General features: G+C 60.2%; 194 protein-coding genes, 10 tRNA genes, 1 other RNA gene, 2 pseudogenes and 1 riboswitch. Of the genes and pseudogenes, 57 read left to right on the forward strand and 150 right to left on the reverse strand.

Annotation, left to right across the window (positions count from 1 at the left end):
- Positions 1–178 precede the first annotated feature (178 nt).
- From BLP65_RS00295 to BLP65_RS00355, 14 genes are all read right to left on the reverse strand, one after another.
- Positions 179–255: transfer RNA gene (locus tag BLP65_RS00295), tRNA-Pro, on the reverse strand.
- A gap of 70 nt (positions 256–325) precedes the next feature.
- Positions 326–682 carry a MerR family transcriptional regulator gene (locus BLP65_RS00300; RefSeq protein ID WP_092991465.1) on the reverse strand — a complete coding sequence of 119 codons (357 nt, stop codon included), beginning with the start codon at positions 680–682 and terminating at the stop codon, positions 326–328.
- Positions 660–962: an integration host factor subunit alpha gene (ihfA, locus tag BLP65_RS00305; protein WP_092991467.1), complete on the reverse strand. Its 303-nt coding sequence runs from the start codon at positions 960–962 to the stop codon at positions 660–662. The genes BLP65_RS00300 and ihfA overlap by 23 nt, the downstream gene beginning before the upstream one ends.
- A 1-nt stretch (position 963) precedes the next feature.
- Positions 964–3,342 carry a phenylalanine--tRNA ligase subunit beta gene (pheT, locus tag BLP65_RS00310; protein WP_092991469.1) on the reverse strand — a complete coding sequence of 793 codons (2,379 nt, stop codon included), beginning with the start codon at positions 3,340–3,342 and terminating at the stop codon, positions 964–966.
- Positions 3,343–3,380: 38 nt separating this feature from the next.
- Entirely contained in the window at positions 3,381–4,400 is a 1,020-nt protein-coding gene (pheS, locus tag BLP65_RS00315; RefSeq protein WP_092991471.1) for a phenylalanine--tRNA ligase subunit alpha, read from the reverse strand.
- 119 nt (positions 4,401–4,519) lie between these two features.
- Positions 4,520–4,879, reverse strand: a complete 360-nt coding sequence (gene rplT / locus BLP65_RS00320) for a 50S ribosomal protein L20 (RefSeq protein ID WP_092991473.1) — start codon at positions 4,877–4,879, stop codon at positions 4,520–4,522.
- A gap of 17 nt (positions 4,880–4,896) precedes the next feature.
- Positions 4,897–5,094, reverse strand: a complete 198-nt coding sequence (gene rpmI, locus BLP65_RS00325; protein WP_092991475.1) for a 50S ribosomal protein L35 — start codon at positions 5,092–5,094, stop codon at positions 4,897–4,899.
- Between the two features lie 98 nt (positions 5,095–5,192).
- Positions 5,193–5,717 carry a translation initiation factor IF-3 gene (gene infC, locus BLP65_RS00330; RefSeq protein WP_217631872.1) on the reverse strand — a complete coding sequence of 175 codons (525 nt, stop codon included), beginning with the start codon at positions 5,715–5,717 and terminating at the stop codon, positions 5,193–5,195.
- A 3-nt stretch (positions 5,718–5,720) separates the two neighbouring features.
- Complete coding sequence (thrS, locus tag BLP65_RS00335) at positions 5,721–7,646, reverse strand: threonine--tRNA ligase (protein WP_092991479.1); 1,926 nt, start codon at positions 7,644–7,646, stop codon at positions 5,721–5,723.
- A 304-nt stretch (positions 7,647–7,950) separates the two neighbouring features.
- Positions 7,951–9,396 (reverse strand): exosortase A, encoded by a 1,446-nt coding sequence (gene xrtA, locus BLP65_RS00340; RefSeq protein WP_175452384.1) that lies wholly within the window; start codon positions 9,394–9,396, stop codon positions 7,951–7,953.
- Positions 9,380–9,685: a hypothetical protein gene (locus BLP65_RS16835; RefSeq protein ID WP_175452385.1), complete on the reverse strand. Its 306-nt coding sequence runs from the start codon at positions 9,683–9,685 to the stop codon at positions 9,380–9,382. Before BLP65_RS16835 ends, xrtA begins: the two co-directional genes overlap by 17 nt.
- Positions 9,686–9,721: 36 nt before the next feature.
- A complete protein-coding gene (locus BLP65_RS00345) occupies positions 9,722–11,863 on the reverse strand; it encodes a tetratricopeptide repeat protein (protein ID WP_092991483.1) in 2,142 nt (713 codons plus the stop codon).
- 280 nt (positions 11,864–12,143) lie between these two features.
- Positions 12,144–12,220 (reverse strand) — tRNA-Val (locus tag BLP65_RS00350).
- A gap of 88 nt (positions 12,221–12,308) precedes the next feature.
- A complete protein-coding gene (locus BLP65_RS00355; protein ID WP_092991485.1) occupies positions 12,309–12,575 on the reverse strand; it encodes a ComEA family DNA-binding protein in 267 nt (88 codons plus the stop codon).
- Positions 12,576–12,816: 241 nt separating this feature from the next.
- On the opposite strand from BLP65_RS00355, the gene galU reads away from it, so the two are divergent.
- Positions 12,817–13,698 carry a UTP--glucose-1-phosphate uridylyltransferase GalU gene (gene galU / locus BLP65_RS00360; RefSeq protein WP_092991487.1) on the forward strand — a complete coding sequence of 294 codons (882 nt, stop codon included), beginning with the start codon at positions 12,817–12,819 and terminating at the stop codon, positions 13,696–13,698.
- Positions 13,699–14,140: 442 nt separating this feature from the next.
- Here the strand turns inward: galU and BLP65_RS00365 are convergent.
- Positions 14,141–14,216: transfer RNA gene (locus tag BLP65_RS00365), tRNA-Asn, on the reverse strand.
- A 213-nt stretch (positions 14,217–14,429) separates the two neighbouring features.
- A complete protein-coding gene (locus BLP65_RS00370) occupies positions 14,430–15,617 on the reverse strand; it encodes a pyridoxal phosphate-dependent aminotransferase (RefSeq protein ID WP_092991489.1) in 1,188 nt (395 codons plus the stop codon).
- Positions 15,618–15,696: 79 nt separating this feature from the next.
- On the opposite strand from BLP65_RS00370, the gene uvrB reads away from it, so the two are divergent.
- Positions 15,697–17,721, forward strand: a complete 2,025-nt coding sequence (uvrB, locus tag BLP65_RS00375) for an excinuclease ABC subunit UvrB (RefSeq protein WP_092991491.1) — start codon at positions 15,697–15,699, stop codon at positions 17,719–17,721.
- Between the two features lie 163 nt (positions 17,722–17,884).
- Here the strand turns inward: uvrB and pyrF are convergent, their stop codons facing one another.
- The 15 genes from pyrF to mtnA form a co-directional block, all read right to left on the reverse strand.
- Positions 17,885–18,586 carry an orotidine-5'-phosphate decarboxylase gene (gene pyrF, locus BLP65_RS00380; RefSeq protein WP_092991493.1) on the reverse strand — a complete coding sequence of 234 codons (702 nt, stop codon included), beginning with the start codon at positions 18,584–18,586 and terminating at the stop codon, positions 17,885–17,887.
- Positions 18,587–18,594: 8 nt separating this feature from the next.
- Positions 18,595–19,764, reverse strand: coding sequence for a lipopolysaccharide assembly protein LapB (lapB, locus tag BLP65_RS00385; protein ID WP_092991495.1), 1,170 nt, complete (start codon positions 19,762–19,764; stop codon positions 18,595–18,597).
- A 1-nt stretch (position 19,765) separates the two neighbouring features.
- Complete coding sequence (locus tag BLP65_RS00390; RefSeq protein ID WP_092991497.1) at positions 19,766–20,059, reverse strand: lipopolysaccharide assembly protein LapA domain-containing protein; 294 nt, start codon at positions 20,057–20,059, stop codon at positions 19,766–19,768.
- 182 nt (positions 20,060–20,241) lie between these two features.
- Positions 20,242–20,562 (reverse strand): integration host factor subunit beta, encoded by a 321-nt coding sequence (ihfB, locus tag BLP65_RS00395; RefSeq protein ID WP_092991499.1) that lies wholly within the window; start codon positions 20,560–20,562, stop codon positions 20,242–20,244.
- 117 nt (positions 20,563–20,679) lie between these two features.
- Positions 20,680–22,356, reverse strand: a complete 1,677-nt coding sequence (gene rpsA, locus BLP65_RS00400; RefSeq protein ID WP_092991501.1) for a 30S ribosomal protein S1 — start codon at positions 22,354–22,356, stop codon at positions 20,680–20,682.
- 117 nt (positions 22,357–22,473) lie between these two features.
- Positions 22,474–23,166: a (d)CMP kinase gene (gene cmk, locus BLP65_RS00405; protein ID WP_092991503.1), complete on the reverse strand. Its 693-nt coding sequence runs from the start codon at positions 23,164–23,166 to the stop codon at positions 22,474–22,476.
- Positions 23,167–23,457: 291 nt separating this feature from the next.
- A complete protein-coding gene (aroA, locus tag BLP65_RS00410) occupies positions 23,458–24,777 on the reverse strand; it encodes a 3-phosphoshikimate 1-carboxyvinyltransferase (protein WP_092991505.1) in 1,320 nt (439 codons plus the stop codon).
- 89 nt (positions 24,778–24,866) lie between these two features.
- Positions 24,867–25,739, reverse strand: coding sequence for a prephenate dehydrogenase (locus BLP65_RS00415; protein ID WP_092992268.1), 873 nt, complete (start codon positions 25,737–25,739; stop codon positions 24,867–24,869).
- A gap of 4 nt (positions 25,740–25,743) precedes the next feature.
- Complete coding sequence (gene aroF / locus BLP65_RS00420; protein WP_092991507.1) at positions 25,744–26,760, reverse strand: 3-deoxy-7-phosphoheptulonate synthase; 1,017 nt, start codon at positions 26,758–26,760, stop codon at positions 25,744–25,746.
- Positions 26,761–26,787: 27 nt separating this feature from the next.
- A complete protein-coding gene (gene hisC / locus BLP65_RS00425; RefSeq protein WP_092991509.1) occupies positions 26,788–27,894 on the reverse strand; it encodes a histidinol-phosphate transaminase in 1,107 nt (368 codons plus the stop codon).
- A gap of 215 nt (positions 27,895–28,109) precedes the next feature.
- Positions 28,110–29,192, reverse strand: a complete 1,083-nt coding sequence (gene pheA / locus BLP65_RS00430) for a prephenate dehydratase (RefSeq protein WP_092991511.1) — start codon at positions 29,190–29,192, stop codon at positions 28,110–28,112.
- Positions 29,193–29,274: 82 nt separating this feature from the next.
- On the reverse strand, positions 29,275–30,444 hold the full coding sequence (locus tag BLP65_RS00435) for a phosphoglycerate dehydrogenase (RefSeq protein ID WP_092991513.1): 1,170 nt from the start codon (positions 30,442–30,444) through the stop codon (positions 29,275–29,277).
- A 370-nt stretch (positions 30,445–30,814) separates the two neighbouring features.
- Positions 30,815–31,888: a 3-phosphoserine/phosphohydroxythreonine transaminase gene (serC, locus tag BLP65_RS00440; RefSeq protein WP_092991515.1), complete on the reverse strand. Its 1,074-nt coding sequence runs from the start codon at positions 31,886–31,888 to the stop codon at positions 30,815–30,817.
- A 118-nt stretch (positions 31,889–32,006) separates the two neighbouring features.
- Positions 32,007–34,589 (reverse strand): DNA gyrase subunit A, encoded by a 2,583-nt coding sequence (gene gyrA, locus BLP65_RS00445; protein WP_092991517.1) that lies wholly within the window; start codon positions 34,587–34,589, stop codon positions 32,007–32,009.
- A 190-nt stretch (positions 34,590–34,779) separates the two neighbouring features.
- Entirely contained in the window at positions 34,780–35,829 is a 1,050-nt protein-coding gene (gene mtnA / locus BLP65_RS00450) for an S-methyl-5-thioribose-1-phosphate isomerase (protein WP_217631859.1), read from the reverse strand.
- Between the two features lie 218 nt (positions 35,830–36,047).
- Here mtnA and BLP65_RS00455 point away from each other — a divergent pair, with 218 nt between their 5' ends.
- The 4 genes from BLP65_RS00455 to hpnC all read left to right on the forward strand — a co-directional run bounded on the left by BLP65_RS00455 (position 36,048) and on the right by hpnC (position 39,831).
- The gene (locus BLP65_RS00455) at positions 36,048–37,361 is read left to right on the forward strand and encodes a TRZ/ATZ family hydrolase (RefSeq protein ID WP_092992270.1); all 1,314 of its coding nucleotides are present in this window, start codon (positions 36,048–36,050) and stop codon (positions 37,359–37,361) included.
- A gap of 118 nt (positions 37,362–37,479) precedes the next feature.
- On the forward strand, positions 37,480–38,190 hold the full coding sequence (gene ubiG, locus BLP65_RS00460) for a bifunctional 2-polyprenyl-6-hydroxyphenol methylase/3-demethylubiquinol 3-O-methyltransferase UbiG (RefSeq protein WP_092991521.1): 711 nt from the start codon (positions 37,480–37,482) through the stop codon (positions 38,188–38,190).
- A complete protein-coding gene (locus BLP65_RS00465) occupies positions 38,187–38,867 on the forward strand; it encodes an HAD family hydrolase (protein ID WP_092991523.1) in 681 nt (226 codons plus the stop codon). Before ubiG ends, BLP65_RS00465 begins: the two co-directional genes overlap by 4 nt.
- Before the next feature lie 43 nt (positions 38,868–38,910).
- Complete coding sequence (gene hpnC, locus BLP65_RS00470) at positions 38,911–39,831, forward strand: squalene synthase HpnC (protein ID WP_092991525.1); 921 nt, start codon at positions 38,911–38,913, stop codon at positions 39,829–39,831.
- Here hpnC and cysC read toward each other — a convergent pair.
- Positions 39,767–40,399, reverse strand: coding sequence for an adenylyl-sulfate kinase (cysC, locus tag BLP65_RS00475; RefSeq protein WP_092991527.1), 633 nt, complete (start codon positions 40,397–40,399; stop codon positions 39,767–39,769). The genes hpnC and cysC overlap by 65 nt on opposite strands.
- A 111-nt stretch (positions 40,400–40,510) precedes the next feature.
- Here cysC and hpnD point away from each other — a divergent pair, with 111 nt between their 5' ends.
- Genes hpnD through BLP65_RS00490 form a run of 3 tightly spaced genes read left to right on the forward strand, consistent with a single transcriptional unit; the run spans position 40,511 to position 43,499 of the window.
- Positions 40,511–41,383: a presqualene diphosphate synthase HpnD gene (gene hpnD / locus BLP65_RS00480; protein ID WP_092991529.1), complete on the forward strand. Its 873-nt coding sequence runs from the start codon at positions 40,511–40,513 to the stop codon at positions 41,381–41,383.
- A 19-nt stretch (positions 41,384–41,402) separates the two neighbouring features.
- Positions 41,403–42,731, forward strand: a complete 1,329-nt coding sequence (gene hpnE / locus BLP65_RS00485) for a hydroxysqualene dehydroxylase HpnE (RefSeq protein WP_092991531.1) — start codon at positions 41,403–41,405, stop codon at positions 42,729–42,731.
- Between the two features lie 30 nt (positions 42,732–42,761).
- Entirely contained in the window at positions 42,762–43,499 is a 738-nt protein-coding gene (locus BLP65_RS00490) for a YciK family oxidoreductase (RefSeq protein ID WP_399350779.1), read from the forward strand.
- A gap of 139 nt (positions 43,500–43,638) precedes the next feature.
- Here the strand turns inward: BLP65_RS00490 and BLP65_RS00495 are convergent, their stop codons facing one another.
- The 10 genes from BLP65_RS00495 to BLP65_RS00540 form a co-directional block, all read right to left on the reverse strand.
- Positions 43,639–44,676, reverse strand: a complete 1,038-nt coding sequence (locus BLP65_RS00495; protein WP_092992272.1) for a thioredoxin family protein — start codon at positions 44,674–44,676, stop codon at positions 43,639–43,641.
- A gap of 223 nt (positions 44,677–44,899) precedes the next feature.
- Complete coding sequence (locus tag BLP65_RS00500) at positions 44,900–45,370, reverse strand: nucleoside deaminase (RefSeq protein WP_092991534.1); 471 nt, start codon at positions 45,368–45,370, stop codon at positions 44,900–44,902.
- Between the two features lie 54 nt (positions 45,371–45,424).
- Positions 45,425–46,078, reverse strand: coding sequence for an endonuclease III domain-containing protein (locus BLP65_RS00505; RefSeq protein WP_092992274.1), 654 nt, complete (start codon positions 46,076–46,078; stop codon positions 45,425–45,427).
- A gap of 205 nt (positions 46,079–46,283) precedes the next feature.
- Entirely contained in the window at positions 46,284–47,108 is an 825-nt protein-coding gene (gene rluB / locus BLP65_RS00510) for a 23S rRNA pseudouridine(2605) synthase RluB (protein ID WP_092991536.1), read from the reverse strand.
- 105 nt (positions 47,109–47,213) lie between these two features.
- Positions 47,214–47,855 carry an SMC-Scp complex subunit ScpB gene (scpB, locus tag BLP65_RS00515; protein WP_092991538.1) on the reverse strand — a complete coding sequence of 214 codons (642 nt, stop codon included), beginning with the start codon at positions 47,853–47,855 and terminating at the stop codon, positions 47,214–47,216.
- An 11-nt stretch (positions 47,856–47,866) separates the two neighbouring features.
- Positions 47,867–48,715: a segregation and condensation protein A gene (locus tag BLP65_RS00520; RefSeq protein ID WP_175452386.1), complete on the reverse strand. Its 849-nt coding sequence runs from the start codon at positions 48,713–48,715 to the stop codon at positions 47,867–47,869.
- Positions 48,716–48,720: 5 nt separating this feature from the next.
- The gene (locus BLP65_RS00525) at positions 48,721–49,938 is read right to left on the reverse strand and encodes a tryptophan--tRNA ligase (RefSeq protein WP_175452387.1); all 1,218 of its coding nucleotides are present in this window, start codon (positions 49,936–49,938) and stop codon (positions 48,721–48,723) included.
- Positions 49,939–49,956: 18 nt separating this feature from the next.
- Entirely contained in the window at positions 49,957–50,640 is a 684-nt protein-coding gene (locus BLP65_RS00530; protein WP_092991540.1) for a site-2 protease family protein, read from the reverse strand.
- Between the two features lie 166 nt (positions 50,641–50,806).
- On the reverse strand, positions 50,807–51,430 hold the full coding sequence (locus BLP65_RS00535; RefSeq protein ID WP_092991542.1) for an L-threonylcarbamoyladenylate synthase: 624 nt from the start codon (positions 51,428–51,430) through the stop codon (positions 50,807–50,809).
- Between the two features lie 146 nt (positions 51,431–51,576).
- Entirely contained in the window at positions 51,577–52,428 is an 852-nt protein-coding gene (locus BLP65_RS00540) for a PHP domain-containing protein (RefSeq protein ID WP_092991544.1), read from the reverse strand.
- A 121-nt stretch (positions 52,429–52,549) separates the two neighbouring features.
- Between BLP65_RS00540 and BLP65_RS00545 the strand changes: the two genes are divergently transcribed.
- The 4 genes from BLP65_RS00545 to BLP65_RS00560 are packed head-to-tail and all read left to right on the forward strand — an operon-like array spanning position 52,550 to position 54,473.
- Positions 52,550–53,095, forward strand: a complete 546-nt coding sequence (locus tag BLP65_RS00545) for a septation protein A (protein ID WP_092991546.1) — start codon at positions 52,550–52,552, stop codon at positions 53,093–53,095.
- On the forward strand, positions 53,095–53,394 hold the full coding sequence (locus BLP65_RS00550) for a YciI family protein (RefSeq protein WP_092991548.1): 300 nt from the start codon (positions 53,095–53,097) through the stop codon (positions 53,392–53,394). The genes BLP65_RS00545 and BLP65_RS00550 overlap by 1 nt, the downstream gene beginning before the upstream one ends.
- Positions 53,391–53,663, forward strand: coding sequence for a BolA family protein (locus BLP65_RS00555; RefSeq protein WP_092991550.1), 273 nt, complete (start codon positions 53,391–53,393; stop codon positions 53,661–53,663). The genes BLP65_RS00550 and BLP65_RS00555 overlap by 4 nt, the downstream gene beginning before the upstream one ends.
- A gap of 12 nt (positions 53,664–53,675) precedes the next feature.
- Positions 53,676–54,473 (forward strand): peptidylprolyl isomerase, encoded by a 798-nt coding sequence (locus BLP65_RS00560; RefSeq protein ID WP_092991552.1) that lies wholly within the window; start codon positions 53,676–53,678, stop codon positions 54,471–54,473.
- Positions 54,474–54,550: 77 nt separating this feature from the next.
- On the opposite strand, the gene ligA is transcribed toward BLP65_RS00560, so the two are convergent.
- From ligA to smc, 3 genes are all read right to left on the reverse strand, one after another.
- Positions 54,551–56,572 (reverse strand): NAD-dependent DNA ligase LigA, encoded by a 2,022-nt coding sequence (gene ligA, locus BLP65_RS00565; RefSeq protein WP_092991554.1) that lies wholly within the window; start codon positions 56,570–56,572, stop codon positions 54,551–54,553.
- 141 nt (positions 56,573–56,713) lie between these two features.
- On the reverse strand, positions 56,714–57,406 hold the full coding sequence (locus BLP65_RS00570; protein ID WP_175452388.1) for a cell division protein ZipA: 693 nt from the start codon (positions 57,404–57,406) through the stop codon (positions 56,714–56,716).
- Positions 57,407–57,419: 13 nt separating this feature from the next.
- Positions 57,420–60,929, reverse strand: coding sequence for a chromosome segregation protein SMC (gene smc, locus BLP65_RS00575; RefSeq protein WP_092991558.1), 3,510 nt, complete (start codon positions 60,927–60,929; stop codon positions 57,420–57,422).
- Between the two features lie 180 nt (positions 60,930–61,109).
- Between smc and queF the strand changes: the two genes are divergently transcribed.
- Positions 61,110–61,499 (forward strand): preQ(1) synthase, encoded by a 390-nt coding sequence (gene queF, locus BLP65_RS00580; protein WP_092991560.1) that lies wholly within the window; start codon positions 61,110–61,112, stop codon positions 61,497–61,499.
- Between the two features lie 45 nt (positions 61,500–61,544).
- On the forward strand, positions 61,545–62,831 hold the full coding sequence (locus tag BLP65_RS00585; RefSeq protein ID WP_092992279.1) for an FGGY-family carbohydrate kinase: 1,287 nt from the start codon (positions 61,545–61,547) through the stop codon (positions 62,829–62,831).
- Between the two features lie 150 nt (positions 62,832–62,981).
- Here the strand turns inward: BLP65_RS00585 and BLP65_RS00590 are convergent, their stop codons facing one another.
- A complete protein-coding gene (locus tag BLP65_RS00590; protein WP_092991562.1) occupies positions 62,982–64,181 on the reverse strand; it encodes a pyridoxal phosphate-dependent aminotransferase in 1,200 nt (399 codons plus the stop codon).
- A 212-nt stretch (positions 64,182–64,393) separates the two neighbouring features.
- On the opposite strand from BLP65_RS00590, the gene cysZ reads away from it, so the two are divergent.
- Entirely contained in the window at positions 64,394–65,155 is a 762-nt protein-coding gene (gene cysZ, locus BLP65_RS00595) for a sulfate transporter CysZ (protein WP_092991564.1), read from the forward strand.
- Between the two features lie 196 nt (positions 65,156–65,351).
- Here cysZ and BLP65_RS00600 read toward each other — a convergent pair whose 3' ends face one another.
- Complete coding sequence (locus tag BLP65_RS00600) at positions 65,352–66,533, reverse strand: pyridoxal phosphate-dependent aminotransferase (RefSeq protein ID WP_092991566.1); 1,182 nt, start codon at positions 66,531–66,533, stop codon at positions 65,352–65,354.
- On the reverse strand, positions 66,523–67,284 hold the full coding sequence (locus tag BLP65_RS00605) for an HAD family hydrolase (protein WP_092991568.1): 762 nt from the start codon (positions 67,282–67,284) through the stop codon (positions 66,523–66,525). The genes BLP65_RS00600 and BLP65_RS00605 overlap by 11 nt, the downstream gene beginning before the upstream one ends.
- 286 nt (positions 67,285–67,570) lie before the next feature.
- On the opposite strand from BLP65_RS00605, the gene dksA reads away from it, so the two are divergent.
- The 15 genes from dksA (at position 67,571) to BLP65_RS00680 (ending at position 86,842) form a co-directional block, all read left to right on the forward strand.
- Entirely contained in the window at positions 67,571–68,014 is a 444-nt protein-coding gene (dksA, locus tag BLP65_RS00610; protein WP_245688209.1) for an RNA polymerase-binding protein DksA, read from the forward strand.
- Between the two features lie 214 nt (positions 68,015–68,228).
- Positions 68,229–69,122 carry a tRNA glutamyl-Q(34) synthetase GluQRS gene (gluQRS, locus tag BLP65_RS00615; protein ID WP_092991570.1) on the forward strand — a complete coding sequence of 298 codons (894 nt, stop codon included), beginning with the start codon at positions 68,229–68,231 and terminating at the stop codon, positions 69,120–69,122.
- Between the two features lie 69 nt (positions 69,123–69,191).
- A complete protein-coding gene (locus BLP65_RS00620) occupies positions 69,192–69,392 on the forward strand; it encodes a hypothetical protein (protein WP_092991572.1) in 201 nt (66 codons plus the stop codon).
- Positions 69,379–72,354: a sensor histidine kinase gene (locus BLP65_RS00625; RefSeq protein WP_317623041.1), complete on the forward strand. Its 2,976-nt coding sequence runs from the start codon at positions 69,379–69,381 to the stop codon at positions 72,352–72,354. The genes BLP65_RS00620 and BLP65_RS00625 overlap by 14 nt, the downstream gene beginning before the upstream one ends.
- The gene (locus BLP65_RS00630; protein WP_092991576.1) at positions 72,351–73,697 is read left to right on the forward strand and encodes a sigma-54-dependent transcriptional regulator; all 1,347 of its coding nucleotides are present in this window, start codon (positions 72,351–72,353) and stop codon (positions 73,695–73,697) included. The genes BLP65_RS00625 and BLP65_RS00630 overlap by 4 nt, the downstream gene beginning before the upstream one ends.
- Positions 73,698–73,762: 65 nt before the next feature.
- Positions 73,763–74,200: a hypothetical protein gene (locus tag BLP65_RS00635; RefSeq protein ID WP_092991578.1), complete on the forward strand. Its 438-nt coding sequence runs from the start codon at positions 73,763–73,765 to the stop codon at positions 74,198–74,200.
- Positions 74,201–74,429: 229 nt separating this feature from the next.
- A complete protein-coding gene (locus BLP65_RS00640; protein WP_092991580.1) occupies positions 74,430–76,319 on the forward strand; it encodes a putative nucleotidyltransferase substrate binding domain-containing protein in 1,890 nt (629 codons plus the stop codon).
- A gap of 201 nt (positions 76,320–76,520) precedes the next feature.
- A complete protein-coding gene (locus BLP65_RS00645; protein ID WP_092991582.1) occupies positions 76,521–76,787 on the forward strand; it encodes a DUF4212 domain-containing protein in 267 nt (88 codons plus the stop codon).
- Between the two features lie 24 nt (positions 76,788–76,811).
- Positions 76,812–78,596, forward strand: coding sequence for a sodium:solute symporter family protein (locus BLP65_RS00650; protein WP_092991584.1), 1,785 nt, complete (start codon positions 76,812–76,814; stop codon positions 78,594–78,596).
- Between the two features lie 165 nt (positions 78,597–78,761).
- Positions 78,762–80,627 carry a putative nucleotidyltransferase substrate binding domain-containing protein gene (locus BLP65_RS00655; RefSeq protein ID WP_092991586.1) on the forward strand — a complete coding sequence of 622 codons (1,866 nt, stop codon included), beginning with the start codon at positions 78,762–78,764 and terminating at the stop codon, positions 80,625–80,627.
- Positions 80,628–80,630: 3 nt separating this feature from the next.
- Positions 80,631–81,323 (forward strand): exonuclease domain-containing protein, encoded by a 693-nt coding sequence (locus BLP65_RS00660; RefSeq protein ID WP_092991588.1) that lies wholly within the window; start codon positions 80,631–80,633, stop codon positions 81,321–81,323.
- Between the two features lie 163 nt (positions 81,324–81,486).
- Positions 81,487–83,433 (forward strand): acetate--CoA ligase, encoded by a 1,947-nt coding sequence (gene acs, locus BLP65_RS00665; RefSeq protein WP_092991590.1) that lies wholly within the window; start codon positions 81,487–81,489, stop codon positions 83,431–83,433.
- 240 nt (positions 83,434–83,673) lie between these two features.
- Complete coding sequence (locus BLP65_RS00670) at positions 83,674–85,359, forward strand: hypothetical protein (protein ID WP_092991593.1); 1,686 nt, start codon at positions 83,674–83,676, stop codon at positions 85,357–85,359.
- A gap of 109 nt (positions 85,360–85,468) precedes the next feature.
- The gene (locus BLP65_RS00675; protein ID WP_092991595.1) at positions 85,469–85,939 is read left to right on the forward strand and encodes a YbhB/YbcL family Raf kinase inhibitor-like protein; all 471 of its coding nucleotides are present in this window, start codon (positions 85,469–85,471) and stop codon (positions 85,937–85,939) included.
- Positions 85,940–85,954: 15 nt separating this feature from the next.
- Positions 85,955–86,842, forward strand: coding sequence for a GGDEF domain-containing protein (locus tag BLP65_RS00680; protein WP_092991597.1), 888 nt, complete (start codon positions 85,955–85,957; stop codon positions 86,840–86,842).
- Positions 86,843–86,868: 26 nt separating this feature from the next.
- On the opposite strand, the gene BLP65_RS00685 is transcribed toward BLP65_RS00680, so the two are convergent.
- The 32 genes from BLP65_RS00685 to rlmE all read right to left on the reverse strand — a co-directional run bounded on the left by BLP65_RS00685 (position 86,869) and on the right by rlmE (position 120,183).
- Positions 86,869–87,447, reverse strand: coding sequence for a thioredoxin family protein (locus tag BLP65_RS00685; protein ID WP_092991599.1), 579 nt, complete (start codon positions 87,445–87,447; stop codon positions 86,869–86,871).
- Between the two features lie 460 nt (positions 87,448–87,907).
- The gene (locus tag BLP65_RS00690) at positions 87,908–88,471 is read right to left on the reverse strand and encodes a hypothetical protein (protein WP_139181390.1); all 564 of its coding nucleotides are present in this window, start codon (positions 88,469–88,471) and stop codon (positions 87,908–87,910) included.
- A gap of 398 nt (positions 88,472–88,869) precedes the next feature.
- Complete coding sequence (pnp, locus tag BLP65_RS00695) at positions 88,870–90,963, reverse strand: polyribonucleotide nucleotidyltransferase (RefSeq protein WP_092991603.1); 2,094 nt, start codon at positions 90,961–90,963, stop codon at positions 88,870–88,872.
- Positions 90,964–90,995: 32 nt separating this feature from the next.
- Positions 90,996–91,265: a 30S ribosomal protein S15 gene (rpsO, locus tag BLP65_RS00700; RefSeq protein WP_092991605.1), complete on the reverse strand. Its 270-nt coding sequence runs from the start codon at positions 91,263–91,265 to the stop codon at positions 90,996–90,998.
- A 269-nt stretch (positions 91,266–91,534) separates the two neighbouring features.
- Positions 91,535–92,455: a tRNA pseudouridine(55) synthase TruB gene (gene truB, locus BLP65_RS00705; protein ID WP_092991607.1), complete on the reverse strand. Its 921-nt coding sequence runs from the start codon at positions 92,453–92,455 to the stop codon at positions 91,535–91,537.
- Between the two features lie 66 nt (positions 92,456–92,521).
- The gene (gene rbfA, locus BLP65_RS00710) at positions 92,522–92,899 is read right to left on the reverse strand and encodes a 30S ribosome-binding factor RbfA (RefSeq protein ID WP_092991609.1); all 378 of its coding nucleotides are present in this window, start codon (positions 92,897–92,899) and stop codon (positions 92,522–92,524) included.
- A 187-nt stretch (positions 92,900–93,086) separates the two neighbouring features.
- Positions 93,087–95,636, reverse strand: coding sequence for a translation initiation factor IF-2 (gene infB, locus BLP65_RS00715; protein ID WP_092992283.1), 2,550 nt, complete (start codon positions 95,634–95,636; stop codon positions 93,087–93,089).
- A gap of 5 nt (positions 95,637–95,641) precedes the next feature.
- Complete coding sequence (gene nusA / locus BLP65_RS00720) at positions 95,642–97,156, reverse strand: transcription termination factor NusA (RefSeq protein WP_092991611.1); 1,515 nt, start codon at positions 97,154–97,156, stop codon at positions 95,642–95,644.
- Positions 97,157–97,220: 64 nt separating this feature from the next.
- Positions 97,221–97,676: a ribosome maturation factor RimP gene (gene rimP / locus BLP65_RS00725; RefSeq protein WP_092991613.1), complete on the reverse strand. Its 456-nt coding sequence runs from the start codon at positions 97,674–97,676 to the stop codon at positions 97,221–97,223.
- Positions 97,677–97,859: 183 nt separating this feature from the next.
- Positions 97,860–97,936 (reverse strand) — tRNA-Met (locus BLP65_RS00730).
- Between the two features lie 66 nt (positions 97,937–98,002).
- Complete coding sequence (locus BLP65_RS00735; protein ID WP_092991615.1) at positions 98,003–98,326, reverse strand: DUF2818 family protein; 324 nt, start codon at positions 98,324–98,326, stop codon at positions 98,003–98,005.
- A 170-nt stretch (positions 98,327–98,496) separates the two neighbouring features.
- The gene (gene nuoN, locus BLP65_RS00740; protein WP_092991617.1) at positions 98,497–99,933 is read right to left on the reverse strand and encodes an NADH-quinone oxidoreductase subunit NuoN; all 1,437 of its coding nucleotides are present in this window, start codon (positions 99,931–99,933) and stop codon (positions 98,497–98,499) included.
- A 207-nt stretch (positions 99,934–100,140) separates the two neighbouring features.
- The gene (locus BLP65_RS00745; RefSeq protein ID WP_092991619.1) at positions 100,141–101,658 is read right to left on the reverse strand and encodes an NADH-quinone oxidoreductase subunit M; all 1,518 of its coding nucleotides are present in this window, start codon (positions 101,656–101,658) and stop codon (positions 100,141–100,143) included.
- A gap of 145 nt (positions 101,659–101,803) precedes the next feature.
- Positions 101,804–103,798: an NADH-quinone oxidoreductase subunit L gene (gene nuoL / locus BLP65_RS00750; RefSeq protein WP_092991621.1), complete on the reverse strand. Its 1,995-nt coding sequence runs from the start codon at positions 103,796–103,798 to the stop codon at positions 101,804–101,806.
- Positions 103,799–103,801: 3 nt separating this feature from the next.
- Positions 103,802–104,107, reverse strand: coding sequence for an NADH-quinone oxidoreductase subunit NuoK (gene nuoK, locus BLP65_RS00755; RefSeq protein WP_092991623.1), 306 nt, complete (start codon positions 104,105–104,107; stop codon positions 103,802–103,804).
- A 139-nt stretch (positions 104,108–104,246) separates the two neighbouring features.
- Positions 104,247–104,849, reverse strand: a complete 603-nt coding sequence (locus BLP65_RS00760) for an NADH-quinone oxidoreductase subunit J (RefSeq protein ID WP_092991625.1) — start codon at positions 104,847–104,849, stop codon at positions 104,247–104,249.
- A 55-nt stretch (positions 104,850–104,904) separates the two neighbouring features.
- Complete coding sequence (nuoI, locus tag BLP65_RS00765) at positions 104,905–105,390, reverse strand: NADH-quinone oxidoreductase subunit NuoI (protein WP_092991627.1); 486 nt, start codon at positions 105,388–105,390, stop codon at positions 104,905–104,907.
- A gap of 19 nt (positions 105,391–105,409) precedes the next feature.
- A complete protein-coding gene (gene nuoH, locus BLP65_RS00770; protein ID WP_092991629.1) occupies positions 105,410–106,477 on the reverse strand; it encodes an NADH-quinone oxidoreductase subunit NuoH in 1,068 nt (355 codons plus the stop codon).
- Between the two features lie 32 nt (positions 106,478–106,509).
- Positions 106,510–108,861 carry an NADH-quinone oxidoreductase subunit NuoG gene (nuoG, locus tag BLP65_RS00775; RefSeq protein ID WP_092991631.1) on the reverse strand — a complete coding sequence of 784 codons (2,352 nt, stop codon included), beginning with the start codon at positions 108,859–108,861 and terminating at the stop codon, positions 106,510–106,512.
- Between the two features lie 62 nt (positions 108,862–108,923).
- Positions 108,924–110,192, reverse strand: a complete 1,269-nt coding sequence (gene nuoF / locus BLP65_RS00780; protein WP_399350580.1) for an NADH-quinone oxidoreductase subunit NuoF — start codon at positions 110,190–110,192, stop codon at positions 108,924–108,926.
- 120 nt (positions 110,193–110,312) lie between these two features.
- Positions 110,313–110,810, reverse strand: coding sequence for an NADH-quinone oxidoreductase subunit NuoE (nuoE, locus tag BLP65_RS00785; protein ID WP_092991632.1), 498 nt, complete (start codon positions 110,808–110,810; stop codon positions 110,313–110,315).
- A complete protein-coding gene (locus tag BLP65_RS00790) occupies positions 110,810–112,063 on the reverse strand; it encodes an NADH-quinone oxidoreductase subunit D (RefSeq protein ID WP_092991634.1) in 1,254 nt (417 codons plus the stop codon). Before BLP65_RS00790 ends, nuoE begins: the two co-directional genes overlap by 1 nt.
- Entirely contained in the window at positions 112,056–112,739 is a 684-nt protein-coding gene (locus BLP65_RS00795) for an NADH-quinone oxidoreductase subunit C (RefSeq protein WP_092991636.1), read from the reverse strand. The genes BLP65_RS00790 and BLP65_RS00795 overlap by 8 nt, the downstream gene beginning before the upstream one ends.
- Before the next feature lie 15 nt (positions 112,740–112,754).
- Positions 112,755–113,231 (reverse strand): NuoB/complex I 20 kDa subunit family protein, encoded by a 477-nt coding sequence (locus BLP65_RS00800; RefSeq protein WP_092991637.1) that lies wholly within the window; start codon positions 113,229–113,231, stop codon positions 112,755–112,757.
- Complete coding sequence (locus BLP65_RS00805; RefSeq protein WP_092991639.1) at positions 113,222–113,578, reverse strand: NADH-quinone oxidoreductase subunit A; 357 nt, start codon at positions 113,576–113,578, stop codon at positions 113,222–113,224. The genes BLP65_RS00800 and BLP65_RS00805 overlap by 10 nt, the downstream gene beginning before the upstream one ends.
- A gap of 318 nt (positions 113,579–113,896) precedes the next feature.
- Positions 113,897–113,981: transfer RNA gene (locus BLP65_RS00810), tRNA-Leu, on the reverse strand.
- A gap of 9 nt (positions 113,982–113,990) precedes the next feature.
- On the reverse strand, positions 113,991–114,365 hold the full coding sequence (gene secG, locus BLP65_RS00815; RefSeq protein WP_092991640.1) for a preprotein translocase subunit SecG: 375 nt from the start codon (positions 114,363–114,365) through the stop codon (positions 113,991–113,993).
- Between the two features lie 23 nt (positions 114,366–114,388).
- The gene (tpiA, locus tag BLP65_RS00820) at positions 114,389–115,141 is read right to left on the reverse strand and encodes a triose-phosphate isomerase (RefSeq protein ID WP_092991642.1); all 753 of its coding nucleotides are present in this window, start codon (positions 115,139–115,141) and stop codon (positions 114,389–114,391) included.
- Positions 115,142–115,177: 36 nt separating this feature from the next.
- Positions 115,178–116,563, reverse strand: a complete 1,386-nt coding sequence (glmM, locus tag BLP65_RS00825; protein ID WP_092991644.1) for a phosphoglucosamine mutase — start codon at positions 116,561–116,563, stop codon at positions 115,178–115,180.
- Positions 116,564–116,640: 77 nt separating this feature from the next.
- Positions 116,641–117,498 (reverse strand): dihydropteroate synthase, encoded by an 858-nt coding sequence (gene folP / locus BLP65_RS00830; RefSeq protein ID WP_217631861.1) that lies wholly within the window; start codon positions 117,496–117,498, stop codon positions 116,641–116,643.
- 69 nt (positions 117,499–117,567) lie between these two features.
- On the reverse strand, positions 117,568–119,490 hold the full coding sequence (ftsH, locus tag BLP65_RS00835; RefSeq protein ID WP_092991648.1) for an ATP-dependent zinc metalloprotease FtsH: 1,923 nt from the start codon (positions 119,488–119,490) through the stop codon (positions 117,568–117,570).
- 75 nt (positions 119,491–119,565) lie between these two features.
- Positions 119,566–120,183, reverse strand: a complete 618-nt coding sequence (rlmE, locus tag BLP65_RS00840; RefSeq protein WP_092991649.1) for a 23S rRNA (uridine(2552)-2'-O)-methyltransferase RlmE — start codon at positions 120,181–120,183, stop codon at positions 119,566–119,568.
- A gap of 264 nt (positions 120,184–120,447) precedes the next feature.
- Between rlmE and yhbY the strand changes: the two genes are divergently transcribed.
- Positions 120,448–120,741, forward strand: a complete 294-nt coding sequence (gene yhbY / locus BLP65_RS00845; protein ID WP_092991651.1) for a ribosome assembly RNA-binding protein YhbY — start codon at positions 120,448–120,450, stop codon at positions 120,739–120,741.
- An 85-nt stretch (positions 120,742–120,826) separates the two neighbouring features.
- Here yhbY and BLP65_RS00850 read toward each other — a convergent pair whose 3' ends face one another.
- The 10 genes from BLP65_RS00850 to hrcA form a co-directional block, all read right to left on the reverse strand.
- The gene (locus tag BLP65_RS00850; RefSeq protein WP_092991653.1) at positions 120,827–121,294 is read right to left on the reverse strand and encodes a DUF4149 domain-containing protein; all 468 of its coding nucleotides are present in this window, start codon (positions 121,292–121,294) and stop codon (positions 120,827–120,829) included.
- Positions 121,295–121,321: 27 nt separating this feature from the next.
- Positions 121,322–121,798 (reverse strand): transcription elongation factor GreA, encoded by a 477-nt coding sequence (gene greA / locus BLP65_RS00855; RefSeq protein ID WP_092991655.1) that lies wholly within the window; start codon positions 121,796–121,798, stop codon positions 121,322–121,324.
- Positions 121,799–125,017, reverse strand: coding sequence for a carbamoyl-phosphate synthase large subunit (gene carB, locus BLP65_RS00860; protein WP_092991657.1), 3,219 nt, complete (start codon positions 125,015–125,017; stop codon positions 121,799–121,801).
- Between the two features lie 94 nt (positions 125,018–125,111).
- A complete protein-coding gene (carA, locus tag BLP65_RS00865) occupies positions 125,112–126,257 on the reverse strand; it encodes a glutamine-hydrolyzing carbamoyl-phosphate synthase small subunit (protein ID WP_092992287.1) in 1,146 nt (381 codons plus the stop codon).
- Positions 126,258–126,535: 278 nt separating this feature from the next.
- The gene (gene dapB / locus BLP65_RS00870) at positions 126,536–127,342 is read right to left on the reverse strand and encodes a 4-hydroxy-tetrahydrodipicolinate reductase (RefSeq protein WP_092991659.1); all 807 of its coding nucleotides are present in this window, start codon (positions 127,340–127,342) and stop codon (positions 126,536–126,538) included.
- Positions 127,343–127,433: 91 nt separating this feature from the next.
- Positions 127,434–127,934, reverse strand: a complete 501-nt coding sequence (locus BLP65_RS00875) for a DsrE family protein (protein ID WP_092991661.1) — start codon at positions 127,932–127,934, stop codon at positions 127,434–127,436.
- Positions 127,935–128,672: 738 nt separating this feature from the next.
- Positions 128,673–129,815, reverse strand: a complete 1,143-nt coding sequence (gene dnaJ / locus BLP65_RS00880; RefSeq protein ID WP_092991663.1) for a molecular chaperone DnaJ — start codon at positions 129,813–129,815, stop codon at positions 128,673–128,675.
- Positions 129,816–129,919: 104 nt separating this feature from the next.
- Positions 129,920–131,854, reverse strand: a complete 1,935-nt coding sequence (gene dnaK, locus BLP65_RS00885) for a molecular chaperone DnaK (RefSeq protein WP_092991665.1) — start codon at positions 131,852–131,854, stop codon at positions 129,920–129,922.
- An 86-nt stretch (positions 131,855–131,940) separates the two neighbouring features.
- Positions 131,941–132,510, reverse strand: a complete 570-nt coding sequence (gene grpE / locus BLP65_RS00890; protein WP_092991667.1) for a nucleotide exchange factor GrpE — start codon at positions 132,508–132,510, stop codon at positions 131,941–131,943.
- Between the two features lie 83 nt (positions 132,511–132,593).
- Positions 132,594–133,661: a heat-inducible transcriptional repressor HrcA gene (gene hrcA / locus BLP65_RS00895; RefSeq protein WP_245688190.1), complete on the reverse strand. Its 1,068-nt coding sequence runs from the start codon at positions 133,659–133,661 to the stop codon at positions 132,594–132,596.
- 504 nt (positions 133,662–134,165) lie between these two features.
- On the opposite strand from hrcA, the gene BLP65_RS00905 reads away from it, so the two are divergent.
- The gene (locus tag BLP65_RS00905) at positions 134,166–135,035 is read left to right on the forward strand and encodes an NAD(+) kinase (protein WP_092991673.1); all 870 of its coding nucleotides are present in this window, start codon (positions 134,166–134,168) and stop codon (positions 135,033–135,035) included.
- Positions 135,036–135,259: 224 nt separating this feature from the next.
- Complete coding sequence (gene recN / locus BLP65_RS00910; RefSeq protein WP_092991675.1) at positions 135,260–136,966, forward strand: DNA repair protein RecN; 1,707 nt, start codon at positions 135,260–135,262, stop codon at positions 136,964–136,966.
- A 6-nt stretch (positions 136,967–136,972) separates the two neighbouring features.
- Here recN and fur read toward each other — a convergent pair whose 3' ends face one another.
- Positions 136,973–137,398: a ferric iron uptake transcriptional regulator gene (gene fur / locus BLP65_RS00915; RefSeq protein WP_092992289.1), complete on the reverse strand. Its 426-nt coding sequence runs from the start codon at positions 137,396–137,398 to the stop codon at positions 136,973–136,975.
- Between the two features lie 57 nt (positions 137,399–137,455).
- Between fur and BLP65_RS00920 the strand changes: the two genes are divergently transcribed.
- Positions 137,456–137,800 carry an outer membrane protein assembly factor BamE gene (locus BLP65_RS00920; RefSeq protein WP_092991676.1) on the forward strand — a complete coding sequence of 115 codons (345 nt, stop codon included), beginning with the start codon at positions 137,456–137,458 and terminating at the stop codon, positions 137,798–137,800.
- 176 nt (positions 137,801–137,976) lie between these two features.
- Here BLP65_RS00920 and BLP65_RS00925 read toward each other — a convergent pair whose 3' ends face one another.
- Genes BLP65_RS00925 through BLP65_RS00935 form a run of 3 tightly spaced genes read right to left on the reverse strand, consistent with a single transcriptional unit; the run spans position 137,977 to position 140,114 of the window.
- Positions 137,977–138,303 carry an RnfH family protein gene (locus BLP65_RS00925; protein WP_092991678.1) on the reverse strand — a complete coding sequence of 109 codons (327 nt, stop codon included), beginning with the start codon at positions 138,301–138,303 and terminating at the stop codon, positions 137,977–137,979.
- Complete coding sequence (locus BLP65_RS00930) at positions 138,290–138,727, reverse strand: type II toxin-antitoxin system RatA family toxin (RefSeq protein WP_092991680.1); 438 nt, start codon at positions 138,725–138,727, stop codon at positions 138,290–138,292. The genes BLP65_RS00925 and BLP65_RS00930 overlap by 14 nt, the downstream gene beginning before the upstream one ends.
- A 28-nt stretch (positions 138,728–138,755) precedes the next feature.
- On the reverse strand, positions 138,756–140,114 hold the full coding sequence (locus BLP65_RS00935; RefSeq protein WP_092991682.1) for a sodium-dependent transporter: 1,359 nt from the start codon (positions 140,112–140,114) through the stop codon (positions 138,756–138,758).
- Positions 140,115–140,259: 145 nt separating this feature from the next.
- Here BLP65_RS00935 and smpB point away from each other — a divergent pair, with 145 nt between their 5' ends.
- Both smpB and ssrA read left to right on the forward strand, forming a co-directional pair.
- On the forward strand, positions 140,260–140,748 hold the full coding sequence (gene smpB / locus BLP65_RS00940) for an SsrA-binding protein SmpB (protein WP_092991684.1): 489 nt from the start codon (positions 140,260–140,262) through the stop codon (positions 140,746–140,748).
- 147 nt (positions 140,749–140,895) lie between these two features.
- Positions 140,896–141,255: a transfer-messenger RNA gene (gene ssrA / locus BLP65_RS00945) on the forward strand.
- 403 nt (positions 141,256–141,658) lie between these two features.
- Here the strand turns inward: ssrA and ybgF are convergent.
- From ybgF to BLP65_RS00970, 3 genes are all read right to left on the reverse strand, one after another.
- Positions 141,659–142,405, reverse strand: a complete 747-nt coding sequence (gene ybgF, locus BLP65_RS00950; protein WP_092991686.1) for a tol-pal system protein YbgF — start codon at positions 142,403–142,405, stop codon at positions 141,659–141,661.
- 1,007 nt (positions 142,406–143,412) lie between these two features.
- Entirely contained in the window at positions 143,413–143,772 is a 360-nt protein-coding gene (locus tag BLP65_RS00965) for a hypothetical protein (protein ID WP_092991692.1), read from the reverse strand.
- Positions 143,773–144,026: 254 nt separating this feature from the next.
- Positions 144,027–144,115: riboswitch (cyclic di-GMP riboswitch) on the reverse strand.
- A gap of 225 nt (positions 144,116–144,340) precedes the next feature.
- Positions 144,341–145,117, reverse strand: coding sequence for a hypothetical protein (locus tag BLP65_RS00970; RefSeq protein ID WP_092991694.1), 777 nt, complete (start codon positions 145,115–145,117; stop codon positions 144,341–144,343).
- A gap of 282 nt (positions 145,118–145,399) precedes the next feature.
- On the opposite strand from BLP65_RS00970, the gene BLP65_RS00975 reads away from it, so the two are divergent.
- The 7 genes from BLP65_RS00975 to BLP65_RS01005 all read left to right on the forward strand — a co-directional run bounded on the left by BLP65_RS00975 (position 145,400) and on the right by BLP65_RS01005 (position 151,166).
- The gene (locus tag BLP65_RS00975; protein ID WP_139181392.1) at positions 145,400–146,041 is read left to right on the forward strand and encodes an ATP-dependent DNA ligase; all 642 of its coding nucleotides are present in this window, start codon (positions 145,400–145,402) and stop codon (positions 146,039–146,041) included.
- Positions 146,041–146,718, forward strand: coding sequence for an SOS response-associated peptidase (locus BLP65_RS00980; protein ID WP_092991698.1), 678 nt, complete (start codon positions 146,041–146,043; stop codon positions 146,716–146,718). The genes BLP65_RS00975 and BLP65_RS00980 overlap by 1 nt, the downstream gene beginning before the upstream one ends.
- 108 nt (positions 146,719–146,826) lie before the next feature.
- Positions 146,827–148,026 carry an MBL fold metallo-hydrolase gene (locus BLP65_RS00985; RefSeq protein WP_092991700.1) on the forward strand — a complete coding sequence of 400 codons (1,200 nt, stop codon included), beginning with the start codon at positions 146,827–146,829 and terminating at the stop codon, positions 148,024–148,026.
- 56 nt (positions 148,027–148,082) lie between these two features.
- The gene (locus tag BLP65_RS00990; protein WP_092991702.1) at positions 148,083–148,349 is read left to right on the forward strand and encodes a DUF389 domain-containing protein; all 267 of its coding nucleotides are present in this window, start codon (positions 148,083–148,085) and stop codon (positions 148,347–148,349) included.
- 258 nt (positions 148,350–148,607) lie between these two features.
- Positions 148,608–149,333: an MlaE family ABC transporter permease gene (locus BLP65_RS00995; protein ID WP_092991704.1), complete on the forward strand. Its 726-nt coding sequence runs from the start codon at positions 148,608–148,610 to the stop codon at positions 149,331–149,333.
- Positions 149,334–149,389: 56 nt separating this feature from the next.
- Positions 149,390–150,361, forward strand: coding sequence for an MlaD family protein (locus BLP65_RS01000; RefSeq protein ID WP_092991706.1), 972 nt, complete (start codon positions 149,390–149,392; stop codon positions 150,359–150,361).
- A gap of 4 nt (positions 150,362–150,365) precedes the next feature.
- Positions 150,366–151,166, forward strand: coding sequence for an ABC-type transport auxiliary lipoprotein family protein (locus BLP65_RS01005; RefSeq protein ID WP_092991708.1), 801 nt, complete (start codon positions 150,366–150,368; stop codon positions 151,164–151,166).
- Between the two features lie 130 nt (positions 151,167–151,296).
- On the opposite strand, the gene BLP65_RS01010 is transcribed toward BLP65_RS01005, so the two are convergent.
- The 3 genes and pseudogenes from BLP65_RS01010 to BLP65_RS17375 all read right to left on the reverse strand — a co-directional run.
- The gene (locus tag BLP65_RS01010; protein ID WP_092991710.1) at positions 151,297–155,922 is read right to left on the reverse strand and encodes a PAS domain S-box protein; all 4,626 of its coding nucleotides are present in this window, start codon (positions 155,920–155,922) and stop codon (positions 151,297–151,299) included.
- Positions 155,919–157,046, reverse strand: coding sequence for a response regulator (locus BLP65_RS01015; protein WP_092991712.1), 1,128 nt, complete (start codon positions 157,044–157,046; stop codon positions 155,919–155,921). Before BLP65_RS01015 ends, BLP65_RS01010 begins: the two co-directional genes overlap by 4 nt.
- A gap of 181 nt (positions 157,047–157,227) precedes the next feature.
- Positions 157,228–157,500, reverse strand: a pseudogene (locus tag BLP65_RS17375) (hypothetical protein); the annotation flags it as partial.
- Positions 157,501–157,706: 206 nt separating this feature from the next.
- Between BLP65_RS17375 and BLP65_RS01020 the strand changes: the two are divergent.
- A complete protein-coding gene (locus BLP65_RS01020) occupies positions 157,707–158,027 on the forward strand; it encodes a hypothetical protein (protein WP_092991714.1) in 321 nt (106 codons plus the stop codon).
- 97 nt (positions 158,028–158,124) lie between these two features.
- On the opposite strand, the gene BLP65_RS01025 is transcribed toward BLP65_RS01020, so the two are convergent.
- The 3 genes from BLP65_RS01025 to BLP65_RS01035 form a co-directional block, all read right to left on the reverse strand.
- Positions 158,125–158,574: a DUF1249 domain-containing protein gene (locus tag BLP65_RS01025; RefSeq protein WP_092991716.1), complete on the reverse strand. Its 450-nt coding sequence runs from the start codon at positions 158,572–158,574 to the stop codon at positions 158,125–158,127.
- A 309-nt stretch (positions 158,575–158,883) separates the two neighbouring features.
- Positions 158,884–158,960: transfer RNA gene (locus tag BLP65_RS01030), tRNA-Arg, on the reverse strand.
- Positions 158,961–158,984: 24 nt separating this feature from the next.
- A tRNA-Ala gene (locus tag BLP65_RS01035) sits at positions 158,985–159,060 on the reverse strand.
- A 319-nt stretch (positions 159,061–159,379) separates the two neighbouring features.
- Here BLP65_RS01035 and BLP65_RS01045 point away from each other — a divergent pair.
- Genes BLP65_RS01045 through BLP65_RS01060 form a run of 4 tightly spaced genes read left to right on the forward strand, consistent with a single transcriptional unit; the run spans position 159,380 to position 166,257 of the window.
- On the forward strand, positions 159,380–160,765 hold the full coding sequence (locus BLP65_RS01045; protein WP_245688192.1) for a KamA family radical SAM protein: 1,386 nt from the start codon (positions 159,380–159,382) through the stop codon (positions 160,763–160,765).
- 13 nt (positions 160,766–160,778) lie between these two features.
- Positions 160,779–161,693, forward strand: coding sequence for a PfkB family carbohydrate kinase (locus BLP65_RS01050; RefSeq protein ID WP_092991720.1), 915 nt, complete (start codon positions 160,779–160,781; stop codon positions 161,691–161,693).
- Positions 161,693–163,843 (forward strand): HAD-IIB family hydrolase, encoded by a 2,151-nt coding sequence (locus tag BLP65_RS01055; protein WP_092991722.1) that lies wholly within the window; start codon positions 161,693–161,695, stop codon positions 163,841–163,843. Before BLP65_RS01050 ends, BLP65_RS01055 begins: the two co-directional genes overlap by 1 nt.
- Positions 163,840–166,257: a sucrose synthase gene (locus BLP65_RS01060; RefSeq protein WP_245688193.1), complete on the forward strand. Its 2,418-nt coding sequence runs from the start codon at positions 163,840–163,842 to the stop codon at positions 166,255–166,257. Before BLP65_RS01055 ends, BLP65_RS01060 begins: the two co-directional genes overlap by 4 nt.
- Here the strand turns inward: BLP65_RS01060 and BLP65_RS01065 are convergent.
- The 15 genes from BLP65_RS01065 to pncC all read right to left on the reverse strand — a co-directional run bounded on the left by BLP65_RS01065 (position 166,254) and on the right by pncC (position 181,370).
- Positions 166,254–167,534 carry a diguanylate cyclase gene (locus BLP65_RS01065; protein WP_175452389.1) on the reverse strand — a complete coding sequence of 427 codons (1,281 nt, stop codon included), beginning with the start codon at positions 167,532–167,534 and terminating at the stop codon, positions 166,254–166,256. The genes BLP65_RS01060 and BLP65_RS01065 overlap by 4 nt on opposite strands.
- A gap of 432 nt (positions 167,535–167,966) precedes the next feature.
- Complete coding sequence (locus BLP65_RS01070) at positions 167,967–168,311, reverse strand: PilZ domain-containing protein (RefSeq protein ID WP_092991726.1); 345 nt, start codon at positions 168,309–168,311, stop codon at positions 167,967–167,969.
- A 65-nt stretch (positions 168,312–168,376) separates the two neighbouring features.
- On the reverse strand, positions 168,377–168,997 hold the full coding sequence (locus BLP65_RS01075; RefSeq protein WP_092991728.1) for a response regulator transcription factor: 621 nt from the start codon (positions 168,995–168,997) through the stop codon (positions 168,377–168,379).
- Positions 168,998–169,309: 312 nt separating this feature from the next.
- Positions 169,310–169,723, reverse strand: coding sequence for a response regulator (locus BLP65_RS01080; protein ID WP_092991730.1), 414 nt, complete (start codon positions 169,721–169,723; stop codon positions 169,310–169,312).
- A gap of 25 nt (positions 169,724–169,748) precedes the next feature.
- Positions 169,749–170,177, reverse strand: coding sequence for a response regulator (locus BLP65_RS01085; protein ID WP_092991732.1), 429 nt, complete (start codon positions 170,175–170,177; stop codon positions 169,749–169,751).
- Between the two features lie 92 nt (positions 170,178–170,269).
- Positions 170,270–172,573: an MASE3 domain-containing protein gene (locus BLP65_RS01090; RefSeq protein WP_092991734.1), complete on the reverse strand. Its 2,304-nt coding sequence runs from the start codon at positions 172,571–172,573 to the stop codon at positions 170,270–170,272.
- 617 nt (positions 172,574–173,190) lie between these two features.
- Positions 173,191–173,267, reverse strand: a tRNA-Arg gene (locus BLP65_RS01100).
- A gap of 403 nt (positions 173,268–173,670) precedes the next feature.
- Positions 173,671–173,762, reverse strand: a tRNA-Ser gene (locus tag BLP65_RS01105).
- Between the two features lie 52 nt (positions 173,763–173,814).
- Positions 173,815–174,006 (reverse strand): carbon storage regulator CsrA, encoded by a 192-nt coding sequence (gene csrA / locus BLP65_RS01110; protein ID WP_092991738.1) that lies wholly within the window; start codon positions 174,004–174,006, stop codon positions 173,815–173,817.
- 128 nt (positions 174,007–174,134) lie between these two features.
- On the reverse strand, positions 174,135–175,376 hold the full coding sequence (locus BLP65_RS01115; RefSeq protein WP_092991740.1) for an aspartate kinase: 1,242 nt from the start codon (positions 175,374–175,376) through the stop codon (positions 174,135–174,137).
- Between the two features lie 299 nt (positions 175,377–175,675).
- Positions 175,676–178,279 carry an alanine--tRNA ligase gene (gene alaS / locus BLP65_RS01120; protein ID WP_092991742.1) on the reverse strand — a complete coding sequence of 868 codons (2,604 nt, stop codon included), beginning with the start codon at positions 178,277–178,279 and terminating at the stop codon, positions 175,676–175,678.
- A gap of 309 nt (positions 178,280–178,588) precedes the next feature.
- Positions 178,589–179,047, reverse strand: coding sequence for a regulatory protein RecX (locus BLP65_RS01130; protein WP_217631862.1), 459 nt, complete (start codon positions 179,045–179,047; stop codon positions 178,589–178,591).
- An 83-nt stretch (positions 179,048–179,130) separates the two neighbouring features.
- Positions 179,131–180,177 carry a recombinase RecA gene (gene recA, locus BLP65_RS01135; RefSeq protein WP_092991746.1) on the reverse strand — a complete coding sequence of 349 codons (1,047 nt, stop codon included), beginning with the start codon at positions 180,175–180,177 and terminating at the stop codon, positions 179,131–179,133.
- Between the two features lie 169 nt (positions 180,178–180,346).
- Positions 180,347–180,895: an RNA 2',3'-cyclic phosphodiesterase gene (gene thpR, locus BLP65_RS01140; RefSeq protein WP_175452391.1), complete on the reverse strand. Its 549-nt coding sequence runs from the start codon at positions 180,893–180,895 to the stop codon at positions 180,347–180,349.
- Positions 180,882–181,370, reverse strand: a complete 489-nt coding sequence (gene pncC / locus BLP65_RS01145; protein WP_092991750.1) for a nicotinamide-nucleotide amidase — start codon at positions 181,368–181,370, stop codon at positions 180,882–180,884. Before pncC ends, thpR begins: the two co-directional genes overlap by 14 nt.
- Positions 181,371–181,692: 322 nt before the next feature.
- On the opposite strand from pncC, the gene mutS reads away from it, so the two are divergent.
- Positions 181,693–184,266, forward strand: a complete 2,574-nt coding sequence (gene mutS / locus BLP65_RS01150; protein ID WP_092991752.1) for a DNA mismatch repair protein MutS — start codon at positions 181,693–181,695, stop codon at positions 184,264–184,266.
- A 197-nt stretch (positions 184,267–184,463) separates the two neighbouring features.
- Here mutS and BLP65_RS01155 read toward each other — a convergent pair whose 3' ends face one another.
- Positions 184,464–188,180, reverse strand: coding sequence for an EAL domain-containing protein (locus BLP65_RS01155; protein WP_092991754.1), 3,717 nt, complete (start codon positions 188,178–188,180; stop codon positions 184,464–184,466).
- Between the two features lie 165 nt (positions 188,181–188,345).
- Entirely contained in the window at positions 188,346–189,209 is an 864-nt protein-coding gene (locus BLP65_RS01160; RefSeq protein WP_175452392.1) for a substrate-binding domain-containing protein, read from the reverse strand.
- A 541-nt stretch (positions 189,210–189,750) separates the two neighbouring features.
- Here BLP65_RS01160 and fdxA point away from each other — a divergent pair.
- The 3 genes from fdxA (at position 189,751) to BLP65_RS01175 (ending at position 196,978) form a co-directional block, all read left to right on the forward strand.
- Positions 189,751–190,074, forward strand: a complete 324-nt coding sequence (gene fdxA / locus BLP65_RS01165) for a ferredoxin FdxA (RefSeq protein WP_092991758.1) — start codon at positions 189,751–189,753, stop codon at positions 190,072–190,074.
- A 3-nt stretch (positions 190,075–190,077) separates the two neighbouring features.
- Positions 190,078–193,026 carry a PD-(D/E)XK nuclease family protein gene (locus BLP65_RS01170; protein ID WP_092991760.1) on the forward strand — a complete coding sequence of 983 codons (2,949 nt, stop codon included), beginning with the start codon at positions 190,078–190,080 and terminating at the stop codon, positions 193,024–193,026.
- Positions 193,027–193,585: 559 nt separating this feature from the next.
- Positions 193,586–196,978 (forward strand): UvrD-helicase domain-containing protein, encoded by a 3,393-nt coding sequence (locus tag BLP65_RS01175; protein WP_092991762.1) that lies wholly within the window; start codon positions 193,586–193,588, stop codon positions 196,976–196,978.
- A gap of 96 nt (positions 196,979–197,074) precedes the next feature.
- Here the strand turns inward: BLP65_RS01175 and BLP65_RS01180 are convergent, their stop codons facing one another.
- The 11 genes from BLP65_RS01180 to BLP65_RS01230 form a co-directional block, all read right to left on the reverse strand.
- Positions 197,075–197,809 carry a DsbC family protein gene (locus BLP65_RS01180; protein ID WP_092991764.1) on the reverse strand — a complete coding sequence of 245 codons (735 nt, stop codon included), beginning with the start codon at positions 197,807–197,809 and terminating at the stop codon, positions 197,075–197,077.
- 140 nt (positions 197,810–197,949) lie between these two features.
- The gene (locus tag BLP65_RS01185) at positions 197,950–198,432 is read right to left on the reverse strand and encodes a YajQ family cyclic di-GMP-binding protein (protein WP_092991766.1); all 483 of its coding nucleotides are present in this window, start codon (positions 198,430–198,432) and stop codon (positions 197,950–197,952) included.
- A 133-nt stretch (positions 198,433–198,565) separates the two neighbouring features.
- Positions 198,566–199,468 carry a site-specific tyrosine recombinase XerD gene (gene xerD / locus BLP65_RS01190; RefSeq protein ID WP_092991768.1) on the reverse strand — a complete coding sequence of 301 codons (903 nt, stop codon included), beginning with the start codon at positions 199,466–199,468 and terminating at the stop codon, positions 198,566–198,568.
- Complete coding sequence (locus tag BLP65_RS01195; protein WP_092991770.1) at positions 199,455–199,937, reverse strand: methylated-DNA--[protein]-cysteine S-methyltransferase; 483 nt, start codon at positions 199,935–199,937, stop codon at positions 199,455–199,457. Before BLP65_RS01195 ends, xerD begins: the two co-directional genes overlap by 14 nt.
- Positions 199,924–201,684 carry a tetratricopeptide repeat protein gene (locus BLP65_RS01200; protein WP_139181394.1) on the reverse strand — a complete coding sequence of 587 codons (1,761 nt, stop codon included), beginning with the start codon at positions 201,682–201,684 and terminating at the stop codon, positions 199,924–199,926. The genes BLP65_RS01195 and BLP65_RS01200 overlap by 14 nt, the downstream gene beginning before the upstream one ends.
- 85 nt (positions 201,685–201,769) lie before the next feature.
- Positions 201,770–202,114, reverse strand: coding sequence for a 50S ribosomal protein L19 (rplS, locus tag BLP65_RS01205; protein WP_092991774.1), 345 nt, complete (start codon positions 202,112–202,114; stop codon positions 201,770–201,772).
- A 37-nt stretch (positions 202,115–202,151) separates the two neighbouring features.
- Positions 202,152–202,910 carry a tRNA (guanosine(37)-N1)-methyltransferase TrmD gene (gene trmD / locus BLP65_RS01210; RefSeq protein WP_317623042.1) on the reverse strand — a complete coding sequence of 253 codons (759 nt, stop codon included), beginning with the start codon at positions 202,908–202,910 and terminating at the stop codon, positions 202,152–202,154.
- 30 nt (positions 202,911–202,940) lie between these two features.
- Positions 202,941–203,453: a ribosome maturation factor RimM gene (gene rimM / locus BLP65_RS01215; protein WP_092991778.1), complete on the reverse strand. Its 513-nt coding sequence runs from the start codon at positions 203,451–203,453 to the stop codon at positions 202,941–202,943.
- A 17-nt stretch (positions 203,454–203,470) separates the two neighbouring features.
- The gene (gene rpsP, locus BLP65_RS01220; RefSeq protein ID WP_092991780.1) at positions 203,471–203,722 is read right to left on the reverse strand and encodes a 30S ribosomal protein S16; all 252 of its coding nucleotides are present in this window, start codon (positions 203,720–203,722) and stop codon (positions 203,471–203,473) included.
- 164 nt (positions 203,723–203,886) lie between these two features.
- Positions 203,887–205,257: a signal recognition particle protein gene (gene ffh, locus BLP65_RS01225; protein ID WP_092992297.1), complete on the reverse strand. Its 1,371-nt coding sequence runs from the start codon at positions 205,255–205,257 to the stop codon at positions 203,887–203,889.
- A 237-nt stretch (positions 205,258–205,494) separates the two neighbouring features.
- Entirely contained in the window at positions 205,495–206,262 is a 768-nt protein-coding gene (locus tag BLP65_RS01230) for an MBL fold metallo-hydrolase (RefSeq protein WP_092991782.1), read from the reverse strand.
- Between the two features lie 559 nt (positions 206,263–206,821).
- Between BLP65_RS01230 and BLP65_RS01235 the strand changes: the two genes are divergently transcribed.
- The 3 genes from BLP65_RS01235 (at position 206,822) to BLP65_RS01245 (ending at position 209,756) form a co-directional block, all read left to right on the forward strand.
- Positions 206,822–207,625: a cytochrome C assembly family protein gene (locus BLP65_RS01235; RefSeq protein WP_092991784.1), complete on the forward strand. Its 804-nt coding sequence runs from the start codon at positions 206,822–206,824 to the stop codon at positions 207,623–207,625.
- 117 nt (positions 207,626–207,742) lie between these two features.
- Positions 207,743–209,029 (forward strand): HlyC/CorC family transporter, encoded by a 1,287-nt coding sequence (locus tag BLP65_RS01240; protein WP_092991786.1) that lies wholly within the window; start codon positions 207,743–207,745, stop codon positions 209,027–209,029.
- A 121-nt stretch (positions 209,030–209,150) separates the two neighbouring features.
- Entirely contained in the window at positions 209,151–209,756 is a 606-nt protein-coding gene (locus BLP65_RS01245; protein ID WP_092991788.1) for an FHA domain-containing protein, read from the forward strand.
- 33 nt (positions 209,757–209,789) lie between these two features.
- Here BLP65_RS01245 and radA read toward each other — a convergent pair whose 3' ends face one another.
- From radA to rnr, 10 genes and pseudogenes are all read right to left on the reverse strand, one after another.
- Positions 209,790–211,145 carry a DNA repair protein RadA gene (gene radA, locus BLP65_RS01250; RefSeq protein WP_092991790.1) on the reverse strand — a complete coding sequence of 452 codons (1,356 nt, stop codon included), beginning with the start codon at positions 211,143–211,145 and terminating at the stop codon, positions 209,790–209,792.
- 74 nt (positions 211,146–211,219) lie between these two features.
- Positions 211,220–211,663, reverse strand: coding sequence for an NUDIX hydrolase (locus BLP65_RS01255; RefSeq protein WP_092991792.1), 444 nt, complete (start codon positions 211,661–211,663; stop codon positions 211,220–211,222).
- Positions 211,660–212,799, reverse strand: a complete 1,140-nt coding sequence (gene alr, locus BLP65_RS01260; RefSeq protein ID WP_317623043.1) for an alanine racemase — start codon at positions 212,797–212,799, stop codon at positions 211,660–211,662. Before alr ends, BLP65_RS01255 begins: the two co-directional genes overlap by 4 nt.
- A 1-nt stretch (position 212,800) precedes the next feature.
- Positions 212,801–214,195: a replicative DNA helicase gene (gene dnaB / locus BLP65_RS01265; RefSeq protein ID WP_092991796.1), complete on the reverse strand. Its 1,395-nt coding sequence runs from the start codon at positions 214,193–214,195 to the stop codon at positions 212,801–212,803.
- Between the two features lie 176 nt (positions 214,196–214,371).
- Positions 214,372–214,821 (reverse strand): 50S ribosomal protein L9, encoded by a 450-nt coding sequence (gene rplI / locus BLP65_RS01270; protein WP_092991798.1) that lies wholly within the window; start codon positions 214,819–214,821, stop codon positions 214,372–214,374.
- Between the two features lie 65 nt (positions 214,822–214,886).
- Complete coding sequence (locus tag BLP65_RS01275) at positions 214,887–215,795, reverse strand: DUF2232 domain-containing protein (RefSeq protein WP_092991800.1); 909 nt, start codon at positions 215,793–215,795, stop codon at positions 214,887–214,889.
- Between the two features lie 49 nt (positions 215,796–215,844).
- Positions 215,845–216,069: a 30S ribosomal protein S18 gene (gene rpsR, locus BLP65_RS01280; RefSeq protein WP_092991802.1), complete on the reverse strand. Its 225-nt coding sequence runs from the start codon at positions 216,067–216,069 to the stop codon at positions 215,845–215,847.
- Positions 216,070–216,139: 70 nt separating this feature from the next.
- Entirely contained in the window at positions 216,140–216,604 is a 465-nt protein-coding gene (gene rpsF / locus BLP65_RS01285; protein ID WP_092991804.1) for a 30S ribosomal protein S6, read from the reverse strand.
- A gap of 196 nt (positions 216,605–216,800) precedes the next feature.
- Positions 216,801–217,601, reverse strand: coding sequence for a 23S rRNA (guanosine(2251)-2'-O)-methyltransferase RlmB (gene rlmB / locus BLP65_RS01290; protein ID WP_092991806.1), 801 nt, complete (start codon positions 217,599–217,601; stop codon positions 216,801–216,803).
- A pseudogene (gene rnr, locus BLP65_RS01295) lies at positions 217,601–219,775 on the reverse strand (ribonuclease R); the annotation flags it as partial. The gene rlmB and the pseudogene rnr, both read right to left, overlap by 1 nt.
- Positions 219,776–219,924: 149 nt before the next feature.
- On the opposite strand from rnr, the gene BLP65_RS01300 reads away from it, so the two are divergent.
- Positions 219,925–220,011, forward strand: a tRNA-Leu gene (locus BLP65_RS01300).
- A 639-nt stretch (positions 220,012–220,650) separates the two neighbouring features.
- Here the strand turns inward: BLP65_RS01300 and BLP65_RS01305 are convergent.
- The 9 genes from BLP65_RS01305 to mutL form a co-directional block, all read right to left on the reverse strand.
- Entirely contained in the window at positions 220,651–221,961 is a 1,311-nt protein-coding gene (locus tag BLP65_RS01305) for an adenylosuccinate synthase (protein WP_092991810.1), read from the reverse strand.
- A gap of 216 nt (positions 221,962–222,177) precedes the next feature.
- Complete coding sequence (locus tag BLP65_RS01310; RefSeq protein WP_092991812.1) at positions 222,178–223,356, reverse strand: ATP phosphoribosyltransferase regulatory subunit; 1,179 nt, start codon at positions 223,354–223,356, stop codon at positions 222,178–222,180.
- Between the two features lie 2 nt (positions 223,357–223,358).
- Positions 223,359–223,547, reverse strand: a complete 189-nt coding sequence (locus BLP65_RS01315; protein WP_092991813.1) for a DUF2065 domain-containing protein — start codon at positions 223,545–223,547, stop codon at positions 223,359–223,361.
- A gap of 70 nt (positions 223,548–223,617) precedes the next feature.
- The gene (gene hflC / locus BLP65_RS01320; RefSeq protein WP_245688194.1) at positions 223,618–224,499 is read right to left on the reverse strand and encodes a protease modulator HflC; all 882 of its coding nucleotides are present in this window, start codon (positions 224,497–224,499) and stop codon (positions 223,618–223,620) included.
- A complete protein-coding gene (hflK, locus tag BLP65_RS01325) occupies positions 224,496–225,683 on the reverse strand; it encodes an FtsH protease activity modulator HflK (RefSeq protein WP_092991815.1) in 1,188 nt (395 codons plus the stop codon). The genes hflC and hflK overlap by 4 nt, the downstream gene beginning before the upstream one ends.
- Positions 225,684–225,872: 189 nt before the next feature.
- Complete coding sequence (gene hflX / locus BLP65_RS01330; RefSeq protein ID WP_092991817.1) at positions 225,873–227,159, reverse strand: ribosome rescue GTPase HflX; 1,287 nt, start codon at positions 227,157–227,159, stop codon at positions 225,873–225,875.
- Between the two features lie 38 nt (positions 227,160–227,197).
- Entirely contained in the window at positions 227,198–227,467 is a 270-nt protein-coding gene (gene hfq / locus BLP65_RS01335) for an RNA chaperone Hfq (RefSeq protein WP_092991819.1), read from the reverse strand.
- A 315-nt stretch (positions 227,468–227,782) separates the two neighbouring features.
- Entirely contained in the window at positions 227,783–228,730 is a 948-nt protein-coding gene (gene miaA, locus BLP65_RS01340; protein WP_092991821.1) for a tRNA (adenosine(37)-N6)-dimethylallyltransferase MiaA, read from the reverse strand.
- A gap of 125 nt (positions 228,731–228,855) precedes the next feature.
- Positions 228,856–230,574: a DNA mismatch repair endonuclease MutL gene (gene mutL / locus BLP65_RS01345; protein ID WP_092991823.1), complete on the reverse strand. Its 1,719-nt coding sequence runs from the start codon at positions 230,572–230,574 to the stop codon at positions 228,856–228,858.
- Positions 230,575–230,686 lie beyond the last annotated feature (112 nt).

The following is a 230,686-nucleotide window of genomic DNA, read 5'->3' on the forward strand; positions in this document are numbered from 1 at the left end:
TTCCCCGTGTTCCCCGTGTTCCCCGTGTTCCCCGTGTTCCCCGTGCGCCCCGTGCGCCCCGTGGTCAACCGCGATTCTCCAACTTTCCCGCAGACACAAAAAAAGCCCGCAAGCGGGCTTTTTTGACAGGGAGCAAACTGACCTAACAGGCTAGATTGGGGTAATTCCCTGATTGAAATGGTCGGAGCGGGGAGATTCGAACTCCCGACCCCCACAACCCCATTGTGGTGCGCTACCAGGCTGCGCTACGCTCCGAAAACCGGTTTTCCCATCGGGAAGCGCGGTATCATACACAACTCCAGAACAAACCGAAACAGTGCATCGGTCAGTGTTTCAGGATATCCAGTACCCCTTCAAGCTCCACGCGGATCTGGCGAATGATTTGTTGACTCTGCTGCGAATCGGCCTTGGCCGGCTCACTATCGAGTTGCTGCCGCGCCCCGCCTATCGTGAATCCCTGTTCATAGAGCAGGCTCCGGATCTGGCGGATCATCATGACATCCTGCCGCTGGTAGTAACGGCGATTGCCACGCCGCTTCACCGGCTTTAGCTGCGGGAACTCCTGCTCCCAATAGCGCAGCACGTGCGGTTTTACGGCACAGAGTTCACTGACTTCGCCGATGGCGAAGTAACGTTTCCCCGGGATGGGCGGAAGCTCGTTATTGTTGCTGGGTTCCAGCATAAGCCTCTACCCGCTGCTTGAGTTTCTGACCCGGACGGAAGGTCACCACCCGCCGGGCTGTGATGGGGATCTCTTCGCCGGTTTTGGGGTTTCGACCCGGCCGCTGTTTCTTGTCACGGAGATCGAAATTGCCAAAGCCTGACAGTTTGACTTGCTGTCCCTCTTCCAGTGCCCTCCGAATCTCCTCGAAGAACATTTCCACGAGCTCCTTTGCCTCGCGTTTATTGAGGCCCAGCTCTTCGAATAATTGTTCCGCAATCGCTGCCTTGGTAAGCGCCATATCACTCTCTCAATGAAGCGCCCAGCTGGTTGCCAAGCGTCGTCACTATTCCGTCAATAACGGCGTCGACTTCTTCATCGGTTAGAGTGCGTGATCGCGACTGCAAGGTCAAGCGCAAAGCGAGACTTTTTCTACTGGAATCAATATGTTCGCCTTCATACACATCGAAAAACTTTAACTCGCGCAGGATCTCGGGAGCGGCTGCGCGGGCGCACTCCACCACCTTTGCAGCCGGCATGTCCCGCTCCACAACCACGGCGATATCACGGCGGATAGCCGGAAAACGCGACAATTCGTGGAATTGAGGCAGCCGTCCTTTGGTAACGGCATCAAGCCGTACCTCAAAGACAAAGGCCCGTGCCGACAGGTCGAGGCTGGTTTCAACAGAGGGATGCAGCGCACCGATCCAGCCAATCGGCTCACCGTCGAGCCGGATGAGGGCCGACTGACCCGGATGCAGTGCCGGATGTTCAGCCGCTTCGAAAACCACATCTGCTGCGCGACCAGCCATCTGCAAGAGCTCCTCGACATCGCCTTTGATATCGAAGAAATCCACCGCACGATTTACAGTGCCCCACTGCTCAGGGAAGACGCTGCCGGCGACGATCCCGGCAAGCATGGGCTCCTGGCAGGTCTCTTCCTCCGACCGTCGGAACCGCAGTCCGGTCTCAAACAGACGAACACGCCCTTGCTGGCGATTCAGGTTGCGGACCAGGGCCGGGACCAGTCCTGACCAGAGCGTGGTGCGCATGACGGACAGATCTGCGGAAATGGGGTTGGCCAGCGGTATACCCTCGGCCTCCGGGTCCAGTGCCTGCTGAACACGGGGCTCGACAAAACTGTAGGTAATCGCTTCCTGATAACCACGATCCACCAGCAGACGACGCAGATGCGTAAGCGGCACTTCAGCTTCAGGCTCGGTGCGCATGACCAGTGGCGCGTTCGGTACGCAACCCGCCAAGTTATTGTAGCCGACCACCCGCGCCACCTCTTCGATCAAATCCTCCTCGATACCGATGTCGAAGCGGAAGCTGGGGGGCGTGACCATCCAGCCGTCGTCTATCGAGGTCGCTTCCATCGCCAGACGCTCGAGCACGTCCTGGACCTGCTCGACCGGGATTTCGCTACCAAGTACCCGGGTTATCCGCTGGTGACGTAGCGCAACCGGCGTCCGCGCCGGCAGATACTCCTCGGAGACCACCTCAACGATAGGCCCCGGTTTACCGCCGGTAATCCCGAGCAGCAACTCTGTGGCGCGCTCTATCGCACGCTGCTGCAAATACGCGTCCACCCCGCGCTCGAATCGGTGAGACGAATCGGTGTGCAGACCGTATCCCCGCGCCCGTCCGGCGATCCGGGTGGGTTCGAAGAAGGCACTCTCCAGGAAGATATCCCGGGTCTGCTCCGAAACACCCGAAGCCTCTCCGCCCATGATGCCGGCCAGTGCCAGCGGCCCGCTACGGTCGGCAATGACCAGATCGACGCTGTCCAGTGTGATCTGTTCGCCCGTCAGCAACGCGAGGGTCTCCCCCTCCTTTGCCTTGCGCACCCAAATCCCGTCCTGGAGCCGATTCAGGTCGAAACCGTGCATCGGCTGGCCCAGTTCCAGCAACACGTAGTTGGTAACATCCACCACCGGCCCGAGCGACCGGATACCGCTGCGGCGCAATCGCTCACGCATCCAGACCGGGGTTTCAGTAGCGGCGTTGATCCCGCGGATGACCCTTCCCACATAGCGGGGGCAATCCACCGGCGCATCGACTTCAACCGGGAAGGCATCTTCGATGACCGAGCCGACACCTTCGGTGCGAGTCTCGTTGACGTCCAGCTGATTGAGGGCTCCCACCTCCCGAGCAATGCCGATAATGCTCAGGCAATCGGCGCGATTGGGGGTCAGACCCAGCTCGATGCAGACATCATCCAGGTCGAGATATTCACGGAAGTTGGTGCCGACGGGTGCGTCGGCCGGCAGCTCCATCAACCCTTCAGCGGCCTCGGCCAACCCCAGCTCTTTGGCGGAGCAGAGCATCCCCCGGGAGGGGACTCCACGGAGCTTGGCCTTTTTGATCTTGAAGTCGCCGGGCAGGCGCGCGCCGACCACGGCAGTCGGGGCGTGCATGCCCTTGTAGACGTTGGAGGCGCCACAGACGATGTCCAGAGGCTCACCCTCGCCCACGTCCACTTTACACACCCGTAGCTTGTCGGCGTCGGGATGCGTCTCCACTTCGATGACATGCCCCACCACTACGCCCTCGAATGCCGGCGCGACCGGGTCGATCGCATCCACCTCCAGGCCTGCCATCGTCAACTGGTCGGCCAGTTCCCGGGTCGATACCCGGGGGTCAACCCACTCCCGCAACCACTTCTCGCTGAATCGCATAGGTTCGAATCTTGTATCGTTTAATCAGGGGTCCGGGTTTACCGGAACTGTTCCAGAAAGCGCAGGTCGTTCTCGAAGAAGAGCCGCAGATCATTGACGCCGTAGCGCAACATGGCCAGGCGCTCGACCCCCATGCCGAAGGCGAAACCGGTATAACGCTCACTGTCGATGCCTGCGTGGCGAAATACTTCGGGGTGCACCATGCCGCAGCCGAGCACTTCCAGCCAGCCGGTGTGGCCACAAACCCGGCATCCCGAACCGCCGCACTCGACGCACTGCACATCGACTTCCGCAGAGGGCTCGGTGAAGGGAAAATAGGAGGGACGAAAGCGCACCGAGAGTTCCTGCTCGAAGAAGTGGCGCAGGAATTCATCGATAATCCCCTTCAGATCGGCAAAGGTGGCGTATTCGTCCACCATGAGCCCTTCGATCTGGTGAAACATGGGCGTGTGGGTCAGGTCCGAATCACAGCGATAGACCCGCCCGGGCGCAATCACCCGCAAAGGCGGCTGGCGCCCCTCCATCACCCGAATCTGCACCGGTGAGGTGTGGGTACGCAGCACCGTGTGCTCATCGAAATAGAAGGTGTCATGCATGGCCCGTGCCGGATGGGATTCCGGGATATTGAGGGCCTCGAAATTGTGATAGTCGTCCTCAATCTCCGGACCCTCGGCCACTTCGAATCCGAGTTGCCCGAACAACGCCTCGATTCGCTCCAGCGTCCGGGTCACCGGATGCAGACCTCCCGTGGCCTGACCCCGACCAGGCAGGGTCACGTCAACGGATTCGGCGCCCAGGCGCGCCTGCATTTCAGCCGCCTGCAGGGTCTCCTTGCGCGCCTGAATCGCCTGCTGAACGGTTTGCTTGGCCCTGTTGATGGCCTGACCGGCCGCAGGCCGCTCTTCCGGTGAGAGTTTGCCGAGCTGCTTCATCTGTTCCGTCAGCAGCCCCTTCTTGCCCAGGAAGCGGACCCGCACCTCGTCGATGGCTGCGAGATCCCCTGCGGCTTCAATAGCACTTTCGGCTTCGGTTACCAGCTTGTCGAGATCGGTTTGCACGTTCTTACCCTGGTGTTAAATGACGCGGACATAACCGGCACCCAAACAGAAAAGGGGAAGGCACGGCAGCCTTCCCCTTTTCTCGATCCGGTGCGGGACCGTCCCGGCAAAGATGCGGTTTACGCTGCCAGCGCCGCCTTCGCCTTCTCCGCCAAGGCGCCAAAAGCAGCCTTGTCGAAAACTGCGATATCGGCGAGCACCTTGCGATCGACTTCCACGTTGGCTTTCTTCAGGCCGTTGATGAAGCGACTGTAGGAGAGTCCGCACTCGCGCGAAGCCGCATTGATACGCACGATCCACAGGTTGCGGAACTGGCGTTTACGCTGGCGGCGATCGCGATAAGCGTACTGACCGGCCTTGATGACCGCCTGTTTGGCAACACGGAAAACGTTCTTGCGACGACCGTAGTAACCCTTCGCCTGGGCAAGAATCTTTTTGTGCTTGGCGCGTGCGTTAACGCCACGTTTAACTCTGGGCATTGCTCGTCATCTCCCCTTTAGCTGTACGGAAGCATTTTCGCCACGAGACGAACATCCGCCTCATGAACCGTGCTGGGTGAACGCAGTTGGCGTTTCCGCTTCGTGCTCTTCTTGGTGAGGATATGACGGCGGTGCGACTGGTTACGCTTGAACCCGCCCGAGGCGGTGCGCTTGAAGCGCTTGGCCGCGCCGCGGTTGGTCTTGATTTTCGGCATGTCTTTTCCTAACTCCGCATTTTCATTCTAGTACGCGTACGTTTTCGACCGGACACCTTGCAGCGGACGGTAGCACGCAGTGGATAGGCAACGGCTGCCTATTGCTTCTTCTTGGGGACGATAATCATGATCATTTGCCGCCCCTCCATCTTCGGGAACTGCTCGACGACCCCGAGACCCTCGAGATCCGCTTCAACCCGTTTCAGGAGTTTGCGACCCAGATCCTGATGGGCCATTTCACGACCACGGAACCGTAGCGTGACCTTGACCCTGTCCCCTGCTTCAAGGAAACGCACCAGGTTGCGCAGTTTTACCTGGTAGTCTCCAATGTCCGTTCCCGGACGGAATTTCACTTCCTTTAACTGGACCTGCTTCTGCTTCTTTTTGGCCGCCTGTTTCTTCTTGTTCTCTTCGAAGATGAATTTGCCGTGATCCATGATACGGCAAACCGGCGGTTTAGCCTCGGGGGCCACTTCCACCAAATCCATGTCCACTTCGGCGGCGGCGCTTAACGCCTCCTCGATGGGCACAACTCCGACCTGATTGGAATCCTGATCTATGAGGCGGACTTCAGGTACTCTGATCTGATCGTTCAGACGCACCTGTTTATCTTTGGCAGCGATCCTTTAACCCTCCAAAACATTACGACCGCGGCTTGCGATCTCGGCGGCCAGACCTTCGGCAAAGTCGTCAACCGACATGGAGCCCAGGTCCTTACCACCACGCGTGCGCACGGCCACAGTTCTATTTTCGACTTCTCGATCCCCGATCACGAGCAAATAGGGGACCCGTTGCAGCGTGTGCTCCCGAATTTTAAAGCCGATTTTCTCGTTTCTCAAGTCGGTTTTCACCCGAAGGCCACTATTTTCAAGAACTTTGGCAATTTCGGCGACAAAATCGGCCTGTTTATCGGTAATATTGGCCGCCACCACCTGCACGGGAGCGAGCCAGGTGGGGAATTGACCGGCATAGTGCTCAATGAGAATGCCGATAAATCGCTCCAGAGACCCCAGGATGGCCCGGTGCAACATTACGGGCACCTGTTTATCGCCATCCTCATCGATGTAGTGTGCCCCCAGGCGGCCCGGCATGGAGAAATCGACCTGGATGGTACCGCACTGCCAGACCCGCTCCAGGCAGTCCTTGAGCGAAAACTCGATTTTTGGGCCATAGAATGCCCCCTCGCCCGGCTGCAGGTCCCATTCCAGGTTCTTGTCATTCAGGGCGCGCTCCAGGGCATGCTCCGCCTTGTCCCAGACCTCATCGGAACCGACCCGCTGCTCGGGGCGGGTCGAGAGCTTGATGATGACATCCGTGAAGCCGAAGTCTGCATAGACCTGATGCAGGAGGTCGATAAACGCCGACACCTCCTCCTGAATTTGCTTTTCGGTACAGAAGATATGGGCATCGTCCTGCGTGAAGCCGCGCACCCGCATCAGACCGTGCAGAGTACCGGAAGGCTCATTTCGATGACAGGAGCCGAACTCCGCCATGCGCAGGGGCAAATCCCGGTAGCTCTTGAGCCCCTGATTGAAGATCTGCAGATGGCAGGGACAGTTCATCGGTTTGATAGCGAAAGTCCGCTTCTCCGATTCGGTGGTGAACATGTCCTCGCGGAACTTCTCCCAGTGCCCCGACTTTTCCCACAGGGAGCGATCGGCGAGCAACGGGGTACGCACTTCCTGATAGCTGTGCCGGCGCAGCACCTGGCGGATGTACTGCTCCACCTGCTGATAGAGTATCCAGCCACGGTCATGCCAGAACACCATGCCCGGGGCCTCTTCCTGGGTGTGGAAGAGCTCCTGCTGGCGGCCGATCTTGCGATGATCGCGCTTCTCCGCCTCTTCCAGACGGTGCAGGTACTGCTTCAACTCCTTTTTATTGCGCCACGCCGTCCCGTAGATGCGCTGCAGCATCTCGTTACTGGAGTCGCCGCGCCAGTAAGCACCGGCCAGCTTCATCAGCTTGAAGGCCTTCAGTTTGCCGGTAGAGGGCACATGCGGACCACGACACAGGTCGACGAAGTCACCCTGCCGGTAGAGCGAGATGTCTTCGCCTTTGGGGATCTCTTCAATGATTTCGGCCTTGTACTGCTCTCCGACGCTGCGGAAAAACTCCACGGCCTCATCCCTCGGCATCACGTCGCGCTGGACGGGGAGGTCCTCCTGAGCCAGCTCCGACATCCGCTTCTCGATGGCCTGCAGGTCTTCCGGCGTGAAGCTCTTCTCCCGGGCGAAATCATAATAGAAGCCGTCCTCGACCACCGGACCGATGGTCACCTGGGTTTCGGGGAAGAGCTCCTTGACGGCCTGGGCCAGGAGGTGTGCGGTGGAGTGCCGGATAACATCCAGCCCTGCCTCATCCTTTTCGGTGACGATCGCCAGTTCGGCATCATGATCGATCGTAAAATCCGTATCCACCAACCGACCATCCACCTTGCCCGCCAACGCCGCCTTGGCAAGGCCGGGGCCTATGCCGGCGGCAACATCATGGACCGAGACGGGGTGGTCGAATTCGCGCTGTGAGCCGTCGGGGAGGGTAATCGTGGGCATGGAATCTTCCTGTCAGTTTCAGTGGTGGTCCATACGAGAGACCACGTGAGGGCGAAATAAAAAGCACCGGGCCTGAGCACAGTGCTTTTTTAGCCGATTCGGAGGCTCGCGGCTTTTCCGCCTGAAGCCTTCCCGGCGGATATTCGGCCGACGAGTTTATCGTCCCGGCTGATTGACTGTCAAAGCGGAAGGAGGAAACGGGTACAACTTTGATGCCAGTCGTTGATCAGGTGGTCGGCCGCACGACGGCAGGGGGGCAGGCAGAGCAGCATCCATGTCGCAGTTACCGATGGACCCGGGCCGATCAATGTCCCAGTCCAAGTTCGAGGGATTCCCAGACCGTGCGCAGATCCGTCCGCGCCCTATCGGCCTGCAGACCGATCGGCGTAGAGAGTGCCACGACACCGACGTAGGGCGAGCCATTCAGCAGCGCCCCCGCTTCGAGCAGCTTGGCTTTGACACGGCTTCCCGAGCAACCGCCAGGAACACAGTACCCGTACCAGACCATCCGCTGCAGACCGGATTTTCGGATAATCAGCTCCTGTAGCGGAATGTCCGGCCCGACCGGGTGTTCGGCAACGGGGTGCCAGGAGTCGCTGAACATCTGCTGCGACGCACTGGTGTAATCACCACCACTACCCACCAGAAAGGCCGCCGCATAGACTTCGACGGCGCTGCCTTCAATCGCCAGCCGAAGCTCGATGTCCTCGGCGACGCCGGTCAGGGCCGGACTCCAGTTCACGTCCGGCGCGCTGTTCAGTTCCTCATAGGAAGTGGAGAGAGTCAGCTCGCCACCGGTGCCACGGTCGGCGACCGGATAGGGGATTACGGATGCAGCGGCCATCGCGATGGCGGCCAGCCCGATGATCCGATACCCGGTTCCCCCATCGCCCCCTGCCTGCTCGATCCCGAACTCCGGCTCCCAGGCTTCGCCCCAGCGCCGACCAGCCGCAAACAGCAGGAACATCGCGAAAAAATAGATGAACCAGCCCCAGCTGTAATGGTCCTGTACGATTTGCGCCTCGATGCCGAACCACTGCCCGAGCCCCACCACGCCAGCGGCCCGAAACGCATTGGCCAGCACCGCGACCACCAGGGCGGCCACCATAAAGAGCACCCGTCGCCGAAGGCTGGTGTAGGTGAAGTAGGCATAAAGAAGGGCCAGCGGAAAGGTCGCCTTGAGGAAACGCCAGCCGGCACAGGTCTCGGCGACTTTGAAATCGCCGGCCGGGGTAGACAGCATATAGCCCTCCCAGACCACCGGTACGCCGATTGCATGCAGCAGGAAGACCGAAATACCGGCGGTAATGTCCTGCAGCCAGGTCACGGGAGGCTCATGCAGCGGCAGCGCCAGGAACAGGAACGCGAGGGGAAATGCCAGCGCCTTGACAAAACTCGTGCCGTACAGCGTCCACACACCCGCGACAACCGTAAGAAACAGCAGGTAGTTCTCGGCAGTTTCAAGGGCCAACAGGTGGGCCAGCTTCCAGGCCAGCCCGAGTGCAAGCAGAACCACCGTCAGCAGGGGCACCGGTTTGATGGCGACCCGGGCCAAGCGTTGCCGATCCCGCCACACAAGACCCGCCGCGATCAGTGTGATGAGAAACCCCTGGCTATAGTGCCCCTGCCACTGCGCGACCAGTGACGCCAGCGAAGAGAAGTGCAGTGCAGCAATCAACGCAAGCAGGACCACTCCAGGAATGGCCCGATGGCTGGAATTCAACACTCTGCGGCTAGTGTACTGTTGCATGCTTGGCGGTGCTTTCAGCGAGCCGCTGGCCGGCCAGATGCAAGGCGCGTTTCGCAGGGAATGGTGTGCCCTTTGAAGTGCAGGGACGCACAAATGCCGCGGGCGCATGGATGCGCAAGAGCGGCCCAAGAAACGCAACGCCGCAGATGGCCGGCCAGCGGCTCGCCCGGAGGGAGCCCCCCAAAAACGCCATGACGGCGTTGCAGCGCTTGACAAGGGAATAACCATTGCCTGCGCGCTGCGCCTTGTCCTGACGTTTTTGGGTGACTCTGAAAGTATCGCCAAGCATGCAACAGTACACTAGTCTCAATAGCCGCCTCGGCGTTCATAACCCGGCCCTGAGCGCTTCGGCTTCCTTGCGGGACGGGAAGGGTTTTCCCGACGACAGCAGTTCACCCAGAATCACCCTCGCCTTCTCCGGCTTCCCCGCCTCGATATAGGCCAGGCTGGCGGAATATCCGATCTCGGGATTCTCCGGCCGGGCACTCCAGGCCTTTTCCAATAGCGGGAGCGCCCTTTCGATATGGCCCGCCGCCATCCATATCCGACCGAGGGTATCGGCCACTTCCGGGCTATCAGGCGCCAGCTTGAGGGCCTTTTCCGCCAGCGCCTGCGCCCGCTGGTCGCCGCTTTGATGATAGAGCCAGGCGAGGTTGTTGAGGACCAGCGGCTGGTCCGGATGGCGGGCGCGGACCTGTTCATATTCGTCGATGCTACGCTCCACCCATCCAGCAGCCTGGTAAACCTGAGCGAGCAATGTACGCACGCGGTCATCCTTCGGATGCTGCTGCAGATGACGCTCGAGGGTTCGGGAGGCCGACTCATCGCCTGCGGCTTGTTGAACCTGATACCGCTTCACGGCAATCTCACCCGTCGGGTTTTTGGCATAGGCCTCGTCATACACGGCAAGCGCAGAGTCGAGCTTGCCCTGCTGTCTGAGGACATCTCCGAGCAGGACCCGTAACCCAACGTCCTCTGAACGCTCCCGCAGAAGCACCCGCAGATGCTCCTCCACATCCGTATGGCGTCCCTCTTGCAGATACGCCGAGACAAGTCCCCTCCTCGCCTGGAGATGGTCGGGGGTATCCAGCAGGAGGCGCTCCCATGCCAAAATCGCAGCATCGGTATCCTCCCGGGCAAACAGCGCCTTGCCGAGCAGAAAGACCAGACGATCCGACCCTGGATTCTCTTCGAGTGCAGCCTCGAGAAGTTCCTGGGCCTTTTTGAAATCAGCCCGTTCCAGAGCCAGTTCGGCCACTACTGCAGTCGCACCGGCGTGTTCCGGGGTGAACGACTCCAGTTCTGCGGCAACGGCGGCCGCGGCGTCCGTTTCTCCCGCTTTCCTATACGCCAGTGCCAGCAGAAGCCTGGGTGCGATCGCTTCAGCGTCGACGGGCAGGGGCTCGAGCAGCTCGATAATCCCCTCCACTTCACCGACCCGCTCCCTGACCCGCGCCAGCTGCAACCTCACGTGCAGGTTGTCGGGATCAATTTGATAAGCCTGTTCCAGGTACTGCCCGGCGACAGAGGTGTAGCCCTGCTCAAGGTGAGCCTCCCCCATGATCAACAGACCCGGCACAAAGTCGGGCTGCGATTGGTAGACCTGACTGGCGTGCTTTATTGCGCTTTCGTAGTCCCCGGCAGCCTTTGCGATGACGGCACGGAAGAACGAGCTCTGGACGGTCTGCGGGAAACGCTCTGCGAGGCGATCCACCTCGGTGCTGGCTGCCTCGATGTCGCCTTCGGCGAGCATCGCCTGGATCAGGCCGGTCGCTGCACGCTCCTCATATTCGGTCGTCAAAATGGAGGAGAATGCCTGTCTGGCCATTTTCGGGTGATCTTCCGCCAACGCCAGATCTCCGGCAAGGAGCTGGACTCTCCTGTCTTCGGGCGCCTTCCCGGCGGCCTTTCTCAAGTAGTCTTGAGCGCCCTCCAGGTCGTTCCTGGAAAGGTGCATTCGACCCAGTGCAAGCCAGGCCTCCACGGCCAGCTGCTCGAAGCCGGCAGCAGCGCTGTAGCTACTCGTCGCGGACTCCCACAATTGCAACCGGGCCTGGGCATGACCCAGCAACAGTAACGCTTCACCCTGGTCGGTCCTCTCCAGTTCAGCCGCCGTCGGAAGGAATTCGACAACCGCATCCGGCTGGCCGACGGCGAGCAGTGCACGCGCACGGGTCATGCGCGCTGTTTCCGGGGAGAAGCCCAACCCCACCGCCGTGGTGACGGCCTCCAGTGCCGAGCCGGGTTTTCCTGTGGCTAAATAGGATTTCGCCAGAAGATAGTGGGCATCTGCCCGTCGGGGCGCCTGCTCCAGAAGTGCTTGCAACCGAACCCGGGCCTCCCGGTAATTCGCATCGGCGTAGGCCTGCTGCGCTTGCGCAAACAACTTTTCGGGATCGGCAAACCAACTGCATGCCGACAGGACGAAAACGAGCGAGGCCACACCCCCCAAGCGAACGATATCCATGTCCTGATCTTCTCCCTGAACTGCAAATGGACGCCGGTACACGATATGGCCCTTGACCAGCTATCCAAAATCTAGACGCCAGTAAGACCTTCTTCCAGCGATGTTCCACGTATTAGAAGTCAGTATCGGTCTTGTATCGAGTCGCAGGGGATTGTACCTGCACCACCACAGTGGCCGGAACGGCTTCTGTTCAAGGCGCTGTGCGCCATGGCGGACGCACAAACGAAAAAAGCCCGGCCAATGGCCGGGCTCCTCCGATCGCTGACTCGACAGCGTTGTTTGGTAGGCGCGAGTGGACTCGAACCACCGACCCCCACCATGTCAAGGTGGTGCTCTAACCAGCTGAGCTACGCGCCTGTCGAGAGCGCGATAAGATACCTATGGCAAGTGGATAATGCAAGAGGCTGGCGGCCTTTTTAAAGAGGCGGTTTGGTGAATATCCGTTCTAGTCGGATGTAACCAGCAGCTTGTCGCGATTGCTTTCAAGCAACACAGGACCGATGCCTTTTATCTCCCGCAGGTCCTCCACACTCTTGAAGGGTCCATGCTGCTCCCGGTACGCCACGATGGCTTCCGCCCGCGCCGGACCGACGCCGTTGATGGCCTCGGCCAGCACCTCCGGACCGGCAGTATTGATGTTGACCGGCTGGGCCGAGACGGCAGCCGAAAACAGAATCGAGATGGCTACTATTATGAAACTGAAATTTCTCATCGGTGACTCCTTGTCATAATTGCTGGGCCGCCATACCCCTTGCACTACCTAGACATCCCTTTCGTGGAACATCCCTGACGTCCATTAACCTACCCCGAACCGCCTAACAAAGTCTGTAGGGTATTTTCGGTAAATTTTGTAGGGTTATTCCCACAACCTCCACAAGGGCTCCAATTATGGAGCTTTCACATGCTACATTGGTTATTGAATTAGTCTTGCGAAACAGAAAAGCCAAAAAGCGATGAAAAAAATTACCAAAGCGGTTTTTCCGGTAGCGGGCCTGGGGACTCGATTTTTACCTGCCACCAAGGCCAACCCGAAAGAGATGCTGCCCGTAGTGGACAAACCGCTCATCCAGTATGCCGTAGAGGAAGCAGTGGCTGCCGGAATGACCGAGATGATCTTCGTAACCGGCCGCAACAAACGTTCCATTCCGGATCATTTCGACAAGGCCTACGAACTCGAACACGAGCTCGAGTTTCGGGGCAAGAGCAAGCTGCTGGAAATCGTCCGCGGCATCGTCCCGGACAACGTCACCTGTATCTACATCCGACAGAATGAAGCCCTTGGGCTGGGACATGCCGTGCTGAAGGCTCGCGCTGCCGTCGGCGATCAACCCTTCGCCGTTATCCTCGCTGATGACTTGATCGAGGATGGCTCGACAGGATGTCTCGCTCAGATGAGCAAGCAGTTCGAGTATTACAACTGCAGTCTCATCGGCGTCGAAGATATCGACCCCGAACAAAGCGACCAATACGGCATCGTCAAGTCCATGCCAATGGAGGGTGCCATTTCAAAAGTCGAAGGCATCATCGAGAAGCCGAAACCCGAAGTCGCCCCATCCACACTCGGTGTAGTCGGCCGCTATATCCTGACACCGCGCATTTTTGATTTTCTCGAACAGACGGGAACCGGTTCGGGCGACGAGATTCAATTGACTGATGCCATCGCCGATCTCATCGAAGATGAGCAGGTCCTGGCCTATCGATTCGAAGGCAAGCGCTACGACTGCGGCAGCAAGCTGGGATATCTCCAGGCTACCGTGGAATATGCTCTTCGCCACCCGGAACTGCGAGACGACTTCCGGGAATATCTGAGAACCTTTTGCTTGCCGGAAGAATAGCCTTGCCGATTCTTCGCCATAGCAGGCAGGTATTTTGATAAATATCCGTCCACCCACACGCCCGCCTGCCAGACCTCTCCGGCGGGCACAGCCACCCTATTTCCGGATCTTGGGGGATTCGGTTACGGCGATCCCCCACCCGACCGCCGGTCTGCTACAGGTAATCGCATGACGAAACGAAGCCTGCGGCACCTGTAACTGTGTGTTGGAGCCCCGGACAAAAAAAAACCCGATCCTGAAGGAATCGGGCTTTTTCAATTTGGCTCCCCGGGACGGGCTCGACCATTTCGTTGGGAACGAAATGGGCCGCACGCCGTGCGCCCGAAGGGGCCGCGCCAGGGATGGCGTGGAGCCACCGCCGAGGCGGTGAGAACCGGCCCGCGTTCCGCAAGCCCAACACAAAAAAGCCCGAGACCTTGAAAGGAATCGGGCTTCCTGAAAATGGCTCCCCGGGACGGGCTCGAACCGCCGACCCAGTGATTAACAGTCACTTGCTCTACCGACTGAGCTACCGGGGACTTGCTTGAGGCCGCGTATACTACCGGCCGATCTCGATGTGGTCAAGACCCTTGAAAAAAGCGAGGCCGCGCCGGTTTCCCGGTGCGGCCCCTTGGCTTGCCGACATCCTTGTCGTGCCCACTTCCTTGTGACACTGATAACTCTAGGCCACCGGTGACCGGGAAGAAAGTTTTATTCTGTAGGAATTGTCTTAAAAGTATGTCGGTATCGGACTACTCTTCCCCAAGTAGGCGGGCAAGACGGTCGAGAGCCTCGCGCAGGTTATCGAGACTGGTGGCGAACGAAAGTCGCATATAGCCGGGCTTGCCAAAGGCAGAGCCCGGAACCAGGGCGACTTCCGCTTCGTTCAGCAAATATTCGGCGAATTGCACATCGTTTTCGGTGCCGGTGGCATCGATCGCCGAGCTCATGTCCGGAAAGCTGTAAAATGCCCCCTGCGAAGCGAGACAATGCACACCCTTGATTCGATTCAGACGCTGAACGACGAAGTCGTGGCGCTCCTTGAAAGCCTTCAGCATTTCCTGAATGCAGGATTGGTCACCCCTCAGCGCCGCCTCCGCCGCCGCCTGTGAAATGGAGGCCGGGTTGGAGGTACTCTGGGACTGGATCTTCTTCATCGACTGAATCAATTTCTCCGGCCCTCCCGCATAGCCGATGCGCCAGCCGGTCATCGAGTATGCCTTGGAGACACCGTTCATCACTACCGTCCGCTCATAAAGCTCCGGGCAGGCGTTGACGATGTTGCAGAATGGTTCATCGGCCCACAGGATATGTTCATACATATCATCGGAAGCAATCACGATTTTCGGGTGCTGCCTGAGTACTTCACCGAGCGCGGCCAGTTCCGCCCTGGTGTAGGCCACGCCGGTCGGATTGGAGGGGCTGTTCAGGACCACGAGCCGGGTTTGCGGGGTAATGGCGGCCTGAAGCTGCTCGGGGGTAATCTTGAATCCCTGCTCAATGCCGGCTTCAATAACCACCGGTTTGCCGTCGGCCAACAACACCATATCCGGATAGGAAACCCAATAGGGTGCTGCGATAATGGCCTCGTCACCGGAATTGAGCAGCGCCTGGGCCATGTTGTAGAAACTTTGTTTGCCGCCACTGGAGACCAGGATCTGAGCTGGCTGGTATTCGAGCGCATTGTCCCTGCGGAACTTTTCAATCACCGCGTCTTTTAGACCCGGTGTACCATCGACGGCCGTGTATTTGGTGAAGCCGTCCCGGATAGCCGCAATCGCCGCTTCCTTGATGTGTTCGGGGGTGTCAAAGTCGGGTTCACCGGCCCCGAGGCCGATAATGTCCTTCCCCTGGGCCTTGAGTTCCTTGGCGCGCGCGGTCACGGCAAGGGTGGGAGACGGCTTGACCTTTTGAACACGGTGGGACAGCTGGATATCCAAGAAATGCTCCTTGACACTTAGGCTTCGAATCAGATTACCCCCTAATATACTTGAACGCTTCGCGCACCTAAATCCCCTTATGAGCAAGTCATTTGTTTTAAAATCGGGTTACTCCCCTGCCGGAGACCAGCAAGAGGCGATTCACCGCCTCATCGACGGCCTCGAGGCCGGAGAGGCCGGGCTGACCCTGCTGGGTGTGACCGGGTCGGGCAAGACCTTCACCGTCGCCAACGTGATACAGCAACTGCAGCGTCCGACGCTGATCATGGCCCACAACAAGACCCTGGCGGCCCAACTCTACGGCGAAATGAAAGAGTTTTTCCCGGAAAACGCCGTCGAGTATTTTGTCTCCTATTATGATTACTACCAGCCGGAGGCCTATGTTCCCGCCTCCGATACCTACATCGAGAAGGACGCCTCCATCAATGACCACATCGAACAGATGCGGTTATCCGCCACCAAGGCCCTGCTCGAACGGCCCGACACCATCCTGGTCGCAACCGTCTCCGCCATTTACGGGCTCGGTGATCCCCAGTCCTATCTGGGGATGGTGCTGCACCTGTCACGCGGCGAGACGGTCGACCAGCGTCAGATCCTGCGCAGACTGGCGGAGCTGCAATACACCCGCAATGACACCGAATTGCAGCGGGGCAACTACCGGGTGCGAGGCGAAGTCATCGACATCTTCCCGGCCGAATCCGAACGCGAGGCCGTCCGGGTTGAGCTGTTTGACGACGAAATCGAGTCCCTGGCCTATTTCGACCCCCTCACCGGCGAGGTTCTCTCCCGGGTACCGCGACTGACGGTCTATCCCAAGACCCACTACGTGACACCACGCCAGACGATCCTGGAGGCGATCGATCAGATCAAGGAGGAGCTCAAGACGCGCCTCAACGAACTCTACGAGGCCAACAAGCTGGTCGAGGCGCAGCGCCTGGAGCAGCGGACCCGCTTTGATATCGAGATGATGATCGAGTTGGGCTACTGTTCGGGAATCGAGAACTACTCGCGCTATCTCTCCGGGCGAGCGCCGGGTGAGCCGCCGCCGACACTGTTCGACTATCTGCCGGACGACGCACTGCTGGTGGTCGACGAGAGCCACGTCACGGTTTCGCAGATCGGCGCCATGTACCGGGGGGATCGCTCGCGAAAGGAGAACCTGGTCACCTACGGTTTCCGCCTCCCCTCGGCGCTGGATAACCGCCCCCTGAAGTTCGAGGAGTTCGAGCAAAAGGCGCCGCAGACCATCTTCGTCTCCGCGACGCCCGGAAAATACGAAGCGGCGCACTCCGGCGAGGTAGTAGAGCAGGTGGTGCGCCCCACCGGTCTGGTGGACCCGGAACTGGAGGTCCGCCCCGCCACCACCCAGGTGGACGACCTGCTTTCGGAAATCCGCAAACGAACCGCCAACAAGGAGCGGATCCTGGTCACTACCCTCACCAAGAAAATGGCCGAGGACCTGACGGACTACCTGGAGGAGCATGGTGCCAGGGTCCGCTACATGCACTCCGATATCGATACCGTGGAACGGATGGAGATCATCCGTGACCTGCGCCTGGGCGAATTCGACGTGCTGGTGGGCATCAACCTGCTACGCGAAGGTCTGGATATGCCCGAGGTCTCCCTGGTGGCCATTCTGGATGCCGATAAAGAGGGCTTTCTGCGTTCCGAGACGGCACTCATCCAGACAATCGGGCGTGCGGCCCGTAATGTGCATGGCAAGGCTATTCTCTACGCCGACAGGATTACCGGTTCCATGCGCCGCGCGATTGACGAGACGGACCGTCGCCGGGAGAAGCAAGTGGCCTACAACGAGGCCCACGGGATTACGCCGAAGGGCATCCAGAAGGCCGTGCGCGATATCCTCGAAACGGGTTATCCGGGAGCACCCGGCACGGCGAAGCGCTACGCCAAAGTCGCCGAAGAGGTCATCAAGTACGCCAGCCTGAGCCCGGCCGAATTCCGGCAAACGCTCAAGGAGCTGGAAGAGAAAATGTACCAGCATGCCCGCAACCTGGAGTTCGAGGAGGCAGCGAAGGTGCGCGATGAGATACACAAGTTAAAGGAGCAGAACATGGGTCTGGGCGAGCCCGCGCCGGATTAAGGGGTGTTAACCGCGAAGGACGCAAAGAGCGAGCGCTAAGAAGGAATGATTCACCGCAGCTTCAAGAATCCTTTTCGGTTTTCGCTGCGAACCTCTGCGCCCTCTGCGTCTCTGCGATGCATTTTTAATTCTTTGCGCTCTTTGCGTCCTTTGCGGTTAGCTCTTAGACGCCGAGTTCCTCTTCGATCTTGCGAAGGGCTTCCAAGGGATCGGAAGCGGCTGTGATCGGCCTGCCAATCACCAGGTAGTCGCTTCCCAAACGGATGGCGTCACTCGGCGTGGTAATCCGTTTCTGATCGTCGGTCGCTGCCCAGGCCGGGCGAATCCCCGGAGTCACCCGGCGAAACTCACCGGCAATCTCCCGCCGCAGACCGGCGACCTCTTTCGGCGAGCAAACGACACCATCCAGGCCGGCACGCTGGGCCAGGCGCGCCAAGTGCAGAACATTGGCCTCCGGATCCTCGGGCAGCTGGATCTCCTTCAGGTCTTCGCTCCCCATGCTGGTGAGGATCGTCACCCCGATGAGCAGGGGGCGGCGCTGTCGCTTGTCGAGGGCCTCGCGCGCCGCTTCCATCATTCGGCGCCCACCCAGTGCATGGAGGTTGACCATCCATACCCCCAGATCGGCGGCGGCTTCACAGGCCCGCGCCACCGTGTTGGGAATATCGTGAAACTTCAAATCGAGGAAAACATCATAGCCATCGGCTGCAAGCTGCTCCACCAGCCGAGGTCCGCCCCGAACAAACAACTCCTTTCCCACCTTCAGCCGGCACCTTTCCGGGCTCAGCCGTTCCACGAGCCTGAAAGCCTGCTCCGAGTCGGGAAAGTCCAGTGCCGCGATGATTTTCGGACCATTGTCAGCCATGTTCGGGGTTATTCTCCTTCGACGCCATGGATGGGTTTGATAGTGCTCCAGTGCTTGCAACCGGGACACTGCCAGTGGAGCGTTCTGCCATTAAAGCCGCAGTGACCGCATTTGTAGACCGGCTTACCGGTGAGAATATTGTCCACGAGAGTATGTAGAATTTTGAAATCCTGCTTTTGAACTTCGCCGGAACCGGCCACTTTCAGTTCGATCAGCCGCGACATACCGCGCACCGATGGATGCTGCTCCAAGTAATCGGTCAAAAAGTCGACGGCCCGCTCTTCGCCCTCCAACTTCTGCAACTGCTCCACCAAAGCCAGAGCGATACTCGCCGAGCCGTGGCGCTGCAAGACATCCTTCAGGAAGACGGTGGCCTCCGATGGACGCTGCAATGCGCTGTAGCAAATCTGCACCGGCTCGCTCACTTCCGGCAAATAGTCGGGGTCCTGCTGCTCCACACGTTTGTACGCCTTCAGCGCCGCCTTCGGGCTACCCGCGTTCAGCAACAATCGTCCTTCAATGAGACTGGCTCGCACACAGTTCTTGTCCTCGGAAAGGGCCTTTTTAACCATCTTCTGAGCCTGTACGGAACTCCCCTTGCCCAGTTCCGCCTCGGCCAACTCACAGTAAAAGTGAGCGATGGTCGGCCGCATCTGTTTACCGGACCGACCGTCGAGCCGCCGTGCCGTATGGATGGCCCTCTCCCACTCCTTCTCCTGCTGGTAGATATCAATCAATTGCTGCAGCGAAGGGGAGCCGTAGTTCCCGTCTTCCATCAGTTCAAGGAACAGACTTTCGGCACGGTCCAGCAGTCCCGCGCGCATGTAGTCCCGCCCCAGCTCAAACAGGGCCTGGTTCCTTTGCTCTCGGGTCAGGGTTGGGCGGGCGATGAGGTTCTGGTGAATACGAATAGCCCGATCCACTTCGCCACGTCGCAGAAAAAGATTGCCGAGTGCGAAGTGTGTCTCGACGGTTTCACTGTCCACCTCCAGCATGTGGACAAAGACTTCAATCGCCTTATCCGGCTGTTCATTCAAAAGGAAATTCAGTCCCTTGAAATAGGCCGCCGAAAAACGTGTATCCCCCGCTTCAAGCTTCTTTCCACGCGAACGGCTTCCGGTCCACCAACCGGAGTAAGCCGCCACCGGCAGCAACAGAAAGAGCAGCTCCAGCATCATCTCAGTGGCTGTCCCGAACCGGCAGTTCCCTTATATTGCGGATTTCCTGTTCAGCCAGACGCAACCGCCGGCGCAAACGGTTGCTTTCATGTTTCCTGGCCAGCAGCATGCCGGCCGCGGACAGGAGTCCCAGCAACGCCCCGACCGCAAGTGCCCCTACAACCACCAGTGCCAGAGGAAGCACGGCTTCGCCAAAGTAATAGTTAAGCTGAACATCACCCGCGTTCAGCACGGCAAAACCGAGCCCTGCGGCGGCGAAGCACAACAGAATGATGAAAGCCAGAATACGTTTCACTCTCTACCCCGTGAGGCCGACAACATATTGGCAAGATACTACAAAGGGGGGCTGATACTCCAACCAACATGATCGGATCGGGCATCCGGGCAAACCCGTTCAGGTTTCCCGTAAGCGTCTGGTTCGCGACTAAAGGCTGGTTAGGTGATTGGAAGAAAAACGAGAAGAATGGAGTGTGCGGCTCAACCGGTACCGTTATCCCGGATTTCCATTCCGCGTTCCATGCCGTCATTGACACGGTCCCGCAATTCCTTGCCCGGCTTGAAATGAGGCACAAACTTCGAGCCCAAAGAGACCGCTTCACCGGTTTTCGGATTACGACCCATGCGGGGAGGCCGATAGTGCAGCGAAAAGCTACCGAAGCCACGGATCTCGATTCGATCGCCACTGGCCAGTGTCTGGGCCATGTGCTCCAGCATCGTTTTCACGGCCAGCTCAACGTCTTTTTGAGCAAGCTGCGACTGTTTACTGGCAAGTATCTCGATCAGTTCGGATTTTGTCATCATGATATCCGCGAGAGAATGGAGGTCCGGCTTCGACCCGGACCTCCCAATCGTACTGCTGGCAACTTAGAGCGGCTTTCCCTCACTTACGACTGGTAAAGCCGTCACATCTGCCAGTTAATCGCTTTTCTTTTCCATCTGTTCCTTGAGCAGGTCGCCCAGGGTCGGATTGACTACCGCCGACTGCCGGTTGTAATCCTGCATGGCGTCGGCCTCTTCTTTCATGTCCTTCGCCTTGATGGAAAGATTGATGGTGCGGTTCTTCCGATCGACACCGATAAATCGGGCTTCGATCTCCTCACCCTCGTTCAGCACGGTGCGGGCATCCTCGACACGATCGCGGGACAGCTCCGAGGCACGCAGGAAGCCTTCCATCTGGTCGGCCAGCTGTACAACGGCTCCCTTCGCATCCACTTCCTTGACCACGCCCTTGACGATACTGCCCTTCGGATTCTCAGCAACAAACGAGGAGAACGGATCCTGCTCGAGCTGTTTGATCCCCAGAGAGATACGTTCGCGCTCGGCGTCGATCGCCAGAATGGCTGCCTCGACTTCTTCGCCCTTCTTATAGTTGCGAACCGCCTCTTCGCCGGTCTCACTCCAGGAGATATCGGAGAGGTGTACGAGACCGTCGATGCCACCGTCCAGGCCGATGAAGATACCGAAATCGGTGATGGACTTGATGTTGCCCGAGACCTTTTCACCCTTGTTATGGGTGGCAGCGAACTCTTCCCATGGATTGGTGGCACACTGCTTCATGCCCAGGGAGATTCGACGACGTTCCTCGTCGATGTCGAGGATCATCACTTCGACCTCGTCACCCAGCTGAACCACCTTGGAGGGATGGATATTCTTGTTGGTCCAGTCCATTTCGGAAACGTGGACCAGCCCTTCGACACCCTCTTCGATCTCCACGAATGCACCGTAATCGGTGAGGTTGGTGACCTTCCCGTACAGCCGTGTGCTTTCCGGGTAACGACGGGTGATATCTTCCCACGGATCCTCGCCCAGCTGCTTGAGACCAAGGGATACACGATTGCGTTCGCGGTCGAACTTGAGGACCTTGACATCGATCTCGTCGCCGACATTGACGATTTCGGAGGGGTGCTTGACCCGTTTCCACGCCATGTCGGTGATGTGCAACAGGCCATCGATACCACCCAGGTCCACGAAGGCACCATAGTCGGTAAGATTCTTGACGATGCCCTTGACGACCTGGCCTTCCTGCAGGTTTTCCAGCAGGGCCTCGCGCTCTTCGGAGGTCTCTGCCTCGACGACGGCGCGACGGGAAACCACGACATTGTTGCGGCGACGGTCCAGCTTGATGACCTTGAACTCGAGCTCTTTGCCTTCCAGGTACGTGGTATCGCGTACCGGACGGACATCCACCAGGGAGCCCGGCAGGAAAGCACGGATGTCTTTGAGTTCGACGGTAAAGCCGCCTTTGACCTTGTCGACAATCCGGCCGTTGACGGTCTCGCCAGCCTCGGAAGCCTCTTCCAGGCGGTTCCAGGTCTCGGCACGCTTCGCTTTCTCACGAGACAGGCGAGTGGCACCGAAACCGTCTTCCACGGCCTCCAATGCGACTTCCACCTGATCGCCGACCTGCACTTCCAGCTCGCCGCTCTCGTTGAGGAACTGCTCGGTCGGAATCATGCCTTCCGATTTCAGTCCGGCGTTCACGACCACCACTTCCTGGCCTACATCCACAATGGTGCCGGTCACGATGGAGCCGGGGCGCATCTGGGTGTTGGTCAGACTCTGTTCAAAAAGTTCTGCAAAGCTTTCGCTCATTACTCCGTAACCTGAAAATATGAAACCGCGTCGCCAGGGCGAGGCAGTTGGGCTGATGGTTATATCCGATTCGCGGCGTCGGCGAATCCCCGTATTGCACTCTATTTACTAACTGATTCAATCTACTTCAATCTTTTCGGCGATGGCCGACATCACTTGTTCGAACACGTCCTGCACGCCGAGTTCGGAAGTGTCGATCACGATCGCGTCTTCTGCAGGCCGGAGCGGCGAAGCGCTACGATTGCTATCCCGCTCGTCCCGTTCGGCAATCTCTCGCAGAAGACTGGGCAGGTTAACATCCAAACCCTTTTGCTTCAACTGGTTATAACGCCTTTCCGCCCTGACCTCCGGGCTCGCTGTCAGAAAGATCTTGGCAGGCGCATCCGGGAATACCGCTGTGCCCATATCACGACCATCAGCGACCAGACCCGGAGACCGCCGGAAGGCGCGCTGGCGCTGCAGCAAGGCCTCGCGAACAGGCAACAGCGCCGCTACCACAGAGGCGTCGCTGCCGCATTCCTCCTTCCGAATATCGTCTGTAACGTCTCGATTTTCCAGGAAAACCAGCGCAGTACCACCATGCTCCCCGGCCTCGAACCGCACATCGAGACTACCGGCAAGCCCACTCAAGGCTTCCTCGTCATCCAGTGCCACGCCATGCCGCCGGGCAGCAAGTGCGGTGAGACGGTAGAGGGCCCCGCTATCCAGGAAATGCCACCCCAGGCGCTTGGCCAGAAGCTGGCTGATCGTGCCCTTTCCGACCCCACTGGGCCCATCGACCGTAACCACCGGGACGTTATTCCGATCCATTGTAGCTCTCACCGTACTATAAGAAAGAAAAAACCGCTCGCTGGTCTTTGGTCGCCGGTAACTGCTCGCCCGAGTGAGCATGCAGGGTTTAGGAGCCTGCCATCCCCGCGCAGGCGAACCGTCATCCCCGCGCAGGCGGGGATCCATTTTGAGCCATGCCACTGCTCTCTGGATTCCCGCCTACGCAGGAATGACGGGGAGTGAGCAGCTGGTCGCTGGTCGTTGCCCCTCGCCCCTCGCCCCTCGCCCCTCGCTACTAGCCACTAGCCACTAGCCACTAGCCACTAACCACTAGCCCTCGGTCACTGACAATCCCGCCTCGGCAGCCAAACCGACGAACCCGGGGAAGGAGGTGTTGACATTGGCGCAGTCGAGGATACGAATGTTGTCATTCGCTCGCAGTGCCGCCATCGCGAAGGCCATGGCAATACGGTGGTCGCCATGGCTCTCCACCATTCCGCCACCCAGCGTACCGCCCTGGATCACCATACCGTCTTCCGTGGGACACGCATCGATGCCCAGGATATTGAGCCCATCCGCCATCACCTGAATACGGTCACTCTCCTTGACCCTCAGTTCCCGGGCGCCGGTCAGTCGCGTTTCACCTTCGGCACAGGCGGCAGCCACGAAAAGTGCGGGGAATTCGTCAATAGCCAGGGGTACCTGTTCCTCGGGAATACAAATCCCCTTCAATCGACTGCCCCGGACTCTAATGTCCGCCACCGGTTCACCGCCAACCTCGCGTTCGTTGCCAAGCTCGAGCTCCGCTCCCATCAGGCGCAGGATATTAATGACGCCGATACGGGTGGGATTGATACCCACATGCTCCAAAAGCACATCGGAACCCTCGGCGATGGCGGCGCCAACCATAAAGAAGGTCGCCGAAGAGATATCGGCCGGTACCTCGATCGAACTGGCGGTCAGATGCCCGCCACCTTCGACACAAACCGTCGAACCGGTCCGACCTACGGGGTAGCCGAAACCCGCGAGCATCCGTTCGGTATGGTCCCGGGTCGGCGCCGGTTCAGTGATGCAGGTACGACCGTCCGCATACAGGCCGGCCAGCAGCAGACAGGATTTGACCTGAGCGCTGGCCACCGGAAGGTCGTAGTGAATCGCCTTCAACGCAGCACCACCGCGGATACGAATCGGCGGTGTACCCCCCGGCGCGGTTTCCAACTGCGCCCCCATGGTCTTCAACGGGTCGGTGACGCGGCGCATCGGCCGCTTCGAGAGGGAGACATCTCCACCCATCTCCACGTCGAAGCTCTGCCCCGCCAGCAGGCCGGTCAGCAGACGCATGGAGGTCCCCGAATTGCCCAGATAGAGCGGTTTCCCCGGTGGTTTCAGGCCGTGCAGACCCACACCTTCGATCCGCAGCCGGCCTTTTTCAGGCCCTTCAATATGGACTCCCATCTGCCGAAAGGCATCGAGAGTGGCGAGATTGTCCTCCCCTTCCAGAAAGCCGCTGACCTCCGTTATCCCTTCAGCCAGCGAGCCGAGCATCACCGAGCGGTGGGAGATCGACTTGTCGCCTGGCACACGGATACGTCCTGAGAGACACCCGCCCGGTTTGACCAGAAATTCCACTTTGTTGTTAGTCGTTGGCATCTTCTATTAACCACGGGGTTCACGGGGAACACGGGGGAGAATTGAATCAAAGGGGTTTCCCCCGTGAACCCCGTGTTCCCCGTGGTTATCTATTCTTCCGCCTTATCCACGAAACAGTCACGCGCCTCTTTGGCGCGGGTGAAGACCTCCAGCAGATAGTCGCCGTCGCCGGCCTCTATGGCCTGCCGCATCTGGTGAAGATCACCTTCGAAACGGTCCATCACCTTCAGGAGGGCATCACGATTGGCCAGAGAGATGTCGTGCCACATGCGCGGGTTGCTCGAGGCAATGCGGGTAAAGTCGCGGAAGCCACCGGCGGCGTAGCGGAAGATCTCCACCTTTTCGTCCAGGGTGGCGAGGGTGTTGACCAGACTGTAGGCCAGCAGGTGAGGCAGGTGGCTGGTGGCGGCGAACACCTCATCATGGTGCTGAGGTGTCATGGTCTCGACCACTGCGCCGGTCTTCTCCCACATCGCCCGTACCGCCGCCGTGGCACCCGCATCGCTTTCCGGCAACGGCGTGAGGATCACGCGCCGCCGCTGGAACAGTTCAGCAAACGAGGCTTCCACTCCGTTGCGTTCGGTTCCCGCAATCGGGTGACCGGGAACGAACCCGGGCGGACAGCGCGACCCGAATACCCGGTGAGCCGCCGCCACTACTGAACCTTTGGTGCTGCCCACATCCGTGATGATTGCACCATCGGCCAAATGGGGACGAATGGCTTCCAGAATGGACTCCATAGCCCCTACCGGGGTGCCGATAACCACGCCGTCAGCCCCGCCCACGGCTTCCGCCGGATCGGTGCTATACCGGTCGATAATGCCCAATTCGACCGCCCGCACCAACTGGCCCTCATCGCGCCCGCAGCCGACAATCTCTCCGACGCCGCCGGCCACCCGCAAGGCGCGAGCCAGCGAACCGCCGATCAGGCCGACGCCGATGATTGCCAAACGTCGCACCAGCGGCTCAGACATCCCGACCGATGGCTTTGGCGATCCCCCGGAGCTCACCCATCAGTGCGTTGAGTTCATCGGGTGTAATAGCCTGATCGGCATCGCACCAGGCCTCGCACGGACTCGGATGCATCTCCACCAGCAGACCGTCGGCACCGGCGGCCACGGCCGCGCGAGCCAGGGCCGGGACCATCCACGCCTTGCCGCCGGCGTGGCTCGGATCGACGATGACCGGCAGGTGGGTCTCCTTCTTCAGGACCGGTATGGCAGTGACGTCCAGGACGTTGCGATAGTAGGTTTCGAATGTACGAATGCCACGCTCGCAGAAGATGATGTTGTGGTTACCGCCGGCGGCAATGTACTCGGCCGACATCAGCCACTCCTTGATGGTCGCCGACATGCCGCGCTTGAGGATCACCGGCTTCTGGATCCGACCTACCTCTTTCAGCAGATCAAAGTTCTGCATATTGCGGGTGCCGATCTGGATGGCGTCCACGTTGTACTCGTCAAAGGCATCGAGACTGCGCACATCCATCAACTCAGTGACGATCGGCAGCTTCTGCTTGTCCGCCGCGGCGCGAAAGATCTCCAGTCCTTCCACGCCGTGGCCCTGGAAGGAGTAGGGGCTGGTGCGCGGCTTGAAGGCCCCGCCCCGCATCAGCCGGCACCCCGCAGCGACGACCATTTCCGCCGCCCTGTCCATCTGCTCCTGGGTCTCCACGGAACAGGGACCGGCAATCACCTGCACGGTATTCCCACCCAGCTTGACGCCGCCGATGTCCACCACGGTGTCCTCCTTGTGGTAGGAGCGGGCGACGATCTTGTAGGGCTTCATGACGCGAATCACATCCTCGACGCCGGGCAGCGCCTGCAGTGCTTCCTTGTCCGCCTTGGTCTCGTCACCGATCGCGCCAATTACCGTGCGTTCGATACCCCGGGAGACATTGCTCCCCAGCCCCATGGACTCCAACCGTTTTTCAACACCGGCGATGTGCTCTTCGCTGACACCGGTGCTCATGATGATGATCATTTTTGCAACTACCTCTTGATCTGTTTTTCAGCGCCCCAGAACCGTGTTCAGGGCAGTCAGGACTCTCTCATTCTGTTCGGCGGCACCGATGGTGATGCGAAGGTGGTCCGGCATGCCATATCCGGCAATGGGTCGGACAATAACACCCTCGCGCAGCAGGGCCTCGTAGACCGGACCGGCCTCGCGGCCCACATTCACCGAGATGAAGTTGCCGACCGACCCGATATAGGAGAGGCCGAGCGTATCGAAACCAGCGGCCAGCTGTTTCATACCCTCGGCGTTCACCTCCAGAGTCCTGGAAAGATGGGCGTCATCATCCAACGCCGCCTCGGCAGCCGCGAGGGCGACGCTATTGACGTTGAATGGGGGGCGCACCCGGTTCAGCAGATCCGCCACGCCCGGATGCGATATCCCGTAACCGACGCGCAGTCCGGCAAGGCCGTGACACTTCGAGAAGGTTCGGCTGACGACCAGATTGGGATACTTTTCCACCCAGGCCACGGCATCGGGGTAGTCCGATTCCAGACGGCGACCGTACTCGAAGTAGGCCTCATCCACCACCACCACCGTCTCTGCGGGCATTTTGGCGATGAAGGCTTCCAATTCATCACCACGAAGCCAGGTGCCGGTCGGGTTGTTGGGATTAGCCACGAACACCACTTTGGTTTCCGGAGTGATCGCCGCCGCCATGGCCGCCAGGTCGTGTCCCCATTCCCTGGCCGGCACGGAAACCGGCTTGGCCGAGACGGTCATCGCCAGGATCGGGTAGATGGCAAAGGCGTGCTCCGAAAACAGCACCGTATCTCCCGGCTGCACAAAGGCGCGTACCACGAATTCCAGAATATCGCTGGAGCCATTGCCGAGGGTAATGCGCTCCATCGCCACCCCGATCCGTTCCGCGAGCTTTTGCTTCAGGCGAAAACCGTTGCCGTCCGGATAGAGCCCGACATCCGTCATCGCCTTGCGACCCGCCTCGACGGCGAGCGGGCTCGGCCCGAGCGGATTCTCGTTGGAAGCCAGCTTCACCGCGTTGGTGATGCCCAGCTCCCGCTCCAGCTCCTCAATCGGCTTGCCGGGTTGATAAGGCTGCAGCCCGCGCACACCGGGCGCCGCGCGTTCGGTAAAATCAGTCATAACCTGTATTAACTAAATAAAACCACAGAGGGCACAGAGAACACAGAGATTAAACCACGGGGAGCACGGGGGACTCGGGGGAAAACCCTTTTGTATTTGCTCGGCCCGGGGCGATAACCCGGCAAGGCGTCACCCAATTCAACAACCCCGTGCGCCCCGTGTCCCCCGCGGTTAATCCGCAGCTCTCCGTGTTCTCTGTGGCTAAACCAAATTCATTACAACGCCGCCTTGGGAAACGAACCGAGCACCTTGAACAGGGAGGCGTTTCGCTCCAGTTCGACGAGTGCGCTGGCCACCGCCGGCATCTCCCGATGGCCTTCAAGGTCCACGAAGAAGACGTACTCCCACATGCCTTGCCGGGATGGCCGGGACTCGATACGGGTCATCGATACGCCGTTATCGGCCAGCGGCTTCAGTAACTGAAACAGCGCTCCTGACTCATTCCGGCTGGACACCAGCAGCGAGGTCTTGTCCTCGCCGCTTGGTGGCGTGTCCTCCCGGCCGAGTATTAGAAACCGGGTCGTATTGTCGGGGATATCCTCGATGTTCTCAGCCAGTCGATTCAACCCGAACAATTCAGCGGCAGTAGCACCGGCCACGGCAGCCGCTCCATTCTCCGCTGCGGCCATGCGGGCAGCTTCGGAGTTACTGCTGACGGCGACCCGCCTGACATTGGGCAGATGGCTGTCCAGCCACTCCCGGCACTGGGCAAACGACTGCGCATGAGAGTAGATGGTTCGGATCCCCTCGAGCGAACGCTCCCGCGACATCAGATGATCATGGATCCGCAACTCGACTTCGCCGCAGATTTTCAAGGACGTGCGCAGCAGCAGATCCAGCGTGATATTCACCGCACCTTCCGTCGAATTCTCAACGGGCACCACGCCATAATCGGCACTGCCGGCCTCCACCTCGCGAAAGACCTCGTCGATAGCGGCCTGCGGAGCACCCTTGATGGCATGGCCGAAATGCTTCAGCACCGCTTCCTGGGAGAACGTTCCCTCGGGCCCCAGAAAGGCGATGGTCATCGGCTGCTCCAGAGCCAGACAGGCCGACATGACCTCCCGGAACAGCCGGGCCATGGTTTCGTCGGACAAGGGTCCGTTGTTGCGCTCCTTTACCCGCCGCAGGATCTGCGCCTCACGTTCGGCGCGATAGAACAAAGCCTCCTCGCCCGCATCCAGCTTCACGCGCGCCACTTCCTGGGCGAGCGCCGCCCGCTCTGCAATCAGATCCTGGATCTGCCCGTCCAGCGCATCGATGCGCTCGCGGATCGCCTGAAGTCGCTCTTCACTCATTGACGTCGTCTACACAAATAGCCACAGAAAACAAAGAGACAATAACGTAAAACTCTGTGCCCTCTGTCGCGAAATTTTCAGTTCAGTCGATTACTCGCACCGCAAGCACGCCGTCGATGGCCTCGATATCGGCCACACAGGACTCGGGAATTGCCTGATCGACATCCACCAGCGTGTAGGCGAGTTCACCCTTCGACTTGTTGAGCATGTCGTGGATATTGACGCCCGTGTCCGCGAGCTTGGTGGAGATTTGTCCCAGCATGTTCGGCACGTTGCTGTTCACCACCACCAACCGATAACAGTTCTCGGCGCGCGGCATGATGACTTCGGGGAAATTCACGGAATTGACGATGTTGCCCGTCTCGAGGTAGTCCCGTACCTGCTCGGCCACCATCACCGCACAGTTTTCTTCCGCCTCCCGGGTCGATGCGCCCAGATGCGGCAGGCTAACGACCTTGGGGGTGTCCTTCAGCAGATTGCTGGGGAAGTCACAGACATAGCCATAGACCTTGCCTGAAGCGATGGCCTCGACCACCGCCTTGTCGTCAACGATGCCGTCACGGGCAAAGTTCAGGATCACCACGCCGTCCCGCATGCGTTTCAGACGGTCGGCATTGATGAGGTCACGGGTAGCATCCACCAGCGGCACATGAAAGGTCACGAAGTCCGAATGGGTGAGGACTTCATCGATACTGGCGGCCTTACGCACCCCCGCATCGAGGGCCCAGGCCCCCTCTACGGTGATGCCGGGATCGAAACCGATGACGTTCATGCCCAGGGAAATCGCGGCGTTTGCGACGCGACCGCCGATGGCCCCGAGACCGATCACCCCCAGGGTGCGCCCCGGCAGCTCATAGCCGCCAAAGTTTTTCTTGCCGGCCTCGACCTGCTTGCTGATTTCGGCATCGGTTCCCTCCAGCCCGCGAGCGAAATCCCAGGCCGGCCCGATATTGCGGCAAGCGATGAGCATGCCGGCGATCACCAGCTCCTTGACCGCATTGGAGTTGGCGCCCGGCGCATTGAATACGGGTATGCCCCGTTTGCTCATATCCTCGACGGGAATGTTGTTCACCCCGGCCCCGGCTCGCCCCACCGCCTTCAGCGACTTGGGGATCTCCATACCGTGCATCTTGAAGGAACGCAGCAGGATGGCATCCGGATGCTGGATCTCCGAAGCAACCTCGTACCGCTCCCGCGGCAGTTTCTCCAACCCTGCCACTGAGATATTGTTCAACGTCAAAATTTTGTACATCCCCAACCTCCGGATCGTTTGTTTACCGCAAAGGACGCGAAGATTCGCTAAGGGTTTTGGAGCGCCACGCTCAAACTCTAAGAGTCCAGCGATGCTACCCGCTCAATCACCGCCCCCTTCAGAAGCGGCCGAGCTTAATCCGGTAACGGACCGGTTTACCTTAGCGCCTCTTCGCGTCCTTAGCGGTTAATACTTTTCACTCATGGCGACACGAAGGTTCGCTAAAGAGTTTTGGAGAGCCACGCTCAAACTCTTAAAGTCGAGCGATGCTACCCGCTCAATCACCGCCCCTTCAGAAGCGGCCGAGCTTAACCCAGTGACGGACCGGTTTACCTTAGCGCCTCTTCGCGTCCTTAGCGGTCAATATTTTTTACCCATGGCGCTTTTCGAAGTCGGCCATGAAAGCCACCAGCGCGTCTACACCCTCTTCGGGCATGGCGTTGTAGATGGAGGCACGCATGCCGCCGACCGAGCGATGCCCTTTGAGAGTGGTCAGACGCTGCTTCCCGGCTTCTTCCAGGAACGTGGCATCCAGATCAGCATTGGCAAGGGTGAAGGGTACGTTCATCCAGGAGCGGCAGGAGGGCTCGACCGGATTAGCATAGAAGCCGGAGCCATCCACGGCGTCATACAGTTTCTTCGCCTTGCGCTCGTTGATCTCGGCCATTTTGTCCAGGCCGCCGATATCGTTTTTCAGCCAGTCGAACACCAGCCCCGACAGATACCAGGCGTAGGTGGGCGGCGTGTTGTACATGGAATCGGCATCGACATGGGTCTTGTACTGGAACATGCTCGGGGTGCCTTCGAGACACTCGCCGATCAGGTCTTCGCGGACGATGACCACCGTCAGCCCTGCCGGGCCGATGTTCTTCTGGGCGCCGGCATAGATGACACCGAATCGCGAGACATCAATCGGCCGGGACAGGATAGTAGAGGACATGTCCGCCACCAGCGGAATATCGCCGGTCTCCGGGACGTAGGGGAACTCGACGCCCTGGATGGTTTCATTCGGGGTGTAGTGGACGTAGGCGGCATCCGCGCTCAGTTGCAATGCATCCTGTGCAGGACAGGTCATGGAGGTTTCAGCCGCGAGATTCACTTGGCCATAGCGCTTGGCTTCGGCAATCGCCTTCTTCGACCAAGAGCCGGTGTTGATGTAGTCCGCCCTGCCCTTGCCCGGCAGCAGGTTCATGGGAACCATGGCGAACTGACTGGAGGCGCCGCCCTGCAGGAACAGGACCTTGTAGTTGGAGGGAATCCCCATCAGCTCACGCAGATCGGCCTCCGCCTTTGCCGCGATCGACATGAATTCCTTGCCGCGATGGCTCATCTCCATCACCGACATACCACTGCCCTGCCAGTCCAGCATCTCCTCGCGGGCCCGCTCGATCACCACCTGCGGCAACATCGCCGGCCCCGCACTGAAGTTAAACACCCGTGCCATTTGAGTCTCCTGATTACGAAAAGCGAATGAACCACGGGGTACACGGGGAGCACGGGGGATTATCCAATGAATTCTCCCCGTGTACCCCGTGCGCCCCGTGGTTCATGCTGTTTTCAACTTATTCTGCGGACTCGCCGTCGGACTCGTCGCCCTCAGCGCCCTCGGCATCCTCTTCGTCGGTTTCGGCCACTGGTTCGATACCGACCAGCTTCTCCCCTTCATCGAGGTTGATCAGCTTCACGCCCTGGGTATTACGGCCCATGACGGAGATCTCGTCGACCCGCATGCGTACCAGGGTGCCACCGTTGGTGATCAGCATAATCTGATGCTCCTCCTCCACCAGCACGGCACCGACTACCGGACCGTTGCGTCCGGCAGTCTGGATGGAGATCACGCCCTGACCACCGCGACCGTAGGTCGGATACTCTTCAGTGCGGGTGCGCTTGCCGTACCCGTTTTCGGTAGCGGTCAGCACGCACCCCTCACCCTCGGCAACGATCAGCGACACCACCTGCTGATTCTCCTTCAGCCGGATGCCGCGCACGCCGCGCGAAACCCGACCGAGCGGGCGTACATCACGTTCGTTGAAGCGTATCGCCTTGCCGCTGGTGGAGAAGAGCATCACCTCCCGTTCACCATCGGTGATATCCACGCCCACCAGGCGATCCTTCTCGACCAGATCGATGGCAATGATGCCGGTGGAACGCCGACGTGAGAAATCAACCAACGGCGTCTTCTTGACCGTACCGTTGGCGGTGGCCATGAAGACGTACTTGCCCTCCTCGAACTCGCGGATGGGCAGGACCGCATTGATGCGTTCTTCCGCTTCCAGTGGCAGCAGATTGATAATGGGTTTGCCACGGGCATTGCGCCCAGCCTGCGGCAACTCGTAAACCTTCAGCCAGTAAACGCGACCACGGCTGGAGAAGCAGAGGATGGTATCGTGGGTGTTCGCCACGAACAGCTTGTCGATGAAATCCGCATCTTTCATGGAGGTTGCCGAGCGCCCCCGGCCACCACGGCGCTGGGCCCGATAATCGGCCAGCGGCTGGGCCTTGGCATAGCCCTCGTGCGAGAGGGTAACCACCACATCCTCCTCGCTGATCAAATCCTCCAAGGTCAGATCCAGATGAGTGGCAAGGATCTCGGTGCGCCGCTCATCACCATACTGTTCACGCACAGCCTCGAGCTCACCCCGAATCACCTCCATCAGCCGTTCGTAGCTCTCCAAAATCTCGATGAGCCCCTCGATGGTGTTGAGCAGTTCCTTGTACTCGCTGAGGATCTTGTCCTGCTCCAGACCGGTAAGGCGGTGCAGTCGCAAGTCGAGGATCGCCTGGGCCTGAGCTTCGGATAGCCGATAGCCACCCTCGACCAGGCCATACTCCCTGCTGAGCCCTTCGGGACGGGAGGCGTCTGCGCCGGCGCCCTCCAGCATCGCATTCACCATACCGGACTCCCACACAGTGGAGAGCAGCCCCGCCTTGGCCTCGGCAGGACTGGCGGCTTCCCGGATCAGCTTGATGATGGGGTCGATATTGGCCAGCGCGATAGCCAGTCCTTCCAGGACATGGGCCCGTTCGCGCGCCTTGCGCAGTTCATAAACGGTACGGCGGGTGACCACCTCGCGGCGATGACGGATGAAGGACTCCAGCACTGCCTTGAGGTTGAGCAGCCGCGGCTGCCCCTCCACCAGCGCCACCATGTTGATGCCGAACACGTTCTGCATCTGCGTCTGCTGGTAGAGATTATTCAGGACCACTTCGGGGACTTCGCCGCGCTTGAGTTCGATCACCATGCGCATGCCGTCCTTGTCGGACTCATCGCGCAGTTCGCTGATCCCCTCCATCTTCTTTTCCTTCACCAGGTCGGCAATCTTCTCCAGAAGACGCGCCTTGTTGACCTGGTACGGCAACTCATGGACGACAATACGCTGGCGACCATTGTCCTGCGTCTCAATCTCGGTGACAGCACGCACATAGATGCGGCCGCGCCCGGTGTGATACGCCTCATGGATGCCGCGGGCGCCATTGATAATGCCGCCGGTGGGAAAGTCGGGTCCGGGGATATAACGCATCAGCCCGGCGATATCGAGATCCGGGTCGTCGATGAGCGCCAGACAGCCGGTCACTACTTCCCTGATATTGTGAGGCGGGATATTGGTGGCCATGCCCACGGCAATACCGGCCGAACCGTTGATCAACAGATTCGGCAGCCGGGCGGGCAGGACCTCCGGCTCGCTTTCCGATTCATCATAGTTGGCGATGAAGTCGACGGTTTCCTTGTCGATGTCCGCCAGCATTTCATGGGCGATGCGCGCCATGCGCACTTCGGTGTATCGCATGGCCGCCGGCGAATCACCGTCGACGGAACCGAAGTTACCCTGCCCGTCCACCAGCATGTAGCGCAGGGAAAACGGCTGTGCCATACGGACGATGGTGTCGTACACCGCCGAGTCGCCGTGGGGGTGGTACTTACCAATCACATCACCGACAACGCGGGCCGACTTCTTGTAAGGTTTGTTCCACTCGTTGCCCAGCTCCCGCATGGCGTAGAGCACGCGCCGGTGGACCGGTTTGAGGCCGTCACGGACATCAGGAAGGGCGCGGCCCACGATCACGCTCATGGCGTAATCGAGGTACGACTGCTTCATCTCCTCCTCGATATTGATCGGGAGGACTTCTTTGGCGAATTCCGTCATCTAGCAGGAGGTCCGTTTCTTCGAAATCGGGTGAAACCGGCGCTGGATGCCTGTATTTCCTGCTGCTGGGGCAAAATACAGGTCTGGAGCCGATAAATAGGCACAATCATACCATATCCGCCTCAGCCCCCGCATCCGGCATAAAACGGCTCAGAAAGGCCGAGGGAGCCTCTCGCACCCGTTTGCGCTTTCAAAGCACCGGCTTTTTCATCATGTCCGCCATCTTCGCCCTGGTCGGCTGCTCCACCACGCCCTTTTCGGTAACAATGGCATCGATCAGCTCCGCCGGCGTCACGTCAAAGGCGGGATTCCAGGCCTTCGCCCCCGGAGCGGCAACCGGTCGGCCGCCACAGCCCAGAACCTCATCCGCAGAGCGGCTCTCGATCGGGATCCGATCACCGCCGGGAAGACTCATGTCCACCGTGGAGGTCGGCGCCACCACCATCACCTTCACTCCGTGGTACCGCGCGGCGATAGCGGCGTGGTAGGTGCCGATCTTGTTGGCGACGTCGCCGTTGGCGGCAATCCGATCGGAACCGACAATCAGCCAGCTCACCCGCCCTTCCCGCATCAGCGCCGCGCCGGCACCATCGGCCAGCAGCGTCACGGGTATACCGTCCTTGACCAGCTCCCAGGCAGTGAGCCGGGCTCCCTGCAGCCAGGGCCGGGTTTCATCGGCATACACCTGCGCGATGCGCTGCTGTTCGAAGGCGCTGCGAATCACTCCCAGCGCGGTGCCGTAGCCCCCGGTGGCGAGCGAACCGGTATTGCAGTGAGTCAGAACCCCCCGGCCCTCGGCAGCAATCAGCGCGGCGCCCAACTCGCCCATACGACGATTGGCCGCCACGTCTTCCTCATGAATGCGCTGCGCCTCGGCGAGCAGCGGAGCGACCGGTTCTCCGGAGACCGTGTCCATGACCCGTCCCATGCGCTCCAGCGCCCAAAACAGATTCACCGCGGTCGGACGCGATGCCGCCAGTGTCTCGAAATCGGCACGGATGGCCTCCCGCCAGCCCTCGGGCTGTGCCGCATAGCGGCGCCGCGCGGCCAGCACTACGCCATAGGCAGCGGTTACCCCGATGGCCGGCGCGCCACGAACCACCATATCGCGAATGGCCCCGGCAACGGCGAGCGGCTCGTCGTATTCTATATACGTCTCCTCGGCGGGCAGTCGGCGCTGATCCAGCAGCTTCAGGTGTTCGTCCTCCCAGAGGACGGCACGTATGGTGTCGTATTTCATAAAAACGGGTCTCGCGTCCGATATCGGCGCACATTCTACCATTCACCGGGTTTCCCGGATCCCTCATCGGGGCAGGAGCGGTGGAAGCCACAATTGCTAACGAATCGGGACGCGGCCCCTTTTCGCGGCATCCGCCGCTCCTACATGGACGGAAATTTCCGGTGCTGGGGCGGTTCCACTCGCATCCCGCGCCTGAAATCCTGTATCTTTCTGCCCCCATGAACGTGGAAACCCTGATTCACGCCGGCTGGGTGATTCCGGTCGAACCGGAGGGCGTGCTCGAGCGCCACAGCATCGCAGTGGATGCCGGGCGTATCGTGGCGATTCGTCCCACCGATTCGGCCAGGGCCGAATACCGGGCCGAAAACGAAATCGACCTGCCCGGCCATGTCCTGATTCCGGGTCTGATCAACGCCCATACCCATGCGGCCATGTCGCTGATGCGCGGTCTGGCCGACGACCTGCCGCTGATGGAGTGGCTGAAGAGCCACATCTGGCCGGCCGAGGCACGCTGGGTGAGTCCGGAGTTCGTCCGCGACGGCTCGCAGCTGGCGATGGCGGAGATGCTGCGCAGCGGTACCACCTGCTTCAATGACATGTACTTCTTCCCGGACGAGGTGGCACGACAGGCCAAGCAAGCCGGGATTCGAGCCGTGGTGGGACTTATCATCATCGACTTTCCGACTGCCTGGGCGGAGAATGCCGATGAGTACCTGCACAAGGCCCTGGAGGTCCACGACGGGCTGCGCAACGACACCCTGGTGACCACCGCATTTGCCCCCCACGCGCCCTACACCGTATCGGACGGCCCCCTGGAAAGGGTTGCCACCTACGCGGAGGAGCTGGACATCCCGGTCCATATCCACCTCCATGAGACCGCGGATGAGATCAACGATTCGGTCCAGCAGTTCGGAGTGCGTCCGATTGAGAGACTGGAACGAATCGGGCTGGTGTCACCCCGCCTGCTGGCGGTTCACATGACGCAGTTGGAACAGGACGAGATCGAGCGGATTGCCGCAGGAGGTGCCCATGTGGCGCACTGCCCGGAATCCAACCTCAAGCTGGCAAGCGGATTCTGCCCAACAGCAAAACTGCTCGGAGCGGGCATCAATACCGCCCTGGGCACCGACGGCCCCGCCAGCAACAATGACCTGGACCTGTTCAGCGAGATGCGCACCGCCGCCCTGCTGGCCAAAGGCGTGGCGGGGGATGCCAGCGCCCTCCCCGCCGCCGCGGCGCTGCGGATGGCAACCCTGAACGGGGCTCGTGCTCTGGGCCTGGACGGCGTCACGGGTTCCCTGGAACCCGGCAAGGCCGCCGATATGGTTGCCGTGCGGCTCGACGACATCGAAACCAGTCCGGTCTATCATCCCCTTTCACAGCTGGTTTACGCCGCCGGCCGCGATCAGGTAACCGATGTCTGGGTAGCGGGCCGTCACGTGCTCCGGGACGGTGAACTGACCACCATCGACGTCGAGGCGCTTCGCGCCCGCACGGCGGAGTGGCGAAAGAAGTTGGGCGAATTTGATTGAGTAGCTAAACCACGGGGGGCACGGGGATAAAAATTCGACAAGGCCGCGAGAACCCATATACGCAGTCCCTGAATCCCCCGTGATCCCCGTGTGCCCCGTGGTTAACACGAGAGAGAAGATGAACGAACAGGTACACAACGTCGATCCGAGCGAGCTGCGCAAGTTCGAGGAGCTGGCTTCGCGCTGGTGGGACCCGGAAAGCGAGTTCAAGCCGCTGCACGAAATCAATCCGTTGCGCCTGGATTATGTCGACGAGCGGGTCGGGCTTTCGGGGAAGAGGGTTTTGGACGTGGGCTGTGGCGGCGGCATTCTCTCCGAGAGCATGGCCGCACGCGGCGCCGAGGTCACCGGCATCGATATGGGCGAGGCACCGCTGTCGGTGGCACGTCTGCACCAACTCGAATCGGGTGTGAAGGTCGAATACCGACAGATCACGGTAGAGGCCCTGGCGGAGGAGATGCCGGGAGCGTTCGATGCGGTGACCTGCATGGAGATGCTGGAGCATGTCCCCGACCCGGCGTCGGCCATCGCTGCCTGTGCACGGCTGGTCAAACCGGACGGCAGGGTGTTTTTCTCCACCCTGAACCGAAATCCCAAATCGTACCTGTTCGCCATCGTCGGCGCCGAATACCTGCTACGGCTGCTGCCCAAAGGCACCCACGATTACGCCAAGTTTATTCGTCCCTCGGAGATGGAGAGCTGGGCCCGCCAAGGCGGTCTGCGGGTCAGGGAGCTGACGGGCCTGAGTTACAACCCGCTGACCCGCCAGTACAGCCTCGGCAGAAATGTCGATGTGAATTACCTGGCCCACTGCGTACGGGAAGAATGAGCATCATCAAGACGGTGCTGTTCGATCTGGACGGTACCTTGGCCGACACCGCCCCGGATCTGGCGGATGCATTAAACGCAGTTCTGATAGAGGAGGACCGCGCGCCCCTGGGGTACGAGGCAATCCGCCCCGTGGTGTCGCATGGAGGAATCGCCCTCATCCGGCTCGGCTTCGGCCTGGAGCCGGGCGCCCCCGACTTCGACCGGCTGCGCAGTTCACTGCTGGAGCACTACAGGGCCGAAATTGCCACACGCACGCAACTGTTTCCCGGCATGGATGAACTCCTTTCGGAACTCGAGCGGCGCCAAATGGCCTGGGGCGTCGTTACCAACAAACCCGCCTGGCTGACCCAACCGCTGATGGCTGCGCTGGGGCTCAGTCAGCGGGCGGCGACCATTGTCAGTGGCGATACCGTCCCGGAGAACAAACCGCATCCCGCCCCCATGCATCGGGCCTGCCACGATACAGGCACGGCTCCGCAAAGCTGCCTCTACATCGGCGATGCCGAGCGGGATATCGTCGCCGGCCGCAACGCCGGTATGGCAACCCTGGTGGCGCTTTGGGGGTACTTGGGAGAAACCGACCACCCCGGTGACTGGGGCGCCAACGGCATGATCGAAGAGCCGCAGCTGGTGCTCGACTGGCTCACCGCAACCGCCCCCGCCAGTAACCTGTAGGAGCGGCGGAAGCCGCGAAAAGACCGGTGTAAACGAGGTGCGGATGACGAACAGACCGCCAGTACCGCTAGCGCCAGATACAGTGGAGACCGCCTATCGGCACTGCCAATCCCTGGCGCAATCCCATTACGAAAACTTTCCGGTCGCCTCCTGGATACTCCCCCGCCCCATGCGCCGTCCGGTCGCGGTAGTGTACGCATTCGCCCGTACCGCCGACGATCTCGCCGACGAGGGGGCAGACGATATCGAGACCCGGCTGCAGGCGCTGGATGACTACCAGGGACGGCTTGGGCAGACCGCAGCGGGGCAACCGCCGACTGATCCGGTATTTATTGCCCTGGCCGATGTCCTCAAGCACAAGCCACTGCCGGTATCGCTCTTTTTCGATCTCCTGTCGGCCTTCCGCCAGGATGTCACCCGAAAACGCTACCGGGACTTCGAAGACCTGCTCGACTATTGCCGACGCTCGGCAAATCCGGTTGGTCGCCTGCTTCTGCATCTGCACGGCAGTGCCAGTACGGAAAACCTCGCGCTGTCGGACCGCATTTGCACCTCCCTGCAACTCATCAACTTCTACCAGGACCTGGCGCAGGACTTCGATGAAAACGGGCGCATCTACATCCCGGTTGATGAGATGGAGGCACTGGGGGTGTCGGAGGTGCACTTCGAGCAGCGCCGGAGCGACCCGGCCATGCGCCGACTGTTTAACGCCCAGGTGGCGCGGGCGCGCGCGATGATGCTGGAGGGAGCGCCCCTGGGCTCGCGGCTGAGGGGCCGATTCGGGCTCGAAATCCGGATGATCGTGGAGGGCGGGCTGGCGGTTCTGGAACGATTGGCCGCAGCCGAGGACGTATTCGCCCGTCCCCGGCTGCGGCGACGCGATCTGCTACGGATGCTATTCAGGAGCCTGCGGCCGTGGAGACCTTCTCCTCCCTCAGCACTCCCCGATCGTGCAGGAGATTGATAACCTGCTCCACGCTCTCCTCGAGCGAAAGCTCATGGGTATCGATAGTCAACTCCGGCTTTTCCGGCTCTTCATACGGTGAAGAGATGCCGGTAAACTCCTTGATATCCCCCACCCGGGCCCTTCGGTAGAGCCCCTTCACATCCCGCTCCTCACAGACTTCGATGGGACACTTGCAGTAGATCTCGAGGAATTCACCATCCGGAATCAGCTCGCGGACCCGATTGCGGTCACTGCACATGGGCGAGATGAAGGCGGTCAGGGAGATCACGCCGGCATCGAGAAACAGCTTGGCCATTTCGCCAATGCGGCGGATGTTTTCGTGCCGATCATCGATGGAAAACCCCAAGTCGCCACACAGACCGTGTCGAACGTTGTCGCCGTCCAGGACGATCGTACGGCAGCGGTAGCCGTGTAACCGCTCTTCGACCGCATGGGCCACGGTCGATTTACCGGAACCGGAGAGCCCGGTGAACCACAATACCACACTGCCGTGACCATTCAGGCGCTCCCTGTCCTGCCGATTCACCTTCTGCTCCTGCCACACCACGTTACTGCTCTTCTGCATTTCGGGGCTCCATATCGTTCACTTTCCACCCTTACAACCGCCAGGATGAGCCATTATACTCAAGATGGCGTGGCTGCGCGGATCCTTGTTTCCTAACATCAAAAAATCTTCATGACGCCCGATGAGTACTGCCAGGACCGTACTTCCCGTAGCGGTTCCAGTTTCTACTACAGCTTTCTGTTTCTCCCCTCGGAGCAGCGTCGGGCCATCACCGCCCTCTATGCATTTTGCCGGGAGGTGGATGATATTGTCGACGAAAGCGCAAGTCCGGCACTTGCCCGCACCCAACTCCAGGCGTGGCGGGAGGAAATCGGCCGTCTTTTCCACGGCACCCCCCAGCATCCGGTAACCCGCGCCCTGGCGCCGATGCTGGAGCGCTATGAACTGGCCGAAGAGCATTTCCTTGAAATCATAGATGGCATGGAGATGGACCTCGATCAGAACCGCTACGCGGATTTCAAGGAGCTCTCGCTCTACTGCTACCGCGTTGCCAGCGTGGTGGGAATGCTCTCGACCGAAATCTTCGGTTACCAGGAGCGCCACACGCTGCGGTATGCCCATGACCTCGGCATGGCCTTTCAGCTCACGAACATCCTCCGAGACGTCGGTGAAGATGCTCGTCGGGGACGAATCTACATCCCGGAAGATGAGATGACGCGTTTCGGCATCACCCCCGAAGATCTGATTCGAGGTAGGGACTCCGAGGCGCTGCGGGAGCTGTTCAAATGTCAGGCGGATCGTGCCCGCACCTTTTATCGCGCCGCCTTCTCCAGGCTACCGGAAGAGGACCGATATCGCCAACGCGCAGCCCTGATGATGGCGGCCATTTACCTGCGCCTGCTGGATGAGATAGAGAGGCAGGGCTTTCCCGTACTGAATCGACGCATTTCGCTGCCATCCTGGCATAAACTTTGGCTTGCCTGGCGCACGGCACGCCGTGAAGCCGCCCGTCACCGTCGCTGGCTCAGGGAGCAACGCCGGTGATACCCAACCCTGCGCGGTCATGAAACCAAAACCGATACTGGTGCTGGGCGCCGGTTGGGCCGGACTGGCGGCCGGCGTCGAACTGGCGGCCAGAGGCTATTCTGTTCAGATCCTGGAATCGGCCCGTCAGCCTGGCGGACGGGCACGCTGCGTGCGCTTCGGGGAACTGAACATCGACAACGGTCAGCACCTGCTGATCGGCGCCTACCGGGAAACCCTGCGTCTCATGGAGAGCATCGGTCTCAGGGAGTCCGACCTCTTCGCCCGAACACCGCTCCGCCTGGCCATCAGAGGTGATGGCCAGGACCTGGACCTCGCGTCGCTGCCGCTTCCGAGCCCAATGCATATCGGCGGCGGGCTACTGCGAGCCAGGGGCCTGTCACTCCGGCAACGAAGTGCCGCTGTAAAGATGGCCTACCGCCTGTGGCGACGGAAATTCGCCCTGGCGGAGGATTGCACGGTCGCCCTGCTACTGGAGCGCGAGGGACAGAACACCGACCTGACCAGGCGTCTCTGGGAGCCTCTGTGCCTTGCCACCCTCAACACGCCGATTGCGCGGGCTTCGGCGCGGGCGTTTCTTGCCGTACTGCGGGATGCCTTCACCGGGAATCGAGGCAATGCCGACCTGCTGATTCCCCGTACCGGGCTCGGGCGTATCTTTCCAGTGCCTGCTGTCGACTTCATCGAGCAGAGAGGCGGCCATGTGCAGCTCGGGCGGCGGGCCAACCGACTGCTGGTCGAGGACAACCGCATCATCGGCATCGAGACCGGCGACCAAACGATTTTGGCCGACCAGGTAGTACTGGCCGTGCCGCCGATCACGGCTGCCCGCCTGCTGCAACCGCATGCGGCGCTCGCAGATACCGCCGAACGGCTGTTCCGACTCTCCTACGAATCCATCACCACGATCTACCTCCATTACCCGCAAGAGACCCGGCTCCCCGCCCCCATGCTGGGAATGGTCGGCACCTATACACAGTGGGTATTTGACCGCAGCATTTGTGGACAACCCGGCCTGATAGCCGCGGTCATCAGTGCAGACGGTCCCCATCTCTCGATGGAAAACCGGCAACTGATTACCGCCGTCTCTGACGAGCTATCCCGTCTGCTACCGGGCAGTCCTCCACCCCTCAACAGTACCGTTATCCGGGAAAAGCGGGCGACGTTTGCCTGCGAGGCAGGAGTCGATAGCCTGCGCCCCCGGGCAACGACTCCGGTGAGGGGGCTCTGGCTGGCCGGAGACTACACTGCGACCGGCTATCCCGCCACCCTGGAGGGGGCGGTTCGCAGCGGGGTTCAATGTGCACGCCACATCATGGATAATGCCGGTCCTTTACCAACATCCTGAATTCCGATGGCATCCGTTCCTCCCGACGATTTGAAACAGTATCAGCCCCCCGCAGATCTCCTGAAAGAGCGGATCATCCTGGTCACCGGTGCCGGCGGCGGTCTCGGGGCCGCAGCGGCAAAGGGCTTTGCAGCCCATGGTGCAACCGTAATCCTCCTCGGGCGCACCATCCGCAAGCTGGAGGATACCTACGACGCGATCGAGCAGGCCGGGCACCCCCTCCCGGCAATCTACCCGATGAATCTGGAAGGCGCAGCGCCAAAGGATTACGCGGAGCTCGCCGCCACCGTCGAAAAGGAGTTCGGACGACTGGACGGGCTGCTGCATAACGCCGCCACCCAGGGCCAGCTTACGCCCCTGTCGCAGTACAGCATCGAATTGTGGTCACGGGTGATGCAGACCAACCTGAATGCCCCCTTCATGATGACAGCCGCCCTGCTCGACCTGCTAAAGGCGTCCGATGACGCCTCGGTCGTGTTCACCACCTCGGAAGTCGGCCGCAAGGGTCGCGCCTACTGGGGTGCTTACGGGATCTCCAACGCCGCCTGCGAAAACATGATGCAGATCTGGGCCGATGAGCTCGAGGTCAACACCCGCGTACGGGTCAACAGCCTGGATCCCGGTCCGGCACGCACCAACATGCGTGCCCACGCCTACCCCGGCGAAGATCCCAACACGGTCCCGTTACCCGAAGAACTCATGGGTCCCTACCTCTACCTGATGGGTCCGGAGAGTCGCGGCATTACGGGTCAGCAGCTGAACGCATAGGGTGCACTCTTCAAGTGCACCGTCGAAAGCTCGCACCTGCATCGGAAACGGCGCATTCAGAGAATGCCCGTCACCGCTGCTTCCACATAATTCTGTTCTCTGTGTCCTCTGTGGTGATCCGTATAGTTAAGCGGTCATCTCAATCCCAGATATCCACATGCCCCCCCTCGGCCTCGAGTCGTTCGGCGCGGGCCTGCACGAAGCGCTGGAATTCCGGAACGTCACGGTAGGCCCCGGAGGCCACGTATTCCAGAGCCGACTGTACATGAAAGCTCTTCAGGTAGGCCTCGGTCCGGAAGACCTCGCGTCCCGTCTCGTCGAAAAACAGCATGCCGGGCGTGTACTTGACCTCCATGGAGTCGGCCCATTGCCGGGCGGTGGTGCGTTCACCATCAGGCGTCAGCACCGGGGTATCGGCCCAGCGATCGAGTTGCACCACATCAAAGGCACGGAAAAAACCGGGCATCTCCTCCCGTGTCAGCACATCCTGGTGAAATTCGTCACAGGCAGCACACCGGGGCTGCTCGAAGAGCACCACAAGCGGGCGCTCGGCGGGAAGGCTTTCCGACCGTGCCAGGGCAAAGGGCGGCTCCTGGAAAAACGGTGCCTCATTGAGGGTTTCCGAGGCCCCTTGCTGCTGTTGCTTCGCCAGAAAAACCGAAAAGTCGGCCTCCCGATCCGTCGATGCGTACTCCAGCGCCGAGATGAATTTCGCGGGATGATAGTAGCCATTGACCCGTAGCGCCGTTCCACCCTGCTCATCCAGGAAGAGCAGCGTCGGGGTGAACATTACCTTCAGATCCGCGGCAAACTGCTTTTCGGTGACCACCTCTCCTTCCAGATTGGTGACCTCCCGGTCGCCCCACAGGTTGATTGCCACGACCTCATAGGAGTCCTGAGTCTTTTGGGCGATCACCCGCTGACCAAAGTTGTCCTGCAACAGCTTGGCACAGTAGGGGCAACCATCCTGATAGAAGTAGAGAAGCAGCCGTTTTCCCTCCTCGACCGCGTCCTCCACATCCTCGTTCAGATCCAGGAAGGATTGCTTGAACCAATCGGGCTGGGGGTGATAACCCGGATTGACGCCACCCTCTTCCAGTTTTTCGTCGACACCGAAGGCAGCAGCAGTCATTCCGACCAGTCCCACCAGCATCAACAGCTGTAATGGTTTTATCATCTCCTCCATCCTCATGTTCTTTTTTATAATAAGACTGACTATATCTCCGTAAATGGAGGTACGCCACTCGCGGGGTTCTCCGAAAAGCTGGGGGCAGTCGCTCCTGCCCAGAGGGGATAGGGATAACTTCGCTGTGGCCTAACGACTGTTGAAAGAGGCTTTTGTCCCTTGTCCGCGAGGGAGAAGATTCGGATGAGGGGTTGTAGCAGGCGGTCCTCCGGACCTAATACTCGGCGCGGTCCGGTTTTGCGGACCAGAGGGCAAAGGGACGTTCGGCCCCGGGGATATCGACCTGTTGCGAAGGCAGCTGCCGCTCCTCGGGAGTCCGTGCCAGTTCGTCGGCGATGAACAGGTCATCGAATCCCGCCTCGGCAGCGGCCTCGCGCGGTGCAGCAAAAAAGATGGCATCCAACCGTGCCCAATAGGCCGCACTGAGACACATGGGGCAGGGGGCACAACTGACATAGAGCGTACAGCCCGCCAGGGAATAATCTCCCAGGTTACGGCAGGCATCGCGAATCGCGCGTACTTCGGCATGAGCCGTAGGGTCATTATCGAGTGTCACGCAGTTGGTGCCATTGCCGATAATCTGTCCATCGCGGACCACCAGCGCCCCGAACGGTCCACCGCCCTCCTCCACCGATCGCTCAGCCAGTCGCACTGCGGTTTCCAGAAAGGAACGGTCCGGTTCCATTCAAAACCCCTTGAGTGAACACCCATCTGATTGTCGGAACTCTTCCATCGATGGTCAAACACCATCGCACCCGCGGCATTGCGATCGCAAGCAACAGCCGGCGCAGCAGGCCTTTTTGCGACAGTACTCTTTGGCGTGGGCCACAATCAATGCATGGTATTGGTTGAACAACCCGACCCGATCGGGCTCGTTAGCGAGTCCCGCCTCCACAAGGGCGCGTAATTCCTCGTAACCCTCGTCACCCCGGATCACTCCCAGCCGGGAAAAGAGTCGCCGGGTATAGGTGTCGATAACAAAAACCGGACGACCGAACGCATACAGAACGATGTCATCAGCCGTCTCCGGACCCACCCCGTTTACAGACAATACCCGCTGCCGTAGCTCCCCCGTCTCCAGCCGCTCCAGGGTTTCCAGGCCGCCCGCCTCCAGATACCAGCGGCAGTAATTGCGAAGCCTTTCCGCCTTCACGTTGAAATAGCCCGACGGACGAATCCATTCCGCCAATTCGGTTTGCGGCACCCCGAGCATTGTCTCGGGGCTCAGGGCATCCTGTGTCTTGAGGTTGCAAATCGCCTTTTCGACGTTGGACCACGCCGTATTTTGCGTCAGAATCGCACCAACCATGACCTCGAAAGGCGTCTCTGCGGGCCACCAGTGCTGCAGCCCGTGCTCGGCAAACAGCCGATCATGAATGGTTTTAAACGGCATGATGCCCGCCTGAATCGCCTGAATCGCCTGAAAGATGAAATGGGTAAACGGATCGGCCTGCCGCGAAGACGCGGATCGCCCCTGCTGGCCCGGTGCAGTTCCGTCCCGGTCCCCGTGTGCACCGTCCACCCGTGGTTACCTTATCGGGACCGAAACCATTCACCAGGGTTCCGGGCGAGGCGAACAATTCGGCTAGTCGTACCCGTTACCGACGCCGCTTGCCGGGGCGCGCCGTTCTCCCCTGGGGCTTGTGGCGTGCCCTGCGGCTGGCCGGCCGCTCCTTTTCCGGCTCATCGGGCAGACCCGCGGCCTCGAGCAGCGCCTTGAGTGCCGGTGGGGGCAGGTCCTGAAAGCGCCCCTGGCGAAGTGCCCGGTTGAGAATGACGGGTCCGTAGCGTACACGGATCAGCCGGCTCACTACGCCCCCCTGAGATTCCCAGAGACGGCGCACTTCCCGATTGCGTCCTTCGCGGATGACGACGTGGAACCAGTGATTGGTCCCCTCCCCGCCGGCATCCACCACCGAGTCAAAACGGGCAAAACCGTCCTCCAGTTCAACGCCCTCGGTCAACTGCTTGATCACCTCGGGCGAGGGCTCGCCGTAAATACGCACCGCGTACTCGCGCTCGACTTCCGAGGAGGGATGCATCAGGCGATTGGCAAGTTCTCCATCATTGGTGAGCAGCAGCAGCCCCGACGTATTGACGTCCAGCCGCCCGACCGGTATCCAGCGCCCTCCTCCGGCACGGGGCAAGTTTTCGAACACGGTGGGACGGCCCTCCGGGTCACTCCGGGTGACGAGTTCGCCCTCGGGCTTGTTGTACACCAGAACCCGGCGTCGTGGACCGGCCTTTCGATGGCGCGATAGTACCCGGCCATCAACGCGGATGAGATCACTTTCCTCCACGCGATCGCCCAGTGTGGCCACCCTGCCGTTGACGGAGACCCGCCCGGCCGTAATCCACGCCTCGAGTTCACGGCGCGAGCCGAAACCGGCCCGGGCCAACAGTTTTTGCAGCTTTTCGCTCATTGGATTGGAATTGAACCACAGCGATCACGGAGTGATCTGAGAAAAAAAGTTTCACGGCCACCAGTGGTCAGCCGCACAAGTAGGTGCCACATCCGGCGCTGTCTGTCATACGTACTCAACCGGTTCCAGATCCACTGGCGGCAGCGACACGCCCTCCTCCGGCTCACGCCCGCCGGTCTCCTCGCCCGGGAGGCGCAGATCCAGCTCGGCATTGAGCTTGTCGATATCCCTGAGTTCAGCCAACGGCGGGAGGTCATCCAGCGTCTTGAGGTCGAAATAATCGAGGAACTGCCGTGTGGTGGCATACATGGCCGGCTTCCCGGGTACATCCCGGTGGCCGACCACCCGCACCCACTCACGCTCCTGCAGGGTTCGCATGATGTTGGTGCTCACCGAGACGCCGCGGATATCCTCGATTTCGGCCCGGGTGATCGGCTGTCGGTAGACGACCAGCGCCAGGGTCTCGAGAAGCGCCCGGGAATATCGGGCCGGTTTTTCCTCCCACAGGCGAGAGACCCAGCGGGCGGTCTCGGCCCGCCCCTGAAAGCGATACCCGCTGGCCACCTCTCTGAGCTCAACGCCGCGACCCTGGCAGTCGGCCTGCAGGGCCTCGATGGTCTCCCGGAGCACAGCCTTTTCCGGCCGCTCCTCCTCCTCGAACAGGCCCTGCAACCGATCCAGACTGAGCGGCTCACCTGCCGCAAACAGGGCCGACTCGACGATCTTCTTCAGCTCTTCGGTTTCCATGATGATTCGGATTACTCGCTGGTGCCGATGGCCTTGACGTGAATACGTCCGAAGGTTTCGGTCTGAATCAATTCGATGAGTGACTGCTTGACGAGCTCAAGCACGGCCATAAAGGTTACCACCACGCCCCGGCGCCCCTCTTCGAGCGGAAACAGCGTTGTGAACTCGGTAAAGTGCTCGGCGCTGAGGGTCTCCAGCACCTGCGACATGCGTTCGCGCACCGACAGCGTTTCACGCTGGACATGATGATGGGCAAACATCTCGGCGCGGCGAACCACTTCCGAGAGCGCCGCCAGCAGTTCCCGAAGATCGAGATCGGGCCTCGGCTTCTCCACCGCCCGATCGGGACCCTCGATGTGCGCCGGGAAGACCTCCCTTCCCACGCGCGGGAGTTCATCAATTTCTTCCGCCGCCTGCTTGAAACGCTCATACTCCTGGAGACGCCGAACCAGTTCCGCACGCGGGTCGTCATCCTCTTCTTCCGATGCCACCGGACGCGGTAGCAGCATGCGCGATTTGATCTCCGCCAGCATGGCTGCCATGACCAGGTACTCCGCGGCGAGCTCCAGTTGAAGTTCTTTCATCAACTCCACGTACTTCATGTACTGGGTCGTGATCTGCGCAATGGGCACATCCAGAACATCCAGATTCTGCCGCTTGATGAGATAAAGCAACAGATCCAGCGGCCCTTCGAACGCCTCCAGAAAGACCTCCAGCGCCTGCGGGGGAATATAGAGGTCCTTGGGCATCTCCGTCAGAGGTGAGCCCAGGACGATGGCAAAGGGCATCTCCTCCTGCAGCGGCTGCCGGGCGACCTCCTTCTCTTCCATGGCGCTGGCTTCAACGCAAACGTCATTCATGTCCGTTACCGATAATCCAGTCCCATGGAGCGGCGAACCTCTTCCAAAGTGAGCTTGGCCTCATCACGGGCCTGTTCGCGCCCCTCTGCCAGGATCTTGCGAACCAGCGAGGGGTTATCGATGAATTCCTTGGCGCGCTCCCGGATGGGCGCTAACTCCGAGGTTACGGCATCAATCACAGGCTGTTTGCAATCGAGACAGCCGATACCGGCGGTAGTGCAGCCCTCCTGTACCCACTGGCGGGTCTCTGCACCGGAATAGACCTTGTGCAGATCCCATACCGGACACTTTTCCGGATCACCCGGGTCGGTACGACGCACCCGGGCCGGATCGGTCGGCATGGTACGCAGCTTCTTTTCGACTTCCTTGGGCTCTTCCCGCAGGCCGATGGTGTTGCCATAGGACTTGGACATTTTCTGTCCGTCCAGGCCGGGCATCTTCGAAGCCGGGGTGAGCAGCGCCTGGGGCTCGGGCAGGATAATCTTGCCGGCGCCTTCCAGGTAACCGAACAGGCGTTCCCGATCACCCAGGGTGATATTCTGTTGATTCTCCAACAGCGCCTGTGCCGTGGCCAGCGCCTCGTGATCACCCTGTTCCTGATAGCGCTTGCGCAGGTCGTGATAGAGACGGGCGTTCTTCTTGCCCATCTTTTTCACTGCCTGCTCGGCCCGGTCGGCAAAATCCGGCTCGCGGCCATACAGATGGTTAAAGCGGCGCGCCACCTCACGGGTCAACTCCACATGGGCCACCTGGTCTTCACCGACCGGGACCTGGGTTGCGCGGTAGATCAGGATATCCGCGCTCTGCAGCAGCGGATAGCCCAGAAAACCGTAGGTAGAGAGGTCCTTTTCCCTAAGTTTTTCCTGCTGGTCCTTGTAGGTAGGCACGCGCTCCAGCCAGCCCAGCGGCGTCATCATCGACAGCAGCACGTGCAGCTCGGCATGTTCCGGTACCTGGGACTGGATAAACAGCCGCGCCGAACCGGGATTGATACCCGCCGCCAACCAGTCGATCACCATCTCCATCGCGCTCTCGACGATTGGGCCGGTGTTGTCGTACTCGGTGGTCAGTGCGTGCCAGTCGGCAACGAAGAAGAAGCACTCGTACTCATGCTGGAGCTTCAGCCAGTTCTTCAGGACGCCGTGATAATGGCCGAGGTGCAGGCGGCCGGTAGGCCGCATACCCGACAACACGCGTTGATTTTGCGACGACAGGGAATTCAAAACGACTCCAATTCGTGATCAGACCAGTGAATACAGAACCGCCAGGAAGGCCTCGGGCGCTAACCCGGTCATCCCCCCCAGCAGCGACAGAAACCATGTCACCATCGGCCACAGTATCTGTCCCAATATGCCAGTAACCAGCAGCAATACCAAGATGGGAAATCCATAGGGCTCGATACGACTAAGCTGCCAGGATGCCGGTCCGGGCAGCAGCCCGACCGCCACCCGCCCGCCGTCCAGCGGCGGCAGTGGCAGGAGATTGAGCACCATCAGGATGATATTGATGAATATACCTGCCACCGCCATGTAGATAAGGAAAAACCCCGGGTTCCCCCCCAACCAGGCGCCGAGCTGGGCAATCGCCACCCAGAACGCCGCCATAATCAGGTTCGACAGCGGCCCCCCAAGCGCCACCAGCGCCATATCACGCTTCGGGTTCCGCAGATTCTCATAGGTAATGGGCACCGGCTTGGCCCAACCGAAAATGATCCCGCCCAACATCAGCAGAATACCCGGCACAAGGATTGTCCCGATGGGATCGATATGCTTGATCGGGTTCAGTGTCAGTCGTCCCAGCATGCGCGCAGTGGGGTCGCCGAAGCGAAGGGCCACCCAGCCATGGGCCGTCTCATGCACGGTAATGGCAAAGATCACCGGAAGCGCCCAGACCGCGATGCGCTGCATGACATTGAGTTCATCCATTGGGGGATTATACCTGCTGGTTCACTCGGACCCGAAGGACCGATTGGATTTGAATAACCCGCAAAGCCGCAAAGAGTGCGGAGGTGTGATTTCGTTAGTCCGCGACCGCAAGCGCAGCGAGGCTTGCATTGCTTGCCAGCGAGAAGCGTGAGAGCGGTCGCCCGATTCAGATTTCAAACGGTGCGGGATCGCCAAGCCCGTGGCGCAGAATCTCCGGCGTATCGTCCTCAAAGGCCACCACCGTGGTGGGTTCCAGGCCACCATAGCCGCCATCGATGATGAGGTCGACGGCATGCTCCAGTCGATCACGGATATCCTCGGGATCCGATTCCGGTATCTCCTGGCCCGGCAGGATGAGGGTGGTACTCACCATCGGCTCGCCCAACTCTCCAAGCAAGGCCCGCGCAATGGGGTTGGCGGGCACCCGCAGGCCGATGGTTTTACGCTTGGGCTGCTGCAGCCGACGCGGCACTTCGCGGGTGGCGGGCAGCACGAAGGTATAAGGGCCGGGCGTTACCGACTTGAGCAGCCGATACGCCGTATTGCCCACCTTGGCATAAGTACCCAGTTCCGACAGGTCGCGGCAGACCAGCGTGAAATGGTGTTTTTCACTCAACTGGCGAATACTGCGAATCCGATCGAAAGCCTTTTTGTCATCCAGATGGCAGCCCAGCGCGTAGCCGGAGTCGGTCGGATAGACGATCACGGCCCCGCTGCGAATCATGTCCACCGCCTGCTTGACCAGGCGCGGCTGGGGATTATCGGGATGAATCTGGAAGAATTGGCTCATGAAATCCGTCGTTGTTTTTGTTTACCTAGAGGAGAACCACTGAGGACACTGAGGGAATACCGAATCAACCGTGCCACCACGGCAACCGCTCACTTTGAAGCGAGTATGCGTTTACCTGTTATCCCTCCGCGACCTGTAGTCAATCGTCACACCGCGGCACGCTTCAACTCCGTGTCCCAGCTGCTCCAGATGGGGCTACAGCCATCGGGCAGCGGCGCCAGTCGCCCCAGCTCCAGCCACGGATGTTCCGGTCCGTGATAATCCGAGCCCGCCGATGCGAGCAGCCCGTTGTGGCGCGCGAGCTGGGCGATTTTGAAGCAGTCGTCGCGGCTGTGACTGCCCGAGACCACCTCGATACCGACGCCCCCCACCTCCATGAACTCTCCGACCAGCTTGCGCAAACGGGTCATGGTCATGTCGTAGCGGGCCGGATGGGCAATCACGGCCTGACCGCCGGCGGCACGGATCCAACCGACCGCATCTTCAAACGTGGCCCACTCTCCCGGGACATGGCCCGGCCTGTTACGTTTCAGGAAGTGCTTGAAGACATCGCGCACGCTCCTGGCATGCCCCTCCGCCGCCAGGAACTGGGCGAAGTGGGTACGACTGACGATCCGGCCCTTGGCGCGCTCCGCAGCCGCCTCGTAGGCGCCCTCAATCCCCGCTTTGGCGAGGCGCCGGCCGATTTCGCGGGCCCGCCAATCCCGAAACTCCCGCAGGCGCCCGAGTCCCGCCTGTAGCGCGGAATTGTTCGGGTCGACGTGGAGTCCCACGATATGAATCGTCATCCGATTCCAGGTGGCCGAGACCTCCACACCGGGAACCAGGGTTAGTCCAAGCGCCGTAGCGGCTTCCGTGGCCTCGGCGATACCGGCCAACTCGTCGTGATCCGTAAGCGCCAGAACGTCCACCCCGGCGGCACGTGCCCTGCGAACCAGCTCCCCGGGTGCGAGGGTCCCGTCCGAAGCGAGTGAGTGGCTGTGCAAGTCATAAAACATAACTTTCTATTCTACCCTATCCCACGCCTTGGCTTCACGCCGCACGGCGTGCTGTAATGTGCTACTTGTTAATAGTCGAATAGTCGCTGTCAGGCCAGATCGTCCAACTCAATTCAATTTCATGAAACTTCTTTTCGATTTTTTCCCTATTCTGCTGTTCTTCATCGCCTACAAGATTTACGGCATCTATGCCGCAACGGCAGTGGCTATCGGGGCCTCTTTTATTCAGGTGGCCCTCTTCTGGATGCGCCACCGCCGATTCGAGAACATGCACCTGATCACCCTCGGGCTCATCGGGGTCCTTGGGGGTGCAACGCTCTGGCTGCAGAACGAGACCTTCATCCAGTGGAAGCCGACCGTGGTCAACTGGCTGTTCGGGTTGGCCTTTTTTGCCAGCCGCTTCATCGGTCGCAAGCCGCTGGTCCAGCGCATGATGGGTGCGGCCCTCGAGCTCCCCGACGTCATTTGGCAGCGACTCAATAGCGCCTGGGCGCTGTTCTTTATCGGTTCGGGATTTCTCAATCTCTATGTCGTTTACAACTTCGACACCGATTTCTGGGTAAATTTCAAACTGTTCGGGCTGATGGGGCTAACCATTGCCTTCGTGATCGGACAGGCCTTCTTCCTGGTTCGCCATATGAAACCGCAAACGGAAGGGGAAAGCTGATGCTCTACGCGATCATCGCCGAAGATGTGGAGAACAGCCTCGAAAAGCGCCTTCAGGCGCGTCCGGCACACCTTGAGCGACTGAAAGCCCTGCAGGACGAAGGACGACTACTGCTCGCAGGCCCCCACCCGGTCATCGATGCCGAGGACCCCGGTCCGGCCGGATTTTCCGGCAGCCTGGTCGTCGCGGAATTCGAATCACTGGAGACGGCGCGCCGCTGGGCGGACGCGGATCCTTACCTTGCAGCCGGCGTTTACGACCGGGTGCTCGTCAAACCCTTCCGGAAGGTGTTGCCATGAATCGTGTCGAAGCCATTCGCTCCGTGCTCAACAGCACTCTCGAGCCAGAACAGCTGGAGATCATCGACGACAGTCACAAACATGCCGGCCATGCCAGTGCCGGAGGCGCAGGCCACTTTACCGTGCGCGTGGTTTCACCCGTGTTTGCCGGTAAAAGCCTGATCGAGCGGCACCGTCTCGTCTATGCTGCCCTTGATGATCTGATGCACTCCGAGATCCATGCCTTGTCCATCAAGGCTGAAACCCCGGAAGAGAGCAAAAACCAATAAGGAGCACGTTTCATGAGCAGACCTTTCCGTTTTCTACGCCGTGCCGGTGCCTCGCTGTTGCTGGTGGCCCTGCCTCTGTCCTGCATCCAGGCGGCCGAAGAGGTCGCGACGGTAAACGGCGAACCCATTTATCGCGAGGACATCGAGCAGTACCAACAGCAGCAGGGTATGGGTGCCGCGCAGGCGCAGGATCAAATGCAGGTGATCAACGAACTGATATCCCGTGAGCTGATACACCAGGACGCCCTTGCCAAGGACCTCGACGAAGATCCCGAGGTCCAGGCCGCACTGGAAGAGGCGCGCCGCAACGTCCTGTTGAATGCCGCGGTTCAGGAGGCCCTCGAGGGGAACCCGGTGACTGAAAAGGAGATGAAGAGCTTCTATGACGAGCAGATCTCGCAAATCGACGGCACCGAGTACAAAGCGCGGCATATCCTGGTCGAGGAGCAGGACACGGCTGAAGAGGTGGTCGAAAAACTGGAGAGCGGCGCCGAGTTCGCTGCCTTGGCCGAGGAGTTCTCGACCGATCCGTCCGGTGAACAGGGCGGCGACCTGGGCTGGGTCAACCCGCAACAGACGGTGCCGGCTTTCTCCGAGGCGCTTCAGAACCTGGACAAGGGCGAATACACCAAAGATCCGGTACAGAGCCGCTTCGGCTGGCACGTCATCGAGCTACAGGATACCCGTTCCCAGCAGCCGCCGAGCTTCGAGGAAGTGAAGCCGCAGATTGAACAGGCCCTGCAGCAAAGACGTGTGGCCGAATACCTGGAGAGTCTCACCGAGAACGCCGAGATCGAAATCAAGGAGTAACAGCGGTATAACCACAGAGGGCACAGAGGACACAGGGATCAAACCTGTCTTTTCTCTGTGTCCTCTGTGGCTGGAATCTAGCCTTTTAGCAGCTTGAGCATTGCTTGCTCGTCGAGGACCTCGATCCCGAGCTGCTCCGCCTTTTCGAGTTTCGAGCCGGCATTCTCGCCGGCGACCACATAGTCGCTGTTCCTGGAGACACTTCCGGTGACCTTGGCGCCCTGCGCCTGCAGACGCTCTTTGGCCTCCTCCCGGGTCAAGGAAGGTAGCGTTCCCGTCAGCACAAAGGTCTTTCCCTCCAGCGGCCGCTCACCAACCGGCACCACTGCGCTCTTCTCCCAGCGCACACCAAAGCGGAGGAGCTTGTCGATGACCTCGCGGTTGTGTGCCTGCCGAAAGAAGCTGTGGATGTGGCCGGCGACCACCGGGCCCACATCGGGAACCTCGAGGAGCCGCTCCTCACCGGCCTCTTCAATGGGTTTCAGATCACCGAAATGGGCGGCCAGCGCCTGTGCGGTGGCCTCCCCGACTTCCCGAATACCGAGCGCATAAAGAAAGCGGGCCAAAGTGGTTTGCTTGCTATTTTCCAGTGACGCCAGCAGGTTGTCGGCGGATTTGGCGCCCATTCGCTCCAGACCCAGCAGCTGCTCTCTGGAAAGGGTATAGAGATCGGCCGGGTCGTGGATCAGCTCCCGCTCCACCAGCTGTTCGATGATCTTGTCGCCCATCCCGTCGATATCCATGGCCCGGCGGGAGGCGAAGTGCTTGATGCGCTCCTTGCGCTGGGCGGCACAGACCAGCCCTCCGCTGCAGCGGGCGACCGCCTCACCGGCCGGGCGCACCACGTCGGAGCCACAGACCGGACAATGGCCGGGTAGCCTTGGAGGCTCGGCACCTTCGGGCCTCCGGCTCTCCACCACCGAAACCACCTCGGGGATGACATCACCGGCACGGCGCACCACCACCGTATCGCCGATGCGCACGTCCTTGCGCTCAATCTCGTCCACGTTGTGAAGGGTGGCATTGCTCACCGTCACCCCCGCCACCTGCACCGGTTCGAGTCGGGCCACAGGCGTCAGGGCACCGGTGCGGCCCACCTGCCACTCCACGTCCCTGACGACGGTCATCTCCTCCTGGGCCGGGAACTTGTGGGCAATGGCCCAGCGCGGTGCGCGGGCGACGAAGCCCAGCTCGCGCTGCCAGTCGAGGCGGTCCACCTTGTAGACCACGCCGTCGATCTCGTAAGGCAGGGAATCGCGACGCTTTCCGATGCTGCGGTAGTATTCAAGACACTCCTCCAGCCCCTCAACGACCTTCAGTTCGGGACAGACGCGCAGCCCCCATTCCTTGAGTCGCTCCATGATCGCGCTGTGGGTGGCCGGCAGTCCACCGCCGTCGCTATAGCCTGTTCCATAGCAGAACAGGTTCAGCGACCGTTCCGCAGTGATGCGGGGATCGAGCTGCCGCAGGCTGCCGGCGGCGGCATTCCGCGGATTGGCGAAGGTCTTGCCCTCCCGTTCCGCCTGGCGACGATTGAGGGCTGCAAAGGCCGACTTGGGCATGTAGACCTCGCCGCGGACTTCCAGCCGCCCGGGCCAGCCTTGTCCCAGCAGACGCAGGGGAACGGCGGCAATGGTGCGCACGTTCCGGGTGACATCCTCACCGGTTGTGCCATTGCCCCGGGTGGCAGCGCGCACCAGTCGGCCCTCTTCATAGAGAAGGCTGATCGCCAGGCCGTCGAGCTTGGGCTCGGCAGTAAAGGTCACTGTTCCGGCGTTCAGGCGTTCACGCACCCGGCGGTCGAAATCTGCCAATTCCTCGTCACTGAAGGCATTGGCCAGCGAAAGCATGGGGAGAAGGTGCTGAACCTCGCCAAGTTCCCTGGCGGGTTTGGCCCCCACCCGTTGGGTGGGCGAATCCGGGATGACCAGTTCGGGGTGCTGTCCCTCCAGGCGCTGAAGCTCCCGGAACAGCCGATCGTATTCGGCATCCGGAATCTCCGGGTTGTCGAGCACGTAGTAGCGGTAGTTGTGGTACTCAAGCTGCCGGCGCAATTCCGCAACGCGTCGTGGCACCTCTTCCGGAACCGCTTCACTCATTCTCGAACTCGCTCCTTACCGGACGGCTAGCCGAAGTACTTGCAAGTAACCACAGAGAACACAAAGAATGGTAGTTGGGTCTGATGCAGCGCATTTGTCGATTTCCGAGGCATTCAATGTCTCTGCGCTCTCCGGTTGCTACTACTTGCCGTCCTCCTCGACGGCAAGGGAGACGGCATCGAAGCCCCGGACCCGCTCCTGCAACTTCGCCAGCTGCGCCACATCCAGGGGCTTTCGGCGCTCGTTGCAGAGCTGGCCTCCGAGTTCACTGTTGAATATTCGGGCCGTTTCCAACATCCGCTGGAACGCCGTGACGCCATCCACCGGTCCGGGCAGCTGCAGGAAAAAGATGAGCCCCGGGGTCTCCAGGTAGGATGGTTGCTCCAGGTCGAAAGTGCCCGGTTCCAGGGCATTGGCCATGCCGAACCAGGGTTGGTCATCCACCTCTTCCGTGTCGGCGCAGAAGTGAAAGATGCCCATCTGCCCGATGGAAAGCCCGGTTGCCTTCGCCGTCGCCAAAATATCCGGCCCCTCGAAGGGGGTGTCCGACGCCATGAGCGAAAGCACCACCACCACCTCCTCCGGCGCCTCATCGGCACCACTGCTCTCCCATATCTCCTCGACCGCGGGATCATCGCTGCGGGCGCTGAACCCCACCCCGTCATCGGGCTCGGGGTAGGGCTGGTCGGCGGCCGAAAAGCCCTCCATGTCGAACGGGTCATCGGCGCTTTCGGACTCCTCGCGATGACGGCTCTGCAGGCGAGTCTCCCTGAAATAGATGCCGGCAATGAGTGCCAGTCCGACAATGATGAGGATAAGTCTCAGGGTATCCATGAAAAGATTCGCTTCAGACGGCGGCCAGCTCGATGGCTTTATCCACGTCCACGGCCACCATTCGGGAGACGCCGGGCTCATGCATGGTAACGCCGGCGAGATGACTCGACAGCTCCATGGTCACTTTGTTGTGTGTGATGAAGATAAACTGCACCCGCTCGCTCATCTCCTTGACGAGGCTGCAGAAACGGCCCACGTTCGCCTCATCCAGAGGGGCGTCCACCTCGTCGAGCATGCAGAACGGCGAGGGATTCAGCTCGAAGATGGCAAATACCAGCGCCACCGCAGTAAGGGCCTTTTCGCCCCCCGAGAGCAGATGGATACTGCTGTTGCGCTTGCCGGGCGGGCGCGCCATCACGGCGACGCCGGTGTCCAGCAGATCATCACCCATCAGCTCCAGGTAGGCGTGACCGCCGCCGAACAGGCGGGGAAACTTTTCCTGGAGGCCCTTGTTGACCCGTTCAAAGGTCTCTTTGAAACGGGTGCGGGTCTCGCGATCGATCTTTTTGATCGCATTCTCGAGTGTCTCCAGCGCCTCGGTCAGATCGGCGTGCTGTGCGTCGAGATAATCGCGCCGCTCCGACTGCTGTTCGAATTCATCAATGGCCGCCAGGTTGATGGGGCCCAATCGGGCAATGCGCTGGGCGATATCATCCACCTGCTTCTCCCAGGCTGTAATCTCCGCGTGATCCGCCAGTGACTCCATCAGTTCATTCAGCTCCAGCCCGCTCTCGGTCACCTGCTCCTCGAGCGTCTGACGGCGAACCTTCAGCTCCTGCCAGCCCATGCGTTTCTGTTCCAGCTTCGCGCGGATCTCCTGCACCACCCGCTCCGCCTGGATACGTTCGCCCTCTCTCTCGCGCAACACGTGGTCGATATCTTCCACCCTGAGGCGAGCCTCCTTGAGACGCGCCTCCACCTCCATGCGGCGGGCAAGCTGCTGCTCCAGCTCCTCACTCATGCCCTCGATCGGACTGCCGCCTTCGGCACGCGCCATGTTCAGCTCTTCGCGCCGTTCGGCCAGTTGGGTGAGCTGCTGTTCGGCTCGCTCCAGGGCATGGCGGGTGGTCTCCAGCTCGGTACGCATGGTCTGGATTCGGATGGCCGTCTCCTGGGCGGCCTCACGATCCGTGCGAGCCTGTTCGCGGTTCTGTTCCAGGGTCTCGCGCAACTCATCGCGAAGCCGGGTCAACTCCTCACGGCGTTGCGCCAACTCCTCCATCTCTTCAAGGGCACGATGGAGCGTATAATGGGCACTCTGTATCCCCTGTTCGGCCTCACTCTGATGGCGCTTCAGCTCTTCGGTCTCGGCCTGGAGCCGATCGCGGCGCTGCTCAATCTGTTCCAGGCGCGCCTGCTTCCCGGAGAGTTGTGACTGCAACTCACTCACGATCCGGTTGGCTTCATTCAGCTCCCCCTGGAGCTGCTCCCGCTCCTCTTCCAGCTCCCGTTGGCGGCCCCGACCCTCTTCGGTCCGCCGCGTCAGCTCTTCTGCCTCACCCTCCAGCGTCTCGATGTCTTTTTCAAGATCCTTGAGTTCCTGTTCGCGATGCAGGACGCCGGCGTGCTCATCGGACTCGCGCACCACCCTCAACCAATTGGAACCAATCCAGATGCCATCGCGGGTAATCACCGATTCGTGACCGGCCAGCCGGCTCCGCAGTTCAAGGGCCGCATCGAGCGTATCAACACTGTAAACGCCCCCCAGCAGGCCATCGAGGGCACGCTCACCACTCACCCTGGCAGCCAACGGAGTGCCTTTGGCCGCATCGCCGGCCGCTACCGTAGCTCGAGTATCGAACAGTGTCAGTGCGCCATGTTCGAGACTTCCGAGCGCCCCCACCACCGGGTCCAGACCCTCCACGCACACCGCCTCCAGGTTGGCACCGAGCACGCATTCAAGCGCCCTCTCCCATCCTTCGTCTACCGACAGCCCTTCGGCGAGGCGCGGCGCATCCTGCATTCCCCGGGCATCCAGCCAATCGGTTACGGCGCCCTTGCCCTTGCCAAGTGCCGCCTGCTGCAGTGCCTCCAGGGAGGCATGCCGGCCCCGGCCGGCCTGGAGCCGGGAGCGGGTCTCGTCGAGGCGCTTGCCATCTTCGCTGTTCTGCTCGCGGACCCGGGCGATCTGGTCCAGGCAGGCGGAGCGGCGCTCCTGAATGGCCGCCAGGCCCATCTCCTGTTCGGCAATCTGCTCCCTGGCCATGGCAATCTCTTCCGCCAGGCGCTCGGTGGAGAGATTGGCCTGCTCCTCGTCGATGCGTCCCAGGCGCTGCCCCAATTGGGTAACCTGCTGCTCAAGCTGCTGGATGCGAGCACGTTCGACCTGTGCGGTCTGGGAGGGTTCGGCGGCCTTTCGATTGAACTCCTCCCACTCGGCCTGCCAGCGTTGCATCGCCTCTTCGGCCTCCAGGAGGGCCGCCGATGAGAGTTCCGCAGCGGCCTGCAGCTCCCGGTGAGCCGGCCCCTGTTGGTCGAGCCCCCGGGTCAGTTCCTCGATCTTGTTACGGTCCATCTCCTGATGAACCTGTGCCTCGTTCCAGGCGCGCTCCACCTGTCCCAGATCGCGCTCCAACTGCTGGTGGCGCTCCCGGGCATGCTGGATGGACTGTTCAAGGCGGGCGATGTCGGCACCCACGCCATAGAATTCACTCTGGATCCTGTTGAAGCCTTCAGTGGCCTCGACATGCTCATCACGCTTGCGCTCGATCTCCGCCTCGGCACTTCGCTGGCGCGCCACCTGCGCCTCCAGCCCCGTCTCCTGCTCACGGATATCGCCTTCCCGGTGCTCCACTTCCTGGTTCAGCTTCTTCCATCGCAGGGCCTGCAGCTGCCCCTTGAGCTGGCGCTCTTCGGCTTTGTACTCCTTGTACCGTTCAGCGGTGCGCGCCTGGCGCTGCAGGTGGGCCAACTGCTTGCCTAGCTCATCACGCAGGTCATTGAGGCGCTCGAGATTGTCGCGGGTGTGGCGAATGCGATTTTCCGTCTCCCGGCGCCGCTCCTTGTACTTGGAGATGCCGGCCGCCTCTTCCAGGAAGTTGCGCATCTCGTCGGGCTTGGCCTCAATCAGGCGCGAAATGGTGCCCTGCTCGATGATGGCATAACTGCGGGGTCCCAGGCCGGTACCCAGAAAGATGTCGGTGATGTCGCGTCGGCGGCAGCGAGAGCCGTTCAGATAGTAGGAGGATTGCGCGTCACGGGTGACTACACGCCGGATGGAAATCTCGTTGAAGCTGGCATATTGCCCCCCGACGCTGCCGTCGGAGTTGTCAAACACCAGCTCGATGGAGGCCTGACCGACCGGCTTGCGCGAACTCGATCCGTTGAAGATCACATCGGTCATGGAGTCGCCGCGCAGGTGCTTGGCCGAACTCTCCCCCATCACCCAGCGCACGGCATCGATAATGTTGGATTTGCCGCAGCCGTTGGGACCCACCACACCGGTCAGATTGGCCGGCAATGAAATACTTGTCGGGTCCACGAACGACTTGAAACCGGCCAGTTTGATCTTGCTAAGGCGCATATGCGGTCAAACCACCAAAAAACGATCAGAAAGAAAGGAGAGCAGGTGCTGAGGGGCAGGGCAGCCGGGATAGCGACCTTCGCTGGGCCGTTTTAATGCTCCGGTTCCCTCGTGCCCTTCGTGTGCCCGCCGTTTTCCGCTAGAATTCGGGGTCGATAAAGCTACCATGAAAGACGGAACATGCCTACCCAGCCCAGCAAGACCCTGGAAACCTTCGATAACCCTGCACCAGCAATGGATTATACCATCCGCATCGAGATCCCGGAGTTCACCTGTCTCTGCCCCAAGACCGGCCAGCCGGATTTCGCCACCATCTATATCGATTATGTCCCGGACGAGCGCTGCCTCGAGCTCAAGGCGCTGAAGCTGTATATCTGGTCCTTCCGCGAAGAGGGTGCCTTTCACGAGAAGGTGACCAACGACATGCTCGCGGACTTCATCGCGGCCTGCCAACCCCGTTTCATGCGCGTGACCGGTCGTTTCAATGTCCGCGGCGGCATTTACACCAGCATCACCGCCGAACACCGCAAGGAAGGCTGGCAACCGCCGCAACCGGTCACGCTGCCCTGAAAACCACAGAGAACACAGAGACAGTGATCTCACTCGGTGTTCTCCGTGGTTGATCCGAACTACTACATTGGTATCGATCTCGGCACCTCAGGCTGCCGGGCGGTCGCTATCGATCAACGGGGTACGGTTGCCGGCGAGGCGCGGGTCGATCTGCCGGAACCGCTCCGCCGGGGGGCGGCAGTCGAGCAGGACCCGATGTGCTGGTGGCAAGCCGTCGACGAGGTAGTACATGCCCTGTTGAAAACCATCTCTTCAGAGGCCGTCAGGGCCATAGCGGTGGACGGCACCTCCGGTACGGTACTGCTCACCGACCCCGAAGGCCGTCCCTGCGGCGCCGCCCTGATGTACAACGATAATCGTGCCGTCGAGGAGGCCAACCGAATCGCTCACACGGCACCGGCGGAGTCCGCCGCCCACGGTACCGGGTCGGGGCTGGCCAAGCTCCTCTGGCTTGTAGCCCACACCGGGGAAAAGGCGACTCGGGTGGCGACCCAGGGTGACTGGATCGCAGCCCGGCTGACCGGCACTCCGGGCGTCTCGGATGAGAACAACGTCCTCAAACTCGGTTGGGATCCCGTCCGGGACCGCTGGCCGAAATGGCTTCAGGCCCTGGGTATCTCCGAACAGCAACTACCCGAAGTGGTCGCACCGGGAGCACCTCTGGGCCGCCTGAAAGGGAGCCTGGCGACTCACTGGCACCTGCCTGAAGCGACCTGGGTCATGGCGGGAACCACGGACAGTACCGCCGCCATCTTCGCCACCGGTGCCAAGCGGCTCGGGGACGGCATCAGCTCTCTCGGTTCCACCCTGGTCACCAAGGTGATCGCCGACCGGCCCATCTTCGCCCCCGAATATGGTGTCTACAGTCAGCCGCTGGGGGATCAATGGCTGGTGGGCGGCGGTTCCAATTCTGGCGGGGCGGTCCTCAAACACTTTTTCACACCATCCCGAATGGCCGAACTCAGCGAGCGCATCGATCCGGAACATACCTCCGGGCTCGATTACTACCCGCTGCTGCAGCCGGGAGAGCGTTTCCCGGTCAATGATCCCGATTTCGCCCCTCGTCTCGCACCGCGGCCCGCCAACGATGCCCTGTTCCTTCAGGGGCTACTGGAAGGAATCGCCGCCATCGAGGCCGCCGCCTATCAGAAACTGCAGCAACTCGGCGCCCCTTACCCCGAACGCATTTTCAGTGTCGGCGGCGGCGCCTCCAATCCGGTTTGGGAAAAGATTCGGGGCCGACTGACAGGCGTTCCCATGGTCAAACCCATCCATTCGGAAGCGGCCTACGGCACCGCCCTGCTCGCCCGCCGATTGCTCGCACAGGCCTGACATCCCAGGCGTTTGGCACCGCCGACCGGAGGTCAGTCAACCCGGTTCGGTTTGCCTGGAGCCTGTCGGAGAACATCGTTTTTTGTAGGTTGGGGTGAGTTGTGCGAACCCCAACGCTGATTTGGTTGGGCTTCGTTCCTCAGCGCCAACCTACATTTTGGAGTCCATTGCTTTCTCGGACACGCTCCTGGCGGGAAGGGCAAGGCGGGCGATGCGATCGCAGGCCTCCTCCAGTACCTCGCTCTTCTTGGCGAAACAGAAACGGGCCAGATTGCGGCCCGCATCGTCATGATAGAAGGCCCGACCCGGAACACACGCCACCCCGGTTCTTTCGAGGATCCACAAGGCCCGCTCCCGATCGTCGGCACCCGGCACGCCGGAAATGTCCGCCATTACGTAGTAGGCCCCCTCCGGGCGGTGGGGCGTCAGTCCCGCCTGCCGGAGCGCTGCGCAGAAACGATCCCGTTTTACCCGGTGCTCCCGCGCCACTTCCCGGTAGAACTCCACCCCGAGTTCCAGGACTCCCCGGGCGGCGCCGAGCTGTAACGGGGCCGGTGGGCAGACATAAACCAGGTCGTTGTACTGTGTCGCTGCCTGGATCACTTCGGGTGGGGCAATGGCATAGCCCAGGCGCCAACCGGTAATACTGAAGATCTTGGAGAAACCGGAAATGGTCACCGTGCGCTCCCGAAGCGCATCAATGGAGGCCGGAGGAATATGGGTGAGACCGTCATAGACAAAGTGCTCGTAGATCTCGTCCGAGAACACGACCAGGTCGTGTTGCCGCGCAAACCGGGCCAGCCGCTCCAGCTCATCGCGGCGAAACACCTTTCCGGTCGGATTGGAGGGGTTGCTGAGTACCACGGCCCGGGTACGGGAGTTGATGGTGCGCCCCAGTGCCTCCCAGTTCACACGCCAGCCGGGCGGTTCGAGCCGCACGTAACGAACCCGGCATCCCATGGCTTTCAGGGATGCGGCGTGGTAGCCGTAGTAGGGCTCGAACAGGATCACCTCATCGCCCGGATCGAGCAGCGCATGGGCTGTGGAATGGAACGCGCCGGTCGCTCCCGAACTGATCATGATCTCTGCATCCGGGTCCACGCTCAGGCCATACCGAGCTTGCGTTGCTGCCGCAATCGCATCGCGCAGCTCAACGAAGCCCTCCGCCGGCGTGTAGATGTTGCGGCCGGCATCCATGGCGGCCTTGGCGCCTTCGATCACCGAAGAGGGGATCGCCAGGTCGCACACTCCCTGCGCCATATTGATGCCCTCCACCCGCGCACACTCGTAGGTCATCGCGCGGATTTCGGACTGCAAGACGTTTTCTGCGCGCCGACTGAGTCGAACCATACCACCCCTCTTCCGCTACTGTTCCTGGAATCTCACACAGCCAAAGCAACCGCGTACTCTGCGCTCTCGGTACGAAAAAGGGACTACGCGTTCGCCCGGACCCGGAGTCGCACCATATCGAACCGTTACCGAAGCTGTCCATGGGACGTTTCACTTGATGGCCGTAACGGGCTGACGTAGGGTCTTCCTGCCCATTCAGGAGACTACCGGCAATGATTCAAAAGCCTTTCATCGGGGCCTCGTCGTTTTTTCGGGGCGTCCGACTGCTGACCGAACCCGGCCTGAAGCGATTCGTGGCCATTCCGTTGGCGATCAATGTGGCGGTGTTCAGTCTCTTGCTCTGGGTTGCGCTCGATCAGTTCGGGGCACTGATCGACTACCTCCTGCCCCAGCTGCCCGAATGGCTCGCCTGGCTCGCCTGGCTCGCCTGGCTCTCCTGGCTGCTGTGGGCGGTTTTCGGCATCGCAGCCCTGGTGCTGATCTTCTTCAGCTTCTCGATCATCGCCAACCTGATTGCGGCCCCCTTCAACGGTTTTCTCGCCGAAGCGGTCGAACGCCATCTGACCGGTCGACCCGCGAATTCGGGAGGTGGCCTGACGGCGGCTTTAAAAGCGGCCCCGGGGGCGGTGATCGATGAGCTCGGCAAGCTGCTGTACTTCGCCAAGTGGGCGGTTCCGATGCTGTTGCTGTTCCTCATCCCGGGCATCAACCTGATTGCACCATTTGCCTGGATGGCCTTCAGTGCCTGGATGCTGGCGGTCGAATACAGTGACTACCCGCTGGGAAATCACGGGCTCAAGGCACGTGAACAGCGCCAGCGGCTGGGTGCCCATCGCCCGATGGCACTCGGATTCGGCGGCGTGGTGCTGGTGACGACCATGATCCCCATTGTCAACTTCCTGGTGATGCCGGCCGCGGTGGCCGGCGCCACAGTCATGTGGGTGCAGGAAAGGCAAAAGATTCAACACCACTGAGAACACAAAGGTCAGCAAACACGGTTCACCACGGGGTGCACGGGGACCACGGGGTAAAACAAGTTCTCGGGTTTTTTTCTCCCCGTGCGCCCCGTGTTCCCCGTGGTTCAAAATTCAAGGGGGGAATCGTTCAGGCTGGGAGCAGAGATTACTTTGTCGCTGGAGTTCCTCCAATAACAGGAAGGTCTCTGTGGCCTCAGTGGTTATCAACACGCAGAAATCCGGCGATGCGCCGTACGCCCTCTTCCAGCCGCTCCATCGAGGTGGTGTAGGCGAAGCGGAGGTGCTGTTCGGGCCGGTAGTTACCGAAGTCGAGGCCCGGCGTTACTGCCACGCCCGCCTTTTCCAGCAGGTCGGAGGCCAGCTGCTTTGAGTCGCCGAAACGGCTGCAGTCCGCGTACAGGTAGAAGGCACCGCGGGGCTCGACAGGGATCTCGAAACCCAGCTCCCGCAGTGCGGGGAGCAGGAAGTCGCGACGACGCTCGAATTCTGCCCGACGGCTTTCCAGTATTTTCCGGGTCTCCGGTTCAAATGCCGCCAGGGCCGCATGCTGGGCAAGCGTCGGGGCGGCAATGAAGAGGTTCTGCATCAGCTTCTCGACCTCACGCTGATACTCCTCGGGGGCAACCAGCCACCCCAGGCGCCAACCGGTCATGCAAAAGTATTTCGAAAAGCTGTTCACCACGAAGGCGCCGTGGTCCACGGCCAGAACGGTCTCCGCCTCAATCCCGTAGGTAAGGCCGTGATAGATCTCGTCCACGATCAATCGGCCACTCCGCACCCGCACCGATTCGGCGAGTGCTGCCAGTTCGGAACGTTCGAGCAGCGTACCGGTCGGGTTTGATGGCGATGCCACCAGCGCCGCAACGCAGCGCTCATTCCAGTGGGCGCTGAGCCGTTCTGCATCGAGCTGATAGCGTGTGGTGGCATCCACCGGCACCCCCCGGGCCTGGCCCTCCACGAACCGCGCAAAGTGCCGGTTGCAGGGATACCCGGGATCGGCGAGCAGCAACTCATCATCACGGTCGAGCAGTACCCCCAGCGCCAATAGCAGGGCACCGGAGGCTCCGGGAGTGATCACGACCCGTCCGGGGTCGATCTCCACCCCGTAGCGATCCCGATAATGGCCGGCGATAGCCTCCCGCAGCGCGGGCAGGCCAAGCGCCGGAGTGTAGTGGGTATGACCATCGGTAAGGGCCTGCCGGGCTCGCTCGATGATCGGTTCCGGCGTGCCGAAGTCGGGCTCGCCGATCTCCATATGCACGATATCGTGCCCTGCGGCCTCCAGCTCCCGTGCCCGCCCGAGCAGTTCCATCACATGAAAGGGCTCGATATCCGCCATGCGGCGGGCGGTGTGCGTGGGCCTCTCAGGACTCATGGAGCCGGCGAACCAAAGCAAGATCCAGGAAGGTGGCTTCGCCCACCTCCCCCGCCATCACCTCAAAGGGCGAATCGGGCTCGCCCCAATGATCCAGCACCACGACAGCGGCATCGAAGGCCTCATCACGGGTGTAGCCGTTGACCGCCACAATGGTCTTCAACCCGGCCGAGGACGAAGAAATGACGCCGTTATGGGAGTCTTCGAAGGCGATGCACTGCTCGGGGGCAAGACCGAGTCTCTCCATGGCATGGAGATAGATGTCCGGCGCCGGTTTCTTCTTCGGCACCACATCACCCGCGGCGATGACGTCGAACCACTCTGTCGCACCCGGTTCCAGGGCGTTTTCCAGCAGCGCAGTGACGTTCTCAGGCGTGGTGGTGGTGGCCACCGCCAGCTTCAGGCCTGCGGCCCGGGCTTCGCTGATCAGACGCCGTACACCGGGTCGTAACGGTATGCGTCCTTCGGAAAGCATCCGCGTGAAGTGAGCCGTTTTCGCCTTGTGCAAACCGGCGATAAAGGCCTTCAGGTCCCCTGGAGCTTCGAACGAGGTGTTGTACTGTTCCAGATAACGACCGATCCGCTCCTTCCCGCCGGTAACCGCCAGGAGTTTGCCGTAGAGCTCCTCGGACCAGTGCCAGTCCAGGCCGGCATCAGCGAACGCGCGGTTGAAGGCCACCCGGTGGCCATCCCGTTCCGTATCCGCCAGCGTTCCGTCCACATCAAATAGAAGTGCGTCAAGTTTTGCCATTGCAGTGTCGTATTACTATCGCCGTGTTGAAAATGTTGAAAACGACATAGGTTACCGGAGCCCTGCAGGACGCGCACCCTGCGCCAATATTGCGCGAATCCGACAGTTCTGGTATAGATGCCGGCTGATTTTGTACGGCCTTGATTGGCTGGGGCATACAGGCAGGAGATAAACGCATATGCCAGCAAAGAAAACGGCGGCCGAGGTGGCCACCGAAACCACTGAAAACGCAAGCGTTTCTTCCAATACATCGGCCAAAAAACCGGCTGTGAAGAGCGCTGCCAGTGTGGAAAATACGGCTCCTCAGAAAAGCGCCGCCGAGGGTTTCGGCAAATTTACGCCCTATGAACCCAAGAAAGGGGAAGAGTATATGAGCGAAAAGATGCGCGAGCATTTTCGCCATATCCTCACCGGATGGCGCAAGGAACTCATGGAAGAGGTGGACCGCACGGTGCACCACATGAAGGATGAGGCAGCCAATTTTCCTGATCCGAACGATCGCGCCACGCAGGAATCTGAATTTACGATGGAATTGCGCACCCGCGACCGGGAGCGCAAGTTGATCAAGAAGATCACCGAGTCGCTGGATAATCTGGACGAAGGCGAGTACGGCTACTGCGAGTCATGTGGCATCGAAATCGGCATTCGTCGACTGGAAGCCCGCCCTACGGCGACCTTGTGCATCGATTGCAAGACCCTGGATGAAATCCGGGAAAAGCAGCGCGGCTGAGGTGTCCGAGCCGGTATGCGGAAAGGGGGCCTCGTGCTCTTTTTTTCGTTGAGAGCCATACCCCCGCTGCGCAGCCCAAATCAATGAAGAACCGGTAACCACGGGGGGTAGGGGGTAAAACAGGTTGTCCGATCTTTTTCTCCCCGTGCGCCCCGTGTTCCCCGTGGTTTGAGGTTCAAGAGGGGTCTGAATCGCAGACGCTGAGAGAGGGATTATGAATCACATAGGCCGTTTTGCCCCCTCGCCTAGCGGACCACTGCACTTCGGGTCGCTCGTGGCCGCCGTTGGCAGTTTTCTGCAGGCGCGCAGTCAAGACGGGCTGTGGCTGGTACGGATGGAGGACGTCGACCGGCCGCGGGAAGTCCCTGGCGCCGCGGATGCCATCCTGCGCTCGCTCGAGGCCTTCGGGCTGTACTGGGACGGCGAAGTGGTCTACCAAAGCCGACGTGACGAGGCTTACCGGGCCGCCCTGAGAGAGCTGGAACGGCTGGGAGTCGCCTACGGGTGCGTCTGTTCCCGCAAGGAAGTGGCCGCTGCCATCGCCGCCAGCGGGGGCACACCCGGCGTCTATCCCGGTAGTTGTCGAACCGCTGCCCCGGCCGGCCGGCGGGCCCGAACGATACGAGTCAACGTGGCCGGACAACACATCCGCTTCGAAGATCGGCTCCAGGGCGTGTTTTCACAGGAGCTCGAACGGGACGTGGGTGACTTCGTCGTCCGGCGCGCGGACGGGCTGTTTGCCTACCAACTCGCCGTCGTGGTGGACGATGCCGAGCAGGGAGTCACCGAGGTGGTACGCGGCAGCGACCTGCTCGATTCGACGCCGCGCCAGATCTATCTGCAGCAAATGCTCGGTGTGCCGACGCCCCGCTACCTGCACCTGCCAGTGGTGGTCAATGCAGCAGGAGAGAAACTCAGCAAGCAGACCTTTGCGGGCCCGCTCGATCCTGCCACACCGCTGCCCGCCCTGGTGCGGGCATTGAGCTTTTTGGGTCAGCATCCACCCGCTGAACTATTGCGCGTCAGTCTGGAGGAGTTCTGGCACTGGGCCATCGAACAGTGGGAACCGAATCACATTCCTGCCGTCAAGGCGCGGACCAGCCCCTGAGCGGGAGCCGTTTACGCGGTAGAATCATCGGGTGTTACGTTTTGTAACGTCCATTGATATGCTGCTCCCATGGCCAAGCGTTCTGAAACCGGCGGTTCCATCGACCGCGTCATCCTGCTGTTTCTGTTTGCGATTCTGCTGCTCGTCTCGCCACTGAAAACGATCTGGGCTGCGGATGATGCGCCGTGGTATCTCCCGTACCTGCTCTGGGGCGCTCTCATCATCCTCGCCGCCCGGCTGCAACGCCGCTTTCTGAATGATGAAATTTGAGCTCTGGCAGCTGTTTCTGGCGGGAGTCGCCTATCTGGGCGTACTCTTTATCGTCGCCTACGCCGCCGATCGTGGCTGGCTCCCGGCCCGACTGGCGCGACATCCCGCAACCTACGTCCTGTCGCTCGGTGTCTACGCCACCTCCTGGACCTATTATGGCAGCGTCGGATTCGCCCAGGAGCAGGGCTACAACTTTCTGACCATCTATCTCGGGGTAACGCTGGCCTTCCTGCTGACCCCCGTCCTGTTGCAGCCCATCCTGCGGCTTACCCGCGATTACCAGCTGGCCTCGCTGGCCGATGTCTTCGCCTTCCGCTATCAGAGCCAGCTGGCGGGAGTGCTGGTGACCCTGTTCATGCTGGCGGGGGTGCTCCCCTATATCGCCCTGCAGATACGGGCCGTCACCGAATCGCTTCAGGTGCTGACCAACGAGTCGGCCCCCCACCTCATCGCACTGGCGTTTTGCGTCACGATCACGCTGTTCGCCATCCTCTTCGGCGCGCGGCATATCTCGGCCCGGGAGAAACACGAAGGGCTGGTGGTGGCCATCGCCTTTGAATCGCTGGTGAAACTGGCGGCGCTGATCATCGTCGGCCTGTTTGCGATATACGGGGTCTTCGGCGGACTGGGAGGGATGGAAGAGTGGCTCCAGCGGCATCCCGAGGCCCTGGAGAACCTTTATCGACCGGTGCGGGAAGGACCCTGGGCCACCCTGCTGCTACTCTCCTTCGCAGCGGCCTTTCTGCTGCCCCGCCAGTTCCACATGACCTTCACCGAGAATCTGGAGAGTCGCTCACTGTCGGTGGCCAGCTGGGGATTCCCTTTGTTTTTACTGGTGCTCAACCTCGCCATCCCGCCCATTCTCTGGGCGGGCATGCATCTCTCCCCGGACACGGCTGCCGATTTCTATGTGCTCGGCATCACTCTGGAAAGCGGCTCGACACTCCTTCCGGTCCTCACCTTCATCGGAGGGGTATCGGCCGCTTCGGCAATGATCATCGTCACCACCCTCGCACTGGCGGCCATGTGCATGAATCATCTGGTGCTGCCGGCCAGTTTCCCGCCGCAGCTCAAGCCGGAGACCGATCTGTATCGCTGGCTGCTCTGGGGCCGTCGCCTGCTGATCGCTATTATCATCCTGGCGGGATACGTATTTTTCCTGCTTCTGGAGCGCAACCAAGGACTCGCCCGACTGGGGCTGATCTCCTTTGTGGCCGTGGCCCAGTTCCTGCCCGGCATCGTCGGGCTGCTCTATTGGCGCCGTGCCACCCGCACCGGCTTCATCCTCGGCCTCCTTGGCGGCGCCGGCGTCTGGACGCTCACTCTCCTGTTGCCCCTGTTCGAGGAGTCCGGCCTGATCCGCAGCGCCTTCGATCCACTCCAGGTATTGGGCTCCGAAGCCCCATGGGGCCCGGCCACCTTCTGGTCGCTGACGGTGAACGCACTGCTTTTCGTGACCGGTTCGCTGCTGTGGCGAGCCCGGGACTCAGAAATCGAAGCCGCGCAGGCCTGCTGCCGGGAGAGTCTGGGACCGCCGCGGGGCACGCTGGTGGCAGGCTCGCTCAGGCAGATTCGCGAACAGCTGGCGCTGATCACCGGCCGGGAAATGGCCGAACATGAAGTAGAACGCGCCCTCAGGGACCTGGGCATCGCATCCGAGCCCACCTCGCCAACCGAGTTGCGGCGGGTGCGCGAGCGCATCGAGCGGAACCTCTCGGGCCTGGTGGGGCCGGTGCTGGCGCGAATGATCGTCGATGAACGCCTGCAGATCGAGTCCGGTGCCCGCACCGCGCTTTCCGCCAGCGTCCGTTATATGGAGCAGCGACTGGAGGATTCACGGACCCGCCTCAAGGGCCTGGCGGCCGAGCTCGATGACTTGCGCCGCTACCATCGCCAGGTGCTGCACGACTTGCCCCTCGGCGTCTGCTCGCTGGGTCCGGATCGGGAGGTGATGAGCTGGAACGTGGCGATGCAGGCCATCTCCGGCATCCCGCACCGCCAGGCCGTCGGACTTCCCCTCAAGGAACTGGCCGAACCGTGGTCGGGGCTGCTATGCGGTTTTCTGCGCGCCCAGGACAATCACCTGCACAAGATCAAGATGCGGGACGGCAGGGAGACGCGGGTGTTCAACCTCCACAAGGCCGCCATTGAGGGCCCGGGCACCGGGCACAGTGAGATCCAGCCGGGCGGCACCGTCATCCTGGTGGAAGACCTGACCGATCTCTACCGGCTCGAATCCGAATTGGCCCATAGTGAACGTCTGGCCTCTGTGGGACGGCTCGCGGCCGGTGTGGCGCATGAAGTGGGCAACCCGGTCACCGGCATCGCCTGTCTGGCGCAAAACCTGCTCAGCGAGCGCGATGAGGAACTGACTGAAGAGGGGCTGGAACAGATACTGGTTCAGACCCGCCGCATCTCGGCCATCGTGCAGTCACTGGTCAGCTTCAGCCACAGCGGTACGGTGGCCGACCACACCCCCGTATCAGTCGGTCTGGCCGAGATCATCGACGAATCGGTGCGACTGGTACGACTCAGCCATTCGGGCAAGCAGTTGCAGTTCGACGTGGACTGTTCAGCATCGCTCTCGGCCATTGGTGATCGCCAGCGGCTGGTCCAGGTCTTCGTAAACCTGCTCAGTAATGCCTGCGACGCTTCCGCACCCGGCGAGCGCATCCGGGTGTCGGCCTTCGAACAGGCCGATTACGTCATGATCGAGATCGTGGATCACGGCAGCGGCATCGACCCGGACGAGCTCGATCAGGTCTTCGAGCCCTTTTTCACCACCAAGGAGCCCGGTGAAGGCACAGGCCTCGGGCTGCCAATGGTCTACAACATCGTCCAGGAACACTCCGGCAGCGTCACCATCGACAGCATTCCGGGTGGTGGCATTCGGGTACAAGTGCAACTCCCCGCAGCCGGTGAACGCTCCCTGCCCGCCCCTCAAACGCAGGAAACCGCATGAAACAGATATTGATTGTCGAAGACGAGGCGATCATCCGCACCGCTCTGCGCCGACTGCTGGAGCGGCACGGCCACAGCGTATCCGAGGCGGGTTCCGTCGGTGAAGCCGTGGCCAACTTCACGCTGGGTGATTTTCAGCTGATCATCGCCGATCTACGCCTTCCCGGCGCCCCCGGAACCGATATCATCGACCGGTGCGGCGAGGTACCGGTACTGATCATGACCAGTTACGCCAGCGTGCGCTCGGCGGTCGATTCGATGAAAATGGGAGCGGTGGACTACATCGCCAAGCCCTTCGATCACGATGACATGGTGATGACCGTCCAGCGCATCCTCAAGCAGCGCAATCTGGCCCTTCACAATGAAGTGCTGAAGTCGGAGCTCTCCCGCGCCTATCCCATCGAAGGGATCATCGGCACCTGTCCCGCCATGCAGGAGGTTTTTGCCCGGATTCAAAAGGTGGCCCCGGCCGATACGACCGTGCTCATCCTGGGGGAATCGGGCACCGGCAAGGAGCTGGTCGCCCGAGCGGTCCACGAACACAGCGCGCGCCGCAATGCACCCATCATCACCGTGAACTGCGCAGCCATTCCCGAAGGGCTGATCGAGTCCGAGCTGTTCGGACACGAAAAAGGTGCGTTCACCGGCGCCGTGGAGAGCCACCGCGGTCTGGTCGAGGCCGCCGATGGCGGGACGCTTTTTCTCGACGAGATTGGCGAGTTGCCCCTCGAGGCGCAGGCACGTCTGTTGCGGGTGCTTCAGGAGGGCGAGATCCGCCGGGTCGGTTCCACCCAGTCACGCAAAGCCAATATCCGCCTGGTTGCGGCCACTCACCGCAATCTTCAGAAGCGGGTCAACGACGGGCGCTTCCGCAACGATCTCTATTTTCGTTTACATGTGATGGAAATCGCCCTGCCACCACTGCGCGACCGGGGGGATGATATCGAAGAGCTGGCGCGAGTGCTGCTGGACAAGACTTGCCACCGTCTGAACCGGCCCCCGATGCAGATCTCCGCCGAGGCCGTAGAACGCATCCGGCGTTATCCGTGGCCGGGAAATGTTCGTGAACTGGAAAATGTGCTGGAGCGGGCGGTCATCTTGAGTGAGGGAGATACCGTGTCCGCGGATCTGCTACCACTCGAATGTGCCGCCACGACGGTGCCGACCGAAGCCGCCCCACCCGACAATCTCTCCCTCGACGAATATTTCGTCCGCTTCGTGCGGGAACACGAAATGCAGATGACCGAGACCGAGCTGGCCAAACAGTTGGGCGTCAGCCGCAAAACCCTCTGGGAGCGCCGCCAGAAACTGGGGATCCCGCGCAAACGCAGCCCTGTTTCCTGATTTCACACACGGGCTTTCAAGCCTCGGGGCTACCCATAAATCCGAATATTCTGTAGTTTTGTCTCATGAATCCGAAAGAGCCCTTCCTCATCCACTATCAGGGATACTTCCGCAATCTCCTGAAGTGGGAAGACCTGGATCGCTTCTGGGAACGTCTGCGCGCCAGCGAAGCCGACTGGTTCGTCTACGCCATCGGCGAAGCACCACCGGACCGTCCTGCCACAAAAAGCGAGTTGGAGACCTTTGTTGTGGAAGTCGACGCCCTGCTGCGTCGTGAACACAAGGAGGACTATTGCGGGATCGTCTATATTGATGATCCTGAGGCCCCCTCAATGGCAAAGATCTATGATCCCAACAACCTGGGCAGTGTCTGTGGCCCGGGTTTCGGGTCACCGACACTGCCCGGCTGGGTGTTGTCCACGCTACCGCCCACGGATTTGCCCGCCGCGTTCCCGCCTCCCGGAAACCGGCGTCGCTGGTGGCGGAAACTGTTTGGCGGCTAATGGGTCAATCAGCGGAATCCGAGGCGGCGCTTTGACGAGGATCCTCACGTCGCCAGCACACCACCGGCAACCGATCATTGTTACCATTCGTAACACCCTCTGTTACCAGAAGTAACAAAATAAACACCCGCATTCCCCTAACGGCTCTCAAGTCTCTGATTCGCATACCAAGTGTTTGTGGCATGCGCATTGCGTAGTTTTTTTTATTACCCGACTGCGATTCGGCTTGATGACTCAAACCCCCCTCACATCCGTCGTCAACTTCCTGAAGCGTCACGCGCCATTCGACCAGATGACGCCGGTGCACCTGGAGTATATGGCGAAACGGTTGAAGCTGGTTTTCTACCGTCGCGGCGAAACGATTCTCCGCCCGGAAGATGGACCGGCCAGCCGATTCTTTATTATCAAACAGGGACGGGTGCGGGGCGAAGTCGAGGGCGACGAAACTCACGAAGGCGCGTGGGAACTGGTCTCCGGGGAGTGCTTCCCCATCGGGGCCCTGCTGTCCCGACGAGCAACCCACGTCACCACCACGGCCATCGAGGATACCTTCTGCTACGAACTGGCCCGTGACGAGTTCGACCGTCTGCTGGTAAAAAGCCCGGTTTTCCACGACTTCTGTACGCGTCGCCTGGCCAGTCTGCTCGACAGCGCCCTGCGCACGGTCCAGGCCAACTCAGCAGCGCGTATGTCGGAAGACACCTCTTTAAGCACCGCTCTGCGAGGCTTGATCCGCCGCCAGCCGGTGACGTGCGGACCCGAGATGCCGCTCCAGGAGGCATTGCAGCGCATGCAGGAGGAACGGGTCGGAAGCATCGTTGTCATCGATTCCAACCGTGCACTACTCGGGGTGTTCACACTTCATGATCTTTTGGCCCGGGTAGTACTACAGGAAACCGATCTCCGTCTCCCCGTTGGCAAGGTAATGACGCCGGACCCCATTACCCTGCCTCCCACGGCACCGGCCTACGAAGCGGCACTGATGATGGCTCAGGCCGGATTCGGCCACCTCTGTGTGGTCGAAGACCTTCAGCTTATCGGTGTACTTTCGGAGCGGGACCTTTTCTCACTGCAGCGGGTGGGATTGGTCAGTCTCAGCCGTTCGATTGCCGACGCGCGCGATGTAGCCACGCTGGCACGGCTGGGTCAGGACGTCCACCGATTGGTGGACCAGATGCTGGCGCAAGGGGCGTCGGTCGATCAGCTCACCCAGATCATCACGGCGCTGAATGACAGCCTCACCCGCCGCGTCATCAAATTGGTCGAGCGTGATGCGGGTTTGCCCACGGTAGGCTTTACCTGGCTGTCGTTCGGCAGCGAGGGCCGCCACGAACAGACGCTGAAGACGGATCAGGACAACGGAATCCTTTTTGCGCTTCCCGAAGGACGTACGGCCGATTCGGTTCGTGCGGAACTCCTGCCGCTTGCCACACAAATCAACAATGCCCTCGCGGAGTGCGGGTTCCCGCTCTGCCCCGGCAATATCATGGCCAGCAACCCCGAGTGTTGCCTGAGCCTCGATGAATGGAAGCTCAGATTCGGGCGCTGGATCGATCAGGGAACCCCGGAACACCTGTTGAACGCCAGCATATTCTTCGATTTCCGGCCCCTCCGGGGCGATCCGGAAACGACCCGCGAACTGCGCCAATGGGTGCTGGACCGCGTGGAGAAGAACAGCCGGTTTCGTCGTCAGATGGCGGCCAATGCGCTGCGCAATCGCCCGCCCCTTGGCCTGTTTCGCGACTTCGTGGTTACCAGTGGCGGCGAACATCCGCATACCGTCAACCTGAAGGTGCAAGGCATTACACCGTTCGTGGACGCAGCGCGGATCTACGCGCTTGCCCACCATGTGGAAGCCACCAGCACCGGCGGACGGCTCGAAGGCGGCGTAAAGAAAGGCATCTTCAAACGATCGGATGTGGATGCCTGGATGGAGGCGTATCACTTCATTCAGCTGCTGCGCATGCGCAGCCACCGGCAACAGGCGGAACAGGGGGAGCCACTCTCCAACCATATCGACCCGGACACACTCAACGAACTGGACCGACGCATCCTCAAAGAGGCGTTCCGCCAGGCGCGCAAGCTGCAGTCCAAGCTGGCACTGGAGTATCAGTTGTAAGTAGCGAGTGGCTAGGAACTGCCTAGTGGCTAGTAGCGAGTGGCTAGGAACTGCAACTGCAGGGCGAGGGAACTGCCTGGCAACTAGCAACTAGCAACTAGCAACTGTTCTACACGACTCCGCCGGGAATAACGGAGCCGAAAACAAGGCCAGGGATGACAGCAGCACAATACTTCAAGCGAAGAGTACGGAGGAAAGAAAATGTCGACAAACGGCAACAGCAAGGCCGCCGAGTACTGGAAGGCAAATGTTCGCCTTCTTATCGGCTGTCTGGTCGTGTGGTTCATCGTCGCCTATCCGCTCGCCATCTGGCTGGCCGGGCCGCTGAACAACATTTCCCTGGGCGGCTATCCGCTCGGCTTTTGGTTCGCCCAGCAGGGCTCGATCTATACCTTCGTCGGGTTGATCTTCTTCTACGCCTGGCGGATGAACAAGCTCGACCGCAAATTCGATGTCCACGAAGACTAATCAAATCCCGGGGGAAAAAAGTTCATGGATCTTACAACCATTACCTACCTCGTCGTAGGTGCGACATTTGCCCTCTATATCGGCATTGCGATTTGGGCACGCGCCGGCACCACTGGCGAGTTCTACGTGGCGGGCAAGGGCATCCACCCGGTCGCCAACGGCATGGCAACCGGTGCCGACTGGATGTCCGCTGCCTCCTTCATCTCCATGGCCGGCCTCATCGCCTTCAGTGGCTATGACGCCTCGGCGTACCTGATGGGCTGGACCGGTGGCTACGTGCTGCTTGCCATGCTGCTCGCGCCCTACCTGCGCAAGTTCGGCAAGTTCACTGTCCCCGAGTTCATCGGTGATCGCTATTATTCACAGACTGCGCGTATCGTCGCCGTCATCTGCCTCATCGTGGCCTCGATTACCTATGTTATCGGGCAGATGAAGGGTATTGGCGTGGCGTTCTCCCGCTTCCTGGAAGTGGATTTCTCCACCGGGCTGTTCACCGGTATGGCGATCGTCTTCTTCTACGCCGTCCTCGGCGGCATGAAGGGCATCACCTACACCCAGATCGCCCAATACTGCGTAATGATTTTCGCCTACACCGTACCGGCGATCTTCATCTCCCTGAAGCTGACCGATACCGTCCTGCCCCAGTTCGGCCTGGGTGCCGCCATGGCAGACGGTAGTGGTCAGCCCATCCTGGATCGGCTGAACCAGGTGGTAACAGACCTCGGCTTCGCCTCCTATACGGAGCACAAGGGCTCAGCACTGAACATGACCCTGCTGACCCTGTCGCTGATGATCGGTACCGCGGGTCTGCCGCACGTCATCGTGCGCTTCTTCACCGTGCCGACCGTACGGGACGCCCGCGCATCCGCCGGCTGGGCGCTGGTCTTCATCGCCATCCTCTACACCACCGCCCCGGCTGTTGGCGCCATGGCTCGTCTGAACCTGATGGATACCATCATGCAGCCGACCGCAGCCACCGCCACCTCCGGTCCCGAGCAATTCACTCCGCTCACCTATAGCGAGCGCCCGGAGTGGTTCAAGAACTGGGAAAAGACCGGCTTGTTGCAGTTCGAGGACAAGAACGGCGATGGCAAGATCCAGTATTACAACGACGGCAATGAGCAGTTTGCCCAGAAGGCGGAACAGTGGGGCTGGGAAGGCAACGAAATGGTCACGGTCGACCGTGACATCATGGTACTGGCCAACCCCGAAATCGCCAATCTGCCCAACTGGGTAATTGCACTGGTGGCCGCTGGTGGCCTTGCCGCTGCACTCTCCACCGCTGCAGGTCTGTTGCTAGCCATCTCTTCGGCGATCTCTCACGACCTCCTCAAGGGCGTATTCATGCCCCGGATTTCGGAGAAGAACGAGCTGATGGCGGGCCGTATTTCGATGGGCGGTGCCATCCTGGTGGCAGGCTATCTCGGCCTTAATCCCCCGGGCTTTGCAGCCCAGGTGGTGGCACTGGCCTTCGGGCTGGCCGCAGCGTCGATCTTCCCGGCTCTGATGATGGGTATCTTCAACAAGAGCATCAACCGTCAGGGTGCCGTCGCCGGTATGCTGGTAGGCCTGGGTACCACCCTTGTGTACATCTTTGTGTACAAGGGCTGGTTCTTCATCCCGGGTACCGCCAATCTGGCCGACACCCCCGACAACTGGGTGTTCGGCATCTCTCCGGGATCGTTCGGTGCCGTCGGTGCACTGTTCAACTTCATCACCGCCATTGCGGTGTCGAAGGTGACTGCACCGCCGCCCGCTCACATCCAGGAGCTGGTGGAAGACATCCGCGTTCCGCGTGTGTCCGGCTGATAAGCCACTCGCCAAACCGGAGTCCCGCCTCGTGCGGGACTCCATTTTTTCATGGTGAACGCAGATGAAACCCCAGAGCGCACCGGGCAGGCGGCTTTGGGTGCATACTCAGTGTACTCTGGGGTTTCATTTCCGTTTTTAGATCGATCGCCACGAGAGTCTACGTTGAACGTCGAGCTGATTGAAATCCGGGATTTTCTCGCTGGCCATCCCCCTTTCGACCACCTGCCCGGGGAAGTGCTCGAGCGACTGCCGCGATACCTGTCGGTGCGCTATCTTCGACGCGGTACTCCCCTTCCCCCTCCTGATGCCGATGGCGATTATCTCTATATCATCCGTAAGGGGGCAGTAGAACTGCGCGACCAGAGCGATGAGCTCATCGGCAAGATTGGAGAGGGTGAGATTCACGCCAGCGCCTGCAGAGCAGGAAGCTCGGTCCGGTTTACCGCCCTCACGGTTGAGGACAGCCTGTTTTATCTGCTGCCTTGCGAACGGCTCGAGACGCTCAGGGAACAGCACCCGGAATTCGCAGAACATTTCAACCAATCGGTTCGTGACCGGCTTCGGCGCGCGCTGGAATCGATACAGGCGATTCGCGGCTCCCATACGGGACTGCTCAACGTTCCGGTTGGCGGCCTCATCGTCCGCGAACCGGTGGTGGCCCGGCCCGAAACCCCTATCGGGAAGGCTGCACGGCTGATGACCGAGGCCCGTGTCTCTTCCCTGTTGATCATGGAGGACGAGCGGCTGGTCGGCATCATGACCGACCGCGATCTGCGCTCACGCTGTCTGGCCAAAGACCGTGATCCGGGACAACCGGTAAGCGAAATCATGACCCGCCGACTGCACAAGGTAGAACCGGAGACCCGCGGATTCGAGGCCCTGATCACCATGACCCGGCTGTCGGTCCACCACCTGCCGGTCATCGATCACGGGCGTGTCATCGGTGTGGTCTCCAGTAACGACCTTATCCGCTACCAAAGTGCCAATGCGGTCTACCTGGCAGGCGATATCCGCCGCTGCACCTCCGTCGAGGCACTGACCCGCATCTGTGCCGATATTCCGGAACTGCAGGTGCAGATGATCGCCTCGGGCGCAACCGGTTATCATGTCGGTCAGACCATCTCCTCCATCACGGAGGCCATAACCCGGCGCCTAATCGAGTTGTGTCAGGAGCAGCTGGGGCCGCCCCCGGTGAGTTTCGCCTGGCTTGCTGTGGGTTCGCTGGCGCGCCGCGAACAGACCGTGCACTCGGATCAGGATCATGCACTGCTGCTCGCTGATGATTTTGACCCCGCCAGGCACGATGGCTACTTCGAATCCTTGGCGAGATTCGTGGCTGATGGCCTTAATGCCTGCGGCTTCACTTACTGTCCGGGTGAAGTGATGGCCACGAACCCGGAATGGCGTCAACCCTGTCGCGTCTGGCGGCGTTATTTCGACCTGTGGATAACGCGACCGGAAAAAAAGGCACTGATGCTGGCCTCCAATTTTTTCGACATGCGGACGATCTGCGGCGACCCCGCTCTCTATGAGCAACTCCATGCCGAAGTCCTGCAACAGACGCACAGCAACCGGATTTTTCTCGCCCACCTGGCAGCAAATGCCTTGAAAAACCGCCCACCGCTGGGGTTCTTCCGTCATTTCGTGCTGATCGGGGAGGGTGACCATGCACAAAGTCTGGATCTCAAACGACGGGCGATCATACCGGCTGTGGACCTCGCACGGGTGTATGCCCTTTCCGCCGGACTCCCGGAAGTAAACACCCGCGAACGCCTTAAAATCGCCGCGGAGACATCGGCACTCAGCCATGAAAGCGCCGAGAATCTGGAAGATGCATTCGAATTCATCGTCACCCTGCGTGCCAGACACCAGGCCGAACAGATCAAGCGAGGTGAGAAACCGGACAACTATATGGCCCCCTCGGAGCTCTCCTCTCTGGAGCGGGGCCATTTGAAGGATGCGTTTTCGGTAATCAGCGGCCTGCAAAATGCGCTTGGTCAACGGCACCAGGCGGGACGGTTCTTTTGAGCGATGTTCGGCAACCTGCTCAGTCTTGAGTTTCGCCGCGAGCGCCTGCTGAAAAAGTCACCGCCGGGGCCGCTCCGCGACTTTCTTTCGGTGCCGTTTCCGTCGCCGAAAAGCGACTGCCGTGACGTGTCCTTCCTGGCCCTGGACCTGGAGACAACCGGACTCGAGGCGAATCGGGGCGAGATTGTCAGCATCGGCTATGTCGAAATGAACGGTTTTCGCATCGACTTGGGGAGCGCCACTCACCGGCTTGTCGTGCCCGAAGGGGCGATTCCCGAACAGAGCGCGGTAATTCACCAAATTACCGACGACGCAGCCGCCGAAGGGGAGTCCCTGGAACAGGCAGTAACGGAACTGCTGAAGGTCCTGGCGGGCAAGGTACTGATTGCCCACCATGCCCCGGTGGAATTTTCGTTTCTCGGCGCAGCCTGCGAAACTATATGGGGTGGCCGATTCCTGATTCCCATGGTCGACACGGAATGGATCGAACGCAGAACCCTGGAACGGCGCGGCCAGACCTATGCCGCCAGAGAACTGCGGCTCTCCAGGCTCAGGGAGCGCTACGGTCTGCCCCGCTACCGGGCACACGATGCATTGGTCGATGCACTGGCGGCGGCAGAGTTGTTCTCAGCCCAGATTGCGGCACGGGACAGCGGCGGCCGACTGCCGCTCAAGGAGTTTCTGACGAGGCTCTAGCGATTTTTTTGGTAACAACCAGTGAGAGTGCCGGACGGACTATGATGTGGGTCATAGAACGAAGGGAGAGACGCACTCATTCACCTCGAAGAACATAAGAACAAAATAGTAGGGAAGGCAACGTCCTTAAGTGAATAAACAGTAAATGACCGAGGAGTGACCTATGTCCGATAGCAAAATATATCCGGTGCCGGCGGATGTGGCGGCCAAGGCCCACATTGACGCGGCCAAATATGAAGAAATGTACCAACGCTCGGTCGAGGACCCGGAGGGGTTCTGGGGGGAGCAGGCGGAAAAGTTCCTCACCTGGTTCAAAAAGTGGGATACGGTACTGGACTACAGCTATGACATTGATAACGTCTACACCAAGTGGTTTGATGGTGGAAAACTGAATGTCGCCTACAACTGCCTGGACCGTCACCTGGAGTCCCGGGGGGATCAGGCCGCCATCATCTGGGAAGGCGATGATCCATCCGTCGACAAGACCCTGACCTACCGCGAATTGCACGAGCAGGTCAGCCGTTTCGGCAACGCCCTGAAGGAGCGCGGGGTCAAAAAGGGCGACCGCGTCTGCATCTATATGCCGATGATCCCGGAAGCGGCCGTTGCCATGCTGGCCTGCGCCCGAATCGGCGCAGTACATTCGGTAGTCTTTGGCGGTTTTTCACCGGAATCCCTGAAAGACCGGATCCTCGATTCCGACTGTCGCGTGGTAGTCACTGCAGACGAGGGTTTGCGCGGGGGGAAAAGCGTACCGCTCAAGGCCAATGCCGACAAGGCACTGCAAAGCTGCCCCAACGTCCACACGACATTTGTCATCCGGCACACTGGCGGCGACATTGCCTGGGCGGACACCAGGGACGTCTGGTATCACGAGGCAACCGAAAAAGTCTCCGCCGACTGCCCTGCAGAAGAGATGGATGCTGAAGATCCCCTCTTCATCCTCTACACCTCCGGCTCCACCGGCAAACCCAAGGGCGTACTGCATACCACCGGCGGCTATCTGCTCTTCTCGGCCATCACTCACATGTACACCTTCGACTACCAGGATGGCGAGGTCTACTGGTGTACCGCCGATGTGGGCTGGGTGACCGGACACACATACATCGTTTATGGCCCGCTGGCGAACGGTGCCAAGACACTGATGTTCGAGGGTGTACCGAGCTATCCGGACGCCTCGCGATTCTGGCAGGTCTGCGACAAGCACAATGTGGCGACCTTCTATACCGCCCCGACCGCCATCCGCGCACTGATGCGCGAAGGTGAAGAGCCGGTAAAGAAGACCTCGCGCAAGTCTTTGCGCCTGCTCGGAACGGTGGGTGAGCCGATCAACCCGGAGGCCTGGGAGTGGTATTACAAAGTCGTCGGAGAGAGTCGCTGTCCTGTCGTCGACACCTGGTGGCAGACCGAGACCGGCGGCCATCTGATTACGCCGCTGCCGGGCGCCACCGACCTCAAGCCCGGCTCCGCCAGCAAGCCGTTTTTCGGTGTGGTGCCGGCGATTGTCGATCCCAGTGACGGCACTCCGCTAGAGGGCGCTGCCCAGGGGGCGCTGGTGATCACGCGCCCCTGGCCCGGACAGATGCGTACGGTGTATGGCGATCATCAGCGCTTTATCGACACCTATTTCAAGACCTACCGGGGCTACTACTTCTCGGGTGATGGTGCCCGCCGAGACGAAGACGGCTACTACTGGATCACCGGCCGCATGGATGATGTCCTGAACGTTTCAGGGCATCGCATGGGGACCGCCGAAGTCGAAAGCGCACTCGTACTGCACAAGAAAGTGGCCGAGGCTGCAGTAGTCGGCTACCCGCACGACCTCAAGGGACAGGGGATTTACTGCTACGTCACGCTGGTGAAGGGCGAGGAGCCCTCCGACGCCTTGAAGAAAGAGCTGGTCGCCATGGTTCGCGAGGAGATTGGGCCTATCGCCACACCGGATGTCATCCAGTGGGCCCCGGGCTTGCCCAAGACCCGTTCCGGTAAAATCATGCGTCGGATTCTGCGCAAGATTGCCAGCAACGAGATCGATACACTGGGTGATACCAGTACTTTGGCCGATCCAAGCGTAGTTGAGGATCTAATCGCCAACCGCGCCATTCAGTAATTGCGGACCGTCCCGATCGAAAGCCGCGAGGTGCTGTCTCGCGGCTTTTTTGTGCCCGTATCACTCGTATGACGATACATACCGGTCGTCAGGCTGAAACAGAGGGCGTCTGACATGGAATCGGCAGACTTGCCAAACCGCCTCGGTAGTGACGTATGATAGGCAGGAAAACAGGGGGCGAGCGAAGCACATGACCCAGCTTTTGCCCGTATTCAGCTAAGGAAGAGACTGGAGCATAGGATGCAACAAGCGGCAGTGGAGCTGTGCCGGTCGGCGGGGGTGAAGAGTGCCAGGCAGTGGCTTGAGCAGCTACCCCTGGCAGAACCGGATAACTGCATCGAACGGATGACCGAGGTCTTCACCTGCCTGAATACCGTTGCACTCACCCCCAAACGCCGCCTCCAGATCCTGGAGGTCTTGCGCGACCCGGTCGATGTCCTGCTACCACAGTGGGTAGCCCGATGTGGCACCCCGGAATTCCCCCTCGCCCCCCATGCGCGGCAAAGGTTCGAACAGATCAGCTCGCTGCTGCAAAATTTCAATGCCGGCTATCTCAAAGCTGCGCAGGAAAAACGGAGCCTGTTCGACTTTGGGACGCGGCGGCTAAACGCCCTGGCTTTGCAGCACTATTTCCATTACAGCAACTGGCTGCTGTTTTTTCACCGGGTCACAGGCCGTCCCGCACCCGAGGGGCTGTGGCGTCAACTGCACATAATGTATCGGTGGGCACAAAACCAGCGACTGGCGGATCGGATCGTGGACGATCCACAACCCGGTTACCGAAAGGGTTCGGTGACGCACGCCTATTATCGTCTGCTACTAACGGCATTGGCGCCGGTTAACGAATTCGACACCCGCTGGTGGGAGCCCTTGCTGAACAGTATCGGACTCTGGAGTCGCACACTTCGCCTGACCGAAAGCACCGGCGGCGAACAGGGTCGCTATTTTGTCGAATGGGATGCCGACGAACCGCCGAGGCCGACCAGGCCCGACATGCAAAGCGGCTGGTATTTGAATACCGATGACTTGGCGCGAGACCTGCACGACCGCCTTGGACACAGCAAACGTGAGATCACTGTCCGATTGCCGAAAGGCGCGTTCACCCTCCCCCGCCATGTCGTGCAACGCTTCCATGATCAGTGGTGCCAAATTCCCGCTCGCCATTCACTGCGACATCAAGCCAGGCAGATTGTACCGATGGTGTTCGGTCTGGGAGCTCTTCACAACCTCTTGTCGTATGACGCCGATCCCGAGGCCGGCAGCGACTGTGAAAAGGATTCGGCCCCCTCGGACACCCTGCAGCTGGAAGCGATACAGCAACGCCATGCGCTCAAACCGGGCGAGCTGGGTACCTCACGGGAAGAGCGCCACGACGTATGGGACGCCATTTACGCCCCGGCGGCTCCGGAAACCGACAGTCATACCCTGCCTTCTGGACACTGGGCCGAAACCCATGCCAACAAAGCTTCCTACCGCATCCTCGACGGTCGCACAGAAAATATAAGCAGTGGAGGTGTCTGTCTGTCACTGCCCATCGAATCGACCCAAGGGCTACGTGTGGGTACTCTCATCGGATTACAGAGTCCCAGCGGGCGTTGGCGCGCCGGACTGATCTGCTGGTTGACCGAATCGGGGCAACGCCTCCGCTTTGGAATTCGAAATCTCGCCTTCCGATGTCTTCCCGTGACCATCGTCGTACTTCGCGACGGTAAACCGGTCACTCGCCTGGGCGCCCTCGCAGGCCGTAACCGCAACCACTCTCCAATCGTCATCCTGCCCTCTCTGCATTCGCTCGACGAGAACACGCTATTGGTTGAATTCGGTGGGAAGCCGAAACGGGTCGCTATCAAGGCCGTTGTGTTTGAATCCGAGCGCTACCTGGCGGTCGATGTCCCTGGTCTGGAGGCCGATTTGCCACCGGCGTGACAAGGTATTCGTCGCGCACCGGGAAACAGTGCGGGATGATTCCCGTGCACTTGCCGATGCTCTCCGGGATTTCTAGTCTTTGCAGAGAAACCCGGCCTCCGGAGGCGATATGAGCCTGACACTGCAATCGACACAGTTTACGAACGGCGGGGCAATTCCGTCGCAATACACCTGTGACGGGAAGGACGTACCACCCCCTTTATCCTGGTCCAATCTGCCATCTGATACGAGCAGTCTGGCCCTCATCATGGACGACCCGGATGCCCCTGATCCGGACGCGCCCCAACGCACCTGGGTGCACTGGGTGGTTTTCAACATTCCGACGAGCAGCGACGGTTTTCCCGAAGCCGCGAAGCAACTTCCAGGCAATACAAAGGTCGGAATCAATGACTGGCAGCGAACCGGGTATGGCGGTCCCTGCCCGCCGATCGGGCGTCACCGCTATTTTTTCAAGCTCTACGCCCTGGATATCGAACTGGAAGGATTGAACGAGCCGACCAAATCCGACCTTGAAAAGGCGATGCAAGGCCATATTCTCGATCACGCCGAGCTGATTGGACTCTATCAGCGAGGGGATTGAAGGCGGGTATCCCGTGTGAAAGTACTACTGGCATTCATGGACCGGCGCTCCAAGGCCTTTATCGTCCTTTTCTGCGGCACACTCGGGATCGTTATTGCACTGGTCGACGTAGCAACCGGTCCCGAAATCTCCTCCGCTATCTTCTATGCCCTTCCGATCAGCCTCTGCGCCTGGTATGTGGGCCGTTGGCCGGGGGTCTTCATGGCGGTGGCGAGTGCGGTGCTTTGGTACAGCGCCGACATTAGCGCCGGCGCCCCCTACAGCCACGGTGCCATTCCGGTCTGGAATGCGCTGACCCGCCTGGGTTTCTTTCTGATCCTGGTTTTCCTTCTCAGTGCTTTTCAAAATCGACTGAAAGATGAGCAGAAGCGGGCCGTGACCGACCCCCTGACAGCAGTCGCCAACAGCCGGGCTTTCTATGAAGCCGCCGAGCAGGAATTCGTTCGCTCCCGCCGCTACCACCACCCCTTCAGCATTGCATTCATCGATCTGGACAATTTCAAGCACATCAACGACGCCTTCGGCCACGCCGCCGGCGATGTGCTGCTCCAGCGGGCGGCCTGGATCATGCGTGATCAGACCCGCGGAACCGACGTAGTCGCACGACTGGGAGGGGATGAATTCGTTATCTTATTCATCGAAACCGGGGCGGAAGCTGCCAGGCAAGCGGTCAGCGATCTGCGCGAAAAGTTGCTGGCAGCCATGAAAGAGGCGGGCTGGCCGGTCACGTTCAGTATCGGCGTACTAACTTACCAGTCTCCCCCCACGGATGTCCGGGAAATGGTAAATCAGGCCGATCAACTGATGTATACCGTAAAAAAGAGCGGCAAGGACGGCTGCGCTCATGCGCTTGGCACGCCTGTGGAGACCCACGCCGTCACAAACTCCCATACACCGGCCTGAACCCGATGCCGCCTTCCGAGCAACCGCTAGGAGTAAGCCGGCTCGTTTCCGGGTTTCCATTTGATATTGCAGCCGATGGAGGGAACCTGCTCGACCGGCAGCGGCTTGCCTCCGAGTAACGCATCCACCGCCTCTCGCATATCCTTGCCCGTCACCGGTTTGTCGTTACCCGGTCGGCTATCATCAAACTGGCCGCGGTAGACAAGCCTGCGCTCCCCATCGAAGAGGAAGAAGTCAGGGGTACAGGCGGCCTTGTAGGCCTTCGCCACCTCCTGCGATTCATCAAAAAGGTAGGGAAAGACATAACGACGATACTCCACCTCCTTGGCCATGTGCTCCGGTCCGTCCTCCTCCCGGTGACCAATATCGTTGCTGCTGATCGCCACCACCGCCAGTCCCTTGTCGCGGTATTCGCGTGCAAACTCCGAAAAGGCATCGGCAATATGTTTCACATAGGGGCAATGATTGCAGATAAAAGCCACCAGGAGCGCGGGATGCTCATGGAAGTCGTCCAGCGAAACCAAAGTTCCCGAGGCGGTGTCCGGCAGGGTAAATTCTGGCGCCGACGTTCCGAGTTCCAGCATCGTCGAGGGGGTCAGGGACATGGGATCTCCTTTTTTCTGACTACAATCTTAGCCCAGAATTATCACCGCAAAGCCGCAACGCCTGCAAAGACGTCGTAAGGTGCTGGTGCATTCTTCAAATGCACCGTTTCGGCGAGGGTCGGAGCCGGCGCATTTGAAGGTGCCCCGTGCAATGGCCGGTGCGCTCCGCGGATGTTTTCGTTTCCGGAAACGAAGGGGTACGTCAAGAATGCGCCCTACGCGGGTCTTCTTTCCGTTTTCCTCGTAGGGTGCATTCTTCAAATGCACCGTTTCGGCGAGGGTCGGAGCCGGCGCATTTAAAGGTGCCCCGTGCAATGGCCGGTGCGCTTCGCGGATGTTTTCGTTTCTGGAAACGAAGGGGGTACGTCAAGAATGCGCCCTACGCGGCTCATCTTTCCGTTTTCCTCGTAGTAGGGTTGCAACAGTGCACTAGGACCACAAGCGCACGTGTTCGGGCTTGTCAGCGACTGTCAGCGATCCGCCGGGACAGCTCACCGACAAGTCTGCTGATTTGCGAATGTGTCGAAAGCGAAACGGCCATCTTTCCGTGCGCAGCAGCTTCATCGGGCTGCCCATCCTGAAACGCAGTCTCGGCCAGAAGACACTGGACCAGTGCCCGATCATTCTCCGTTTTAAGGCGGCCGGCAGCCGCCACCAGCAAATGCACCCGGGCGGCTGCATAGCGACCGTCGGCTGCATCCACTGCACCTCGCAGCCAATGGTAGTAACTGCGACTTACCGGCGACAAGAGGTTGGACCAGCGGATCTGATTCACCTCTTGCCGAACAGCTTCGATTCGCCCCTCCCGAAACGCACGAAAGGCGCTCCAGACACTCGCATTGCGAAAAAAATCCCAAACAAAATAAATTGCCAACAGTGCCAGTGGCCATATCCAGATGGTCCCTCGAGCCATCATGTAGATCGCCACAACCAAACCGGCGAGACCCATGGTCAGCCGCAGGTACGGATCCAATCGGTCGGGAAGCCGCAAGAAGACGTGAACAGGGTGTCGGATTCCTGGCATTTCGCACCGCCCGGTTATCACACCAGCGAGATCCCTGCCGCCTGGTGCGGTGAAATTGGAAGTATCTAGTGTACTGTGCATGCTTGTCGGTGCTTTCAGCGAGTCGCTGGCCGGCCAGCGGCTCGCCCGAAGGGAGCCCCCCAAAAACGCCATGACGGCGTTGCGGACTCCATCCCTGGAGTCCGCCCTTCGGGCCAGCCTTCGGCTGTCCGAATCCGCTCCCGGCAGATTCGTGCAGCGCTTGACAAGGGAATAACCATTGCCTGCGCGCTGCGCCTTGTCCTGACGTTTTTGGGGGGCTCTGAAAGTATCGCCAAGCATGCACAGTACACTAGCCAAATGGCACTCCAATAAAAAAGGGACCGAAACGGTCCCTTTTTTACTGCAAATGCTACACCCTACTCTTCGGGGCCAATCGCTTTCATGCTGAGGCGGATTCGGCCCTGTTTGTCGATTTCCAGCACCTTCACCTTCACCAGATCGCCCTCGTTGAGCTTGTCGGAGACCTTCTCCACCCGCTCATCGGAAATCTGGGAGATGTGAACCAGCCCGTCCTTGCCGGGGAGAATGGTCACGAAGGCGCCAAAGTCCATAAGTTTGGCCACACGACCCTCATAGATCGTCCCCACTTCGACGTCAGCCGTCAGCTGGTCAATGCGGGAACGTGCCTCCTGTCCGGCAGCGTTGTCGATGGACGCGATCTTGATTGTGCCATCATCGCTGATATCGATGCTGGTACCGGTCTCTTCGGTAATCTGGCGAATCGTGGCGCCGCCCTTCCCAATCACATCGCGGATCCGCTCCGGGTTGATCTTGAAGGTAATGTATCGCGGCGCATACTCCGACATCTCTTCACGCGGGGTGGAGATGGCGGCACTCATCTTTTCCAGGATGTGAAGCCGGGCACCCTTGGCCTGCTCCAGCGCAATCTCCATGATCTCGCGCGTGATGCCCTCGATCTTGATATCCATCTGCAGTGCGGTAATACCGTCGGCAGAACCGGCCACCTTGAAGTCCATGTCGCCGAGGTGATCCTCGTCACCCATGATATCGGTCAGAACCGCAAACTGCTCTTTCTCTTTGATGAGGCCCATGGCCACACCGGCCACCGGGGCTTTCATCGGCACGCCGGCATCCATCAGAGCGAGTGAGGAACCGCAGACGCTGGCCATGGAACTGGAGCCGTTGGATTCGGTAATCTCCGACACCACCCGTACGGAGTACGGGAAACCGTCAAAGTCGGGCATCATCGCCTGAACACCGCGCTTGGCGAGGCGACCGTGACCAATCTCGCGCCGTTTCGGGCTACCGACAAAACCGGTCTCGCCCACGCAGTACGGCGGGAAATTGTAATGGAACATGAACGGCTCTTTGTGCTCACCCTCGATGGCATCGATGACCTGCGCATCGCGGGCGGTACCCAGCGTAGTGACAACCAGCGCCTGGGTTTCGCCGCGGGTAAACAGGGCAGAGCCGTGGGTACGCGGAAGCACGCCGACCTCGACATCGATAGCCCGGACCGTCTTGGTGTCCCGACCGTCGATACGCGGCTCACCCGTCAGGATACGACTGCGAACGACCTGTTTTTCCAATTTGGAGACGGCCTTGGCGACTTCACCGGCATCCCAGCTGTTTTCAGCTTCCGGATTGGCCAGCTTCTCGATGATATCGCTGCGGATCGCACTCAGGCGATCATAGCGATCGAGCTTTTCCTTGATCTGGTAGGCGTCATTGATAGCGGATTTGCCGGCTTCTTCAACCGCTGCCTTGAGCGCACTGTCTTCACTCGCTGCCTGCCAATCCCATTTCGGACTTCCCGCCTCGGCAACCAGCTCATTGATGGCCTTGATCACCGCCTGCATCTGCTCGTGGCCATAGAGTACCGCGCCCAGCATCTGCTCTTCAGTCAGACCATTGGCCTCAGACTCCACCATCAGCACGGCAGACTCGGTGCCGGCCACCACCAGGTTCAGTTCCAATTCAGGAAGGGTGGACAGATTCGGATTGAGCAGGTATTCACCGTCCTTGAAGCCCACGCGGGCGCCACCGATTGGACCGTTGAACGGTGCAGGGGACAAAGCCAATGCAGCCGAGGCGCCGATCATGGCGGGAATATCCGGGTCGATTTCCGGATCAAGGGACATGACGGTAGCGACAACCTGAACTTCGTTCTTGAACCCATCGGGGAACAGCGGGCGAAGGGGACGATCGATGAGGCGGGAGGTGAGCGTCTCTTTCTCGGTCGGGCGGCCTTCACGGCGGAAGAAACCACCGGGGATTTTACCCGCAGCGTAGGTCCGTTCCTGATAATTGACCGTCAGCGGAAAGAAGTCCCGACCTTCGACTGCTTCCTTGATCGCAACCGCGGTGACCAGCACCACGGTATCCCCCATACTGCACTTGACAGCCCCGGAAGCCTGGCGGGCAATGGCTCCGGTCTCAAGCGTTACTGTATGGTCGCCGTATTGAAACTGTTTCTTGATGGGCGTCACTGTTACTTCCTTTATGGGCCTTGAGCGGGTTCTTACTTGCGCAGTCCGAGACGGCTAAGGACCGTGCGGTAGCGCTCGAGATCTTTACGCTTGAGATAATCCAGCAGCTTGCGGCGCTGACTCACCATCCGCAGCAGACCACGACGGGAGTGATGGTCATGGATATGCTCTTTAAAGTGGCCCGACAGCTGCTCGATATTTGCAGACAGGAGGGCGATCTGCACCTCGGGTGAACCGGTGTCACTGCCGGCCTTACCGTACTCACTGACGATCGCGGCTTTCTGCTCGTTGTTCAGGGACATCGCTGTAAACTGCTCCTAGCTGGTTGTCAAACGTATATTGTAACCGCCAATCCGCTCATTGAACAAGGAATTCGGGTCCCGACCGGGGGGCCGGATTTCGAGTGGCGGCAGGGCTGGCAGGCAACCGAGAGACCGACTGCACTAACAACGGGGTACTGCTCGCGGATACCGGGCAGGGCAATCCGTGTTTGCCCCTGCTTCGGCCGGGTCACTTTTGGCCTGCCAAATAGCCGAAAGTGCCAGAAAGTGCCAATACCCGAAAATACCGGTCAACTCGCCCTGACAAGGCGTTTCGGGGCGATCCGACCGTCATCCAGCACGTGGCCGACCCCCAGAAACTCCTGTTCCGGACCAAACAACCGCACCCATCCAACGGTCGGCGCCTGCGGCACGAGAACAGGCTGTCCCTGTCGCACATAAAAGGCGCTGGTATCGGTCAACGCTACCGCGGGCCACCCCGAGAGCGCCTCCTCCATCGGCAACAAAAGATCATCCAGGGCATCGAATCCCTGCCGTCCCTTTTCCTCAAGTGCTTCCATAGTGACCATCCCCCCTTCGGTAAAGGGACCGACGGCGGTACGGCGCAGTTGCGAAAGATGGGCGCCGCAACCGAGTGCCTCACCGATATCCTCGGCCAGCGTGCGGATGTAGGTGCCTTTCGAACAGTGAACGTAGATCTCCAGCTCATCCCCTTCGAGACGTAGCATGCGCAGTTCGTGGATATGAACCGAGCGCGGCTCCCGCTCCACTTCGATTCCCTGGTGGGCGAGCTTGTAGAGCGGCTGCCCCTGACGCTTGATGGCCGAATGCATGGGCGGGATCTGCTGAATGGCCCCACGAAAACCTTCCAGGACTTCCTCTACCCGGGCCGAGGTCACCCCGTCGGTAGGACGGCGCTCGAACACCTCGGCCTCGGCATCACCACTGGCCGTACGTTCGCCGAGCTTGCAAACGCCTATATAGACCTTGTCGGAATCCAGCAGGAAAGCGGATAGCTTGGTCGCCTCCCCGAAGCAGACGGGCAGCAGCCCGCTGGCGAGGGGATCCAGATTTCCGGTATGGCCGGCCTTGTCGGCCTTGTACAGGCGTTTCACCTCCTGAAGCGCGGCGTTGGATGTCAACCCGACCGGCTTATCGAGGAGGAGGATACCGCTGATTTTGCGGCCCCTGCGTTTTTGTCGACGTGCCACTTTCTGCCCTTATAAAAAACAATGGCGCTGCCAGTCGAACCGGCAGCGCCATGCGTTGGATGGTGATTATTCGTCCTGGTCCCGCCTTTCCCGGTCCCGGCGTACCGCTTCGTCAATCAACGAACTGAGTCGGCTGCCTTCCTGAATCGAGGTATCGAGCACGAATCGCAGGCGCGGCACCGTGCGGGTACTCATCCGCCGACCAAGCTCGCGGCGGAGAAAACCCGCCGCATGGGTCAGTGCCTGCAGGCTCTGCTCCGCATCGCCCTGTTGGTCCAGCAGAGAGACGAACACCTTGGCATGCTCCAGATCGCGCGATACTTCGACACCCGAGATGGTGACGAAACCGATCCGCGGATCGTTGACCTCACGCTGGATCAGCTCCGCCAGATCCCGCTGCATCTGCTCGCCGACCCGGCGTGTACGACTGTATTCCTTCGCCACGCTGTTTACCTGTGCTCGGGAGCGGTACCGCTAGGAGCCTGTCCGAAAATGGACTGACCTACTGCGGCCAAGCCTGACTGGCCCGATTTCCCGCTCATTTTCGTTAAATAGAACCACTATTAGCCTCAAATGACCGAAAAATCTCCCTCAATCAGTCTCGTCACGGTCGCTATTCTCGGACAGGCTCCTAGAGCTTACGCTCAACCTGGACCCGTTCGTAGACTTCGATCTGGTCGCCCGCCTTGACGTCATTGTAATTCTTTACGCCGATGCCGCACTCCAGACCCGATTTCACTTCGTTCACGTCGTCTTTATAACGACGCAGCGATTCCAGCTCGCCTTCGTAGATGACCACATTTTCGCGCAGCACGCGGATCGGGCTGTGACGCTTGACCACGCCATCTACCACCATGCAGCCTGCCACCTGGCCCAGCTTCGGCGAACGGAACACATCGCGGACCTCGGCCAGGCCGATGATCTGCTCCTTGAACTCCGGTGCCAACATGCCCGTCATCGCCCGTTTTACCTCGTCGATGAGGTCGTAGATGACGCTGTAGTAATGCAGATCAACGTCCTGCTCTTCGATCAGGCGCTTGGCCGCCGTATCGGCGCGTACATTGAAGCCGATGACAATGGCGTTGGAGGCAACCGCCAGATTCACATCCGACTCGTTGATACCACCGACGCCGCTGGCGACGATCTTGACCCGTACCTCGTCCGTGGAAAGTTTCTCCAGTGCATCGCTGATCGCGCCTACCGAGCCCTGAACATCTGCCTTCAAGAGGATATTGAGGGTACTGACCTTCCCCTCTTTCATATCGGCAAACATGTTGTCCAGTTTTGCCTGCTGCTGGCGAGCGAGCTTCACATCCCGGTATCTGCCCTGGCGGAAATTCGCCACTTCCCGCGCCTTGCGCTCATCCGGTACCACCAGCGCTTCATCACCGGCCACCGGCGTCCCGGAAAGCCCCAGGATCTCAACCGGAATCGAGGGTCCCGCTTCGGTGACCGGCATGCCGGCCTCGTTCAACATCGCCCGAACACGGCCATACTCATGGCCGGCGAGAACGATATCGCCTTTGCGCAGGGTCCCGCCTTGAACAAGGATGGTAGCCACCGGACCGCGGCCCTTATCGAGACGTGACTCGACCACAATGCCCTTGGCCGGCCCCTCGGCTACCGCTTTCAACTCCAGCAATTCCGCCTGCAGAAGAACGGCGTCGAGCAGGTTATCGATCCCCTGCCCGGTCTTGGCCGAGACCGGCACGAACATCACATCGCCGCCCCACTCTTCCGGGATGACCTCCAGCTGCACGAGTTCCTGTTTGACGCGCTCCGGGTCGGCCGCCTCCTTGTCGATCTTGTTGACCGCAACGACGATGGGCACGCCGGCTGCCCGGGCATGCTGCACCGCCTCCTTGGTCTGGGGCATGACGCCATCGTCGGCCGCCACCACCAGGATCACGATGTCGGTGACCTGGGCACCACGTGCGCGCATCGATGTAAACGCAGCGTGTCCCGGTGTATCGAGGAAGGAGACCATTCCGCGGTCGGTTTCCACGTGGTATGCCCCGATGTGCTGGGTAATGCCACCCGCCTCGCCGGCAGCAACACGAGTGCGACGGATGTGGTCGAGCAGCGATGTTTTACCGTGATCGACATGGCCCATGATGGTGACCACCGGCGCACGGTCAATCGCTTCGCCTGACACTTCAGCCTGGGCGAGCACCTCTTCTTCGAGGGCATTCTCCTTGAGTATGACAGGCTTGTGGCCCATCTCCTCGACGACGATAGAAGCCGTTTCCTGATCAATCACCTGATTAATGGTGACCATCGTGCCCATCTTCATCATGGTCTTGATGACTTCGGCCGCTTTCACCGCCATACGGTCCGCCAGTTCACCCACGGTGATGGTTTCGGGGATACTGACCTCGCGAACCACCGGCGCGGTCGGCTTCTCGAAGCCGTGCCGGGTGCTGGTGACGATCGGCTTTTTGCCTTTTTTCCTGCGACGGCCCGACTTGTCCGCAGAGACGTGCAGTTTTCCGCCCTCCGCTTCATCGCGACGCGCTGGCCCCTTGCGTTTCTTGGGTTTGCCCCGTTCGGGCTTCGCCTCTTTTCCGGCCTCACGACGCGGTGCCTGAGCGACCTGCTCTTCCGCCTTGCGGCGGGCCTCGGCCTCGGCCTTTTCCTTCTCAGCCGATTCACGCTGCTTGCGGAGGGCCTCTTCCTCGGCCTGTTTTTTCTCCTCTTCCTTGCGACGTGCTTCCTCTTCGGCGCGTTGTTTCTCTTCCTCGGCCTTCCGGATCGCCTCCTGTTCTGCGCGGCGCACCGCGTCTTCGGCAATCTCTTTCTCGAGGCGCTCGGCCACTTCCTGGTCGAGTTTCTTGTTCTCTTCGGCGGCAACCACGCTACGCTTGACATAGGTGCGCTTCTTGCGCACCTCCACGGTCACCGTCTTGCCTTTGGTGCCGGCCGAATTCTGTCGGAGTTCGCTGGTGGAGCGCCGTTTGAGCGTCACCTTCCGTGGTGTCGCATCCTCTTCTTCATTTGCCTTTGCCGGCGCGGTCGCCCCGTGCCTGCCGCGCAGGTAGTCCAGCAGCCGGACCTTGTCATCATCACCGATGAGCGCATCGCCGCCTTCGACGGGAACCCCCGCATCAGCCAACTGACTCAGCAGGCGCTCGAACGGGATCCCGATCGTTTCGGCGAACTGTTTGACGGTAACCTCTGCCATGTACACTACTCTCCTGCTTCGTCTGACTGGTCGCTTTCGAACCAGGGCTTACGCGCTTCCATAATGAGTTTGGCGGCACGCTCTTCATCCATTCCTTCGATATCCATCAAATCGTCAACGGCGAGTTCTGCCAGGTCATCCATCGATTTGATATCGCGGCCAGCCAGGATTTCCAAAAGTTCCGCGTCCATGCCCTCCATGCTTGCCAGAGGCTGAACCGTGCCACCTTCACCGCGCTCCTCGTTGCTGATCTCTCGGGTCAGCAGGACATCCTTGGCGCGGGAGCGAAGTTCATTGACGATGTCCTCGTCAAACTCTTCGATTTCCAGCATTTCCACCACCGGCACATAGGCGACCTCTTCGATACTCGAAAAGCCTTCCTGAGCCAGTATGGTGGCGACTTCTTCGTCAACATTGAGTTCGTCGGTGAATAACCGGACAAGGGATTCGGCTTCGGCTTCGCTTTTTTCCTCGGCCTGCTCCTCGGTCATGACATTGAGCTCCCAGCCCGTCAGTTCCGATGCAAGCCGTACATTCTGACCATTGCGTCCGATTGCCTGCGACAGCTGATCCTCGCTTACCGCCAGGTCCATACTGTGCGAGTCTTCATCCACTACAATGGAGATCACCTCGGCCGGTGACATGGCATTTATGACAAACTGTGCCGCATTTTCGTTCCATAGAACGATGTCAACCCGCTCACCGTTGATCTCGTTAGTCACGGATTGTACACGCGACCCCCGCATTCCCACGCAGGCCCCCACCGGGTCGATACGCGGGTCGTTGGAGTGAACGGCTATCTTTGCCCGCAATCCCGGATCGCGGGCCGCGGCCTTGATATCAATCAAACCTTCGCCCACTTCGGGGACTTCGAGCTTGAACAGCTCGATGAGGAACTCGGGTATCGTACGGCTTACAAACAGCTGCGGGCCACGCGGCTCGGCGCGGACATCATAGAGATAACCGCGAATCCGATCGCCGGGCCGAACCGGTTCACGGGGAATGACGTGTTCGCGGGGAACCACCGCTTCGACATTATTGCCGAGGTCCAGAATGATGCTTCCGCGCTCCAGTCGCTTGACGATGCCGTTGATCAGTTCGCCCTTGCGATCGGCGTACTGCTCAACCACACGGGCACGCTCTGCCTCCCGGACCTTCTGAACGATGACCTGCTTGGCGGTCTGGGCCGCGATGCGGCCAAAGGAGACGGACTCGATTTCCTCTTCGACGAAATCCTCCGGCTGGACGCCCTCTTCATATTCGCGCGCAGCCCCCAGCGTGATCTCCCGTTCAGGATGCTCCAGCTGCTGGACCTCGGAGTCGTCCATCACTTCCCAGCGACGGAACGTTTCATAGTCACCGGTTTCACGGTCGATAGCGACACGGATGTCCACATCACCGCCATGGCGCTTTTTGGTCGCGGTGGCAAGTGCAGCCTCAATGGCTTCAAAAATAATTTCCTTGTCGACGCCCTTTTCGTTGGAAACCGCGTCTACAACCAGAAGGATTTCTTTGTTCATATCCAGCCTTTACTTGCCTAAAACCGGATCCCGTGGAGACCGCATAGCGACTGGCGCAATGCGCTTACCACTCGGGGACCAATTGCGCTTTTTCAACATCCTGCAGGGCAAACACCCACTCCCGGTCATCGCTTTCAAGGATGACATCGGTGCCCCTGATACCGACCAGACGTCCCTTGAAGTTACGCCGCCCCTCCACGGGAATCCCGAGCTTTACCTTGACCCGACTTCCGGCAAAGCGCTCGAAATCTTTCGCCTTGAAAAGCGGTCGGTCTGCGCCTGGAGAGGAGACTTCCAGGGTGTACTGGCCCCGAATCGGATCCTCCACGTCCAGAACCGCACTAATCTGGCGACTCACCCTTGCACAATCGTCGACAGTGATCCCGTCTTCGCTGTCGATGTATATTCGCAATAGTGAATGCAGGCCTTGTGCCCGATACTCGACGCCGACCAATTCATACCCTAATGCCGCCACCGACGGCTCAAGGAGCTCGTCGAGACGTTGACTCATCTGGTCCATTGTGACCCCGGAAACAAAAAATGGGCACGGGCCTGACCCTTACCCTTGAAAAGGCCTTCAGGGACCCTCGGGTAAAGACCAGGCCTTGGCCCATAATCCAAGCGGCGGGTACTCCTCCCCCACCGACCGACCCCATGAGCCGGTTACGAAAAAGCCCCGTGAACGGGGCTTTTTCGCGAAAGATGGTAGCGGGGGTAGGATTTGAACCTACGACCTTCGGGTTATGAGCCCGACGAGCTACCGTACTGCTCCACCCCGCAACTGATTAAGGCATTCTACTCACCACGTATGCGTATTTCAAGGCCGAAAGCCGGGAATTCCCTGCTTCAGGCCTGGCGGCGGCGCAAATGTTGCTTCAAATCGTACCGATAGATGAACCCGGGCAACGCGAACACCAGGAACAGACAGGCGGTCACGGCGAAGAACTCCCAGTCTTGCGGATAAAGGGTGCCGTTCAGCTTGTTTTCCACCCCAAGGGCGACGGCACCGACTACGAAATAGAGCGCCAGCCATTCAGCCCAACGCCACCACGCGCCTTTGCCCCGCTCCCCGCCCGAAAACAGGAAAAAAATCCGCTCGCTCAGCCAGGGCAGGTTGGCGGCCACAAAGGCCAGCCCGATGACCATCCAGACGGCTACCGTCGTATTCATTTCAGAGTCTCATTCCGTGGGCCGCTTCATCCTGTGTGACCGAATGCAGGCTATTAGACGGGCAGTCGTATTCAAAGTTCCGGTGGGCCAAAGATGCCGCAATGGCCTCGCCTTGTCACGCTGCTTTGCGGCCGCCGCTCCTGCGGGTTCACTTCACCGGGACAATTCGGCTATCCGATGGCACTGACGCAGAGGGCCAGCAGGCTTCCGGGGAAAATCCCCAGCCCAAGGACCGCCAGACCGTTGGCCGAGAGGAGGAGCCGAAGGTCCGAGCCGGCTTCCAGCGGGTGTTCATCTTCGGCCTTGTCGAAATACATGTACTTCACGACGCGCAAATAATAGAAGGCACCAACGACCGAAAAGACTACCGCGACCACGGCTACCCATATCAGGTCGATGGAAACCAGGGCCTCGAGTACGGCCAGTTTGGCCCAGAAGCCTAGGAACGGCGGCACGCCCGCCATGGAAAACATCAGGATGAGCATCATCAGGGCGAACCACGGGCTGCGTTCATTGAGTCCCTTGTAATCCTCCAGACGATCGGCCTCGAAGCCGGCCCGGCTCATCAGAACCACCATTCCGAAACCCCCGAGGGTCATGATCACGTAGGCAATCGCATAATACATGCCTGCCGCGTAACCTCCCGGGGTGCCCGCCAGTACACCCATCAGCAGAAAACCGATGTGGGAAATGCCCGAGTAGGCAAGCAGCCGCTTGATATTGCCCTGCGCGATGGCCAGTACGTTACCGAGCGCCACCGACAGCACTGCCAAAAGGATGAGCATGTCCTGCCACTGGGTTTGCAACCCCGGCAATCCATCGACCAGAAGGCGCATCAACATGGCAAAGGCCGCCAGCTTGGGTGCCGAACTGACGAACAGCGTCACGGCAGTGGGGGCACCATGGTAAACATCGGGGACCCACATATGGAACGGCACCGCGCCCAATTTGAAGGCAATGCCCACGATCAGAAACACCAGGCCGAACACGAGCACCAGACTGGAGGGGCCTGCGCCCTGCACTCGAGCGCCCAACTCACCCAGATCAAGCGTGCCGGTAGCCCCATAGAGCATCGACATTCCATAGAGGAGCATCGCAGAGGCCATCGCACCCAGGATGAAATACTTCATGGCGGCTTCGGATGCGGTCACGGAATTCCGATGCAGAGCCACCATCGCGTAGAGGGAGAGTGACATCAACTCCAGCCCCAGGTAGACCGTCAGCAGACTGTGAGCCGAGATCAACACCATCATGCCGAGCACCGCGAACAGGCCCAGCAGGAAGAACTCTCCCTTGAAGAGACCGCGGACGCGCAGATAATCCTTCGCATAGAGAAACACGACAAAAGAGGCGATATACACCATCGACTTGAGCAGCGTCGCCATGGGATCAAGCACGAAAGTGCCGTTCATCGTCACCTGTGCGATCGGACTGGAAAGCCCCAGAGTCAGCACCAGGGCTCCGGCCAGGGTCGCCTGTGACATGAGGTACGTCACCACCCGGCTGCGGTCGCTGAGAAACAGGTCCACGACCAGGATAAGACAGGCCATCCCCAGCACAAACAGTTCGGGCACAACCGGCAGAAAGTCAGGCGTTTCGAAATTCATAGTCTAGTCACTGGTTAATGGTCGCTGGCCGGACGCAGTGCCCAACCACAATCGTTCTTGCTGGCGTTAATCTTCTTCGTGCTGGCTTTCGGTGCCTTCGGTCTAACCTTTTTTGCATAAAGCCACGGAGGCCACCAACCACACAGAAAAACAGCTACGCAATATTCTCGGTGTCCCTCTGTGTCCTCTGTGATTTAAACCTCTCGGCTACAGCTTGGAAACCGCTATATGCTCAACAAGGTTTGCCACCGTCGGCCCCATGACTTCCAGCAGCGGCGCCGGCCACAGGCCAAGAGCGAGGACGGCTATCGCCAAAACGCCGAGAAAGAGGAATTCCCGCGCGTTGATGTCCTTTAACGTGGCCACTCCTTCATGCACCACCTTTCCGTAGATAACGCGCTTGACCATCCACAGGGTGTAGGCCGCCCCGAGAATCAGCGTGGTGGCCGCCAGGAAGGCATACCAGAAGTTGGCCTTGAAGGCGCTCAGAATCACCATGAACTCCCCGACAAACCCTGCGGTACCGGGTAGGCCGGCATTGGCCATGGCGAACAGCACCATGAACCCGGCGAACAGCGGCATCGTGTTCACGACACCGCCGTAGTCGGCGATCTGACGGCTGTGCAGGCGGTCATAGAGAACACCGACACAGAGGAACATGGCCCCCGAGACGAAGCCATGGGAGATCATCTGGACCATCCCCCCCTCGATCCCCATGGCAACACCGCGCCAGCTGCCGGTATTCTCGAAGATGCTGAAGGCAATGAAAAAGCCCAGGGTGACAAAGCCCATATGGGAAATCGACGAGTAGGCTATGAGCTTTTTCATATCCTGCTGGATGAGCGCAACAAAACCGATGTAGACCACCGCCACCAGCGACAGCAGGATCATCAGCCAATCCAGGGAGTGGCTGGCATCCGGCGTAATCGGCAACGAAAAACGCAGAAAGCCATAGGCGCCCAGCTTCAGCATGATGGCGGCCAGGATCACCGAACCGCCGGTGGGAGCCTCCACGTGGGCGTCGGGCAGCCAGGTGTGCACCGGCCACATGGGCACCTTCACCGCGAAGGCAACCAGGAACGCCAGGAACAGCCAAATCTGGGCGGTCAGCCCAATCTGGACCGCGTGAAAATCACCAATCTCGAAGGTTCCGGTCTGAAAATAGAGATAAATGAGCGCGACCAGCATGAAGACCGAACCCAGAAAGGTATACAGGAAGAACTTGACGGTCGCATAAACCCGGTTCGGGCCGCCCCAGACACCGATAATGATGAACATGGGAATCAGCAAAGCTTCCCAGAACACGTAAAAGAGCATGGCGTCCAGCGACGCGAAGGCGCCGTTCATGAGGCCCTCGAGAATCAGGAAAGCCGCCATGTACTGCGCCGGTTTGGTCTTGATGACTTCCCAGCCGGCAATCACCACCAACGCGGTAGTGAACGTGGTGAGGACGATAAGCGGCATTGAAATGCCATCCACGCCCAGGTGGTAATAGACATTGAATGTCGCGATCCAGGGTTGTAGCTCAGTGAACTGCATCCCGGCGGTCGTGGTGTCGAAGCCGGTGAAAAGCAGCACAGAGAGTGCAAAGGTCACCAGCGCAACCAGCAGCGCCAGGACTTTTGCCTCCAGACCGCCGTGACGGCTGCCCGTGGCCAGCACCAGCAGGCCGCCCACGATGGGGATCCAGATCACCAGACTCAGAAGCGGCAGTTCGGAAAACATGCACGTAACCCTGTTTAATTTTTGATTATCCGCAAACGGCCGAATGCCGTGTGAAGCTCAAGCTCAAGCTCAAATGGCAGATATGCCCCGCTATTCCAACCTGATGTCCTGGCGCCCCTTTGCCCTTTGCGGCGAACTCTTTTTCTTAAATGATGAACAGGCCGAACAGTGCCAGCAGACCCAGGATCATCGCGAAGGCGTAGTGGTACAGGTAGCCGGATTGCACATGGCGCATCACCGATGCAAACCAGCCCACCGCAAGGGCTGAACCGTTGACTACCAACCCGTCGATCAGTTTTACATCGCCGAACCGCCACAAGACTCTGCCGATGCCCCGGCTACCGCCGGCAAAGAACCAGTCGTTAAAGTCATCGAAGCCGTACTTGCGATCCAGAATGGCGTACAACCAGCCAAGCTTCTCCCGCAGCATCGCCGGCACGTGGGTGAACTTCATGTACAGCAGATAAGCGGTTGCCACACCCGCCGCGGCCAGCCAGAAAGGCGCGGTCACGAAACCATGCAGGCCGAAGGAGAACCAGCCATGGAAGTCGCCCGCCAGGGCCCCGAGCGTGTCATGAGCGGGAGCCACGACAATGGCCTCCCGGAAGAAGTCACCGAATGCCATGCTGTCCACGAACAGCGCACCCGCAAGAATCGAGGGAATCGCGAGCAGGATCAGCGGCCAGGTCACTACCCGGGGAGTCTCGTGCAGGTGTTTGCGAGTGTGCTCATCCATACGCTCCTTGCCGTGAAACACCAGGAAGTACATACGGAAGGAATACAGCGCGGTCACAAACACGCCGAGCAGAACCGCGATATAGGCGACATCGGAACCCGGCAGTTGCGACTGACCGACCGCCTCGATAATGGAGTCCTTGGAGTAGAAACCGGAAAAGAAGGGAGCGCCAATCAGGGCGAGCGAGCCGATCAGGGTCGTAAGCCAGGTAATCGGCATGTACTTGCGCAGGCCACCCATGTTGCGCATGTCCTGGTCATGGTGCATGGCAATAATTACCGAACCCGCTCCGAGGAACAGCAGTGCCTTGAAAAAGGCATGGGTCATCAGATGGAACATGCCCGCTGCGTAGGCCGACGCGCCCAAGGCAACGGTCATGTAACCGAGCTGGGAGAGCGTGGAGTAGGCAACCACCCGCTTGATGTCGTTCTGCACCAGACCGAGCAAGCCCATGAAAAAGGCTGTAATCGCACCGATGATAAGGATCATCGACAGCGCGGTTTCGGACAGTTCGTAAAGCGGTGACATCCTCGCCACCATGAAGATACCGGCGGTCACCATGGTGGCAGCATGAATGAGCGCCGAAATGGGGGTCGGGCCCTCCATGGAATCGGGTAGCCACACATGCAGCGGTACCTGGGCCGACTTACCCATCGCCCCGATGAAGAGCAGGATGCAGATAACGGTTATCAGGCTCCACTCGGTATCCCCCCAAATGGAGACGGTAACATCCTGGTGCATCTCCACCGTATTGAATACCGCCTGGTAATCCAGGGTATTGAAATACATCAGGACGGCCCCGATACCGAGGATAAAGCCGAAATCGCCAACGCGATTGACCAGGAAGGCCTTGAGGTTGGCGTAAACGGCGCTCTCGCGGGTGGCCCAGAACCCGATCAACAGGTAGGAGACCAGCCCCACTGCCTCCCAGCCGAAAAACAGCTGCATGAAGTTGTTGCTCATGACGAGCATCAGCATCGAGAAGGTGAACAGCGATATATAACTGAAGAAGCGCTGATAGCTGTTTTTCCCGGCCAGACTGTCATTTGGCCAGTTGTGCTCATCGTCTGCCATGTAGCCCACGGTATAGATATGCACCATCAGCGAGACGAAGGTCACCACCACCATCATCATGGTCGATAGCCGGTCGATCAGGAAGCCGATTTCGAAGCGAATGCCATCAGAGATCATCCACGTGTAGACGCTCTGATTGATGGAGCCGATGTCGCCGTTCAAGGCCTTCAGGAACAGCGTGACGGACAGCACGAAGGCGATGCCGACGCCAAGGATGGTCACGCTATGAGCACCCACTCGACCGATCGTGCCGCCGAACAGTCCGGCTATGGCGGAGCCGAAGAGAGGCGCCAGGACGATGGCCAGGGTGATGGCTTCGAGATTCTCCATGGTTTACCCCTTCAGCGTCCCCAGGTCATCAACATTAATGGTGCCCCGATTCCGGAACAGCACCACCAGAATCGCCAGACCGATGGCCGCTTCCGCGGCTGCCACGGTCAGAATGAAAAAGACGAAGATCTGACCGGCGGTATCGTTCAGGTAATAAGAGAACGCAATAAAATTGATATTGACCGCCAGCAGCATCAACTCGATGCACATCAGTAGGATGATGACATTCTTACGGTTGATAAAGATTCCGGCCATGCTCAGGCCAAACAGAATCGCACCGACTGTCAGATAATCGGACAAGGCAACCATTCGCCTCTCCCTCTGTAAGTTCCGTTGTAACGGTCCATGGACCGCTGGATTTTCTTGTTCGAACCGCAGAGACGCAAGAGCGTAAAGAAACGGTTCATAACCTGCTCTGCACTGTTTGTACCTTTGCGGTGAAAACGCTCTACCGCCGTTCCTCGGATTTCATGGAGACCAGCCGTACCCGGTCGCCGCGACGCGCCACCACCTGCCGGCCCGGTTCCTGATAACGGCTATCGGGCCGCCGACGCAATGTCAGTGCGATCGCCGCAATGATGGCCACCAGCAGAATCACCGATGCGATTTCGAAGGGATAGACATAATTGGTATAGAGCTGGAGGCCCAGAACTCGTGTATTGCCCACCTCACCGATCTGCTCCGGGACCGGAGTGCGCTCGAGACCGAAATAGTCGCCCCCGACGACCATTGCCATAACCGCTATCAAGACTATCGCCACCAGCCCGCCAACGGCCAGATAGCGAGCAAAGCCTTCTCGAACTACCGCTATATTGATGTCCAGCATCATTACTACGAACAGAAACAGCACCATGACCGCGCCCACGTAGACCAACACCAGCGCGATGGCGAGGAATTCGGCGCGAAGCAGCAGCCATAAACCGGCAGTACTGAAAAAGCACAGCACCAGAAAGAGTGCTGCGTGCACCGGATTGCGCACGGTAATCACCATGCCGGCGGAAAACACCAGAATGGCGGAAAATGCGTAGAAGACGATCTGTTCAAAAGCCATATGGAGCCGTCATCCCGTTGTTTATGATTAGCGGTACCGGATTAACGATACTGGATTAGCGATACCGGGCCTGGGCTTCGCGATCAGCCTCTATCTGCTTCTCCAGTCGGTCCCCCGCCGCCAGCAGCTGCTCTTTTGTCATCAGCAGGTCACTGCGAACCTCGCCGTGATATTCGTACTCGCGGGTTTCCACGATGGCGTCGACCGGGCAGGCCTCCTCGCAGAACCCGCAAAAGATACATTTACTGAGATCGATATCGTATCGCGTCGTCCGGCGTGAGCCGTCGTCGCGCTGCTCCGACTCGATAGTAATCGCCAGCGCCGGGCAGACCACCTCACACAGCTTGCAGGCAATGCAGCGCTCTTCACCATTGGGGTAACGACGCTGCGCGTGCCGTCCCCGGAACCGTGGAGAGAGTGGCGCACGTTCGTCCGGGTACATCACAGTAAACTTCTTGCCGAAAAAGTAGCGGCCGGTAACCCCCAGGCCAGCGAAGAGTTCCTTGAGGAACAGGCTCTTCAGAAAATTCGGTGCACTCATTCGTTTTATCTCTCCCGCTTCAGGCAACCGCGAACCATGGGCCTACCTCGCCCATGACGAGGCCACCGACCACCACGATCCAGACGATGGTTATGGGGATAAACACCTTCCAGCCCAGACGCATGATCTGGTCATACCGATAGCGCGGAAAGGTGGCGCGGAACCACAGGTACAAAAACAGAAAGAAGCTGGTTTTCAGCAGCATCCAGATGATGCTCGACTGGCCGAGCCAGGTGTCGGTCCAGCCCTGGAAAGGCGACAGCCAACCACCCAGGAACAGCAGTGCGGCAAGGGCCGAAATCAGGATCATATTGGCGTATTCGCCAAGGAAAAATACGGCAAAAGCCATGCCGGAATACTCCACATGGAAGCCGGCGACAATCTCCGACTCGCCTTCGGCCACATCAAACGGAGCACGGTTGGTCTCCGCGACACCGGAGACGAAATAGATGACGAACAGTGGCAGCAACGGCAACCAGAACCAGCTGAACAGGCCGTATTCACCCTGTTGGCTCGTCACTATCTGGCCGAGATTCAGGCTACCGGCGGCCATCAGAACCCCGACCAGAGCAAATCCCATGGCAATCTCGTAGGAAACGATCTGGGCCGCCGAACGCATGGCGCCAAGGAACGCATACTTGGAGTTGGAGGCCCAGCCGGCGATGATCACCCCGTAAACTCCCATCGAGGTGATCGCCAGGACGTACAACAGACCGGCATTGATATCCGCCAGCACCCAACCGTCGGCAACAGGAAGGGCCGCCCAGGCTGCCAGTGAAGGGGCCATCGCCAGCACCGGTGCGATCAGGAACAGTTTTTTATCCGCGCCGGTCGGGATGATGATCTCCTTGAACATCAGCTTCAGCGCATCTGCAATCGGCTGCAGCAGACCGCGCGGCCCGACCCGGTTGGGTCCGATTCGCACCTGCATATACCCGATCACCTTGCGCTCGGCGAGCGTAAGGTAAGCCACGGCAGCAAACAGCGGCCCGAGTATCAGGGCGATCTGGAGCAGAATGGTCAGGCCGATAGCCAGCCATTCAGGCAGGCCCCATTCCATAAATGTGGTTTGCAGAAATTCGGTCATCGGGGTATCCCGTCCACTTCTTGTTCTTTTTCCTACGCCCGCGTGAGCTCAATGCTCGCGAAGGCACCACCCAGGGGTTCGTAACCCCCCGAGGCGATGTAGATGCTCCCCCGCGGAACCCGTTCATCCGCCACCACCGGCAGTTCGATATCGCTGTCACCGCAGCGAACCCGGAGCCGTCCGGCACCACTCAGATCCGCATCGGCCAGAGTGTCGGCACAAGCGTGCACCGCCACCGGAGCAGCAAGTGCCGTATCCTGCAGCGGTGCGGATCGCCGCACCATCGGATCCACAGCATAGATTGGGAAATCCGTGATTCGCACAATGCCGGTGGGAGCCGGCCCGGGGGTAGGCGCCTGCCAGGCACGACCGTTATCCGGCCGGAGATCACTGCATGCGCCCTGCACTTCGGCGAACACTTCGTCGGAGCCCATATAGCCGAAGCCTTCGATATCCAGCAGATTGCCGAACACCCGCAGTAGCTTCCAGGCCGGCCGTGCTTCTCCCGGCGGGTTGGCACAGCCAGTAAAACTCTGCCAGCGACCTTCGCCATTCACATAGGTACCGGAGGTTTCCGGGTAGAGCGCGATGGGCAGAATGGCATCAGCATACTGGCGCATGGCGGGGCTGTCGTAAGCGGATAGCGCAACCACGAACTCGGTCGCTTCCAGCGCGCGTGTGGCCAGCACCGGATCGATACAGTCGCGTTCCGGCTCCAGTCCCAGTAACACGTAACCTGCCAGGCCGGATTCGAACATCGCCTTCCAGTCCTTGCCCGCACCGACCTCGGACCCGGCCACCCCGCGATGCGGCAACGTCCCGGCCAGCCAGGCGCCGGCACTGTTGCCGCCCTCGGCCAGATACCCGAAGCGCACGTCCGCCAGCTCGGCCAATTGCGCCCCCAGTTGCCGCAACGCACCGGCCGCGGGGTGGTACGCACTGATGTTGCCCATCAATACCGTGCCGTTTTTGGCTTCGATCAAGGAGCGGGCGATGGCCTGATGTCGATCATCGATGTCCACGGAGACCAGGGGATCGAGCCCCTCGACGGTAACACCCTGCTGTTCGGCGGCTGCGCTCACCACAGCGGCCAGCTGACCAAGCATGGCCGCCGGGGCATCCACCAGTGTCTCTTCCACGGGGAAGTGGAAGTCATAATCCATGGGGTTGATAAACGATATCCTGGCTCCCTTCAGGGCGGCCTGACGCAAACGCTGGCCAAGCAGCGGCTGCTCGTGGCGCACATTGGAACCCACCAGCAGCGCTGCATCCAGGCTGCTGAGTGAGGCGATCGATTGCCCGAGCCAGGGAAAGCTCGGCATCGCGTCCTGATCCGAAAAGTCCTGCTGCCGTACCCGATGGTCAATATTCGATGAGCCGAGCTTCCTCATGAGTTTCTGAAGCAGATAGAGCTCTTCGGTAGTGGACCAGTCGGCGGCCAGTGCTCCCAGATTCGTTGCCCCGTCCCGGGCGATGATTCGCTTGAGGCCATCGGCTGCGAACGTCAATGCGGTATCCCAATCAGCCTCCTGCCATTGACCATCTTTCTTGATCAGTGGCGTCTTGAGCCGGTCATTGTCATACAAAGCGGTGTAACTGAAACGGTCCCGGTCGGCCAGCCAGGTCTCATTGACCTCTTCATTCTCCCGGGGACCAACACGCATGACGCGAGAGGCGCGCGTATCCACCCGCAGATTGGCGCCGACACAATCGTGGGGGGACACGCTGTTGTGCACGTCCAACTCCCAGGGGCGCGCCGTATAGCGATAGGGCTTTGAGGTCAGGGCACCCACCGGGCAAAGATCAATGACATTGCCCGACAGCTCGGATTCGACCGCATCCTCCAGATAGGTGGTGATCCGCATGTGCTCGCCACGACCAGGTGCTCCCAACTCCATCATGCCCGCAATCTCCTGTCCAAAGCGGACGCAACGCGTGCAGTGGATGCATCGGGTCATGTCGGTGGAGATGAGCGGCCCGATGTTTCTGTCCCGGATAACACGCTTGCCCTCGTTGTAGCGCGAGATATCGTTACCGAAACCCATCGCCATTTCCTGCAGGTCACACTCCCCGCCCTGATCACAGATGGGGCAGTCCAGAGGGTGATTGATGAGCAGGAATTCCATCACCGATCGCTGCGCAGCGATCGCTTTGGGCGAACGGGTATAGACCTTCATCCCACCGGTGACCGGCGTAGCGCAGGCGGGAACGGGCTTGCCGACCTTTTCCACTTCAACCAGGCACATACGGCAATTGGCGGCAATGGAAAGCTTCTTGTGATAGCAGAAGCGTGGAATGGTGATCCCGGCCGCATCGGCGGCTTCGATTACCATCGCACCCTCTTCGGCTTCAATCATTTCGCCGTTGATTTCGATGTCAACCATGTTCTTTCCAGCGTTCTCTCGCCAACGTGAGCGGAATCTTGCGGAGACTTGCCGTTACCGGCCTAAACCATGCACTTGCCGTGTTCGATATGACTCTCGAACTCTTCACGGAAGTGTTTCAGGAAACTGCGCACCGGCATCGCGGCCGCATCGCCCAGGGCGCAAATGGTATGCCCCATGATGTTGCCGGCCACCCGGTCCAGTTTTTCCAGGTCCTCGGGGCTACCCTCGCCATGCTCGATGCGGTGCACCATGCGGGTAAGCCAGCCTGTACCTTCGCGGCATGGCGTACACTGGCCGCAGGACTCTTCAAAATAGAAGTGGGAGAGTCGTGCGAGGGCCCTGACCATGCAGGTGGTCTCGTCCATAATGATGACAGAGCCCGCCCCCAGCATCGAACCGGCCTTGGCGATGGAGTCATAATCCATGTCCATGCCCATCGCCGCATCCGCCGGCAGCACCGGGGTGGAACTGCCGCCCGGAATGACCGCCTTCAGTTTGCGCCCTTTCCAGACGCCTCCGGCCATTTCCAGCAGTTCGGCAAACGGAGTACCCAGGGGAATTTCATAATTGCCCGGTTTTTCCACGTGTCCGGATACGGAAAAAAGCTTGTTGCCGCCGTTGTTCGGCTTGCCTAGCTCCAGGAACCACTGACCGCCCTTTTCCAGGATCACGGGCACCGAGGCGAGTGACTCGGTGTTGTTAATGGTGGTCGGACGACCATAGAGACCATAGCTGGCCGGGAACGGGGGCTTGAATCGCGGCTGCCCCTTTTTGCCCTCGAGGGATTCGAGCAGCGCCGTCTCCTCGCCGCAGATATACGCACCGGCGCCGAGATGGGCTTCGATATCGAAATCGAACCCACTGCCAAAAAGATCCTTGCCGAGCAGCCCCGCTGCGCGCGCCTCTTCGAGCGCGCCCTGGAAGCGTTCATACGGCTCCCAGAACTCGCCACGAATATAGTTGTACCCCATGCTGGCGCCGATCGTATAACCGGCGATAGCCATACCTTCGATCAGCTGATGAGGGTTATAGCGAAGGATGTCGCGATCCTTGCAGGTACCCGGCTCGCCTTCATCCGAATTGCAGACGATGTACTTCTGTCCGGGGACACCTCGCGGCATAAAGCTCCACTTGAGCCCGGTCGGGAACCCCGCACCCCCGCGGCCACGCAGAGCCGACGTCTTCAGCTCGGCGATAATATCGTCCGCTGACGTCTGCTCCTTGAGAATGCGCTCCAGCACCTGATAGCCGCCGACGCTCTTGTAAGCCTCCAGCGTCCAGGCATTTTCGAGGTGCAGTGTGCGGAAGCATATCTGGTTAGTTTTCATAATCAACGGGCTACTGGTTTCCGGTTACTGATTAACGAGCCGGCTTTACATCGAGCGTATCCGCCCACTTGGGGTCAGCGGACCACTCGCGACAAGCGACGGGTAACCAGCAAGTCACATTCATTCAAGAGTGTCCAGCAGACGATCCAGCGTCTCAGGGGTCAGGTTTTCAATATACTCCCGGCCCGACTGTAGCATCGGTGCATTCACGCAGGCCCCAAGGCACTCCACCTCTTTGAGGGTGAACTTTCCATCGGCCGTGGTCTCGCCGAGCTTGATTCCCAAACGCTTTTCCAGATGCTCCACTACCTCATCCGAACCGCGCAGCATGCAGGAGATGTTGGTGCAGATGGAAAGCTTGTGACGCCCGACCGGATTGAGCTCATACATCGAATAGAAGGTCGCCACTTCATAAACCGCAACCGCAGGCATATCCAGGTAGGCGGCTATGGCCCCGATGAGGGCATCCGTCAGATAACCGTCATTTTGCTCCTGCGCAATGCGCAGGGCAGCCATGACCGCCGACTGCTGCTGATCGGACGGGTACTTGGCGATCCAGGAGTCGATCTCGGCTCGGGTTTCCGATGTCAGTAATTCGATGTTTCCCGGTTGCGCCATCAGCGGTCGATCTCCCCAAAAACGATATCCTGCGTACCGATCACCGCCACCACGTCGGCAATCATGTGACCACGAGTCATTTCATTCAATGCGGAGAGGTGGGCGAATCCCGGAGCGCGGATCTTGAGCCGGTAGGGGCGATTGGCGCCATCGGAGACCAGATAGATCCCGAACTCCCCCTTGGGGTGTTCCACCGCGGCATAAGCCTCTCCTTTCGGGAGGGAAATCCCCTCAGAGAAGAGCTTGAAGTGGTGAATGAGCGCTTCCATGTTGCCCTTCATCTCGGTACGCGATGGCGGCGTCACCTTGTGGTCATCCGCCATTACCGGCCCCGGATTCTTGCGCAGCCAGTCCACACACTGTTTGATGATGCGATTGCTCTGCCGGAACTCCTCCATACGCACCAGGTAGCGGTCGTAGCAGTCGCCATTGGTGCCAACCGGAACGTCGAAATCGAGCTGATCATAAACGTCGTAGGGCTGCTTCTTGCGAAGATCCCACTCAATCCCCGAGCCTCGCAGCATCGGGCCGCTAAAACCCAGCTGCAGGGCCCTTTCGGGCGAGACCACTCCGATATCAACCGTACGCTGCTTCCAGATCCGGTTCTCCGTCAGAAGCGTTTCATACTCGTCTACCAGTTTCGGAAAACGATTGGTGAAGTCCTCGATAAAGTCGAGCAGCGAACCCTGCCGCGGACGATTGAGGGCTTCGACCTCCTTGTCGTCGTGCCACTTGGATGACTCGTACTGCGGCATCGAATCGGGCAGATCGCGATAGACGCCTCCGGGCCTGTAGTAGGCCGCGTGCAGACGCGCACCCGAGACCGCTTCATAGCAGTCCATCAGGTCCTCGCGTTCGCGAAAGCAGTAAAGGAACATGGTCATCGCCCCTACATCCAGCGCATGGGAGCCGAGCCACAGCAGGTGATTCAGAATGCGGGTGATTTCATCGAACATCACCCGGATATACTGCCCCCGAATCGGCACCTCGATTCCGGCGAGCTTTTCGATCGCCATGCAGTAGGCGTGCTCATTGCACATCATGGAGACGTAATCGAGCCGATCCATATAGGGGAGCGACTGGAGATAATGCTTGTTTTCGGCCAGTTTTTCGGTCGCGCGGTGCAGTAGCCCGATATGGGGATCCGCACGCTCCACGACCTCCCCGTCCATCTCCAGGACCAGGCGCAACACCCCGTGCGCCGCAGGATGCTGTGGCCCGAAGTTCATGGTGTAGTTGCGAATTTCAGGCACCGGAACTCTCTCCCTTGGTCTCGGGCTCGGCAAAACGATGGTCTTCCCGGATGATGTGCGGTACGAGGCTTCTCGGCTCGATACTCACCGCCTCATAAACCACCCGTTGCCTTTCCGGGTCGTACCGCATCTCGACATTTCCCGACAGGGGGAAGTCCTTGCGAAATGGATGGCCGATAAAACCGTAATCGGTAAGAATCCGGCGCAGGTCCAGATGGCCGTCAAACACAATACCAAAGAGGTCGAACGCCTCACGCTCATACCAATCGGCCGAATCCCATACCTCGACAACCGACGGTATGATCGGCAGTTCATCATCGGAAGCGAACACGCGCAGCCGAAGCCGGTGGTTATTGGTGATCGAAAGCAAGTGATAAACGACAGCAAAGCGAGGGCCTTCCCAGTGCCGGTTTTGCTGTTCGCCGGCAGGCGAGGCGAGATGATACTCACGCGTATCGAGGCTCCCCTGCCCGTAGGTGGAGTAGTCCACTCCACAGACGTCCATAAGCTGCTCGAATCCGAACTGCGGCTGGTCACGGAGTTCGGTGCACAGATTCAAAAGCTGTTCCGGCCTCACCTCGACCGTCAGCTCGCTGCCAACGACACGAGTCTTCACACCATCACTGCCGAAGTACTTTTCAACACGATTCGCTAACTGCAGGTAGTAGTCGGACATGTGCGCTCCGGAAGGTTAGCGGGCAATAGTGTTGGTCCGCCGGATCTTGTTCTGCAGTTGCAAGATACCGTAAAGCAGGGCCTCGGCGGTAGGGGGGCAGCCCGGCACATAGATATCCACCGGCACAATTCGGTCACAACCGCGCACCACAGAGTACGAATAATGGTAATAGCCGCCGCCGTTGGCACAGGAGCCCATGGAAATCACCCAACGCGGCTCGGCCATCTGGTCATATACCTTGCGCAGGGCAGGTGCCATTTTATTGCATAGCGTACCGGCCACGATCATGACATCCGATTGTCGGGGGCTGGGCCGAAACAGGATCCCGAAACGATCAAGGTCATAGCGAGCCGCACCGGCATGCATCATTTCCACCGCGCAACAGGCCAACCCGAAGGTCATGGGCCACATGGAGCCGGTCCTTGCCCAATTGATCAGCTTGTCAGCCGAGGTGGTGACGAAACCCTTTTCGAGGATGCCTTCTACTCCCACTGCAGGGCCCCCTTCTTCCATTCATAGATGAAACCAATCACGAGAATGCCCAGGAACAGCATCATGGCCGAAAAGCCAAACAGGCCGATATCCTTGAGGACAATAGCCCAGGGAAAGAGAAAAGCGATTTCGAGATCGAAAATAATGAAAAGGATGGCGACCAGGTAAAACCGCACATCGAATTTCATGCGCGTGTCTTCAAAAGCCTCGAAGCCACATTCGTACGCTGAAAGCTTGGCGGTATCGGGCCGGTGTGGCCCCAAGATGAACCCGAGCACCATCATCGCACCGCCGACGACAACACCCACGACGATGAAAATCAGGATGGGCAAATAATTTTCAAGCATGCGACAACCTCATCCCTCGCGGCTACGGACCGTCCGCCATCCAAAACGATTCGGAAAGGCTGTCAGTCTAGGGGGGCCGACGAGAGCGGTCAAGCCGGTGACGTTCAAAAACCTTAGCGATTCAGGGAGTTAAACAGACGAAACCGCAGAGTCCTATGCCGCACAAGGGCCTTGATACCCTGCAACGATTCCTGCCCGCCGTGGCGCGGGTACAAAACTATCGTCCAGCCGCGTTCTTGTCGATTGTTCTCGTCAATGGCTGAAGGGGTGCGGACCGCATGGTCCGCAATACCGTTGGTTGTTTTTATTAGATCAAATTGGTGCCGAAGGCCGGACTCGAACCGGCACGGGTTGCCCCACCACCCCCTCAAGATGGCGTGTCTACCAATTCCACCACTTCGGCAAAGAAATCTTATTCGGGCCTTGGGACGTCCCGAGGTACTGCCGGAGCATCACCGCCCTCTGCGGAGCCTGGAGCCGCCGGAATATCGGTAGGAGCCGGTGCCTCGCGCGGCTGCTCTATAGCAGGCAGCTCGGTCACGCTCTTGCGCACGACATTTTGCCCGGAAAAATAGGCCAGGGAAAGACTCGTCAGGAAAAAAACGGCAGCCAGTGTGGCCGTGCCTCGAGTCAGGAATGAAGCCGAGCCCTGGGAGCCGAAGACGGTCGCCGAGGCGCCCGCCCCGAAGGCGGCGCCCATGTCGGCCCCTTTACCCTGCTGCAAAAGCACGAGTACGACCAGAGCCGCTGCGGCGACGAGATGAACGATGAGCAGTACGCTTTCCATTACTATCTATTTCGTTAACCGATTCAGTTGGCGGCCTTGGCAATGGCCAGGAATTGGTCGGCCTTCAGGGAGGCCCCACCAATCAGTCCGCCGTCAATATCCGGCTTTGCCATCAATTCGGCGGCGTTTTCAGGTTTCATACTGCCGCCATAGAGGATCTGCAGCCCTTCGGCTACGTTAGCGTCTTTTGCCGCCACTCGCTGCCGAATGAACGCATGTACGGCCTGCGCCTGCTCCGGTGTCGCGGTCCTGCCCGTACCAATGGCCCAGACCGGCTCGTAGGCGATCACCGCACCCGCCAGCGCAGCAGCGCCCTCAGCGGCAATCACGGCATCCATCTGGCGACCCACGACATCCTCAGTCACGTCCTGCTCGCGCTCTTCGAGGGTTTCACCAACGCAAACAATCGGCGTCAAACCCGCGGCACGGGCCGCTACAAATTTCTTTGCAACCTCTTCGTCGGTTTCGCCGTAGAGGGTCCGACGCTCGGAGTGGCCGATAATCACGTATACGCAGCCAAACTCCCTCACCATTGCGGGGGCGACTTCGCCAGTGAAGGCGCCCGAAGACTCGTGGCTGACATTCTGAGCGCCCCACTTCACCGGGGTGCCCGCCAGCTGCTCGGCCACTTCGGGGATATAGACGAAAGGCGGACAGACCGCCAAGTCACTTCCACTGACCTCGCCGATGCCGGCCTTGATGCCGTCAAGCAGTTCCCGGTTTGCTTCCCTGGAACCGTTCATCTTCCAGTTGCCAGCTATCAACGCTCGACGCATCGTTTCTCCCCTGTCCTTCGAAAACAGGCGCGAAGCTTACCTGCTAGAACCGGATAAATCAATCGGATGGGCATCCTGATTGTTGGTCACCGCAATCGCGGCCTCCACGGCATCGGCCAACCCGCGGGCGACACACTCCACCAGCTCGAGTTCTTCCCCCTCCACCATCACCCGCACCAGCGGTTCGGTCCCCGAAGGACGCAGAAGCACACGACCGGTACCGTTCAACTCTGCCTCGGCGGCACGAACCGCATCCTGCACCTCAGCGCACTCCTCCAAGTCGAAACCGGCCGTGGTGCGTACATTGATCATGACCTGCGGGTATTTCGTCATGCCCGCCTTGAGTTCATTGAGCGGCCGCCCGGTTTGCGCAATCGCCGCCAGAACCTGCAGGGCGGAGACGATGCCGTCGCCGGTAGTGGCGTGATTCAGACACAACAGGTGCCCGGAGGATTCTCCCCCGTACAGCCAGCCGTTTTGCCGGAGGCGTTCCAGAACATAACGGTCGCCCACCTTGACGCGCTGGAAATCGATATTGGCGGCCTTGAGGGCGCGCTCCATACCGAGATTGCTCATCAACGTCCCGACCACACCGGCAACGGCTTCCTGTCGATGCTGCTCGCGGGCAATGATGAACAGGAGCTCATCACCATCCACCACATCGCCCTTGTGGTCGACCATGATGACCCGGTCACCGTCACCATCGAGGGCGATGCCCGCATCGGCGCCGCGCTCTATCACTGCCAGACTCAACTGTTCAGGTTCTGTCGAACCGCACTCGACGTTGATATTGAGCCCATCGGGATCAGCGCCGATCGTATCGACCCTGGCGCCAAGTTCACGGAATACACTGGGAGCAACGTGGTAGGTGGCACCGTTTGAACAATCGACCACGAGATGCAGCCCCTTGAGACTGAGGTGACGGGGAAAAGTACTTTTACAAAACTCGATATAGCGACCGGGCGCATCATCCACCCGAACCGCCTTTCCCAGCGCGGAAGACTGCACCGTGGACATGGGCTGCTCCAGTCGCTCCTCAATCGCCAGCTCCACCTCATCCGGCAACTTCGAGCCTTCAGTGGAAAAGAACTTGATGCCGTTGTCCTGAAACGGATTATGGGAAGCGCTGATGACGATACCTGCACTGGCCCGCAGGGTTCGCGTCAGATAGGCAACCGCCGGAGTCGGCATGGGTCCCAGCAGGAGAATATCGAGACCGGCGGAAGAGAGACCCGCTTCCAGCGCCGACTCGAACATGTATCCGGAAATACGAGTATCCTTGCCAATCAGGACCTTGCCCTTCTCCCCGTTGGACAGGACCTGGCCGGCGGCCCATCCCAGCTTCAGAACAAACTCCGGTGTAATCGGAAACTCCCCGACTCGTCCACGAATACCATCGGTGCCAAAATACTTGCGCCCCACGTAAATCTCCCTTTCATGACTTTTGTTGTTCGTGCCAAAAGCCTAGCGGAACGCTCCTGCTTCTGGCGATATCCAGTTCACACCCCGGAAGCTGCTGTCACCACGCGCAGGGCATCGACCGTCGGTTCCACATCGTGAACCCGGATCAAGCGGGCGCCGAGCCATGCTGACAGCGAGGCAGCCGCTATGCTGCCGTGAAGACGCCGCTCCACCGGGGCGTTCTCGAGAACGGCACCAATCATCGATTTGCGCGACATGCCTACCAGAACGGGGGCTCCCAGTTCCAGGAACCGAGGCAAATTCCGCAGTAGCTCCAGATTGTGGGGCAGGGTCTTGCCAAAGCCGAATCCGGGGTCGACGATGATCCGCTCCCTCGCAATCCCTCCCGCTTCACAGTCGGCGATCCGATCGGCCAGAAAGCCGAACACATCCCCGACCACATCGCGATATTGAGGCGTCGCCTGCATGGATCGCGGTTCTCCCTGCATGTGCATGAGGCAAACCGGTACGTTCAATTCCGCGGCAGCCTGCAACGCACCCTCCCGCCGCAGAGCAAAGACATCGTTGATCATCCCGGCACCGGCATTGACGGCCTCCCGCATGACCTCCGGTTTGCTGGTGTCGATGGAGATGGGTATCGGCAGTTCGGCAGCAAGCCGTTCGATGACGGGAATGACGCGGTCCAGCTCCTCCTGGGTCGACACCGGCTCGGAACCGGGACGAGTGGACTCCCCGCCCACATCAACAATGGCAGCTCCAGCTTCTGCCATGCGCCGCCCCTGGGCCACGGCGGCGTCGGAGTCGCTCCATCGGCCGCCATCGGAAAAGGAATCGGGAGTGACGTTGAGGATCCCCATAGCCCGGGGAAAAGAGAGGTCGAGCGGTTTTCCCCCACAATCCAGATACATCGTGGTAATCGGTTGGGTGTATTCCATGATTTTCAGTATACCGAAAAAGAAAACGCCCCACCGGTCGGGGGGCGTTTTTTTCGAACGCAGGCAAGCTCAGTGCTGGCCGGCAGGGTCCCCCACCTGACCACCGCTGGTCTTGCCGTCCTTGCCAGCGGTAACGGGACTTCCCGGACCGGTGCCCGGCTCTTCACCATCCCAGTCCTCCGGAGGCCTCGGGGGACGGCCCTCCATGATGTCCTTGATCTGCTTCGAATCGATGGTTTCATACTTGATCAGGGCATCGGCCATCATGTGCAGCTTGTCGGTATGATCAATAAGAATCGTCCGGGCCCGCTCATAGTTCGTCCCGATAAGAGACCGCACTTCCTCATCAATGATATGAGCAGTCTCATCCGACACGTTCTTGTGCTGTGTGACCTGATGCCCGAGGAAGACCTCACCTTCATCTTCACCATAGGTGAGCGGCCCCAGCTTGTCCGACAGTCCCCACTTGGTGACCATATTACGGGCCAGCTCGGTGGCGCGCTGAATGTCATTGGAGGCACCGGTGGTTACCCGCTCGGGACCGAAAACCAGCTCCTCGGCCAGCCGCCCGCCGAACAGACTGGATATCTGACTCTGCAGCCGCTGCTTGGAGTAGCTGTAGCGATCCTCCTCCGGAAGAAACAGCGTCACACCGAGCGCACGACCGCGCGGGATGATGGTCACCTTGTGCACCGGATCATGATCCGGCACGGAGAGGCCGACAATGGCATGCCCCGCCTCATGGTAAGCGGTGAGTTTCTTCTCGTCCTCGTTCATCACCATGGACTTGCGCTCGGCGCCCATCATGATTTTATCCTTGGCGCGTTCGAAGTGATCCATCTTCACGGTCGCACTATTGCCACGGGCTGCAAACAGGGCCGCTTCATTGACCAGGTTGGCCAGATCTGCCCCGGAGAAACCGGGTGTGCCGCGGCCGATGATGGACGCATTGACATCATCACCCAGAGGCACCTTGCGCATGTGCACCTTGAGGATCTGTTCGCGACCACGGAGGTCCGGCAGAGGCACCACCACCTGGCGATCGAAGCGGCCGGGACGCAACAGTGCCGGGTCGAGTACATCGGGACGGTTGGTAGCGGCGATGACGATAACGCCCTCGTTGCCCTCGAAACCGTCCATCTCCACCAGCAACTGGTTCAGCGTCTGTTCACGCTCATCATGCCCGCCGCCCAGGCCGGCGCCACGGTGACGGCCAACGGCATCGATCTCGTCGATAAAGATGATGCAGGGCGCATGCTTTTTCGCCTGTTCGAACATGTCGCGTACACGGGAAGCACCCACACCCACGAACATCTCCACGAAGTCGGAGCCGGAAATGGTAAAGAACGGTACCTTTGCCTCGCCGGCAATGGCCTTGGCGAGCAGTGTCTTACCGGTGCCCGGCGGGCCCACCATCAGCACGCCACGGGGTATCTTGCCGCCGAGCTTCTGGAATTTGCCCGGATCACGCAGGAACTCGACCAGTTCGGAGACATCATCCTTGGCCTCCTCGACACCGGCCACGTCACTGAAGGTCACCTTCACCTGGTCCTCACCGAGCAGCCTGGCCTTGCTCTTGCCGAACGACATGGCGCCACGGCCGCCGCCGCCACCCTGCATCTGGCGCATGAAGAATATCCACACGCCGATTAACAGCAGCATCGGGAACCAGGAGATAAAGATCTGGGTGAGCAGCGATTGGCTCTCGGGTGGCTTGGCCTCGACCGCTACACCGTTATTGAGCAGATCGGCAATCAGCCCCGGGTCTTCCGGTGCGTAGGTCTCGAAGCTCTCGCCCGATTGCGTGAGGCCACGGACGGTCTCGCCCTCAATCTCGACGCGCTTTACCCGACCCGCTTTCACATCGGAGAGGAACTGCGAATAGGAAAGCTCCTGGCTGGGTGCGCGTTGCGGTCCGAAGTTATTAAAGACCGACATCAGGATGATGGCGATAACCACCCAGAGGATGACGTTCTTGGCAATATCGTTCAAAGCTCGCCTCTTTGTATCGAAAATCTCACGAATCGGTGCGGTAGAAAACACGCCCGACGAGGGTTAAGTACGTTACTACACATGATAGTTCCTCGCCACAATGTACACCTCCCGAGAGCGGGGCCGCGAAGCCTTCGGCTTGCGAATGGCGACGGACTGAAACGAGTCACGTACCTCTTTGAGAAAGGCATCGAAGCCCTCCCCCTGGAAAACCTTGACCACCATACCCCCTCCCGCAGAAAGAGTTTGCCGTGCCAGTTCCAGCGTCAACTCCGCGAGGTACATGGCTTTTGGCTGATCAACCGTCCTCATACCACTAATGTTGGGCGACATATCGGACAAAACAAGGTCCGCAGGCCGGTCGAGGACCGAGAGCAGGTGATCGAGCACTTCCTGTTCCCGAAAATCGCCCAGCAGTACCTTGACCCCCGGCAAAGGGTCCATGGGCAGAACGTCAAGTGCAACGACCATCCCGCCGGCTCCGACTCGATCCGCCGCCACCTGCGACCATCCCCCCGGGGCCGCCCCGAGATCGATCACGGTAATGCCCGGCCTCAGCAGACGATCCTTCTCGTCGATCTCGGTCAGCTTGTAGACTGCCCGGGAACGAAATCCTTCTGCCTGCGAACGTTTGACAAACTCATCCTCGAAATGTTCATTCAGCCATTTTTTACTGCTTTTGCTTCTTGCCATATCAAACCACAGAGCACACAAACAAGTCATTGAAGGGCCGCCCGATTTTCAGGAGCGGTAAAGGGAGCCAAACCGAGATGCCATGCGCCACCCACCTTTGCGCACCTCCCGCCGTGCCTGCGCCATGGCAGGGCTGCAATGCCGTAGATTACCCGGCCTGGAGGCTGGAGTCGTCGGTACAACACGCGTAAACTGGGGCGGCTCGGAGTTGGTGCATTATACCTGAACGATTCCGGGATCTCCGTTTCCCAGTGGTTGCCGAACATGTCCCTGAACGAAAGACAAAAGAAGTACCTGAGAACACTGGCCCACTCCAAAAAACCGGTGGTGCTGACTGGTGCGGCCGGGATTAGCGAAGCGTTGTTGGCGGAGGTCGATGTCGCCCTGACCCGTCATGAACTCATCAAGATGCGAATCAATGCCGCTGACCGTGAAGAGCGGCAGGCGATGATTGAAGCCATCACCGGTACTACCGGGGCGGAACTCGTGCAGCGTATCGGCCACGTCGCGGTTCTCTATCGCCAGGCGGAGAAACCACAGATCACGCTACCGAAGTAATAGATGCTTATAGCGAGGGGCAAGTAACCGGGTTCTCCACCTTATCCAGCCCCCGTGAGCGCCGTGGCGATGTTTTGGGAGTTGATCACTGATTGGCGGCCTTATGAAAGCCTGCCGGCCCCAGCCCAGAGGCAACCAGCACCACTCCACCGAGGCTCTCAATGAGATAAAGAATAGAGGCGATGCCGTGCAGGCGGCCGAATTCCGCAGCCTGCCGACTACCCTCGACCAGACCCGTGGCCTTGAGTTCCGCCATCAGCGGCTGCACGATCATCTCACCAACGATGACCAGCACGACCATGACCACCAGAACTCCGAGCTTCCAGTCCCTCACTCTCCACCCGTAGCTGCTCCCCCGCAGGAGAATCAACCCTGCGCCGCATCCCACACCGATATAACTGACCAGGGTAAACAATTGCCCTGCCAGCCTACCGGCGGTGCCGGTATCCAGATTGGCAAAGAGGACCGGCACAGCCAGATAGCCGGTCGCCCAGAGAGCACCGACCCACAGGGTCAGCAACACGCGTTCGAGCGGACTGCGCAGGCGTTTCATCAGTGAGTCTGAAGGGGAGTGAACCGCTTACTCGTAGCGGATCTCGACGATTTCGTACTCGCGTTCACCGCCGGGAGCCTGGACGACAGCCACATCGTCGATCTCTTTACCGATTAGCGCGCGCGCAATAGGTGAACCGACCGATACACGTCCCGCCTTGATATCGGCCTCATCCTCACCGACGATCTGATAGGTAACCTCGTCGCCGGATTCGACCTCGACCAGGTCCACGGTCGCCCCGAACACCACTTTGCCGTTGGCATTCAGTTTTGTAACATCGATGATCTGGGCATTTCCGAGCTTGCTTTCGATGTCGGCGATGCGCCCCTCGATAAAACCCTGCTGCTCACGAGCGGCATGGTATTCGGCGTTCTCCTTCAAATCCCCATGCTCGCGGGCTTCCGCAATGGCCTGAATAACCTGTGGGCGTTCCACGCTCTTCAACTGATGCAGTTCCTCGCGCAGCTTTTCAGCGCCACGCAGCGTCATGGGTGTGCTTGCCATTTACTTCAACTCCCTATGCAAATCCTGAAGCCGGGTCACTTCAGTGCTGTTTCGCTGTTTCATCGCAACGCAAGTCGCCGAGGCCCCTGCCAGGGTGGTCGTATAGGTCACCTTGTGCTGCAAGGCCTCACGCCGGATCAGATAGGAATCTGCGATGGCCTGCTTGCCTTCTGTGGTATTGACGATAAAACTGATCTCATCGTTCTTGATCATATCCACAATGTGCGGACGATCCTCGGTCACCTTGTAGACCCGCTCGCACTCGATCCCGGCTTCACGAAGGTGTTGAGCAGTGCCACCGGTGGCAACCAGTTCGAAGCCAAGCTCGAGCAGCGCCCGGGCGATGGGCACCGTGCCGCGTTTGTCGACATCACGCACACTGATGAAGGCCCGTCCGGTGCGCGGCAGAATAATCCCCGCAGCACACTGGGATTTGGCATAGGCTTCGCCAAAGCTTCGGCCCACCCCCATCACCTCGCCCGTGGACTTCATCTCGGGACCCAGGATCGGGTCGACACCCGGGAACTTGATAAACGGGAATACCGCCTCCTTCACCGAGTAATAATCGGGGACGATCTCCTCGACGATACCCTGGCTCGGCAGACTCTGACCCACCATGCAGCGAGCAGCAATCTTGGCCAGGGGGCGACCGGTGGCTTTCGACACATAGGGAACCGTGCGTGAGGCGCGCGGGTTCACCTCCAGAACATAGACGTCGTTATCCTTGATGGCGAACTGGGTATTCATCAGCCCGATAACCTTCAACTCCCTGGCCATGGCTGCCGTCTGCACCCGCAGTTCATCCTGGACCTCGGCCGACAGGTTGTAAGGCGGCAGTGAACAGGCCGAATCACCCGAGTGGACGCCGGCCTGCTCAATATGTTCCATGATGCCGCCGATCACCACGTTTTCGCCATCACAGACGGCGTCCACGTCGACTTCGACGGCATCATCGAGGAAACGATCCAGCAGCACGGGGGACTCGTTCGAGACCTTCACGGCGTCACGCATATAGCTGCGCAACTCCGCCTCATTGTAGACGATCTCCATCGCCCGGCCCCCAAGCACGTAGGAGGGCCGCACCACCAGCGGATAACCGATCTCTTCGGCAAGCCGTACCGCATCCTCCGCGGCGCGCGCCGTCCGGTTGGGCGGTTGGCGCAAATCGAGCTTGTCGATCATCTTCTGGAAGCGCTCACGATCCTCGGCCAAATCGATGGAATCCGGCGTGGTGCCGATAATCGGCGCCCCGGCAGCCTCCAAATCCCGCGCCAGCTTCAGCGGGGTTTGCCCACCATACTGGACAATGACGCCCTTGGGCTTTTCGAGGTCGATGACCTCGAGCACATCCTCCAGCGTCAGCGGCTCGAAATAGAGCCGGTCGGAGGTATCGTAGTCGGTGGAGACGGTCTCCGGATTGCAGTTGACCATGATGGTCTCGTAGCCGTCTTCCTTCATGGCAAAGGCGGCGTGGACGCAGCAGTAATCGAACTCAATCCCTTGCCCGATCCGGTTGGGACCACCCCCCAGCACCATGATCTTGTTACGGTCCGACGGCTGCGCCTCGCACTCCTCCTCGTAGGTGGAGTACATGTAGGCAGTCGCCGTGCTGAACTCCGCGGAGCAGGTGTCGACGCGCTTGTAGACGGGACGCACACCCAATTCGCGGCGGATTTTGCGCATCTCGCCTTCACGAATCCCCAGCAGAAAGGCCATACGCCGGTCGGAAAAGCCCTTGCGCTTGAGCTTGAAGAGGAAATCCCGGTCCAGTCCGGAGGTACCCCGTTCGTGGAGGGTTTTCTCCAGCGCAATCAGCTCCTGAATCTGGACCAGGAACCAGGGATCGATACGCGAAAACTCATGGACCTCTTCCAGCGTGAAACCGGCACGGAACGCGTCCCCGACATACCACAGCCGCAAGGCAGTCGGCTTTCTCAGTGCCATGCGCAGGTCATCGGTGACATTCTCGTCAGAGACGTCGAACACGGCCTCAAACCCATCGGAACCGGTCTCCAGGCCGCGCATCGCCTTTTGCAGCGACTCCTGGAAGGTACGCCCGATAGCCATCACCTCGCCCACCGACTTCATCTGGGTGGTGAGCGTGTTGTCCGCCTTCGGGAATTTCTCGAAGGTGAAGCGCGGAATCTTGGTGACCACGTAGTCGATGGCGGGCTCAAAGGAAGCCGGGGTATTCCCCCCGGTAATCTCGTTCTGCAGTTCATCCAGGGTGTAGCCGACCGCCAGCTTCGCCGCCACCTTGGCGATCGGGAAACCGGTGGCCTTCGAGGCCAGCGCCGAGGAGCGGGAGACACGCGGATTCATCTCGATAATGATCAGCCGCCCATCATCCGGGTTGACCGAGAACTGGACGTTGGAGCCGCCGGTGTCGACGCCAATCTCCCGCAGGACCGCGAGAGAGGCGTCGCGCATGATCTGATACTCCTTGTCAGTCAGCGTCTGCGCCGGCGCGACGGTGATGGAATCGCCGGTATGCACGCCCATCGGATCGAAATTCTCGATGGAGCAGATGATGATGCAGTTATCCTTGTGGTCCCGCACCACCTCCATCTCGTACTCTTTCCAGCCGAGGATGGACTCCTCGATCAGGAGTTCCTTGGTGGGCGACAGGTCCAGACCGCGCTCGCAGATCTCGACAAACTCCTCCTTGTTATAGGCAATCCCGCCCCCGGAGCCGCCCATGGTGAAAGATGGCCGGATAATGGCCGGGAAGCCGATCTGTACCTGGACCTGGAGCGCCTCTTCCATGGAGTGCGCCATGGCCGACTTGGGCATGTCCAGCCCGATCTTGCGCATCGCCTGGCGGAACTGGTCACGATCCTCCGCCTTGTCGATGGCCTCGCGGGTCGCACCGATCATGTCTACGCCATACTCTTCCAGCACGCCCTCTCGGGCGAGATCGAGGGCGCAGTTGAGCGCGGTCTGGCCACCCATGGTGGGCAGCAAGGCATCGGGACGCTCCTTCTTGATGATTTCCGCTACCGTCTGCCAGGTGATCGGCTCGATGTAGGTGGCATCGGCCATCTCCGGATCGGTCATGATGGTGGCCGGATTGGAGTTGACCAGAATCACCCGGTAGCCCTCCTCCCGCAGCGCCTTGCAGGCCTGAGCCCCGGAATAGTCGAACTCACAGGCCTGTCCAATCACGATGGGACCGGCGCCGATGATCAGAATGCTGTTTAAATCAGTGCGTTTGGGCATAGCTCTATCAATTCACCACGGGGAACACGGGGAACACGGGGAACACGGGGACGGGATTTTCCCCGTGGACCCCGTGTTCCCCGTGGTTTAATCACTATTTTGCTTCCTTCATCAAATCGATGAAGTGGTCGAAAAGGGGCGCCACATCACGCGGGCCGGGGCTCGCCTCCGGATGACCCTGGAAACTGAAGGCCGGACAGTCGGTGCGGTGAATACCCTGGAGCGAACCGTCGAACAGGGAACGATGGGTGGCCTTCAGGTTGGCCGGCAGACTGGATTCATCCACGGAGAAGCCATGGTTCTGACTGGTGATCATCACCTTTTTGGTCTCCAGGTCCTGCACCGGATGGTTGGCGCCGTGATGTCCGAATTTCATCTTTTCGGTCTTTGCCCCGCTGGCCAGCGCCAGCAGCTGGTGGCCGAGACAGATGCCGTAGGTGGGAATTCCGGCATCGAGAACCTTCTGAATGGCCCGAATCGCATAGTCACACGGCTCCGGGTCGCCCGGCCCATTGGAGAGAAACACGCCATCCGGCTTCAGTTCCATCACCTTCTCAACCGGGGTCTCGGCCGGAACGACCGTGACACGGCAACCGCGATCCACCAGCATACGGAGGATATTGCGCTTGATGCCGTAATCCCAGGTGACCACGTGATACGGCAGCGCCTCCTCAATGGGTCCTTCGGGATGACCCGGCAATCCGCTCTCGAGATCCCAGCTCGCCTGTGCCCACTCGTAGGGCTGATGGGTGGAGACCTCTTTGGCGAGGTCCATCCCCTTCAGACCCGGAAAACCGCGGGCCGCCGCCAGGGCAGTATTCGCATCGATGTGTTCGCCGGCCATGATGCAGCCGTTCTGGGCGCCTTTCTCGCGCAGGACACGCGTCAGCCTGCGGGTATCGATATCGGCGATGCCCACCACGCTGTTCTTCTGCAGATACTTGTCGAGCGGCATCTCGCTACGCCAGTTGCTGGTAAGCAGAGGCAGATCGCGAATGACCAGGCCACTGGCAAAGACGTGGGCCGACTCCTCGTCTTCGGCATTGGTGCCGACATTGCCGATATGCGGATAGGTCAGTGTAACGATTTGTTTGTAGTATGAAGGGTCGGTGAGGATCTCCTGATACCCCGTCATCGCGGTATTGAAGACCACCTCACCGACGGTCTGCCCCTCAATACCGATGGACTCGCCCCAGAAGAGGGTGCCGTCTTCAAGAGCCAGCAGCGCCGGTTGCCGCAAGGTGATGACCTCCAATGTTTAGACATGCGAAGCGGGAGGGGTCGAGTCGACCCTTCCCGCTCAGAAAGCTCGGTGATTAGACAACGTTTTTAACCGTTGTTTCAGGTGGGACGAAATTGTACTGCATCGGCCGTAAATCTGTCCACGGCCGCGGGAAACCACCCCGGAAAAAATGGCCCCGACGCCTAGTTAGGACCGGTACACGGCACTACATCTGCAGAGCCAACGGAACTCTTTGACCCGGCAGAGGTTGTGCATCCTTCGCTAAAGCAGCAGTGCTACCCTTTCAGGCCGAGCACATCCTGCATATCGAAAACCCCGTGATCCGCCTCCATGATCCACTTTGCGGCACGCACAGCGCCCTGGGCGAAGGTCATGCGGCTGGAGGCCTTGTGGGTGATCTCAACCCGCTCCCCCAGGCCCGCGAACATCACGGTGTGCTCACCGACGATATCCCCGGCACGAATGGTTTCGAAGCCGATGGTCTTGCGATCACGCTCCCCCGTACGCCCTTCCCGGCCATAGACCGCACACTCCTTGAGGTCCCTTCCCAGCGTATCGGCAATCACCTCACCCATGCGCAGTGCGGTACCGGAGGGTGCGTCCACCTTGTGGCGGTGATGCGCCTCGATGACCTCGATATCGACTTCATCCCCGAGGACCCGCGCCGTCATCTCCAGCAGTTTCAGGGAGAGGTTCACCCCCACGCTCATGTTGGGAGCGAACACCACACCGATATCCCCACCGGCGTCGGCGACTGCCTGTTTCTGCGCATCATCAAGACCCGTGGTGCCGATTACGATGCGGATTCCCGCCTGCCTGCAGATCGCCAGATGCCTTTCGGTCGGCTCAGGGAGCGTAAAATCAATCACGACATCAATTTCGCCGGCCACACTGGCGAGGTCGTTCACGACGGTAACACCCAGCTTGCCGATGCCCGCCAGCTCACCGGCATCCGTCCCCACCAGCGAGCTGCCCGCCCGCTCGATAGCGGCACTCAATTCAACGCCGTCGGTCTGCTGAATAGCCTCGACCAGCGTCTTGCCCATGCGCCCGCCGGCGCCGGTTACCCCAATGCGAATCATCTACGATCTACCTTCTAGTTCTGACAGTTATGCACCACAGAGGACAGAGCGAGCGTCCGCTCTCCACTCGGTGTTCTCAGTGATTACACATTTACCAGCTGATGTAGGAATACCCCTGCTCCTGCAGCTCCATGATATCGGCAGCACCGACCTCCACCACCTGTGCAAAATCCACGAGGTCATTTTCGTCCCATTCGAGGGACTTGAGCGTATTGCCGCAGGCGTGAAATTCGACGCCATACTGGGCAAGGCTCGAGACTCGCGACTGGATCTCGTCACTCACCGGCCGTAGGGGTTCCCTGGCGAGCACGTGGATCCCCTCCGCAAAAGCGACCACGACGATTTTCACGTTATCGCCATACTTGCGAAGGACGGCCCCCACCGAAAACAGTACGTGTTCCTGATAGCCGGGATCGGCCTTGTTCAGCTGATAGAGCAGCTTGTGCTCAGGCTCGTCGCCCGGGAAGTGCAGGTCATCGAGGCTATCCGTTTCCTGAGCACTCGCCTGCCGGCCAAAGAGCCCGAGGCCGGTCCCCGCTGCCACAGCTGCCGTAAGCAGGCGCCGTCTTGCACGATCAAGTTTTTGACTCATCCCATCCTCCTTCACACCTGGACTCTTCTCCAGTTTGCCGTTTCGGCCAAAGAGTCTACAAGATACTCCGACCGCGTGGTTTTGCGAACCACCTTCGCCAGGCAGCCCTGTGTGTTACACAGCCAAAATCCGCCGCTGAAGGCCTCCACTGATTCGGACAGGCAGGACCCATCCACTATTTTTCACCACTCTCATTGCCCCCTAACTTGTAAGTAATTCCCTACAAGACTTTCAGTTTTGTCTGACAGACTTTTCAAGGAGTCAGGAAGACAATACTCACCCACAAGGAAGAGGAAATTCCAGGGAGGATGACGGGACAGGAACGCCCCCGAGACAAACTACAAGGCAGTACGGTGGACGTCGAAATCCAGCCAAAGACCGGCACAAGGACGAAAGAACGCGACGGATTGCGACGCAGGGAGGGGGTACTGCCACGGATGCCATCGCAGGGAAAGGAAGAAGCGAGCCCAACAGGAGAACGGAAAAGGTCCATGGAAGGAACCAGGGAATGGTGAAAGGCCCGGGCATTGCCCGGGCTTTTTTATTGGCCAGCCGTCACCTGTCGAACCGAACCGTAGGAGCCTGTCCGAGAATAGACTGACCTGCTGCGACCAAGCCTGATTGGCCGGATTTCCCGCTCACTTTCGTTAAATAGAACCCACTATTCGCCTCAAATGACCGAAAAATCCGACTCAATCAGTCTTGCCCTCGCGACGATCACTATTCTCGGACAGGCTCCTAGAACTTCATCTCCTCAAAGAACTTTCGGACCCCGTCCAGCCAGGAATGGTGCTTGGGGCTATGTTTGCTATCACCTTCACGCATGCTCTCGTCGAAATGGTAGAGAATCTCCTTCTGCTCTTCGGTAAGATGCACAGGAGTCTCCACGACCACCCGGCACAGCAGGTCGCCGACATGCCCGCCACGGACTGATTTGACGCCCTTGCCCCGCAGACGGAACTGCTTGCCGGTCTGCGTCTCCGGCGGCACTTTCAGCTTGACCCGCCCATTCAGGGTCGGAACGTCCAGTTCACCGCCAAGGGCCGCCGTCGTAAACGCTATCGGTACCTCGCAAGCCAGATCGGCACCGTCACGCCGGAAGATGGGGTGCGGTTTGACGCTGATCTGAACGTAGAGATCACCCGGAGGCCCCCCGTTCTCGCCCGGTTCGCCCTCACCACCCAAACGGATGCGATCCCCCGTATCCACTCCCGGCGGCACTTTGACCGAAAGGGTCTTCTGCTGCTCTACGCGGCCCTGGCCGTGGCAGGAGGGACAAGGGTCGGTGATGATCTGGCCGCTGCCATGACAGCGTGGACAAGCCTGCTGGATAGAGAAAAAGCCCTGCTGCATACGCACCTGTCCATGCCCCTGGCAAGTGGGACAGGTGGTCGGGCTGCTTCCCTTGCGGGCCCCGGAGCCTTCGCATACTTCACACTCCACCAGCGTGGGGATACGGATCTTGACGGTGGTGCCCTGGACCGCATCCTCTAGCGAGAGTTCCAGGTTGTAACGCAGATCGGCACCCCGAAAGACGCGACTGCCGCCGCGGGCTCCGCCCCCGAAGATGTCGCCAAAGACATCCCCGAAGATGTCGGAGAAGTTGGCCCCGCCACCGAAACCGCCCGCTCCGCCGGGACCGCCACCCATGCCGCCCTCGAGACCGGCATGGCCGAACTGATCGTAGGCAGCACGCTTCTGCGCGTCCGCCAGAACGTCGTAGGCCTCTCTCGATTCCTTGAACTTGTTTTCCGCCTCGGCATCATCGGGATTCCGGTCCGGATGGTATTTCATCGCCATGCGTTTGAAGGCCTTTTTGATTTCGGCCTCTGTGGCATTGCGCTGAATGCCGAGCACTTCGTAATAGTCGCGTTTCGCCATAATCCTGAATCGTTCAAAACCACGGGGAGCACGAAGAGCACAGGGCTATGCGTGCCCCATGTTCCTCGTGCCCCCCGTGGTATGAGTTGGAGGGGTTGGCTAGTCTACTTCTTATTGTCGTCGACTTCCTCGAATTCGGCGTCGACCACATCATCGCCATCCTTCTGTTCGCCACCAGCGGCTTGCTCGCCACCCTCACCCGCGGCGCCGGCCTCACCCTTTTCGGCATAGAGACGCTCGGCCATTTTGCCGGAAGCCTCGGCCAAAGCCTGGGTTTTGGTTTCGATGGCATCCTTGTCATCCCCCTTCATGGCCTCCTCAAGCTCTGTAATGGCGGCCTCGATCTTCTCCTTTTCGTCCGCCTCCAGCTTGTCGCCCAGTTCGTGCATGGACTTGCGGGTGGCGTTGACCATGCTGTCCGCCTGATTACGCGCCGTTACCAGGTCATGGAATTTCTGGTCGTCGGCCTTGTGGGCTTCGGCGTCCTTGACCATCTTGTCGACCTCATCATCCGACAGGCCGGACGAGGCCTTGATGACGATCTTCTGCTCCTTGCCGGTGCCCTTGTCCTTGGCGGAGACATGCAGAATGCCATTGGCGTCGATATCGAAGGTGACCTCGACCTGCGGCACCCCGCGTGGCGCGGGCGGGATGTCGGTCAGATCGAAACGGCCCAGGGACTTGTTGTCCACCGCACGTTCGCGCTCCCCCTGCAGGACATGCACGGTAACCGCCGTCTGGTTGTCCTCGGCCGTGGAGAACACCTGGGTGGCCTTGGTCGGAATCGTGGTGTTGCGATCGATGAGCTTGGTCATGATGCCGCCCAGAGTCTCGATACCGAGCGACAGCGGCGTCACGTCCAGCAGCAGCACGTCCTTTACGTCGCCAGCCAGCACGCCACCCTGGATCGCCGCACCCACGGCAACGGCCTCGTCCGGGTTGACATCCTTGCGCGGCTCCTTGCCGAAAAAGTCCTTGACCGCTTCCTGCACCTTGGGCATGCGGGTCTGGCCGCCAACCAGGATGACATCGTCGATCTCCGACGCGGAGAGACCGGCATCGGACAAGGCAACCTTGCATGGATCGATAGTGCGGGCGACCAGGTCGTCGACCAGACCTTCCAGCTTCGCCCGGGTCACCTTGACATTCAGATGCTTCGGACCGCTGGCATCCGCCGTAATATAGGGCAGATTGACATCGGTCTGCTGGGTGGAGGAGAGCTCGATCTTGGCCTTCTCCGCAGCCTCTTTCAGACGCTGCATCGCCAGCGGGTCACTGCGCAGGTCAATGCCCTGGTCCTTCTTGAACTCGTCTGCCAGATAGTCGAGCAGTCGCTTGTCGAAGTCCTCGCCACCCAGGAAGGTGTCACCATTGGTGGACAACACCTCAAACTGGTGCTCGCCTTCGATCTCCGCGATCTCGATGATGGAGATGTCAAAGGTGCCGCCGCCCAGATCATAGACAGCGATCTTGCGGTCACCATGCTTCTTGTCCATGCCATAGGCCAGCGCTGCCGCCGTGGGCTCGTTGATGATGCGCTTGACCTCCAACCCGGCGATTCGGCCTGCGTCCTTGGTCGCCTGGCGCTGGGAATCATTGAAGTAGGCCGGGACGGTGATTACGGCCTCGGTCACTTCCTCGCCGAGATAGTCTTCGGCGGTCTTCTTCATCTTCTGCAGAACCTTGGCCGAGACCTCCGGGGCCGCCATTTTCTTGCCTTTGGCCTCGACCCAGGCATCGCCGTTGTCCGCCTTGACGATCTTGTAGGCCACCAGGTCGATGTCCTTTTGAACCGTATCCTCCTCGAAGCGACGACCAATCAGGCGCTTGATGGCAAACAGGGTGTTCTCCGGGTTGGTAACGGCCTGACGCTTGGCCGATTGCCCAACCAGTACCTCGTCGTCATCCTTGCTGAACGCGACAATAGAGGGTGTAGTGCGATCACCTTCGCTGTTTTCGATAACCCGGGCCTTGCCGCCCTCCATTACCGCCACACAGGAATTGGTGGTGCCGAGATCAATACCGATAATTTTTCCCATAATCTCCTACTCCGATTCTATTTGGGCCCGCCTGCTTGCGGACTCGGAAATTTCTACCGCATTACATAAGGTCAATAGCCGCAGTTTCAACCCTTGGAGACGATCACCATGGCCGGACGCACCAGCCGTTCATTGAGCAGGTAACCCTTCTGCATCACCGCTACGATGGTATTTTCCGGGTGTTCTGCACTCTCCTGCATGGTCATCGCCTGGTGGTATTCCGGATTGAACGGCTCGCCGGCGGTTGGACTGATTTCCCGGATGCCGAACTTCTGCAAAACATCGCTGAACATCTTCAGCGTCAGTTCGGTGCCCTCACGCAGCCTGGCCACCGTCTCGTCATCGCCGGTGGCGGCGGACAGGCCCATCTCCAGGCTGTCCTTCACCGGCAGCAACTCGATGGTGAACTTTTCCAGCGCAAATTTGTGGGCGCTTTCCACGTCGCGCTCCGCACGGCGGCGGGTATTTTCCAGTTCCGCCTGCAGTCGCAGACACTGGCTCCAATGCTCATCCGCCTTGCTGCGGGCATCTTCGAGCTGGAGTTGAAGCTCTTCCTGCCCCGTTTCCTGCCCCACTTCGGTCCCGGTAGATTCGGCCGATTCAGAGGCTTGTGGCTCTTCGTTTTCGCTGTCCGGAGACTTGGTCTCTTCGCTCATGTACAGACTCCGCTTCCTCTCACAAAATAAAGGGAATCCCCGACGCCGCCGGGCGGCGCCTGAATTCCCTGAGATATAGGGGGCTACTTGTCGGGATTCAAGGCCGCGCCAAGCAATCGGGCAGTAACGTCGACGATCGGAATGACACGGCCATAGGCCATGCGCGTGGGCCCGATCACCCCCAAAACGCCCACTACCCGGTCTTCCACCTTGTAGGGGGAAGTGACGATGCTGCAGACATCCAGCGCCTCGTAGCCCGCCTCATTGCCGATGAAGATCTGCAAGCCGTCGGCGGCAAGGGACTGGTCCAGGAGATGGAGGATGTCACGCTTGGTACCGAATGCCTCAAACAACTGGCGCAGGCGCTTCATATCCGACATCTCCGCATAGGACATGAGATTGGTTTCGCCAGCCATGAGGTAGTCATCCTCATCGTCATCTTCGGAAAAGGCCTGCTGTGCCATCTCCAGCGCAGAACGCATCAGCCGGTCCATATCCTCGCGGTCCGCCTGCATCTGCTGGATGAGTCGATTGCGCACGTCACGCAGTGTACGGCCGGCAAAATGCTCATTGATGAAATTGGCCGCCTGGGTCAGTTCCGAACTGGAATAACGCCGCGTGGTGTGAATGATGCGGTTCTGCACCTCCCGTTCATTGACCACCAGGATGACCAGCACACGGGAGGCGGAAAGCGGCAGGAACTCGATCTGACGCAGCGCAACCTGTTCGCGGCGGGGGAGCATGACCACGCCCGCCAGCGAAGTGATGTCCGAGAGCAGGGATGAGGCCGAGGAGAGTAATCGACCCGGATCCTCGCCACTCTCGAACTGCGCCTCGAGACTGCGCAGTTCCGCCTCATCCAGTGGTCTTATCGTCAGCAGACTGTCGACGAAAAACCGGTAGCCCTGTGCCGTCGGCACCCGGCCTGCCGAGGTATGTGGCGACTGGATCAATCCGATCTCTTCCAGGTCGGCCATAACATTACGAATGGTCGCCGGACTCAGGTTCAGCTTGCTGTCCCGCGCCAGGGTACGCGAGCCGACCGGCTGGCCATCACGAATATGGCGCTCCACCAGGGCCTTGAAGAGATATTGGGCACGTTCGGTCAATTCGTAGCCGGCCATATTGCTGACTCGTCTCTCAGTTGCCATCCGATCAATACGTCGGAGCAGCGATTTTAGCACTCCCGGGGTTCGTCTGCTAACGCTGCGGTCAGTGTACTGTTGCATGCTTGGCGATACTTTCAGAGCCCCCCAAAAACGTCAGGACAAGGCGCAGCGCGCAGGCAATGGTTACTCCCTTGTCAAGCGCTGCACGAATCCGCCGGGAGCGGATTCGGACAGCCGAAGGCTGGCCCGAAGGGCGGACTCCAGGGATGGAGTCCGCAACGCCGTCATGGCGTTTTTGGGGGGCTCCCTTCGGGCGAGCCGCTGGCCGGCCATCTGCGGCGTTGCGTTTCTTGCAAAGGACGCGCCATTCCCTGCGAAACGCGCCTTGCATGATGTGCATGGATGCACAAATGCCGCGGGCGCAGGGATGCGCAGGAGCGGTCTGGCCGGCCAGCGGCTCGCTGAAAGCACCGCCAAGCATGCAACAGTACACATTTGGCGGACGCCCGGTAACGTGTTAAGTTTCCGGCAGTTTTGGAGGGGGTAATGGCGGAAGAGTTCACAAGTATCGGGCTGATCGGAAAATACGCGGACGCTTCGGTCGGTGCGACACTCCGGGGCCTGCGGGATTATCTGCAGGGCCACGATGTCGACGTGCTGCTGGATGAGGCCACCGCCGAAGTATGGCCGGACCACGACATGACCACCGCCAGCCGGCCGCACATTGGCGAACACTGTGATCTGGCGATCGTGGTGGGCGGTGACGGAACCCTTCTGAATGCCGCACGTTCACTGGCCAATTACCGCATCGCCCTGCTGGGCATCAATCTGGGTCGACTCGGTTTCCTGACCGATATCTCACCGGATCAGATGCAAGACAAGCTCGATGCCATCCTCGCGGGAGAGTACCGGGAGGACCGACGCTTCCTGCTCCACACCTCCATCATCCGCGACGGCGAGGAGCTCTCCGAAAGCGAAGCACTCAACGACGTCGTGGTACACAAATGGGACGTGGCGCGGATGATCGAGGTGGAGACCTACGTAGACGGGCGTTTTCTCAACACCGTACGTTCCGATGGCCTCATTGTATCGACGCCGACCGGTTCCACCGCCTATGCGCTGTCGGGGGGCGGCCCCATCCTCCAGCCCAGCCTCGATGCGGTCATTCTGGTCCCGATCTGCCCACACACCCTGAGCCACCGACCGATCGTTGTTCACGGCGAGAGCGAGATCGAAATCGTCGTGGGCGGTGCCGGCCAGTCACACGCGCAGGTCACCTGCGACGGACAAATCAATCTCGGTCTGGTCTCCGGAGACCGGGTGCAAATCAAGAAAAAACCGCACGAAGCGCGGCTGATTCATCCCCTGGATCATGATTATTTCCACATCCTCCGCGCCAAGCTGGGTTGGGGATGAAAGGCAGTGGCGAGTGGCTAGTGGCGAGTGGCTAGTGGCGAGTGGTTAGGGAACAGAAGCTGATATATTGTGACCGAATGTCGATCCGAGATTTCGGCTGAAACCCGGATTTACGCTCGGCCTGAAGTTCCGGAATCGCGATCGCACGATATATTGAACCAAGTGCTACAAACTCACGACTAGCAACTAGCCACTCGCCACTAGCCACTAGCAACTGAGAAGAGATGCTGACTCACCTCCATATCCGTGATTTTGCCATCGTCGACCAGCTTGAACTGGAGTTTCAGTCGGGGATGACCGTGCTGACGGGGGAAACCGGTGCGGGCAAGTCGATTCTGCTCGATGCCCTCGGATTGACGCTGGGCGACCGGGCCGATTCGTCGTTTGTCCGCCACGGTGCCGAGCGCGCCGAGATCATTGCGAGTTTCGACGTAGCCGGCCAGGCCCTGATCGCCGACTGGTTGGGCGGACACCAATTGGAGGGTGAGGGCGGCGAGTGCCTGATTCGCCGCACGGTAGGCGCCGATGGTCGTTCCCGCGGCTACATCAACGGTCGCCCGGCACCGGTGCAGTTGCTCAAGGAGCTGGGTGAACAGCTGGTGGATATCCACGGCCAGCATGCCCACCAATACCTGTTGCGGCGAAACGCCCAGCGCCAGACGCTGGATGCCTTCGCCGGTCTCGCCGATGCGGCCGCCAATGTAACCGCTGCCTACCAGGACTGGCGCGCAGTCTCCGGCGAACGTGAGACCCTTTCGCAAGAGCGCCAGGACCGGGAAGCGCGCCTGGAGCTGCTCCGCTATCAAATCGAAGAACTGGAGGCGCTCGACCTTTCGGAAAAGGAGCTGGCGGATCTCGATGACGAACATCACCGACTCGCCAACGTGACACGTCTCCAGGAGGGCGCCCAGAGCGCGATACTGGCACTCAGCGAGGATGAGCAACTCGCCGCTGTCGGTGTGCTCGAACGCATCGCTGCCGAGTTGAGTCAACTGGCCGGGTACGACAGTGAACTGGAGTCGGTCGCGGAATTGATCAATGGTGCCGCCATCCAGGCCGGAGAGGCGGCAGGAGAGCTACGTCGTTACCTCGAAAAACTGGACATCGACCCGGAGCGACTGGCCGAAGTCGAGCAGCGTCTCGATACCCTCCAGGACCTGGCCCGCAAACACCGCTGCCGTCCCGACCAGTTACCCGAATTTCTCGAGGCGGCGCGGCAGGAACGGGATGGCCTGGAGGCCAGCGAAACCCGGCTGGACGACCTCGACCAACAGCTTGAAAAGACGCTGGCCCAGTATCGAAAATTGGCCGGCAATCTGAGCCGGAAGCGCTGCCAGGCCGCTGAAAAACTCGCGAAGCAGGTAACCGTCAACATGCAGGAACTCGGCATGAAGGGCGGCCACTTCGAGGTGGAAATCACCACGACCGGCGACGAACCTGCGCCGTATGGCCACGATCAAGTCCAGTTTTTGGTCACGGCCAATCCAGGCCAACCGGCCCAGCCCCTGCAGAAAGTCGCGTCCGGGGGTGAACTCTCACGTATCAGTCTTGCCATTCAGGTAATCACTGCCGGCCGGGAAGGTATTCCAACGCTGATCTTCGACGAAGTGGATGTCGGTGTCGGTGGCGGCGTCGCGGAGATTGTGGGGCGTCAACTGCATGCGCTCGGAGAGGACCGCCAGGTCCTGTGCGTCACCCACCAGCCCCAGGTTGCCTCCCAGGGGCATCAACACCTTCGCATTGCAAAGCAGACCCGGGGCGGGACAACCCGAACCCGCGTCGAACCCCTGTCGGACGGGGAGCGCGTAGAAGAGCTGGCCCGGATGCTGGGCGGAATTGCCATTACGGACCAGACCCGCTCCCATGCCAGGGAGATGCTCACCCTGGCCAGCGACGCCCGGGCGAAGAGACGGGAAAAGTCCAAGGTGTAAGGAGGGTCAGGATCCCTTTCGGCACTCGGCACAGATGCCGAAGATGTAGAGGCTGTGGTCGGTAATCTCGAAGCCCAGCTCTTCGGCGATAGCCCGCTGCCGCTCCTCGATGGTCTCGTCCAGAAACTCTTCCACCTTGCCGCACTTCACGCAAAGGATGTGGTCGTGATGACTGCCCTCATTGAGCTCGAACACCGAGTGTCCGCCCTCAAAGTGGTGACGATGCACGATATCCGCCGTCTCGAACTGAGTCAGGACACGGTAGACTGTAGCCAAACCGACGTCCTCACCGGACTCCAGCAGCGCTTTGTACACATCTTCGGCACTCATATGGCGGGATTTGCTGCGCTCCAGGATGTCCAGAATCTTGATGCGCGGCAGTGTCGCCTTGAGCCCGGCTTTTTTCAGGTCTTGTGAAGTTCGGGTTGCCATATCACTCATGAAACCGTTGCGGTATCATCTCCAGAAACTAACCCGTCTCGAACAAAAATGCAAAAGATTATCATTTATTTCGCACTCGCCCTGACCCTTGCCGGCTGCGCGCACAAACTGGATATACAACAAGGCAATATCCTGACTCAGGCGGAGCTGGCCAAACTCGAAACGGGAATGACCAAGCGACAGGTGCTGTTTCTGCTGGGATCGCCGCTGCTGACCGATCCTTTCCACCAGCAGCGCTGGGACTACTACTACAGCTACCAACCGGGTGGTGAAGCGGTCACCTCCCACTATCAGGTAACCGTCTGGTTCGAAGATGACCGGCTGGCCCGCTACTCGGCCAAAGGGGATATCCCGGAAGAGGTCCCGCTGGCTCCGCGCCTGGAGAGGCGCTAAGGGCCGGCAACCTGTCAGGCCGAGTCTTTCGTCAGCCCGGAAGCTACCAGGAGCCTGTCCTAGAACAGCGTTTTTGTAAGTTGGGGTGAGTTATGCGAACCCCAACGCTGATTTTGTTGGGCTTCGTTCCTCAGCGCCAACCTGCATTTTGGAGCCCCTTGCTATTCTCGGACAGGCTACTCGGCTTTTTCCGGCCCCCCTCCCTTTTTCATCGCCTTGCCCTCAGCGGCGCGCCGCTTTCTCACTTCCTTGGGATCGGCCTTCAGGGGACGATAGATCTCCACGCGATCCTTCGGCCGAAGCAGGCTGTCCAGCTTGACCAGTTTGCCGAACACCCCCACCTTGGCCTTTGCAAGATCAATCTCGGGGAAGCGATCGAGGATTCCCGATTTGCGGATCGCATCCTCCGCTGTGGCCCCCTCCTCCACGTCCAGGGGAATGATCACCTGAATCTCGGGCAAGGCATAGGCCACCTCCACCTTGATAAGGTTAGCCTTTGCCATAGACCTGCTCCGCGCGCTTGACGAAGGCCTCGACCAGGCTGTTGGCAATCTGACTGAAAATCGGCCCCATCGCCATCCCCATCAGACGGTTGGAGAACTCGAAATCCAGGTCCAGGCGAACCTTGCAGGCGTTGTCGTCGAGTTCATCGAAACGCCAGAACCCTTCCAGGTGTCTGAAAGGACCTTTCTCGAGACGCATTTCGATCATCTTGTTCTTCTGGAGTCGGTTCCGCGTGGTAAAGCTTTTGTGCAGGCTACCATGGGCAATCTCGATGACCGCACGGATCTCATCTTCGCCGGCGCTGAGCAGCTCCGAGGCGCCGCACCAGGGCAGAAAATCCGAGTAAGAATCAATATCGTTGACCAATGCATACATCTGTGCCGCGCTGTAGGGGACCAGGGCACTCTTGCTAATACTGGGCATGGGACAAAAACACGCGCATCAGGGGACCTCACAGAATACCGGTTGCGGTCAAAAGGATCACGGCCACCGCCACGGGGGCGACATATCGGGCCAGTACACGCCACATTCGGTACGTGCTGCCGGACAGGTGCAGCTCGTCCTGGCTGCTCTCTCTGGACATGACCCATGCGGCGAAGACCGCCACCAGCAGCCCGCCCATCGGCAGCATCACGTTAGTGGCGATGAACTCGACCAGTTCAATAAAGCTCTTGCCAAACAGTGTATACCCGGACCAGACATTCAAAGACAGCAGGGAAATAACCCCTACGCTCCAGGCGGCGAGGCCCGACCAGGCCGCGGCCATTACACGATTCATTCCGCGGTTCTCCACCAGCCAGGTGACCATCGGCTCAAGGAGGGAAATCGCCGAGGTCCAGGCTGCGAATACCAGCAGCAGGAAAAACAGGGTTCCAAACAGAGTCCCGCCAGGCATCTGGCCAAAGGCAATCGGCAGGACCTTGAAGACCATCCCCGACCCGAGCTCGGGCTCCAGACCGTTCGCGAACACGATGGGGAAGATGGCCAACCCCGCCAGCAAGGCAACCGACGTATCCATCGCCGCGATGATAACGGCAGTCCGGGGGATGGACGCCGTGTGCGAAAGATAAGATCCGTAGATCATGATAGCGCCCATGCCCAGGCTGAGACTGAAGAATGCCTGCCCCAGCGCAGCCAGAATGGATTCGCCGGTCAGCCGGGAGAAATCGGGGCGGAACAGATAAGCCAGCGCCTCCGAGAAGTGCCCGGTGCTGATGGCATAACCGACCATCGCCACCAACAGCACGAACAGCGTCGGCATGAGAAATCGGACCGCCTGCTCCAGACCGCTCTTCACGCCGCGGGAGACCACGATGATGGTCATTATCATGAAGATGGTGTGCCAGCCGAGCAGTCTCTCGGGGTCGGAGACAAAAACGGTGAAGGCCCCGGAGACCTGTTCCGCCGTCGCCCCATCGAAAACTCCGCTCGCGACGCGAAACACATAGGCCATCGTCCAGCCGGCCACCACACTATAGAACGACAGGATCAGAAAGCCGGCTACCATGCCCATCAGCCCGAGATACTGCCAGTGGGTGGAGCTCCGCTCCTCCTCGGCCAGTGTGGACATGGTATTGACCGGACTCTGCCTGCCGCGCCGCCCGAGCATTACCTCCGCCATCATCACCGGGATCCCCACGCTGGCCACGCAGAGGAGATAGACCAGCACAAAGGCCCCGCCGCCGTTCTCGCCCGCAACGTATGGGAAGCGCCAGATATTGCCGAGCCCCACCGCCGAACCGGTAGCCGCCAGAATGAACGCCAGTCGGGACGACCACTCGCCATGTATCGATTTGCGTTTCGCCGGCATACCTACCTCTATTATTGTTCTTCGCCCGGCTATTCTCGGTTAATTAGGAAGGCCGCTCAACTGTTGCCTTCCCGCTGCCACTGTGGCGTTGTCGGGTTCGACTCCGCTGGTGTGAGGCCCGCGCCACAAGCTATACTGCGCGGCTATGGCTAAGAAGGGCAAAAAGAACAAAGACCAGGGTCCCGGCACCAGCACCATCGTGGTTAACCGTAAGGCGCGCCACGAGTTTTTCATCGAGGACACCTACGAAGCGGGGCTGGTGCTCGAAGGCTGGGAGGTCAAAAGCCTGCGTGCCGGGCGCGTGCAGCTGGTGGACAGCTACGTCATCGTGAAAAATGGCGAGGCCTGGCTACTCGGGGCATTGATTAACCCGCTGCCCACCGCCTCCACTCACATTCAACCGGATCCCACCCGTACCCGGAAGCTGCTGCTGCATGACCATGAACTGAGCCGCCTAATCGGGGCTGTGGAGCGCAAAGGCTATACTCTTGTCGCCCTGAAGATGTACTGGAAAAAGGGCCGCGCCAAGATTCAGATCGGACTCGCCAAAGGCAAGCAGCAGCACGACAAGCGAGCCACCGAAAAAGATCGGGAGTGGCAGCGACAGAAACAGCGCATACTCAAGGAAAATTAGCGATCGGAAGCGGGGAATCTGATCGCATGCCTGTGGTCCAAAACAGCGTTCCACACACTCGGTAATCGCCGGCTTAGCGGTTATTTTTCAAGAAAGGTCTTGAACTTCAGTACCAACCCCCTATCTAATAGGGGAGATAACACCTTTGGGGGCGACCTGGCTTCGACGTGGGTTGCGAAACCATAGGGTGCATGCCGAGGTGCAGTGACCTCGTAAATAACGCTGCAACAACATAGTTGCCAACGACGACAACTACGCTCTAGCGGCTTAAACCCCGCTAGCGCCCGACCGACGCGTGCTTGTGCGCTCGGGCTCCGGGTGTCATTAAACGCAAGCTCGCGGCGAAGTTAGTCCGGGGCCTAGCCGCTAAAACCCAAATCCGGAATCGCCGTTGATATGCCCTGCCCGTCGGGCGATTAACGGTTAAAAATAATAGGCGCGGCTAAGCATGTAGATCCCATGGCGGAGTTCTCGCGGACGCGGGTTCGATTCCCGCCGCCTCCACCATTTAACATCAAAGCCGTCTCAAGACGGCTTTTTTATTGCCTGAATTCAACGGGAAAGTTCGCCATCCACACTACACGCAAGCGCATGACCGCTGCGCAGCGCCTCGTCTGCCGGAAACCATTTGCGCGGTGGGCAAATAAAGCCGGCATAGCTCCACGGCCATGCGCATGGACAGATCACGACCCGCCCGCGACTTCTTGTCATCGGGGCGGGCGGGCCGGCCCATAATCCGCAGCAGGTGGCGGCAAAGGCGCTTTGTGAAACGCGGAGGGAGGGCCTAATCAACCGGGTGGAGGGCCTTCTTCTGCTTATCGCATACTCCGTTTTACAACGGCTATCCCGTCATGAGCGTCGCCAAAGCCGACGTCGGTGCAGGTTTAGGCGGGATGGAGGTCGCGCCGCATCAGGCGTTCGGCTTTTCCAGTCGCTCCAGCAACGCCTCCGCCTGGCGCGCTTCGGTGGTGTCGGGATGGGTTTTTGTTAACTTCTCAAGGATAGAGCGGGATTTTCCGTTCTGTTCGAGTTTGTGGTAGCTGTAGCCGATCTTCAACAGGGCCTCCGCCACTTTGGGGCTGTCGGGGTGCTTGTCCACCAGGGCGCGATAGGCGCCAATTGCCCGGTTGTACTCCCCGCGCGCGTAATTCGCCTCGCCTATCCAGTACCGGGCGACGTGGGCGTAGCGGCCATCCGGATACTGCTGTAGGAATGCTTCGAATGCGGCTATGGCCGGTTCGTAGCGCAACTCGCGCAGGATATCGAAGGTGTTTTGATACATCTCGCGTTCGGCGATTAGCTCGCCGGAGTCGGGCGTGGGCCTTCCGGGCTCTGCTACATCGGATTCCGCATCCGCCTCCAGCCTTTCTGGAGTGATGCCTTCGCGCTCCAAGCGGACGAGCCGGCGGTCGGTATCGAGATAGAGCGTTCGCTGGTGTTCCTTGAGGTTTCCGATTTGGTGGCGAACCTCCTCAAGTGTGCCGCGCAGGGTCGCCAACTCCCGCTGCTGCTGGTCAAGGCGGGTCAGCATCTCCAGCAACGACTGGCTCGCCAATATCCGCTCCAGCCTCTGAACCCTTTGCTCCAAACTGCCTTCTGCGCCCTGGGTCGTTCCAAAAGCAAGCAGTGCCGGCAGCAGATAGCGCAACTTCGACATTTAGATACCTCGAAAAACCATCTTCAACCTACGATCCCAAGGTCCCATTCGCCTCATGCCATTCTCTGGGACTGCTTGTGAATGGTTAGGGTCCCTTCTCAATTGCGAGAAGCTTAACATGCCCCAACCTCAACAGAATCACACCCGATTATGAGTACGCAAATATCGAAATTGGATACTAGCGGCGAAGCTGTTCACCGTTGCTGTGCTCTCGGGTTGGCTTCGATCTCGGATGCGACCGTTGGCGCAGTGAGCGCCAGAGAAATAGAACGAAGGCAGCGATTGCGATGAGAGAGACAACCGAGCCGTAAAAATAGAGCTGGGCGTCATTCAAGCGGTTCGTCAAGTGGGCCCAAGCCACGGCGTAGAGCCCTGCGATGTAGGCGACGAGAATGTACAAGCTTCCAGAACGGAGCACGGTTCCTCCCTTGGAAAAAAAGACAGTAACCGGTCGCAAAAAAACCGGAGTCTCAGGGACTTGCCGGAGAACCAGTGCGGATGAATGAGACCTTACTTACCCAAGGGGATGAGACCGAAGACAACGGCAAGCAGTGAAGCCAGCCACAGAGCGGCCGCTCCGAATACGATTAATTGCAGCATTGTTGGTATGCCTCCCTAAAACCCCAACATCGGGTGTGACAGCTCCGCTCCTGCAGAGTTCCTTCCAGCCGATTGGTGGGGCCTTTCGTCAGGAGGCCGGTGGAATTTTCAGATCGAAGGTCCGAACCGGCAGGTCGCCTTCCTTTTCTTTGGGCGCTCTATCAGCCACCTTCTCCTTCAGGGGGCTAACAGCCGCCCCGGAGCTATCGCCCAAAGAGAATCTGTCCGAGAAGAAAATGCCCACTGTAAGAGTGGCGCTGAGAGCCAAGAGGCCCATGACTGTCAGCAAGCCACGCCATGTCAGCCGCCGGCGGCGGCGTCCCAGAAGTTCATCTTTATCCTCGACCAGCTGTCTAAAGTCCCGCACTTACCGTCTCCAGATTAATTCGAAGCAAGGATATATTTCTTCAGTAGACCCGCTTCCTGGTATCAGTGATCTTCACACCGAGACCGACGATTTTATCGTGATAACGGTCCGGAATATGAGAGTCTTTGACCACTCGTACCTTTCGCCCTGCCCCGACACTAGCGTAGGAGCGCAGCCGATAAATGGGATCGTCCTTGGTGTTCAGGAAATTGGCCATGAGATCCACATCGTATACGGCCTCGCAACCATTGGTCAGGAGTGCCTTCCAGACGATTTTCGAGAGGCCGTAGTCCGATTTCGAAAGGGAAAAGCTGGTATCGGAAACCTCCACGCACTGGGCCGATACACCGGACGGGACGAACGCGAAAAGCGCCGCCAAAAGCAGGACATTTCGAGTCATGCGCTCTCCTGGGGTTTTACGAGACCGATGTGCCCGGTCTCGGGGCAGTTGACCGGTCAATAACTCTATCACCCGCCGGGTACTGGAAGCGAATCGTCGTGCTTTCATGCTGGGAAGTACAACCGCGCCTGGCGTTACTGTCCCCCTGGATGCCCCGGTCGCTCTAACGCCTTATCGGTGATGTCGTCGGGCGCTCCTCAGTGAGCGCCGCCTTACGCTGCGGAAGCTGCGGGTAGCAGTGAAAAGGATGAAGACCTGGCAGCCCCGCGATCATACATTCCGAAGAATCCTTAGACCGGTGGCTTTGCGCCCTTGCCTTTCGACAGGTTTGCCTTTATCAGGCCTACCAGGTGAGGCTGGCGCGGCTGTCAAAAGACTTTTGCCGCGGCATCCGGAGACCTCGACGGACGAAAGGCTTACGGATGATATCCGGCCAATTTCTGTCATCAAATGGAACAGGCGATGGCCCTATATGCCAAGGAGCCGTTGAAAAGCCGTCACCCTTACGGCCATCGAGCAGCCCTTGGTTCCTGGATGCCGGCGAGACCGATGGCCCGCCGACCCGCATTCATGCTTCGATGCTCTCGGCCATACTGGTGAGCATTTCACCAAGCGTTTGGATCTGGTCCTGGACGAATACATGGTATTCCGCTTCGTTCAACCAGGTGCCCCACTCTTCGTCGGTCATCTCAGCTTTCTGATCCAGCGTTTGCTCCATCTCATCGAGACGGGCTTGATACTGCGGGAATGCTTCGTCCTCGTCGAACCACCCCCACCCGGGCCCTGAGTTGGAGATAGCATTGATCAGATCGCCGACGGTTTCCCGTACGTCATCCACCTGGTCCACTACATTGTGCCCGGTCACAACCTGAAGTCCGGGTCGACCTTCAGCCTGGCTCAAAGTGTTGGCCATCTGGTTCAGGGTGTCACCGAGCTGGTTGATCTGCTGCTTGACGGTAACGCTGTAGTCCCGGTCCTCCAGCCAATTGAGCCAGGACGAATCGGTGTTTTCGGCCTTCCGGTCGAGTACCTGCTCCATCTCGTCAAGCTCGGCAACCGTGTTTTCCATCGGTTCGGCAACCGGTTGCCAGCTGGCGAATTCGGCAGTCGTACTGGCGTTTGCGATGGAGGAAGCGAGATCGGAGACCGTTTCCCGAACATCGTCCACCGCATCCACCACGTTGTGCCCGGCAACCAACGAAATGGTCCGTTGCTGCTGTGCCTGCGCCGAAGGCTGGGTCGGCTGCTGCTGACCCTCGGTGCCCTGCTCAGCGACGGCTCCGCCTCCCATCACCAGGGAAAGCGCGCTAGCGGTCAGCACCGTCTTCATCATCTTTGATTTCATCGTGAACACCTCCATTTGCACACGGTTGATGCCTACTCTTGCGAGCGGCTTACGCTATCTGTAGACGAAACAAGCCATAATCACAAAGGGGGGACCTACCGGAAATTCGTGAGGGAGGCTGCACTTTCCAATACCTCTCGGACAGATGTCGAGGAAGCCCCAAGCGCCAGTAGATAGACGTTTAACCAATATTCAAAGAAGCTCTGGAGTAGGCTTGCCAGTTAACGGGAGGTTACCGTCCCTTTGGGAGAACTCGCCCGCCGCGCACCGGTCAAATCCGGTATGAATACTCAACCTATCCCCTCGGTAATCTCCCCGATGCTCCTGTCGGCTGCACGGGATCCGTTCGACTCTCCCTCGCACCTGTTCGAAATCAAGTGGGACGGGATTCGCTGCATCGCGCACGTGGGCGAGGCGGTCTGTCTGCAGACCCGCCGGCTCCATACGGTGACCGCGCAGTTCCCGGAAGTGGCCGAGGCACTGCGGCAGTTCCCTGAGGGGACGGTGCTCGATGGAGAACTGGTGGTGTTCGAGGGTGGCCGCCCCAGCTTCGAGACCGTTCGTCGGCGGATCGCGATGCACAACCCGCAGAGGATCCTCCAGACCGCTACCGCCCGGCCTACCACCTTCATGGTGTTCGACCTCCTTTACCTCGCTGGCAGTCCGATGATGGCGCTGCCGCTGGAGGAGCGGCGCCGGCACCTGCTTGAGCTGGAGCCGGAAGACGGCCCTGTCTGCATCCCGGAGCACTTCGATTCGGGGACTGCCCTCTACGCCGCCGCCATCGGGCAGGGACTTGAGGGGATCGTTGCCAAGCGGCGCGACAGCCGGTACACCCCCGGTCGCCGCTCGCCCGCCTGGGTGAAGTGCAAGCCGCCCGACTATGACTCCGGAAGGTTCGACGACCTGCGCAAACGGCTGTAATGTGCGGAAGATTCGACCAGCACCACCCCACTTCCTATTACGCGGAACGGCTCGGGATGCCGACCGACCGGCACTACGGCGACTTGGCGGCGCGCTACAACGTCGCTCCTTCGGAAGCGCCCCTGGTGGCACGGTGGTCCGAATACGGAGATGGCCCGGAGCTGGTAACACTCTGCTGGGGCCTTATTCCCCACTGGTCCCGCGATCCGGGCAAGGGCCCCAAGCCTATCAACGCCCGGGCCGAGAGCGTCAATACCAAGCCGATGTTTCGGGATTCCTTCCGGCGCCACCGCTGCCTGGTTCCGGCAGACGGGTTCTTTGAATGGCGGAAGGAGGGAGCCGTCAAGCAGCCGTACTATTTTCGGTTCAGGAATGGAGAGCCGATGTTCTTTGCCGGGCTCTGGGATCGCTGGTCCGGTGACGGGCCACCCCGCGACACCTTCACCATCATCGTGACGGAGCCAAACGAGCTCGCCGCTCAATATCACGACCGGATGCCCGCGGTCCTCCCCGTTGGGTGGCATCGAAAATGGCTACAACCGGACACCCCGAATCTTGCCGCGCTTCACCAAATCCTTTTGAAACCCTACCCTGCGAGTGAGATGGAGGTAGTCCGGGTCACCCGCGCCGTGAACGACCCCAAAAACAAGGGGAGGGAGACCATACAGCCTGAATAATCGGGTCATCTCATCCAGATTCGACACAAGCCGCTCGGATCGGTCAACTATACTTCGAGACGACATCGCCCGATGTCCGCACGTGCCCTGCTCAAAAGGAGGTGTCTGATGTTGAAGAGGGCCACTCCCGCCGCGAATCCGCAGGAGGTTTGGGAGCGACTGCTGCGCGACGAGCCGATGTTCATCCTCGATGTGCGCAACCGTGACGAGTTTGAAACCTGGAGGGTGGAAGGTCCCCACCCGGTACCCACCCTGAACGTCCCCTACTTTGAGCTTCTTGATCTGGAGGACGAGGACGAGGATGTCACCGAAGCGGTGGTCCGCGGCGTGCAGGCGCAGATCAAGGACCAGCTCCCCGGGGACCGCCCCATTCTCGCGGTGTGTGCCGAAGGCCATACCTCGGATTACGTCGCCGAGGGTCTGCACCGTCTGGGATTCGATGCCATGAACATGGAAGGCGGCATGGAGGGCTGGGGCAACTTCTACTACTCGCGCCCGGTGGAGCAGAACGAGCGCTACTCGCTCTTCCAGGTGGTGCGCCCGGCCCGCGGTTGCGTGAGCCACGTCCTGGTGAGCGACGGCCGCGCCGCCGTCTTCGATCCGGCGCGGCACATCGGGCAGTATGACCAGCTGGCCGCAGACGCCGGTGCCACGATCGAACGGGTGCTGGATACCCACCTCCACGCCGACCACCTCAGCGGCGGGCCGGAGCTGAGCGAGCGGGACCACGTTCCGTACCACCTGCACCCCTACGATGCCATCCACCCGATGGACATGCTGCCGGCGCGTATCCCGTATCGGCCGTTGGAGTCGGAGCAGACGTTTACCCTCGGGCGGACCGATATCAAGGTGCTGCACTATCCCGGCCATACCCTGGGCATGGTCGCCTTTCTCATCGACGGGCGCTTTCTGCTGAACGGCGACAGCCTGTTCCTGGAGTCGATCGCGCGTCCGGACCTGGGCGGTAAGGCCGACACGTGGACGCCGCTGCTATACGCCTCGCTGAAGCGGATGGAGGAACTGCCCGACGAAACGGTGGTGCTGCCGGCCCATTTCAGCGAACTATCCACCGGTGACGAGAACGGCATCTATCGCGCCTCGCTCGGTGACCTCAAGCAACACAATCCCGGGCTGCGCAAGCTGGCCGAGGGCGAAGCGGCCTTCCGCGACTATGTCCTGGCCAGTCTGCCGGAGTTTCCCGAGGCCTACGTGGAGATCAAGCGGGCCAACGCGGGCCTGGCCAGTCCCGATGCACGCAAAGCGCAGGAGCTGGAACTGGGCAAGAACATTTGCGCGGTGGGCAAATAAGACCGGCATAGCTCAACGGCCATGCGCATGGACAGGTCACGCCCGCCCGCGACTTCTTGTCATCGGGCGGGCGGACCGAACCATCGTCCGCAGCCGACCTCACCGTCCTGCCGACGCCCAAGGACAAACTCGACACGCTGGTCGGGGTGGTCGCCGCCCTGGCGCTCGTTCCGGCAGTCGCAGCATTCGGCATTTCCCTGCTGTCCGGCGAATGGCAACTGGCGCTAGGAGGCCTTCTCATGACCGCCGGCAACGGCACATTGATTGTGCTGGGGAGCATCATCACGCTACTGCTGGTGCGACCGGACCGCGACTATGCATGAGAGCTTCATCCCTCCTTGAAGAATTGCGCGGTTTTCTTCAGGGAACATTTACCAAATCCCATAAGCAGATGCAGTCAGCCGATTTCTCTTTGCCCCCTTTTTATTGCGACCTCCTAGTTCTGTGTTAAACCGTTATTAAAGCAAGAGGCTCCGGAACCGAAATGCAGGCGGAGAACAAAGGGATTGAAAGAGCAGAACAGCGACCCCGTGACACGCGTCGGCCTACGCACTCTAACGATTTTTGAGGGCGCCCGTGCCATGACGATGTTCACCGGCAGCGTCCTTCTGGCCGCGGGTGCGGTAGTGCGTCGACCGCGCCGTCTGGGGCTGAAAGAGATGCTTTTTCATCTTCAGAGCGCGGGGGCCGATGCCGTGGTCCTCCTGGCCGGCCTCTCTTTTCTGATGGGTTTCGTCATCGGAATTCAGGCGATAGCGACCATGTCTCCCTTCGGCGCCGAGGCGAGGATCGCCCGAGTCGTGACCACCATCACCATGCTGGAGATCGGACCGCTGCTCACCGCCATCCTGCTGGCGGGCCGGTCGGGGAGCGCCTTTGCGGTCCAGCTCGGAGCCATGAAGATCAGAGGAGAGATCGATGGATTGCGGGCAAGTGGCATCGATCCGGTGGGCGACCTCGTCCTGCCGCGGGTTCTCGCCCTTGTGGCGGCCGGTCTCCTCCTCGTCATGATCACCACCGCCTTCTCCATCCTGGGAGGAATGGTCATCACGCTATGGATCCCGAATCTCTCTTTCCTGGCATACCTCGTGGGGGCCGCGGACGCCATGAGCGGGGTGGGGCTCTTCGTCGGGCTGGCGAAGATCGTAGTCTTCTCCGGTTTGATCGGGCTGATCGGCTGCTTTCAGGGAATGCGCATGGGGGAGTCCGCCGCATCGGGTGAAGGGGCGAGCTCTTCGTTCGTCGTCTCGCTGATGTACATCGTCCTGATCGATACCCTTTTCAGCTTCATTTATCACATCAATTAGCCGAGGTGCGGCGTGACACAAGGCGAGTCGTTTCCGGGGAAGGCAGAGGTGAGACGATGACGGAAGGCCGGATATCCCCCTTCAAACTCGGTCTTTTCGTCCTGCTCGGTCTGGGGCTGGGGATCATGACCCTGCTCTTCGTGGGGATCATTGGCCCCTTCGAAGCAAGACAGACGTACGTCAGCTTCTTCGACAGCCCTGTCGAGGGGCTGGAAAGAGGGGCGCCAGTCCGGTATCTGGGGATCGAGGTCGGGGAAGTGGGGGCGATCGATCTGGCTCCCGGTGACCGCATGGTGAGGGTCCTGGTGAACATCCGCAAGGATTTCACCATGGATGACGCCATGTACCTCCAGGTCTCGCAAAAACTGGTCGCCGGATTGACCAATCTGACGCTGGGGCGGACGCAGGATGCCGCAGCAGTGGCCCGTCCGGAGCTTCCTTTCGAGCCGGAGTATCCGGTTCTCCCCAGTCGGCCCAGCGATATGGATCGACTCCTCGAGACCGCACGGCGCGTGGCGGGGGAGGTGGGAGATGCCGATTTTGACGCCATCGGGGAGTTGACGCACGGTTGGAGCCAGGCCGGGAACCGGCTTGATGACCTTCTCGCCGATCCCGATCTGCAGCAGACTCTCGAAAACGTGCGCGAAGCCTCCGCCGACCTGAAGGCGATCCTCCAGGCACTCGGCGATGAGGAGGCTCCCGGCGATTGGCGAAAGACACGCCGGGACCTTTCCGCCACCGCCACGGAGTTGCGCCGCGCCAGCGAGGCCCTTGCGGCTCGGCTGGGCGAGGTGCCGTCCGGCGCCCTTGCCGACATCTCCGGGGGCCTGGAGGGAATGACGGCGGCGGGAGAAGAGGCGGTGCGTTCCTGGGATGCCCAGATCGGCCAATCCACATCCCAGCTGCAGCGCACTCTTCAACAGGTCGAGAGCCTGATAACCGAACTCGAACGGCTAACCCGTTCCCTGCGCCGGGAGCCCGGGCAGATCCTCGAACGCCGCAAAGAGCAAGATCCTTTCGCGAGGTGATCCGATGTGCCGTTCCGCTCTCCTTGGCCTTTCTCTGGTTGTCGTGATCCTCTCGGTGGGAGGTTGCGGCGGAATCCTGCCCGGGGCCGGCCCCGCGCCTGTTTTTTATCAGTTCGATTATGACACCCGGCCCTTCGACTGCCCCCGCCCCTTCGACAAGAGGGTCCGAATCCGGGAATTCTCGACCGCCAGCCCCTACGACCGGCTGGAGATGACCGTCCAGAGGCCGGGTGGCGAAGTGAGCTTTTCCGGGACCTATCAGTGGGTCGCTCCTCCCGGAAGGATGGTGGCGGAGTCCCTGGAACGGGACTTGAGCGCGGGGGGCCTCTTTCCCGCGGCATCCTTGGAGCCGGACCCATCGCCGCTGGAGTTGACCGGGCGAATCTATACCTTCGCCTTGGAACAGAAGGGCGGGGAGGAGCAGGCTGTGCTGACCGTGGGAATTACACTGACGAACACCGGGGAGTCCGAGATCCTCTTTCAGCGGATCTATCGGTTGGGGAGCCCTCCCGTTCCTGAGAGGGAAGCGCCCCTGTTCGCATCGGCCATGAGCGAGCTTGTAGGGGATCTGTCGTTCCGGCTTCGGCAGGATCTCTGTTCCCTGGGGCGGGGGGATGTGGCTAGTTCTGGGGTCGCTTTCCCACTCCCGCGTGCCGCAGGGATTCCTGCACAGTGTTGTGGACTTTCTCCCTCAGTTGTCTCGCCGAACCGTGCCGCTTTCCATCTCTTCGCGCAGTTTTTCTCTCCCACCTCGCTGTCCGCCGAACAGCCAAAGCCTATAAAGCTTTCCGTTGGCATTCAGTGAAACAAGCAGTTACGTCCGACCGTTCAAGCCGGTTGGATTGCGGCAGTGCTTATCCGGAAAATCATGCATTGTGATCCGTCGATTATTTCGGAAAGGCGTTGCACCGATGGGCTTCGGGGAGACTTTCTGTTCAACGCGGCATGCCCGCACGTGCCCGCCTGAGCGTTTCCAGCGCCTCGGGATAGAGGAAGCCTCCGATCTGCCGTTCCAGGTCTTCCCCCACCGGGCCGAGCACGGCCTTGAGCAGGGCGGTATTCTGCTCGAACAGGGTGTTGGCTTCCATGCTTGATTCCGCAAGCATCGACTCCAGCTCGTCCAGCAGCCGATTTACGGCCGCCCTATCCACCGCCACCGTGGCGGCTTCCGCGGGCTCGGGAAGGGTGGCGAGGATCGCCGTCGCCAGCCGCTGCAATTCACTTTCCGTCTCGCCGATCAGCGGTTCTAGCTCCTCCGCCGCGCGGCCCGCCTTGAATGCTGCATCCAGGTCGGTCGCCAGGCGTCGGGCTACCGTCATGCCGAGATTGCCCGAGGCGCCCTTGAGCGTGTGAGCAATGCGTCGTGCTTCCTCGCGCTCGCCGGCGGCCAGTCGTGCGCGCAGTCTCACCATGTCGTCCGCGTGGTCGGTGGCGAAGCGGCGTAGCAGGCGCAGGTAGGCAGCAGTGTTACCGTTCAGCGTTTTCAGGCCCTGCGCCGTGTCGAGGCCCGCGATCTCCGGCAGTTCGGCCGCTTCCGCAACAGTCGGCACCGACGGGACGGAGCCAGCCGGATCTGCCGGATTGGTGGGGGCGGTATTTGCCTGTCGCGGCAACCACTTGAGGAGCGTGGCGAACAGCGCCGCCGGATCGACCGGCTTGGCGATGAAATCGTCCATGCCTGCCGCCGTGCAGGCGCGGCGGTCCTCATCGAAGGCATTGGCGGTCATTGCCAGAATGGGCGACGCTTCACGGCCCGGCAGGGCACGGATCGCGCGCGTCGCTTCGAGTCCATCCATGCGGGGCATCTGCACATCCATCAGGATCAGCGCGTAATCGTTGTCCCGTGCCTTGTTTAGCGCCTCGACGCCATCCGCAGCCGTATCTACCGCCAATCCGACGGAATGCAGGAGTTCCAGCGCCACCTCGCGGTTAATCGCATTGTCCTCGACCAGCAGCAACTTCGCGCCGCTGTGACGCTGGCGCAGTTTCGTTTCGACGTCGGTTTCTATTGCCGCCTCGGCTGGCATCACCCCGTGGCCGCGTTGCAAGTGGGCTGTAAACCAGAAGGTGCTACCGGCGCCCGGTGTGCTCTCGGCGCCGACTTCCCCGCCCATCAGGTTCACCAGGCGGTGAGTGATGGCCAGGCCGAGGCCGGTTCCGCCATATTTGCGCGTAGTCGAGGCATCGGTCTGCTCGAAGGCCTGGAACAGCCGGGATAGTTTTTCGGGAGCAATGCCAATGCCGGTGTCCTGCACCTCGAAGCGCACCGTGAGCCGGTCACCGGTCTGTTCCAGCAGTTTGGTGCGAAGGGAAATCGTGCCGCGCTCGGTGAACTTGACGGCGTTGCCGGCGTAGTTGAGCAGAGCCTGGCGCAGCCGGGTGGGGTCGCCCCTCAGCCAGACGGGAACGGAATCGCTGTCCACTTCAATGTTCAGCCCTTTCTCCGCCGCCGTTCCGCCGATGAACGAGCGTACATTATCGAGTATCGCGGAAAGATGGAAATTGGTGCTTTCCAGCTGCAGCCGGCCCGCCTCGATCTTTGACAGGTCGAGGATGTCGTTAATGATAGACAGCAGATGCTGGCCGGCGCTGTCGATCTTGGCCAGCCGCTCCGCCTGCTCGGGTGTCGCCCCGGCGCGCTTCATCAGATGAGTGAGGCCAATGATGGCGTTCATCGGCGTCCTGATCTCGTGGCTCATGTTGGCGATGAAGGCGCTCTTGGCCTGGTTGGCGGCCTCGGCCCGCTGTTGTGCCTCGGCCAGTTGCGCGGTGCGCTTCTCCACCAGATCCGCCAGGTGTTCGCGGTGGCGTTCGAGTTCTTCGGCGAGGTGCTTCTTCTTGGTGATGTCCTCCTTCACCGCAAGATAGTGGGTAATGGTGCCGTCGGGCTGGCGAATCGGCGCGATGATGGAATATTCGATGTATTCGCTGCCGTCCTTGCGACGGTTGATGAATTCCCCCTTCCACATCCGGCCGTGGGTCAGCGCGTCCCACAGGGCATCGTAGGTCTCGCACGGCGTCTTGCCCGAGTGCAGGATGCGCGGGTTCCGGCCGATCACCTCCTCGCTGGCGTAGCCGGTAATATCAATGAAAGCGGTGTTGACATACTCGATCTCGGCATCGAGATTGGTGATGACGATACTCTCCGGACTCTGCTCGACGGCCTGGGAGAGCTTGCGGATGCGTTCCTCGGCCTGCTTGCGCTCGCTGATGTCGCGGATCGAGCACAGGATGAGCTGGCGCCCGCCGGTTTCGACGAGGCGGGCGCTGATCTCGACCGGCATGATGGTGCCATCTTTGCAGCGGTGGGCGGATTCGAACACGGCGTGCCCATTTTCCGCCAGTTCCCGGTTGCGGGCCTCGATCCGTTCTGCGTGATCCGCCGCGTCAAGTTCGTGCTGGGTCATCGCCATCAGTTCGTCGCGTGTGTAGCCGCGCGATTTCCAGGCCGCCTCGTTGACATACACGAGCTTGCCGTCGAAATTTGCCACGATGATCGAGTCGGCGGCATTGTCGAGCAACTCTGCGTTCAGCCGCAGACGTTCTTCCGCCGCTTTGTGCTCGCTGATGTCGCGGAAACTCACCACTGCCCCGACCAGCTCGCCATGCTCGTCGCGCATCGGCGTGCTGACATAATCAACCGGGAAGCTGCTGCCATCCCTGCGCCAGAACAAATCGTCGTTGGCACGGTGGGTCATGCCATCACGAAAGGAGGCACGAATCGGGCAATCCTCAGCCGGATAGGGTGTGCCGTCGGCGCGGGTGTGATGGTGCAGGGCGTGCATGGACTGGCCGGCGAGTTTGTCCTGTGTCCATTGCAGCATCTCAACGGCCGCCGGATTGATGAAGGTGGCGCGGCCCTCACGGTCCAGGCCGAAGATGCCTTCGCCGGCGGCGGAGAGGATCAGCGCGTTCCGGTGCTCCATCTGCCTCAGTTCGGCACGGGTGCGTTCGTGCTCGGCCATCGCGCGCTGTGTAGCGATACCGTAGGAAAGGTCAGCCGCTGATTCGCTCAGTATCTCGATCACTTCAGCATCGAAGGCGTCGGTTTCCGTGGCGCAGATGCAGAGTGCGCCGATGACACTGCCGTCCACACGCAGCGGCAGGCCCAGCGCGGAGCCAATGCCGTAGGGCCGCACCAGCTCCCGCCAGTGCGCATAGTCCGGGTCGGTCTGAACATCGCCGCTGACGATGGGAATGCCGCAGCGGGTCGCCGTGCCGGTCGGCCCGCGCCCGGTTTCGGTTTCATCCCAGGTCATGTCGAGTTCGGCGAGAAACTCGGCCGTAGCGCCCCAGGAGGCGACCACCTCGATGCGCCTGTCGGTGCGCGCATAGCCCACCCAGACCATACGGTAACCTCCAGCCTCGACGATGGCGCGGCACATCTGCTCGATCAGGGCATTTTCATCCGTGACATTCAGCAGGACCCGGTTGCCGGCGGAGAGGACACGCAGGGCCTGGTTGGCTCGGATGAGTTTGCGATCACGCTCTTCGATGGCTGCCGCGGTGTCATCGATGGTACGGGACAGTCGCCCGATCTCGTCGTCGCCATGCGGTAAACCGGTTCGCACGCCATAGTCGCCAGCGCTGAAATGTGCCGCCACATTCGACAGCTTCAGCAATGGACGCAACACCAGTCGGTTACCACCCCAGACAACCAACCCCAAGGTAGCGATGAGCACCGCAAACGCAATGGCCAGTCCATTCCAGAGTTCCCGGTACACGGGGGCATGGATCAGCGCCTTTGGCACCGTGAGCGACAGAGTCACGGGGCCGGACACCGTATCCAACAACCGGGCATGGGCGAATATCCTGGGTTCTCCATCCGGGCCGATGTTTTCCAACACACCGACTTCACCCGCAGCCTGAATGCGCTGCAATAACGTTCGGTCGTGGATGCTTTTCCCAATCCCGTTCCCGGTATCCGGGTAGCGCACGGCGATGGTCCCCATGGCGTCCATTACCACCAGCCGCGTACCTTCCTGCAGGTCGGCAGCCGAGAGCTCATGCTGCAACCAGGTCAGATCGAGCGCCAGATAAAGCACACCGGTCACGCGCCCACCCCCGTCCCGCACGGCCCTGGCGAAGGTGATCAGTGGCTTGCCGACGATGCGGCCCCGCAGCACTTCGCTAATAACGGTCTTATCCGATTGTAGGGCTTTCCGGAACCACTGGCGGTCGGCAAAATTGACATGATTGACGGGGGGCGCTGCCGCACATCCCGCTTCGCCGTCGGGCTGCACCAAACCGACGTTGATGAACTCCGGTTCCTCTTTGATGAGTGCCTGAAGAAACTGGCTGCACACCTCGACTTGTGTGCCGGGGTGCAGCTCGGGACGTATGATCAGCCCGTTCAGAATGGCGTCGGCCTGCGCAACGATCTGGCGCTGGTGGGCGGCGAGCAGTTGCGCATAGTTCTGCAGATGCCGCACGGTGTTGTGCCTTTTCTCGGCACCGTGGTTTAGCGTGTGCGCGACGATCAGGGCGACCATCGTGGCGAACACCGCCAGCAGGATCAGGGTCAGGCGTCCGCGCAGGCCGAGGGTGAAGGGCAGTTTCATGGCATTGCCTTATCCCGAAATCGGGCCGCCGCGGCGACAAATGCGTCAAAGCAGTCGAGGAAGGCATCCGTGATATCGGGATCGAAATGCTTGCCGCGTTCGCCGACGATGATGTCACGCACCTGCTCGGCCGGTAATGCGGCTTTGTAGACACGGCACGAGATGAGCGCATCGAAGACATCGGCCAGCGCCATCAGCCGGGCCGGGACAGGGATTGCATCGCCAGCGAGGCGGTCCGGATAGCCGCTGCCATCCCACTTTTCGTGGTGCCAGTGGGCGATCTGCCGGGCGAAATCGAGAAAATCGATGTGGTGGTCAACCCGACGCAAAGCTCGCTCGATGGCCTCGGCACCCAATTGGGCGTGGGTCTGTATGACCGCACGCTCCGCCTCGGTCAGCTTGCCGGGCTTCAGCAAAATATGATCCGGGATTCCGACCTTGCCGATATCGTGCAGCGGCGCGGACTTGTACAGCAGTGTAATGGTCTTGTCAGTCAGAAAACCGGAAAAGCGAGGGTGTGTTCTCAGTCGCTCGGCCAGAATGCGCACATATTCCTGGGTGCGACGAATATGGTTGCCGGTCTCTTTGTCGCGGGTCTCGGCCAGTTCGGCCAAGGCGCTGATGGTAACGTCCTGGGTCACCAGGATGTCATGCATGCGCCGTTCCACCTCGGCTTCGAGAAAGGCGTTCTGGTCAGACAGCCAGTCGCGGGCACGTTTGAGTTCGAGCTGGGTGTGCAACCGCGCCAGCACGATGGATGGGCGAAAGGGCTTGGTGATGTAATCGACCGCGCCAAGTTCGAGGCCCTTTTCCTCGTCCTCGATGGCGTTCAAGCCGGTGACGAAGATAACCGGGATATCACGCGTGGCGGGATCGGCGCGCAGTCGGGCGAGCACGGCGTAACCATCCAGGTCCGGCATCATCACGTCAAGCAGGATCAAGTCAGGTTTTCGGGCACCCGCAGCAATCTGCAGGGCACGCTCACCAGTGGGCGCGGCCAGGACGTCGTATTGCGGCTGGAGCAGGTTGCCGAGCACAGTCAGATTGCCCGGGTCGTCGTCCACGAGCAACAGCCTGTTTCGAATGCTGTTGTTCTTTGCCAACGATGATGCGCCGTATTTCATAACCTACCCACTCCCCAACAAGCCGGAATCTATCTGCTGCAACGGTGTATCTATCACGCTGCAAATTGTTGTTGCCAGCATCTCATCCCCTCAGTACGTCTCGGCTTCAAGCCGGTTGTTGATTCGCTCGCCACCGGCTGCCCTTTGAGCACGACAGGGGCCTTCTTATCCGGGTAATGACGAAAATCGGCTGAAATACCGGCCCAGGAACGTGGGACTTGCCTTTGGTCGTAGTGGTCTACTATGCCTCCCGAGGCTAAAGTGCCTTACACAACGCCAGATCTCTCAATGCGGCGGCGGACCGGATACCAATCCCCGAAACCAGGTCCTGGCGGCGTATCTCCCCGATGAAACGCACGCGCAAACGCCACGAACGCAAGCCGGTCGCGTTCGTGGCTGGATTAGAATCTGCAAGCTGTTCGTTCGACGTCCTGGCTCGTTCGGATTGGCGAATGCTTATGCGAGTTATTACGCAACGTATACGCTCCGTTAGTATCTGTCCATGAGTCTATTTTGATTGGTGTATGTGTCGTATTGTGATAACCACAAGCAGCACGGCGATAAGATCGGTACGGTGTTCAGACTCCAAAACACCAGCTCAAGACATGTCTGCTTGTGCGGGCGGCCGGTTTTTGGGATAAATAGCAGCCGATTTTCGAGATGATTCTGGCCATGAAACCGCCCCGGGCACAAGATTATGTCGCACTGTTGCGGCTGTATCGTACCGATCTCCGTCAGGTGAGAGAGACCGGCGGCAATCGGTTCGAACTGCTTTTCCTGCAAGTCATTCGCCTCCTTGAAGAACCGTCTCCGTTTAATCAGACGCTGCCGACCCCGTTCCTGGATGTGGCACGGCGTTATAGCCGCGGCGAGCTTCACACGAAATCCCACTTCGCGCAGGACGAAAACCGACAGTTTTTCCTCAGCGATCTCTACGATTATTTGAGAATACAGACCGGCCCAAACAAACGTAAGGCGTAGGGGACCTTGATCAGCTTGAACAGCTTTCCGATTGAGGGGGTTGGGGTTACGCCGTTGGTGGGCTCAGACGGGGAGTGATCGTTTCGGCGGACGAACTTCAGGCGTTGGTGATTCCGGGGCTGCTCAGCCGATAGCCGTTGCGTAGACAGTGGCGTAGCAAATCGTGCAGCAGATAATTGACCTGACGCTTTTCGTCACGATGAAAGCGCCCGTGGTCAGTGACCTGATAACGGGCAGGAATGCGATCACAACCCTGGTAGCCCATTACCTCCATGACACCCGCATCATCGTAGATGCGCACCTTCATCGCCAGATCGGAAAGCCACTCACGATCCACGCAAAAGGGCTTGGCGAGCAACAGGGTGGAGGTATACCGGGTCACCTCCAGTACACGCACGCTCAACTCACCCTGGGTGCTATCCGAGGCAAGCAGAAACGTATCTCCCTCCTCCGTCTGTTCCGGCAGGAGATGCAGAAACAACCTGTAGTTCTCCTCATAGATCCACATCGGACTACGGGGAGGTACGCCGACAATCGTATGACTCATTAACGGCACCCGAAGCGTATCGTTCGCCTGCGCTTTGACTTGCGTTCAGTCTAACACACGGCTCGGCACTGCCCACGGCAGAAACCGTGTACTCTGGAAATTACAGGCTTAAACTGCGAACCCGGTCGGGGCGCATCCGAGCTGTGCCCTGTTCCGGAAGGCGAAAATCCGTTTGGCTGAAGGGCTGGCTTGATCAACACAAGATTCGCTTACCTTGAGGACCACGCCGGCTCCCCCGGGTTCAATCTGTCGCCGCAAGGAAAAGCCTGCGCCGGCAGGTGGAGTAGCAAAGCGAAAAGCAAAGGAAAATGGCGTCCCGAGCAGGATTCGAACCTGCGACCCTTCGCTTAGGAGGCGAATGCTCTATCCTACTGAGCTACCGGGACGAAAGGGAGGGTTACTGGATTATCTGGTGGAGCCGAGGGGAGTCGAACCCCTGACCTCAGCAGTGCGATTGCTGCGCTCTCCCAACTGAGCTACGGCCCCGCAATAGCCTGACATTCTAGCATTTGCTGGAGAAACGATGCCATAGGCGCAGGCAGCCGCCGCGAGGCCACGCTGAAATTCGCCTTGAAAAGATGCCAAGCGGCTCTTTCCGGCACGAAAGAGCCACGCTTTGCAAGACCTATTCCCGCAGTTTTCAGAAGGGCGCTTTTTTGCTTCTGCCTCCCCTTTTTTGTTATAAACACACTCTCTCCTGCCAAGGGCGGGACGTTCGGTTTTTTCAAAAAATCTCTTCCCGTGATTCTCTGCCGTCCCACAGGCATTGTCAGTCAATCTTTCGAGCCCGGATTTTTCTCGCTTTATGACCAAGATAGCAGCAGCACAGATCAAACGACCGTCCGTCGTGCCGGAAGGGTTTTTCGGCTCGAACGAGCGCTTCAAGGTATACACCGAACGGCACATCGATCAGATCCCGCAGATCCAAAACCTGCCGCAGGAGCAGCGATTCGCGATGCGTGTGGTGGCCAATGTCCTGCCGTTTCGCGTCAACCAGTATGTCATCGAAGAACTTATCGACTGGAGCAGTATCCCCCAGGACCCGCTGTTTCAACTCACATTCCCGCAGCCGGGAATGCTGACACCCGAACAGTTCGAGCGTATGGCCGACCTGCTCCGGAAAGGCGCCGACCGCACCGTCATCCGGGAGACTGCCAGCGCCATACGGGATGAACTGAACCCCCACCCTGCCGGACAACGGGAGCTGAACGTCCCCACGGTGGGCGACGAAAAGGTCGAGGGTATACAGCACAAGTACCGGGAAACGGTGCTCTTCTTCCCCAGCCAGGGACAGACCTGCCACTCCTACTGCACCTTTTGCTTTCGCTGGGCGCAGTTCATCGGCGACAAAGAGTTGCGTTTTGGCACCAACGAGGCGAGTCAGCTGCACCGTTACCTGGGCGAACATACCGAAGTTACCGATCTGCTCATCACCGGAGGCGACCCGATGGTGATGAAAACCAGGCACTTCAAGGCCTATCTGGAGCCCCTGCTGGAACCGGCCTTCGACCACGTTACCAACATTCGTATCGGCACCAAGGCCCTCTCCTTCTGGCCGCAGCGTTTTGTCACTGATGATGACGCCGAAGAACTCCTCGATCTGATTAAAAAGGCCGTGGAAGCGGGCAAACAGGTGGCATTCATGGCCCATTTCAACCATTGGCGTGAGATGGAGACGGAGATCTGTCATGAGGCGATTCGCCGCATACGCGCTACCGGAGCCATCATCCGCAGCCAGTCGCCACTTATCCGCCATATCAACGATGATGCCGATGTCTGGGCACGCATGTGGCGGACACAGACCCGCCTGGGAGTCTATCCTTACTACATGTTTGTCGAACGCGATACAGGGGCAAAACACTATTTTGAATTGCCCCTGACCCGTGCCTGGGAAATCTATCGCGACGCGATGAAGCAGGTTTCTGGCCTGGCCCGCACCGCCCGTGGGCCGAGCATGAGTGCCGGCCCGGGCAAAATCGAGGTCCAGGGCGTTGCCGAAGCGGCCGGTGAAAAGGTCTTTGTCCTGCGCTTTATCCAGGGGCGGAATCCCGACTGGGTTCAGCGTCCCTTCTTCGCCAGGTTCGACCCGGAAGCCACCTGGCTGCACCAGCTGGAGCCGGCCTTTGGCGACGAAAAGTTCTTCTTCCAGGACGAATACGACACGATGTGCCTGGAGGCCATGTCCGACTAGGTAGGGGGGAGTTTTGCGCGAGGAACGATTATCGCAGCAAGGACGGCCCGTCATTTTCGGTGAAGTGCTTTTCGACGATTTCGAGGATCAGGGTGTCGAGGTCCTCGGTGGGGCCCCTTTCAACGTAGCCTGGCATCTGCAGGGCTTTGGTCTGGAACCCGTCTTCATCACCCGCATCGGCGATGACCGACAGGGCCAGCAGGTACACCGGGCCATGACCGAGTGGGGCATGAGCACCAGCGGCCTGCAACTCGACCCGCGACATCCCACCGGCAAGGTCCGTATCACCCTCGAGGCCGGCCAACCCACCTTTTCCGTGCTGCCCGACCGGGCCTACGATTTCATCGATGATAGCGCATCGGCTGCGCTTCCCGAGCGCCCCGCCCTGCTCTATCACGGCAGCCTGGCCGCACGCCATACCACCTCTGCCGCCACCCTCAACCTGCTCCGCGAGCAAGTGGCTGCGCCCCGGTTCGTGGATGTCAATCTTCGGGCCCCCTGGTGGGACAGGGAGACTCTCACCCGGCACCTGACCGGATGCCGCTGGGTCAAGCTCAACGGCGACGAAGTGGCACAACTGGCCGCCCGTCCCGTTCTCGAGGACCATGAGCTACAGGAGGGCGCCGATGCGTTACGCCTGGAATTGGGCATCGAGACACTGATCGTCACCCTCGGTGAGGAAGGAGCTTTCATTCTCGACCGCCACGGAGTTTGGCGGGACCATCCGCCACCGATCACCGATATGGCCGATACTGTCGGGGCGGGAGATGCCTTCAGCGCCGTATGCATTCTCGGCCTGATGCAGGGCTGGCCGCTACCGCAAATACTCCAGCGGGCGTTGGCTTTTGCCGCTGAAATCTGTCATGTCCGCGGTGCGACCATTGCCGACAAGGATTTCTACCAATCGCTGATCGATTCCTGGGAGTGATGAATAATCAAGGTCTCTATATTGCACTGATTAGTGTTCACGGGCTGATTCGCGGCCACAATCTGGAATTGGGCCGGGATGCGGATACCGGGGGTCAAACCACCTATGTGGTGGAGCTGGCCCGGGCATTGGCCAGCCACCCGGAGGTGGCGCGCGTAGACCTGCTGACACGTCGCGTTATCGATCCCAAGGTTTCCCCTGACTACGCCATTCCTCTCGAGCCGATAGCTCCGAACGCCAACATCGTACGCCTCGCCTACGGGCCGCGCCGCTATCTCCGCAAGGAAGTCCTCTGGCCCTATCTCGATTCCATGGCAGACCAGGCGTTGCAGCATATCCGCGAAACGGGGCGTGTCCCCGATATCATCCACTCCCATTATGCCGATGCCGGCTACGTCGGCACCCGACTGGCGGGGCTTCTGGGGGTACCCCTGATCCACACCGGTCACTCGCTGGGCCGCGAGAAGCGACGGCGGCTGCTGGACCGCAATCTGGAGCCCCGGCAGATCGAGAAACATTACAACATCAGCGAACGCATCGATGCAGAAGAGATGGCCATGGATGTGGCCGATCGGGTGATCGCCAGCACCCGTCAGGAAGTGGAGGAGCAATACAGCCTTTACGACAACTATCATCCCCGTCGTATGCGGGTGATTCCTCCCGGCACCGAGTTGAGTCGCTTCCATCCGCCGACCGGCACAGAGGGCAACTCGCGCGTGAAGGGCATGATCGAACGGTTTCTGACCAACCCGGAGAAACCCCTCATTCTCGCCCTCTCGCGCGCCGATGAACGCAAGAACATCCAGACTCTGGTACGCGCGTATGGAGAGAACAAGCAGCTGCGCGATACAGCCAATTTGCTGGTCATCGCTGGTAACCGCGACGATATCGGCTCGATGGAACGCGGTCCCCGCAAGGTGCTCACCGACCTTCTGTTACTCATCGACCGTTATGATCTCTACGGCCAGGTCGCCTATCCCAAACACCACCACGCCGATGATGTCCCGGATTTCTACCGGTTGGCAGCGGAGAGTCACGGTGTCTTCGTCAACCCTGCGCTTACTGAACCTTTCGGTCTGACACTCATAGAGGCAGCAGCCAGCGGCCTTCCGGTCGTAGCAACCAGGGACGGCGGCCCACGCGATATCGTCGGCCACTGCAAGAACGGACTGCTGGTCGATCCGCTGGATAGCGATCGCATGGGGGAAGCCTTGCTTGAAGCCGTCAGCAACCGCAAGCAGTGGGAGTGCTGGTCCGATAACGGCATCAAAGGGGCACATCGGTACTATTCCTGGCACAGCCATGTGGAGCACTATGTCCAGGAGGTGGGAATCGTGCTGGACAAGCACGATAAAGCCCGTCCGGTGCAGCTCCGGACCAGTCGCCTGCCGACCATTGAACGACTGGTGGTCTGCGACCTCAATGACACTCTGCTGGGGGACCCTACAAGCCTCAGGGACCTGCTCGAGGCACTGGAGGAGGCCGGCGACCGGGTAGGGTTCGGTGTCGTCAGCGGACAGCACCTGGAGAGCACACTGGCGGTCCTCGACGAATGGGGCGTGCAGCGTCCCGATCTCGTGGTCACGTTAATGGGCAGTGAGGTTTACTACGGCAACCGCATGGTTGAGGACCACGGCTGGCGGAAACACATCGATTATCGGTGGGATCCCGAGGGTCTGCGCCAGGCGATGGGAGACATCCCCGGCGTACGCCTCCAGGCGGCGGACCGCGACCACAAGATCGATTATTTTATCGATCCCGATACGGCTCCTCCGGTCCGCAAAATTATCCGCTACCTGCGCAATCTCGACCTGCACGCCAATGTCGTCTACTCCCACGAACGGTTTCTCGACTTGCTGCCGATCCGGGCCTCCAAGGGTCTGGCCCTGAGATATGTGGCCGCGAAATGGGGCATCTCTCCGCAGCACATTCTGGCGGCCGGCGATTCTGGCAACGACATCGAGATGTTGCGGGGCGACATCCTCGGGGTGGTAGTCGGCAATCACAGCCACGAACTCGAACGACTGCGGGGCGAGCCGGGAATCTATTTCGCCGAGGCCCACCATGCCGCAGGAGTCCTGGAGGGACTGCACCACTACGCATTCCTCGAGGCCCGCCAACCACCCGTTACGCTGGAGGAGGACGAGTGATCCCCGGTCTCGGAGAGTTCCTCGACAAGTACCGCAATGCCATCTATTCTCTGCTGCGCCACTACGTCGGGCTGGACAAGCCGTTTCTGCTGCGTTCGGAACTGTGGGACGAGTTCACCCGCTTCTGTGAAAAGCGTGAACATCAGCACCTGTGCGACTCCGCCATGGCCCGGGCCATCGGGTTCAGCCAGGAGGCGGTAATCGAGGCCCCATGGGTGTATCTCGCCGTACGGCCACGGATTGCCCGCTGGACCTACCTTCGCTTCCACCTCGATACCCTTGACCACGAAGAGGTAACCACCTCCGAGTTTCTATCTTTCAAGGAGCGCGTCCATGGTGGTGGAGGAAACCAGGAGTGGATGCCCGAGATCGACCTGGGTCCGTTCAACCGCGAATTCCCCCGGCTGAAAGAGCCCCGCTCCATTGGGCGCGGAGTGGAATTCCTCAACCGCCGGCTTTCGTCGCAGCTGTTCCAGGAGATCGGAAAGGGCGATAAACGGCTGCTGGAATTTCTTCGCATGCACCAGTGCCAGGGCCGGCAACTGATGCTGAATGACCGAGTCGCCGATGTGATAGCACTTGGCCACGCACTGCACCGGGCGGAGGAGTATCTGTCGGAGCAGCCGCCCGAAGCCGGATGGGAACGGGTCGGTGATGCGCTTCAGCAGCTCGGTTTCGAGCCCGGTTGGGGGCGCACCGTCGCCCGAATGCGGGAGCAGTTGTCACTGCTGACGGACATCCTGGAGGCACCCGCACCCGAACCACTGGCGCGCCTCCTGGGTGAGATGCCGATGATCTTCAACCTCGCCATCGTGTCGCCCCACGGTTTCTTCGGCCAATCGAACGTACTGGGGCTTCCCGATACCGGTGGCCAGGTAGTGTACATTCTCGACCAGGTACGCGCCCTCGAGAGGGAGATCTTCCGCAGGGTTCGGGACCAGGGTCTGGAGATCGAGCCGCAAATCCTGGTGGTGACCCGCCTGATCCCCGAAGCCGGCAGTACCAGTTGCGATGAACACCTGGAGCGCATCGCCGGCACGCGCAATGCGCGTATCCTGCGCATCCCGTTCCGGGCCGATAGCGGCGAGGTCATTCCGCAGTGGCTCTCCCGTTTCGAGATCTGGCCCTATCTGGAACGTTTCGCGCTGGATGCGGAGCGGGAAGTCCTGGCCGAACTCAAAGCCCGTCCCGACCTGATTATCGGCAACTATTCCGATGGCAGCCTCGTGGCGACGCTACTCTCAGAGCGCCTGCACGTGACGCAGTGCAATGTCGCCCACGCCCTGGAGAAGACCAAATACCTCTATGCGGACCTTTACTGGCGGGAAAACGAGCCCGAGTACCATTTCTCCTGCCAGTTCACCGCGGATCTTATCGCCATGAACGCGGCGGATTTCATCATCACCAGTACCTACCAGGAGATCGCGGGCACTGCAGAGAGTGTGGGTCAGTACGAATCCTACGGCGCCTTTACCATGCCCGGGCTCTATCGCGTGGTGAACGGAATCGACGTCTTTGACCCGAAATTCAATATAGTTTCGCCGGGAGCAGACTCCGATATCTACTTTCCCTATACCGAGACCAAACGCCGGTTACCCGGCCTGCACGAAGAGATCAAACAGCTGGTATTTGGTGATGAGGACAGACCCGACGCTCGGGGTCGATTCAGGGAGATCGACAAACCCGTTATCCTGACAATGGCGCGGCTCGATCCGATCAAGAACATCAGCGGCCTGGTCGAGTGGTATGGTCGTAGTCCGGAATTGCGTGAACAGGCCAACCTGCTGGTCATTGCAGGCCATGTGAATATCGAACAGTCGGGCGACCGCGAAGAGCGCGATCAGATCCAGCGCATGCACCGGCTGATCGATGAGCACGGTCTGGACGGGCAGCTACGCTGGCTGGGACTGCATCTGGACAAACACCTGGCAGGTGAACTCTACCGGTACATCGCCGAGCGACGGGGCGTGTTCGTGCAGCCGGCCCTGTTCGAAGCCTTCGGCCTGACCGTAGTGGAGGCAATGAGCTCGGGCCTGCCGACCTTTGCCACACGCTATGGCGGCCCGCTGGAGATCATCCAGCACGGCCAGTCCGGATTCCATATCGATCCCAACCACGGCGACCGGGCAGCCGAAGAGATCGCCGATTTTTTCTACCGCTGCAAGACAGATCCCGGGTACTGGGAGCAAATCTCTGCAAACGGCTTGCAGCGCATCCATGAGCACTACACCTGGGAGCGCTACGCCAGCCGTCTGCTTTCTCTCTCCTGCATCTACGGATTCTGGAAATACGTGACCAATCTCGAGCGTGACGAAATGCGTCGCTACCTGGAGATGTTCTATGGACTCGCTTACCGAAAGAGGGTGGAAACCGTGCGGAACCCGGCCGTCGATAACCAGTTACCAACCGCCTAGCCGGCCACTACCACCCGGTCACGTCCCGCCCCTTTGGCGCGATACAGCGCGGCGTCGGCGGCGGCAATAAGGGAATCGGTGCCACCCTCTGCGCCGAGTTGGGCCACCCCGACGCTACAGGTTACCGATACCACTCTCCTGTCCGGCAGATAGTAGCGCCTTGCGGCCAATCGTCGACGCAACCGTTCAGCCATCGGCTGGGCTTTTTCAATGGCCGTCTCAGGCAGCACCACTGCAAACTCCTCCCCGCCATAGCGGCTTACCAGGTCCGAAGCCCGGGAAACCTCCCGAATGACTTGTGCGCTGCCGGTCAGGACTTCATCCCCGCTCAGGTGCCCAAAACGGTCGTTGATCTGCTTGAAATGGTCCAGATCCACGAGCATTAGGCAGAGTGGCCGTGAATAGCGGCGTGCCCGGGCAAGTTCCTGCTCCATACGAGCCATCAGGTGCCGGCGGTTGAAAAGGCCAGTCAGCCCGTCCGTGTTGGCCAACCGCTCCATCCGGGCGGCAAGCGTCTTTTCCCTGGTGATATCCCGGTGAGTGGCGACGAAACCTTCGATACCCCGGTGTTCGTCAAAGATCGGGGAGACCGTCAGGGCACTCTCGAGGTCAGTGCCGTCCTTGCGGCAAATGGTGAATTCCCCACGCCATACCTCTCCTGCCGTAATGGTCTGCCAGAGTGAGGCGTAGATTGCCGTCGGAGTGCTCCCGCTCTTCAGCAACCGCGGTGTATGCCCGAGGACTTCCTCCTTGCGATAACCGGTCAGTGCCGTAAATGCAGGATTCACGTATTCGATGCGCCCCCGGGAGTCGGTGACCATCATACTTTCCGCGGCATTGTCGATCGCACGGAGAAGATGGCCCAGCGTTTCGGGCGGTCCCGCAGCAGGAACCCTGCCCGGCCGGGCTACCCGGCCAAGACACCGCCGCAGGCGCTCGGTAGTGAGTTCAGACTTGGAGAGATAATCCACAGCACCACCTTGCAGTGCTTCCACGGCCAGTGCCTCGCCGCCCAGACCGGTAAACATGACGATCGGCGTGGTAATGCCCCGGGCAAGTGCATTCCGGAGCAGGGTCAGCCCATCGCCATCCGGCAGCTGGTAATCAACAAAAGCGCAGTCAAAAGGGCGCTCGGACAGGAGTGACAGGGCCGACCTCTGCGAGCCGACATCATGGACCTCCGCACCCGGCGAAGTCCTGGCCAGCGCGCGGTGCATGGCGATGCGATCACACTCGTCATCATCGACGACGAGCACCGTCAGGTCCTGCTCGCTCATGTTCGGGTTTTTTCTCTCGCTGATCCCGCTACCGGAAGTATCTCCTTGCATCGTAAGGTTAGACGCTCTCCCTGTAGCATGTCGGGTCTCTCATGGGCTCTGCAGTCCAAGCTGATGAATTCTCCCCGCTGTCATTACGAGGAGCCTGAGCGACGAAGTAATCTCCTGCTCCCAAAACCGCAGACTGCCGCGTCGTGAGGGCTCCTCCTGATGAACTTCCCCCCCTGTCATTACGAGGAGCCCCAGCGACGAAGTAATCTCCTGCTCCCAAGACCACAGATTGCCGCGTCGCTGGGGCTCCCCGTAATGACGGCTAGGAGTTCGTCATTGATTCGGGGCCGCACAGCGGCGGGTACGGCTCGCGATGACGGCTAAATATTGGTCACCGATTCGGGGCTGCAAAGCAGCCGGTGGGGCTCTCAATGACCTTCATCACCCGTGAAAGCGCTTGCCTGAGCCGCGCTCGACCCGCGCACCGTAGAGTTCGGAGTACAGCTTCTGTCTTACTGCGGGCGCCGTTTCCTCGAACGCCAACCCCATCTCCCCATGGGCAGTCCAGGCGATCGCCGCCACCAGTGCATATCCCGTCTGGTCATCCCCAGGAAACCGGAAATGGACTTCGACCCGCGCATCTCGCGGAATCATTATGGGACCGGCCTCAATCCCCATTCCACCCGGACCGATATCCCGGACCCGCCCACTGAACAAGCCCAACTGTTCGTACCGGACTACGGCGTGCATTTGGACACGTTTGCGCCTGCCTCTACGATGTTCCATTGCCCCGTCCCGTCGTTAAAGAGCTTCATTTCAACTCCTTCGGGCGGCAATGGAAATCCGGATCATTACGGAGGTGAGAGTCCCTGCGGGCCCGCCTGGAGAACACAGCGCACCAACTCTGCGAGAGAGCCGGCTTCAAGTTTTTCCATAATATGCGCGCGATGGCTTTCTACGGTACGTCGACTGATACCCAGCTCAGAGGCGACTTGCTTGTTGGATTTCCCTGTGACCAGCAGATTCATGACTTCCCGCTCGCGGCCGGTCAAGCGATCAAGCCGACAGGGCCGAATACGCCCCCGTGCCAGCGCCTTGGCACTTTCCAGGCACATCAGGATTCGATCCTCGCCGAGACGGGATTTGGGAAGATAGTCGGCAGCTCCGGCCTTGAGAACCTCCACGGCCAAAAGCTCATCACCATAGCCGGTCAGGATGATAACCGGAGTCGTCAGGCCCTCGCTCCGCACCTGTTGAAGAAGCTCCAGGCCAGAGCGTCCCGGCAACCGGTAATCAACGAAAGCCGCCAGGTATTCGCGCCGCCGCAGCTTTTCCAGAGCCGCCTCGGCTTCGCTTGCCTGATCGATATGGGAGCCCGGAACGGCGCTCTCCAGTGCCCGGCGTATCGTTTCGCGATCAACTGTATCGTCATCCACGATCAATAAGGTGGAAGGTTCGGTATCGGCTTCCATGCCGCCTCGATCCCTCTGCTATGTCCGTTTCGCCCCGCCAGAGAGGGTTCTCCGGCATCCATCAAGGTTCCCTGACTTCCTTTTGCTTCCTGGCCAAGGTTCGCCGGGACCGGTAATTCGACTCAAGAAAAGGAGTCACCTCCTCGCGGGAGTGAACCCTACCTACACCATAGCAGCCTGTCGGCTCGGGTCGTAACGAAAGCAGGCGAGATCGAGCTCTCTTTGAGTCAACAGGCTCGGCATACATCGGAAAACAACGGCGGGGCGTGCGTTTTTCGCGAGTTGCAGGGTGGACATACATGCGTTCGAGCGTTACACGTGCTCACTCAATTGCCAGTAGCGACCAATACTCCCGAAAAGCTCCACCAGCGCCTCATAGGAGACCGGCTTGATAAAATAGCCAGCGACGTTGTATTCAAAAGCCGTCGCCTTGTCCGAGGGCTGGCTCGAAGAGGTTAACGCTACGGTAGGCAACGCTTTTAGTTCTGGATCCGCCCTGAGTTCCTTCAGAAACGCAATCCCGTTCATGCGCGGCATGTTGAAGTCGAGCAGGATGAGTTTGGGGACCAGCTTCGGCCCATTTTTCCCACGTAAAAGCTCCAACGCCTTGTCACCTGACTCGGCCACGTACAGGGGGTTGTCAATGCCGTGCTTTTTGAACGCGCGCTGCACCATCATGACGTCCACTTCGTCATCCTCGACCAGCAAAATGGGCGGCTTGTTCATAGGTATAAATACGACTCCGGATACACTAATGGCGGTCCTGGCGTTTCGGTGAGGGCATATTCAGCCCCAGCCAATAGTCGATTACCTGTTTCAGTGCTTCGGCAAACTCCTTGTAATCGACCGGCTTGCGCACATAGCTGTTTGCCCCCAGATCATAGCTGGTAGTCACGTCTGTCTGTTCGACGGATGACGTGAAGACCACAACCGGGGTGAGGCGGGTACGGTTATCGACTCGCAGTGCCTGCAGAACCTCCAATCCGCCCATCTTGGGCAACTTCAGGTCGAGCAGGATCAGCCGAGGGGGCCGCTCCGAACCGAAAAGGTAGTCCAGGGCCTCACGGCCGTTATGGGCAACGAAGACCTTGTCCTGCAGCCCCCGCGTCCGCAATGTGCGCAAAATCAGCTCTTCATCGTTAGGATCATCTTCGACCAAGAGGATCGAGGGATTCTCCATAGGGTTATGCTCCTTTCCACCAGGAGTTTTCATTTCAACGGATTCGACCACAAACCAACAGGCTTGCGATGGCGAGCCCCATCAGAAAACTCCTAGTATAGGTTAGACGATTCTTCAATGTTTTCATCCCCGACGGGCAAAGTGAAGAAAAACGTTGCTCCCTTGCCCGGTTTTCCCTCCGCCCAGGTCCGGCCGAAGTGACGGTGAACTATCCGCTGCACCGTAGCGAGACCGATGCCGCTGCCTTCATATTGTTTGCCCCGATGCAATCGCTGGAACGGCTGGTAGAGGCTGTTGGCAACCTCCGGCTCGAAACCGATACCGTTGTCGCGAACAAAAAAGGCGACTCCCTCCCCGGTATTCATGCGACCGACCTCGATCACTGCGGGATCGCGTTCAGCGGTAAACTTCCACGCATTCTCGAGCAGGTTCTGCAGCAGCAGGCGCAGCAGAATGGGATCGGCGTAGGCAACCATACCCGGCTCAATGCGCCACTCGACCCGCCGCCGGGGATCCGAAGCCGTTACCAGTTCGGACAACTCCGCGGCCAGTGAGCTGATATCGGCCGCTTCAGGATGAATTTCCCGGCGTGAAACACGGGAGAGACCGAGCAGGCCATCGATCATCTGGCCCATGCGGATTGAGGCATCCCGCATCCGCCCGAGATAATCCTTGGCCGTCCCTTCAAGTTGCTCACTGTAATCTTCAAGCAGAGCCTGACCGAAACCGTTGACAGCCCGCAAGGGGGCCCGGAGATCGTGAGAAACCGAATAGCTGAAGGTCTCCATCTCCCGATTCAACTCCTGCAGTTCCCGGGTACGCTCCGCCACCATCGATTCCAGTTTCTGCTCGTGGCGCTGGCGTTCATGTTCGATGCGTTTGCGCTCGGAGATGTCCCGAAACACCACCACGGCACCGGAAATATCCCCATCATTTCCTCGCAGCGGGGCACTGGTGAACGCCACCGGGAACGCTGCCCCGTCGCGTCGATGAAACAGGTCATCATCCGAATGACGGGTCCTGCCGTCCTTCAGGGTCAGCAAGACCGCACAGGCCTCTCTGGAGTGCTCCTCCAGCCCTCCGGGCGGCTGATGCAGGGTCGTGTGCGCATTCCTGCCTATAAGCGCCTCGGAACTCCAGCCGGTCAACTGCTCCAGAGCCGGATTGACGAAAACCGTTTTACCCCTCCGGTCAACGCCGAAAATACCGTCTCCCACTGACTGCAGGATAGAGCGCAGTTCCACGTTTTTTCTGCGCAAACTCTCCTCGGCCTGTTTACGAACGGTGATGTCGTGACTGACATGGACTACCCCGACCTGTACGGCCCCGCCGGACTGTTCTATAGGCGTAATCGTCACCGAATGCCAGATCCCGGAATCCCTGAACGGGACCTCGAAGGACATCAGCTCCCTGAGCTCTCCCCGAATACCCCGACAGATGGGGCAGTTCGCCGCCGACCACTGCTGGGGATGCAGCAGGCGATGGCAGGACTGCCCCACCAGCTGAGCGCCTCCGGCATATGCCCGGGCCGCCCTGTTTGTCTGCCGGATAACGCCGTCTGGATCGACCACCACAACCGGGTCGGGAACCGCATCATAGGTTGTTGCACCGCGGGAGAGCATACGAAAGGGTTCATGGAGTGAGGTTTCGACAATGGCCACAAAAACCAGCCAGTAGGACAAGACCTTGCCGATATGGCCGACAAAATTCTCCAGCCCATAAACCGTCTGATAGAGCGTAAACAGAAATTCGGAGACGGCAGTAACAATGATGGCGAGTGCCATCAGTTCGGTAACCCGCCGATCGATGTCCCCCCGCCGTATCCACAGGTGCCAAAGGGCAACAATCAGCAGTCCGATAATGATGTACTCGCTGAGAATCTTGAACTGCGTCAATCCCACCCCGGCAACGAAAGCATCGGGAAAGACCCCCGCAAAGATCAGCACCGACACTACAGCAGCAGCCGCTCCGATAGCTGCAAAGGCAGGCCCCCGATGCAGGACTCGTACCGCAAACACCGGGGCCGCGAGCAGGATCACGGCCTCCAGATAGCGGGTCGCGACCCAGAGCTGTGTGGAGATGTTGGCGGCGTCGGGTTCGATGATTCCGACGCCTTCATAACTGAGTGTATGCAACAGATCCAGGATACCGACCCAGAAGTACCCGGCCGCCAGGAACATCAGAAAGCCATTTCGTGAGAAGGGATAGGTCTGCCAGCCGACCACCGCCAGCAAAATGGCGACAATGACTGCGAACAGCTCGGCCAGGGTATGGAACAGCAGGTAGTTGTAAAAAACCGTGGAAATCAGCAGGCCGGCCATCAACAACAGACCCCAGATCCCGAACCCGAGATCGAGTCCGGAGCGCGTCTTCACTTGGGGAATGCGATTTTCCACTTCCGCTCCTCACCTTTTCCGTTCATAAAGGATAACCCTCAGCGGGAAGCCCGTATTGGATATCGGAGGTGCTGCAATTATCACCGGCGCCACGATATCACTGAGGGATTCCGCCTTCCAAACAGGGGATTATGGCTCGAGAGATACGGTACGCCCACGAATGTCGGCGCGCCACGTGGTACCGGCAAACCTGCCAGGCATCTCGCACAAAATCATGGATGAGCGGAGGGGAGAGCTAGTGTACTGTTGCATGCTTGGCGATACTTTCAGAGCCCCCCAAAAGCGTCAGGACAAGGCGCAGCGCGCAGGCAATGGTCATTCCCTTGTCAAGCGCTGCACGAATCCGCCGGGAGCGGATTCGGACAGCCGAAGGTTGGCCCGAAGGGCGGACTCCAGGGATGGAGTCCGCAACGCCGTCATGGCGTTTTTGGGGGGCTCCCTTCGGGCGAGCCGCTGGCCGGCCATCTGCGGCGTTGCGTTTCTTGGAAAGGGCGCGCCATTCCCTGCGAAACGCGCCTTGCATCTGGCCGGCCAGCGACTCGCTGAAAGCACCGCCAAGCATGCAACAGTACACTAGATGCAAAAAAGCCCGCGCCTGAGCGCGGGCTTTTGGAAGATGGCGCGCCCGCGAGGATTCGAACCTCGGACCGCCTGGTTCGTAGCCAGGTACTCTATCCAGCTGAGCTACGGGCGCTGAAAAGGCTGTGCATTATGGTTAAGCTCCACTCTCCTGTCAAGCGGTACACCGCTAATTCGGAGCATTTGCCGTACCGTAACGACGCCATTTTAATGCGGAGAGAGAGCATTGGCCTGCGGCCATCCCGAAGTCCGGGAATTCCCTTCAACGGGGTTTGGCTGTCTCTCTTTCCGGAACCGCAACCCCAGGTCGCGGGTTTCAACTCTTTCTTTTTTTAATTGGCGGAGAGAGGGATTACTCCGGGCGTCCTGCCCTCCGCCCCTTCGGGGCCGACCTACGGTCGTTCCGAATCGCTCCAGGCGATTCGGTCAAACCCTCTGTCGGGTTCAAATCCCTCTCGGGCGGGCTCCGCCAAAGGCCGGTGCTATCCGGTTACGTCGTACTATTTTTTTTTGCTGTATGGCGGAGAGAGAGGGATTCGAACCCTCGATGGGGGATAAACCCCATACTCCCTTAGCAGGGGAGCGCCTTCAGCCACTCGGCCATCTCTCCTTTGCGAGCGCGCAAGGATACTAAATGAAAAGGGCCAACGTAAAGGGCCTTATCACTCGGAAGAAACTTCTTCCCCGTTTTTCTCGCGCTGAATCCGCTCATAGATCTCCTCACGATGCACCGAGACATCCTTGGGAGCATTCACACCGATACGGACCTGATTACCCTTGATACCCAGAACCGTTACCGTCACTTCATCACCAATCACGAGCGTCTCACCGACTCGCCGAGTCAAAATCAACATGGTCTATACTCTCCTCAGTACAATCCGTTTTTCCATTAGCGTGAATGCTTCACACTGTCCTGTTCGACAGCCCATCCGCCACAGAGTGCTGTCGTTGAATCACCGGGCCGCACATTGTGTGCGACAAATCACGCTTCCGTGGATGCAACCGGCTCCTGGTCGAGCTTAAAGGCATTGTGCAGGGCACGTACGCCAAGCTCCAGGTATTTTTCGTCAATAACCACCGAAATCTTAATTTCCGAGGTGGAGATCATCCGAATATTGATACTCTCTTTGGCCAGTGCCGCGAACATGGTACTGGCGATACCAGCGTGCGAACGCATCCCCACGCCGACCAGCGATATCTTCGCTATCCGGTTGTCACCAGCTACTTCCCGCGCCCCCACCTCATTTGCGGTCTTGCGCAACATGTCCAGTGCGTTTTGGTAATCGTTGCGGTGCACAGTGAACGTGAAATCGGTCATTGAACCGTCTGCACTGACATTCTGAACGATCATATCGACTTCAATGTTCGCCTCACCGATGGGCCCGAGAATCGAGGAGGCGATGCCCGGCTGATCCGGCACCCCCTGAATGGTCAACTTGGCCTCGTCACGGTTGAAGGCGATACCGGAGATCAGCGGTTCTTCCATTCCGTCTTCCTCATAGGTAATCAGCGTACCGGGACCTTCCTGAAAAGAGGAGAGGACCCGCAGCGGGACATTGTATTTTCCGGCGAACTCGACGGCACGGATCTGCAGTACCTTCGAACCCTGGCTGGCCATCTCCAGCATCTCCTCGAAGGTCACCCGCTCCAGCCTGCGTGCGCCGGAGACAACCCGCGGGTCGGTGGTGTAGACCCCGTCCACATCGGTATAAATCTGACACTCGTCGGCCGTGAGCGCCGCCGCCAGTGCGACAGCCGTGGTATCCGAGCCACCACGCCCCAGGGTCGTGATATTGCCTTCCTCATCCATCCCCTGGAAACCGGCGACGACGACGACACGACCTGCCCCCAGGTCCTCGCGAACCCGCTCCTCGTCGATTCCCAGGATGCGCGCCTTGCTGTGGGCACTATCGGTGAGAATATTCACCTGCGCACCGGTGTAAGAGCGGGCCTCGCAACCCAATTGCTGGAGCGCCATGGACAAAAGGGCGATGGTCACCTGCTCGCCCGTGGAGAGCAACACGTCCATCTCCCGCACATCCGGCTCAGGCATAATGCTCTTCGCCAGGTCGGTGAGCCGGTTGGTTTCACCGCTCATCGCTGACACGACAACGACGATATCGTCGCCGCGATCACGGAATGTCTTGACCTTTCGCGCGACATTGGTAATCCGGTCTGCGCTGCCGACGGAGGTGCCGCCATATTTCTGTACGATTAACGCCATATAATTCAGCCGTTATTTGTATTCAGCCGTTACGTTCACGAGCGGAAAGATCCGGCTTCGTGGTATTCCGCAACAATACGAGGGTCCGGAAGCGAAAAGTACCCGATTCGGTGCAATTCCGCAGTGCCCGGAAGCCTTGAAAAGGCCGCTGATTAAACACTAAATCAGCCCGGAATTAAAGGGTGTCGGGCGCGTGCCTGCAGGCTCCACCTCTCTTGCCGGACACCACCTTCGGACAAATTTGACCCGTTCATCCCTGTCCGAAACCCCTGCGTGTCGCCGGAGAGAGAAAGAGCGGGTTAGCCACCGAGTCGTTCACGGACCCAAGCCTCGACGGAACCGAGGGCCTCATCCAGTGCCTCCGGCCGGTCCCCGCCAGCCATCGCCATATCGGGCCGACCACCACCCTTGCCGCCCACCTGACCAGCAACGGTGTTCACCAAATCACCCGCCTTGACCCGGTCAGTCAGGTCCCTGGTGACGCCGGCCGCGAGATTCACTTTGCCTTTGCCGGATGTACCTAACACGATGATGGCCGAACCCAATTTGTTCTTGAGCTGATCCATGGTGTCTCGCAAGGACTTGGGATCCGCCCCTTCGAGGTTGGCCGAGAGCACCTTGATGCCGTCGACTTCCACAGCCCTGGACACAAGGTCAGAGCCCCGGGCACTGGCCAGCTTGCCCTTCAGCTTCTCCAGCTCTTTCTCCAGACCGCGGCTGCGCTCAACCAGCTGTTCGACCTTTTCGACGACCGATTCGCGGCTACCCTTGACCAGGCCCGCCACTCGATCAAGCCGTGCCTCGCTATCATCCAGGTGACGCAGGGCCTGTGCTCCACAGACCGCCTCGATGCGGCGTACGCCCGCAGCCACCCCCGCCTCGGAGAGGATCCGGCACAGACCGACATCGCCGGTACGCTGCACGTGCGTGCCACCACAAAGCTCGACGGAGAAATCGCCCATCCGCAGTACCCGCACCTCATTGCCGTATTTCTCCCCGAACAGCGCCATGGCCCCGGACTCCCTGGCCTCCTCCAGTGCCATGATCTCCGCTTCAACCGGTACGTTCTCGCGGATCTGCTGGTTGACCAGCGCCTCGATCTCCTTGAGCTGCTCCGGAGTCACTGCCTCGAAATGGGAAAAATCGAAGCGCAGCCGATCGGCTGCGACCAGTGAACCCTTCTGCTGGACGTGTTCGCCAAGGATCCCGCGCAGGGCCGCGTGGAGCAGGTGGGTGGCCGAATGGTGGCGGACCGTATCACCGCGCAGATCGGGGTCCACGTGCGCCTTGACCATACCACCCTTGCGCAGCTCCCCGTGGCTGACCATGCCGAAATGGGCGTGGACCCGGCCCAATTTCCGGGTGTCGCGCACATCAAAGCTGCCCTGCTCTCCGGTCAGTGTGCCACAGTCACCCACCTGACCACCCGATTCGGCATAAAAGGGCGTGCGGTCCAGGACCACCAGGCCCTCCTGCCCCTCGTGCAGGATATTGGTCGGCTTGCCATCGGCGTAGAGTTCGAGAATCTCGCCGGAGTCGGTCAGGGATTCGTAACCGGTAAATTCGGTCTCACCTTCGATCTCCAGTTGGTAGGCATATTCCCCGCTGAACTGGCTGGCCGAACGGGCACGCTCACGCTGTACCTCCATCTCCCTCTCGAATCCTGCCATATCCACGGACAGATTCCGTTCCCGGGCGATGTCCGCCGTCAGGTCGGCAGGAAAACCGTAGGTATCGTAGAGCTTGAAGAGCGTTTTCCCCGGGATGTCCCTGCCGGTGAGCCCGCCGATAGCCTCCTCGAGAATGGCCATGCCCTGTTCCAGGGTCTCCGCGAAACGCTCCTCTTCCTGCTTCAGGATCTGCTCGACACGGGCCCGGGACTCCGACAATTCCGGATAGGCGTCCCCCATCTTCTCGGCCAGCGGCGCTACCAACTTGTGAAAGAAGGGCTCACGCAAAGCCAGTTTATGGCCGTGGCGGACGGCACGGCGGATGATGCGACGCAGCACATAGCCGCGCCCCTCGTTGGAGGGAATAACCCCGTCCACCACCAGAAACGCACAGGAGCGGATGTGGTCCGAGATAACCCGCAGGGACTTGTTTTCCAGATCCGTTGTGCCCGCCAAACCGGCCGCAGCCTTGATCAGATGCTGGAACAGATCGATCTCGTAGTTGGAGTGCACCCCCTGCATCACTGCCGCGAGGCGCTCCAGCCCCATGCCGGTATCAACCGAGGGTTCGGGAAGCGGTTTCAGCTCCCCTTTCGCATCACGATCGTACTGCATGAAGACGAGATTCCAGATCTCGATATAGCGATCGCCATCCTCATCGGGGCTTCCGGGGGGTCCCCCGGGGACATCGGGGCCGTGGTCGTAGAAGATCTCCGAGCAGGGGCCGCAGGGACCGGTTTCGCCCATGGACCAGAAGTTATCCTTGGCGCCGCAGCGGGAGAAGCGCTCGGGATCGATCTTCAGCTCCTTGAGCCAAATATCCGCCGCCTCGTCATCGTCTTCATAGACCGTGACCCACAACTTCTCGGCCGGCAGCCCGCAGGTCCGGGTCAGGAAGTCCCAGGCGTAACCAATGGCTTCGCGTTTGAAATAATCGCCAAAGCTGAAGTTGCCGAGCATTTCAAAGAAAGTATGGTGGCGGGCAGTGTAGCCGACATTATCCAAATCGTTGTGCTTGCCGCCGGCACGCACGCAACGCTGGACCGAGGCGGCGCGGCTGTAACTACGCTGCTCCAGCCCCAGAAAGGCGTCCTTGAACTGGACCATACCGGCATTGGTGAACAGAAGCGTCGGGTCGTTGGCAGGAACCAACGAACTGCTGGGGACCACCTGGTGGCCCTGTTCGCGAAAAAACTCCAAAAACGCGGTGCGAATCTCTGCACTGGTGTTCATTAGTTCCAACCCGTTGGAGATGTTAGGACAACGTATAGCCTAGTGTACTGTTGCATGCTTGGCGGTGCTTTCAGAGCCCCCCAAAAGCGCCAGGACAAGGCACAGCGCGCAGGCAATGGTTATTCCCTTGTCAAGCGCTGCAACGCCGTCATGGCGTTTTTGGGGGGCTCCCTTCGGGCGAACCGCTGGCCGGCCATCTGCGGCGTTGCGTTTCTTGGAAAGGGCGCGCCATTCCCTGTGAAACGCGCCTTGCATCTGGCCGGCCAGATGCTCGCTGAAAGCACCGCCAAGCATGCAACAGTACACTAATCAATCCCACTCGTCCCCGCGCACAGCAGCGCGGATCTGCTCACTCTCAAAACCACGGTACTGCAGAAAGCGCATCTGTTTCGCGCGCTGCTTGAATTCCCCCGGGATTGGCTCCCCGAAGCGTTTGCGCCGCACCTGCGCAGCCAGCTCACACCAGTCGGCGTCAACTTCCGCCAACTGTCCGGCAATGACCCCGTCTTCGACGCCCCGCTCCCGCAATTCAGCACGAATACGAAGTGGTCCACACCCATTACTGACCCGGGAACGGACGAAGAATTCGGCAAAACGCACATCGGAGAGCAGGCCCCGGGATTCGAGATCGTCCAGGATCGGGTCTACCTGCTCCCGGTCAAATCCACGCCCATCGAGCTTAAAGGCCAGCTCCCGCCGCGAGTGTTCACGACGCGCCAGCAACCGGATGGCCGTTTCCCGGACCTCTGCATCGGATGCCATACCCATAAAAACGAGCCACCACTGAGACACAGGGCCGGAGAGGTGTCTTTGATTCCCCTCACTGCACTCTGTGGTTCAGTAACCCGATATCAGGCCTCTTCCGATTCTGCCACTGGCAGCTCGTCTGATTTGGTCGGTTTCGTCGTATCCGGGAGCAGTTTTTCCCGGATTTTGCCTTCGATTTCGGCGGCAATCTCCGGATTCTCCTTGAGGAAATTACGGGCGTTATCCTTACCCTGACCGATGCGGTTGCCACTGTAGCTGTACCAGGCGCCGGACTTGTCGACGATGCCCTGTTTCACGCCGAGATCGACGATCTCGCCCTCGCGGGAGATCCCCTGGCCGTAGAGAATGTCGAATTCGGTCTGTCGAAAGGGCGGGGCCACCTTGTTTTTAACTACCTTTACCCGGGTTTCGTTGCCAATCACCTCATCGCCCTTCTTGATGGCACCGATGCGGCGGATGTCCAGCCGAACGGAAGAGTAGAACTTGAGGGCATTGCCACCGGTGGTGGTCTCCGGACTGCCGAACATCACCCCGATCTTCATGCGGATCTGGTTGATAAAAATCACCAAGGTGTTGGAGCGCTTGATATTGGCGGTGAGCTTGCGCAGTGCCTGGGACATCAGGCGGGCCTGCAGGCCGACATGGGAGTCCCCCATCTCGCCTTCAATCTCGGCCTTGGGCGTCAGGGCAGCAACCGAGTCCACCACCACCACGTCCACGGCCCCGGAGCGCACCAGCATATCGGCGATTTCCAGTGCCTGCTCGCCGGTATCCGGCTGCGAAACCAGCAGGTCGTCCACATCCACTCCCAACTTGCCGGCATAACCCGGGTCCAGCGCGTGTTCGGCATCCACAAAGGCGCAGGTACCACCCACCTTCTGAGCCTCCGCGATGACCTCCAGGGTGAGCGTGGTCTTGCCGGAGGATTCAGGGCCGTAGATCTCGACGACGCGGCCCCGGGGAAGTCCGCCGATGCCCAGGGCGACATCCAGTCCCAGCGAACCGGTGGAAACGGCCTGTACATCGGCCACGGCGCCGGCATCGCCCATGCGCATCACCGAACCCTTGCCGAACTGTTTATCGATCTGACTCAGGGCAGCGCTGAGCGCCTTCCGCTTGTTGTCGTCCATCACTCGCCTCCGTCGTTTGGGTAGCGGCAGCTATTTCCATGCACCGCCGGGGATAGTTCAAGGCGAGATTATTTCATAGCCCGGGGGCCAGCGGCTAGATCAGTTGTGAGTTGCGAGTGGCCAGTTGCGAGGGAACACCTAAGTTAGAGCACCAAACACTAGCTACTCGCTACTCGCCACTAGCAACTAACCGCCAGCGCCGCAGAACCTGATATCGGGCGCCCTCGGGATGGGTTTCGGAGGCGACCAGCGCGAAGTCGGTTGCATGCCAGACGATGGGATTGATCTCCCGGAAACGGGGGCCCCGGTGAGCGCGTCGGCGCAGGGTCAGGTGGGTCCGGAACGGCCGCTCTTCCACCTTCAGCCCACAAAGGGACATGGCTGCGCGGAGGGCCATGGCCAGTTCCAGCAGTTCCGGGGATGTGTTGGACGTGGAGAGCCAAAGAGTGCGGGAGCGTGACCAGTAGCCAATGCGATCCAGCGTCAAGTCAAAGGATGTAACCGTCACCTCATCTGCTACCGCCTCGAGGCAGCCACGCTGCTCCGGTGTCACGCCTCCCAGGAATACCAGGGTCAGATGCATATTCTCATCCGGCACCCGCTTGCCGCCACAGCTCTTGGCACACTGTTCCGCCCAGTAGGCGATACGCTGCTGGACCGCGGCCTCCGGCCAGAGGGCGAAGAACAGCCGCTGACGCGTTGTGTCAGGTTCCGACAATCTCCAGCACCCCCTCAAGCGCAGTAATCACGGCGGCACGGCGCACCGCCTCGCGATCCCCACCGAAGCATTCATGCTGTGTCTGAAGCCGGTCGGCGGTGGCCCAGGCAAACCAGACCGTCCCCACCGGTTTGCGATCTGTGCCGCCGCCGGGTCCGGCAACACCGCTGATGGCCAGGGTCACACGGGCCCGGCTACGCGCCAAAGCCCCGGATGCCATCTCCCGCACGGCCGCCTCACTGACGGCACCATGAGTTGCGAGAGTCCGGGGCGAGACACCCAGCATCTCCTGCTTGGCTTCGTTGCTGTAGGTGACAAAACCGCGCTCGAACCAGCCGGAACTACCCGTCAGGTCGGTACAAACCTTGGCCACCCAGCCGCCGGTACAGGACTCGGCCGCAGCCAGCATGACGCCCTTTCCGGAAAGCCGTTCTGCCACCCGGCCCGCCAGCTCTGCCAATTGCTCATCCATCATGCACACCCGATTTTGCAAAGATCCCACCACAAGGACGCTGCCCCTCGTATCCCCTGAGAGTAGCGTCCGTCGACCAGCCGAGCGAAGACCCGAGGCAGATCAGGGGCCTTGGGACAGGTTCTGAAACAGCCTCCTTCCGACGCCATCGCTGAGCAAAATCAACCGTCGATACCTGCACAGGTGCTTGCGACTCACCATCGGCCATGGCCGCAACTCAGAGCCATAGCTATCAGACCCCCCACGAACGCGCAACCGCCCGGCTCCCCTGTATTCACCCGGGAGCCGGCCTGTTCACGCCCTGTACCTCTGGTAAAGTATCCCCATGAGCACAGCCAGCATCCAAGCCCCTGACAACACCCGACACACGCCCATGATGCAACAATACCTGCGCATCAAGGCAGAACATCCGGATCTGCTGCTGTTTTATCGCATGGGAGATTTTTACGAACTGTTTCACGACGATGCGCGACGCGCCGCGGAACTGCTCGATATCACCCTGACCCATCGTGGCCAGTCTGCCGGCGAACCGATCCCCATGGCGGGAGTTCCTCACCACTCGGCGGAGGGTTATCTGGCCCGGCTGATCCGCTTGGGGGAGTCGGTGGCCATCTGCGAACAGGTGGGGGATCCCGCCAAGTGCAAGGGCCCGGTGGAACGCAAGGTGGTGCGCATCGTCACCCCGGGCACCGTCACCGACGAAGCGCTGCTCGAGGAGCGCCGTGACAATCTGCTGACGGCGATCTCCATGCATGGCGAACGCTTCGGACTGGCCGCCATGGATGTCGGCAGTGGCCGCTTCACGGTTCAGGAACTGGAAGACAGGGAGACCCTTTCCGCCGAACTGGCCCGATTGACTCCTGCAGAAGTTCTGGTGGCTGAAGGGGTGGAGCTTCCGCTGCCCGCCGAGCAGCGCGGGCTAAGGCCGCTGCCACCCTGGCATTTCGAGAGCGCGGCGGCCCGCCGCCTGTTAACCGTGCAATTCGGCACCCGGGATCTCTCCGGTTTCGGCTGTGAACACCTGGAATTGGCCGTGGGCGCTGCCGGCGCATTGCTGCAGTATGTGCAGGAGACGCAGCGCACCGCCCTGCCCCATATCCGCGGCCTGCGGGTGGAGCAGCACGACGAGGCGATCGCCCTGGATGCGGCGAGCCGTCGCAATCTGGAGCTGGAGACCTCCCTCGGCGGCAATGCCGCCCATACCCTGGCCGGGGTCATGGACCGCACCGCCACGCCGATGGGCAGCCGCCTGCTGAGACGCTGGATCAACCGTCCCCTGCGCGACCAGCACACGGTCGGTGAAAGGCATGCCGCCGTGCAAGTGCTACTGGAGACCGACCACTTCACCGGCTTGCGGGAACTCCTGCGCGGCATCGGCGATGTGGAACGGATTCTGGCCCGCATCGCCATCCATACGGCCCGCCCCAGGGATCTGACCCAGTTACGCGAGGCCCTCGGGCGCCTGCCCGCTCTGCACGGCGAACTGGAGGGACTGGCAGCACCCCGGCTTTGCCGCCTCGCATCGGCACTCGGCGACTACCCCGAACTCCACGAGCATCTGGTCCGGGCGGTGGTGGACAATCCGCCGGTGGTCATCCGTGACGGCGGCGTCATCGCCCCCGGCTTCGATTCCGACCTCGACGAACTGCGTTCTCTCAGAGAGAACGCCGGCAACTTTCTGATGGAACTGGAGACGCGGGAGAGGGAGCAGACCGGCATTTCCACCCTGAAGGTGGGCTTCAACCGGGTCCATGGCTACTTCATCGAGGTTACAAAAACGCAGAGCGACCGGGTCCCGGCAACCTATATCCGCCGCCAGACCCTGAAGGGTGCGGAACGCTACATCACCCCGGAACTGAAAACCTTCGAAGACAAGGTGCTGTCGGCCAGTGAACGCGCCCTGGCCCGCGAGAAGGCACTCTACCAGGAGCTCCTCGAGCGCCTCTGCCAGGATCTGGCGCGCCTGCAGCAGACCGCCTCGGCACTTGCGGAGCTCGATGCCCTCAACAACCTGGCGGAGCGTGCGGACACCCTGAACCTGGTCCGGCCCTCGCTGGACGGTGAACCCGGGTTGAGCATCCGGGGAGGCCGCCACCCCGTGGTGGAGCAGGTGATGGATGAGCCTTTCGTGCCCAACGGTGTCGAACTGGACGACCAGCGCCGCATGCTGATCATCACCGGCCCCAACATGGGCGGCAAATCCACCTACATGCGCCAGACCGCGCTAATCGTGCTACTCGCCCACATCGGCAGCTTCGTCCCGGCACAGTCCGCCCGCATCGGGCCATTCGATCGCATCTTCACCCGCATCGGTGCCTCGGACGACCTGGCCAGCGGCCGCTCCACCTTCATGGTGGAGATGACCGAGACCGCCAATATCCTCCACAATGCCACCGACTGCAGTCTGGTGCTGATGGATGAGATCGGCCGCGGCACCAGTACCTTCGACGGCATGTCGCTGGCCTGGGCTTGTGCCCTGGAGCTGTCCCGCAAGCAGGCCTTCACCCTGTTCGCCACCCACTATTTCGAAATGACGACACTACCCGAGAGCATCAAGGGCATTGTCAATGTCCACCTCGATGCGGTGGAACACGGCGATCGCATCGTTTTTCTGCACGCCGTCAAAGAGGGTCCGGCCAGTCAGAGTTACGGACTCCAGGTCGCCGCGCTGGCCGGCGTCCCGCGCCATGTGGTCGAGCAGGCCCGCAGCAAACTCATCGAACTGGAAAACGAACGTGCGTATCATCAAACGGAACAGGACCCTGCCCGGCAAATGGCCCTGTTCACCAGGCCGGAAGCCCACCCGGCAGTTACTGCACTCGGTGAAGCCGACCCCGATGAACTTTCCCCGCGGCAGGCACTCGATCTGCTTTACCGATTGAAACGACTGTCCAGCTAAATACATGTTCCAAATCGTTCCAAATTGGTGTCCATGCATGTAGGAGCGACGGAAGTCGCGAAAAGCCGAATCGCGGCTTCCGCCGCTCCTACATATATCTCGGTATGTCACCAAAGAAGTGTGTTGGACACGAGTTCGGAACAGCTATTTAACTCTGGATACTCATCGCTTACGCAGAGAGCGCTGGTCGCAAAATCCTAGTCTCCCGGGTTTTCACTCCCTTTTAACAGCGCCTCAAAAGCCTCCAGCGGCAGCGGCTTGCTGAAGTAATAGCCCTGAATACCATCACAGCCCTGTTCCCGCAGACGGATGAGTTGTGACTCACTTTCCACCCCTTCGGCAATGACCTCGAGCTTGAGGCTATGGCCGAGCGAGATAATAGCGGCGGTGATCGCCGCACCATCCGCACTGAAAATGTCATCGACGAAAGAACGATCGATCTTGAGGCGATGTACCGGCAGGCTGCGCAGCTGACTGAAACTGGAATAACCGGTCCCGAAATCATCGATGGCGATATGCACACCCATATCCTTAAGCCGACCCAGAGTCTTGCGCGAGGCCTCTGGACTCTGCATGAGCTCACTTTCGGTGATCTCCAGCTCCAGCCAGTGCGGTTCGAGGCTCTCTTCCTTCAGCACGTCACCGACCAGCCAAACCATATCCCCTCGATCTAGCTGAATCGCGGAAAGATTCACCGCCATCCCTAATAGATGACCGGCATCATGCCATCGCCGTACCGTTCGGCAGGCATTACGCAATACCCACTCTCCTATGGGGATAATCAAGCCGGTGTCTGCGGCAACGGGAATGAACTGTTCCGGAGCAACCAGGCCCATCTCCGGACTCTGCCAACGGATCAGTGCCTCGGCAGCGAGGATCTGGCCACTGCTTGCATCGATCTGCGGCTGGTAGTGGAGTATAAATTCTTCACGTTCGAGCGCGCGCCGCAGCGCGTTTTCCAGCTTCAGCCGGGCAGTCGCCTGTACGTTGAGGTCGGTCGTGAAGAATCGGTAACTATTGCGGCCCTGCGCCTTGGCCCCGAACATCGCGGTATCAGCGGCCTTGATGAGACCATCCGGCGTCTGGGCATCTATCGGATAGAGCGCAATTCCCATGCTGCAGGTGACAAAGAGTTCCTCTCCCACCACTTCGAAGGGCCGGACAAACGCCGTCACGATTCTCTGGGCAACATCAACCGCCTGATCGGCATCCCGCAGGCTGTCCAGCAGCAACGTGAATTCGTCGCCGCCCTGGCGTGAGACCGTATCATCGGCATGAACGCACTGGGTCAATACCTGCGCCACCTGCTTGAGCAACTCGTCGCCGGCACTGGGGCCCAGACTATCGTTGATATCCTTGAAGCGATCCAGATCCAGCTGAACCACTGCGACCTGGCGGCGGTTACGCTCGGCATGAGCGAGCGCCTGACGCAAGCGGTCGAGCAGAAGCATCCGATTGGGCAATCCGGTCAATCGGTCATATTGCTCGATATAGCGAATGTGGGCCTCGGCTTCTTTCCTGGCGGTCACATCCTCCTGGATGGCAATGAAATGAGAAATGCTGCCGTCCTCGTCCAGTAACGGCGTAATCGTCTGATCGATCGTATAAAGGCTGCCGTCCTTGCGCCGGTTCACCACTTCATGCTGCCAGACTTCACCGCGCAGAATCTTCCGCCACAGCGACTCGTAAAAGGAGCGGTCATGCCGACCCGATTTCAGCAGGCTCGGCTTCTTGCCAATGACCTCGCTCTGACGGTAACCACTGAGACGGACAAAGGCACGGTTGACCCACTCGATATAGCCATCCGGATCGGTAATCAGGATGGCGTTGGCAGCGGCCTGAATGGCCGCTCCCTGCAAGCGGAGATCTGCCTGGTCGACGGACAGCATGTAGGCAACGGTTACCCGGCTGGCGAGATCACCGAGTCGCTGCATGGCCGGTGGCGAGAACGCGTCGGCATGTTGCGAATAGACGTTGAGTGCCCCGATCACTTCACCCTTCACCGCAATCAACGGCACTGCCGCCGAAGAGGCAAAGCCGTACTCTTCTGCGGCTTCCCGCCAGACTGCACTGGAAGGAGCAGTGATCCTGGTGGTGCGCGCCTCACCGGTGCGGATGGCATACCCCGTCGGTCCACGACTTTTCGGGCCGGCATCCCACCGCACTTCGATTTGACCGAGATAATCCTTCCTTTGCCCTGCCTGTGCGGCAATCGTGACCCTCCCATCATCTTCCCGGAGCCCCACCCACACCAGTGGAAACCGGAACATCCGTGCGACTTCCACACAGACCACCCGCAATACATCATCGGGCTCCATGCCCTCCAAAACCTGTTGATTGATGCGTTGCAGCAGTACGTTGGTATCTTCGTTACGTTTACGTTCGGTAATGTCGGTAACCATTGCCAGGGCTCCGGTGACACGACCTTGATCGTCCTGGATCGGGCTTGCGGAGACGATGGCCCAAAGTTCCCGACCATCCCGCCTGTGGAAGCAAATATCACGCGGCCCCGGGGAGCCGCGTGCCCGCAGCAAAAGCTGGTATTCCGCCCATTGCCGCGATTCATCGAGAAATTCCAACAGGGATGATGACTGCATCGATTCCACGGTCGTACCAAGCATCCCGGCCATGGTCGGATTGACAAACACCGTCTGCCCATGCGCGTCGGTCACCCACACTCCCTCTTCCGAGGTTTCGATGAGACGCCGGTAATTGGCTTCACTCTCCTTGAGCTGCCCTTCGCGCTGCCGAATGGTCTCGGACATCACGTTGAAGGCGTCGGCCAGTTCGCCGATTTCATCCCTGGACTCGATACGCACAACGGTCCCATAGTGGCCGCGGCGCAACTCCTCGACCGCTGAAACCAACCGTTCCAGGGGCGTCGAAATTATGCGGCGCGCAATCACCGTTCCCAGTAGAACCATCAGCAGTGCCGAAAGGCCGAGCACTACGAGCACCACGGTACGGGTTCTCCGAATCTGCGCGTGGACCTCATCTTTCGGCTGGCCCAGCAGGAAGTAGGCCTGATTGCCGGAAGCAAGTGGAAGGTAGCCAGCACTCAGAAAGAAATCCTCACGGTCAGTCAACCTAACCCCTCGTGCAGCCTCCTCAAGTACCGGCACCCGTTCCAACTCCGGCACCTGCGCAAGCCCTGCTATTTCACCGATCGGCTCACTTCCGGGAACCGAGATCGTGAGAGCCACCTGAGTTTCCCGACCAATATTTTCGACAAAACCCTCGTCGACAAACGCAGCGCCGACCAGGTAGCCGACGGTGCTTTCGGCCCCCCCGGGGAAGCGCCGCAGGATGGACTGTCCCGTAACCGCCATGAGCCCGGCCCCGACACTTTGATATTCCGTCTCTTTGAGACCATTGAATGAGCGCGTGCGCGCCAAAGAAGCAGGCAGTTCCCCTTCCTCCCATGAAGCGAGATCGTCAGAGATCATCACTACGGGATGGCCATTTTCATAGGAGATAATCCCGACCCGAATGCCATCCGCCTCCTCAAAACCGAAGGCCATCAAATCTCCCGTATCCTGATAGACGGCAAGCTGGTCGGTCGTGGTGACACGAAGCACACTCTCCAACTCCCGGGCGATACTCCTCTTTTCGGGATCAAAAATGACGGCCTGATAATCCTCGACCGAGGCATATCCGGAAACCATATTGGCCGAGGCAATCACGTCACTATCCTGGACCAGCACATTCACATCACGCTCCAATCGAAGTTCCGAACGTTCCAGATTGGAGACAATAGACCCGAACGCTTCGATGAACCGGGCCTGGGCCTGATCCCTGTGATAAGTACCGAGGATGTAGCTGAGCCAGAAACCTGCGACGCCCAACGCGAAGACCAGGGCCATCACGATGAGAGCGACCAGCTTGTGCCGCAACCCGAAGCGTCGAAAGGTCATAGGCTCCTCCTGATGAACTTGCCCCCGCTGTCATTACGAGGAGCCTGAGCGACGAAGTAATCTCCTGCTCCCAAAACCCCAGATTGCCGCGTCGCCGGGGCTCCTCTCAATGACGGCTGAACGTCCGTCACTGATTCGGGGCCGAACAGCAGCGGGTACGGCTCATCAAAATATCGGTTCTACCGTATCGACGTTATCCCTCGTGACCATAATGCTGGGGGGCGTTATTCTCCTCGGTACTTCGCGCCCCTCGAGAATGGCCAGAATCGCCCGCGCGGCCGATTCGCTAGAGGTCGGATAGACAAACGAGGCATCCTGTTTTCCGGCCCGAATCGCCTCGCGCGTTTCACTGATATAGTCCATACCGACAATCACAAGCGGCTCCGGATCGATAGCGGCCTTCTCCAGAGCCAGCAGCGCCCCCAGCACCATGCTGTCGCTCTGCGCAAAAATCGCATCGAAGCGCCAACCTTGAAAAAGAAGCTCCTCCACGGCCACGGCAGCGTCTGCCCGCAGATAATTGCCCACTTTCGTTATCACGCGGATATCCGGATAATCCGCGGTCACGTCAAGAAAAGCTTCGGTGCGGTCGATGGCGGTGGTGGCAGTGGGAACGCCCTGAAGCATTAGAATGGTCCCTGTACCGTTCATTTTCCCGACCATATATTCGGCGGCATCGGAAGCGATGGCGCGGTCGTCTGCTCCGATGAAGGTGGTGTAATCGTCGGTCTGGATACGGCGGGTCAGCAGCACCACGGGCGTCCCCCGCTGAAAGGCCCGGGACAGGACGGGCGTCATTGCCCTGCTATCGCGCGGGCTGGTGACGAGCACATCCACATCCAGACTGATCAGATCTTCGATATCCTTGATTTGCTGAGCCGTACTGCCACGGCCATCCGTGACCAGAAACTCGATTTCCGGATACGCGGCCATACGCCTCTTTAACCCATCGACCTGGGCCAGGCGCCAGTCGTTGTCCAGATTATCCTGGGCGAATCCCACCACGAAACGGGCACCCGGGTCCGCCACGGCGGACCAAACGGGTAACAGGCAAAGAGAGAGAAACACCAGAAGAGTGGAGAGACCAACGGAATCACCATCGGGGTAATACTGCCTCCGACAGGAGGCGCACCCCTGCGTCGAAATCCCGTCACGGGGGTATCGGGCCCGACACGGCCCTGTCGAACACCAGGAAGGATTCCTCAGGGGGGCCGGGCTACATGTGCTGACGCCGTGCACCATCGGTATCATGGACGTTGAGAAGAAAGAGCATAGGCCGCCCCGGGGCAGATATTGGCGGCCGCTATCGTGGCACTGATCCCGGCACGCCAGGTGTACACTCTTGAATAAGGGTAGACAGTATTGATAACCATGGCCCTTCGAGGCGGATCACCGGTGCTCCTCCGCTTGCGCAGGGGGCAACCGATCACGCTACCATACCTCCTGCCGACGGCCGCGGCGGCTAACATTGACGATCAGGGCAACCTGCTTTGAAGCGAGCCACGCACCAAGCTTGTGAGTATGCGTTTACCCTGTTAACCATACGTATTCAGGACAGCCGGAGAACCTTATGACCTATGTGGTGACCGATAACTGCATTCGCTGCAAGTACACCGACTGCGTGGATGTCTGTCCGGTAGACTGCTTCCACGAAGGCCCGAACTTTCTGGCCATCGATCCGGAAGAGTGCATCGACTGTACCCTGTGTGTCCCGGAGTGTCCGGCAGAGGCCATCTTCGCCGACGATGATTTACCCGAAGACCAGACACATTTTCTCGAGTTGAATGCCGAGCTGGTCCGGGAGTGGCCGGTGATATCGGAGCAGAAAGAGCCGCCTCCCGATGCCACGGAGTGGGACGGGGTTCCCGACAAACTGAAATACCTGGAACGCTGACGCATGCCGCCACACCCCCGCCTGCTACAGGCCGATTACGCGCACGACCCGCTGGCCCTGCTGGCCAACCGGATACTCGAAGATGCCGATGGGCAGTTGCCGGTGCTGGGGCAAGTATTGGTACTGGTGCCGGATCTCGACGCCGGGCCCCGGCTGCGTCGCCTGCTGCTGGAGCGTGCCACCGAAGCGGGCCATGCTGCACTACTCGGCCCCCGGGTTACGCGCCTCTCGGACTGGCTGGCGGGTTTTGCCATCCCCGACCGCCGCATCCTCGACCAGGCCGAGCGGGAGTTGATGCTGGTGGAGGCCCTGCGCCGTCACCACACCCTGTTCGGCAAGGCCAACCTGTGGGCACTGGCGGAGAGTCTGCTGAAGCTGTTCGATGACATGACCCGCCGGCGGGTGGGAGTGTCCATGGACCTGCAAACCTTTACCGATCGGCTGGTGCAGGCCTACGGCAGTGATGACGCATTCCCTTCGGCACTGGGAATGGAGGCACGGCTGGTGCATACGCTCTGGCACGCCTGGCATGAGCAGTTGGCTGCGGGCGGCTGTCTCGATCGTGCCACTGCGGATCTGCTGCGCCTGGGCGCCAGTCAGGCATCCACGGATACCGGCCCCGTCTATCTCGCGGGTTTCCCGGTGCTGGAGGTCCCCGAAGTGGAATGGCTCTCCGGCCTGGCCGCCTGTCGGCCGGTCACGGTTGTGGTGCATGGTCGTGGCCATGCTCCCGCACCGCGTCACCCCGATGCCACTCCTTCTGCACTGCTGCAGAATCTGGGTGGAAACCCCGACCAGGCACTCCGCTGCAATTCGGCTTATACGCGCTTCCTCGACACGGTATTCGCAGGCTACAGCGATGGCGCCAGGGACTTGGCGGAACGTGCGGAGGCATTCCTCACCACCCAGGCCGTTTCACCCGCAAACGGCCGACTGGTCGTGTACCAGGCCGACAACGCCGAACAGGAGGCGCGTTCGGTGGAGTTGCAGATACGCCGCTGGCTGCTGGAGGGGAAACAGAGCCTGGCGGTCGTCACCGAGAACCGTCGCCTGGCCCGCCGTGTACGGGCACTGCTGGAGCGCGCCGGTATTCAGATACAGGACCGCGGCGGCTGGGCCCTCTCCACCACCAGTGCCGCCGCCCTGGTGGAGCGTTGGCTGGAGTGCATGGAGGAAGACTTCCCCTATCTGGCGCTGCTGGACCTGCTCAAATCGCCATTTCTGGTACCGGAACAGCGGCGCGAAAGCCATCTCGCCACGGTCTACCGCCTGGAGCGCGACGTTATCCTTCATGAAAACGTCGGCCGGGGCCTTGCCGCCTATCAGCGCCGACTCGAATACCGGCGCCACCGATTGCCCGGTGCTGCCGGCGCTGCCTTGCAGCCGGTCGCCGAACTGCTGGAGCACCTGCGACAGGCTGCCGAACCACTGCAGCGTTTTATTGGCACGGAGAACCCGCCTGCCGAGGTGCTGGAGGCCCTCCTGCACAGTCTCGAGCGGCTCGGCGCAAGCGCGGCGCTGGCAGAGGATGCGGCCGGTGCCCGGGTGCTGCAGACCCTGGCATCGCTGCAGCGGGCTGCCGAAGAACAGGAGACCGTACTGCACTGGACCGAGCTTCGCTCCTGGATGGGCACCAGCCTGGAAAACACCCATTTCCGTCCCCCGGTAAGCGGTAGCCCGGTAGTTCTCACCGACCTGGCCCAAAGCGTACTCGGGCACTATGAAGCCCTCGTGCTGGCCGGCGCCGAGCGGGATCACCTGCCAGGCAATGGCGGTCAATCGCCGTTTTTCAACGACGCGGTACGGCGGGACCTGGGATTGCCCGAGGGCGATGCACAGTGCAGAGAGCGCTTTTACCACTTCCGGCGATTGCTGGAGGCCGCGCCCCGGGTCCTTGTGACCTGCCGCCGTGAGCAGGATGGCGAGCCGGTGGCAACCAGCCCGTGGGTAGAGAGCCTGCAGGCTTTCCATCAGCTCGCCTATGGCGAGGGTCTCGACGACCATGATCTCGCGTGGCTAGTCCGCTCACCGGAGGCGGAGGTTGTAAACCGCAGCGCCCCACTGCCCACGACGGAGAGCGCACCCCGACCCCGCGCCGAAGCGGCCCTGCTCCCCCGCACCCTCTCCGCCAGCGGTTATCAGCAACTGATGGACTGTCCCTATCAGTTTTTCGCGGCGCGCCTGCTGCACCTTGCGCCGCCCGATGCCATCCGCGAAGCTCTTGAAAAGTCGGACTACGGCGAGCGAGTCCACCGCTGCCTGGAGGCTTTCCACAAGGGTGTCGAAGGGATGCCCGGACCGTTCGGTTCCCCGGTAACCAGGGCCAATCGCGATCGCGCCATCGCTGAGCTGGAGAAGATTGCCGAAGCCGCTTTCGCCGACGATCTGGAGGACAACTTCCTCCACCGGGGCTGGCTGGAGCGCTGGCGCAGAGTGATTCCCGCCTATATCGACTGGCAACTCCGGCGCGACGCACAGTGGCGAGTACATTCCGCGGAGGTCAGCGCCCGGCGGGAGGCCGCCGATGGCCCGATCATCCAGGGTCGGCTGGATCGGATTGACGCAGCGGAAGGCAGGATTGCCGTAACCGACTACAAAACCGGACGGGTGCCATCCGATGCGGATGTGCTGGCGGGCGAAGCAGTGCAGCTGCCCTGCTACGCCCTGCTGGCCGAGGCGGAAACGGGAATGGCGACCGAACAGGTGGAGTACCTGGAGCTGGGCAAGGAGAAGGTGAAAAGCCGTGCCGTCCTGGAGGGGGATCGACTGCACACCCTGAAGAGCGCCATCGACGTGCGACTTTCCGAACTCTTCGAACGTCTGCAGTCAGGGGCGGAGGTACCCGCCTGGGGCGACGAAAAAACCTGCGGATACTGTCCGATGGATGGACTCTGCCGCCGACAGGCATGGCACAGCGAGCCACAACAGGAAACAGACTCCCGTCACCACTGAAGAGACACAGAACGGAATCGATTGCTTGCCAACGATCGCGCGAGAAACAGCGGGAGGGGCGAGTGCCACATAAATAAAGAAAGGGCGGTTTTTCCGCCCTCTCAACACCCTTTCGGCTTCCGTGCCGTTCACCACCATCCCTGTGGTGGAGCCTCCTGGCAACTTGCTCGGCCATTCCATGGCCGCTTGTTCTGATCCTTCCCTGGTTTACCGCTTCCCTGCGGCACGCCGTCCATGGCTGGTACGTCAATTCCCTTTGACCGAAGATTAGCACCCAAGACTGCGACAACAACCCGGTAAAAAAAGTGGTTTTCACCCCCTCATCCTCCTCCCGTCCGAAGCTTTTGTGCAAATTCAAGGCATTGCGTCCACAACCATGACGAGGATTGCCCGCAATTACCTACAGCATTATCAGATCTGTCCTACACAGATGGTGCAAAATGCAGAGGTGGAGTGCGCAAGGCGGCTTGCGCACTCCACCTCTGGCTTTGCTTCCCGCACCTCCAGACAGAGATGACGGACGGTTTACCGTTACCGGTCCTGTCCGTATGCTTGCCGAATGACCAATCCGCTCTCGGCCGGCTCACCCGGCATCAACGCCACCGTAATGGCCTCGGCCGGTACCGGTAAGACCTGGTTGCTGGTAACCCGCCTTGTGCGGCTGCTCCTGGACGGGGTGCGGCCCGACGCGATCCTCGCCATCACCTTTACCCGCAAGGCCGCTGCCGAGATGCAGACACGCCTCAACGAGCGTCTGTTCGAACTCGCCTGCGCGGAAGATCCGCGGCAGGGCAAACTGCTGCAGATGATGGGAGCGCCTTCGGATACCGAGACCCGCGGGCGTGCACGCGGGCTCTACGAAAGGATCCTGAGGGCGCGTCAACCGGTCAGGACGACGACCTTTCACGCCTTTTGTCAGGAGGTTCTGCGCCGGTTTCCGCTGGAGGCCGATGTGCCACCCGGCTTCGAACTCATCGAGCGCACCGGAGAGTTGGAGCGTGCAGCCTGGGAACATCTGATGGCGGAAGCCACGGCGGAACCGGATGGGGCAGTGGGACAGGACCTTGAGCGGCTGCTGAACTACTGCGGCAGTCTCGACGGCCTTGGGAGCGCCCTGACCGACTTTCTCGGTCATCGCAGCGACTGGTGGGCCTATACCGAGAATCAGAATGAACCCGTCGCGTGGGCCGTCTCGGAGGCGGCCAGACACCTGGAGAGTGATCCGGATGACCTCGATCCCCGGATTGGCTTCCTGGAGGCACACGCCGGGGAGTTACGGGAGTTTGCGGAACTTCTCCTGCGCCATCCGATTCGTGATAATCCGAACCTCGCCGAGGGGCTGGGCATGGCGCTCCACGACGAGGCCCCGCTCGAAGCCCGCTTCGAAGCCGCCGCTACGGCCTTCCTGCGAAAGGATGGCGAGCAGCGCTCACGCAAGGCCAGCCAGAGCCAGGCCAAAAAAATGACCGAAACCGGCCAGGAGCGCTTTCTGGCACTCCACGCCTCGCTTTGCGAGAAGGTGTTGAGGGTGCGGGACGCCCTCTCCCGCCGGGATACGGCGGCGGCCACCGGGGCCTGGTACCGCCTGGGTGAACGCCTTGTCGGGCACTTCCAGCGCTTCAAGGAGGAGCAGCGGCTACTCGACTTTGCCGACCTGGAGTGGCGTGCCTACCGGCTGCTAAGCGATGCGGACAATGCCCACTGGGTCCAGTTCAAACTCGACCAGCGCATTGATCACCTGTTGGTGGATGAATTTCAGGATACCAACCCCACCCAATGGCGTCTGTTGCTGCCGCTGCTCGAGGAGATGGCGGCGGGTGAGAGCGAGCGACGCCGCAGTGTGTTCCTGGTCGGCGATGTCAAACAGTCCATCTACCGGTTCCGCCGTGCCGACCCGCGCCTGCTGCCGGCGGCACATGAATGGCTGAGCAGTGCCATGGCCGCCCACGGCCATACCCTCCACGTCTCCCGCCGTTCGGCCACGGCGATCATCGAATGCGTCAACCGGGTTTTCGGGTCGGAGGGTCCCCTGGCCGATGGCCTGGCCGAATTCACCGAGCACGATACGTTTCACCACGATCTCTGGGGTCGCGTGGAAATGCTGCCGCTGGTAGAAGAGATCGAGGGCGGCGAACCGCCGGAAGAGAGCGACCGGATGCGGGATCCCCTGACCGAACCGAGGTGCATTGCCAACGACGGCCGCTACCGGCGAGAAGGCCAACAAATCGCCGCGCGTATCGCCGCACTGATTACCGATGGTACACCGGTCGGGAACAGCACTGAGGCCCGCCCGATGCATTACGGGGATGTGCTCATCCTGGTCCGCAGCCGGACCCATGCCGGAGCCTACGAGGCCGCTTTGCGCGAGGCCGGCATCCCCTACGTCGGGGCGGATCGGGGTACGTTGTTGGACGCGCTGGAGGTACGCGACCTCGTGGCCCTGCTGGAGGTACTCATCACGCCCTACAATCATCTGTCCATCGCAACCGTTTTGCGTTCACCCCTTTTCGGTTGCAGTAACACTGATCTGGTCACATTGGCCCTCGGCAAGGGTAGCTGGCTGGAGCGACTGGCGATGAGCGCCGACGAACTTCCCCCAAGCGCCCCCCTGGCACGTGCCCATCGACTGCTGACTGCCTGGCGCTGTCTGGCCGGGCGACTGCCCATTCACGACCTCCTCGACCACATCTATAGCGAGGGGGATGTCCTTTCCCGTTACGAAGCGGCCTTCCCGGCACATCTGCAGCCACGGATACGTGCCAATCTGGGACGTTTCCTGGAACTGGCACTCGAGATCGATGCCGGTCGCTATCCGAGCCTCACCAGCTTTGTCGCCAGGCTTTCCCAACTCCGGGAATTTACCGGTGAAGCACCGGATGAGGCACCGGCTTGCGGTGGTGAACGGGTACGGGTGATGACCATTCATGCGGCCAAGGGGCTCGAGGCCCCGCTGGTTTTCCTGGCCGATACCGCCGCTGTGCGGCAAAACGATTCCCCGTTCCGGGCACTGGTGGACTGGCCCGCCGGCGCACCCCGCCCCGAACGACTGCTGCTGGTGGGCCGCAAGGCGCAGCAGGATACGATTACACGAAACCAGCTGGACGTGGACAAGGCGGCCGAGCAACGCGAACAGGCCAATCTGCTCTATGTGGCACTCACCCGCGCGCGGCAAATGCTCTTCATCTCCGGTTGCCGGCCCCGACGTGGCGAGGAGTTGGGATGGTACGGCCTGCTCGAGACGGCTTTGGGCACTGAAGAGGCGACCATCGCTCCACCCGTGCTCGAGAGCGGTGAACGGCCCGACCCGCCGCCAGTGCAGATACGGACCCGGGAGAACAGTCCCCTTTCAGTTCCGGCCGCTTTGGGACGCGCCATCGATCCGCCGCCTCTGCCGCTTGAGGTGTCACCCAGTAGCCGGGTGAGGGCAGCTGCCCACGGCGGTCCGGCCGGAATCATGGAGGAGGATGCGCTGCTGCGCGGCGTGGTGATCCATCGTCTGCTCGAACTGCTGGTCGGGGAAGGCAATCCTCGTTGCGACGAGGCGGTGGGCCAGGAATTCGGCCTGGATGCACAGGAGCCGGAGTTCCGTTCCTGGTGGGAAGAGGCACAATCACTTCTGAAGCGGGCCGACCTGGCACCGCTGTTCCACCCCGGTCCCGAGTGCCAGGCCTTCTGCGAAGTCCCGATCGCTTATCGCCTGGATGACGGTTGCGTCGTCCACGGCATTATCGATCGCTTGATCGTGTCCACCGAACAACTGTGGATAGTGGACTACAAGACCCACCACCGGGCCTGCGAAGACAATCTGGCCGAGCTGGCCGAGCCCTACGACGAACAGTTGCGTCTCTATGCCGAAGGCGTTGCCCGCCTCTGGCCGGGACGGCCGGTACGTGCCAGCCTGCTGTTCACGGCGGCGGGCACCCTCTATGACATGGCAGTCGGTACCGCGTAGGAGAGCGCCGACAGAGGCATTCCGAAGGGCATGGAAACCACGGAGGGCACAGAGGAGGCTGCAATCTTTTCTCCTTGATGCCCCTGTGGTTCGTGCTCAGCGGCGGCCGGGCACTGCCGTATTGCCCTCCAGCATCGGCAGCAGCTTTTTCGGCGGCACATAACCGCCGATCAGGCGACCGTCGTCGAGGATTAGCGCCGGCGTGCCGTTGATGCCCAATTCCCGAACCAGCTTCATGTGCTCCTCGATGCCGTGATCACAATCTGCGGCCTCCACCTTGCCGCCACTCTTGGCGCTGTCCATGGCCGCTCGCGGGTCCTCGGCACACCAGATCGAAGCCATGTTCCTGAAAGTCGAAGAGCCGATCCCGGCACGAGGAAACGCCAGATAACGGATTTCGATCCCCATTTCGTTCATCTCCTCCATACCATCGTGCAACTTGCGGCAATAGGGGCAGTCGATGTCGGTAAAAACCGTCACCACGTGCTTGGCAGTACCCTTGGCCGGATAGACGATCATGGTCTCTTCATCCAGTCGGGACACTGCCGCTTTCCGTGCCGTGGAGCGGGTCTGCTCGCTGAGATTGGTATTGGATTTCAGATCGACCAGATCTCCCCGCAGCATGTACCGCCCGTCTTCGGAAAAGTAAAAGATGTCACTGCCATAAACCACCTGGTAGATCCCCGGCAGAGGCGTCTCCTCAATGGCGTCGGGAGCCTGTCCAGGCACCATCTGCGACAGGAAGGATTTGAGTTCGGCCGGAGCCGCTACGGTCAGGCCGGCGGAAGTCGTCAGCACAAGAGCGGCCAAAGACAATAGAATACGTTTCATAAAACCTCACATCGATTCGAATGATTGATTCGCTCACCACAGAGGAACACAGAGGCACCCTTGCAACGCAGCGACTCGATGGCACTTTCAGAATAAACACAGATCCACTCTCCCACGCTGGCGAGAGTGTGCTGGGCTCTTCAGTCCCGGAAATTGGTAAACTGAAGAGGCTGCCCCAAATCGGCCTGTCGCAGCATGGCCATTGCCGCCTGCAGGTCATCGCGCTTTTTACCCGTAATGCGGACCTGATCGCCCTGAATGGCTGCCTGGACCTTCAGTTTGGCCTCTTTGATCCGCTTGACGATCTGCCTGGCCAGCTCCTTGTCGATGCCTTCGTTCAGTTTGACCTCCATGTACGCACGCATTCCGCGCTCTTCCACATCGCCCTCCTTCACAAAGCCGACATCGAGACCCCGCTTGCTCATTTTCTGATAGAGAATTTCGAGTATTTGCCGGATCTGGAAATCACTCTGGGCTTCCAGAGTCAATCCGCCCTCACTCTGTTCCACTCGTGAGTCGGAGCCCTTGAAATCGAAACGATTGGCCACCTCCCGGTTGACCTGATCCACTGCATTGGTCAGCTCGTGACCGTCAATCTCGGATACCACATCAAATGAAGGCATTCACTTCATCTCCTGTCAGCAGGAACAAGAAAATAGTAACGGCAGAGGCGCAAACAGCCCAGCGCTTCAGTATATGCAAACCTTACGGGGCAACAAGCGACACCACCTTTGAATCCATACAGGCCAGTCGCAACTATCCGCGAGGATGGTGTTCCGCATGCAGGGACTTCAGTCGCTCCCGTGCCACATGGGTGTAGATCTGGGTCGTTGAGAGACTACTGTGCCCGAGCAGTAACTGAACCACCCGCAGATCCGCGCCGTGATTAATAAGATGGGTGGCAAAGGCATGGCGCAGGGTGTGGGGCGACAGGGTTTTTTCGATCCCCGCCTGCAGGGCATAGCGTTTGATGTGCTGCCAGAAGGCCTGGCGAGTCATCCCCCGGCCGCGTCGGGTCGGGAACAGAGCGGTTCCTGTCGCCTGGGCTATCAGCTGCGGCCGTCCATGACGGACAAAGCGCTCCACCCACGTCAGAGCTTCTTCGCCAAGCGGCACCAGCCGCTCCTTGCCGCCCTTGCCGAGCACCCGCACAAGACCCTGTTGCAGATTGACCTGAGCCATCTCCAGGCTCACCAGTTCGGAGACCCTCAGACCACTGGCGTAGAGGACCTCCAGCATGGCCCGGTCGCGCAGACCCAGGACACTCCCCGCATCGGGTGCCGTCAGCAGCGCCTCCACCTCCGGCTCGGTCAGAGATTTCGGCAGCCCCCTGCCGAGTTGCGGTGCATCGATTTGCGCCGAAGGGTCTACATCCAACCGTCCCTCGCGAACCAGATAACGGAAGAACCGGCGCAGGCTGGAACGCAGCCGGGCGATACTGCTAGGTCGGGCGCCCGATTCCGTTCTCCGGTGCATGTACTCCAGCAAGTCGCCTTTACCGGCGGTCAGCAAATCGCACCCCTTTCCGTTCAACCATCGGGCGAGATGCAGCAGGTCACTGCGATAGGCGGCCAGGGTATTTTCACTCAATCCGCGCTCCAGCCAGAGTGCATCGAGAAAATTCTCGACTTGAGCAGTGTCGCCATCAGACGCTTTCATGCTTTAGCAACCAGGCCTTCAACTCCAGCGGGGGTCCATCAACCGCCCCCATAAACCCTCCCGGTCCAGAGACCGAAACGACCCGATGGCAAGGTACCACCAGCGCTACCGGATTGGCCCGGCAAGCACCGGCGACCGCTCGTGATGCGGTGCGTAGCTGCCCGGCCAGTTCACCGTAGCTGCGGGTCTGGCCGACCGGTATTGCCGACATCAACTCACGAACCCGAGCCTGAAACGGTGTTCGCGCAGGGGCCAGAGGGATCCGCCGCAGGGTTGTGTGTGGATCTTGGAAGTAGTCCGTCAACAGCTCGGCGATACGTTGCACTTCCGGCCTTCCGGATGCGACCAGAGGCGTTCGTGGGGGAAGGAAATCAAGTGTCGACAGCCGGCCCGCCTGCAAGCCAAACCCCACGCGCCAGCTCCCCGGCAGCGGAGTGGAGATCACCGCATCGAAGCTAATCGCCGACATAGGAGGGAGCTTTGCGCAACCGCAACTGTTCCAATTCCCGAGCGAGGACGGCCCGCCGCTGCGATGACTCGGTGACCTTCAGCAACTGACGGTAAATGACTTCGGCATCGGCGAACAGGCCGGACTCGGACAGCGCCTTGGCCGCCTCGTAGCGTGCGGTCTGGGCCCACGGGTCCATGGACTCAACACCAGGCAGGATGGCCGATTGCAGATAGAGACGGGCGGCGACGCGCAGATTTCCCTGGGCCTTGCGGGAGTCGGCCATCCAGTAGAGCAACTCGCGCTGCAGACGAGGATGTGTGGTCTTGGTGTAAAGGGTCTGAAACAGGTCATAGGCGGCATCATGGCGACCCAGGGTCTGCAAGTCGAAGATCACTTGCACGAACCGATCCAGCAGGACGGTTTCCAGTCCGGCGGCGCGACCGGCCATTTCGGTAAGCACCGCTTCGCCGCGCTGATACTCCCCACCCAGAAGGAAAATCTTGGCGCGGCGCAACTCCCACATGGCTTTGCCCTTTTCCGTTGCCGGTGGCCTCAGCCCCTTCATCAGCTTCGCAGCCTCGGCGAGATCGGAACGGGCTACCGCACGATCGGCGAGTATTCGCCGAATGGTGGCCGGGATTTCTACAGCCGTGCCAAACCGGTCCGACTGCCGATAAAGCGCATGTAGAACCTGATCACCCGAGGGCAACGAAGTAATGTTTTCGGCCAGGCGCTCAAGTGCATGTTCCCGCACTGCGCCGCTGCGCGCCTCCAGCGACAACAGAACGTATATCGAGCGGGCCCGAATCGGAAACTTGCGGCTATCGGTTGCCGCGAGGCGTTGCCAGGCGGCATCATCGCCCATCAACAGCTGCTCCCGATTGCCAACTTGCCGGGCATAATCCAGATAGGCCTCCCAGAGCCGATCACTATCCACCCTGACCAGTCCCCGCAAAGCGCTGCCATCGCGCCCTTGCGCAACGAGGGGCTCGAGCCCCTGGATCAGGGCGGCGGAATCGTTGTCGGCAGCCGCCGCTTCGATCGCGACACCACGCCAATACAACCGGGCCTCGTCCTGTTCACCGCTATCGACTCGTCTCGCTGCCTCCGCAGCAATCTGCCCGGGTTCGGCTCCGCTGCGCAGGCGCGCCAGGGCCAGCAATGCCTGCCCCGCAGAGTCGTCGGTGCCTGTAAGTTCCGCCGCCGCATCCGCCGGCCGGCCGGCTCCAAGCAGGACTCGGGCCCGCAGGAGAGCATCTTCCGTTCCGCCGTCCCTGTATTCCTGACGGTGACGCAACATGGCAATATAGGCGTCGTCCGGCCGTCCTTCGACGATGTAGCTGCGAATGACCAGTTGGCGCCACCGTCGCAGCTCCTCGGCACCTCCCGCCCGCTGCCAAATCCGCTCCGCCAGCTCCTGCCGCGCCGCAACGGCTTCTCCGGCGTGGAGCAATGCCTGCACCCGCTCGGTGGCGGCCCAGTTGCTGTAGGCTGGCGGCACACCATCCGGGATGACTTTCAGCTCCGCAGCCAGTTCCTCCCACGCGCCCTGCCGCCGAAGGATAGCGGCTCGTTTTCGTTGCCAGACGCTCCAGGCTTCGGGGTCGTCCGCCACGTTCGGCTGACTTCGATCAAGCACCGACAGGGCCAGCTGCGGGGCTCCCGCCCGAGCCAGTCTCGCCGCGTCGTCGAGGGCCGATGTGTCCACCGCCATTACCGTCCCTGTCAGCATCAGCAAGACGAAAAAAAAGCGGACGCCTCCCATCGGGTGACGTCCGCTTTTTTGATCGGTGCGCCGAGATACGGAGAAGCCGTCTCCCATCATATCCTCGACCAATCCGACCGGTCGTTTACAACTTTTCCTTGATCCGTGCTGCCTTGCCGGTCCGGCCGCGCAGGTAGTACAGCTTGGCCTGACGTACGACGCCGCGGCGCTTGACCGTAATCTCCTGAAGCTGCGGACTGTACGTCTGAAACGCACGCTCCACACCCTCACCGCTAGACATCTTGCGCAGCGTAAAAGCCGAATTGAGTCCGCGGTTGCGCTTGGCGATGCAGACACCTTCAAAAGCCTGCAGGCGTTCGCGCTCGCCTTCCCTTACCCGTACCTGAACCACAACCGTATCGCCCGGGCCGAACTCGGGCACCTCGCGGTTCATCTGCTCCGCTTCGAGTTGTTCGATGATCTTGCTCATTTGCTCGCTCCCGGAATGAGTCCGTAAACTGTTAATTTCAATGCTTTCGTGCCTCCCGGCGATACTCCGCCAGGAGCGCGCGCTGTTCTTCGTCCAGCTCCACCTGTTCCAGCAGGTCCGGCCGCCGTTCCCAGGTCCGTCCCAGTGCCTGCTTGAGGCGCCAGCGCTCAATAGCGGCATGGTCGCCGGAACGCAGTACCTCCGGTACTTCCCGACCGGTGATCTTCTCCGGTCGGGTGTAGTGCGGACAATCCAGCAGTCCGTCACTGAACGAATCCTGTTCTGCCGAATCGCTGTGACCGAGGACACCCGGAATCAGACGCGTCACCGCGTCGATCACCACCATGGCGCCAAGCTCGCCCCCTGAGAGGACGTAGTCACCGATCGACAGCTCTTCGTCCACTTCGGCCTCGATAAAGCGCTCATCAATGCCTTCGTAGCGCCCGGCAACCAGAATCAGGTGCTCTTCCTGCACCAACTCCCGCACATGCGACTGCGTCAATGGCCGGCCCTGCGGCGACAGACAGATAACCCGCCCACTGCCACTGGTGCGACGGATATCCTGCAGACACTCGTGCAGCGGCGGATAAATCATCACCATCCCCGGGCCGCCGCCATAAGGGCGATCGTCCACCGTACGGTGCCGGTCGTCAGTATAGTTGCGCGGATTCCAGAGCCCCAACTGCAACAGGTCACGTTCGACCGCGCGCCCGGTAACACCGAAGCCACTGACCGCGCCGAACATCTCCGGAAACAGCGTCATGACGTCGATCCGCATGTTAGTGCACTGTTGCATGCTTGGCGATGGTTTCAGAGCGACAGTACACTAGAACTCCGGATCCCAGTCGACGGTCAGGCATCCGCCTTCCAGATCCACGCCAGTGACCACCTCATCGACAAACGGGATCAGCCGTTCCCGCTCACCGGCGACCACCAGTACGTCGTTGGCCCCCGTCTCCATCAGGTGGTCGACTCGCCCCAGCGGTTTGCCGCCTACGGTCTTCACCTCAAGGCCGATCAAATCCGACCAGTAATATTCTCCCGGTTCCGGTCTCGGCAGTTGCTCTCGTGTGATGGCGATATCGGCGCCTATTAGCGCCCGCGCCTCATCACGATCATCGCAACCCTCCAGGAAGGCGACGACTGCCTTACCGTGCCGCCGCCCCTTGAGCAGCGAATGCCGAACCCACCGATCACCCTCACGCAGATACCAGGACGAGTAGTTCAGAATATTCTCGCGCGGTTGCGTGTGTGAGAATACCTTTACCCAACCCCCGACACCGTAGAGGCCGGATACCCGGCCCAACAGTACGTAGCTATCCGGGTCTGCATTGCCCATGGGGGCGCTGTCCGGTCTTACGCGGCGGCTGCTGCGCTCTGCTTAATCAGGTCGGCCACGCGATCGGAGGCCTTGGCACCCTTCGACAGCCAGTAATCGACCCGCTCACGATCGAGGCGAATCCGCTCTTCCTTACCGTTCGCCACCGGGTTGAAAAAGCCGAGGCGTTCGATAAAACGGCCGTCCCTGCGGTTGCGACTGTCGGTCACGACGATGCTGTAAAAAGGGCGCTTCTTGGCGCCGCCGCGAGCTAAACGAATGGTTACCATTCTCGCTAGATCCTCGTCTCCAAAAACAAACGGGGCCGCCTTCGGCGACCCGCCAGAACCCTAAGAAGCCGGGTATTATACGACACGCAGCGGTGAGTTGCTAGTCGCAGATTAGTAGCGAGTAGCTAGTGACTAGTTGCTAGGAACCCACTCGCTACTCGCCACTAAAAAGGAGGCATTCCGGGCGGCATGCCGCCACCGCCTTTGAGACCCCGCATCATCTTGGCCATGCCACCTTTTTTCTTCATGCGCTTCATCATCTTCTGCATCTGCGCGAACTGCTTGAGCAGGCGATTCACTTCCTGCACCTGCGTGCCGGAGCCGTTTGCGATCCGACGCTTGCGGGAGCCTTTGATGAGGTCCGGTTTGCGCCGTTCGAAGGGCGTCATGGAGCCGATAATGGCCTCCATGCGGCGGAATTCCTTGTCGTTGACCTGCTTTTTGGCCGCATCCGGTACACCGGACATTCCAGGCAGCTTGTCCATCAGACCGGCCACTCCGCCCATACTACCGAGCTGCTGAAGCTGTTGGCGGAAGTCTTCCAGGTCGAAGCCCTGACCTTTTTTGAACTTGGTGGCGAGTTTCTCTGCCTTGTCGTGGTCGACCGTGCGCTGGACTTCCTCGACCAGCGAAACGACATCGCCCATATCCAGAATACGCGAGGCCACCCGATCCGGGTGGAACGGCTCCAGGGCCGTCGTCTTCTCGCCAACACCCAGAAATTTGATCGGCCGGCCGGTGATATGCCGAACCGACAGTGCCGCACCGCCACGTGCGTCACCGTCCGTCTTGGTCAACACCACGCCGGTCAGCGGCAGGGCATCGCCAAAGGCCTTCGCGGTATTGGCGGCGTCCTGGCCGGTCATGCTGTCGACCACGAAGAGAGTCTCGACCGGGGCTACCGTTTCGTGCAGGCGGCGGATTTCGCCCATCATCGACTCGTCGATGTGGAGGCGGCCCGCGGTATCGACGATCACCACGTCGATGAGCTTTTTGCGGGCGTGTTCAACGGCGCTGCGTGCGATAGCAACCGGGTCCTGGTCGGTCGAGCTGGGGTAGAATTCGACCTCGACCTCCCGCGCCAGGGTCTCCAGCTGGTCGATGGCGGCAGGACGATAGACGTCGGTGCTTACTACGAGGACCGATTTTTTTCGCTGCTCACGCAGAAAGCGCGCCAGCTTGGCGGTACTGGTGGTCTTACCGGAGCCCTGAAGGCCCGCCATCAGTACCACGGCCGGAGGTTGAACGTTGAGCTGGAGGTCCTCGTTGGCCTCGCCCATGATCGACACCAACTCGTCATTGACGATCTTGACCAGGGCCTGGCCGGGCGTGAGACTCTCCAGAACGTCCTTGCCGACGGCGCGCTCACGCACATGATTGACGAACTCTTTCACTACCGGCAGGGCGACATCCGCCTCCAGCAGAGCCATGCGCACCTCACGCATGGTGTCCTTGATGTTCTCCTCGGTCAGTCGACCGGTCCCGCGGAGATTACGCAGGGTCTTGGAAAGTCGTTCAGTGAGGTTTTCGAACATAACAGCCAGCCGCATCATGGGAACGGTGCCAATCGGTGTTGGGACCGGCCCGGAAAAGAACTATCCCGAAGATTTCATGAATTCGTGCCGAGAGATCGCCGCAGGATATTGGATCTCCCAAGAAAAATTTTCGAAGGAGAAGGCGTATCGGTGATTACGGCCGACTGAGAAAATATCTCCCGCGGATCACCAAGACAAGCGAGATCGGTGCAAATTCATGAAATCTTCGAGCGATCATTATAACGTAAAAATCTCTCCGCCCAACAACTGCTCGAGCTTGCGGTCGGAAATCACCGCCCGACACTCGTCCATAATCTGACGCTCTTCACCGGGCTTGGCATGGGAGAGGTAGACCGCGGGACGGTGGTTTAGTTTGATCAGGTCCTCGGCAAGTATATTCGGGCAGTAGTGACGGGCCTGCCGGCAAAGCTCCTGCCGCGCATTGGAGAAGGCACACTCCACGATGAGCAGGTCCAGCCGCTCCAGCCCGTTGAGGGCCTTCCAGAGCGTATTGTTGCTGGTGGTGTCGCCGCTGAACGCGAAAACGCCGCCGTCCCGGGCGGTAACGATATAGCCGACCGTGGGCACGACATGATTGACCGGCACCATCCGGAAGCGCCGCCCCTCCAGCACCACTTCTTCGTCCGGTTTCATCGGGACGTAGCGCAGTACCGGGCTATCGGGATGCGGAAGGCTGGTGAAATCGGGCCAGACCACCCAGTTGAACATATGTTCACGAAGCGCACTGATGGTTTCGGGCAGGGCATGCACGGTAATTGGTTCATCGGCCCGATCGAACATGCTGTCCAGCAGCAACGGGATCGCATGGACATGGTCAAGATGGGAGTGGGTCAGTACGATGTGTTTAATCCGTTCCATCTCACGGAGGGTTAAATCGCCAACGCCGCTACCGGCATCGATGAGGACGTCGTCATCAACGAGAAAGGAAGTGGTCCGGTGACCAGCAGCGATACCGCCGCTGCAGCCTAAAATCCGCAGTTGCATCAGGTTCTCCGGAGGCCTTTCTCTATTTCACTTAAATTTTGTGCCTGTTCGGCGCTTTTCGGGGCCACGCCGGGGAGTTTTCGTCTCGACCTGCTCTTTGTAGCATGTTTGTGCAAACAGCAACAAACGCTGAATGGCAATTCCGAGAACCGCGGCACTGGCTAACTGTCGATAAAAACGGAAGGGACCGCGAGTTTGTGGAGGATTTGGCACTTTAAGGGCACTTCTAATAATCCAACGCGGATTTCGTTGTGCCCAAAATCGCCGAGTACAAGACGCGCTGCGCAGCGCAATGGCCGGCCCTTGTCAAGCAGCGCAACGCCGTAATCGGCGATTTTGGACGCAACCCTTCGGGCTCGGGCCGTTTTGTCCGCTGACTGCGTTGCAGCTCGCTCATGTAGAGCCACTACACGTCGCTCGCTGCGCCTTGCACAGCGAACAAAACGGCCGCGAGCGAAACCGTGTTGGATTATTAGAAGTGCCCTTTTAATGAGCCAAGCCCATTCACGTGACCCGCCGGTTGTGAGAACATTTGTCTTCTTTTCAAAAGCGTACATGAATGGATACGGTTCTGGTCATAGTAGCTCTGGTCTTTTATCTGGGTGCCGCCGGACTCTTGGCACAGCGCATGGCGCGCGGCTCCCAAGCCGGAAAGCAAAGCAAACGCCTGCCCCTCATTCTGGGGTTCGGTGCCGTGTTTGCCCATGCAATCGTCCTTTATGGGGCGCTGCTCGGTCCCGAGGCCCTCAACCTCTCGTTCTTCAATGTGCTCTCGCTGGCTGGCTGGCTTATCGCCCTCCTCATACTCCTGTCTGCCCTGGGGCAACCCGTGGAGAACCTGGCGATAGCCATTTTTCCGATTGCCACCCTGGGGCTGCTGGCACAAATACTCGCGCCAGTAAACCCTACCTTTCTGCCCCGAACCCCGGTGGGCCTGGAGATCCATATCCTGCTTTCCCTGGCATCGTACAGCCTGCTGGCGATCGCCGCATTGCAGTCAATGCTGCTCGCGCTGCAGGATCGGCAGCTGCGCAACCGGCGTCCGGGAGGCTTTATTCGAGCACTTCCTCCGCTTGAGACCATGGAGATACTGCTTTTCCGGCTCATTGGCGTGGGTTATCTGCTGCTGACGTTTTCTCTTATCAGTGGTGCGCATTACCTGGAAAACATCTTTGCCCAGCATCTGGTGCACAAGACCGTACTTTCCATCACCGCCTGGGTCGTGTTTGCTGTACTGATATGGGGGCGGCTGCAGTACGGTTGGCGCGGGCGCACGGCCATTCGCTGGACACTGGGCGGGTTCATGGTGCTCGTACTGGCCTATTTCGGCAGCAAACTGGTGCTGGAGCTGGTGCTTCGCTAGTGAGTCCATGCGGGAAATAGTGTGACACTCAGAGCCCCGCATGGACCACTAGGTTGACACGGACCGGTCGACCCCTTAGTAATAACCTATCGAGTTTGAGTCGAGGCTTTTACCCTTTTGTTAAACAACATCCCGATCGGCGCCCTGTTCGGCGCCCTCGTCTTTCTTGTCATCCTCTCCGCGTTTTTCTCCGGTTCCGAAACAGGCCTCATCAGCCTCAATCGTTATCGGCTGCGGCATATGGCGAAGAGCGGTCACCCCGGAGCAGTGCGAGCCAGCCGCCTGCTGAAACGTCCGGACCGGCTGATCGGACTCATTCTGCTCGGCAACAACTTCGTGAACATTCTCGCTTCGGCGCTGGCAACCATCGTCGCCATACGGCTGGTGGGCGAAGCGGGTCCCCTGGTGGCTACGGCAGTGCTGACCGTCGTCATCCTGCTGTTTGCCGAAGTCACCCCCAAGACCGTGGCTGCGCTGCACCCGGAACGGATTGCTTTCCCCGCAAGCTTCATACTCGGTCCGCTGCTGAAGGCATTCTATCCGCTGGTGTGGCTTATCAACATCATCGCGAATGGCCTGCTGCGGCTACTCGGCGTTTCCACGCGGGACGTAGACAGCTCCCATCTCTCCTCCGAAGAGCTTCGGACCGTAGTGAATGAAGCGGGCACAATGATTCCACGCCGGCACCAGAAGATGCTGCTCAATATCCTGGATCTCGAAAAGGCGACCGTGGAGGACATCATGATTCCACGCAACGAGATTGCCGGCATCGATCTGGAAGATGAGTGGACCGACATTGTCGATCAGCTGACCAACAGCCAGCACACCCGCCTGCCGGTCTACCGGGGCGGTATCGACAATGTGGTGGGCATCGTCCATCTGCGAGACCTTCTCGCCCTGCAGCAGCACAGTGAACTGGACATGGAGCGCTTTATGGACCGGATCCGCGAGGTCTATTTCATTCCTGAAGCCACTCGTCTCAATACACAGCTACTGAATTTTCAAAAGCAGCGGCATCGCATGGGTCTGGTAGTGGATGAATATGGTGATATCCAGGGTCTGGTCACCCTCGACGATATCCTTGAAGAGATCGTCGGTGAATTCACCACCGATCCCGGCACCACCCTCAAGGAGATCCATCCCCAGGAAGACGGGACCTATCTGGTGGACGGCAGCGCCAATGTGCGGGAACTGAATCGCATCATGAACTGGTCCCTCCCGACGGAGGGTGCCAAGACCCTCAATGGCATGTTGATCGAGTATCTGGAGACCATCCCCGAGCCGGGCACCAGCGTACTGCTGAACGACTATCCCCTGGAAGTGGTACAGACGGGGGCCAGCGCCATCAAAACCGTACGTGTGGATCCACTCTACCGAAAGCGCCGCCACAAGGGCATCGAGTAGCGGGGCCTACCTCCTAGCAGGAAAAATGCGCCACTGGTCACATCGCCTTGTAGAGGCCCTACACCCGGGCCTCCACAAGGCCTATAATGGCGCGGCCAATCAATAGATTTTGGAGCAATCCGTGTCCAGACTGACCCTCTCGTTCAAGGGCAAGATGTTGAAGATCTTCCCTCTCGAAAAGGACGAGGTGGTCATCGGCAGTTCACCCGATTGCGACATCACCATCGACAGCCTGGCGATACATGAGCAGCACGCTCTTCTGGGCCGTAGCGGTAACGGCTGGCAACTCAAGGACCTGAACAGCCCCGGCGGCACCTTCGTCAACGGGGAGAAGATTGACGAAAGGGCCCTTGAAAGCGGTGACGAGATAGGTATCGGCAAGCATACGCTGGAAGCGGACTTTGATATCCCCATGCCGGAGACGGTCGCCGATAACGACCTGACGCCGGAGACGCCCCGCAGAGCGAAAAGCGCCTGGCTACAGTTGCTGAACGGCCACAACGTCGGCAAGACCATCAGCCTGAACCGAAACCTCACAAATCTCGGCAAACCCGGCGTGCAGACAGCCGTGATCGCCCGGCGTAACGAAGGCTTTTTTCTCTCCCACCTGGAAGGCGATCACCCGCCGGAGGTCAACAACACCTCGATCGGCGATCATAGCTGGCGTCTGGAAGATGGCGATACCATCCAGATCGGCAATGTGAAACTGCAGTTCTATCTGCAATAGGGCGCGAATCCCTGATGGGCGTTTTATGGCCCACTACAGCGCATCGAGTGCCTCGGAAAGTCGCGCGACACCCACCACTTCGATGCCTTCCATCGCTTTTTTGGGGGTGTTGGCAGCGGGCACTATCGCGCGGGTAAACCCATGCTTGGCCGCTTCCCGCAGTCGGTCCTCACCGTTAGGCACCGGGCGGATTTCACCGGCCAGCCCTACTTCCCCGAACGTTACCAGCTTCTCCGGTAAAGGCCGATCTCGCAGGCTGGAGAGGATCGCCAGCAGCAGCGCCAAATCGGCACCCGTCTCGGTGACCCGCACCCCGCCAACCACATTGACGAAAACGTCCTGATCGTAAGTGGCAACGCCGCCATGGCGATGCAGGACGGCCAGCAGAATGGCCAATCGATTTTGCTCCAGCCCCACAGTAACCCGGCGGGGATTGGACAGGTGGCTTTCGTCCACCAAAGCCTGTACCTCGGCCAGCAGCGGCCGGCTGCCCTCGAGGGTTACCATCACCGCCGAGCCGGAGATGGGACTTTGATGACGTGAGAGAAAGATGGCGGACGGATTCGAGACGTCTTTCAAGCCCGTTTCGCCCATGGCGAAGACACCGAGCTCGTTGACCGCACCGAAACGGTTCTTGAAGGCGCGGATGACACGGAAGCGGCTGCCGCTCTGCCCCTCGAAATAGAGCACAGTGTCCACCATATGCTCCAGTACCCGAGGGCCTGCCAGCTGTCCGTCCTTGGTGACATGTCCCACCAGGAACAGCGCCGCTCCACTCTCCTTTGCATACCGCACCAGTTGTGCGGCGCTTTCGCGAACCTGACCTACCGCGCCGGGGGCCGACTGAAGCGTCTCGGTGTACATGGTCTGAATGGAGTCGATAACCAGTACCTGGGGCCGGTGCTGCTGTGCCGTAGCGAGCACCGCCTCGACACGGGTCTCGGGAAGGATCTGGAGACGCTCCGCGGCCAGGTTCAGTCGCTGGGCCCGCAGACTCACCTGCTGAGGTGACTCTTCGCCGCTTACATAGAGTGTCGCGTTCCGCTGGCTGAGGCTGGCCAACGTCTGTAGCAGCAGGGTGGATTTTCCGATGCCGGGATCGCCCCCCAGAAGCACCACCGAGCCGGGCACCAGGCCGCCGCCGAGCACACGATCGAATTCGCCACTTCCGGTCAGGGTCCGTGCCACATGATCTGCCGGCACATCGGAAAGCCGCTGTACCCGCGCCGGTCCGGCGGCACCGGCATAGCCCCGGTGGCGTATCGGGGCAGAGACCTCGACATCCTCCTCGAGCGTATTCCAGTCGCCGCAATCGGCACACTGCCCTGCCCATTTCGGGGCCTGGGCGCCGCAACTGCGACAGCTGAAAACCGTTTTTGCCTTGGCCAAAATTCCTCCTGAACACCTGAATGGCTAAGCGGGAACCTGAGAGTATGTCCCTGTAATGCCCTCGACAGCCCCGCTCACCGAGGTGACGAAGCGACTTCGGTCGGGTAGAGGGTGGCGAGACAGTGTCGGGTGTACCAGTTCAACGCAAGACGCTGCAATCGCGACAGGTTTACCCAGGCCGCATCCTCGGCATCGCTGGCGGCGCGAGGCTCCCCGGCGATGTATTCACCCCGCAGATCGATAACCACGTAATGAACGCCGGGGGTTTTCCCCTTGGCCGGCTCGATATACTCGAAGGTGTAGACCGGTTCGTTCGCACGGATGGTCACGCCGGTCTCTTCCATCAGTTCACGCTCTGCGGCGGCAGCCAGGGTCTCGCCCCACTCGACCCGTCCGCCGGGAATGGCCCACTCTCCCTGATAAGGTGGTCGCTTCCTTTTCACCAACAACACCGCATCGGCCCGGCGAACCACGGCACCCACCCCAAGGATTGGCGACTTCTTCGGGCTTTGGGTCATCCGTCGGCGCCGACTTCCTCGCAGCGCACCCGTTGGGTCACACCGCAAAGTAGCTCATAGGCTATGGTCCCGGCACGCTCCGCAATGACCTCGGCAGGCAGCCCCTCGCCCCAGAGCACCACCGGATCACCCACCCTGGCCTGTGGCTGGCCCCGAAGATCGACCGTGATCATGTCCATCGAAACGCGTCCAATCAACGGCACCTGTTTGCCATTGACCAGCACGGGTGTACCGGACGGGGCATGCCGAGGGTAGCCGTCACCGTAGCCGATGGCCACGACACCGACCGGAAGGGCCTCCGGCGCGCGCCAGGTTCCTCCGTAACCCACGAATTCCCCCTTGGAGATGTGATTGACGGCAATGAGTTCGGAGTGGAGCGTCATCGCCGGGCGCAGCTTGGTTTCGGGGCCCCGTCCTTCCAGAAAAGGTGAAATGCCGTAGAGCATCACTCCGGGACGTATCCACTCCGCGTGAGTTTCCGGCCAACCCAGTACACCGGCGGAATTGGCGATTGCCCGTTCACCCGGCAATCCCTCAACCGATTCCTCGAAGAGGGCGAGCTGTCGGAGTGTGGCCGGATGGCTGCGGTCGTCAGCGCAGGCCAAGTGGGTCATGAACCCCACCACCTCGACGCCCTCCAGCGCATTCAGCCGGCGCCAGGTGCCTCGGGTGGCTCCCGGCGCAAAACCCAGCCGATGCATGCCCGTATCCACCTTGATCCACACCCGCACCGGCCCCGGAAAATGGCTACGCTCCAGGGCGTCCACCTGAGACGCCTCGTGGAGCACGGCCTCGAAACGGTACGCCCGGAGCAGCGGGATCTCATCGGCTCGAAAAAACCCTTCCAAAAGGGTAATAGGCGCCTCGATGCCGGCCGTGCGCAGGGCCAGGGCTTCGTTGATGCAGGCGACCCCCAGGGCATCGGCGCCCTGCAGTGCCGTGGCCACCCGCTCAAGGCCGTGGCCGTAGCCATTGGCCTTGATGGCCGCCATGACCTTGGCACGGGGTGCGGTAATGCGGGCGATGGACAGGTTATGCCGAAGCGCCCCCAGGTCGATCGTCACCCGCGTTGCACGGCCCACAACGGCGTCAGTGGCGGATACGCCCGCTGCTGACTGTGAGGTGCCAGCGATCACCTCAATGCCCTCCGGGCGCGCCGTAATCGTTGCCCGCGAAGTTGGCAAACTGGGTGTACTGGCCAAGGAAGGCCACACGCACGGTCCCGATGGGACCATTACGCTGCTTGCCGATGATAATTTCGGCAGTGCCCTTGTCGGCACTGTCTTCGTTGTAGACCTCGTCGCGATAGATGAAGGCAATTACGTCCGCATCCTGCTCGATGGCTCCGGACTCACGCAGATCCGACATCACCGGCCGCTTGTTGGGACGCTGCTCCAGGCTGCGGTTCAGCTGGGAAAGGGCAATCACCGGGACATTGAGTTCCTTGGCAAGACCCTTCAGAGAGCGGGAGATCTCGGAGATCTCGGTGGCCCGGTTTTCACCACCGCCGACCACCTGCATCAATTGCAGGTAATCGATGACGATCAGCCCCAGGCCATGCTCACGGGCAAGACGCCGGGCACGAGCCCGCAGATCAGTGGGCGTGAGCCCGGGCGTATCGTCGATATAGATGGGAGCTTCAGAGAGAATACCGACCGCCGAGGTCAGCCGCGGCCAGTCGTCATCACCCAACTTGCCGGTACGGACCTTGTGCTGATCGATGCGGCCCAGAGAGGACATCATGCGCATGGCCAGTTGCTCGCCAGGCATCTCCATGGAGAAAATGGCCACCGGCACCTGGTGTTTGATCGCCGCATTCTCGGCGATATTCATTGCGAAGGTCGTCTTGCCCATCGAGGGACGACCGGCCACGATAATCAAGTCGGAGCGCTGCAGACCCGAAGTCTTGTCATCGAAGTCGGTGAAACCGGTGGGCACGCCGGTGATGGCGTTGTCCTGGCTGAACAGATAATCGATGCGGTCGACTGCGTTAACCAGCAGTTCCTTGATGTTCTTGAAACCGGCCCGGTCGCGATTGCCCTGGTCAGCGATCTCAAAAACACGCTTCTCCGCCTGATCGAGCAGTTCATGAACCGGACGTCCTTCCGGATGATAGCCACTGTCGGCGATGGTGTTTGCAACATCGATAAGCTGGCGCAACACCGAACGCTCACGAACGATGTTCGCGTAGGACTTGATGTTGGCGGCACTGGGGGTATTGCTGGCAAGGGAACCCAGGTAAGCGATGCCGCCTAGCTGTTCGAGCTCCCCCTGATTGTCCAGCCACTCTGCCAGAGTGACTACGTCAAAGGGTTTGGCCTCTTCTGCCAGACGACGGATTGCCTGGAATATCAGACGGTGGTCACGACGGTAAAAATCGGCGTCGCTGACCCGGTCGGCCACCTTATCCCACGCCCCGTTGTCGAGCATGAGACCGCCGAGGACCGACTGTTCGGCCTCAATCGAGTGCGGAGGGACTTTCAGCGCCGCGGTGGCGTCATCGCGGACGAATGGTGCTGCACTTTCCTGCATGGGCATAAACCAGAATCACACCCGGAGGACGGGGTCACCAGAATGCCGGGAAATCCGCCTCACGACAAGGGACCCGATCCCGAGAACTTGCGTCATTCCGCACTGTGGACGCAAATATCCTCTCATCCTGTCTTACCCCCGGACCCCAACGGAGAGCGGCCCGGGGGTGTCCAGTATCAGTCGGCCTCGACCACTACCTTGATCGACTGATAGACATCCGACTCGAACTGGACATCAATGTCGTACTCACCAAGGGCACGCAGCGGGCCTTCCGGCATCTGCACTTCCCGTTTTTCGACTTCCATTCCCGCTGCCGTAATGGCATCGGCAATATCGGCCGGACCAATGGAGCCGAACAGCTTACCCTCTTCACCGGCATTGGCCTTCAGGGTTATCGTACCCAGCTCTGCCAGTTTATCGGCGCGGGCCTGCGCAGCAGCGCGCACTTCGGCTGCCTTCTTTTCCAACTCGGCGCGCCGCTCTTCGAATGCCGCCAGGTTCTTTGCAGTCGCCATGACCGCCTGACCGGTCGGAATCAGGAAATTCCGGCCATACCCGGACTTGACGGTAACCTTGTCGCCCAGGTTGCCCAGGTTACGAACGTTCTCCAGCAGGATTACTTCCATCTCGATACACCTCGACTCTTTTAGTCTTTATCGCCCCACGCTCCCGGCGCCGGGCAACCACACTGTCATTTATTATCTTCGGAACGGCCGAAATACGTGCGAAAACCGAACCAATTGTCGACCAGCCCCACTACCGCCAACGTCACTGCCGTCTGCGGCAATGCCAGCAGAAGCATTAGATAGACCGCGATCAGCCAACCGATACCGGCTCCGATCCGGGCCACCAGACCGTGAACCACGGCCAACCCGTTTATCAGGAACAGCAGCATGACTACAACCAGCAATTCAGCTGCCAGTGCCGCGGCCGGGTCGCCCAGAACGATTGCCGCCCCCATCAACACCAGGGCCACAAGAGTGAGCGACCGGCCCAGGGCCAACCGGTGGAACTCCTCCCGGAAACCGCCGGGGTTGTACAGCAGCGCCTGCCACCAGCGGGCAATAAAGAGCGCACCGACTATGCTCAGCGTCAGTGCCGCAGCAACTGCGCCGGTCATGATCCCGGCAACCTCCCGAAGCACCGGTTCCATTTCCGGACCGGGCGCCTGGGTGCCGGCTTGCGCCAGCAACTGCCGGTAGGTTTCCATCCACCAGCCGGCCGGGTCCTCGAGGACGAAGTAGGCCCCCAGGACCAGCAGCACGCCGAAAAGTCCCGATAGGGCAACGGTCCGGGACAGGCTGACAGTTTGCTGCAACACCGTCGCCAGCGCCAGAACCGGCAGCCACAGCACAATGGCGAAACCGGCGGCAATCAGCGGCTGCTGCAGGATCACCGCAGCCAGCAGACCCACGGCCAGCAAAGCACCGGCGAACACGGTGAGTCCGCTTCTGGGTCCGGTCCGAAGGGTCACCAGACCCAGTGCCGCACCGCTGAAATAACTGAACGGCGGTAACAGCAGGGACAGTAACGCGGCAACGGCCGTAACCAGAATCGCCTGCATGCGGCCGCGCATGATATAGGCCGCGAGCAGTTTCATAGCTCTCCCAACCCCAAGGTAGACCGAAGCCTACAACAAGGCGGTTCTATCAGTGCTTGTCGCTATACGGCAGCAGTGCCAGATAGCGGGCCCGCTTGACGGCACGGGCCAGCTGGCGCTGGTAGCGTGCCTTGGTGCCGGTAATCCGGCTGGGAACGATTTTACCGGATTCGGTAACGTAGTTTTTCAGCGTAGCGAGATCCTTGTAATCGATCTCTTTCACGCCCTCGGCGGTAAAACGACAAAACTTTTTACGTCGAAAAAAACGAGCCATTTCGGTCTCCTGATCTCAATTCGGTCACGATTCGGACAATGCAAGGGAGTACGGTCGGTAAACCGGACCGTTATTCGGAAGCGGCCTGCTGCCCTTCACTGTCGGCCGTTTCACTACCTTCTGCATTGGCTTCAGGCTTGGCTTCAGGCTTGGCTTCAGGTTTGGCTTCAGGCTTGGCTTCGCCCCGGCTTTCCCGGGTCTCCCCTTCATCCCTCTCTCTAACCTTTACCAGTGGCGAAGCTTCGGTCACGGCTTCCTTCTTCTGCAGGATCAGGTTACGGATAACGGCGTCATTGAAACGGAAAGCGGACTCGATCTCGGCCATCGCTTCGCCGTTGCATTCCACGTTCATCAGCACGTAATGCGCCTTGTGGATCTTGGCGATCGGGAAAGCCAGCTGGCGGCGGCCCCAATCTTCCAGACGATGGATCTTCCCGCCGGAGGACTCGATGGTCGACCGGTAACGCTCGACCATGGCAGGGACCTGCTCGCTCTGGTCCGGATGGACCAGAAAGACGATTTCGTAATGTCGCATCAATAGCTCCTTACGGTTTATGCAGCCTCAGGCCCGGTGCCTGAGGCAAGGAGATCCCGGGCAATACCCAGGAAAAGCCGGCCATTGTACTCGACTCAAGGTGCGTGGGCAATTGTGCAAGCTACCGCTTCCGGCTTTCTTTTGCCTGCATCCGCTGCAGGCAAAAAAAACGGGCTCACGGGTACGTTGGGAGGGGCTAGACTTCCTCCCCGGCGCCCCCGCGGCGCAATCCTGTTGAACTGCCGGATATTCCGGTAACGAAACGCTGACGATACGCCTCGTACAGGCAGACTCCCGCCGCCACCGAGACATTCAGGCTCTGCACCGTTCCCCTCATGGGGATCGTGACCAGTTCGTCGCAGCCCTCGGCGGTCAACCGTCGCAGCCCCTGCCCTTCCGCCCCCAGCACCAGCGCCAGCGGCCCGGTCAGCTGTGCCTGGTAGAGGTCGCCGCTGGCACCCTCGAGGGCCGTCCCCACCACCCATACCCCGGCGCTGCGCAAGCCGGCCAGGGTTCGCGAAAGGTTGGTGACCGAGACAAGCGGTACCGATTGGGCGGCACCGCTGGCCACCTTGCGCACCGTCGGTGTCAATCCGCAGGCTCGATCCCGCGGCACAACCACCGCATGGGCCCCGACCGCATCGGCAGTGCGCAGGCAGGCCCCGAGATTGTGCGGATCGGTGACTCCGTCCAGAACCAACAGGAAAGGCGGCTCCTCCATCGTGGTAAGCCGGTTTTCAAGAAAGGACTCGTCCCGGGGAACCTCGCCACGGATACGGGCTACCGCACCCTGATGACGCCCGCCGGTCGTCAGACGATCCAGCTCCGGCTTTGAAAGCCACTCGACACCTACGCCCGCCCGTTCGGCAAGTTGGGCCAGATGGCGAAGTCGCTTGTCCTTGCGGCGGCTATCCAGCCACAGAGAGGTAACGCTGTCAGACTGATGCTCGATTACGGCCTGCACGGCATGCAGACCGAAAACGATTTCCTCCTTCATTCCTCGACCATTTCAAAATCGATTTTTCGTTCATCGAGGTTGACTGCCAGAACGCGGATGCGCACCTTGTCGGCAAGACGGTACATGCGGCGGGTACGCTCACCCGTCAGGCGATGCTTGGCGGGATCGAAGTGGTAGTAGTCATTGCTGAGCGCGGTCACATGGACCAGTCCTTCGGCATGGATGTCATCGAGAGTGACGAACAGGCCGAAGCCGGTCACCCCGGTGATAATCCCGTCGTACTCGTCTCCTACCCGGTCCATCATGAACTCGCATTTCAGCCAGTCGGTCGCATCGCGGGTGGCATCGTCGGCACGACGCTCGGTCATGGAGCAGTGCTCGCCGAGCAGGACCATATCTTCCATCGAATAGTGGAACTCTTCCGCCGATTCGTTCGACAGCCGATGACGGATGGCCCGATGCACCAGAAGGTCCGGATAGCGGCGGATGGGCGAGGTAAAGTGTGCGTATGCCTTGTAGGAGAGACCGAAATGGCCCTTGTTATCCGGTGTGTAGACCGCCTGCGCGAGTGAACGCAGCAGCACGGTTTGGATCAGGTAAGCATCGCTACGCCCGCGGACCTGGTCAAGAAGAGTTCCGTAGTCTTTCGGCTGCGGCTCATCGCCACCCTCCAGCGAAAGCCCCAGCTCGCCAAGGAACTCCCTCACTCTCTCCAGCTTCTCCAGGCTGGGCCCGGGGTGCACACGATAGAGACTGGGAAGCTTGGAGCTGCTGAGGAAATCGGCCGTCGCCACATTGGCGATCAGCATGCACTCCTCGATCAGACGGTGCGCGTCGTTACGCTCAACCGGCACGATACAATCGATTTTCTTGTTTTCACCAAACACGATCCGTGTCTCGGTGGTCTCGAAATCGATGGCGCCACGGCGCTTGCGCTCGGCGTGCAAGGCATGGAAGACGTTGTAGAGATTTTCCAGGTCGGGAACAACATGTCGATACTGCTCACGCAGCTCGCGGTCGTTGTCGACCAGCATTGCGGCCACTTTGTTATAGGTCAGCCGGGCGTGGGAGCGCATCACGGCAGGATAGAACCGGTACCCTTCCAGCTTTCCCCTGGCGCTGACCTCCATGTCGCACACCATGACCAACCGATCGACGTCCGGGTTCACCGAACAGAGTCCGTTGGAAAGGGCTTCCGGCAGCATCGGGATTACACGCCCCGGAAAATAGACCGAATTACCCCGCACCCGGGCCTCGGCGTCCAGGGCGCCGCCGGGCCTCACGTAGTGCGAGACATCGGCGATCGCCACGACCAGGCGCCACCCGTCACCGCGGGGTTCGCAGAAGACCGCGTCATCGAAATCCTTTGCATCCTCCCCGTCGATGGTGACCAGATGCATGTCACGCAGATCGGTACGTCCCTCCTTGTCAATCTCCGCAACTTCCCGCGGCAGCTCGGCGATCTCCGTATCCATCAACACCGACCACTCATGGGGCAGGCCGTGGGCGCGAATGGCGAGGTCGACCTCCATCCCCGGCGCCATGTGGTCCCCGAGGATCTCGATAACGCGGCCAATGGCCTGGCGGTAACGAGTGGGGTACTCAATCAGCTCGACGGTAACCAACTGGCCGAACTCCGCCCCGTACACCTGATCCAGCGGCACCAGAATATCCTGATTGATGCGCTTGTTATCGGGAATCAGGAAGCCGACGCCACCCTCCACGTAGTAGCGGCCAACCACGTGGGTATTGCCATGTTCAAGCACCTCGACAATGGTGCCCTCCTTGCGACCGCGCCGGTCGATCCCCGATACGCGCGCAACCACCCGATCACCATGCAGTGCCCCGTGCATCTCCTTGGGCGAAAGAAACAGGTCCTCCCCCCCCTCATCGGGGATTAGGAATCCGAAACCATCTGCATGGCCCACCACACGTCCCCGAACCAGATCCATTTTGCTAATCAGGCCGTAGCCGCCGCGTCGGTTCTGCATTAACTGCCCATCGCGCTCCATGGCACGCAGGCGTCGGCGCAGGGCCTCCAGAGGCTCATCCCCTTCCAGCTTGAGTGCCTTGGCAATCTGCTGGCGCGCCATCGGGCGCCCCTGTTCGGCCAGTAAATCCATAATGAATTCACGGCTGGGAATGGGATTCTCGTACTTGCGGGCCTCGCGTGTCTGATGCGGGTCCTTCTTATTGGAAAAACGTTTCGCCATAGAGGGCTCTTGTTGTCGGTTCGTTTAAATACATAATTGTACCAATTCCGGGCGGGTACGATGAAAAGTTTCCGCCTGTTCGTCTGGATGTTGACAATTACCGGAGGGCCAAGTAAAGTGCGCGCCTCTCGGGACGTAAGCGTATCCGAGCCGAGGTGGTGAAATTGGTAGACACGCTAGCTTCAGGTGCTAGTGGGGGAAACCCCGTGGAGGTTCGAGTCCTCTCCTCGGCACCATCTTTTGAAAAGGCCGCTCCTTGAGCGGCCTTTTTTTTTATGTGCACCAAACGTTGGCCCGTAGGGTGCATTCTTCCAAATGCCCGCACCATCGCGGCCAGAGTCCCCAGCCATGAATAGCCCCCGGAGCGGCGAGATTCTCCAAATGCATTGCTTCGCCGATGATCGGTATGGCGGCGCATTTAATTCGGGCTTCACAACGGCTTTGGGGATCCGGTGTGCATGTGGCAGCTTTATGACGCGCCGGGGGCGTATCGAGAATGCGCCCTACGCCGGATGCATCCCGTAGGTGCATTCTTCCAAATGCACCGTTTCGCCAAATGATCGGAGCCGCGGCGCATTTGTGACCGGGCCCCACAGCGGCCGGGCAGGCCAAAAACGAAGGCGGGCAAACTAAGGGCTCTCGTCACAAGAGCACCACTATCGGATGCCCGGGCATACGCTTCCGCACCTCGGCAGGTTCACGCCTTCCTTTGAAGCCGATGGTATTGACCCTCAACGATCCTAGCAAAGGAAAGCGCTTCTTCGGCGCCTGATTCAAGTCGTGGCGCTGCACGCCACAACTTGCGCACCAACAAAAAAGCCCGGCGGTCCATGACCGTCGGGCTTTTTGCATCAAGCCGATTTGCAGCCGGTCGGCTATTCGAACGGACTGCGCAGTACGATGGTATCGGCGCGGTCCGGGCCGGTGGAAATAATATCCACCGGTACGTCGACCACTTCCTCAATCTTGCGGATGTAGGCCTTCGCGTTCTCCGGCAGCTGATCGTAATCGCGCACGCCCACGGTGCTTTCGCTCCAGCCCGGCAGGTCGATATACTGCGGACGGCACTGCTCGTAGGCATCGGCCCCTACCGGCGGGGCATCCAGAATTTCACCGTCGCACTGGTAGCCCACCGCGATACGCAGGGTTTCCAGACCATCGAGCACGTCCATCTTGGTCAGGCATATCCCGGACAGGCTGTTGATCTGTACCGAGCGGCGCAGGCTCACGGCATCCAGCCATCCACAACGACGCGGCCGGCCGGTAGTGGAGCCGAACTCGTGCCCCTGCTCAGCCATACGCTTGCCGATGGGGTCGGACAGATCGGCACCGTCATAGAGTTCGGTCGGGAATGGTCCCGCGCCGACACGAGTGGTGTAGGCCTTGGTAATGCCCAGCACGTAATCGATATCACGCGGACCCACGCCGGTGCCCGTGCATGCACCGCCGGCCGTCGGATTGGACGAGGTCACATAGGGGTAGGTGCCGTGGTCGATATCCAGCAGCGTCCCCTGTGCTCCCTCGAACATGACGTCCTTGCCCTCGGCACGCAGTTTGTGAAGCAGTCCGGTGACGTCGGCCACCATCGGGCGGATGCGCTCGGCCATGGCCAGGCCCTGCTCGAGCACCTCCTGAAAGTCCACCTGCTCCGTCTTGAAGTAGTGCTTCAGTGCAAAGTTGTGATAATCGAGCACCTCACCCAGCCGCGCGGCAAACCGCTCGCGATGCAGCAGGTCACCCACCTTCAGGCCCCGACGGGAAATCTTGTCCTCATAGGCGGGACCGATGCCACGTCCGGTAGTACCGATGGCCTTCTTGCCGCGCGCCCTCTCGCGCGCCTGGTCCAGCGCAATGTGATAGGGAAGAATCAGCGTGGAAGCCTCGCTGATCCGCAGCCGGCTTTCGACATCCACATCGCTGGCCCGCAGCATCTCCATCTCTTCGAGCAGCGCGTCGGGCGACAGCACAACACCGTTGCCGATCAGACACAAGACGCTCTCGTGGAGGATGCCCGAAGGAATGAGATGAAGAATCGTCTTCTTGCCGTCGATGACCAGCGTGTGACCGGCATTGTGGCCACCCTGGAAGCGCACGACGGCCCCGGCCTTCTCGGTGAGCAGATCAACGACCTTGCCCTTGCCCTCATCGCCCCACTGGGTGCCGATGACTACTACATTCTTCCCCATTTTCCGCTCTCTCTCACAAAGAACCCCGCATTTTCGGTGCGGGGTCATCGCCTTGGCGTGTTATTTGGAATAGCTTTCGTAACTGCTGGCCGGTCGTGCTAACCCCGGCTGGTGTACCAGATTACTTCGTCGCCGGGCTCCTCGCAATGACAGCGAAGGGAGGCTCCTCGAGAATATCGATGTCGCTGGCACTCTTTGCGGTGCTTGTGAAGTCCCCTAAAGACCTTCGACCTGCCAGCGACCCTCTCTTTCCGCCAGCTGCCGATCACAATCCATATCGGCCGCTGCACCCTGCTGGCCAGGAAGCGCCTGGACGACACGCTCGCCGTTCCTGCGCAGCTCGGCAATCGCCGCATCCAGGGCGGCGTCGTCGGCGCAAGGTGCAAAGATACCACGAATCGGGCCGGAATCATCACTGGCCAGGGAGAGCACCTCCCGCAGATCGGCGCTGAACCCCGTAGCCGGCCGGTCCCGCCCGAAGACACGGGCGATGCCATCGTACCGCCCACCCTGGGCGATTGCCTGGCCACGGCCGGGTACGAATGCGGCAAACACCACCCCGGTGTGGTAGTGATATCCCCGTAATTCGGCCAGATCGAAGTGTACGGATACCTCAGCGCGTTGCCCGACCGCACCGGCTACCCGCCGCAGATTATCCAATGCCGCATTCACCTCGTCGCCGGCGCCGGCGAGCGCCTCACGGGCCTCTTCCAGGATTTCAGGGCCACCGTTCAGGTCGGCGAGTGCCAAAAGGGCATCCGCAGCCGTTTTCTCGAGCTCGGCAGTGGCTAGGATTTCGGTGATTTCAGGTTTTGCCTTTCGCTGCAGTGCATCGAACAGGCGGTTTTCCGTATCGGCATCGAGCCCTGCCCGGCGTGCCAGTCCCCGAAAGATGCCCACATGGCCCAGATCGAGGTAAACGCGTCCCAGCCCCGCCTCAAGCAGTGTTTCCACCATCAATGCCAGCACTTCCCGGTCACTCTCGGGGCCGGCGTGCCCATAGAGTTCCACGCCTACCTGCATCGGGCTGCGGGTACCACCGTGGGATGCCGGGCGCGTCCGCAACACGGTACCCAGATAGCAAAGACGGGTGGGTTCCTCCCGCTGCAACTGGCTGGCATCGATACGCGCCACCTGCGGCGTCATATCCGCACGCACCCCCATCAGCCGTCCACTCAGCTGATCGGTGAGTTTGAACGTCTCCAGATCCAGATCGTTGCCGGCGCCGGTCAGCAGGGAATCCAGATATTCGATGAAAGGTGGAATGACCTGGCGGTAGCCCCAGGTACGGTACAGCTCCAACAGCCTGCGACGAACCCGTTCGAGACGTTCTGCTTCGGGGGGAAGGAGCTCCTCGATACCTTCGGGGAGCAGCCAGCGATCAGTATCGACCATCTTCAATGCCTCAGCCAATAAAGCAGCATCGCCCCGAGGATCATGCTGATCAACCCCGAGACGCGAATTGCACGGTCATCCATTTGGGCGACCGAAACCATCAACTGCCGAAAATAGCCGGGAGAGAGTGTCGGTAGCAGACCTTCCAGCACCAACACCAAAGAGACAGCGACCCCAAGGTCAAACCACATCGACTCCCCCGACCGTCAAATAAATGGCCGGACGGCCCTCACGGGTCGCCCGGCCGGTCCTTGCTTCTTATCAGCGAGCGCGTTCGGAGCCGATCGCCTGTTTGAAATAACGGAAGAACTCAGAGTCCGGATCGAGCACCAGCATGTCGTTTTTCGAATTGAATACGTTGCGGTAGGCGTCGAGGCTCCGGTACAGGCCATAGAATTCTTCGTCCTGGCCGAAGGCCTGGGCAAAGATATTGGCTGCCGTGGCGTCACCCTGGCCCCGGGTGCGCTCGGCATCACGATACGCCTCGGCCAGAATGACCGTCCGCTGACGATCGGCATCGGCACGGATACGTTCGGCGGCCTCGGCACCCCGGGAGCGCAGGTCCTTGGCTACGCGGCTTCGCTCGGCGCGCATACGCTGGTACACCGAATCGCTGACTTCGGCGGGCAATTCGATGCGTTTGATGCGCACGTCCACCACGTCGATACCGAAATGGGCGACATCCTTCTTAATCCTCCCGGCAATCACGTTCATGATTTCCGAACGCTCACCCGAGATTGCCTCCTGCATGGTGCGCTTGCCGAATTCGGCCCGCAGCCCATCCTTGATCACCTGCGAGAGGCGCAAACCGGCCTGGCGCTCATCACCGCCCGTGGTCTTGTAGAAGCTGGAGACATCGTCGATACGCCACTTGATGAAGGCGTCGACGATGACGTTCTTCTTCTCAAAAGTCAGATAGCGTTCCGGTTCGGAGTCCAGCGTCATGATCCGGTCTTCGAACTTGCGTACGTTATTGATAAACGGGATCTTGAAGTGCAGCCCCGGTTCATAGGTTGCATCCTGGAACTCACCGAGCCGGAACTTCACGGCCTTCTCCCGTTCGTCGACGGTGAACATCGACATGGAGAGCAACCACGCGACTACGGCAACGAGTATCAGGGATACAGTCATTTTAGTGCTCATCGGCGCACCTCCCTACTACGCAGGTTATCTCGGACGTTGGACGCAGGCTGCGAGCCCGAATCGTCCCGACTTCCGAAAGTGCGGGCCAGATTGTCGCCAGACTCGGGCGAGTTCTGGGCGCCCGCAGTAATACCGCGCTGCATCATCTTGTCGATCGGCAGATACATCAGGTTATTACTGTCCTTCGAATCGATCATGATCTTGCTACTGTTGGACAGCACCGATTCCATCGTATCCAGATAGAGACGTTTCCGCATCACTTCCGGTGCCTTGGTGTATTCGGCCAATACATTGGTAAAGCGCGCGGTTTCACCCTCGGCTCTCGCAATCACCTGCTCGCGGTAGGCATTCGCCTCCTCAATGATGCGGGCAGCGCCACCGCGAGCCCGTGGCAGGATATCGTTGGAATAGGCTTCTGCCTCATTTTTCAGGCGCACCTCATCCTCACGAGCCTTGACCGCATCGGCAAAGGCATCCTGTACCTGTTCCGGAGCCTGGGCATCCTGCATGTTGAGCGTCGTGACAATCAGACCGGCCCCATAGGTATCCAGGATCTCCTGAAGCAGTGTCTGGGCCCGCACGACGATTTCGCTACGGCCGCCGGTAATGATGAAGTCCATCTTGCTCTTGCCCACGATCTCGCGAACGGCACTCTCCAGGGACTGGCGCAGTGTCTCGTCCGGGTCGCGAACGTTGAACAGATAGTCCTTCGGATCACCTACCCGGTACTGGACAGCGAACTTGATATCGATAATGTTCTCGTCCTGGGTGAGCATCAGCGCTTCATCGGCCCGGTAGCCGAGTTCGATACTACGGATGGAGTCCACATCGACACGCTCCATCTTGTCGATGAAACGTGGATACCAGTGCAGGCCCGGTCCGGTCGTCGCCTGATAATCACCGAAGCGCAAGACGACGGCGCGCTTACCCTCCTCGACGATGTAGAAACCCGATACCGCCCAGACCACCAGGGCCAGGACCAGCACTACTCCGATCCCGGCTGCTCCCATTCCGCCACCGGAAGCACCGCTTCCGCCGCCGCTGGCACCGCGGCCACCGAACAGACCCTTGAATCTGCTCTGCAGTTTGCGAACAACCTCGTCCAGGTCAGGTGGTCCTTGATCATTGTTACGGCCGCCCCACGGATCTCGCCCGCCGGAGCCACCCGGTTCATTCCAGGCCATTAAGACACTCCAATCGCATATTGCGTGTTAGCACCGGAATTTTTTACGCACTCTGGCAAAAAACTCCGGCTAAGAAAGCACTTCAAATCGGCTGCAAATTCTAGCAGCCCTTCGAACTTGACAATAATCTTCAGCAACATGTTCCTTTCAACTCTCTACACACGCTGGCAGGCGCTGATGGTACAGCGGCTAGGCTAATGGCAACAGGGCTGCAAACTCATCCTGCTTGCGCAGGGACTCGAGGACCTGCGGCTCGATTTCCACTTCCAGCAACCAGTCACCACTGCTGTTGTCGACAGACTCTTCGCGTACGGCACCCGCTTCGTAGAGCCGCGCGCGCAATCGGCCCCCTTCGGGCGGGATGCGCAGGGAACACCGCTCCCGGTAATGCCGAAAATGCTCATCAAGCGCCTCCAGCATGCCGTCCATGCCTGCGCCGTCGGCTGCCGAGAGGTAGACCCGGCGTACTTGGCCCTCAGCGTCGCTCGTGACGCGGGGCCGGCTCTCCGGCAGCAGGTCGATCTTGTTGTAAACCTCAATCTGCGGCACCTTGTCGGCACCTATTTCCGCCAGTACCTCGTTGACCTGCTCGGCCTTGGCCTGCCGATCATCATCCGAGGCATCGATTACGTGCAGCAGCAAGTCCGCATCACGCGTCTCCTGCAGCGTCGATCGAAACGCCTCGACAAGGTCGTGGGGCAAGTGACGAATGAATCCCACGGTATCGGCCAGTACCACCGCATCGCCACCGGGCAGCGGCAGCCTGCGTAGCGTCGGATCCAGGGTCGCGAACAGCTGATCCGCTGCATAGACCGTGTCGGTGGTCAGCCTGTTGAAAAGCGTCGATTTACCGGCATTGGTGTATCCGACCAGCGAAACCGTAGGAATTTCGGCACGCCGACGTCCACGGCGACTCTGTTCACGCTGCCGGCGTACCTTCTCCAGGCGCCGGTGCAGGGACTTGATGCGTTCGCCCAGCATTCGCCGATCCGATTCCAGCTGTGTCTCGCCGGGACCTCGCAACCCAATGCCGCCCTTCTGGCGTTCCAGATGGCTCCAACCCCGCACCAGGCGGGTGGAGAGGTGCTGCAACTGCGCCAGTTCCACCTGCAATTTACCTTCGTGAGAGCGGGCACGCTGGGCGAAGATATCCAGAATCAGACCGGTCCGATCCAACACACGGCATTGGACCAGACGCTCCAGATTTCGTTCCTGGGAAGGTGAGAGCGGATGATTGACCAAAACAATATCGGCCTCCTCCTGCTCTGTCCGTTCGCGGATTTCCTCGGCCTTGCCGCTTCCGACAAAATACCTCGGTTCGGGTTGGCGTCTGGAACCCGTCACGACGGCGACGGGCTGGGCGCCGGCCGAAACGGCCAGCTCCTCAAACTCCTCCAGGTCTTCACGTTCGCTCTCGGGCTGCAGATCCAAATGCACAAGGACAGCGCGTTCGCCGCCAGTAGGACGTTCAAACAAGGCGGCCTCCCGCGCTGTCCATGCAGACAGGCATTTGGTTAGAAATTCCCGGGCGATGGCTCATCCGGTGAGGAAGAATTCGGTGGTGGTGCAAAGCTCACCTTGACGCTGCGTGCAGGCACGATAGTGGAAATAGCATGTTTGTAAACCATCTGGTTTACGGCATTCTTCAGTAGGACCACGAACTGATCGAAAGATTCGATCTGCCCCTGCAGTTTGATGCCGTTGACCAGATAAATGGAAACCGGAATCCGTTCTTTGCGCAGGGCATTCAGAAAAGGATCCTGCAGCGCTTGCCCTTTGCTCATTGGAGTTCTCCTCTCATTATTCTTGGCGCAAGACGCGCTTTCAAAAGGTGATGGCTCATCACGGAAGTATTTTGTTAGGAGACTGTCCGAGAATAGCGACCGTCACGAGGGCAAGACTGATTGAGTCAGATTTTTCGATCATTTGAGGCGAATAGTGGTTCTATTTAACGAAAATGAGCGGGAAATCTGGCCAATCAAGCTTGGCCGCAGTAGGTCAGTCTATTCTCGGACAGTCTCCCGGTTATCTATTTAGTGACGTACGGTAGTTATCATAGCATTTCACTCGCCCTGTAAAGACGATCCGGCCATCCTACCCTAGGCAATGGGCCCGTGATCCAGGGTTTTCAAGGCCTCCTCCAACCGATTGGGGTCCCCCGATTCCAGCCAGCGTAGCCCTTTTTCCTTGCGAAGCCAGGTAAATTGCCGTTTTGCGAGCTGTCGGGTAGCGATAATCGCCCGCTCGACAGCCGTGTCGAAATCCCACTCACCTGCCAGATAGTTCCAGATCTGACGATAGCCTACGCAACGAATAGAGGGGTGCTCCGGCGTCAGATCGCCGCGACGGTAAAGACGCTCGACCTCCTCGATGAATCCTGCCTGGACCATCTGCTGCAGTCGCAGCGCGATACGCTCCCGCAGCACCACCCGGTCCGCCGGCGCAATCGCCAGTTTCACCGGAGCAAAGGGCAGCGCCGAAGCCTCAGCCTCCCGCCACAATGCACTCATCGGACGGCCGCTCAAATAGTAGACCTCCAGTGCCCGCTGCAGCCGCTGCGGGTCGTTCGGATGAATCCGTCTGGCGGATTCCGGGTCGAGTGCCGCCAGGCGTCGGTGCATCTCGTCCCAGCCAATCTCGCCCGCCTCGTCACTCAGGCGTCGTCGCAATTCTGCATCTGCGACGGGCAGCGGTGCAATTCCCTGCTCCAGGGTGCGGAAGTAGAGCATGGTACCCCCCACCAGCAGCGGAATGCGTCCGGCAGCCCGGATCTCCTCCATCTCCCGCAGGGCATCTTCCCGAAAGCGCGCGGCCGAATAACTCTCGGCCGGGTCGAGGAAATCGATCAGCCGGTGCGGCACCTGTGCCAGTGTTTCCGGGTCGGGTTTGGCCGTACCGATATCCATCTCCCTGTAGACCAGGGCCGAATCGACGCTGATGACCTCCACCGGAAGCCGCTCAGAGAGTTCGACTGCCAGCTCCGTCTTGCCGGAGGCGGTGGGTCCCATGAGGAAAATGGCAGCAGGTCGGGTATAGAGATTGGACATTACTGGCAGAGTTAGGTCCGATATTGCAACAAGGATCACCCCAAAGGCGCAAGGAACGCATAGAGATCAACGGGAAAATACCATGAAAACAGTTTTTCGCCCCTTTGCGGTGAGTGAAACGTCAGTTAGACCTGACCCGCCTCGAACAGACGGGCGAGCACTGCAGGAGTCAGACGGGTCCAGCATCCCGACAGTTTTTCGGCGAGCGGCTCCAGTTCCGCCAACAGCTCCTCTGCTGCTGCGCGATCCATTCTTCGACGATGAGCGGTGCCGGCACACCGGGCCAGATTCCGTAACAGCGCAGCCTCGCCGGCGGTTTCCAGATCCGCAAGCAGCGCCCGGGCCAGCGGAACCGGTTGCACACGGCGCAACGGCGCCGGTTGCTGCCGAATCATCAGCGTCGTCTCGCCAATCGGTGAAAGTTCGAAGCCGAGACGGGAAAGCCGTTCCGAATTCCGTTCCAGCCTGGCAATCGCCCCTCGCTCCACCTCCAGCGACTCGGGTACCAGCAGCGGCTGGGGGCGAATTGCGCCCTCGGACCACGCAGCCTGGAGCCGATGATATGCCAGCGCCTCCCGGGCAGCCCCGCCATCAATCAGACGCGGACCGTCCACGTGCTCTGTCAGCAGGTAGTTTTCCATCAGAACGTCGACCAATCTTCCCAAAGTCCGCTTCGATATTGGCGTAGTGTGTGTCGGCCGTGAAACAGCCCCGGGCCCGGCCAACCTTGCGTAACCAGCGACCGATTCGCGAACGGCGGTTTCGGAGACGGGGCGCAATTCGGTTTTCGGATAGGGCCTCGGCTGGCCGGCAGGCTGCTCCACACGAGGTATTAGTGTCGACAGGTCCGGTTCGAGTGCATCGCGGACCGCCCGGTAAAGAAAATCATGGATAAGCCTCGCCTCACGGAACCGCACCTCATGCTTGGTCGGATGGACGTTGACGTCCACCTGCGTCGGGTCCAGCTCGAGAAACAGCACATAGCCGGGATGGCGCCCCTCCGGAAGGATATCCCGGTGGGCCTGTCGCAATGCGTGGCCGATCAGCCGGTCCCGCACCAGTCGGTGGTTCACATAGAAATACTGCAGGTCGGCCTGACTACGGGCCGCTTCGGGTCCCGCGACCCGCCCCCACAGGCGCAGGCCAGCCGCGGAAAAGTCCACAACTGCGGATGTTTTCAGAAAGGCGCGCCCCGTGACCTCGCCAATCCGTCGCTCCAGGGCGTCCGATGCCGCGGCACTGCGCACTTGCAGGATCCGCCGGCGGTTGTGCATCAACGAAAATCCCACCTCGAACCGGCTCAATGCCAGGCGCCGGAACACCTGTTCCAGATGGCCCCATTCGGTCGACTCGGAGCGGAGGAATTTCCGTCGTCCCGGCGTATTGAAAAACAGGTCCCGAACCTCAACCGTGGTGCCCGGCGGATGCGCGGCCGGTGTCACTTCACCGGCGGAGCCCTCTACCCGCCAGCCCTGCTCATCCGCCTCGCGCCGGGTAGTGATCGAGAGCCGCGATACGGAAGCAATACTGGCCAGCGCCTCACCACGAAAACCGAGGGAGACCAGACGGGTAAGGTCATTCTGGTGGAATACCTTGCTGGTGGCGTGGGGGCTAACGGCCAGGGCCAAGTCCTCGTGGTGAATACCGGCGCCATTGTCGCGCACACGGATCAGCCCTATGCCCCCCTTCTCGACCTCGACCTCGATGCGGTCGGCACCGGCATCAATGCTGTTTTCCAGCAACTCCTTGAGTACGGACGCGGGGCGTTCCACCACCTCGCCGGCGGCGATCTGGTTGGCAAGCTGAGAGGAGAGAAGTCGAATGCGTCGCGGCGCGGCGTCCATGCGGACCTAGGTTAACCGGACGTTTCAGCAATTGCTACAAGCCAATCGAACACAGTAGCGGGTAACGAAGCAGTTGATCGCAACAGCCTAGTGGTCGATGCCGGAAGTAGTG

The sequence above is a fragment of the Thiohalomonas denitrificans genome, assembly GCF_900102855.1.
Classification (GTDB): Bacteria; Pseudomonadota; Gammaproteobacteria; order Thiohalomonadales; family Thiohalomonadaceae; genus Thiohalomonas; species Thiohalomonas denitrificans.

Bases quoted from the DNA above. Each gene is read 5' to 3' on its own strand.
- folP (WP_217631861.1), bottom strand. From the start codon at position 117,498: ATGGAATACACCCAACCGATTACCACGATGTATCTGGATTGTGGGGGA.
- BLP65_RS00520 (WP_175452386.1), bottom strand. From the start codon at position 48,715: ATGAATGACGTTTGCGTTGAAGCCAGCGCCATGGAAGAGAAGGAGGTC.
- BLP65_RS01080 (WP_092991730.1), bottom strand. From the start codon at position 169,723: ATGAACAAGCCGCCCATTTTGCTGGTCGAGGATGACGAAGTGGACGTC.
- dapB (WP_092991659.1), bottom strand. From the start codon at position 127,342: ATGATTCGCATTGGGGTAACCGGCGCCGGCGGGCGCATGGGCAAGACG.
- rpmI (WP_092991475.1), bottom strand. From the start codon at position 5,094: ATGCCGAAAATCAAGACCAACCGCGGCGCGGCCAAGCGCTTCAAGCGC.
- BLP65_RS16835 (WP_175452385.1), bottom strand. From the start codon at position 9,685: ATGCTTGGCGATACTTTCAGAGTCACCCAAAAACGTCAGGACAAGGCG.
- BLP65_RS00675 (WP_092991595.1), top strand. From the start codon at position 85,469: ATGAGCCTGACACTGCAATCGACACAGTTTACGAACGGCGGGGCAATT.
- BLP65_RS00500 (WP_092991534.1), bottom strand. From the start codon at position 45,370: ATGGAACCGGACCGTTCCTTTCTGGAAACCGCAGTGCGACTGGCTGAG.
- aroA (WP_092991505.1), bottom strand. From the start codon at position 24,777: ATGCCAACGACTAACAACAAAGTGGAATTTCTGGTCAAACCGGGCGGG.
- grpE (WP_092991667.1), bottom strand. From the start codon at position 132,510: ATGAGCGAAGAGACCAAGTCTCCGGACAGCGAAAACGAAGAGCCACAA.
- hflK (WP_092991815.1), bottom strand. From the start codon at position 225,683: ATGGCCTGGAATGAACCGGGTGGCTCCGGCGGGCGAGATCCGTGGGGC.
- smc (WP_092991558.1), bottom strand. From the start codon at position 60,929: ATGCGCCTTAGCAAGATCAAACTGGCCGGTTTCAAGTCGTTCGTGGAC.
- trmD (WP_317623042.1), bottom strand. From the start codon at position 202,910: ATGCAACAGTGCACTAACATGCGGATCGACGTCATGACGCTGTTTCCG.
- scpB (WP_092991538.1), bottom strand. From the start codon at position 47,855: ATGGAAACCGAAGAGCTGAAGAAGATCGTCGAGTCGGCCCTGTTTGCG.
- BLP65_RS01175 (WP_092991762.1), top strand. From the start codon at position 193,586: ATGACCAATCCGCTCTCGGCCGGCTCACCCGGCATCAACGCCACCGTA.
- BLP65_RS01235 (WP_092991784.1), top strand. From the start codon at position 206,822: ATGGATACGGTTCTGGTCATAGTAGCTCTGGTCTTTTATCTGGGTGCC.
- csrA (WP_092991738.1), bottom strand. From the start codon at position 174,006: ATGTTGATTTTGACTCGGCGAGTCGGTGAGACGCTCGTGATTGGTGAT.
- yhbY (WP_092991651.1), top strand. From the start codon at position 120,448: ATGTCCCTGAACGAAAGACAAAAGAAGTACCTGAGAACACTGGCCCAC.
- mutS (WP_092991752.1), top strand. From the start codon at position 181,693: ATGAGCACAGCCAGCATCCAAGCCCCTGACAACACCCGACACACGCCC.
- BLP65_RS01130 (WP_217631862.1), bottom strand. From the start codon at position 179,047: ATGGGTATGGCATCCGATGCAGAGGTCCGGGAAACGGCCATCCGGTTG.
- rpsA (WP_092991501.1), bottom strand. From the start codon at position 22,356: ATGAGCGAAAGCTTTGCAGAACTTTTTGAACAGAGTCTGACCAACACC.
- recA (WP_092991746.1), bottom strand. From the start codon at position 180,177: ATGGACGACAACAAGCGGAAGGCGCTCAGCGCTGCCCTGAGTCAGATC.
- BLP65_RS01010 (WP_092991710.1), bottom strand. From the start codon at position 155,922: ATGAAACTGCCCTTCACCCTCGGCCTGCGCGGACGCCTGACCCTGATC.
- BLP65_RS00965 (WP_092991692.1), bottom strand. From the start codon at position 143,772: ATGACTCGAAATGTCCTGCTTTTGGCGGCGCTTTTCGCGTTCGTCCCG.
- pheT (WP_092991469.1), bottom strand. From the start codon at position 3,342: ATGCGATTCAGCGAGAAGTGGTTGCGGGAGTGGGTTGACCCCCGGGTA.
- BLP65_RS00970 (WP_092991694.1), bottom strand. From the start codon at position 145,117: ATGAAATCAAAGATGATGAAGACGGTGCTGACCGCTAGCGCGCTTTCC.
- BLP65_RS00630 (WP_092991576.1), top strand. From the start codon at position 72,351: ATGAAACAGATATTGATTGTCGAAGACGAGGCGATCATCCGCACCGCT.
- BLP65_RS00925 (WP_092991678.1), bottom strand. From the start codon at position 138,303: ATGGCAAAGGCTAACCTTATCAAGGTGGAGGTGGCCTATGCCTTGCCC.
- dnaK (WP_092991665.1), bottom strand. From the start codon at position 131,854: ATGGGAAAAATTATCGGTATTGATCTCGGCACCACCAATTCCTGTGTG.
- hpnC (WP_092991525.1), top strand. From the start codon at position 38,911: ATGACGAACAGACCGCCAGTACCGCTAGCGCCAGATACAGTGGAGACC.
- BLP65_RS00685 (WP_092991599.1), bottom strand. From the start codon at position 87,447: ATGTCCCTGACCCCCTCGACGATGCTGGAACTCGGAACGTCGGCGCCA.
- BLP65_RS00905 (WP_092991673.1), top strand. From the start codon at position 134,166: ATGGCGGAAGAGTTCACAAGTATCGGGCTGATCGGAAAATACGCGGAC.
- BLP65_RS00985 (WP_092991700.1), top strand. From the start codon at position 146,827: ATGTTGAAGAGGGCCACTCCCGCCGCGAATCCGCAGGAGGTTTGGGAG.
- miaA (WP_092991821.1), bottom strand. From the start codon at position 228,730: ATGTCCAATCTCTATACCCGACCTGCTGCCATTTTCCTCATGGGACCC.
- BLP65_RS00590 (WP_092991562.1), bottom strand. From the start codon at position 64,181: ATGGTTCGACTCAGTCGGCGCGCAGAAAACGTCTTGCAGTCCGAAATC.
- rpsP (WP_092991780.1), bottom strand. From the start codon at position 203,722: ATGGTAACCATTCGTTTAGCTCGCGGCGGCGCCAAGAAGCGCCCTTTT.
- BLP65_RS01200 (WP_139181394.1), bottom strand. From the start codon at position 201,684: ATGGGAGGCGTCCGCTTTTTTTTCGTCTTGCTGATGCTGACAGGGACG.
- serC (WP_092991515.1), bottom strand. From the start codon at position 31,888: ATGGCACGGGTGTTTAACTTCAGTGCGGGGCCGGCGATGTTGCCGCAG.
- aroF (WP_092991507.1), bottom strand. From the start codon at position 26,760: ATGATCATCATCATGAGCACCGGTGTCAGCGAAGAGCACATCGCCGGT.
- BLP65_RS00455 (WP_092992270.1), top strand. From the start codon at position 36,048: ATGAACGTGGAAACCCTGATTCACGCCGGCTGGGTGATTCCGGTCGAA.
- BLP65_RS01045 (WP_245688192.1), top strand. From the start codon at position 159,380: ATGACCAAGATAGCAGCAGCACAGATCAAACGACCGTCCGTCGTGCCG.
- queF (WP_092991560.1), top strand. From the start codon at position 61,110: ATGCCTACCCAGCCCAGCAAGACCCTGGAAACCTTCGATAACCCTGCA.
- BLP65_RS01000 (WP_092991706.1), top strand. From the start codon at position 149,390: ATGACGGAAGGCCGGATATCCCCCTTCAAACTCGGTCTTTTCGTCCTG.
- dnaJ (WP_092991663.1), bottom strand. From the start codon at position 129,815: ATGGCGAAACGCGACTATTACGAAGTGCTCGGCATTCAGCGCAATGCC.
- BLP65_RS00980 (WP_092991698.1), top strand. From the start codon at position 146,041: ATGTGCGGAAGATTCGACCAGCACCACCCCACTTCCTATTACGCGGAA.
- ligA (WP_092991554.1), bottom strand. From the start codon at position 56,572: ATGAGTGAAGCGGTTCCGGAAGAGGTGCCACGACGCGTTGCGGAATTG.
- nuoN (WP_092991617.1), bottom strand. From the start codon at position 99,933: ATGAATTTCGAAACGCCTGACTTTCTGCCGGTTGTGCCCGAACTGTTT.
- rpsO (WP_092991605.1), bottom strand. From the start codon at position 91,265: ATGTCCCTGAACAACGAGCAGAAAGCCGCGATCGTCAGTGAGTACGGT.
- BLP65_RS00540 (WP_092991544.1), bottom strand. From the start codon at position 52,428: ATGTTTTATGACTTGCACAGCCACTCACTCGCTTCGGACGGGACCCTC.
- BLP65_RS00805 (WP_092991639.1), bottom strand. From the start codon at position 113,578: ATGCTTGAAAATTATTTGCCCATCCTGATTTTCATCGTCGTGGGTGTT.
- BLP65_RS01065 (WP_175452389.1), bottom strand. From the start codon at position 167,534: ATGAGCGAGCAGGACCTGACGGTGCTCGTCGTCGATGATGACGAGTGT.
- BLP65_RS00670 (WP_092991593.1), top strand. From the start codon at position 83,674: ATGCAACAAGCGGCAGTGGAGCTGTGCCGGTCGGCGGGGGTGAAGAGT.
- BLP65_RS00345 (WP_092991483.1), bottom strand. From the start codon at position 11,863: ATGGATATCGTTCGCTTGGGGGGTGTGGCCTCGCTCGTTTTCGTCCTG.
- BLP65_RS00495 (WP_092992272.1), bottom strand. From the start codon at position 44,676: ATGATAAAACCATTACAGCTGTTGATGCTGGTGGGACTGGTCGGAATG.
- nuoK (WP_092991623.1), bottom strand. From the start codon at position 104,107: ATGGTTGCCTTGTCCGATTATCTGACAGTCGGTGCGATTCTGTTTGGC.
- rpsF (WP_092991804.1), bottom strand. From the start codon at position 216,604: ATGCGACATTACGAAATCGTCTTTCTGGTCCATCCGGACCAGAGCGAG.
- hflC (WP_245688194.1), bottom strand. From the start codon at position 224,499: ATGAGCACTAAAATGACTGTATCCCTGATACTCGTTGCCGTAGTCGCG.
- BLP65_RS00735 (WP_092991615.1), bottom strand. From the start codon at position 98,326: ATGAATACGACGGTAGCCGTCTGGATGGTCATCGGGCTGGCCTTTGTG.
- uvrB (WP_092991491.1), top strand. From the start codon at position 15,697: ATGAGCAAGTCATTTGTTTTAAAATCGGGTTACTCCCCTGCCGGAGAC.
- thrS (WP_092991479.1), bottom strand. From the start codon at position 7,646: ATGCCCACGATTACCCTCCCCGACGGCTCACAGCGCGAATTCGACCAC.
- BLP65_RS01185 (WP_092991766.1), bottom strand. From the start codon at position 198,432: ATGCCTTCATTTGATGTGGTATCCGAGATTGACGGTCACGAGCTGACC.
- BLP65_RS00505 (WP_092992274.1), bottom strand. From the start codon at position 46,078: ATGCCGTTTAAAACCATTCATGATCGGCTGTTTGCCGAGCACGGGCTG.
- BLP65_RS01070 (WP_092991726.1), bottom strand. From the start codon at position 168,311: ATGGAACATCGTAGAGGCAGGCGCAAACGTGTCCAAATGCACGCCGTA.
- ybgF (WP_092991686.1), bottom strand. From the start codon at position 142,405: ATGTCGAAGTTGCGCTATCTGCTGCCGGCACTGCTTGCTTTTGGAACG.
- rplS (WP_092991774.1), bottom strand. From the start codon at position 202,114: ATGAGCAAGATCATCGAACAACTCGAAGCGGAGCAGATGAACCGCGAG.
- nuoE (WP_092991632.1), bottom strand. From the start codon at position 110,810: ATGGCGCAACCGGGAAACATCGAATTACTGACATCGGAAACCCGAGCC.
- ihfB (WP_092991499.1), bottom strand. From the start codon at position 20,562: ATGACAAAATCCGAACTGATCGAGATACTTGCCAGTAAACAGTCGCAG.
- BLP65_RS00600 (WP_092991566.1), bottom strand. From the start codon at position 66,533: ATGAGTCCTGAGAGGCCCACGCACACCGCCCGCCGCATGGCGGATATC.
- rlmE (WP_092991649.1), bottom strand. From the start codon at position 120,183: ATGGCAAGAAGCAAAAGCAGTAAAAAATGGCTGAATGAACATTTCGAG.
- gluQRS (WP_092991570.1), top strand. From the start codon at position 68,229: ATGAATCACATAGGCCGTTTTGCCCCCTCGCCTAGCGGACCACTGCAC.
- BLP65_RS01255 (WP_092991792.1), bottom strand. From the start codon at position 211,663: ATGACCCAAAGCCCGAAGAAGTCGCCAATCCTTGGGGTGGGTGCCGTG.
- BLP65_RS01310 (WP_092991812.1), bottom strand. From the start codon at position 223,356: ATGGTCGATACTGATCGCTGGCTGCTCCCCGAAGGTATCGAGGAGCTC.
- nusA (WP_092991611.1), bottom strand. From the start codon at position 97,156: ATGAACAAAGAAATCCTTCTGGTTGTAGACGCGGTTTCCAACGAAAAG.
- infB (WP_092992283.1), bottom strand. From the start codon at position 95,636: ATGGCAGAGGTTACCGTCAAACAGTTCGCCGAAACGATCGGGATCCCG.
- BLP65_RS00620 (WP_092991572.1), top strand. From the start codon at position 69,192: ATGGCCAAGCGTTCTGAAACCGGCGGTTCCATCGACCGCGTCATCCTG.
- BLP65_RS01180 (WP_092991764.1), bottom strand. From the start codon at position 197,809: ATGAAACGTATTCTATTGTCTTTGGCCGCTCTTGTGCTGACGACTTCC.
- cysZ (WP_092991564.1), top strand. From the start codon at position 64,394: ATGATTCAAAAGCCTTTCATCGGGGCCTCGTCGTTTTTTCGGGGCGTC.
- hrcA (WP_245688190.1), bottom strand. From the start codon at position 133,661: ATGGCAACTGAGAGACGAGTCAGCAATATGGCCGGCTACGAATTGACC.
- ubiG (WP_092991521.1), top strand. From the start codon at position 37,480: ATGAACGAACAGGTACACAACGTCGATCCGAGCGAGCTGCGCAAGTTC.
- BLP65_RS01115 (WP_092991740.1), bottom strand. From the start codon at position 175,376: ATGGCGTTAATCGTACAGAAATATGGCGGCACCTCCGTCGGCAGCGCA.
- BLP65_RS01155 (WP_092991754.1), bottom strand. From the start codon at position 188,180: ATGACCTTTCGACGCTTCGGGTTGCGGCACAAGCTGGTCGCTCTCATC.
- lapB (WP_092991495.1), bottom strand. From the start codon at position 19,764: ATGATGCTGGAGCTGCTCTTTCTGTTGCTGCCGGTGGCGGCTTACTCC.
- BLP65_RS01170 (WP_092991760.1), top strand. From the start codon at position 190,078: ATGCCGCCACACCCCCGCCTGCTACAGGCCGATTACGCGCACGACCCG.
- BLP65_RS00995 (WP_092991704.1), top strand. From the start codon at position 148,608: ATGACGATGTTCACCGGCAGCGTCCTTCTGGCCGCGGGTGCGGTAGTG.
- greA (WP_092991655.1), bottom strand. From the start codon at position 121,798: ATGGCAAGCACACCCATGACGCTGCGTGGCGCTGAAAAGCTGCGCGAG.
- pncC (WP_092991750.1), bottom strand. From the start codon at position 181,370: ATGATGGATGAGCAATTGGCAGAGCTGGCGGGCCGGGTGGCAGAACGG.
- xrtA (WP_175452384.1), bottom strand. From the start codon at position 9,396: ATGCAACAGTACACTAGCCGCAGAGTGTTGAATTCCAGCCATCGGGCC.
- nuoH (WP_092991629.1), bottom strand. From the start codon at position 106,477: ATGACCGAATTTCTGCAAACCACATTTATGGAATGGGGCCTGCCTGAA.
- BLP65_RS00605 (WP_092991568.1), bottom strand. From the start codon at position 67,284: ATGGCAAAACTTGACGCACTTCTATTTGATGTGGACGGAACGCTGGCG.
- BLP65_RS01305 (WP_092991810.1), bottom strand. From the start codon at position 221,961: ATGGGGAAGAATGTAGTAGTCATCGGCACCCAGTGGGGCGATGAGGGC.
- rplT (WP_092991473.1), bottom strand. From the start codon at position 4,879: ATGCCCAGAGTTAAACGTGGCGTTAACGCACGCGCCAAGCACAAAAAG.
- BLP65_RS00625 (WP_317623041.1), top strand. From the start codon at position 69,379: ATGATGAAATTTGAGCTCTGGCAGCTGTTTCTGGCGGGAGTCGCCTAT.
- hpnE (WP_092991531.1), top strand. From the start codon at position 41,403: ATGAAACCAAAACCGATACTGGTGCTGGGCGCCGGTTGGGCCGGACTG.
- cysC (WP_092991527.1), bottom strand. From the start codon at position 40,399: ATGCAGAAGAGCAGTAACGTGGTGTGGCAGGAGCAGAAGGTGAATCGG.
- BLP65_RS01315 (WP_092991813.1), bottom strand. From the start codon at position 223,547: ATGTGGTTTGACCTTGGGGTCGCTGTCTCTTTGGTGTTGGTGCTGGAA.
- rplI (WP_092991798.1), bottom strand. From the start codon at position 214,821: ATGGAAGTAATCCTGCTGGAGAACGTTCGTAACCTGGGCAACCTGGGC.
- dnaB (WP_092991796.1), bottom strand. From the start codon at position 214,195: ATGCAGGAAAGTGCAGCACCATTCGTCCGCGATGACGCCACCGCGGCG.
- hisC (WP_092991509.1), bottom strand. From the start codon at position 27,894: ATGACTGATTTTACCGAACGCGCGGCGCCCGGTGTGCGCGGGCTGCAG.
- rlmB (WP_092991806.1), bottom strand. From the start codon at position 217,601: ATGAAGGAGGAAATCGTTTTCGGTCTGCATGCCGTGCAGGCCGTAATC.
- BLP65_RS00850 (WP_092991653.1), bottom strand. From the start codon at position 121,294: ATGAAACGCCTGCGCAGTCCGCTCGAACGCGTGTTGCTGACCCTGTGG.
- BLP65_RS01020 (WP_092991714.1), top strand. From the start codon at position 157,707: ATGATTCTGGCCATGAAACCGCCCCGGGCACAAGATTATGTCGCACTG.
- BLP65_RS00545 (WP_092991546.1), top strand. From the start codon at position 52,550: ATGAAACTTCTTTTCGATTTTTTCCCTATTCTGCTGTTCTTCATCGCC.
- BLP65_RS01085 (WP_092991732.1), bottom strand. From the start codon at position 170,177: ATGGAGAATCCCTCGATCCTCTTGGTCGAAGATGATCCTAACGATGAA.
- secG (WP_092991640.1), bottom strand. From the start codon at position 114,365: ATGGAAAGCGTACTGCTCATCGTTCATCTCGTCGCCGCAGCGGCTCTG.
- cmk (WP_092991503.1), bottom strand. From the start codon at position 23,166: ATGGATCGGAATAACGTCCCGGTGGTTACGGTCGATGGGCCCAGTGGG.
- ffh (WP_092992297.1), bottom strand. From the start codon at position 205,257: ATGTTCGAAAACCTCACTGAACGACTTTCCAAGACCCTGCGTAATCTC.
- BLP65_RS00660 (WP_092991588.1), top strand. From the start codon at position 80,631: ATGTTCGGCAACCTGCTCAGTCTTGAGTTTCGCCGCGAGCGCCTGCTG.
- BLP65_RS00935 (WP_092991682.1), bottom strand. From the start codon at position 140,114: ATGCCGGCGAAACGCAAATCGATACATGGCGAGTGGTCGTCCCGACTG.
- BLP65_RS00975 (WP_139181392.1), top strand. From the start codon at position 145,400: ATGAATACTCAACCTATCCCCTCGGTAATCTCCCCGATGCTCCTGTCG.
- recN (WP_092991675.1), top strand. From the start codon at position 135,260: ATGCTGACTCACCTCCATATCCGTGATTTTGCCATCGTCGACCAGCTT.
- BLP65_RS00645 (WP_092991582.1), top strand. From the start codon at position 76,521: ATGTCGACAAACGGCAACAGCAAGGCCGCCGAGTACTGGAAGGCAAAT.
- BLP65_RS00530 (WP_092991540.1), bottom strand. From the start codon at position 50,640: ATGGATGAACTCAATGTCATGCAGCGCATCGCGGTCTGGGCGCTTCCG.
- BLP65_RS00650 (WP_092991584.1), top strand. From the start codon at position 76,812: ATGGATCTTACAACCATTACCTACCTCGTCGTAGGTGCGACATTTGCC.
- fdxA (WP_092991758.1), top strand. From the start codon at position 189,751: ATGACCTATGTGGTGACCGATAACTGCATTCGCTGCAAGTACACCGAC.
- BLP65_RS00435 (WP_092991513.1), bottom strand. From the start codon at position 30,444: ATGTACAAAATTTTGACGTTGAACAATATCTCAGTGGCAGGGTTGGAG.
- BLP65_RS00745 (WP_092991619.1), bottom strand. From the start codon at position 101,658: ATGTTTTCCGAACTGCCGCTTCTGAGTCTGGTGATCTGGATCCCCATC.
- xerD (WP_092991768.1), bottom strand. From the start codon at position 199,468: ATGAAAGCGTCTGATGGCGACACTGCTCAAGTCGAGAATTTTCTCGAT.
- BLP65_RS01015 (WP_092991712.1), bottom strand. From the start codon at position 157,046: ATGAAATACGGCGCATCATCGTTGGCAAAGAACAACAGCATTCGAAAC.
- BLP65_RS00795 (WP_092991636.1), bottom strand. From the start codon at position 112,739: ATGTCCGACTACTACCTGCAGTTAGCGAATCGTGTTGAAAAGTACTTC.
- rluB (WP_092991536.1), bottom strand. From the start codon at position 47,108: ATGAGCGAAAAGCTGCAAAAACTGTTGGCCCGGGCCGGTTTCGGCTCG.
- acs (WP_092991590.1), top strand. From the start codon at position 81,487: ATGTCCGATAGCAAAATATATCCGGTGCCGGCGGATGTGGCGGCCAAG.
- nuoL (WP_092991621.1), bottom strand. From the start codon at position 103,798: ATGGAGAATCTCGAAGCCATCACCCTGGCCATCGTCCTGGCGCCTCTC.
- BLP65_RS00760 (WP_092991625.1), bottom strand. From the start codon at position 104,849: ATGGCTTTTGAACAGATCGTCTTCTACGCATTTTCCGCCATTCTGGTG.
- carB (WP_092991657.1), bottom strand. From the start codon at position 125,017: ATGCCCAAACGCACTGATTTAAACAGCATTCTGATCATCGGCGCCGGT.
- BLP65_RS00560 (WP_092991552.1), top strand. From the start codon at position 53,676: ATGAGCAGACCTTTCCGTTTTCTACGCCGTGCCGGTGCCTCGCTGTTG.
- mutL (WP_092991823.1), bottom strand. From the start codon at position 230,574: ATGGACGCCGCGCCGCGACGCATTCGACTTCTCTCCTCTCAGCTTGCC.
- smpB (WP_092991684.1), top strand. From the start codon at position 140,260: ATGGCTAAGAAGGGCAAAAAGAACAAAGACCAGGGTCCCGGCACCAGC.
- pheA (WP_092991511.1), bottom strand. From the start codon at position 29,192: ATGAGTGAAGAGCGACTTCAGGCGATCCGCGAGCGCATCGATGCGCTG.
- BLP65_RS01025 (WP_092991716.1), bottom strand. From the start codon at position 158,574: ATGAGTCATACGATTGTCGGCGTACCTCCCCGTAGTCCGATGTGGATC.
- BLP65_RS00300 (WP_092991465.1), bottom strand. From the start codon at position 682: ATGCTGGAACCCAGCAACAATAACGAGCTTCCGCCCATCCCGGGGAAA.
- BLP65_RS00570 (WP_175452388.1), bottom strand. From the start codon at position 57,406: ATGGATACCCTGAGACTTATCCTCATCATTGTCGGACTGGCACTCATT.
- gyrA (WP_092991517.1), bottom strand. From the start codon at position 34,589: ATGACGGAATTCGCCAAAGAAGTCCTCCCGATCAATATCGAGGAGGAG.
- BLP65_RS00920 (WP_092991676.1), top strand. From the start codon at position 137,456: ATGCAAAAGATTATCATTTATTTCGCACTCGCCCTGACCCTTGCCGGC.
- BLP65_RS00875 (WP_092991661.1), bottom strand. From the start codon at position 127,934: ATGAGTCAAAAACTTGATCGTGCAAGACGGCGCCTGCTTACGGCAGCT.
- BLP65_RS00930 (WP_092991680.1), bottom strand. From the start codon at position 138,727: ATGCCCAGTATTAGCAAGAGTGCCCTGGTCCCCTACAGCGCGGCACAG.
- pyrF (WP_092991493.1), bottom strand. From the start codon at position 18,586: ATGGCTGACAATGGTCCGAAAATCATCGCGGCACTGGACTTTCCCGAC.
- hfq (WP_092991819.1), bottom strand. From the start codon at position 227,467: ATGAGCAAAGGGCAAGCGCTGCAGGATCCTTTTCTGAATGCCCTGCGC.
- tpiA (WP_092991642.1), bottom strand. From the start codon at position 115,141: ATGCGTCGAGCGTTGATAGCTGGCAACTGGAAGATGAACGGTTCCAGG.
- fur (WP_092992289.1), bottom strand. From the start codon at position 137,398: ATGGCAACCCGAACTTCACAAGACCTGAAAAAAGCCGGGCTCAAGGCG.
- galU (WP_092991487.1), top strand. From the start codon at position 12,817: ATGAAAAAAATTACCAAAGCGGTTTTTCCGGTAGCGGGCCTGGGGACT.
- rimP (WP_092991613.1), bottom strand. From the start codon at position 97,676: ATGGACCAGATGAGTCAACGTCTCGACGAGCTCCTTGAGCCGTCGGTG.
- BLP65_RS00640 (WP_092991580.1), top strand. From the start codon at position 74,430: ATGACTCAAACCCCCCTCACATCCGTCGTCAACTTCCTGAAGCGTCAC.
- nuoF (WP_399350580.1), bottom strand. From the start codon at position 110,192: ATGAAAACTAACCAGATATGCTTCCGCACACTGCACCTCGAAAATGCC.
- BLP65_RS00465 (WP_092991523.1), top strand. From the start codon at position 38,187: ATGAGCATCATCAAGACGGTGCTGTTCGATCTGGACGGTACCTTGGCC.
- BLP65_RS00635 (WP_092991578.1), top strand. From the start codon at position 73,763: ATGAATCCGAAAGAGCCCTTCCTCATCCACTATCAGGGATACTTCCGC.
- BLP65_RS00555 (WP_092991550.1), top strand. From the start codon at position 53,391: ATGAATCGTGTCGAAGCCATTCGCTCCGTGCTCAACAGCACTCTCGAG.
- BLP65_RS01005 (WP_092991708.1), top strand. From the start codon at position 150,366: ATGTGCCGTTCCGCTCTCCTTGGCCTTTCTCTGGTTGTCGTGATCCTC.
- BLP65_RS00550 (WP_092991548.1), top strand. From the start codon at position 53,095: ATGCTCTACGCGATCATCGCCGAAGATGTGGAGAACAGCCTCGAAAAG.
- BLP65_RS01075 (WP_092991728.1), bottom strand. From the start codon at position 168,997: ATGGAAGCCGATACCGAACCTTCCACCTTATTGATCGTGGATGACGAT.
- nuoI (WP_092991627.1), bottom strand. From the start codon at position 105,390: ATGAGTGCACCGAATTTTCTGAAGAGCCTGTTCCTCAAGGAACTCTTC.
- BLP65_RS00535 (WP_092991542.1), bottom strand. From the start codon at position 51,430: ATGAGCCAATTCTTCCAGATTCATCCCGATAATCCCCAGCCGCGCCTG.
- rimM (WP_092991778.1), bottom strand. From the start codon at position 203,453: ATGGGCAATGCAGACCCGGATAGCTACGTACTGTTGGGCCGGGTATCC.
- rpsR (WP_092991802.1), bottom strand. From the start codon at position 216,069: ATGGCTCGTTTTTTTCGACGTAAAAAGTTTTGTCGTTTTACCGCCGAG.
- BLP65_RS00355 (WP_092991485.1), bottom strand. From the start codon at position 12,575: ATGAGAAATTTCAGTTTCATAATAGTAGCCATCTCGATTCTGTTTTCG.
- BLP65_RS01195 (WP_092991770.1), bottom strand. From the start codon at position 199,937: ATGTCGGCGATTAGCTTCGATGCGGTGATCTCCACTCCGCTGCCGGGG.
- hpnD (WP_092991529.1), top strand. From the start codon at position 40,511: ATGACGCCCGATGAGTACTGCCAGGACCGTACTTCCCGTAGCGGTTCC.
- alaS (WP_092991742.1), bottom strand. From the start codon at position 178,279: ATGAACACCAGTGCAGAGATTCGCACCGCGTTTTTGGAGTTTTTTCGC.
- mtnA (WP_217631859.1), bottom strand. From the start codon at position 35,829: ATGAAATACGACACCATACGTGCCGTCCTCTGGGAGGACGAACACCTG.
- nuoG (WP_092991631.1), bottom strand. From the start codon at position 108,861: ATGGTTGACATCGAAATCAACGGCGAAATGATTGAAGCCGAAGAGGGT.
- BLP65_RS01055 (WP_092991722.1), top strand. From the start codon at position 161,693: ATGAATAATCAAGGTCTCTATATTGCACTGATTAGTGTTCACGGGCTG.
- BLP65_RS01275 (WP_092991800.1), bottom strand. From the start codon at position 215,795: ATGAAACTGCTCGCGGCCTATATCATGCGCGGCCGCATGCAGGCGATT.
- BLP65_RS01230 (WP_092991782.1), bottom strand. From the start codon at position 206,262: ATGCAACTGCGGATTTTAGGCTGCAGCGGCGGTATCGCTGCTGGTCAC.
- BLP65_RS00690 (WP_139181390.1), bottom strand. From the start codon at position 88,471: ATGCCAGGAATCCGACACCCTGTTCACGTCTTCTTGCGGCTTCCCGAC.
- ihfA (WP_092991467.1), bottom strand. From the start codon at position 962: ATGGCGCTTACCAAGGCAGCGATTGCGGAACAATTATTCGAAGAGCTG.